The following is a 230,686-nucleotide window of genomic DNA, read 5'->3' as shown; positions in this document are numbered from 1 at the left end:
ATTCGCTTCCGATTCTCCCGGGGCACCTGGGCGTCGGGGCCACGCTCAAATACCTCAACCGCGCCCAGGCCAGCGACACCCGCGTGTCCTTCATTCAATTGGACAGCTACGACGCCCCCCCGCTGCAACGAGGCAAAGGGCACGGCATCGACTTCGGCGCCTTGTATCAACCGACCGCGCGGCTCAACATCGCCGCGACGTGGATGGATTTCGGCGGCACGCAACTGAAATTCGACGCGTTGGCCGCGGAGGACGGGTTCGACGCCCGCCCCGCCCGAACGGCGGGTATTCCCCAGCGTCTGAACGTGGGCGTCGCCTGGACCCCCGCGCGCCTGGGCCTCGGGCCCCTCGGCCTGCCCACGGGCGACCGGTTGACCCTCGCGGCGGACGTGCGGGACGTCCTCAACGAAGACAGCAAGGTCCTGCTCGACGGGGGGTTGATCGCCGACAGCGCGGGCAAGCACATCCACCTGGGCGCGGAATACCGCTGGTGGTTCCTGCGCTTCCGCGCCGGGGCCAACCAAGGGTACGCCACGGCGGGGCTGGGGATCGACATCCCGGTCTTGAAATTGGATTACGCGTTTTTCTCGGATGAGGAAGGCGATTTCGCGGGAAGCTTGAAGCATTCGGCCCACATCGTGTCCCTGGCCCTGCGGTTCGGGTCGGGCCGGACGGAGGCCCAGGAGCGCGTCGGCGCGAAGCCCGCGCCCGCGCCGACCCCGGCTCCCCCCGCGACGGCGACGGAAAAGGCCCCCGAAGCGGCGCCCGCGCCCGCGAACTAGTCGAGCCGTCGGGCGGGCACCCCGCCCCAACGCTCGCCGGGACCGATCGTCGTTCCGGCCTCGACCAACGACAAGGGCTCCACGCGCGCGCCCTCACCGAGGGTGACGCCGGGCAAGAGCATCGCCCGGGCACCGATCGAGGCGCCGCGCCCCACGCGGATCCGCCGCAACTGCAAGCGCCCGCCCGTGAGATGCCCGGGCAACAAAAGCACGTCGTGCCCGAGCGACGCGTCCCGCTCCAAGGTGACCATGTAGGGATCCGCCACCAACGAGCACGGCAGGGACCGCACCCGCCCCCGCTCGGTCGTCAAGCCCAGCAGTCGCAGGAACAGCCGTCGAAACTCCGGCGGCACCAGCCCGTTTTGGTAGTGCAAAAATAAATTGGTGATGCACAGGAAGGCGTGGAGTTTCCAAACCAATAACACCCGGCCGTCCTTTTCCTGATAGTATTCCCCTTCGGGCAGGGGCCAGAGGCGGCGGAGTCCCGCCAAAACGGCCAAGGTGGATCCCACCATAAAGCCGTAAAACGAGACCATTCCCAAAAACAAGTCCAAAGAAACCAAACGGCTGAGGACCCAAACGCCCAGGGAGGCGAGCGAAAAAATCAAGGCTTCGGCCAGGACCGTCAAAAAAATGTCCGCCGAACGCAGCAACGGGCGGCCCGCCACAAACCCGCCCGGGTCCGTCGCCGGGCCGAGGTTCCGCGCCGGCACGCCGCCCCACCGGGTCCCGGGCGGCACGCGGGTGCCCGCCGTGACCAGCGTCATGGGCAAGATCTCCGCCCCGGCGCCGACCTCCACCCCCGGCATGAGGACCGCGCGTTCGCCCACGATGGCGTTTTCCCCCACGCGAATCGCCCGCAGATGGAGCTCCGTCACCGCCAGAGCGTGGGGCAGCAGCAGGGCGTCGTAGCCCGTGGAGGCGACATTGTCCATGGTCACAAAAAACGGATCGAGCACGATCCCGATGGCCGAAAGATGCCCGCGCCCCCGACGAATCCGCGCCCCCATAAGGCGATGCAGGACGAACCGAAGAACCGGGGGGATTAAATCCCGCTGGTAAAGCGAAAACAAATTTGTGATCCCGATGAAGGCGAACAGGTTCCAGCGCAGGCAGGCCCAGGGATGCTCGGCGCGGTTGTACACCCCTTCGCGAAAGGGCCACACCCGCCGAATGATCCACTCGGCCCCCAACGCGACGGCGGTTTGAGCGACGTAAAACACCAGGGCGACCTCGAAGAACCCGAGCGACCATCGACGAAGCGCCGCCCAGGCCCCGATCCCCGCGGCGGTTAAAATGGCGGTTTCAACCGTTCCCGAGACCAAGAGATCGCGCCAGGTGGAAAAACGGTTTTCGCCGCCCACGGGGATTTGGCCCATTTTCCGGGCGGGCACGCCGCCCCACACTTCCCCATCGCCGATGACCGTGTTTTCGGCCACGACCGACATGGCCTTGACCATGGCTCCCCGGCCGATGGAAACCCCCGGCAACACCACGCTTCGCGCGCCGATCACCGCGCCCCGACGAACAACGACGGTTCCCAGGGTGAGCCGGCCGTTTTCGTACAGGGACGGCAAGAGGGAGGCGTCTTGCCCCACCATGGTGTCCGCCTCCAGCGTGATGAGGTAGGGGTCGACGACCACGCCGGCGATGGAGATGATGCCTCCGCCGGCGTTCATGCCCAGCCAGCGGCTGAAAAATTTCCGCAGGTGGGCGGGCAGTAGGCCGTTTTGGTAATGGAAGAATAAGTTGTTCATGGCGAGGTAGTTGAACACGCGCCAGGCGAAAAGCACGCGGGGGTTCTCCTCCGGGCTGTACACGCCCGGAACCAAAGGGACAATCCCCCGCACAATCCGCAACACCACCATCGTGCCCCCGGCAAAAACGCCGTAGGCCACCAGGACAAAGGCGAAGGGCTCTAAGGGGAAAACGCGGTCGAGAAGAACGGTCGCGCCGACGGCCAAGGCCGTCAGAACGACTTCAACAACCGCCAGGACGGTGACTTCGGCGCGGGGCCCGAAACGGCCGGAGCTCGTGTTCATGACGTCGGCGGTGGGGCCGGCCCGCGGGCGACCACCTGGACCACCGCGGCCCGCCCGGTGTGGAGGGTTCCCTCCACGACGTCACGCTCCGTTTCGACGGCGTGGATTAATTCAAGAGCGGCCAGGTCAATTTTCAATTCGTCCAGGGTGGGCAATAGATCGGCGGTGGGCGGGCCGCCGGTTTTGTATTGGAGTTGGGCCGGGCGATAGGCCTCCAACAACAGCACACCGCCCGGCCGAAGCCCGGCAACGACACCGGCGTGCAAACGCCGTCGCACCGCCGCGGGAAGGTGGCAAAAAATGGAGACGACCCCGTCCCAGCTTTCCGGCGCGACGACGTAATCCGTTAAATCCGCCACGACGGTTTCCAGGGTCACGCCCCGCGCGGCGGCGAGTCGACGGGCTTTTTCCAGACCCACGGCCGATTGGTCGACGGCGGTGACCGCGTGGCCGAGGCCAGCCAAATAAACGGCGTTGCGCCCCTCGCCTTCGGCGAGGGACAGAACCCGCCCCCGGGGCGGCAAGCGGTGCGCCCAGGCTTTCAGGAAATCGTTGGCTTCGGTGCCGTAGACATGGGGGGCGCCCCCGTAACGGGCGTCCCAGTCGGCCGCGCGGGAAAGACCGCTAGACGTGGGCCGGCACCTTCGCGGCGGCGGGCAGGGCGGCGGCGTACAGCGATTGCAGGGGCCGCGCCTGCCAGCGGGTGGAGCGGGACATTTTAAGGCCGTCGGCCACCGCGCGCGCGGCGGCGTAGGTGGTGAAGATCGGAACTCCGGAAACCAGGGCCGTCCGCCGGATGTGGAAGCCGTCGGACCGGGCGCGACGGCCGTGCGGCGTGTTGATCACCATGACCACCTCGCGGTTCTTGATGACGTCGAGAACGTTGGGGCGCCCTTCGGCGATTTTCTTGACCGGCTCGATGGCGAGGCCTTTTTCCTTCAAATAAAGGTAGGTGCCTTCGGTCGCCATGAGGCCGTACCCCATCTCCAGGAACGCCTGGGCGATGGGAACCGCCTGCTTGCGGTCCCGTTCCCGGAGACTGAAGAGGATTTTCCCCGCCTTGGGCAGGGCGCTGCCCGCCGCGGCCTGGGCTTTGGCGAAAGCCAGGCCGTAGTTTTCATCGATCCCCATGACTTCGCCGGTGGATCGCATCTCGGGGCCCAACACCACGTCCACCTGGGGGAAACGCATCCAAGGGAACACCACTTCTTTCACGGAATACCAGGGTTTTTTAAGGGCCATGACGGCGGCGTAGGGGGCGAGGGCTTCTTTTAACGATTTCCCCACCATGACTTTCGCGGCGACCTTGGCCAGGGGCACGCCCGTGGCCTTCGAGACGAAGGGCACCGTGCGGCTGGCGCGGGGGTTCGCTTCGAGAACGTACACCGTGCCGTTTTGCACGGCGTACTGGATGTTGATGAGCCCTTTGACCTTGAGGGCCAGGGCCATGGCGCGGGTGTGGCGCTCCAGGTCGGCCAGGACCTTGGGCTCGAGGCTGTAGGGGGGCAGCACGCAGGCCGAATCGCCCGAATGGATGCCGGCCTCTTCAATGTGCTCCATGATGCCGGCGATGTAAACGTCTTTTCCATCGCAGACGGCGTCGACGTCGACTTCCTTGGCGTCCTCCAAAAAGCGGTCGAGCAGGATGGGCAGGCCGGCGCCGGATTCCAACGCGCGCTTCATGTAATCGGCCAATTGCTCTTTGTCGTAGACCACTTCCATGGCCCGGCCGCCCAGGACGTAGGAGGGACGCACCATGACGGGATACCCGACCCGCGCCGCGGCGGCCTCGGCCTCCTTCAAATTGCGGGCCGTGCCGTGGGCCGGGTGCGGGATCTTCAATTTTTTCAAAAGCTCGCCGAACCGCTCCCGGTCCTCGGCGATGTCGATGGAATCCGCCGAGGTGCCCAAGATCTTGACCCCGGCCTTCAACAGCGGCTTCGCCAGGTTGAGCGGCGTCTGCCCGCCGAATTGGGGGATGACCCCTTTGGCCTTGGTGCGTTCGACGACGTTCACCACGTCTTCCAGGGTCAGCGGCTCAAAGAAAAGCTGATCGGACGTGTCGTAGTCGGTCGACACGGTCTCCGGGTTGCAGTTGACCATGATGGCTTCGGCCCCGCACTCCTTGATGGCCCAGGCCGCGTGCACGCAACAGTAGTCGAACTCGATGCCTTGACCGATGCGGTTGGGACCGCCCCCCAGCACGATGATGCGGTCGCTTTTGGACAGGGGCAGGGACTCGTCTTCGGTTTCGTAGGTCGAATAGAAATAGGGCGTGTCCGCGGGGAACTCGGCGGCGCAGGTGTCGACTTTTTTGAAGGTGACGGGGATGTCCTTTTTCCGTTTTTTGGCGACGGTTTCGGCCGAGAGCCCCGTGAGGTAGGCGATCTGCACGTCGGAAAACCCGTCGCGCTTGGCCCGCCGCAGGAGGTCGACGGAGATCTTTTTGCCCGCCGCGCGAACCTCCTTTTCCAGTTCCCAAATCATGGCCATTTGGTGGAGGAACCACGGGTCGATGGCCGACAGGCGGTGGATGTCCTCGACCGACAAGCCCAACTGCAGGGCGTACTTCACGTAAAAAATGCGGTCGCAGTTGGGCACGCGCAGTTTTTGTTCCACGTCCTCCAACAGCTTGGCCCGTTCGGCGGAGGCGGCGTCGCCGCGCTTCACGAGGTCGTCCACCTTGGGCACGATGGACTTGCCGTCGGCCCCGAGGCCGGCCCGGCCGATCTCCAGCCCCCGCAGGGCCTTCTGCAGGGACTCGCGGAACGTGCGCCCGATGGCCATGACCTCGCCCACGGACTTCATGCTGGTGGTGAGCGTCTGGTCGGCCTCGGTGAACTTTTCAAAGGCGAAGCGGGGCACCTTGGTCACGACATAGTCGATCACGGGCTCGAAACAGGCCGGGGTCTTTTTGGTGATGTCGTTGGCGATCTCGTCCAACCGGTAGCCCACGGCCAGGAGCGCCGCCATTTTGGCGATCGGGAAGCCCGTGGCTTTGGACGCCAGGGCCGACGAGCGGGACACGCGGGGGTTCATCTCGATGACGGTCGTGCGGCCGCTCCGGGGATCGACGGCGAATTGCACGTTCGACCCGCCGGTTTCGACCCCGATGGCGCGGATGCAAGCGAAGGCCTGGTCGCGCAAAATCTGGTATTCCGGGTCGGAAAGGGTTTGCGCGGGAGCCACGGTGATGGAGTCGCCCGTGTGCACGCCCATGGGGTCCAGGTTCTCGATGGAGCAGATCACGACGCACTGGTCCGCCCGGTCGCGCATGACCTCGAGTTCGAATTCCTTCCAGCCGATGACGGACTGCTCGAGCAAAATCTCGTGGATGGGGCTGGCGTCCAACCCGCGCACGACCGCGCCCATGAATTCTTCTTTGGTGTAAACGATGGCCGATCCGACGCCGCCGAGAGTGAAGGAGGCGCGGATGATGAGCGGGAATCCGATCTCTTCGGCGATGCGCTGGGCCTGTTCGAGGTTACGGGCGACGCCGCTCTTGGGCACGTCGAGGCCGATTCCGAGCATGGTTTTTTTAAACAACTCACGGTCTTCGGCCTTCTTGATGGCGTCGATCTTGGCGCCGATCAGTTCCACGCCGTATTTTTGAAGGCTGCCGCGCTCGTGCAACTCCACGGCGAGGTTGAGGGCCGTTTGGCCGCCCAAGGTGGGCAAAATGACCTGGGGTTTTTCCTTTTCCAAAATCCGTTCGATCATGGAGGGAATCAGCGGTTCCACGTAGGTCGCGTGGGCGAACTCCGGGTCGGTCATGATCGTCGCGGGGTTGGAATTGATCAAGACGACGCGGTAGCCCTCCTTCTTGAGCGCCTTCACGGCCTGGGCCCCGGAATAATCGAACTCGCAGGCTTGGCCGATGACGATGGGCCCGGACCCGATGATCAGGATGGTTTCAATGTCGGTGCGCTTCGGCATAAAAGTTTACTCTCCGTCGGTTCGCCAAAAATAGGACAGCGTGAAGCGGTGGCGGTCCGTCAACTCGTCCACCAATTGAATGGAATAGTCCACCCGCCAGCGTTGCAGCCAAACCCCCACCCCGCCGGTGACGCCCGGGTCTTCGCCCCCGACGCGACCGCCGACCCGCAGCGCGGCGCGCCGGGCGAGCTCCCACTCAAAACCGAACGCGCCGACCACGTTGCCCCAGCGGTCGACGACGGCGTCGGCGCCGCCCCAAAAACGGGAACGCCCCTGCCCCATCTGCATGTACCAAGGCCCGCCGAGGCCGAAAGTGGACGCCTCCTCCTCGGGCGACCGCGCTTCGAAAGACAGGCCCACGCGGTAGAAAGTGGGCAGAGGGTCTTCCACGGAACGGTAGGTCACGCCCGATCCGACGTTCTGCGCCGAGGCGCCCAGCCGCAGGCCGGGGGTAAACAAATTGATCAAGAGACCCGCGTCGCCGGCCACCGCGGTGGCCGAAGCTTCCTCCGCCAGGCGGGAGGTCAGGAATTTTCCCGTGACACCCACGCGGAACCCCTCGGCCAGGGCCGCGCCCGCCGACAGGGACCCCACGAAATCCTGCTGGGCGCGGCGGGTGACCGACGGCCCCAGAGTGGGCACGATGTCGATGGTGCCGGCGTCGAGGTAGGCGACCGACGCGGCCAGACCCACCCGCTGATTGGTCCACCCGCCGGCCAGGAGCCCCGTGCGCACCTCGCCGGGGGAGGTTTCAAATTGGGACAAGAACTGGGAAAATTCCATCGTCGTCAGGGCGGCCGGGTTGTAGGCCACCCCGCTCAAATCCCCCGTCAGGGCGGTCGCGGCTTCGCCCAGGGCGGTGGCGCGGGCGTCGGCGGTCTCCAACAGGGTCAAACCGCCGGTGCGCGAGTCCACGGCCCGGAGGGCCCAGGGGATCGCCCCGGCGATCAAGAGAATCCCGGCTCGACGCGCGCGTTTCATTTAACCACCGCCGCTTTCAAAATTTTGTTCAGCCGGTCCGCTTCGATCCGGATCAAATAGATTCCGCTCGCGACGATTTCCCCGGCGTCGTTGCGGCCGTCCCAGGTCGTGCTGAAGGCGCCGGCGGCGTGGGAACCGTCCACCAGGGTTTTGACCGGCACGCCCCGTAGGGTGTAAACCCGTACCAACACCGCCCCGGGCAGGACGGAATAATTCACCGTCATGATCTCGCCCTTGGACGGATCAAACAAATTGTCGGCCACGTCAATGTTCACGGGCCCGCCCACGAAATTCACGGTGGTGTTGGTGGCCTGAAACGAGGCAAAGGATTGACTCGCGGGGACATAGGCGTACCCGGCCGCGGAGGGCGTCACGGTGTAGCCCCCCTCCCACAGGTTCAATTGGGAGTAGGAACCCGTTCCCGCCGGGAGGTTGCCGGTGGCAATGCTCCCCGCCAATTGGACGACCGCGCCGGGGATGGCCGCCGCGGCGAAATCCTGGACCGTGCCGCCCAGGGTCAAGCCTCGGTTCGCGTCGGTTTGGAGATGAACCGCCGCCGCGGGGGCGGTGGTGTAATAGGTGGCCAGGAAATGATCGAACCGGTTGTAAACCACGCTGGGGCCGACCCCCGCCACGGCGGCGGAGCCGTCCAGAACCGAATATTCCCACCCCGTGCCGTTCCACGCCGCCCTTGAAAACCCCGGTGCGGTGGACAAATAAACCACCGTGGGACGTTCCAGACTGTTCACCGCGGCGTCCAGAAATTCGCTTCCGCCGCCGACCGGTTCGTAATTCAAAAACCCGCCGGTGCTCGAGGCGAGGTAATACTCGATCCACGGGGAACCGCCCGACGTGTAGCTGTCGAAAATGTGCGATTGGTTGTTGTCGTCCACCGCCAAAGCCAAGCCCGACGGCGGGGCGGTCGCCCAGTCCACGGGCCACCACCCCTTCACCGTCGGCGTGGAGCCACCGACAGCGAAATACCCCAATCGGTCATCGGGCAGGCCCAGGGAGTCCCCCCCCGTCAGGAAGGCCAGCCGGGGGGTGTCGTCGGAGGCCAAATCCAACGCCACCGCCGTGGGGTAAGAACTGATGTGCACCGTGTGGGTGCTCCAGACCGTGCCGCTGTAGGCGGCGTAGACCGTGGCCGAGCTGACGGTGTTGTTGAAGGCCACGCGGGGTTGACCGTTGGAGGCGACGGCCAGGGACACATAGGTGATCGTGGAGACAAAGCTTTGGATGGTGGTGGGCGACTGAAACGTCGACCCGTTCAGTTGGGTGTGTTTGACCCCGGCCCGGGACCCCGTGGCGTCGATTTCATAGAAAACCACGTGGGGGGTGTTGCCGCTCAACTTCATGTCGCTCCGGGGCGACACGGTTTGGTCGATGACGTTGATCGGCGCCGACCAGGTGGTTTGCCCGTTCACCAGTTTGGTGTAACGCAGCCGCTGGCTCGCCGGATCGTAATAAGTCACGTGAACGGTGTTGAGGCTATCGAGGGCGACGTTCGTGCCCATGAACGTGGTGGACGATACCGCCGAGACCGTGGTCACCTGTTCGGTGGTGACCGCCGCGCGTAGGCCGCCCGCCGCCATCATCAACAACACCGCCAGCGCTTTTTTCACGACGCGGATGCCCCCTTCATGAGATCCACGAACCGCGCAAAAAGATAACGGGCGTCGTGGGGGCCCGGGCAGGCCTCGGGGTGGTACTGCACCGAGAACATCGGCAGGTGTTTGTGCCGCAGTCCTTCCAGGGTGTTGTCGTTCAAATTGACGTGGGTGGGCTCGACCGCCTTGCCGGCCAAGGATTCGATGTCCACGGCGAAGCCGTGGTTTTGCGTCGTCACTTCGACTTTGCCGGTGGTGAGGTCCTTGACCGGGTGGTTGGCCCCCCGGTGGCCGAACTTGAGCTTGTAGGTTTTGCCGCCCAGGGCCAGGCCCAGGATTTGGTGGCCGAGACAGATGCCGAAAAGAGGGATGGGCTTCGACGCGCCGCCGTTGTGGGCGGCCACGCGGCGCACGGTCTCGATGGCGTAGGTGACGGCGGCCGGGTCGCCGGGGCCGTTGGACAACATGATCCCGTCGGGTTTGAAGGCCAGGAGCTCGGCGAAGGACGTCTTGGCCGGGAAGACCGTCACGTCGCAACCGTGGGCCGCGAGGGAATTCATGATGTTGTACTTGACGCCGAAATCCATGAGCGCCACGCGTCGGGCCGGGGCGGCCTTGTCGGTCGTTTTCCAGGCATAGGGGGTTTCGCAGGTCACTTCCTTCACCAGGTCCGCGCCCGCCATCGAAGGCGACTTTTTGGCTTTTTCCACCAAAACCTTGGGCTTCACGTTCTCGCTCGAAATCACGCCGCGGCAGACGCCGACGTCCCGCAGGTGGCGCACCAGCGCCCGGGTGTCGATGCCCTCGATGCCGACCACGCCGGTTTTCTTCATGTAGGCGTCGATGGTCGCGACGGGTTTCCAATGACTGGCCAGGGGGCTGAATTCCCGGGCGACGTAGCCGGCCACGTGGGGCTTTTTCGATTCGTCGAAATCGGCGACGGTGCCGTAGTTGCCGATGTGCGGGTAGGTCATGACGACGATTTGCCGTTGGTAGGACGGGTCGGTCATGATTTCCTGATACCCGGAAAGGGCCGTGCAAAAGACGACTTCCCCGGTCGTTTCCCCCGGGGCGCCGAAGGCCTGGCCTTCGAACACCCGGCCGGTTTCGAGGGCGAGGACGGCCTTCACGGGATCCACCGGAACTTTTTGTCGACGAGGATGGTCTCGTCGCGGCTGCGGCCCATGGAGATGAGCGCCATGGGCACGCCGACTTCCTTGGCGAGGAACGCCACGTAGTTTTGCGCCGCCTTGGGCAGTTTTTTGTAGTCGGTGATGCCCTTGACGGGTTCCGAAAACCCCGGGATGTTTTTGTAGACGGGCTCGGCGGTGGCCTGGGCCCGGCGGCCGGCGGGGAAATCCTTCACGGTTTTCCCGTCGACCTTGTAGGCCACGCAGACGCGGATGGGATCGACCCCCTCCAGCACGTCGAGCTTGGTGAGCGCCAGGCGCGTCAGGCCGTTGATGCGCACGGCGTGGCGCACGACCACCGCGTCGAACCAGCCGCAGCGGCGCGGACGGCCCGTGGTGGCGCCGAACTCCTGGCCGCGCTCGCGCAGTTGGTCGCCGAAGGCGTCTTTCAGTTCCGTGGGGAACGGCCCGTCGCCCACGCGCGTGGTGTAGGCCTTGACGACGCCCAACACCTCGTCGATGACCGCCGGCCCCACGCCCGACCCGACGCAGGCCGCGCCCGCGATGGGGTTGGAGGAGGTGACGAAGGGGTAAGTGCCGAAGTCCACGTCCAGCATGGTGCCCTGGGCGCCTTCGAAGAGGAGGTTCTTCTTTTTGGCCAGGGCGTCGGCCAGGAGCGTGGGGGTTTCGGCCACGTACTCGGCGAAGAAGGCCCGCAGGGCGTCGTAGTCCTTGAAGGTTTCCCGACGCAGTTCGTCCAAGGACACCAGGCTCGTCAAGAGCGGCGCCTTGGCCTGGAGGTTTTGCTCGACGAGTTCCTTGAAGGTGTCGGGCTCCATGTAGTCCGCCAGGCGGATGCCCACGCGGCCGACCTTGTCGGAATAGGCGGGGCCGATGCCGCGCTTGGTGGTGCCGATCTTGCCTTGGCCCGACTCGCGGAGCGCGTCCAAATACCGGTGATAGGGCAAAATGAGATGGGCCCAGGCGCTGATGAACAACCGGCCCCTCACCTTGATCTTTTGCCCCTCGAGGAAACGCACTTCCTCCCGCAGGGCCCAGGGGTCCATCACGACGCCGTTGGCGATGACGCAGCGCCGCCCCGGCTGGAGGATGCCCGAGGGGATTTGGTGCAAAACGAACTTTTTTCCGTCGAAGACGACGGTGTGGCCCGCGTTGTTGCCGCCTTGGTAACGCACGATGACGTCGGCTTTTTTGCCGAGCAGGTGCACGATTTTGCCTTTGCCTTCGTCGCCCCATTGGGCGCCCACCACGATTAATGTCGACATGAGGTTAAAGGGTCCTTTGGTATTCCTCGATGGATTTTTTCCAAACCAGTACGCCGCAAAAACGGTCGCCCTCGGGGCAGAAGGGCCGCGCGCCCGCGGCGGCCCGCAAGGTGCACGGCGCGCCCAAATAACGGGCCACCCGGGGGGCGACCCGGGCGATCTGCTCCACTTCCTCTTTGGAGGCGCGCCAAATCTCTTCTTGCGCCGTGTAGCAGAGGCGCTTCGTCCACTTGTGGTGAAGGTTGAGCAGGTCCCCCGATTCCTCGAAGCGGACGGCCACGGCGTTGGGCAAAAGGTAAAGGGCGAACTCCTCGGCGACGCCCATGTTCAAAAGGCGGGTGATGCGCCCCCACAGGCCCTCGACGGTCTCCTCGTAAAGTTCCAGGGCGGTCGGGGTCATTTCGATCAACCCGGGGGTGATCACGTCCGGCCTGTCCGGCACGAAATGTCCCGAGAGGATGGGCCGCGAGCCCGGGGTGGTGCGGTGGCGTTGGTCCTGGCTGTCGGCCGTGTGGGAGATTTTTTTGGCGAAGGTGAAATGCATGTGGCTCAACGTCCGCGTCAACTTGGCGTGGGCGGTGAGGTTGAGCGCTTCGCTCAAATAAGGGTTTCGGGCGGGGTTGAGCACCCGGTCGATGGCGTCGTCGTCCGAGAGGGCGCTCTTGGGAACGCCCAGGACCGTGCGCACCGACTGGGCCAGCACGGCCTCGCCGTGGGCCTTGTGGTCCACGAGCTTCGAGACGTGGCCGGCCAGGCGGTGGTCAAATTCTTGAATAAATTCGCGGGACGGCTTCGTGCTTTGGCCGTGGAATTCCCGGTGGGCCTGGAACTCGGGGGTTTTATCCAGAGGCAGGGGGTCCTCCATGCGCTCGACAAACAAGGGGTCAATGGCGCGCACGGCCTCGATCATTTTTTTGACGACGGCCCTTTGCTCCCAGGGGGTGTCGAAACTTTCGCAGAGCCGGTGGTAACGGTGGAGCGTGAGCCCGCTGATGGTGTGGTAAAGGTGGGCGTGGGTGGCCACGGGCAGGACGTAGCGGGCGATTTCCTGGGCCTTGCGTTGGACGCTACGGGCCCAAGGTTTTTCCGTCGGCTTTCGCAGGGGGAAGAGTCGGCCGTACTCCTTTTGCACCGTGGGGGTGAGCCATTCCGTCAACTTTTGATAGGCGCCCATGAGGGCGGCCGCGGTTTCGGAGTAGAGCGTCCGGGCGGCCTCGGGCAGGGGCGGCACCGCGACCCGCTCCGGCGACACCGTCACGTAACGCTGGCTGACCTGTTCGGAATTGTAATAGGGGTGGCTGTGCAAAAAGGACCAGATGAACTGCCGGGACACGTTTTCCAGGACGAATTGGAAATGGGCGTGCTGCAGGGTGGTGTGGTGGCCGGCCTTGTAGACGCTGGCGGCGATGGCGTCGCGCTGGGCGCGGGATTTCTCGTCCCGGGCCACGTCGGCGGCGGTGACCACCGTGGGCGAATAACAGGTGCGGGCCGTGGCGACGGCGTTGTCGTAGGGGTTTTGAAACGTGTTGACCAACCGAACCGAGGGTTCGGGCGAGAAAAGCGTCGGACAAGGTGCGTCTGCCACGGCGGTCTCTGCTTTCACGCGGGGTTTACCTAGCTTATTTAGCCGCCCGGAGGGGGCGGAGGGTGGGGTCCCAACGGTTTGCGGACCCGGGTCAGTTTACCAAAACCGGGGGAAACCCGTCAAACGACCTGTGTCGGTCAGAGGACTTGGTGGTGGAAAAACCCTTTCAATCAACCAGCGTGTCAAGAAGGCAATAAGAAGGCGGGGTCAATTTGTCCTTGAAAACAACCAAATTTTGGCAGCGGTCGCTGGCGGCGGAAGGGGCAATAACGGCCTCAAACCCCACCCGGCGGGCTTCCCGGGCGATGGATTGGGGCAAAGAGTAATCGTCGCCCGCCAGCAGGTCCTCCCGATTGATTTCGAGCGCCCGCAGGACGTCCTTGTGGGTCACGTCCAAACAGCGTCGAACGTCGACCTTGAACCGCCCCGTCACGAAGGGTCGAAACACTTCGGCCCCCCCGCCGAACTGCCGCCCCCGCTCCAGGGCGCAACACTCCGGGCTGACCGACAGATACAGGACACCGAACTCGTGCTTCGGATTGTACCGCCAACCAACGAGGAACGAAGGCCCGATGTCGTCAATGCCGGAGGCGAACCCCTTGCTCACCACGCGATAGTAGGCTTTGTGGGGGCACGCGACACCGGGAAGAAGGGTTTGGACGGCGGCCAGATTCACGCAGGAAAACCGTGCCCCAGGGCCATCAGGAGGGATTTCACTTTCTCCGCCTCCTTGTCGGTCCGAAGGCACATCAAAGGCGGCAAATCGTTCAGTTTCGGGGTCGGGGTCATGAACCATTTGCGGAGCCCCGGGCGGGTCAAAATCTTTTCGGCCAGGTCCAAGATTTCCTGAAGCCGGTTGATGGGGCGAAGGGTTTCCTGTCGGTAAAATCCCGTCTTTTTGTGGCGCATGCGGTTGAGTTGGGCGTCGTTGATATTGAGGCCCCGGGCCAGATCCGTCCCTTTGGCGTCGATTTCAAGAACGATCATGTTGATCCGCCGGCGGGCTTCCGCCGCCGGCACGCGATCCCCGGCCAAAAGTGTATTCATAGAGCCTCCTCGTCGTCCCCAAAACCATTATAAATTAAGTATTGACTATTGTCAATATAATTTGAGATGGGGATGTAGAAAAGGCTTATTAACCTGTGCTTTTCATCCCGGCCGCGATGCCGTTGAGGGTGACCAACAGCACGGCCAGGGCGGCCTCGCGGTCGCGGGCGGGGCGGGTTTCGTCCCGCCAGACCTTCAGGAACCGGTTTTGCAGGGCGCTCAAAGAGTCCACGTAGGGGTTGCGGAGCGCGATGGATTCCCGCAGCACGGGGGCCTTTTCCAGGGGCGCCGCGTGGCCCGTGATGGTCCGGAGAGCGGCGACCGTGCGCTGGTATTCCCCTTTGATGAGCCCCCACATCGTCCGACGCAAAACCGGGTCCTTGACCAGGGCGGCGCTGGTTTCGGCCACGCCCAGGTCGGCCTTGGCCAGGGACATTTCCAAATTGTCGACCAAGGCCGCAAAATAGGGCCAGCGGGCGTACATCTCGACCAAGAGCGCCTTCCCCGCCGCGCCCCGGCCCTTCAAATAACCGTCAAGCCCCGCGCCCGCCCCGTACCAGGCCGGGAGCAAATGGCGCGACTGCGTCCAGGCGAACACCCAGGGGATGGCCCGCATCTCGGAAAGAGGGGTGCCTTCGGCCTTGGGCTTGGTCCGCCGGAACACCGGACGGCTGGCGATCTCGATTTTCTCGATCAGGTCGATGGGCGTGGCCTGGTTGAAATAATCGACGAAACCCGGCGTGTCGCGCACCAGGGCCCGGTACTGGCGGGCCGAGGCCACGGCGATTTCGGCCAGGGCGGCCTCGTAGGCCGCGCGGCGGTCCTCCGGCAGGTCCGCGCCCGGGGGTGCCAACCGCGCGGTCAACACCGCGCTCGCCATTTGCTCAAAGTTCCGACGGGCAATCGCCGGTCGGCCGTATTTGTAGGCGATCACCTCGCCCTGTTCGGTGATGCGCAGGGCGCCGCCGGGCACCGATTCGGGCGCGGCCAGGATGGCCCGGTGGGCGGGCCCGCCGCCCCGGTCGATGGTGCCGCCCTTGCCGTGGAAAAACCGCAGGCGCACCCCCGCCGATTCGGCGGCCCGGACCAGGGCCCGCTGAGACCGGTACAGCTGGAAATTGGCGGCCACGTAACCGGCGTCCTTGTTCGAATCCGAGTAGCCGAGCATGATTTCCTGGACGCCCCTCCGGGAGGCCAGAATCTGCCGGTAAACAGGGTGCCGCCAGAGGGCGCCCATGAGCGCGGGCGCGTGGGCCAGGTCTTCGATGGTTTCAAAAAGCGGAACAAAGTCCACCGTCGACCGCCAACGGCCGCGGCGAACCTCCACCAGACCCGCCCGGCGGGCGAGGAAGAGCGCGGCCCACAGGTCTTCCGCCGCGTGGGTCATGGAAATGATGTAGTGGTCGGCCGCGGCGGCGCCGAACTCGCCCTGGAGAGCGGCGAGGGTTTCCATCTCGCGCAGGGCGAGGTAATCGGCGGCGGACCGGGGGATGGCCCGGGGCCCGCCGGCTTTCAACACCTCCGGCCATTCGGCGGCCGTCGGCGCCCGACCGAGGATGGCCTCGGCGGCGGCCCGCACGCGGCCGCTGTGCTGGCGGAAATCCATGCGCGCCAAATGGAACCCGAACACCCGGGCCTGGCGCTCCAACGTCACGAGCCCGCCCCGGGCCATGCGGGTCCCCCGTCGCCCGGCGAGGCTCGCCCGCAGGCGGGCCAACTCATCGGCGAAGGCGGCCCCGTCGGCATACCCCCCCGGGGTTCCCCCCAGAGAACGACGGAGACGGGCCTCAATCGCCCACAGCTTGGCGCGGTAATATTCGCCTTCCTCCCAGGAGCGCATCCGCTCGGCCAGTTCGGGCAGTTCGCGGCGGTCTTTGTCGAGGGACCGCTTGACCGCCGGATCCACGGGGGCGGCCGTGCTGGAACCGGTCAGGTGCCATTGCAAGCCGTCCACGGCCTTCAAATAAAATTCGATCACCGTCCGCCGTTGTTCGGCCAGCGCCCAGCGCGAGGACTCCGGCGTCACGGCGGGGTTGCCGTCCCGGTCGCCCCCGACCCAGGTGCCGAAGGTCAAAAGGCCGGCCGGCGGGACCGCCCCCGGGGCGTGGCGTTCCAAGGCGGCGGCCACATGGGAAGAAAACTCGGCGACGGCCTGGGGCACCGTGCCCGCCAAAAAGAAAAGCACGTTCCGCACCTCGTCCTCGACCGTCACGCGCCGTTCGCGCACCTGCCGGGTCTGCCAAAGGGCCTCCAGGGCCTCCAACACGTTGTCCTCGGCCCGGCGGGCCTCGGCGGGGGTTAAATCGGCCCGGCGGCACTGCTCCCACAACGACCCGAGGCGCAGCAGGTGGCGGAGGACGACGCGGCGTTTGGCTTCGGTGGGGTGCGCCGTGAAAACGGGCTCGAGGCGAAGCTCCCCGACGGCCCGGGCGAGGCGCGCGGGCGAGACGCCGGCCCGGCGGAGATCCCCCAGGGCCCTTTCCACGGAGAGGGGCGGCGCCTGGCCCTCCCGTTCCCGGGCGCGCAGGCGCTCAAGGCGGTGCTGTTCCTCCGCCAAATTGACGAGCTGGAAATACAAGGTGAACGCCCGGGCCAGGGTTTCGGCCTCCCGGGGGGTGAGGGTGTCGACCCACCGGCGCAGGTTCCGGCGGGCGACGGCCCCCGGCCGGACCCGGGCGGCCTTGGCCAGTTGGCGCAACCTCTCCAGTTTGCTAAAAAAGAGGTCGCCCTGCTGTTCGCGAATCACCCGGCCGAGCCCGGTGGTCAAAACCCGCACGCTGTCTTTGAGTTGGGCGTCCATGAAGGCGTTAACCCGGGCAATTCAGTTGCCCGCGGGATTCGATGAAAAATCCAACTCTTTTTTCTTCGCAAAAAAATTCCTGCGTAGTCCCAGCTACGCCCTCACTTTTTTGCTTTGTAAAAAGGCTTGTCTTTTTCATCTCGGTCCTCGCGCGCAACTGAATTGCCCGGGTAAATTTACGATTTTTTGAGGGATTTGGCTTGACAGGCCCTTCCGTCCTGAAGTAGAATACCCCGAATTTAACTGAGAGGAATATTCCCATGGTTCGCTTACGCATGCAGCGGGTGGGGCGCCCGAAGACGCCTCATTTCCGCATTGTCGCCATCGACAGCCGAAAGGCCCGCGACGCCGCCGGTCTCGAGATTTTGGGTCACTATCACCCGAAGGAAAAGACCAACAAAGTCACCGTCAACACCGAGCGCCTCAACTTCTGGTTGTCCAAGGGCGCCCAGACGTCCGACACCCTGCGCACCGTCCTGAAAACGGCGGGCGCGTTGAAGCCGGCCGCCAACTAACTTTTCGTCATGGCCTCGCCGGTCGAACTGGTGATGTCCATCGTCAAGCAATTGGTGGACAAACCGGAACGCGTCGAGGCCCGTTGGATCGACACCGAACGGACCGTCGAGCTGAACGTCGACCCGGCCGACCGCGGCAAAGTGATCGGCCGCCGGGGCAAAACCATCGATTCCCTGCGGATCTTGACCAGCGTCGTCTTCGCCAACGAAGGGGAACGCATCGACATCCGCCTGCGTGAAGAGTAAGCCGCTTTTTTTTGATCTTTTAACGCTGTTCCCCCGGATGTTCGAGGGGGTCCTCGCCGAAAGCCTTATCGGAAAAGCCCGGGCCAAAGGCCTCGTGGACTGGCGGGTCACCGACATCCGCGACCACGCCGACGACAAGCACCGCACCGCGGACGACCGCCCCTACGGCGGCGGACCCGGCATGGTGATGAAGGCGGAACCTATTTTTCGGGCCCTGAAAACGGTGGGGGCCGGATCGCCCCGGCGGGGCCTCGGCGCCAAGAAAAGCCCCCAGCGCCCCCTGGTGATCTACCTGTCGCCCCAGGGCGAACGATTGACGCAGGTCCTCGCCAACGAACTGGCGACGAAGAAACGCCTGGTGCTCCTCTGCGGGCATTACGAAGGCGTGGACGAACGGATTTTGGATTGGGTGGACCGGGAGATTTCGGTCGGCGACGTGGTTTTGACCGGCGGCGAGATTCCGGCCCTGGTGGTGGTGGACGCCGTGGCCCGGCAGGTGCCGGGGGTGGTGAAGGAAGCGGCGTCCCTCGAGCAGGACTCCTTCGCGGCCGGGTGGGCGGGGCGGCTGGATTGCCCGCACTTCACGCGGCCGGCGGTCTGGCGGGGACGCAAAACCCCCGACGTCCTTTTGGGCGGCGACCACAAGGCCATCGCGCGCTGGCGGCACGACGCGTCGCAACGCGCGACGAAGAACAAGCGTCCGGATTTGATGAAATAAAAAACAAGGTGCGTGTTATGAACTCCATTCTCGAAAAAGTTGAATCGTCTTTCCTGAAAAAAGTCACCGACTTCCGCGTGGGCGATGTGGTGCGCCTCGACGTGGAAATCATCGAGGGCGAATCGAAGCGCGTGCAGGCCTTCGAAGGCGTCGTGATCCGCAAACGCGGGCACGGCATCGGCGCCACCTTCACGGTGCGCAAAATCTCCTTCGGCATCGGCATCGAGAGGACGTTCCCCCTCCACACCCCGCGCCTATCGAGCATCAAGGTGTTGCGCTCCGGCAAGGTGCGGCGCGCGCGGTTGTATTACCTGCGCGACCTCTCCGGCAAGGCCGCCCGCATCGAAGACGAAAGCCTCAACACGCCGACCGCCAAGGCCGCCCCCGCGCCCGAAGCCGTCGCCGCGAAATAACCGTTTCCCGAACCGACGCCCGACGCCGAAAACCGGCGTCGGGCGTTTGCTTTCCCGGGGGATAATTCATAGGCTTTTGCCATGCGGGAAGCCCTCTACGCCTTCGATCACGCCTGGCGCGAAAAAGGCTTTTTTGTTTTGGCGGGCGTCGACGAGGCGGGCCGCGGCCCCTGGGCCGGACCCGTGGCGGCCGCGGCGGTCATTTTGCGGCCCGAAACCCGTTGGCCGGAATTGAACGACAGCAAGAAACTTTCCGAAAAAACCCGCGAGTCCCTCTTCGACCGCATCCGCGGCGACGCCTTGTTCCACGCGGTGCAGTTGGTCCCCCCGAGATCATCGATGAACGGAACATCCTCCAGGCCACGTTTCTGGCCATGGCGCAGGCGGTGCGCGCGCTCGGCGTGGAGCCCTCCCTGATTTTAATCGACGGCAACAAAAAAGTGCCTCAGCTGCCGGCGCGGCTCCAGGAGGCCGTGATCGGCGGCGACGGGAAAAGCGCCAGCGTGGCCGCCGCGAGCGTGCTCGCCAAGGTCACGCGCGACCGCTGGATGGCCCGCGCCCACCGGGAATACCCCCATTACGATTTCGCCGCCAACAAAGGCTACGGCACGGCGGAACACGCCGAAGCCCTTCGTCGGTTCGGACCCTCGCCCATCCATCGCAAAAGCTACGCGCCCGTGCGGGAGTGCCTGTCCCCCGGGCTGTTCGACCGGATTGCTGAACCCGTTTAAAGGTCTCCTCTCCCCCCGGCAGGCCCAGGGCCGACGGGCCGAAACGCTCGCCCGCTCCTTCCTCGAATCCCGCGGTTTCGTTTTTCGCGCGGCCAACGCCGCCACCCGCGCCGGCGAGGTGGATTTGGTGATGGAGGACCGCGGCACGTTGGTCTTCGTGGAAGTGCGCGAACGATCGTCGGACCGTTTCGGCGCGGCCGCCGCAACCGTCACCCCCGCCAAACAGCGCCGCGTCGCCCAGGCCGCCTTGGCGTACCTCAAGGACAACAACCGGATCGGACGGCCGCTCCGTTTCGACGTCGTCGCGGTGCGAAACGGCGCCTGCGAACACATCCCCAACGCCTTCGCCCCCGCGGATTTTTACCTCTAAGAAAACCATTGAGTTCGGCTCTTTTCCGGCCCATTCTTAAAGGGGCGCCGCGCGCGCCCCACCGATGAAGAAACGATCCTTGCTGTCGTGGGACGACCACGCCGTGGCCTACCACCGGTCCCTCCAGGGGGCGGTGCTGGAAGACGTGCGCAAGATGGCTTTTTGCCTGGCGGCGCTTTACGTCGGACTTTTCACCTTCGACGCGCTGACCTTTCCGCCCGCGCACCGGGGGGGGATGCTCGCCTTCGACGGAGCGCTGATCGTTTTTTACGGTTTTGTGGGGGCGGCCGCCGGGGCGGGACGCATCATCCGCTCGCGCGCCAACGCCTGGGGCGCCCTGCTCGGGACGCTGGCCGGGCTCAACATCCTCACGGCCGCGACGCTCTTAAAGTCCGATCTGCTGTTCACGGCCTACTTGGGCCTGACGTTGATCGGCATCGCCGCCGTTCTCCTCTCCGCCTTCTGGATGACGATCGCCACGCTGGTCCTCGGGGGCGCCTGGCTGGGGGTTGTCCTTTGGTTTCCTTCGGGGGACGGCTGGCTCGATGACGCCTTCGTGTTCGCCACCGTGATCGGCATCGCCTATGTTTTGCTGTTCAACCGCATCCTATCTTTCACCCGTTTGCAGCGCATCCGCTCCTTCGCGGCGTTGCTGTTGCGCCAACGATCGGCGAACGATGTCGCCCTCGCCCTCGGGCGCACGGCCGGCCCGCTCACCGGGGCGGCGGCGTGGTCCGTTCAATGGGTGGCGGAGGGGGCCCCGCTCGCCTGGGTCGACGGAAAAGGCGCGCTGTCCCGCAACGACGCCCTGCGGCGGGCCCACACGGAACGCGCGCCCGGCTTTGACGCCGCGCTCGCCGCGGGACGACCCTTTTTTTGGGGTTTCCCCCCCGCGGAAATTCCTGACGGAGGTTGGCGACGCTTTACGGCGGGGGCGCCGGGCGCGCTGGCCCTTCCCCTCCTGTCCAAGGGGTCGGTGTTGGGGGTCTTGTGGCTCGCCAAAAGGGGCCACCGCGGTTTCGGCGTGACGGAACGCGACATGGCGGAAACCTGCGTCGCCCAGGCGCGCGCGGCCTTTGAAGCGGTCGCCCTGCTGGGGGAAGTCCAACAAATGGCGACCACGGACGAATTGACGGGCCTTTTCAACCGGCGGCAGTTCTTCTTTCTGGCGGAACGGGAAAACGCCCGCCGCCGCGGGCCCGGCCCCGGGGGCGTGGCCGTGGTCATGGCCGACATCGACCATTTCAAGAAAGTGAACGACACCCACGGCCACGGGGTCGGGGACATCGTGTTGAAAGAGGTCGCCCGACGTCTCAAAAACGGCCTGCGTTTGACCGACGTGGTGGGTCGCTACGGCGGCGAGGAATTCGCCGTTCTTCTGCCCGACACCTCCCCCCGAAGCGGCCCGCGAGGTGGTCGAGCGCCTGCGCCACGCCGTGGCCGCGACCCCCATCGAGGCCGAGGGCCGCTCCTGACCGTCACCGCCAGCTTCGGCATCGCGAGCCGATCGGTGGCGGGAGAAAATCTGGAGCACCTGTTGACCTTCGCCGACCGCGCCCTCTACCGCGCCAAGGACCTCGGCCGCAACCGCGTCGAAGTGCACGCCCATGAATCCCCGGATTGACCCCCTGCCCGACGCCTTCGCCGTCTATGAGAAATCCCGCCACGCCGCGGTGATCGAAGACGGCCGGCGGATGGCTTGGTGTCTGACCTTCCTTTTTGGCGGTTTTTTCGTTTTCAACGCGTTTGATTTTCAACCGCCCGCGCGAACCCCGATGTTGATTTTTGACGCCGCCTTGATCGTTTTCTTCGCGGCCGTGGGGGCTTTCGCGCAACCGGGTCGTTTGGGTCGGATCCCCGGGGACGCGCTGGGCGCCGCCTTGGGTTTATTGACCGGCGCCAACATTCTCACGGCGGCTTTTTTCGTCGGAGCGGATGTCCTGTACACGGCGTACCTGGGCCTGACCATCATCGGCACCGCCACGGTGATGTTGTCCCTGCGGTGGTTCGCGGGGACGGTCCTCGCGTTGGGGGCCGTTTGGGGGGTGTTGGTCGGCCGCCGGGCCCCCCTCGAAAACATTCCGGACGAAGCTTTTATCCTCATCGCCGCCGGGGCCGTCGCCCTGGTCTTGCTCGCCAACCGGGCGCGGGGGTTTGCCCGCCTGCAACGCATGCGCGCCTACAGCGCCGCCTTGCTTGGGCAGCGGACCCCGCTGGGCGTGGCGATGGCTTTCGGCCGATTCACCGCCTTGTTGACCGACAGTCCCCGATGGGCGGTGGAGTGGTTTCCCCCCTTGGAGGGAAAATGTTGGACGGAAGGGCCCGGCGGTCTGGCGGCGCTCCCCGGCCTGGACGGCGCCGCGCGCGCCCTCCCCCCCGGCGCGACCGAAACGGCGAGGCCTTTTGTTTGGGACCCCGTTCACCGACGTTTGTTCGACACGGGCCCCCGTCAAGCCCGCGGGGTGCTGGGCGTCCCGTTGATGGGCGCCCAAGGCGCGCGGGCCGTCCTTTGGCTGGCGCGGCACGGATTTCGGCAACACACGGTGGCGCAATGGGATTTGGCGGAAATTTGCGCCACCCAGGCCCGGGCGGCGTTGAACGCCGTGGCCCTGCTGGACGAGGTCAAGTCCCTGGCCATCACGGACGAATTGACGGGCCTTTTCAACCGGCGGCAGTTCTTCTTTCTGGCGGAACGGGAAAACGCCCGCCGCCGCGGGCCCGGCCCCGGGGGCGTGGCCGTGGTCATGGCCGACATCGACCATTTCAAGAAAGTGAACGACACCCACGGCCACGGGGTCGGGGACATCGTGTTGAAAGAGGTCGCCCGACGTCTCAAAAACGGCCTGCGTTTGACCGACGTGGTGGGTCGCTACGGCGGCGAGGAATTCGCCGTTCTTCTGCCCGACACCTCCCCCGAAGCGGCCCGCGAGGTGGTCGAGCGCCTGCGCCACGCCGTGGCCGCGACCCCCATCGAGGCCGAGGGCCGCTCCCTGACCGTCACCGCCAGCTTCGGCATCGCGAGCCGATCGGTGGCGGGAGAAAATCTGGAGCACCTGTTGACCTTCGCCGACCGCGCCCTCTACCGCGCCAAAGACCTCGGCCGCAACCGCGTCGAAGTTCATGCCCCATGATCCCCCGCGGTGACGCCCCCATTGACCGATTGTCGATTTACCGGAAGTCCCGCCGGGCCACGGTGGTGGCGGACGCCCGTCGCGGAGCACTGTGTTTGTCGGCTTTGTTCACGGTCCAATTTATTTTAAACATCCCTTATTACTTAGGTCCCTTGCTTCGGGAAATGCTCTTTATTGACCCCGCGCTGATTGTTTTTTTCGCCTTATTTGGATTTTTCGCCCGCCCCGAACGACTCGGGCGACTCCCACCCGAATCGCTCAGTGCCACACTCGCCTTATTGACGGGAACGGACATCCTTGTCTCCGCCTTCCTCTTGGGCACTGAAACGGAATTGGCCAGCGCGCAGCTGTTCACGATTTGGCTCGGATTGACGATCATCGGCACCGCCACGGTGATGTTGTCCTTTCGTTGGTTCGCGGGGACCGGCGCGGCCTTGATTCTCGCGTGGTGGCTGGTGATCGGACAAAAGACGCCTTTCGAGTTGTTGGTGGACGACATCTTCATCCTCATCGCCACCGCCACGGTCGCGCTCCTCCTCCTAGCCAACCGGATCCGATCATTCACCCGCTTGCAGCACATGCGCGTGTACAGCGCCGCCATGTTTGGACAAAGGACCCCCCAGGGCGTTGGGATGACCTTCGGCCGTTTCACGGCGCTCATGACAGAAAGCGCCCAATGGTCCATCCAGTGGATGGGGCCGACCACCGGCGGGATGTGGGTGGACGGGCAAGGCGCCCTGTCCCGAAGAAACGGCATCCACGAGGCGGTGGGTCTGTCTTCGGTCGCGGCCGCCCTGGCCGTGGGGCGGCCCTTCGCCTGGGATCCCTCGCGAAGGAAACCCGCCGACCCCGAGAGCCTGCGGTCCCACGCCGTATTGGCTGTGCCGCTGATGTCAAAAAAAGGGGTGCAGGGCGTTTTGTGGTTGGCCAAGCGGGGGTTGCGCCGTTTCAGCGTCGCCCAACGGGACTTGGCGGCAACCTGTGCTTCACAAGCGCGAGCGGCCCTTGAATCGGTGGGACTCTTGGAAGAAGTCCAGGCTTTGGCCATCACGGACGAATTGACGGGCCTTTTCAACCGGCGGCAGTTCTTCTTTCTGGCGGAACGGGAAAACGCCCGCCGCCGCGGGCCCGGCCCCGGGGGCGTGGCCGTGGTCATGGCCGACATCGACCATTTCAAGAAAGTGAACGACACCCACGGCCACGGGGTCGGGGACATCGTGTTGAAAGAGGTCGCCCGACGTCTCAAAAACGGCCTGCGTTTGACCGACGTGGTGGGTCGCTACGGCGGCGAGGAATTCGCCGTTCTTCTGCCCGACACCTCCCCGAAGCGGCCCGCGAGGTGGTCGAGCGCCTGCGCCACGCCGTGGCCGCGACCCCCATCGAGGCCGAGGGCCGCTCCCTGACCGTCACCGCCAGCTTCGGCATCGCGAGCCGATCGGTGGCGGGAGAAAATCTGGAGCACCTGTTGACCTTCGCCGACCGCGCCCTCTACCGCGCCAAGGACCTCGGCCGCAACCGCGTCGAAGTGCACGCCTCCGTTTAGGGAACTTTTCCAACTCACCGACGTTCCATATAATAAGCCTCCGCGCGGTTTGGGGTCCTTTCGCTTTTGGGCGAAAGTACGCGCGGGGACGCGCCACCGGCCCTCCCCGCCGGATTCCCAATGTCTCGGAGGTTTCCCATGATCGTCGTCACAGCGGCCACAGGCCAAATCGGGCACGCGTTGGTGGAGGAACTTTTAAAGCAAGGTCAGAAAGTGCGGGCGCTCGCCCGCGATGCCAAAAAGCTTGCGCCCCTGGCGCAAAAAGGCGCGGAAACCCGCGTCGTGGACCTCACGGACGGGGCGGCGATCGCGGAGGCCTTTCGGGGCGCGTCCGCGGTCTTTTTGTTGATCCCCCCGCGCTACAACGCGCCGGACTTTCGCGCCTATTACAACCAAGTCAGCCGCGCCTATGTCGACGGCGTGCGCGCCGCCGGGGTCAAAAAAGTGGTCAACCTCTCGAGCCTGGGCGCCCACCTGCCCGACGGCACCGGACCCATCAAGGGCCTTTACGACCACGAAAAACGATTGGACGCCCTGGAAAGCGTCGATCGCCTGCACCTCCGCCCCGGCTACTTCATGGAAAACGCCTTCTTCGGCCTGGGGCTCATCAAGGCCCAGGGGATCAACGGCAGCCCCATCGCCCCGAACATCAAGATCCCCATGATCGCCACCCGGGACATCGCCCAAAGGGCCGCCCGGGCCTTGGCCGCGGGGGATTTCCGCGAGCGGGAGGTGCTGGAACTGCACGGTCCCCGGGACCTCTCCCTGGCCGAGGTCACCCGCGCGCTTGGCGCCGCCATCGGCAAGCCCGACCTGCCCTACGTGCAATTTCCCTACCCGGACGCCTTCAACGCCATGGTGAACATGGGCCTCTCCCCCGACGTGGCCGCGCTCTTCAACGAGATGTACAAAGCCTTCAACGAGGGAGCCCTCAAGCCCACACAGCCCCGCTCGGTGGAGACGACCACGCCGACCTCCATCGAGGAGTTCGCGAAATCCTTCGCGGCGGTTTACGGCGCCCAATAAAAAAAAGGGCCCGCCCTCCCCTTGGGGAGGGCGGGCCCGGGGCGGCGCGTCAAGCCCCCGCGCAGCGGGAGTCCCTTAAAAAGCGCGACTTCAGCAACCCTTCGGCCCACTCCCCGTCGGGGGTGGAGTCCCACACGATGCCGCCGCCGATGCCCATTTCGCCGCGCCCCCCGCGCAACAGGAGGGTGCGGATGGGAATGTTGAAAAAGAAATCCCGCTCCGGCGTGACGTAACCGATGGCGCCGGTGTAGACGCGGCGGTCCTCGGGCTCCAGGTTTCGCAGGATTTGCATGGCGCGGATCTTGGGCGCGCCCGTCACGGACCCCGAGGGGAAGATGGCCGCGAAGAACGACCGCAAATCCAACGCCGGGGGCACCCGGGCCGTCACCGTCGACGTCATTTGATAGAGCGTGCGGTAGCCCGTGACCTCGAACAGCCTGGGCGCCCGCACCCGGTCGCCCACGCGGCCCAGGTCGTTGCGCAGAAGATCGGCGATCATCACGTTCTCGGCGCGGTTTTTGGAATCGAATTTGAGCCGGAACCGCGCGAGCAGGTCGGCCCAGGGTGTTCGGCCCCGGACCCAGGTGCCTTTCATGGGTTTGGAAAGGAGCCGGTCTTTTGTTTTCTTTAAAAACAGCTCCGGCGACAGCGAAAGGATGTGGGCGTCGTCGCACTCGATCAAGGCCGGGTAAGGCACGGGCTGTTCGTCCAGGAGGGTGGCGAAGAGGACGCGGGAGTCGCCCGTCGCGGTGAATGTGTTTTTAATGCAATAGGTGATTTGGTAGACGTCCCCGCGCGCGATGAGGTCCCGGATGGCGGCGATGCGGCGGTCGTAATCGGGGCGTTCGATGTTCAATCGAAAATCCCCCAACCGGGGCGCGGGGCCGGCGCCGACGGGCCGCTCCGGCCGCGGCGGGCCGAACACGCCCACGCGCAGCAAGGGAAAATCCACCGGGCGGTTAAGCGACAGGGCGGGGTCGAGGGCGTACCCCGCCTCGAAAGAGAAGAACCCCGCCAGGTGGCGGCCCCGGGCCAGGGCCTCTTCCATCCGCTCAAAGGCGCGGGCCACGTGCGTGGGAGACGCCGCCTCGATCACCGCCTCGGCGCCCTCGTAGAACCGCCACCGTCCCTCAAAACCGGTCCAGACGCGCATCACATCCGCCGGATTTTTACGACCCGGGGTTCGGCGCTCGGGTCGGGCGCGACCGTGAAGTTGACGCCGCCCAAGGAGCGGTCGTCCTCCGTCACCACGCTCACCCGCCAGCGGCCCGGGGCGTAATTCGCCTTGGCGGCCCACCCCCGGTACCCCGCGGCCCGGCCGCCGCGGACTTCCAACGGGACGCGGTCGGTTTTGTTCCATCGTCCCGACGCGGGATCGCGATGTTCCCAAACCAACCCCAGGGCGTGGCGGAAGCGGCGGGGGCCGAACACCCGCACGAAAAAATGGACGCGGTCCCCTTCGCGGTAAAGGAACCGCCGGTCCTCCCGATGGAACCAATTGCCGGGGATGCGCCGCCAATAGGCGAGTTGGTAATTCTTTCCGACGCGTTCGACCCCGTGGAAGATGCCCGCGAATTGCAGCGACAGGGGCACGGGCGGGATCCACTTTAAAAAATAACTTCCGATCACCACGGCGAACACCAACGTCGGCGCCGCCGCCAGGGACACCCGGGTACGGGACGGGTGGAGGCGGTGCACGGCCCACACCAGTCCTCCCGTCAACACCCCCGCCAACAAAACCGATAACAGGAAGACGGCCCCGCCCATGACGCCCAGGGCGATGGGCACCAGGTAGTTCATGAACGACAATTGACAAAACGCGTAAAGGCCCAGCCGCAGGCGGTGCCCGACCCGGCGGACCTGGGGCATCTCGTTGGCGACCATGAGGAGCACCGTGGGGACGAAGAAGAACAAGGACCGTGAAACGGAGGTGCTTTTAAAATAGAGCACCACGAAGGCGCTGAGGAGGCCCCCGTAACAAAAGTGCAACAGTTCGGATTCGTAGCGCCAAAGCCGCGCGATCCAACCGGTCGACGTGACGGGCCGGGACCCCCGCCGCTCGTTTTCCAAAATGAGCCCGGTGATGAGGGCCAGATAAACGGCGTGGAGGGAAAGGTCCAACAGGGAATCGATGCGGACCAAGGTGACCGCGTCGAACAGGAAACCCACGATGAAAAAAACGAGGTTGGAATAGTGCTTAAGGACGCCGAAAAGGGTTTTCAGACGGTTCATGGGGGCCCGGCGATTTTACCTCATTTGCTTTTCGGGCCACCACCGCCCGCGCCCGGGAGACGACTCCCTTGCCGAAGCGGGCGCGGAGCCGATCCAGGGCGGCGTTCAGGCGATCGGGTTTTTCGGTGTCGGTGAAGAAATCCCGCTGGACCGGATCCCCGGTTAGACGCCCCACGGACACCCCCGCCAACCGCACGGGCCGCCGCAACGGCAGGAATTCCCCCAACAACCCCCGCGCGACGGCGTAGATGTCCATGTCGTTGTGGACAGCGCGGTCCAGGGTGCGGTGGACGGACCGGGTGACGAAATCCGAGGACCGAAGCGTCACCACGACCTCCCGCCCCCGTTGGCCCTGGCGGCGCAGGCGGACCCCGACCTTTTCCGACAGCCACAGGAGATAAGCCAACAGGCGCTCGGGATCCGCCGTGTCTTCGGGAAAGGTCACGGAGTGGCCGACGGATTTAACCGTCGTTTCGGCGTCCATCCGCGCCACGGGCGCGTCGTCTTCCCCCCGGCCCATGCGGCGGAGTTCGTGGCCCCACACGCCAAAGCGGGTCCGCAGAAGTTCTTCGTCGGCGTTCCCCAGGTCGGCGCAGGTGCGTAGGCCCAGGCCGGCCAGGGTCCGGGCGGTTTTTTTGCCGATCCCGCACAGGGCCTCCACGGGGGTCCGCGCCAGCAGGGGGCCCACCGACGCCGGAAGGACCACGGTGAGACCCCGGGGTTTTTTAATTTCGGAGGCCAATTTGGCCAACAGCTTGTTGGGGGCGACCCCCACGGAGCAGGGCAGGCGGAGGGTGTCCTCGATCCGTTTTTGCAAAAGCCGGGCTTGCTCCCGCGCCCAATCCCAGTCCGCGCCCCGGCGGGGATCCGTGATGTCCAAATAGGCTTCGTCCACGGAACACATTTCCACCCGGTCGGTCAAAACCGTCAAGAACGGCCACAGGGCCCGCGACGCCGCGCTGTAGGCCTCGTGCCGTCCCGGCACCGCGATCAAGGAGGGACAAAGCAACCGCGCCTCAAAAAGGCGCAGCCCGGTCTTGACACCGAAGGCGCGCGCCTCGTAGGACGCCGTCAACACCAGCCCCCGACGCCCGGCGCCCCCCACCACGGCCACGGGCCGACCGGACAGCGCGGGGCGGTCCCGCTGCTCCACGGAGGCGAAGAACGCGTTCATGTCGATGTGCAGGACGATCCGTCCCATGGCGATTGGCGTTTCCTCCTCGAAAAGATAGAATGACCGTCCTCGAATTTTTGGAAGGGTGCGAGAGCGGCTGAATCGGCGCGACTGGAAATCGCGTAGGGTCGCAAGATCCTCGAGGGTTCAAATCCCTCCCCTTCCGTTTTTCAATTCAAAGAGGGACTTGAACGCCTTTTTCCGCCGACCTCACGGGAGGAAAAGGACCCACCACGTGGGCCCGCCAGGAAAACGGCCCCCCCCGAAAAAGTCCCGGGAGCCGGAAAGGAACTTTTTCGGAGGGGCAAATCCCTCCCTCTCCGCCATTTTCCCCCTCGTTTCGACCCTTGCGCTTTCCCCAACCTCGGTGTACATATAAAAGACCGCTGGAGACCACCCCAAGACGGAACACTGGACACCGAGGCCCGACATGAAAAAACTCCTCTGCCTTTCCATTCTTGGAATGCTGTCAGGGGTTTCCCCCCAGGTTGTCGCCGCCGAAATAAAATGGAACGGCTATTTCAATTCGTCTTTCAGCGACGACTCCCGGCCCTCCAGCAACTCGTCGTTCGATGCCTACGCCCTCTCGATGATCACCCAAGCGGAAATCACCGACCGCGCCACGCTCTACAGCCAACTGGTTTACGAGCACGGCACGTTCCTTGAAGTCGCCGTCACCAATTCGGGAGGACGCTCCCTGGACAACCGATCCACGGGTGAGTTTACGGTGAATGACGCTTATCTCAAATACGACCTCACGGACGCCTTGGAAGTTCGATTCGGGAAGTTCGCCACCCCGTTCGGTCTTTGGAACACCGCCCAATACGCCGACTCGACCTTTTTGACAGCTCGCTTGCCGGGGCGGGACACATTTTATGCCCGCGGCGCGGAACCGCGGTTGGACTGCCACCTGTTTTCCCGGTACGCCGTGGGTGTTTGGGCCCGCGGACGGTGGAAAAATTTCGAGAGCGATTTTTACGTCTCCAACGGTCGAACCCAACTTTCCCAACACACGGACGACAACAACAACAAAGGTCTCGGCGCGCGACTGGGAATGTTGTTGAAAGCGCCCGGTTTTCAAAAACTGAATGTGACGTATTCCGGCTACCAGGACACGACCAGCACCGACACGGTATCCGCCGATGTTCAGGAGAACCGCACCCACGCCCTCTCGCTCGACACCCAATGGGGCCCCTGGATTCTGTTGAGCGAATACGGCAACGGGACCCGCGGCCCCCTGCGGCAAGAGGCGTTCTACGCCCTCGTCGGCTATTCCCTCAACGACCGGATCATTCCCTTTTTGCGCCATGAAATGCTCGAGCCCAACCGCGACGCCGGGCAGGACCGAACGCGCGTCACCGGCGCCGGCCTTCGATACAATCTGAATCCCGATGATTTTTACGGGGTCAATTTCAAACTGCAGGTGGACCGCATCGCCGCCGAAGACCCCGCCAAGGACAGCAGTTACAACCGGCTTTACCTGACCGTGGGGGCCGGGTTCTGATCCATGCTCCACGTGGGATCTCGACGATTTCAGGCCTTCGTTCTGACCGCCTGGGCGGCCGGCGGTTTGGCCGTCGCCGTCGCCCATGGGGTGGAAATCACAAAAACCGGGGGCATCGCGGTGGTCGTTAACGCCGACAATCCCTTCCCCCGGCCTCTGCCGATCTCTTCCCTGCGCGCCCTTTTTCTGGGCGACACACGCCGCCTCGGTGGCCAAAAAGCCCTCCCGGCCACCACCCAGGACAAAGAAGCCCTCGCCACATTTTACGCAACGATTTTGGACACCAACGAATCGGCGTTTAAATCCCACTGGCTGAAAAAGGTGTTTTCCGATGGCCTTCAGCCCCCGATCCAAATGCAATCCTCCGCCGATCTCCTGGACTGGGTGCGCCGGACCCCCAACGCCGTGGCCGTGGTGCCGGCGCGCGATGCGCTCAATAAAAAGGGCGAACCCTGGCCGGGCCTCGCCGTCGTTTTGGTGATCCGATGAAAACAACCCTCGACCGTTTCGCCGGGTCCCGGGCCCTGGCCGCCGTTTTTTTGGCCGCGGCCGTCGTTTTGTCCATTCTCAACGCGCGTGTTTTCGATCATTTGATCGGTCGGGAGTTTTACCCCCGCATCGCCTCCCTGGTTGATTCGTTCGAAAGCACGCTGAAAAACGCGTCGACTTTGGTGGACAACATCAACGACGCCCCGGCCGAGGTGTTGGACCTTTTTCGCGATTTCTCCATCGACACGCTCTCGCAACGCGATTTGGTTTACATCCAAATCCGAACACCGGAAAAGACGCTTGTTGAATCCCATGTTTTTGGCAAGATCCCTTTGGACATTCACCCCAACGCCCCCCTGCCCCCTTTCGATGCCCGCGAGCAATGGAACGTACGGGCGAACGGCCGGCCGGCGCGGGAAATTCGCTTTCCTCTCCTCAAGGATGACCAGCCCATCGGGGAAGTGCGATTGGGGTATTCTCTGGCGCGTGTCCAAGGCATCGTCCGGCGTTTGGCGATTATTTCGTTTTTCCTGACGTTGGCGCTGATGTTCGCCATGTGGGGGGGGCTTTTGTGGGTGTTGCGCCGCCAAATCGTGCGTCCGGTGGCCCAAACCGCCACGCAATTGTCGGGGGCGTCGGAACATCTGGGCCGATTGAGCCGCGACATGGCCTCCTTTGCCGCCGAGACATCGGACCTCGCCGCGGCCTCCTCCCGGGGGACGGACAACGCAACCCAAACCGGAAAGACCATCCTTGTTCAAACCACCCAGATCAACGACGGTCTCCGCTCCGTCCTGGACCAGGCGCGGATGGCGCTCACCGTGGCCCAGGACGCCGTCCGCTTTATGGACCAAACCAACGCCTCCATCGCGCGTTTGGACCGCGCCAGCTCGGAAATCGAAGCGCTGATCAAATCCATCACCAAGATCGCGGGGCAAACGAATTTGCTGTCCCTGAACGCCACCATCGAGGCCGCCCGCGCCGGGGAGGCCGGCCACGGCTTCTCCGTCGTGGCCAAAGAGGTCAAAGAGCTGGCGAGTGAAACAGCCCGCGCCGCCGAAGATGTCCGTCCCCGCGTGCACGCCATTCAAACCGACATCAAAACCGCCGTGGCCGCGGTGAACGAGGTGGCCGCCGTGATGCGCCAGATTTCGAGCGCCCAGGAAAACATCGCCGCGGCCGTCCAGCAACAGGCCACGGGCACCGACAACATCAAAGCGCTGGTGGAAACCGCCGCGGAAAAAAACGTGGAGATCCTGTCCAACGCGTCCACGGTGTCCGAAAAAGCCCGCGACACCTCCGCGGGGGCCCAGGAAACCCTCAAGGCCGCCGAAGATTTGGAACGGCTCGCGCGGGAGCTCCACGCGCGGGTCTCGATTTTCTAAAAAACCCTCAGGCCATCGAAAACAAATCCATCCGCGCGGACATCGGGATGTCCTCCACCGGCGACAAACCGAAACCGCGGCCGACGTAACGAACGGCGAACGCCAGCCGCCGATTCGGAGAGACCGCCCAAAAATGGTCCGGCCGGGTCCGCAAAATGTGCGCTGCCTTTTGGTGGGCGTCGGGAGGTTTTTGGCCCTCGGCCAAAACCAACGGGGGGAGGCCGTCGTGATAACCCGTCGACAGATCCACCGCCAATTTTTCCAACACCCGGTCGGAAGCTTTGGTTTCCGCGTAAAGGGACACCGCGCCGCGTTCGTCCCGCAGGGCCACGTCCAAAAATTCCGATTCGAAGCGAGTTCGGGCGCGCGGGTAGCCGTAGTGGGTGATCAACGCGGCGTACACGGCGGCTTGCGTCAGGGATTCCCGTCGCAGGCCGACCGTGAGCCCGGCCTCGTTCCGGACGAAAAAACCGAACGAGGACCGCCGGCCCGAACCCAACCGAAACCAATGGCTGTTCAAGGCGATGAGCCCCCGGCGGACGCCCCGGGTCCAGAAAGCCAGTTCCCAGGCGGTCAGGGGCTGGTCGGACAGACGCTCCGCCACCGTCCGTTGGAAAGCGCGGACCGTGCCGCCGGCGCGCTCCAGTTCCCCGGCGGCGCGGAGGATTTGATCGGTGATCCAGTCGTTTTTAAACATATACAAATGTATAGTATATGGAACAGGGGGACCGCGTCAAGTATCATGGGGGCATGAAAAGGTTCGCGGTTTGTCTGGCGGCGGGGCTGGTGGCCTGCGGAAAAGCCGCGCCCCCCGCGGTGGATCTGGAGGCGCTGGTCCTGCGCGTGGAAGCGCGCGCCGCGGAAATCAACGGGCTTAAAGAGAAGGCGAAAGCGGACAGCCGCCACAACCCCACCCGCGTCGCCATCGCCTTGGACGGGCTCCAGGAGCGCCTGCTCGTGCTCCGGCGGCAGCTCGACACACTCAAGGCCGCCGGGCCCACGCCCGACGATCAACTGTTGGTCGATTTCGAAAACGCTTACACGGACCTGGCCGCGGCCCTGCGGGAGTACAAAGCCCTTTACCTCAGTCCGCCACCCGCGTCTTGAACTCGTCGCTGTTGGCGGCCAATTCGGGGGCGTACATGCCCAGGGCCCGGGCGGGCAACGCGCTGAAGCGGCCCGGGGTCTCCGCCCGCAGTTCGTAGGAAACGCTCACCCGTCCGCGTCCCAGGGCCCGGAAGAAAAACCCGACCCGCTCATCGCGCAACTCCATGTACGGTCCGCCGCTTTCCCCGCTGCGCAGGGCCACGGGTTCGAACCCCGCCGGTTTCCGGTCCTCGACCAGAATGTATTCGTAGTCGTTTTTGGACTCCACGGACAATTCCACCAGGACCACGTCGCCGGTCTTGATTTCCTCGCCGTCCGTCAATGGAACGCGGGACTTCTTCTCCACCCGTTGGTCCACGGGCCCGCCGCGCGCGTCGACGGCGGCGACGCTCGCGCCGGCGTCGCGAAGTTTGTAATAGGCCCGGTCGACCTTGATCTCCAAACCCGCGCGGGTCAGGGGATCCTCCATCGTGAAGTTTTCCAGGGTGGCGTTCCAATAAAGGGCGCCCCGACCCGCTTTGACGAGACTCACCGTGTGCGTCCCGGTGGACAGGTCCTCCCCCGCCAGGACCACCCGGTTCTCAAAGGTGAAGAGATTGGCCGGGCTGATGACCACGGTTTTCACGGTCCGGCCGTCCACGGCCACGGTCAGGGTGTAATCCGGCCGGTCCTCGCCGGTGGCCGCCAACACCTCCGCGAAGGCCTCCACAATCAGCGCCGTGTCGCGGGTGGAGTTCCAGTAGGTCCCGTGCCGACGGTTGTTGAGCAGGTATTTCACCAAGCGGGGGATCACCGGGTCCCGGGGGTTCTCGGCCAGGAAAAACCGCAACACCGCGGCGTGGGCCTCGGTTTCACTGCCGTACCAACGCCACCAATAATGGGCGTTGTCCATGCGCAGATGGGCGGTCTCGTTCTCGTCGTCCCGGACCACGTACTGGGCCAGATGGCGACGCAGCTGGGCGCTCTCCTCCGCTCGCCCCGCCCGGTGAAGCGCCTGGCCCAGTAGCCCCTGGGCGTAGAGGCTGATTTTTAAACGGTCCCGCCACAGATACCCGCGCAAGACGGCGCTTTCGCGCCCGGCGTCCACGAGAATCCGGTATACCAAGGCGTCCAATTCGTCGGCCGCCTCCTTGCCGTCGCTTTTTTTCGCGTCCCCGCGACGCAGGCGCTCCCCCTCGCCCTCTTGGTAACGCGCCAACCAGGCCACGCCCCGGCCCAGGACATCGGCGGGCACCTTCAGTCCCGCCCCCCGGGCGGTCAACAAGCCGTCCACCACGACCGCCGTGGTGTGGGGCGAGGATTCCTCGCGCGAACCGCTGAACCACCCCCACCCGCCGTCGGAAAGTTGCATGGCGGTCAATCGCTTCAAACCCGTGGCCGCCATGTCGGCGACTTTTTTCTCGTCGAACACCGGGTTCCGGAACGGTTCTTCCTCGCCCCCCCAACGGCGGGCCCGGCGGGCCGGGTCCCCGGCCTCCTGGGCGTTCAGGTTCGTCCGTTTTTCCCGCACGTCGGCGAGGGAAATCCCGAGCCGCCGCAACGCCCCCTGGGTGATGACGGTGGGCAGGAACCGGTTCAGCGTCTGCTCCGTGCACCCGTAGGGGTAGTCGGCCAAATAGGGCAGGGCGTCCACCATGGCGAGGGCCAGGCTCGGGGAAACGCGGATCTCCAACCGAGAGGCTTCCGGTCGGCGCTCCGCCGGCACGCGAAAGGTCCAGGACGACGCCGTCGCCTCGGGCCGCTGGGACCCGCCGAAGGATTCGATTTTCGTCATGCCGTGGACCCGCGCCGGGAAACGGATTTCGACCGCGTCCGATTCCTCGTCCGTCACGGCTTTCGCGCGCGCCGTCGTCGGCCCGGGGCGAAGGGCCCGCACGCGCCAATCCACCCGGGCTTCGCCCTGGGGCGGGATCGACACCGTGCGGTCGCCGCCGTCCAACAATGCGAGGGTGTCCCCCTCCAAAACCAGCGACACCCGCACGTCTTTTCGAGACGATAAATAATTGTGCACGTTGGCGCTCAGAACCGCCTCGTCCTTTTGAACCAAGAAGCGGGGGGTCTGCAGGCGGACCAACAATTTTTTCGCGGTGACGATCTCCGCCGTCCCCTCGCCCACCCGCGCCCCGTCGCTCACCGCCCAGGCGCGGGTCTTCCACGTCGTCAGGTTGTCGGGGGCTTTGAAAGACACCGTGGATTCGCCCCGGGCGTCCGTGTCGACGCGGCCGACCCACAGGGCCGTGTCGGCGAACCGACTGCGCACCGTCGGTTCAACGCCCGGAGAGACGGCCCTCGATTCCTCCTCCGGCGCGGCGGCGTCCGCCACCGCGTTGGCCGAGGAAACACCGCTCCGCGTCGCCGCGGGGGCCGCGGCCTTGCGCAAAGCCGCCCCTCCCGCGACCCCCCCCTCCCGCAAACGATCCTTGTCCAATCCCTGGAATTCGTCCTGGGCCGCCGCGCCGAACACCCCCAGGGGCCCCATGCCGGGACGGTCCTTCAAAGGAAACGACCGGTCCCACCGGTCGAAGGCCGAGCGCCCGCCCGGCGTGTGGGACCGGCGCCACTTCCAGAAGAACTCCCGAATGTCGGCCACGTTGGAGCCGCCGGAAATGTATTCCACGCTCTTGTCGTAGACCGCCAGGGTGAGCGACCCGCGCACGGGCCGGCCCGCGGCGTCCGTCAGCCGCACCCGGGCTTTCGCCGTCTCGCCGGGTTTCACCGTCGAGGCGACCGGCTTCACCTCCACGTTCAAGGCGCGGCTTTCGGGCGGCAAAAGGATTTCCCGAATTTCTGAGAACACCCGCCCGTCCCGCACGGCCACCGCTTCCACGAAAATGTTCGGGCTGTCGGCCGCGGCCAGCGGCACCTCACGCAGCCCGCTTCGACCGTCCAACCGGACCAGCTCCGGTCGTTGGTAGACCCCGTTGACCGGACGGACGAAGAGCAGCACAGCGCCCCCGGGTTGGGCGGTGTTGATCAGGAGCCGGGCCGTCTCCCCCGGCGCGTGGGTGCGCCGGTCCAGCAGGATTTCCAAGTCGTTGAACCGAAAATCATTCCCCGGATCGCCGTCGCCGCGGGCCGTGAACAGCGCCGCGGTCTCCACGTCCCGGTCCCGGCCGTCCGTGATCGTCACGCTCAAACGGTATTGCCCGGCGCGCAGGGCCTTGAGGGAGACCGCCCCCCGCCCCTCGGCGTTGGTCCGAAGCGCCCAGGCCTCGAGCCGCTCTTCCGTCGGCGCGGCCGCTCCCCGGGGGACCAACCGGTGCAACACCGCCCGCACGGACGCCCCGACCAGGGGCGCCCCGCCCGGGGTCACCGCCGCGAAGGACACCCGCGCCGGTTCCCCCGTGCGGTAAAACCCGCGGTCCGTCCAGGCCGTGGCGCGAAACGGTTGCCGCGTGGCCACCATCGCCCCCCGCCCCGCGATCGTCCGCCGGGACTTGTCCGTCACTTCGGCGGTGATTTCGTAGCGGTGGTCCCGGTCGGGGTGCAGGGCCTTTGCCAGGGCCGTGTCGATGGGCACGGACAGCGTGCCGTCTTTTTCCAAAAACGCCTCGCCTTCGGCCACGATCTCGGGCGGGGTGCGGTCGACGGGAAACCACAGGGGGCGGGGGCGCCAACATCCCCAGCGCGCCCAGCCGGGCCACCAGGTCGCCTCCGTGCCCAACCAACCGTAACCGTTCCCGTACAGCCAATCCCAGGGCCCCGACGGGTACCAGCGTCCGTCCTCGCTCGTGCGCAGGACCTTGAACTTCACTTTCCCTTCGGTCACCGGCGCGCCGAAGTAATACCGGGCGGCGATTTTGACCACGGCGGCGTCGCCCAGGCGCAACGGCTCCGTCGGCGCCGAAACCGTCACTTCAAATTCCGGCTTCTTGTATTCCTCGACGCGGAAAGACAAAAACCCCTGGGCGGGCCCCAGGGCCCGCAACGAATAGGCTCCCAAGGCGGCGTCCGCCGGCAAGGGAAATTCCCCGTCAAAACCGCCCCGCGCGTCCGCGGCGACGGACCGTTCAAACACTTTTTTACCCTGGGGGTCGTAAATCGTGACGGAAAAAGCCGCCCCCGCGAAGGGCGAAGGGCCGGTCCGGTCGTGGGCGGCGCGGTCCGCCCAGGCGCGGAAACGGACGACTTGCTCGGGGCGGTAGACCGGCCGGTCGGAGATCAGGAACGCCGCCGCCCGGGCGGGTTCGCCTTCCCACCGGGACCGGAACCAATAATGTTGAAACCCCAAAAACGCGCGCCGCCCCCGGGCGTCCCGGGCCTCCACCAACCATTGATGGTCCCGTCCCAGATCCGCCGCGCCCACCGTCGCGCCGCCGTTTTGATCGACCGTCCGGGAAAAACCCCGCGCGTGGGTTTTCATGCGCGGGCGACCGACGCGGGAATCGATGTATTCGTTGCGGAAGCCGAAGAAATCCAAGACCGCCCCCGAAACGGGCCGGCCGGTCGCCGCGTCCGCGACAAAATAAAAATCGCCGTCCCCGACGGGCTTTTGAACCAGGGCGAGTTCGTCGCGCCAAACCACGAGGTGGCTCGTGTTGCCGCCCTCCACGCGCGCGGTGATAAGGAATGCCCCGTTGTCCTTAAACGGCAGGGGCACCGTGACGCGCCGGTCGAAATGCCCGGGGCGGGGCGTGAGCGGCACCGTCCAAGAGGCCACCCGCCGTCCCCGGTATTTCTCTTGCCCCTCCCAGACGATCCGCTGGCCGATGTCGTTCAGGCTCATCTTCGACCAGTCCCAGTCGCCGGGATCCGAACGCAAATAGGCCTTCACGTCGGTGATCAGGCGGTTCACGTTCAAGGCGTGCGCCTCAAAACGCACGGAGGTCGCGTTGCGGAACCGAAAGGCCACCGACGTCGGACGCCCGGCGGGCGCTTCCTCGTCCGCGAACGTTCCCCACCGGCCGAGGATCTGACGGAGGTGTTCACGGGCTTCGTCGTGGGTGGGCGGGGCGTCGGGGGCGGGGACCTCGGCGGCGGCCCCCATCGACAGCCGCCAATAATGGGCGGCGCGTTCGTATTGGCGGCGGTTCTCGAAGATTTGGGCCAGTTCCCGGAAACCCTCCAGGGACTTGTAGATCGCGATGAAGTTGTGTTCCGGCGGCAATTTAAATCGCTTGACCCCCGTGGCCAACCGGGCCAGGGTCTCGTCTTCCCCCAACCCGTCCAGCGACCACAGGGCCGCCGCCGTCGATTCGTCGTCGGTCACACGTCCCCAAAACCAGCCGAAAGATTGCAGGGTCTCGACCCCGAACTGTTGGGAGAGAAAATCGGCGTACCGCCGCCGGCTTTCGGGGGCGCGGGCGGCGTCGGCGCGGGCCCAGGCCGCCAACGCCCAGCGCCAGCGCTCCCCGTCCGAGCGCGCCGTCGCCCATCCGCTCGGCGCGCGATGAAACACCGGTTGACCCGCCCGGTCCACTGGGGCGCCCGCGGCGCTCGTCCCGCCGCCGTAATCATCATAGTCAGGCCATTCCGTGGTCGAGGTCAAGGCGCCCAACCGCCAGGCCCCCGCCCCCTCCCGCCGCGAATAAAGCGTGTCGGCCAGGGCCCGGTAAAAATCGCCCGCGACCGGGCGGGTTTCTTTTTCGGCGGCGTCCAGGGCCTTCTCCAACCAAGCCAGCGCCCGCGCCCGGTCCCGCTCGCCCGCGTCCACCAGGCGGACATTCCACACCCGGGGGTAACCCCGGTGGAATTGGCCATCGATCATGTGTCCAAAAGAAGGGGTCTCCCGCAGGCTGTCGGCGGCCGCCACCGCCAGCCGCCAGTTGCCGGGGTGCGCCCCGATCGCCTTGTCCCGGAAAGAATCGATGTCCCCGGACCGATTCAATCGTTCCAGGCATTGCAGGACATTTTTAAAATCCTGGCCCACGTTTTCATCCACGGCCGGCCGCAGGACAAGCGCGGAAAAGTCCGTGAGCGCTTGGGCGTAGTCCCCCCGGGCCAACGCCGCCTCCGCCCCGGCGCGGTCGACCGCAACGGCGTGGGCCGACCGCGTCACCGCCAACAGAACGAACAGCCAAAGGGTTTTTTTCATGGGGGTCCTCTCAAAATAAATTAGCCGCACCGGTGGGACACCGGGGCGGCGCAAAAGTTCTTGGTGGAATGAGTGGGAATGATTCGACGCGGCGCGGTTCGCGGCCGGTCCGGCTCACATCAACGGAGCGGGGGCGCGGGCCGCCCGGCGGAGGCCCCGCAGGGCGACGGCCGGGTTGGGGGCGCCGAAGATCGCGTTGCCGGCCACCAGCGCCTCGGCGCCGAACCGCGCCGCCGTGGCGGCGGTCTCGGCGTTGATGCCGCCGTCCACCTCGATCCAGGGGCGGCGGGCGGGGGCCCGGCGGGCGAATTTTTCTTTCAGCCACGCGACTTTGGGCATCATGTCGGGCATAAAGGACTGCCCGCCGAAGCCCGGTTCCACCGTCATGACCAACACCAAGGCCACATCGTTCAGATAGGGAGCCAATTTTTGGATGGGGGTCTTGGGCCGCAGGGAAAGCCCCGCCGTGCAACCGTGCCGCCGGATCAAGCGGAGCGTGTCTTTGGGTTTCCGACAGGCCTCGGCGTGGACGGTGATGTTCCAGGCCCCCGCCTTGGCGAAAGCGGGGATGAATTTCTCGGGGCTTTCAATCATCAGGTGGCAGTCGAGCTTGAGGCGGGTGCACTTTTTCAGCCAGTGCACGACCACGGGGCCGATGGTGAGGTTGGGGACGAAGTGGCCGTCCATGACGTCCACGTGAAGCCAATCGGCGCCCGCTTTTTCAACCCGGCGCACCTCCTCGGCCAGGCGGGCGAAATCCGCCGACAGGATGGAGGGCGCGATGGCGAGGCGCGGGCTCATCGGCCGAGGGGGCGCTCCTCGACGAGGACGCCGTTCACGAAAATCCGGGCGCGGGCCGGTCCGTCCACCGACACCGGCACCTCGACCCGGGCGCCGGCGCTCTGTTCGTCCGAAAAGATCTCCCGCTCCCCGGCGTCGTCGCGCAAAACGATGCGCACCCGGACGCGGTCCGTCCCTTCGGGCACGTTGTAGCGGATCAGGGTCACGTCTTTGGAGTTTTTTCTGTCGGACTTGGAGACCACGAACCGGACCTCCGCGCCGTCGCCCACCGGGGTGTCCGGGCCGGGGTTCTGCTTCAGCACGAGCCCCGGCAGGGCGTCTTCGGTGAGCGTTTCCTGCACCGCGGGCGTCAAGGATTGGTCCTCGGCCCACTGGCGGGCCAGGGAATAGGGTTTATTGACGAAATCCGGCATCAAAACGGTTCCCGCCGGGGGCCCGCCCTTGGAGACGGTGAGGTCCACCATCGCGCCGGGATGGGAAAGGGTCCCGGCATCGGGGTTCTGCGCCATCACCAAGCCGGTCTCAAATTTGTTGGAGTAAACCTGGCTGACGGCGCCCAGGGACAAGCCGGCCGTCCGCAGGCGGTTCTGGGCCTCGGTCAGCGTCGCGCCCGCGGTGTCGGGCACGTAGAGGATCTGCCCGCCGGAAGAAAGGGTGACGCGGACGATCTTCCATTCGCGCACGCGCAGGCCCGCCGGCGGCGCCTGCCGCACAATGGCGCCGGGTTGGAACTTCTCGTCGAACTGAATGCCTTCCTTGGACAGGGACAGGTTGAGGGGAGCCAAAAGGTCGAGAGCCTGCTCGAGGGTTTTCCCCGTCAGGTCGGGCACTTGAACGACTTTGCGGGAATGAAGAAGCGCGCTCATCACCCAATGGAGGGAGAAAAGTGTGGCCAAAAGCGCGATGACGAACAGCCCCCCCCACATCCCCCAGGAACGCCGCCGCAGGGCGGACAGGGGCCACACGCCGGGGGTGTCGTTGACGGGATCAATGTCGTTGGGGGTCATGGACGGATTTCTCCTCGAAAAGAGTGGGCTATTTTATCATTTGCGGCGCGCCCAACTGGCCGCACCCGGCGGTGATGTCGACGCCCTGGGGTTTGCGCAGGTGGACGAAGAGACCGCGGTCTTTCAGGATCTTGGCAATGCCCGCCACGGTTTCCTCCGAGGGCCGTTCGTAGGGCAGGCCGGGCACGGGGTTGTAGGCGATAAGGTTCACCCAGGCTTTTTTCCCCCGGAGCATGTTGGAAAGCCTTTGGGCTTCCCGCACGGAATCGTTGACGCCCTTGATGACGATGTATTCGAAGGTGACCCGCACCCCGCCCGTGATCCGCTGGTACTCCCAGGCCGCGTGCAACAGCTCCTTGATGGTCCAGCGGGCGGATTTCGGCATGACGCGGCGGCGCGTTTCATCATCGGCCGCGTGCAGGCTGATGGCGAGGTTGACCTTGGGGGCGAGTTCGGCCAACTTGACGATTTGGGGCGCGAGGCCGGTTGTCGATACGGTCACGTGGCGCGCCCCGAAATGGAACCCCAGCGGCGACCGCAGGGCCTGGAGGGCGGTCAATAGATTATCGAAGTTGGCCAGCGGCTCGCCCATACCCATGAAGACCAGGCTCGACAGCCGACCGCCCAGGACCTCTTCCGCCACGAACACCTGCTCGAGGATTTCGGCGGGCGTCAGGTCCCTTTCAAAGGGCACGCGTCCCGAGGCGCAAAACACGCACCCCCAGGCGCAGCCCACCTGGGTGGAGAGGCACAGCCCCGTCCGGGCCGACCGGCCCTTGGCCCCCGCCTCCGTGGGGTCGGCTTCGTCGTCCTCGCCGGGACGGCTCGGCAAAAGAACGGCCGAAAACGAACCCCCGTCGGGGGCTTCAAAAAAAAGTCGGGAGGTCCCGTCCGCGGCGGAAATCTCCCGCCGGACCAGCGTGAGCGAACGGAGACGAAAGGACCCCGCCAGGCGGTCGCGCAGGGCCTGGGGGAGGTCGGTCATCTCGGGGAAGGATTTGACGCGCCGTTGGAAAACGGCCGTGAGGATCTGACGGGCGCGGTAGGCGTCCTTGTCGCCGAGTTCCAGGGCGAGGCCCCATTCGGCGAACGGCACGTCCAACAGGTTTTTCACGGTGCGACGCGCCCGGGAAACGGCGGGGGGTTACAAACTCGCCTGGCGAAGACGCTCGATGCGCTCTTCGAGGGGCGGGTGCGTCGACAAAAGCGCCAGGAAACCGCGCCGACCCGAAATTTTTAAGGTCGCGATGGCCGCCTGGCGGTTGTCGACGGCGGCGACGTTGCGTTGAAGCGCCTGCAGGGCCGCGATCATCTTTTCCCGGCCGGCCAGGCGACCGCCCCCCGCGTCGGCGCGGAACTCGCGCCAGCGGGAGAACCCGGCGACCACCAGCATGCCCAGAAGGCTGAACACGATTTCCAGCAGAATCGTGACCATGAATTGAATCGAACGGCGGGATTCTTCCTTCACCTGCTGGCTCACGGCGAAGGCGATGACCCGGGCCAGGAACATGACAAAAGCGTTGATGACCCCTTGGACCAAGGTCATGGTGACCATGTCGCCGTTGGCGACGTGGGCGATTTCGTGGCCCAGCACCCCCTCCACTTGGCTCCGGTCCATGGAGCGCAGAAGACCCGAGGAAACGGCGACCAGGGCGCGGGACCGCGTGGGGCCCGTGGCGAAGGCGTTGACCTCGGGGCTTTCGTAAACGCCCACCTCGGGCATCGCGGGCAGCCCGGCGACCGTGGCCAGGTTGTGCACGGTCTGGACGAGCCAGGCCGCTTCCCCCGAGGCCGACGCGGGGTCGATGACCTGGACGCGCATGGTCCACTTCGCCATCACCCGGGACAAAAGCAGGGAAATGAAAGCCCCGCCCATGCCCCACACGAGGCAGAAGACCATCAAAGCGCCGTAATCGATGCCGTGCGCCGTCATGTACCCGCGCACGCCCAACAGGTTCAAAACGATGGAGAGGGTGACCACGACCAACAGGTTCACCGCCATAAAGAGGAACACGCGCTTCATCATTGCCATGGGTTATGCCTCCTGTTCAAATCGATGTCCGACCGCCAGCCGGGCGCCGTTCCAATAGCTCTCGGCGTCCATCTCGCGTTTTCCCTCGGGTTGGACCCGGGTCACGAGCAGGCTGTCGGAAACGCATTTTACCAAAAAACCCCGCCCTTTCTCGACGGCGACGATTTCCCCTGGGCGGCCATTGCCGTGGGCCCGGGCCTCGCCGGCGCGGATTTTGAGACGCGCGCCCTGGATCCGCGCCGTGGCGCCCGGCCATTCGTAGGTGCCCCGCACCAGATTGAGAATCTCCCGGGCGGAATGGCGGTCCCAAAAAACGCGGCCATCCTCTTTCTTAAGAAGCGGCGCCTCCGTCCATTCCCCGATCTGCGGGGACGGCTCCCAGGAACTCGAACCTATCTTACGGACGAAGTCCCCCAAAAGTTCGACGCCCTCGGCGGTCAACCGCTCCCTTAAAGTCGCCGCGTTGTCCTCCGGCCGGATCGGCACGGTTTTTTGCAGGAACACCGGCCCCGTGTCGAGGCCTTTTTCGATGCGAAACAGACTCACGCCGGTCTCGGTTTCCCCGCGAATGAGAGCCCATTGAATGGGTCCCGCGCCGCGGAATTTGGGAACCAGGGAAAAGTGCGCGTTGACCAGCCCGTGTGTCGGCGCGTTGAAAACCGCGGGCGGGAGGAGATACCCGTAGGCGACGACGACGCCCACGTCCAGGGGGCCGAAGGCCGCCGCCAAGTCCAGTTCTTTGGGGGACGTTGGTTGAAGGACGGACAGGCCGAGTTTTTGCGCGGCGGTTTTGACCGCCGGGGGCGTCAGGGCGTAACCGCGCCCGACGGGCCGGTCCGGGGCCGTGACCACCCCGCGCACGCGGGTGAGGGACGCCAGCCGCTCCAAGAACGGCACCGCGATGGGGGGCGTTCCAAAAAAGACGGTGTTCAGCACGGGGGAATTACCAAAGACCGGCTTTTTTTCGTTTGCGGATTTCCCAAAGGACCTTGAGGCGTTTGGCGAGGGAAAGATGGTCGATCATCACGACCCCGTCGAGATGGTCCATTTCGTGCTGGAGGCAACGGGAAAGAAGCCCCTCGCCTTCGACGACCACGGGCGCGCCCTTTTCGTCCACGGCGGACACCCGCACCCAGGCCGCCCGGGGCACGGTGACCTGAATGCCCGGAAAGGAAAGGCACCCCTCCTCGGAGCGGATCCGGCCTTTTTTCTTTTCGACCACGGGGTTGATCAGGACGAGGGGTTGGCTTTTCCCGTCGGGGGCCACGTCCACCACCATGAGGCGCAGGGAAACACCCACCTGCGGCGCCGCCAACCCGATGCCCGGCTCGGCGTACATGGTGCGGAACATGACCGGGATCAACCGGCGAATGTCGTCGTCCACGGCCGCCACGGGCTTGGCGGGGCGGACCAACACCGGGTCGCCGTACTTGCGGATCGGCAACAGGAGGGGCAAAGGCTTGGGCGCGGCGCTCATACCAATATTATAGCACCGTCGGAAACCTTCCACAAACCGGGTTCCCCGCGCGAGCGGGGGCGGCCCCGGGTTTCGGGAATCAGGCCGCGGTCAGGGCCGCGCGGGCCGAGCGCAACGCGTTTTGCGCCTCGTCCAAAACCGCCGTGAGGGTCAGTTCGCGCAAAAGGCCGATGATCATCCGCACGACCACGTTCGCGGGAAGGTCGGATCGGTCCCAGGCGTGGGCGCCGCCCACCCCCGACACCACGTCCACCGCGGACAGCCGGTCCGGGTTCACCCCGGCGGCCTTGAGCACCCCGCCCAGCCGCACCGTCGCGGGCAAGCCATCGGTCCCCCGCGTCACGGTCCGACCGTCCAGGACGTCCAAATACACCCACGCCCCGGCGGGGGGCGCCTCGCCGCGCCAGGCCGCCCAGGCGGCCTCCAGGCGTTCCCGTTGGCGTTCGGAGCGGGCCACCAACACGGGCGCGGGCTCGCCCCGGGCGGTTCGTTCCGCGGCCGCCGCCCAATGGTGCCACAGATGGGTTTCTTTTTCCGCTTCGGTCAAGTCCAGGACCGCGACGGCCCCGTCGGAAAAGGCGGTTGGGGACCCCCCGCGGGTCCAGGCCGCGGCGCGCCGGGCCAAGGTCGTCAAGGCGCGCCCTTCGCGCGGGGAGAGCGCCGCCCCTTTCAAGATGGAGCGGGTTTCCCGGAAGTCGTTTTGCCACCCCCGGTCGGCGCCCCAACGCGCCCCCCCCAGAGCGCCGTAGGCGAGCGCCGTCCGCAGGGCCTGCTCGGCCCAGTCGGTGTCGGTGGGTTTTTCCAAATACCCCGCCAGGGCTTCGGCCCAGGGACGGTCGGCGACGCTCCAGGCGCGCGCGCCGCCCAGGAGCCGTCGCCGCAGGAGGGCGCCGGGCGTTTTGTTCTGGGCCGCGCGGCGACGGCCCACCATCGACAAGACGGGCACCACGGGCGCCAGCCACGGGGCGCCGGCGGCGTCCAGGGGCACCGCCTGTTGCGACAGCGGAATGTTTGGGGGGTTAAAGGACGTCACGGGCGCCGCTTCGGTGCGAACCCGGGTGCCCCGATCGAACTCCGCCGCGCGGACCCAAACCGCGCGGGCGCCGGGGGTTTGGGCCCGCACGCGCACCAGGGTTTTCTCCGGATTGCGTCGAATCACTGTCAAGGCCGTCCCGGCGGGGATCATCCCCTTTTTCAATTTCAGTTCGCCCGTCCCCTTCGCGTGATACCACACCCGCGTCGTGAGGGGAACGGCGGCTTCCAAAACCACGACCGGCGGGGCGACGTTTTGGACACCGGCCGGGACGCTTTTTTGCACCGTTTCGGCTCCCACCAACGAACCGACGACCGCCGGCGCGGGGCGGTCCAGGGCGTTTCGCGCGGAAGAGAGGACCCGTTCCCCGCTGGACGACAGGATCACGACCACGAGCGCCAGGGCGGCCATCCGCGTCCAGCGCCACACCCAACCCGCAACGCGGGGCGCGGTGTCTGAAGGCGACGGGGGGACTTCCACGTCCGTCGGGCGCGGCGGGGACGACTTGCGCGCCGGGGCCGCCGCGGGCGTTCCCACGGACGGTCCGACCTCCGGCAGGGGGTCGGGAAGGATTTCGGCCGTCGCCGCCCGGGGCTCCAGGCGCGGGGTCAAGCCGAACACCGCCCGGACCTCTCCCTCCGAGAGCGGGGCGAAGGGCTGTTGCGTGGTGGACGTCTTGGCTTCGCTGGAGGTCATGCCCACCACGAAGTTCAAGGGGCGAATGCCCGCCATGCGCTCCGCCACTTCCAACGACAGGACCATTCCCGCGGTGTCGCGGGCCGGGCCGTCCTGCACCAGGTCCTGCAACACCGCCAGGTCCGGGTCCGACCCGGCGACGTCGTCGCTCTTCATGTGGAGGGAGATGTAGCCCTCCGAATAGGCGGCGCTGGCCTGGGCGCGCGGCTTGTGCCCGATCCCCATGCGCCACACCCGGCCGGGTCCGTTGGGGCTGCCGCCCAATTGCTTGTAATTCATCAGGGTCGGCCCCTCGGCGTGGCGGGCCTCCCCCTGCAGGTAAATGTTGCCCCGCACGTTGGAATTGAGCGCCTCCTCGTGGGTCAACCGTCCGAGGGACGACTCATTGATCGAATTGAGCCCCATCCAGCCGAACCGGTGGCTGAGCATGCGGCGCCAACGGGCGGCGCTCAAACGCGCGATGGAATGCTGGGCGTCCGCCAAGACCAAAACGCGGCCGCCCAACCGGTCCCACAACGGACGTCCCTGGTATTTTCTCAAGGCCAGGGTGAATCCGAAGAAAAAGAAAATGTAGGTGAACGCGTTCACCAAGTTGACCGGGGAGACGTCCAAACCCAGGGGCAAGGAGCCCCACCCCGTGCCCAGGGCGCCCCAACCCGCCGCGCGGCCCGCCGCGTCGAGAGCCAACACCAGGGATTCCCCGGCGAAAAGACCCGCCCCGAAGACCGCCACGCCCCCCAAGGCGGCGAACAAACCGTGCCATCGCCAGGCGCGGGTTTTCCACGCCGCGACGGCGACGGTCAACAGCCCCACGCCGGCCGCCAACAGCGGCACCCCGTCGGCGAACAGGTAGGCCCCGTTGGGGAACCCGCTCAGGAGAACGCTCGCCGGCGTCGCGTGGAACAACAGGGTCACCGCGATGAAGAGGGCCGTGGCGCCCGTCGCCCAGAGGGATTCTAAAAAGGCTTGGCTCAGCCGATCGGCCCCGGCGCCGATCTGGTCGGGAATGTCGTTGGTCTCCCCGGTGCGCCGCAGGTGGCGGTGGGGGTTGCCGTCGGCGTCCAACCCGGTGATCCGGCGGTCCAGTTCATCGCCGTTGTCCACCATGCGGCGGATGGACCCCGGGATGTGTCCCGGCAGGCCCCCGCCGGCCCAACGCCGGCTCTTGGCGGCCAACGCCGCCGCGAAGCGCGCCGACACTTCCTTCAGCAGCCGCTCCGTGGCCTTGTGGGTGACCGTCGCCGCCTCCGCCGGGTGGAAGGGATCGAGGGCGGGAAACGTCACGAAATTCCGGGCTTTGAAGGGATCCCCGGCGCCGAGCCCCTGCCCGAGCACTTCCTCCGTGTAGGGGTTGTCGATGTCCGCCGACACCAGGAAATGGGGGGGCGTCGCGTCGTCGGGAAGACCGGCTTTTTCCCGCAGGCCGCGCCAGGCGGCGTGGAGCCCTTCGAGCGCGTAAAAGGTGTTCGCCGTCTGGCCCGAACTGGTCAGGCCCAGGACGACCGTGTCGGCGCCAAAGCCTTCGTCCCGCATTTGAACCAAATCCTCCCGGGTGAATTCCGCGCCGTACACCACGCGGACGTTGAGCCGCCGACCGGCGAGGCTGGATATTTTTTCCAGGATTCGGGCGTGGGCCGAGGCCGCGTCAAAGCTCTTTTCCGTGCCCACGATCACCAGGTCGATCCCGCCGCCCGCGGATTTCCGTTTGGCCAACCGGTCGGCGAGCAAACCCACGAGGGCGTCCGCCGAGCGGCTGTTGTTGGATTTCGGATCGGCGAAATCCTCGGCCAGTTTCGCGTTGACCCAGGGAATGGTTTCCGTGTCGTCCCGCACGCGCTTTTCCGCGGGCACGGCTTCCGACGTGGAGGCGGTGACGTGGGGGCTGGTTTCCAAATCCAACCACCGCGCGTCGGCGAACGCCTCGGCCGGGCGGGACAGGTCGTAGGACGCCACCCGCCCCCGCTCCACGTGGTCGATGACGAGCCGGGTTCCCCGCAGGGTCGCGACCTCCCCGTTCTTCAACGTCAGGCGATGGCGGAACGGGCTTTCCCCCGCGCGCGCGCCCAAAAAGGCCTTGGCCTCGCTGCTGCCGGCCACGCTGAGCCCGTCCGTCGACATCCACAGGTAGAAGGGCTGACGCTGGCGCAACCAAACGGCGCTTTCCCCCTCCAACAGCGTGCCCGCCATCACGCCGAAAGTGGACGTCGGGTCCGCCCGCCGCAACAGATGGACGCCCGCCCGACGGAGATCGCCGGTGAAGAAAAATTTTAAATACAGGTCGGCGAAGCGCCGCGCGGCGCGCGCCTGGTCCGCCCCCTCCAGCGCGGCGAACCAGGGCAAGATTTTAAACACCGCCCGCGATTGGTCGGCCAGGGTGTTCCGAAGTTTTTCGATGTCGGATCCTCCGACGAACGGCACGGCGTCCTCCAGATCCCAGACCGCTTCGTCCGACACCCCCCGGGCGCCGGCGGCGGCGAACAACGCCTCCCCATGCGTCGCGGCCGGGTGCCGGCGGTGGAGCGCCTCCAACTCGGCGGCAAATCCCTGAAAGGTCTTGGCCTGCATCAGCCCGTCCAGCGTGGCCGGCGTGGGCGCGCGGGCCAGGACCTCTTCGGCGGACAGGTCCTCCCCGGGCAAGGATTCCAAGGACGTGTTCAGCAGGGCCAACCGCAGGGACGCGCGCACCGACCCTTGGGTGATCCAGCGGTCGAACCGGGTGGCGATTTGGGGCGAGTCGCCCTGAGCGGGGTTTTGGTGTCCCGTCATCCGCTCGCTCAGGCGGGCGTCGTCCTCGTTCGAGAGCTCGACCTTCCGATCGCCCCGGCGGAACAGGACCGTGGCGTTGTCGTCGCCGTTGTGGGCGATGGCCACGCCCCGCGGCAGGGCGACGGATTTCACCGTCGGGGCGTCGACGGGCCGTTCCCAGGGCCGCTCGTACTTGGCGTCGCGTTTTCCGTCCCCGATGTAAAGGACCGTGTCGGTTTCCCCCGCGCTGGTGTGGGGGTGGGCGTTGACGGCCACGGGCTGGGCCAGGTTGGTTCCGTAGCGCGTGTGACCGATCACCACCAGGCGCCGCAGGCCGCCGAACCCCGCCTTTTGGGCGCGGGCCGCGAGGCGGGCCATGCCCGCGCGCATCAGCGCCCCCAGGCGCGCGCGGCGGTCCCGCTCCTTGGCGGTTTTTTCAACAAAGAACGAAAACTCCGCGTGGCCGTTTTCCCGCACCGCCACCGCCGCCACACCCCCCGACTGGCCGCCGCGGTGGAGCGTGCGCAGGACGGCCCCATCCATCAAGCGTTGCACGCCCTCCGGCAGGGTTTCGGATTTTGGGTTGGGACCGCCGTACACCACGCCCACCACCCCGCAGGCCAGCACGCGGCCCACGCCGGAGAGCGCCGTGCGGAGATCCGACACCGACGCGAGGGCCGTCCACAGGTTGATCCCCGCGAAAGCCGCCAAAACCAGGTCGGTCAGTCCCAAAGTCCCTGTGAGCGACAGGAAGGGCGCCACCAGCCCAACGGCGGTCAGGTTGGCCAAGGGCCCGGCCAGGGCCACCCGGCGCGCCGCACCGTCGGCCATGGGACCGATGTCCATTTTGGGCGCCTCTTTTTCCGGGGAAAGGCCGGGCAGGAACACCGGGGCGAAGGGCACCAGACCGGTCCAGCCCAGGGACCGCGCGTAGGCGGCCAAGGAACCGCGGAAGGAAGCTCCTCCTTCGGTCCGCGCCGCGGCCGCGTGTCCGGCCCCGTGCAGGAACGCCGCGCCGAGGATCATGCCCCGCAACATGAGGCCGCCGGCGATGGCCCCCGCCCCCAAACCCCACAAGAGCGCCGGCGGCGCCAAGGACGCCGCCCCCCACCACATCAAGAACGCCGCCCCCGCGATCCATTCTGGAATCGCCCGGACCAATGTCTTGCCGCCCAGAGCGTAGGGAACGCCGCCGACGGTGTCCGTCTCCACGACCCGCGCGCCGGTCTCTTCCACCGAACGGGCGAGTCCCTCCCCGCTGGCGGCGGCCCCGTCCCGGGGCGAGGCGACCATCACCGACTGGGCGGAACCGGCGAAGCGAATTTCGACGGTGCGCCGGTCCCCGGTCGCGTCCCACGCCGCGGTGGCCTTCCATCCGCCCTTGGCGATGAAACCGTTGAGATCCGCGCCGCGAACCAACGGCACGCTGTAAACCAACGCGGCGCGATCCAGGGCCTTGGCGGCGGCGTGAAAGGGAGACGCCGGGTCCTGGACGGCGACGGACGTGGCCGAAGGGGGGTTCATGAAAAGCCGGTCGCCCAACAACAGCCGTTCAAGAGGCGTGCGGGTCGACGCGAAGGCCTGCAGGTACCCGGTGCCGTCTTCCGGCACTTCCGTGACGAAGGGGGCCACGACGGCGTGGGAAAGGCCCTTGACCTCCAACAACCGCCGCAAAGCCGGGGCGTGAAACCCCCCGGTCACCAGCACAACGTCGCGCGCCCCGCGCCGTTCGGCCGCGGCGAGCGCGTTGTCCAAAAGAGCCGCGTTCCGCGCGTCGGCCGCCTCGCAAAAGGATTCAAAAACGGGCAGTGTCGATCGCAAATCCGTCGCGGCGTCGACCGGCGCCCCCAACGCGGTCGCCCGTTCAACCCAATCCCCCCACCGCGCGCGGCGCGCGCGGACCCGCTCCCATTCGACGGGCGTCAGCGCGTGGGTCACCGCGCGTTCGGCCAGGCGCAGGTCTTGAATCCATTCGATCAACGGCCGCTCCGACGGACGGGAGCGTCGGGCGTAAGCGCGGTCTTCGGAAACGTCCCACTCCTCCAGGAGCGCCGTCGGATCCACCGCCTCGGCGGCGGCGACGTAGCGGATGTATTTTTGGAACGGCGGGTACGCCGAAACGGGCACGCCCTTGGAAGCGGCGGTTTCCTCCAGGCGGGCGTAGTAGTCGCGGCCCGAGAGGCCCCCCGCCCGGAACTCCGCCGTGAGGCGCACCAAGTGTTGGGTTTCAAAAGGCGACAGGCGCGGGGAGACCCGCTCGATGAAAGCGGCCCGCGCTTGCTCAACATCGGGGAAGGCGAATCCCTCCTCCAGGCGTTTGGCGGACAGGAAACGACGGGTCTGCGGGCCCGCCGCGTCCCCCAGGGCCTCGGCCAAAACGGCGGCGTAACGGGCGGCGTCGCTCCGGTCTTCGTGACGGGCGGCGATTTCCTTGTCCAGGGCGCGGAGTTCCGGCGAAAACAGCCGGTCCGCCGCTTCTTGGGAATCGGTTTTCAGCCGCGCCAGGGCGGCGCGGGTTTTGTCGCTCACCGGCAAAGACGCCCGGTAGGCGCGCACGTGGGCGTCGTAGAGCGCCGGGTCTTCCACCCCCCACAGGGCGGGAGCGGTTTCGGCCGTCAAGGCGAACAACTCGACGCCGTTCAAAAAGCCTTTTTTAAGCAAATGCTCCGCCAAGGCGCGTTGGTCCGCCGGGGCAAGGAGGTCGCGGTATCGGTCGAAGGCGAAGGCGCCGGAGGTCCCCTCGACCCCGATCACGGGGCGGGCCGTGGACGAGAATTGAGCGAGGAACCCGGCGATGTTGCGCTGGGCGGAAACGACGTCGTGGGCGTCCAGCAGGAGGAACACCCGCGGGCCCCGGGCCGGGCCTTCCCAAAGGTTTCGGACCTCGCCGTGGCGCGAGACCGCCGCGCGGGCCCAGCCGGGCACCGACGGTTCGGGACGCGGCACGGGTGCCGACAGCGCGGCGGACCCCACCGGGGTCCAGGAAACGCGAAGCGCGGCGGGCCGTTGGGCCAACAGAGGGCCGGGCCCCGACGGCGCGGCGTCCGAACGGCGGGCACGGGCGCGGTCCTCCCAGAAAGACGCCTCGACCGGAGCCGCCCCGATCACGGTAAAAAGGTAGGCGCCGGTGGTGACCGACGCGATCCAGCGTTGCGCAAGCGAAGTCTTCATGTCCGTCTCCTTTGTTGCCCCACAAAGCAAAAAAGGCGTCCCGCGCGGTTTCACGCGCAAGACGCCTTCGTCGTTGGGCCGCCGCGGCGGCCCGGCCCCGGCGGTGACATCCGCGGGAGCGGGGTGTGGGGGGAGGCCTCCCGTCCTCCCCCCGGCCTTTCGGCCTAAATAAAAAGTCCCACCGGGCCCGAGGCCGAGTGGGACGTCGTTGTCATTGCTTTCGCACGACTGTGTGCTTTCTTGATTGTATCAAATCGTTGGGAAAAGTCAAATCCTTATCCTTGAATTCACCCGCGGGGCGGTGCACAATTATAGGTGAGGCGAAAACTTTCCCATCGATACCCGCCCCCGGGGTTCACCTTGATTGAGCTGATGCTCGTCGTGGCCATCCTCGGCCTATTGGCGGCCATCGCCATTCCCAAATTCGGCGATATGCTGGTTCGGGCCCGGGAAGCAAAAAACCTCGCCCTCCTGGGAACCTATCGTTCTGCGCTCGGTTTGTACTACGCCGACACCGAAGGGTTTTACCCAAGCCACCCAACCCATCTCGTCGGCAAATACCTTTCACCCATCAGCGGGGGTTACAACATGACCCCCATTTCAGTTCGGACCCTCCCTCACGACTCGACCGACCCGTTGAGTTTCGTATCTTACATCGGGGCGCAACCCCTTAGCTATTTTCCCGCGGGCATGCTTGATACGGGCGGTTTTGGCTACCGCCTTTTCCCTACAAATCCCCCGTACACCGGCGGCCGATTTTTCATCAACTGCACCCACCGCGACAGCCGGGGAACAACCTGGTCCCGCTTCTAAGCTCCCGACCACCGTCCATTCAGCGAGGGGGTGTGCCGTAGCGGCCGGGAGCCAGGATGTTGTCGGGGTCGAGGCTCTTTTTTATCCGATGGACGACGTCCCGCAACACGGGCGTCCGATCGAAGGCGCCGGGCTGGCTGCCGGTGCCCACGCGGTAGGGCGGGTACCCCGCGTCCAAAAAGGCCTCCCGCATGTCCTTGTACCAGGCCGCGCCGCGCGCGCGTTCCTCCGCGCTTTTCTTGTCGTAAAAAACGCCAAACAGCGCGATCAACGCCCGGGGGCTTTCCACGATCAGTTCGATGAACACGTCGAACCCGTGCTTCGCAAAGACCGGGCGGGCGAGGTCCATGGCCCGGGCCGCGTCTTCCCCCGTGAAGGGCACCACGGGGCCGATCCAAATGAAACCGCACCCGTCCCGCGCCGGGTCGATGGTGTCCGTCGGCTTCCGGTCGTAATGCTTGAAATACACCTGCTTGGCGTATTGGTCCGTGGGAACGCCACGAAACAGGTTGATCGCCGGCCAGATCGCCTCAATCAATTCGGGGGATTTTCCCATCCAGCGCATGCCCGTGTGCACCGCCCATCGGTAAAGGCGCCCCCACCGGCCTTGATTCACGTAGGACCCGATGAAACGCGTCACCCCGTAGCGGGCGAAGGTTTTCTTAATGCGTTTTTTCTGGTGGGCGACCTCCCCGCGGCTCCCGTAAACCCCGCAGCCGAACGTCCAGGCGGACACCCCGAACTTTTTCCGCCAGGCCGCCATGGCCTCCGGGGACAGCGTGCGTTGCCCCGCGGCCAAGTCGTGCGGGTATTGGGACACGATGCACAGCATCGCGAAATCGTTGGCCAGGTGCGGCCGCGAGCGGATGGCGTTCTGGAAGATCAGCGACCGGAAATCCTCGATGAACGCCGGAAAACGGTCCGCCCCCGCGGTGTACTCGAAGGCCATGAAATCGTAGCGCTCGGGGGCCGGCATGAGCCACACCCCGGCCTTCACCACCACCCCCAGGTTGGATTGGGCGAAGAGGCCGTCCAGGTAGGGGCCCACGCCCCATTTGTACAGGTCCAACACCGGTTGTTGTCGGGCCCGCCGCCCGTGCGCACCACGCGCCCATCGGCCAACACCACCTCCAGGCCGCAGAGCGCGCCGAAGTGGTCGGCGTAGGGCGTCAACCCCCGGCCCTTGTCCAGCGCGTTGCCGATCACGCTCGCGTCCTTGGTGCTTCCCGACGAATCCGTCCACAGCGAGGGCGCGTGGACCCGCAGATGGTCGTGCAACTGCGCGTAGGTCACGCCGGGCTCGATCACGGCGTACCCCAACCTTTCGTTCACCTCCAGAATTCGGTTCATGCGCGACAATTCCATTGTCAGGCCGCCGGCGTAGGGGGCCGCCTTTTCCCCGTAGCCCCAGTTTTTTCCCGTGCTGATGGTCCAGACCGGCACGTTGTGTTTGCGCGCCGCGGCCAAAACCGCGCGCACCTCCTCCAGCGTGCGGGGGGTCACCACCCCGTCGGGAATGTGGCTCTGGGGCAGGCAGGAACGCGTGCGCTCTTCAACGGCGGCGGGCGCCCAGACCGCGTTGTCGGGGCCCAGCGCCGCGGTCATTTCGTTCATCAACTCGGAAGGAAGGCTCATGGTGTCGTCCTCGGGGTCAGGGATGTGCGCGGGCGGTGGAATCGATTCGGCGCCACTCTCAACCGCCCAATCGGTACCCGCCCTCGCCGATGCGGGGGCGTTTGGGCTTTTCGGGCGCGACCGGCTTTTCCTTGGCCGCCGGCTTTGCCTTTTTTTCAGGAGCGGCTTTTGGGGCGACCTTCGGTGGCGTCGGAACGGTTTTAGGGGCCTGTTTGACCGGCGCTTTTTTGAAAACGCTGGACGGACGGGCCGCCGGCGCCGTCGGTTTCTTGGGCTTCTTCTCCCCCCAGGTCCAGGTCAGCGCCAGGCGGTGGAACGCGCCGAAAGCGTCCCCCCCGGGGCGCAGGGCGTAATCCAACTGAAGCCGATTGGGCAAAGCCAGGCCGAACCCGAGGGAGGCCCGCTCAAAACCTTCCGTGTCGGACGAATCCCCTTCCAAGACCGCGTAGCCGCCGCGAAAAGAGAGCGCGCCGAGCTGGGCCTCCCCGCCGGCCAAAATCCGGGATTCTCGACGCGGCACGTCCCATTGTCCGCCCGCGGCCAACGTCACGGGACCGCGCCGCCACGCGAGTTGCGCGTCGACGGTTTGGGGCAGGGGGTCCCGCTGGCGGACGAAACGCACGCCGGGCCCGGCGTTTCGCCAGGCGAAGCCGGCCGTCACGGCGTCGCCCCGCCAGGCCGCCCCCAGATCCACCGCCCACCCGGGGTCGCTTCGGTAGGAACCCAATTTGGATTGAAACACCTTGGCCGCCGCCCCGAAGGCGAAGCGGCCGTTCGGCGAGCGCGCTGCGCCCACGCTCAAGGCCGTGTCCTGGACACCCACGGAAGCGCCGGACCCGCCGCCCAGGGCGTCCCGCGCCCCGCCGCCGTCGCTGCGCAGGTGCGTCACCGCCACGCCCCAGGGCCTTCGCGCGTGCGCGCGCCCGAGCGCCGCGTGGGCCGTTTGCACGTCCTCGCCCCATTGCCCGGCGCTGGAATAAAATTGCCAGGGACTTTTGTCCACGCCCAAAAGGGCGGGGTTGACGGACAGGGTTTCCATCCCCCCGGCGAACGCCCAAAGGCCTCCCGTGGCCTCCACCCGGGCGGAGGGGGGCACCGCCAAAAACGGCGCCCCCGGCTCGACGGCCGCGAGCCCCACCGAGAGGCTCGAGAGAAGCGCCGCGGGCCAGAGTCTCATCGAACGATCGTCACCTGGGTTTTGACCCGCACGGTCCCCCCGGCGCCGTGGCCCGTGACCACCACGCGGTAGAGACCACTGGGGATGTCCCCCGACCAGACGTAATCGTAAAAGGCCAGACCCCCGACCTGGCCGTTGGGAGGACCGGCGCGGCGGTCGGTGTGGACCAGGCGGCCCGCGGTGTCGTAGACGGCGATTTCAAATGAGTCCACCGTTCCCAGGACGGCCCGGATCGTGGGAGCGGCCCCGTCCACCGCCGGGTTCGGAAACCCGAAAACTTCCACCACGGGCGCCGCCGGCACATCAACGACGACGGCCGCGCTCCGGGCGGACTCGTTCCCCGCCCGGTCCAAGGCCGACACCTGGTAGCGGTAGCGGCCGCCCCGGACGACCGCCGTGTCCGAAAGGGTGCGTCCGGTGGGCTCCGCCAACAAAGCGTCGTTGCGGTAAACGCGATAACCGAAGAGGCCCGTCCCGCCGATGTCGGTGGAAGCGTTCCAGGACAGGGCGACGGTGGTTGTCCCGGTCAACACGCCGGACAAACCGGTGGGCACCGTGGGCGGCATCACGTCGTTGGAGGCGATCACGATCAGCGTCACGGCCACGGACTGGCCGCCGGTCATCCCGTCGGAAACAATCACCGACCCGTTGTGGGTGCCCACCCCCAACCCCCCGAGGTTGGCGGAAACGGAAAAGACCCCCGACCCCGTGCCGGAGGACGGGCTCACGGCCAGCCAGGTCACCGAGGGAGATGCCGTCCACCCGCCGCCGCCGATCGGTTGGCCGCCCGTCACCGACACCGACACGGGCGACGGCGGCGGATTGGTCGATCCTTGAACCCCTTCAAAAGACAGCGCCGTCGGCGTCACAAAGAAACCGCCGCCGCCTTCCCCCACCGTGACTTGGCGGGTGGCGAGGGCCGAGTTGCCCGCCAAATCAAAAGCCAAGGCTCCCAAAGCGGTCAGGCCGACGGGATCGCGTGTGGTGTCCCAATCGAACCGATAAGGGGCCGTGGTGTCCGTGGACGCCGACACCCCGTTCACAAAGAAGACCACCCGGCTCACGCCGTTGGCGTCCGCGGCCGTCGCCGTGACGGCGACGGTCCCGCTGACGGTGGCCCCGTCGGCCGGGGCGGTGAAGGACACCGAGGGGGGCGTGGCGTCCGGCGGAATGACCGTGAACGACACCGTCGAAACGGCGCTCGTCAAGGCGCCGTCCGAGACGGTGAAGTAAACCGCGTCCGCCCCGGTGTAAGCCGCGCCCGGCGTGTACGTCAAATTGGGCGCGGCGCCCGTCAGCGTCCCCTGGGCGGGCCCCCCCGTGACGGCGTAGGACAGGGGCGAGTTCTCCACGTCCGTGCCGCTCAAAACGAAGGCCTTGCCGACCCCTTGCGTGGCGACCAGAGACTGCGGGCTCGCCACCGGCCGGTCGTTGACGGCATTGACCGTGAGGACGAAGGTGTCCTGGGCGGTTCGGGCCGAGGGGTCCGTCACGGTGACGGTGATCGTCGCCGTCCCAAATTGGTTCGCGGCCGGCGTCACCGTCAATGTCCGCGCGGCGCCCGTGCCGCCCACCGCCAGAGACCCGGCCGGCAAAAGCGTCGCGTTGTTGGACGCCGCGGTCACGGACAAATCGGAAGCCGGGCTTTCGGCGTCTCCCACCGTGAAGGAGAGGGCCCCGGTGGTGCCGTCCTCGGCGATCGAGCGGTCGGTGATGTCGGACAGGGTCGGGGGCGTGCCCCCGCCGCCGGTGGAAACCGTCGCGATGACGTCGTAGGTCCCCGTTTGACCGTCCAGCGCCGCCGGCAGGCCGGCGCGGACCACCTCGGCGTTGTCCGGGGCGTTGATCCATTTGAAGGCGTTGACGTTCACGGGCCCGCCCGTCGTGCTGTCGCTGACGCGCAGGTAGTACCGTTTGGGCACGCCGTAGGCCGGCGCCAAGTCGGTGAAATCAAGGACAAATGTTCCGTCGACCGCCGTCGTCGTGCCGTCGAAGGCGTACGGCCCGCCCGCGAAATACAGGAGCGTGTTCGGCGTCCAAAGAGTCGTCGGGGCGGTCTGGCCGGTGTCCGAAATCCCCAGGCTCACGTACAGTTGGTTGCGCGTGGCGCTGTTGAGGGTGAATTGGGCCAGGGCTTTGGGCGTGTAACTGGCCTTGGGCAGGACCCAGGCCACCTGGGCGCTCCAAATGGATTGCCGGCGCCCCGCCGAGGGCGCCCCCGTCACCCCCGACACGGTTTTCAACGAATCGTAGGCCAGCCACGTGAAACCCGCTTCCCGGTATCCGGTGCCCCAGGAGTTGGCGATGCGCAGGGCGCCTTTTTCCCCGGCCTCGACGGTGCCGTTGCTGTTGATGTCGACCCAGATGTCGTCGTTGTAACCGACGATGGTCATGGCGTGGGCGCCCGCCGTGCCGTTCACCCAGTGGGCCACGGCCTTGCCGACAAAAGCGTTGTCGGCCGTCGTGGCGGGGTCGTCGCCCGCCGTCTTAAATTGCCAGGAGTTCACGTAGGTCGCCAACGCCAAGACGTAGCCGTTGACCAACATCGTTTTCAACTGGTCCAGCCCGGCGGTTGTGTCGATGGCGCTCACCCAGCCCGTCGTGTCGGTTTTGTGGGCGAGGGCGTTGCGCCAGATCGCCGCGGTCAGCGGCCAGGCGCGGAAGTTGGAATCGTAAGGCCACGCGGCCCAGGTGGCGGCCCCGTGCTTTTTGGCGACGTTCCATCCGTCGGTGTACCAGGACCCCAAATCGGAGCCGCCGTTCACCAAATTGTAGGTGTACTTGGGGGAAAAGCGGAGCGTGTCGCCGCCGGCCTTCGCGTCCTGGTCGCGCAACATGGCCGCCATGTGGGTGAAGCAATAATACATCCCCGCCCATTGGGCGCAGGACCCGATGCCGCCCTGGCTGCGGATCGGCGGGAAATATTTGAGGGTGCTGTTGTCGACGGAGCGCGGCAGGGCGGCGGCCGACGCGGCGGCCGAAACCACGGAATCCCCGGTCCAATCCTCCTCCACAACCCCCGTGACCTCTTCCCCCAGGGGGGCCATATTGGCCGCGGCGGCGCCCAGGGTCGAGAGCCCCATCGCCGCGCGGTGGGCGTTCACGCGGGCCAGGCCCCGAGCGTTCAATCGAACGGAACGGGCCACGATCATGTTCTTCTTTTCCCAATCCCGTTGCTCGGGAGTCGGGGGGCGCAATCCCAACCCGTGCCCCGCCGATTCCAGGGCTCCCGCGGCCCCGGCCACGAGAACCGACAACAAAATAAAAAACGATGTTTTGGCGCGGCGATTCATTTCGAACATGGTGCCCCCCTAACAACGGACGAACGGGTCATTGACCCCTTTTGTTAAGTCTGCCCCAAGTTGAAAAGCGGGTCAACGCCTTTTAGTAAAGAGGTTGCATCAAAATGACCAACGGGGTTAGACAGCGGTTTTGGGGGGGAGGAGGGGGTCCGCGGCCGGTTCGTGGACGTTTTCCAGTTTGTCTTGAAAACGTTCCAACCGCCGGCCGGCGTCGTCGTGCTTGGTTTTGGCGTTGGCCAAATGCTTGCCGAGGGTGTCGAAATCCTCGGCGAACCGGGCAAAATCCCCGCGCAGGCGGGCCAGGTCTTCCATGATGCGGCGGGCGTTTTCCTCGATCTGGAAGCCGCGCAGGCCGAGGACGATGGCCTGCAGGTAAGCGTAGAAGCTCCCGGGGGAAACCGGCACCACCCGGCGCTTCAGGGCGTATTCAAGCAAGGCGCCGTCGGCGTCGTCCTTGATGATGCTTTCGTAATAGACGTTTTCGGCCGGGATGTACATCAGGGCGAAGTCGTAGGTGCCTTCGTCGGGGAGAATGTATTTGGTGGCGATGGCGTCGATGTGCTTGCGCACGTCCTGGCCGAATTTGCGGCGCTGGGCCGCCCGCTCGTCGTCCGAGGAAGCCTCCAGCATTTTACGGAAATTCTCCAGGGGGAACTTCGCGTCCACCGGCACGAGGCGCCCGCCGACGCGGACCACGGCGTCGACGGTTTCCCGGGAGCGGAAGGCGTGTTGGAACGACACGTGCTCGGGGGGCAGGATCTGGCCCAACAAATCGGCCAGGAAAAATTCCCCCAACCCCCCGCGCAATTTGGGCGCGCGCAGGATGTTTTGGAGCCCGGCGATGTCTTTGCCCACTTCGAAAATCTTTTCGCTGGCCTCGCTCAAGGCCCCGAGATTTTTTTGCACGTCCCCCACCACCCGGGCCGCGTTGTCCAAACGGTCGCCGACCGTTTTTTGGCTTTCCAAGACCTGCCGCGAAACGGCCTCCAATTGGCGGTTCACCTCGGACCCGAGGCGCGACAGCGTTTCGCCCAGGGTGCGGGCGTGGTGCTGGTCGGCTTCGCTGGATTGTTGACGGAGCAGGTCGATTTGCTGTCGCAGCAGCGCCAGGGCCGGCGGGTCGCCGCGACGGGCCCACAGCGCCCAGACCGCGACCGCGACCAAGGCCGCGGCCAAGGCGCCGACCGCGGCGGCCAGGGCGGGGGTCACGCGCGCCGTCCGCCCGGCCCGGCGAAGCGCGCGCGCAGGAGGTCGATCCAATCGATCAGGGCGGTCCGCAACCGGGTCGTGTCCCGCCAAATTTTTTCGTATTCGGCCGTCGGCAGGCGTCGCCGGGACACGCGCGACAGGATTCCCACCAACCGGTCCGCCGTTTCGAGAGCCCGGCGGCAGCGCACGATGTTGCCCTTCACCCCGTGGGGGTCGTAACCCAGGCGGTGGCCCGCGGCGATCTGCCGGGGCACGTCGGGGACTTCCCGCAAAAAGTTTTCCATCGCTTTCTGGAAGGACCGGTGCGACGGGCTTCGGTAAACGCGGTGAAACAGGCCGGGGAACCGGCTTTCCACCAACCAGGCGGCGCGCCAGGCGTAGCATTTCGCCTGGCAATAGATGGGCAGGGTCTCTTGGTCGGCCCCGGGTTGCCAGAATTTGATGCCCGGCAGGTTCAAGGGTTCTTCGGAAGGTTCCAGCCGACTGTAGGCGAAGGGTTGGGGCGGCACGTCGGGGTTGTCCGGATCCATGCCGAAACGGCGCAGGACCCGGCCGAAGGCCAGGGACGGGTCGATCCCCGCGCGGGCGGGGCCCGCGTCGACGCGACGGCCCCGGGCGAGGCGGTCCTGGGCGTCGAAGTACCGCTCCCAGTCCTTTTCCTCCCAGGGCTTCTGGAAATTGATCCGTTTGAAAGCGTCTTCCGGCCGGTCGTTCATGGTCGCATTGTACCATTTCCGACGGAAAACCGCCGGGCCGGGGGGCGAACGGGGGTCATTCCCCCATCACTTTGACGACCACGCGCTTGCGCCGTTGGCCGTCGAACTCCATGTAAAACACCTGTTCCCAGGGGCCCAGGTCGAGCCGGCCCCCGGTGATGGGGAGCAGGGCTTGATGCCCGACCAGGGTCCTCTTCAAATGGGCGTCCGCGTTGTCTTCCCCCGTTTGGTGGTGAAGGTAGTCCCCCCGGGGCGCGAGCTTTTCCAACCAGACCATCACGTCTTTTTTCAATCCCGCTTCCTCGTCGTTGACCCAAATGGCCGCGGTGATGTGCATGGCCGACACGAGACAGAACCCCTCCCGCACGCCGCTTTTCTCCACCCGCGCGGCGAGATCCTCGGTGATGTTGACGACGTCGGTTCTTTTTTCGGTGTTGAACCACAGGTAATCGGTGAACGCTTTCACTTTCCCTCCCGGGGGAACAAGGACGACCGTCGGGCATAAACGGAAAGGGCCAAGGCGGCGCCCAGGGCGTCCAGCGCGACGTCGCGGACTTTGCCGTAGCGGCCGGGCACAAAGGTCTGGTGCCATTCGTCGGACGCGGCGAAAACGACGGCGAAGAGGAACGCCCCCAGGAGGGCTTTTTTTCGCCCCGCGCCGCCGGCGGCCAGGGCCCGCAAGACGAGGAAAGCCAGCACGCCGTATTCCACCAGATGCGCGGCCTTGCGGGACAGAGTTTCGGGCAGAGGCGCCGCCTCGGTGCGGCGGTCGGGAACGGAGGAAAGGGAGAAGATGAGGGCGCACCACAACGCCACGGCGCCCCACCAGCGGGCGCGGGGGGTCAGAGCAGGCCCTTCTCGCGGAAACTCACGTGGCGTCCGTTGCCGACGATGATGTGATCCAGGACGGGAATGCCGACCAATTGGGCGGCGTCCCTCAGGCGTTGCGTCAACCGGCGGTCGTCCGGCGAGGGCTCGGGATCGCCGGAGGGGTGGTTGTGCACGAACACCAACCCGGCCGCGTTGGCCGCGAGGGCGCGGGTGACGACTTTACGCGGGTACACGGCCGCCTGGTCGATAGTGCCTTCAGCCAGGCGTTCCCGGCTCAAGACCCGGTTTTTGGCGGTCAGGTAAATCACGTCGAAGACCTCGTGGGGAAGGCCTTCCAGGGCGGCCCGGCAGTAGGCGACCACCGCCTCGGGGGTGTTCAAAAGATCCGTGCGGCGCACGTCCGTTTCGAAATAACGCTCCATCGCACCCCGAAGCAGGGACACGAACTCGGCCGCGCGCGGCCCCGCGCCCGCCACCTCTTCAATTTGCTCGGGGGTGGCGTCCAAAACGCCCTTGAGGCCGTGAAAGCGCTCCAGCAGGCGTTTGGCCAGCGGTTTGGTATCGGTGCGTCGGAACACATAGGTGAGCAACAGTTCAAGCAACTCGTGATCGGCAAAGCCTTTGGACCCGGCGCGATGCCAGCGATCGCGAAGCCGGGCACGGTGGCCGTCGGTGGGTGAAGGGTCGGTCATGGTCAAAAACACGGTGTTGTGCGGGTCAACGCGGATCGCCGTTCAAGTCCCTCCCCCTCGCCATCGGGGAAAGAGTCTTCAAATCTGCCGGAGGGGGGACTTGCCTTCCGGGTCCGCGGCTTTCCCCCGCCCGCCGCGGTCCCTCCAGGCCTGTCGATCCGCTGCCGGGCCCGCCCGGCGGGCCCTTTTCCTCGCTCTTCGCTCGGCGCGGATTGCCGTTCAAGTCCCTCCCCCTCGCCATCGGGGAAAGAGTCTTCAAATCTGCCGGAGGGGGGACTTGAACCCCCACGTAGCCTAAGCCACTCGAGATTTTGAGTCTCGCGCGTCTGCCAATTTCGCCACCCCGGCTGAAACACAATTATCGCTTTTTTCGACGGCCCCGGTCAACTTCACCTCTCCCTTGCCCGGCCTTTCGGGGGTCGGCGAGCCCCGCCGGGTCCTATTTCAAAAGGGCCCGATGAATCCAACCGAAATCTTTGAACGTCGTCCACGCCGGGTCGGGTTGGCAGGGGTGGACCCCGGCGGCCTCGATGAAAACCCATTCCCCCTCCCTGTGGATGACGCCGACTTGGGAACCCGGGGGGATCGTCATTTTTGTTCGGGAGGCGTCGTCCCGCCGGGTTTTCAGCTCGGCGCCGTCCCCGGTGACAACCGCAGGGATAAACGCGCCGGTCCCGTTGTCCACGCAACGCCGTTTCCGCGGTGACGGCTTGTACTCTTCGCCCCAGAAACTGTAGATGTTTGAATGGATTTTGGAAACGGAGTCCCGGGCCGCCGCCCCCCCGGCGGTAAACTCCAGTTCCCGGGGTCGGTGGGCGCCCAGGCCCGCGAAATAAACGTGTCCGTCGATCCCCTCGGCCTCCAACACCTCCCGGTTCCAGGTGCACGCGTCTTCGGGGGGCGTTTGAAGGAATTCAAAAGCGTCGCTCGGCCGAATGGCCGCATGCCGGGCGGCCCGGAGGTATTGGGCAACGGTCGGGACCGGGCAGGGGGGGTCGTCGGGATTCTCCACCCACGCGTCGGTCGCGATGGAGAACGCGGGAACGAAAATTTCTTCTTTGTTGTATTCCACCATGCCTTCGGGGACACGCGCCCAAACGCGGGGCTTTGTCGCGGCGGCGACGGTGCGGGGGAGCGCGCATTCAAACAAGAGAAGGCCGGCGACCGCCAAGAACCGAATCCGCGCCGTGTTCCACGCGGCCACGGCAAAGACCCGTCTCTTCATGGTTCGGGGGCGAGGCGTTCCTTGCCGTTGCGCGTGAAGATGTGGATTTTGTCGAGGTCGAAAACGAGTTCCATGGGCTGGTTCATTTCGAGGGGGTTGTCCGCGTGGACCCGCGCCAAGAAGCGCGTTCCACCGGCCTCCAGGTGGACGTGGGTCTCCGCGCCCACCGGCTCGACCAACTGGACGATGGCGATGACCGTGTTTCCCTCGGTCACGGCCCCGGTTTGGAAAAGCCGGTCGTGGATGTCCTCCGGACGCACGCCCAGCAGGGCCTCCATGCCGTCCTTCAAACCGCCCGCCCGTCGAAACCGCGGCGGCAACTTCAATTGAAAATGGCCCTGGTCCAACCACAGGCTGTCCCCCCGGTCGAGGATCGTCACGTTGAAAAAATTCATGGAGGGGCTGCCGATGAACTCGGCGACGAACCGGTTCTTCGGCCGCCGATAAAGCTCCAGCGGCTTTCCCACCTGCTGGATCGCGCCGTCCTTGAGGACGGCGATGCGGTCGCCCAGGGTCATGGCCTCCACTTGGTCGTGGGTCACGTAGATCATGGTGGTCTGCAGCCGCTGGTGGAGCCGCAAAAGTTCCCCGCGCGTTTCCACGCGCATTTTGGCGTCCAGGTTGCTGAAAGGCTCGTCGAAGAGGAACACCCGCGGCTTGCGCACGATGGCGCGCCCCACGGCCACCCGCTGGCGCTGGCCGCCGGAAATTTCGTTGGGCTTGCGGTTGAGGAGGGGCAGGAGCTCCAGCATTTCCGCCGCCTGGCGGACGCGCGTCTGGATCTCCTCCTCGGAGTAACCCCGCATGCGCAGACCGAAGGCCATGTTGTCCAGGACGGTCATGTGCGGGTAAAGGGCGTAGTTTTGGAAAACCATGGCCACGTTCCGCGCCTTGGGCGGGTCGTGGTTGACGACGCGTTTATCGATCTGGATTTTTCCCTCGGTCACGTCGTCGAGGCCCGCGATGAGGCGCAACAAGGACGTCTTGCCGCACCCGGAGGGACCGACGAGCACGAACAACTCCCGGTCCTCCACCTCGAGGCTCACGTTTTCGAGCGCGGGAACGAGGCCGTACCACTTCGACACGTTTTGAAGGACGACGCGGGACATGGGATCAGACGCTCACGGTTTTCCGGCTGGACGAGGGACTGCCCGGCGCTTTCCACAGCACCACCCGGTCGCGGCCCATTTTCTTGGCTTGGTAGAGGGCGTGGTCCGCCTGGGCCATCAGCTCCGACAGCGGGGGCCGGTCGGGCATGTAGGCGCTGACCCCCGCGCTCAGGGTGTACCGAATCATCGCTTCCCGATCGCGCAGGGGGGATTCGGCCACCGCCTGCCGCAAACGTTCGAACCAGGTGAACACTTCCGTCACGGTCTCCATTTCCAAGATCAAAGCGAACTCGTCGCCGCCGAAGCGCCCCAGCGTGATGCCCGGGTGCGCGAGCCGTCGAATGACGTGGGCCAGGTGGATCAATACCTTGTCCCCCACCAGATGGCCCCAGCGATCGTTCAGGGTTTTAAAGTGGTCGATGTCCATGAGCGCGAAGAACATCGGCGTGTTGTACCGGTGGCTCTTGCGCAGGGCGTCTTCCAGCCGCTCCGTGAGGCTCCGCCGGAGGAAAGCCCCCGTCAGGGCGTCGAAGCGGCTGCGCTCCGTCATTAAATCGTAAAGATCGGCCCGGCGCAAGCCGATCGACACCAATTTCCGCTCGATGTTGAATCCTTCCGTCGAGTCCTGGAGGCGCTGCGGCTCCACCTCCACGATGCCCATGGCGAGGATGTCCTTGTCCCAGTTGAACGGCACGAGCAGGCACGTCGATCCGAACGGCTGCCCGGGGAGCACCAGCTGGCGGCTGGAGCCGGTGTAGCGCCGGATGTTGCGCGAACGGGCGATCGACGGGTAAGAGGCGAGCACCCGCACCCAGTCCTGCGCGTTGAAATGCCCGTCGGTGAACGCGGTGCTCCAATTGCCGTTGAGCTGCTTGCGCAGGATGAGGCAGCCCTTCACCCCGGTCCGTTTCTTCCACATGTGGCCCAGCGTTTGCAGGATTTCCCCCGCTTCGAGCTTGGTGGCCATCACTTGAACCAGGGCAAAGCGGTTCTGCAACCGCTCCAAGTCGTCCTGCAGGGCGTTCTTTTCTTTCAGCACGGCTTCGTGCCGTTGCGCGGCTTTGGCGCGCTGGTCCAGGAGGGCCGTGCGCCGACGGGAAAACTCGCGTTCGATTTGGGTCTGCGCCCGGCGGAAAAAGAGGGGGACCAGCACGCCCGCCCCGTAGGCCGCCAAATGGATCGCCAGGTCCACCGCGCCCCCGCCGCCCAGCGAGGCGTGCATCACGGCCAAAAAGCTGAACACCCCGGCGACGAAAAAACACCGCGCGTCCCGGTACAGCACGCACCCCCACAGCACGGGCACCGTGCCCCAGAACAACAACGCGTGCGTCAACCCGATGTCAATCCGCATAGGCGCACACCCGGTTGCGGCCCGCGTTCTTGGCGGCGTAGAGGGCCTCGTCGGCCCGTCGCAGCAATTCCTCTTCCGAGGGCACTTCGTCTTTCAAACTCGACACCCCGGCCGACACGGTGATCTTGATTTTCTTCTGCCCCCATCGGAAGGGCGTGCCGGCGATGGTCTTGATGAGGCGTTGGGTGAACCGCAGGGCGTCGGTGCCCCGGGCCGCGGGCATGATGATGACGAACTCCTCGCCCCCGTAGCGGGCGACGAAATCGGTTTCCCGGGCCTGCGCCGTCACCAGCCGCGCCAGCCAGCGCAGGACCTCGTCGCCCATGTGGTGGCCGTGCGCGTCGTTGACTTTTTTGAAGTGGTCGATGTCCAGGAGCACCAGGGCGAAGGGCCGGCTGTTGTGGCGCGCCTTGCCGAATTCCTCCTGCAGGCGCTCGTTGAAATACCCCCGGGTGTAGATGCCGGTGAGCTCGTCGGAAATGGCGAGGGCCTCGGTCTGGCTGTATTTTTCCGTGTTCCCGAGGGCGAGCGAGATCAGGTCGGCCGCGATGGACGCCAGCCGCAGGTCGTGAATGCGCAGGGGGGTTTCCGTCGATTTGGATTCAATCCCGATCCACCCCAGAAAACTCTCCCGCCCCTTGACCGGCAGGCAGATGAAAAGACCGGGTTCCCAACTCGGGGTGGTCGACGTCCGCGAGGCCAGCAGACGGGGTTGGCCCCACTGCAACACCTTCATCCCCCAATCGTCGGACGGGTCGGGCGCGTCGGGCTTGGGAAAAAGGTGCAGGGTGACGCGGCCTTTGGGGAACATGGTGCCCAGACCCGCCTGGGCGCGCTGCAACAACTCGTCGCGGTGGTAAGGACCGATGAGATCATCGGTGAACAGTTGAAGCCGGTCGAAGGCGTTGATCCGGGCGCGGTTGTCCTCGATGATTGAACGGGAGGATTCCAGGTCGGCGTTCAACCGGGACAATTCCAGTTCCAACCCGTCCCATTCTTCGTGGAACCGGTTCCACGACAGGTGCCGCTTGCGGTCGAACCGGGCGAGCACCCAGAAAATCCCCCACACGAGGCCCGCGCCCAGGGCGTACATCGGTCGGGCCCACGTTTCCGATGAAAAAAAGAAGCCCACGAACCCGACAGCCGTGGCCACGAGCGTCGCCCCGAAAGCCCAACCGAGACCGGCGAGCAGGTAAAGGCCGAGCGACAACACGACGAACAACGGGTAGAGGTGCACGGCGGGGAAAGGCGACCGGATCATCGCCCACAAAAGCAGGATGGAGAACAGCGGAAGGCCGGCCGGCCCGGCGAGAATGGCCAGAGCGTGGGCCCCGCGACCCCGGCCCGAAGACGACAAAAAGAGAGGTTGGGGTTCCACTAGGGACACCGCGTCCTCCCTTTCTTTCCCGCTCGATGATTCATTGAACCTTCTCCTCGGTCAAGGGGCCCGCGCGGCCGTCCTCCCAACGGTCGCGGTCCGTCCGCATCTTCTATTAGTATAAGCTGAAACCTTTAATAAGCAAGCCCTTCCACGTCAGAAAAACGCGGTGTTCGCTTGCATCAAATCGGCCGTTCCTGTCGAATTTCCGTCGAAGCCTCACGCGCGCACCGCGGCCCACTCCTGGGCCTTGGCCACCAACTGGGCGGTCCGGGCGGAATCCGGGGTCTCGGCGTAAACGCGCAACAGGGGCTCCGTGCCGCTGGGCCGCAACAAAACCCAGGACGCGTCGTCGAAGACGACTTTCAACCCGTCCAAAGTCCGTCGCTCTTTCACGACACGGCCCGCGAATTTCTCCGGCACGCGCTTGGACACCGCCTCCGTCCAAAGGTTCTTGTCGGCGACCGGCGCGCGCAGCGGCGTGTCCGCGCGCTGAAAGGACGATGCGCCGTGGGCGGCGGCCAGTTCGCGCACCAACACCGAAAGGGGGCGTCCGGCGGCGGTGACCAATTCCATCAGCAGGAGTCCCATCAAAACCCCATCCCGCTCGGGGGTCCAGAGGCCCACGCCGTAGCCCCCGGATTCTTCGCCGCCCAACAGGACCCGCTTTTTTCCCATGACGTCGGCCACGTGCTTGAACCCGACGGGCACCTCCCCCCAGGGCAAGCCTTTCGCCCGGGCGAGGCGTTCGGAAACGTACCCCAACGACACCGCCTGGACAACGGCGCCCTTGAGCCGGCGGTTTTCGGTCAAATGCTGAAGGAGCAAAGGGAACACCGTGTGCGGGGGCAAATACGTCCCCGTCTCGTCGACCACCCCCAACCGGTCGGCGTCCCCGTCAAGAGCGAGACCCAGGGCCGCCTTGCGCGCGCGCACGGCCTCGATGAGGGGGGCCAAGTTCTTTTCAATCGGTTCCGGCGGCGTTCCGCCGAAGAGCGGATCCCGGTTGTCCCGCAAGAGGGTCCCCGGCCACCGCATCGCCGCGAACAGACGCGCCCACACCCGCCCGCCCGAGCCGTGCATGGCGTCCACCACCACGGGAAATTTTTTCCCCCTCCACAACGTCGGGTCGCGGCGGGCCAGAAGTCCCGTGGCGTAGGCGTCCAGGATGGGAAACCGCTCAATGGGCCCCGGGGGGGCGATCGGGTCCTCGGGGGTCAAAGCGTTTTCCAGGCGCGCGGTCCATTCCGGCGGGGCGGATCGGCCCGGCGGAATTTTGATTTTAAACCCGTTGTCCACGGGCGGGTTGTGACTCGCGGTGATCATCACCCCCGCGGCGGCCCGCAATCCCTTCAAGGCAAAGGAGAGCGCGGGGCTCGTGGTGGGCCCGTCCGCCAGGATGGGACGGTGTCCCCGGGCCGCCAACACATTCGCCGCCGAAAGGGCGAACTCCTCCGACAAAAAGCGATGGTCCCCCCCCAGGGCCACGCGCGACCGCGGCGGCAACACCCGCGCCAAGGCGTCGGCCGCGCGGCGGACGTTGCGGAAGGAGAACTCCGACGCGATTCGGCCGCGCCAACCGTCGGTGCCGAACCGGATCTCGTCCATCAATCGCCCTTGAACCCGCGGCCGGGGCGGATGACCAGCACCTGCCCGGGGCGGACCCGGTTGGGGTTCGTGATCTTGTTGTCGCGTTGGATGGCGGAGGCGGTGGTGCGGTATTTGAGGGCGATGCGCCCGAGCACGTCCCCCCTCTGCACTTTGTACCGCACGACGCCCGGGGACGGGGTCCAGTCTTTGATTTGGGCGAGCGCCTCCAAGAAACGGCCCTTGGTCCCGGCGGGCACGCGGAAAACAAATTCGCTCTCGTTCTGGGGCGTGCACCAGAGGCGCACCGACGGGTTCAATTCCCGCAGAATGTCTTCGGTGGTCTTGGCCGCGCCCGCCGCCACTTTCAGGTCCAACGGCTTTTCCAAAATGACTTCGTCGGGCGCCGGCCGGCGGCGGGGGTCGGGGGGGCGAAAACCGTGGGAGGCGAAATCCCGCGCGATGATCGCCATCGCCATCATTTTGGGAACATAGTGTTCCGTTTCTTTGGGCAGGCCCTGACGCTTCGACAACGCGTTGAAATCGGTCGATCGGGTGAACTCCAAATCCCGCTGGATACCGTACATGCCCCGGTTGTAGGCGGCCAGGGCCAGGGACCAGGCGTCGAACCACTCGAACAAGCTTTTCAAAACCTTGACGGCCGCCCGCGTGGATTTGACGGGGTCGCGGCGCTCGTCGATCCAATAGTTCACTTTGAGACCCGCGTAACGGGCCGTCGTCGGCATGAACTGCCACATTCCCACCGCGCCCGCGCGGGACACCGCGAAGGGTTGGTATTCGCTCTCGACGATGGGCAAGTACAAAAGCTCCTCAGGAAGGCCCTCCGCCCGCAGGGTCTTGAGAATCATTTCCTGGTGGACCGCCATGCGATCGAGGGCGGCCTGGGTGCGCTCCTTGAGCGGACCGGTGTACAACGCCACGTACTTTTGGACCAAGGGGTCTTCGGGGGAGACCACGAACTGGTAATTGTGGGGGCCGCCCTCCGGCCCGGGCCCGCCGAGAAAGGTCGGGACGATGGTCGTCGTGGGTTCCGCGGCGGCGTCCGCCCCCGCGGCGGAATCCGGGTTGGGAATCGCCCAAAGGGACGCGATGCGGTGTCGCGCGTCCAGCACGGAGGCGTCGTCCGCCTTGTCGGCGAACAATTTAAGGGCGCGGGCGTAGGCCCGCCGCGCGGCGCGCGGGTCCCCTTCCGCCTGGGCCGCCGCGCCCTCGGCCATCAGGCCCTCCGCTTTGCTCATCCAGGCGGGCCGCGGCGGCGGCGCGGCCACGATAACCACGTCCTCGTTGGGCCCCTCGAGAGCGGCGCCCTCCACGTCCGAGTAAGGCGACGTCGACACCATCGGCCCCGCCAAGTCCTCTTGCGCCCGCAGAAACCCGGGCGTCCCGATCACCGCCAAAACCAAAAGGAACCTCATTGCGGCACCCGCCGCACGTTCGCCCCCAGGGCGCGCAACTTTTTTTCGAGCCGCTCGTAGCCCCGATCCAGATGATAAACGCGAAGGATTTTCGTCGTGCCCCGGGCCGCCAACCCCGCCAACACGAGGGCGGCACCGGCGCGCAGGTCGGAAACCATCAAAGGGCAGCCGGACAGGGCCGGCACGCCCTCCACCACGGCGCGGTGTCCGCGGATGTCGATGCGGGCGCTCATGCGCGTGAGCTCCTGGGCGTGCAAAAACCGGTTTTCAAAAATATCCTCTTCGATGACGCTGCGGCCGCGGGTGAGCGTCATGAGCGCCATCCACTGGGCCTGCATGTCCGTTGGGAAACCGGGGTAGACCCGGGTGCGAATCGACACCGGCTTGAGGGGTTTGACCCATTGGGCGGTGAGGCGATCCCCGGCGGTTTCGATGCGCAGCCCCGCCCGCTGAAGGGCTTTGATCACGGCGTCCAGATGGGACGGCGCGACGCGGGTGAGGGTCACCCGGCCCTTGGTGAGGGCGGCGGCCACCAGGAACGTGCCCGCCTCGATCCGGTCGGGGATCACCCGGTGGCGGCACCCCCCGAGGCGCTCCACACCGGCGACGGTCAAACGGTCCGTGTCCACGCCCTCAATCCGGGCGCCCATGGCGGTCAACATGGCCGCGAGGTCGCCGATTTCCGGCTCCCGGGCCGCGTTCTCGATGACGGTGCGGCCGCGCGCCAGGGCGGCGGCCATGAGGACATTTTCCGTCGCGCCCACACTGGGGAACGGCAGACGCACCCGCCGGCCGGTCAATCGGCCCCGGGCGGAAATGTATCCCTCTTTGACCGTGACCTCGGCGCCGAGGGCTTCGAAGGCTTTGAGGTGGAAATTCACGGGCCGGGCGCCGATGGCGCAACCGCCGGGCAACGACACGTCGGCGCGTCCCAGACGGGCCAGCAACGGGCCCATGACAACAACGCTGGCCCGCATCCGCCGGACCAGATCGTAGGGGGCCTGGGCGCGCAGCGCGCCGCGCTTGCGGATTTCGACGCGGTCGCCGGTCCAGACGACGGCTTTCCCGAGTTTCTCCAAAAGCTTGACGGCGGTGCGGATGTCCTGCAGGTCGGGCACGTTGTCCAGCACGACCTCCTCGTCCGTCAACAACGCGGCGAACAGGCACGGCAACGCCGCGTTCTTGGACCCCGACACCCGGACGGTGCCCTTCAGCCGCCGTCCGCCCTTGATGACAAACCCGTCCAAACGAATCATCGCGCGCCTCCCACGAACCGGTCCACCCCGGCAAAATCGTTTTCCATCCAAACATCCCGAAACCCCGCCGCCGCCAACAGCCCCGCCACGGCCGCGGTTTGACCGCGACCCGTCTCCAGGAACACGCGCCCGCCCGGAACCAGGGCGGCCGCGGCCTGCGGCGCGAAACGCCGAAACAACGCCAGCCCGTCCGCCCCCGCGAGGAGAGCCAACGGCGGCTCCCGACGGACTTCGCGACTCAAACCCGCCCATTCCCCCACCGCGACGTACGGCAAATTGGCCACGATCGCGTCGAAGGACGCCGGCGGCATACCCGCCGCCAGATCCCCCCGAAGAAAATCCACGCGGTCCTCCACGCCCCAGCGCCGGGCGTTCCAGCGGGCCACCGCGAGGGCCGCCACCGAGACATCCACCGCGGTCACTTGCGCCGCGGGCCACCGACGCGCCAAGGCGATGGCCAAGCCGCCCGCCCCCGTGCCGATGTCGGCCGCCCGCCGCGGCGGCCGCGCCCCGAGGGCGCGCTCCACGCGGTCGAAGAGTTCCTCGGTTTCCGGCCGGGGGATGAGCACGTCCGGCGTCACCGTGAGGGTCGTGTCGCGAAAATCCCATTCCCCCAGCAGGTACGCCAGGGGCCAACCCGCCGCCCGCTGCGCCGCCAACGCGGCGCGCGCGGCCTCGGCTTCCGCCGGCCAGAGGTCGGCGCCCCGGGCGTCGATCGCGGCGCGGGAAAACCGGCCGGCGCGGGCCACGATTTCACGGGCTTCCCCCCGGGCGTTCGACACCCCCGCGGCCGCCAGGGATCGGGCGGTTTCTTCGAACACGCCGGCCACGTCCCGGCGGTCGAGGACGGCGGGGGTCACGCCAGATCCAACTGGGCCAGCCGTTCCGCTTTCTCCGCTTTCGCGAGGGCGCCGTGAATGTCTTGCATGTGCCCCTCCAGGATACGGGGCAGATTGTGAAAGTTCTCGTTGATGCGGTGGTCGGTGATGCGGTCCTGGGGAAAATTGTAGGTGCGGATTTTTTCGTGGCGCTCGCCCGTCCCCACCTGCGCGCGGCGCAGGTGGCGGCGTTCCGCTTCCAGGCGTTCCTGCTCCGCCTGGTAGAGCTTCGCTCGGAGCATGGTTAAGGCCTTGGCGCGGTTTTTCATCTGGCTGCGCTCGTCCTGGCAGGCCACCACCACCCCCGTCGGCAAGTGGGTGATGCGAACGGCCGACTCGGTTTTGTTGACGTGCTGGCCGCCGGCGCCGGACGCCCGGTACACGTCGATGCGCAGGTCGACGGGGTTGATGGAGACGTCCACTTCGTCCGCTTCGGGCAACACGGCCACCGTGGCGGTGGAGGTGTGCACCCGCCCGGACGCTTCGGTCGCGGGCACCCGCTGGACCCGGTGAACGCCGCTTTCAAATTTGAACACGCCGTAGGCGCCGTCGCCTTTGATGCCGAAAGTGATGTCTTTGTAGCCCCCCAGGCCCGTCGGGCTGGAGGAATAGGGCTCCAGGGCGAAGCCGCGGTCCTGGGCGTAACGGGCGTACATGCGGTAGAGGTCGCCCACGAAGATCGCCGCCTCGTCCCCCCCCGTGCCGGCGCGGATCTCGACGATGCCGTCGCGGTCGTCGCGGGGGTCCCGGGGGATCAGGAATTCCTCCAACTGTTTTTCCAAGACGGATCGACGGTCTTCCAGGGCGCGGGTCTCCTCTTCCGCCAGGGCGCGGAGGTCGGCTTCGGAGGATTGGAGGAGGGTCGCCGCCTGGGCCAGATCCGCTTCCACGCGGCGCAGGGCGCCGATTTTTGCCACGGCGGATTCGAGGCGCTTGAATTCCCGCCCGAGGGTTAGGAAGTCGGCGGCGTTGCGGCCCGCGGATTCCGCCAAACGGTCCTGGAGGGTCCGGTGTCGCTCCTCCAATTGAAGGAATTTCGGGTTCATGCGGTCCGCACGAAAAAGAAACGCCCCCGTCGCCGGGGGCGTTCAGGAAACCGGATGGGCTAACCGGCCTTGGCCGGCGCTTTGGCCGCCTTTGGTTTTTCCACTTTGCCGGTTTTGACTTTGAGGCCCGGCTTGGGGGTGCTGCGCAACACTTTTTCCGCCTTTTTGGCCCCGGCTTTGGCGGGGGCCGTCGCCTTGCGGGCGACGGGCTTGCGGGCGACGGTTTTTCCACCGGTGGAGGCGTAGCGCTTTTCAAAGCGTTCCACGCGCCCCGCGGTGTCCAAGAGCTTCTGCCGGCCCGTGTAGAACGGGTGGCACTGGGAACAAATTTCCAGGCGAACCTGTTTCGCCGTCGAGCGGGTCACGAAGGTGCTGCCGCAGGCGCAGGACACGGTGACCTGTTGATAGTTGGGGTGGATGCCGTCTTTCATTTCAACCTCGCTGTGATTGATTCAAAAAGAAAAACCCCGGGCCCGGAAGGGTTCGGGGAAACCGAAGGCGGTATTATAGCTTAAAATCGCCGCTAAAACAGATACTTTTTGGGGTTCATCGTGTTGCCGTAGCGGTCGCGCACCTCGAAATGGAGGTGGGGGCCGGTGGCCTGGCCGGAACTGCCCACCCGGCCGATGAACTGCCCCTGTTTGATTTTGTCGCCCGCTTGCACATCGATGGTGGAAAGGTGGCCGTACCAGGTGCAAATTCCGTTGGCGTGCTTCAAAATGATCAACCGCCCGTAGGCCCCGCGCCAGCCGGCGAAAATGACGCGGCCTTCCCGGGCGCTGCGCACGGGCGACCCGGCCGGCCGGGGCATGTCGAGCCCCTGATGGAACCGCCGCGTCCGGGAAATGGGGTGGCGCCGCATGCCGTAGCCCGAGGAAATCATCCGTTGGCCGCGGGACCAGGCCACCGGCAAAATGTAATCGGAAAACCGGAGCCTCACCGTGGGGAGGAACAACACGCTGCCGGCCTCCAGCCACGCCCCGGACAAGAGCGACACGCCGGAGAGCCCGTTGGCCCGCGCGACGGACTCGGGCTTGAGGTTGTAGCGCTTGGCGATGTCCTGGAGGGACTCGGGCCGGCCGTTCTTCTCCCGCACCTGGTAAAGCATGCCGAGCCCGTTGTGCACCAGGAGGGTTTTGCCGGGGGGGAGGTTGACCGAGGCGAGACGGTTGGTGCTGCGCAGATAGTCCGGACCCGAGCCGAAGGTCTTGGCGACCGAGGACAGCGTGTCCGTGTCCCGCACCTCGTATTGCCCGACGACCACGCGGCCCAACTTGCCCAGGGCGGCGAAGGTGTCGGCGGTGGGGCCGGGCAGCGAGGGCGCGGACGTCAAAAGCAGGGCGTCCGAAAACGACGCCGTCGGGCCCGCGCTGACCGGGAACGACGCGCCGCCCCCGGTGGCCAGGAAGGCCACCAGCGCGGCCGCGAGCAACACGGCGCCGTACAACAGGTCCGTCGGTCTCTTCATCCCTTTAAGGATAAGCCGCCGACGCGCCGATTTCAAGCTTATTTGTCCATGCTCGAGACTTCCATGGAACGCAGGAAGTCTTTGTTGGATTTGGTGGCGGAGATCTTTTCGATCAACAGCTCCATGGCGTCGACGGGGGTCATGGTCGAGAGCACCTTGCGCAGGATCCAGACCTTGTTGAGCTCGTCGGGGCTGAGCAACAGCTCCTCTTTGCGGGTCCCGGAGCGGTGCATGTCGATGGCGGGGAACACGCGGCGGTCGGCGAGCTTGCGGTCGAGGTAGACCTCCATGTTGCCGGTGCCTTTGAATTCTTCGAAGATCACGTCGTCCATGCGGCTGCCGGTTTCGACCAGCGCCGTGGCCACGATGGTGAGGCTGCCGCCCTCCTCGATGTTGCGGGCGGCGCCGAAAAAGCGTTTGGGGCGCTGCAGGGCGTTCGAATCCAAACCGCCCGACAGCACGCGGCCCGACGACGGGGTCACCGTGTTGTAGCCGCGCGCCAGGCGCGTGATGGAGTCCAACAGGATCACCACGTCCTTGCCGCACTCCACTTGGCGCTTGGCCTTTTCAATGACCATCTCGGCGACCTGCACGTGCCGGTCGGCGGGCTCGTCGAATGTCGAGCTGATGACCTCGCCCTTGACCGAGCGCTGCATGTCCGTGACCTCTTCGGGGCGCTCGTCGATCAGGAGCACGATGAGGGACACCTCGGGGTGGTTCTCCGTGATGGCGTTGGCGATTTTTTGAAGGAAGATTGTTTTGCCCGTGCGCGGGGCCGCGACGATCAACCCACGCTGGCCCTTGCCGATGGGGGCCACGAGGTTCAGAACCCGGGTGTTCGTTTCTTCTTTTTTTGTTTCGAGGTTCAAGCGGGTCTGGGGGTAGAGCGGGGTCAGGTTGTCGAAGAGCGGACGGTGCATGGCCTTCTCGACCGGGTCGCCGTTGATGGAGTGCACCTGGAGCAGGGCGAAAAATCGTTCCTGGTCCTTGGGCGGTCGCACCTGGCCGGCGACGGTGTCGCCCTTGCGCAGGGCAAACTTTTTGATTTGGCTGGGGCTGATGTAGATGTCGTCGGGCCCCGGCAAATAGTTGTAATCCGGGCTTCGCAAAAAGCCGAACCCGTCTTGCAGGACCTCCAAGACCCCCTGGCGGACCAACTCGCCCGATTCGCGCGCCTGGGCTTCCAAAAGGCGGGCGATGACTTCTTGACGGCGCATGCCCGCCACGGAGACCTTCAAATCCTCGGCGAGTTTCATCAATTCGCCCATGGGCGCGCGGGACAGCACCGCGGCTTTGAGGTGGCGCGACGGGACGTTGCCGCCCGCGGGCGCGCCGCCGGGAATGCCCGCGGCGGTGCCGGGGGCGGGGTGGGGATTCGAGGGGTGATTTTCCATGGAGGTCTCCTTCGGAGGACGGGGGGGTCCGTTGTAATGCCGCCGCTCGTTTCGCGCAAAACGCGCCGAACGAAAATCCCTTCGCGGTCGGGGTGTGGGGTTTGATTGATCCAAGTTGAGTCTGTGTGTTTGCCCTCGGTGGGCGTTCTGCGTCGGTCCGGGTGTTTCAGCGGGGAGCGCGGCGAACGGCGATTTTGGACAACCGAGGAGGAAACGCCGTCATTATACACGCGCCACGCGCCCTGTCAAGCCCCGTTCTGTTTTTTCTATAATAGAAGGAAACAAAACCAGGGCGGACTATGATCAAAATCATCGAAGTGCAGGCCACACCCAATCCGGACGCGCTCAAGTTCATCGCCGACGCGCGGCTCGTTGATCGCGGCGCCAAATCCTACGAGGACGCGGCCGCCGCCCAGGGGCACCCCCTGGCCGAGGCGCTCTTCGCCGCGGGCCCGGTCGCCTCGGTGTTCCTCCTGGACCGCTTTGTCACGGTGACCAAATTCCCCAACGGGGACTGGGCCGCGCTCGAACCCAAGATCCGCGCCGTCCTGGAGGCGCAGGCCCAACCGGCGGCGCCCGCGGCGTCCGAAACCGCCGCCGGCGGCGAGGACATCCTGGCGCGCATCAACGCGGTGATCGATGAAAACGTCCGGCCCGCGCTCGCCGGGGACGGCGGAGGGCTTCAGGTCGTCGACTTCTCGGACAACATCCTCTCGGTCCACTACCAAGGCGCCTGCGGCGGCTGCCCCAGCGCCAGCGCCGGCACCCTCTTCGCCATCCAAAACCTGCTCCAGCGGATGGTCGACCCCAAAATCCAAGTCGTTTCGGTTTAATTCCCCCTACGCCGACGGGGCCATGTCGGGGGCGGCCCAGCGTTGCGGGTCGTAGGGCGCCAAATCCTCCGCCGAAAAGAAAAAGGCCGTTTCCCGCGCGCCGCTGGCCGGGGAATCGGACCCATGGATGAGGTTCCGCCGGTTGTCGGTGCCCCATTGGGCGCGCAGGGTGCCGGGGGCCGCCGCCTTGGGGTTGGTGGCGCCGATGAGCGCGCGCGCGCGCCGCACGACATCCTCCCCCCGCCAGGCCATGACCACGGCGGGTCCCGAGGTGATGAACTTGAGCAACCCCTCGTAAAAGGGCTTCCCTTGGTGCTCCGCGTAAAACTCCCCCATGCGTTCCGCCGTTGGGCGGACCAGGCGCATCGCGGTCAATCGAAAACCTTCGCTCTCCAACCGATCGATGATTTTCCCCACCACGGCCTTGCCCACGCCGTCGGGTTTCACAATTAAGCAGGTCAGTTCTTCCACGGTCGATGCTCCTTCCACTCGGGGGATGTTAACTTGAAATGGCTTGCGCTCAACCGAGAGTAACAGGTTAAGGCAGGTATTCCGACCGCCACCCCTCGGCGGCCGTGTAAGTCACGGTCGTGTCCCAGGGGATCCCGGCTTTGAATTTAAAACTCAACGGTTGGAGACGCTGGGCGAAGGATTCCACGTCCTCCTTCGGGGGGAGAGGAGGCGCCGGCGCGGGATCCGGCCCCGTCAACGACCGCCCGTGAACATCCACAATCGCCGCGCGCGGGCGGGGGGCTTCCTCCCAGGCCACCGAGACGGCGTTGACCCCGGGCGGGAAATCCGCGCGGCGCCCTTCCCGAAGGTAGGTCGCGTCGTGCAGACGCAGGACGACCCACCGCGTGTCGGGATCCAGGTCCTTGAAAAGCGCCCGCAGCCGGACGGGATCGTTTTCCGCCGTTTCGCAAAAGACAACGCCGTTGCGAATCCCGGTTCGCGCTTTCCCCGACCCTTTCCCCCCGGGTTCCAAAAGGCTTACCCTCGCAATTTTCGAATGATGGCGTCGCCCATTTCCTTGGTGCCGACGGCCGTCGGGTCCGTGGGCGCGGGCTTGAGGTCGTAGGTCACACTTTTCCCCTCGGCGATGACGGCGGCGATGGCGGCTTCGAGTTTTTGCGCGGCGGCTTTTTCCCCCAGGTGCTCGAGCATGAGCACCCCGGACAACAAGACCGCCGTGGGGTTCACCTTGTTCATGCCCTTGTACTTTGGCGCGGAGCCGTGCACGGCCTCGAAGAGGGCGATCTCCTTGCCGTGGTTGGCGCCGGGGGCGATGCCGAGCCCGCCGATGAGCCCCGCGCACAGGTCCGACAAAATGTCGCCGTACAAGTTGGGCAGGCAGATCACGTCGTAGAGTTCGGGCTTTTGGACCAACTGCATGCACATGTTGTCGATCAACCGCTCCTCGTATTCGATGCCCGGGTATTGCCTGGCGACTTCCTGGGCCACTTTAAAAAAGAGGCCGTCGGTGTATTTCATGATGTTGGCCTTGGTCACCGCCGTGACTTTCCGCCGCTTGTGGGCCACGGCGTAATCGAAGGCGAATTTGACGATCCGCTCGGTGCCCGTGCGGGAAATGGGCTTGATGGAAATCGCCGCGTCCGGAAAAATCTTGCCCTTGGCCCAGCCGATGATTTCCTTGGCCTCCATGGACCCCGCCTCGTATTCCACCCCGGCGTAGAGGTCTTCGGTGTTCTCGCGCACGACCACCAGGTCGATGTTTTCGTAACGGGAGCGCACGCCCTTGTAGGACTTGCAGGGCCGCAAACAGGCGTAGAGATCCAGCTCCTTGCGCAGGGCGACGTTGACGGAGCGGAACCCCGTCCCGATGGGGGTGGTCAAGGGCCCCTTCAAGGCGACTTTGTTTTTTCGGATGGAGGCCAGCACGTTCTCCGGCAAGGGCGTGCCGGTTTTTTCGGCGATGTCGGCGCCCGCCTCAACGACGTCCCAGGCAATTTTGACGCCCGTGGCTTCCAGCACGCGCTGGACGGTGGCGGAAATTTCGGGCCCGGTGCCGTCGCCGGGAATCAACGTGACGTTGTGGATGGTCATGGGTCTCTCCTTAAAGGAAAATTTGGTTTCGTTATTCTAGCGCATTTCCCGGGCGATCAAATCATTCACGGCGGCGCGCAAAGCCGCCCGGGTTCCGTCGTTGACCAGAACGAGATCCGCCCGGCGACGCTTTTCGGCCGGGGGCATCTGCGCGGACAAACGGCGCCGGACCTCCGCCGCCCCCCAGCCCCGGGACCGCGCCAAACGCTCCCGCACGACCCGCGCCGGGGCCCAGACGACGAGGGTCTTGTCCACCCCTCGGTCGAAGCCCGCCTCAAACAGCAGCGGCACTTCGAACACCAGCCAGCCCCGCCGGTGGGCGTGGCGGCGTTTCCGAAAAACCCGGCGGACGACGGGGTGCAAAATCCGCTCCAGGGCGGACCGGGCGCGCGCGTCCCGAAACACCACCGCCGCGACCTGCGCCCGGTCCGGACGGCCCGAGGGTCCAAGCACAGCGGGCCCGAACAAGCGCGCGACCCGCCGACGCACCCCGGGGTTCCTTTCCAACGCGGTCCGCACGACCGCGTCGGCGCTCAACACGGCCGCGCCCCGGGCCGCGAGGAGATCCAGCGCCGTGGATTTCCCGGCGCCGAGGCCCCCCGTCAAACCGACGACGACGGGCGGACCGCTTCGCAAAGGGGCTTTCACTTTTGGCATTGGGGGCAGTAAACGGTTCCTCGGCCGTTGACTTTCACGCCGCGCAGGGGCGTTTCGCAGCGCGGGCAGGGGCGGCCCGCTTTTCCGTAGACTTCCAGTTTCTCCCGGGCCCGGCCCCGTTCGCCCCGGGCGTCGCGGTAATCCCGGAAGGAAACCCCCCGGTGGGCGATCCCTTGATTCAACACTTTTTGGATGTTGGCGGCCAGGACCGGGATGTCCGCCGACCGCAACGTCCGGGCCCGCCGGGTCGGCCGGACCCCCGACAGGAACAACGCCTCGGTGACGTAGATGTTGCCGAGACCGGCCAGCCGCCGCTGGTCCAAGAGAGCGGACTGGACCCGGGCGCCGCACCGCCGCAAGGACCGGCCCCAGGCCGCCACGTCCCAGCCGTCCCCCAGGGGCTCGGGGCCCAGCGCCCGCACGGACGGGTCGGCCGACCAATCGGCCGCCCGCCAAAGCTCGCCGAACCGCCGCGTGTCGCAAAAGTTGAGGCAGCTTCCATCGGAAAAGAAAATCAGCGCCCGGGCGTTGGGGCGGGGCGGTCCGAAGATCAATTGACCCGTCATGCGCAGGTGGACCAAGAGGGCGGACCCATCGTCCCAGCGCACGCCCAAATATTTGCCCCGCCGCAGGACTTCCCGGGCGGTGCGGCCGAACAGGGCCGCCGCGAAGGCCGCGGGCGTTTCCCGCCGGCGCGCCCGACCGTCGGGCCCGAACCCTTGGACAGCGCGGGGGTCCGGCACCTCCACCCGCGTGACGGTCCGGCCGGGCAACAGGGCGGCCAAGTCCCGGCGGACCGTCTCCACCTCGGGCAATTCAGGCACGGCGCTTCGTCATGTCGGCCCAATTGGGGCCGGTTTTCAAATCCACCACCACGGGGACGTCCAGGGCCAGCGCCGACTCCATGGCTTTGCGCAGGGGCTCCGCGACCGTCGCCAGCTCATCGCGGGGCACCTCGAACAACAGGTCGTCGTGCACCTGCAGCAGCATGCGCGCGGCCCAGCCTTTTTTTTCGATGAGGCGGGCGACATCGCGCATGGCGACCTTGATGATGTCGGCCGAGGTTCCTTGGATGGGCGTGTTCATGGCCGTGCGTTCCGCGAAGGCGCGCACCGCGGCGTTGGCCGCCTTGATCTCCGGCAGATAGCGCCGCCGGTTGAGCAGGGTCGTCACATACCCCTTCGCCCGGGCTTCCTCGACGATGGCGGCGATCCATTTTTTCACGCCGTGGTACTTGTCCAGATAGGCGTTGATGTAGGCCTGGGCCTGGCCGATGGGCAGGCCCAGCTGCTGCGCCAGCCCGAACCCCGTTTGCCCGTAAACGATGCCGAAATTGACGGATTTGGCCACCCGCCGCTGGTCCTCCGTCACGGGAGCGCCCGCGGCGAGGCCGAAAATGTCGCGCGCCGTGGCGGCGTGGATGTCCTCCCCCCGGCGGAAAGCCGCCGTGAGGGCCGGGTCGCCGGACACGTGGGCCAACACCCGCAGATCGATCTGGGAGTAGTCCGCCGAAAGGAAAACGCACCCGCTCGCGGGGACGAAGGCGCGCCGAATCTTTCGCCCGTGCTCGGTGCGGATGGGAATGTTTTGCAGATTGGGGTCGGAGGAGGACAGCCGCCCGGTGGCCGTCCCCGCCTGGTTGAAGCGGGTGTGCACCCTCCCCGAGGGCTTGACGGTTTCCAACAGGCCGTCGATGTAGGTGCTCTTGAGCTTCGCCAGTTCCCGGTGGACGAGGATCCGCTCGGGCAGCGGGTGTTGGGGCGCGAGTTTTTGCAGGGTCTCTTCGTCGGTCGAAAATCCGGTTTTGGTTTTCCGCACCACCGGCAGTTTCAATTTTTCAAACAACACCTGGGCCAGTTGCTTGGGCGAGTTGACGTTCAAGGGACCGCCCGCCAAGGCGTGGATCTCTTTTTCGACGGCGAGGAGGGCGTGGCCGAACTCCTTGGCCAACCCCTCCAGGTAGGGCACGTCGAGGCCGATGCCCGCCGTCTCCATGCCGGCCAGGACGGGCACCAGGGGCATTTCCACCTCGTGGAAAAGATTTTCGAGGCCCTTTTCCTTTAAGTCGGTCTTCATGAGCGCCGCGAGCCGGAGCGTGACCTCGGCGTCGGCGGCGGCGTAGGGGGCGGCGTCCTCCACTTTCACCTGGTCCATGCCGATCTGATTCGCCCCGGTCCCGATCAGTTGCCCGATGGGCGTCATGGCCTCCCCGAGCAAATCGAGGGCCAGCGCCTTGAGACCGTGGTTCGGCCGGGACGGGTGGAGGCAATAGGAGCCCACCAGGGTGTCGAAGGCCAAAGGCGAGAGGGGCAGGCCCGCCGCCGCCAAGATCTGGCTGTCGAATTTAAGGTTCTGCCCCACCTTCGGCAGCGCCGGGTCGATGAAAAGGTCCTTGAGCGCGGCGCGGACCTCTTCAAAGGGAAGTTGGACGGGATCCCCCAGCGCCCGGTGGCCGATGGGAACATACCAGCCTTCGCCGGGGGCCATAGCCAGGGCGATGCCCACGAGGCGGCTGTCGACGGTGTCCGTGCCCGTGGTTTCCACGTCGACCGAAAGTTCCTCGGCCTTGCGCGCCCGGGCCACCAACGCCTTTAATTCATCCTTCGTCAACACCACCCGCACGCGGCGGGGCGCGGCCACGGGAGCGGGAGGAGCCTCGGGCGTCGAGGGAACGGGCGCGGTGTTCAATTCCGGCAAAAGGCTGTTGAACTCCCACCGTCGAAGGAAATCCGTCAGGGACGGCGGGGGGACGGCCGGGGGCCGCGCCGCGTCCAGATCCAATTCCACCGGGGCGTCGGTGTCCAAGGTCACCAGGTCGCGGCTCATCCGGGCGTCTCTTTCGTGGTCGCGCAATTTGTCCCGGAGCGCGCCTTTGACCTCGTCGAGGTGTTTGTAGATCCCATCGAGGGTCTTGTATTTTTGAAGGAGCGCCGTGGCGGTTTTCTCCCCCACCCCGGGCACCCCGGGCACGTTGTCCGACGCGTCGCCCGTGAGCGCGAAGAAATCGAGGAGCTGGCCGGGCGTCAGGCCGTACTTTTGCTCCACCGCCGCCGGGTCGTAGCGCACGCCCCGCGATTCGTTAAACACCGTCACGGGACCGCCCACCAGTTGCAGGGCGTCCTTGTCCGCCGTGACGATCACGACCGGCCATTTTTTTTGGGCGCCCCGGTGGGCGAGCGTCGCGATGAGGTCGTCGGCCTCGTGTCCGGGCACCGCCGCCTGGGCCAATCCCCAGGCCTCCACCAAATCCCGCGCCAGGGGCAGTTGGAACTTCAAAGCGTCCTCGATGGGTTTGCGGTGGGCTTTGTATTCGGGGTAAGCCTTGTGGCGGAAGGTCGGGCCGGGGGAGTCGAAACAGACCACCAGCCGCGCGGGCTTTTCTTGCTTGAGGATTTTCAAAAGCATGCGGGCGAAACCGTAGAGGGCGCCGACGGGTTCGCCCCGGGAGTTGTTGAGGGGCGGCAGGGCGTGGTACGCCCGGTGAAGATAACCGTGGGCGTCGACCAAAATAAGAGGACCGCGTTCGGCGGTCATGGCGGTTTAGCTTTTCAGCAGGCGGTCGATGGTTTTGCGCCAGTCGTCGCTGAAACCCGGGGCGAACCCGGACCATTGGTCGACCAAGCGGCCCTCCCGGTCGACCACCACGAAGTGGGGAATGCCCTCGGCCCCGTAGGCCGAGGCCGTGGCGGAGTCGGGATCCATCAAAACGGGGTGGGCGGTCTTTTTTTTCTTCAGGAAGGCGCGCAGGGCGTCGATGTCTTCGTCGACACTCACGCCGATCACCCGCACCGGTTTGCCTTTGTAGTCCGCGTGCAGGCGCTCCACCGAGGGCATGGAAATGCGGCAGGGCGGGCACCAGGTGGCCCAGAAGTCGATGAACACGACGTTTCCTTTGAGGGAGGCCAGGGAGACGGTTTCGCCCGTCAGGGACTTAAGAGCGAAGGCCGGGGCCGCGCCGGGGGCGGTTGGCGTCGCTTCCGTTGGGGCGGCCGCGGGAGCGCGGTCGGCCGCCGACGGACGGCAGGCGGCCAACAGCAGGGCCGCCGCCCACAAAGCGGGCCCCCGTCGGACCGATCGAAGCGGGAAGGGCACCGGCGCCTATTTCAACAGCGCGTCGAGTTTTTCTTTGATGTCTTTTTTGGAGTGGACGCCCACCATCTGCTCGACCACCTGGCCGCCCTTGAAGAGCAACATGGTCGGGATGGCGGAGATGTTGTAGCGCGAGGCGGTGTCGGGGTTTTCGTCGGTGTTCATCTTGCCCACGACGACCTTGCCGGCGTATTCTTTCGCAACCTCTTCGACGATGGGGCCCAGCATGCGGCAAGGGCCGCACCAGGGGGCCCAAAAATCCACCAAAACGGGTTTCGACGATTTCAGGACGTCTTTTTCAAAACCGCTGTCGGACAGTTGAACTTCCATGGGTCAAACTCCTTTCGATGAGGCGTCTTTGTATTGCAACACGGGGGACACGGGAAAGTTCCCGAACGCCGGAATCGCCGGATCGCATTTTACTACACGCCCGGCCGCCCGGCAACCGCCGCCCGGCGGGCGTGGACGAGAAGCGGCAGGGGCAGAAGAAAACCCAGGGCCGCGTGGGCGATTTCGAGCACGCGGCGCAGACCTTCGTGACCGGCGTAATACAAGCCCCAGCCCGAAAGCGCCAACCCGGCCACGGGGGCCAGGAGTAAAATGGCCGAGGGGCGCCGTTGGCCCGTGGCCCAGCCCGCGGGCACGTGGCGCGTCAACAGGGATCCGACGGCCAGCAAACAAAGACCGGCGGACAGTCCGTGGAGGGACCGCGCGGGGGATTCGATCCAATGGCGCTCCAACCCAAAGGCGCCTTCGCTCCGCCCCCAATAACGCGCCCCCAACACGACCGCCCCCGAAACCCAAGACAGCGCAAAGACGGCGTGCACCAGCGCCCGGTGGACGACCGGGAGTTTGGCGGCGTGGGAACCGCGGCCGTGTTTCACGGGATCACCCGGGCGTTAAAAATCGCCAACACCCGCCGCGCCCGGGAGGGCGCCAGGAGGGCCACTTTGGTCAGGGCGTCGGCCCACAGGGCCCGGGGCGCCGCCACCGTCACGCCCCGTCCCCCGGGCACGCAACGACCGCGGCGAACGTAGGGGGCGCGGCGGGCCCGGGCGTGGAGGAGCGGCGCCGAGGTCGCCACCGCGCCGGACGCCGTCGCGCCGAACGGGCGGACCGCCCCCCGGCGACGGTCGTCGCGCCGCCACAGGGGGGCGGTTTCGCCAAAAGAGGCCGTGTCGCCCCCGGCGTTCACCCGGGCGCGGCGGACCCCCGCGTCGCGCAAAACGGCCAGGGCCCGGTCCACCGCCTGGCCCTTGGCGATACCGCCCAGATCGATCCACAGCGGACGCCGAAAACGGACGCGGCCTCCGGACAACAACCGCACGTCCCGGCCGGAGGCCCGGGGATCGGGGCGGGGCGCGCCGGGCGCGGGGGGCCGAAACCCCGCGCGCCACAGAGCACCGCCGGTGGCGATATCGAACACGCCCCCCGACGCGCGCGTCAGCCGCGCCGCCGCGCGCAAAAGGCGGTGGGTTTGGGGGTGGACCCGCACGGGGATCCGGTGCGCCGCGCGGTTCAACCGCGCCACGTCGCTGGCCGGTTCGAAATAGCTCATCCGCCGCTCGAGGCGCTCGACGGCGTCGAAGGCCCGCCGCAGTCCCGCCTCCACCGCGCGGCGGGGCCCCGCGGCCGAAATCACGACGAAGGTGCCCAGCAGGGGACGCGCGCGCGTTTGTTCAATCACGGAAACTCTCCGTTAACGCCAAAACCCGCCGCACGCCCTCGGTGAGGTGGCGGCAGGAGAGGGTGGCCCCGGTGATGTTCTTGATGTCCACCGTGAAGCGCGGAAGGGGATCGCGGCGGCGTCCGGCGAACTGGCGCCGCCAGCGGGGGTTGCGCACTTCGCCCCCGTAGGATTCTTTGTAGCTCAAAATTTCCACCCCTTGAACCACCCCGTCGGTTGAAACGCCGACGGCGTAGGTGAGGAACTCGTGTTTGCCGATCACGCGGTCCACCACCACATGGCCCAGCGCGCCCCGGCCGCCCTGGACCGTCCACACCGCGGGCGGGGCCGGCCAGGCGGGCGCGCCCGCGCGGCGCGGCGCCGCCGCGAGCGCGGCCTCGTCCATCGCCCGGGGCTCGAACCCCCGGGCGTCGGGGAAGAGGACGCGGCCGGCTTCCTCGGCCGTCAAATAATCGGCGGCCACGACCACACCCGCCGGCGCGGCCAGGAAGGGAAGCGCGGCCCAGGTCTTGGATTTCAGAACAAGTATCCCATCGCGGCGTTCCACTGGTCCACCCCGGTGCCGGCGCGGTTTTTGTTGTCTATAAACTCGCCCTTCAGGACCACCGTCGAGATCGGCTTGTACGTCAGGCCGTAGACGATCTCCGTGCGGTCGTTGGCCGGGTTGGCCGAAAATCCCGACGGGACCCGCGCCTGGGTGTTGTAACGCTCGTAGCGCACGAAGGGCGACAGGCTCGCCCTCGCCTCCGTGCGGGACAACACGTTGAAGGCCACCTGGCCGTAGGCGCCCCACAGCGCTTCGCCGATCGAATTGTTGCCCGCGAGGCCCTGGGCCGCGTTCACCCGGTCGGCGTCGTCGAGGGTCGCGCGGCTGTAGAGGGCCCGCAGTTCCCAGCCGGAGCGATTCCATTCCCCGTGGGTTTCCCACAGCGTGGTTCGGGCGTCAAGCTTTTCACCGCCCACCACGGCGTTCTGACCGGACGGACCCGTGTAACAGGAACCGCCCACCAACAGGCCGGGCACGCCCGTGTAATCCAGGCGACCCACCAGGGCCATATCCTCGGCCAAGGCGCTCGAGCCTTTCTGTCGTCCGTCGCGGAAACCGCTGGACGCCGAGAATCCCTTGACCTTGTCGGTCGTTCCGCCGAGGGCGGTGTCTTTCAGCGCCTGCAGGCCGTTCACCAAGTAGGCCCGGTAAGACAGGGGGCCCGCCTGGCCGAACACCCCAAACCCGTTTTCCCGCCAGGTGGTGGGGATGATGTTTCGTTCCACGTTCGGCCGCAGAGTGCCGTGGTAGATCGGCGGCTCGTGCAGTTCGTTCAAAAAGCCCACGGGGAGGAGCAACAGACCGGCGCGAAAATTCAAGGCGGGGCTGTGGAGGTAGTCCACGTTGACCATCTCGACGGAGACCTCGCCGCGCTTGTCCTCGGCGGCGTGCTCGATCTCGACTTCGGAATTGATCAGGAACTTGTCGGAGAATCGGTAGCCCACATAGAGGACGTAGCGCAGGAAGTCCAACTGGTCGGTTTTACCGGAAGCCGTCCCGTTGTCTTTACGGGCTTCGAAATTCTGATACACCATCTCGCCGTAACCGCCCAGGGTCACGCCCTCTTTGAGGTGGTAGACCTTGGAGGCCGCGGGGGCCAGGCCGAAAACGGGCTTGTGCACCGCGCCCTCTTTTCCGTTTTTTAAAGTTTCAAATTCGCGCACCAGCGCGTCGTACTTTGATTCCAAAACGGACAGCCGATCGGCCTCCTCCGCGCGCACCGTCGACAACGCCGCGCCGAGGCACAGGGCGGCCAATCCCATTTTGAACAGTTTCATACGGTCATTCCCCCATAATTGAAATAAAATTTCAATGCATCGACAAAAAAAATTTACGCTTTCCCCGCGCAGGGAGCGCATCGGCCGAACACCTCGTGGCGGTGGCGCAGGGGCACAAAACCCAAACGGCGGCATTCCCGTTCCTGCACCTTTTCGATTTCGGGCCACTGGACCTCTTGGATGACGCCGCAATCCACGCACACCAAGTGGTCGTGGTGGGGCCGCTCCATCTTGATTTCGTACCGCGGCCGGCCGTCTGTGTCGTAAACGCGGTCGACCAACTCGGCCTCTTCCAACAGTTTCAAGGTGCGGAACACCGTGACCTTGCCGATCCCCTTCGCTTTGAGGGCGGCGTAGATTTCTTCCTGGGTCAGGTGGCGGTCGGCGGCGAGGAGATGGTCGAGGATGTCGTCCCGCTGGTGCGTCTGGACGAGCCCCTTTTTACGGACGTGCGCGTGAAAGACCTCGCGGATTTTTTCCGCGAAGCCGCCGCGCCCCGCCGCCCAGCGGGGAAAGAAGACGAGCTCGGTTTTCATAATTGAAATATTATTTCAACTTGGATTGTTTGTCAAGGGCCCGGGCGAAAAACTCCGCCACGTGCAGGGCGCGGACGGCCCCCCCGGCGCGGCGCAGGCCCGCCCGCAATTGAAGCAGGCAGGACACGCTGGAGGTCAGGACCACGGCCGCTCCCGTCGCGAGGATGTGCGCCGTTTTGCGCTCCCCCACGGCCCGCGACACGGTCGGCTGCATGAATTGGTAGGTCCCCCCGCCGCCGCAACACTGGTCCGCCTCGGGCAGTTCCCGGTAGTCCACCCCCGGCGCCCCCCGCAGCAGGCGGCGGGGCTCCTCGATCAGCCCCTGGGCGTAGCGGGCCTTGCAAGCGTCATGGTAAGTGACGGCCCCCTCCGTGCTTGGGGCGGGAATCGGGTGCGCGTTCAACCACTCCAGAAGATCGCGGGTCCGTCGGGCCACGGCCTCCGCGCGCGATTTCCAGGCGGTGTCATCTTCGAACAACGTCGGCCAATCCTTGACCGTCGCGGCACAGGACGAATCGTCCACCAGAACGGTGGCGGACGGGTGTTTTTCCAACAGCGCGATGTTGATACGCGCCAACCGGCGGGCGGCCGCGCGGTCCCCGAAGCTGATTCCGGGCAAACCGCAACACACGTTGTCCGCCCCCCCGGCTTTCACACCCTGAACTTTTAAAATGCGCGCGGTCGCGCGGCCGATTTCGGGCGAGACGCAATTGGGCCCGCAGGCCAAAAATTGCAACACGGCGGCGTCGGACGGCGCGGACGGCAATTCCCCCCGCAGAAACCGCCGCGGGGGCGTTTCGACCAGGGATTCGGCGGCGGCGAGGCGGGGGTGAATCCAGCCGAGGAACCCCGCCCGGTTCAACAAACCCGAAATCCCCAACCGCTTTCCCCAAAAAAGAATCTTAAGAAAAGTTTCAAAGAACCGGGGGCGCGGCAGGAGCACGCGCAGCACAAGAGTCGCCAAAGGCGAGCGGCCAAGGGCGTCGTGGGTTTTCTGCCGCGCCGACCCCATGAGTTTCGCCGTGGGCACCTCGGCGAAGCAGACCGAGGTGCAAACGCCGCACAGGAGGCAGGTGTCGAAGGCCCGCTGTCCATCGGCCGGATCAAGCCGCCCTTCCAGGAACGCCCGCCAAGCTTGGTTGCGGCCCCGGGGGGAAAGGCTCTCGTCGCCCGTGGCCAGATAGGTGGGGCAGAAAGACGTGCAGAACCCGCACCGGTTGCAGTGCATGGCCGCGTCGTAGGCCCGTTGCTCCTCCGGCGAGAGCCCCGTCGCGGGGCGGGATTCCAGGTCGGGATTTTTCATGGCCGCTCAAAAAGAACCGGGTTGATCCGGTTCTCGGGGTCGAAGGCTTTTTTGATGGGCGCGAGGTCGTCCCGGTTCCAAAATTCGGGGCGGGGGGCGGGCACGGCTTCGCCGACCGCCGGCGCGGCGTGGAGACGGAAAGTGACGTCCAAAATCACGCCCAGGGCGCCCCAGGCCCCGATGAAAAGTTTTGCGGCGTCGTAGCCGGCCACGTTTTTCATGACGGGCGCGCCGAAGCGGACCACGGTCCCGTCCGCCAGCAAAACCGTCATGGCCAGGATCTGATCCCGCAAGCGGGGCGACCGGCAAGCGTTCCGCGACAGGATCCCTCCCAGGGTGCCTTCGCCCGCCGCGTGCAGGTGTTGGCCGGTGTGGGTCAGGGCTCGGTCGACATCCGCGAGGGTGGCGCCGGCCTCAACGGTGAGGACCAGGTTTCCCGGGTCGTGGCGGAGGACGCGGTTCAAGGCCGTGGTGTCGAGGCACGGCAAGGACGCCTCCCCCGCCAGGCGATGGCCGGTCCCACCGATGACGAAGGCTTGTTTTTCCCGGGCCGCCCAACGGACGGTGAGTTCAGCCTCGGCCGCGGAGGTTGGCCGCCAGACGGGCCCCGCCGGAACGGCGGCCGCGGGGATCACGGTCGTTGTCGTCGGCAATATCTTGTGGGGGTTGGACAGGTGGGCGGGGTCCACGGCCGCTTTGATGCGCCCGAAAAGCCCCAGGGTCTCGGGCGAAAAGAGCCAGGTCATGGCGGCCCGCTTGTCGGAGCCGATGCCGTGTTCGCCGGAAATGGACCCGCCCAAGTCAACGCAGGCGCGCAACATCTCTTGCCCGGCGGCCTTGACGCGGGCGGTCTCCCCGGCGTCGCGCTCGTCGAAAACCATGTTGGGATGCAAGTTGCCGTCCCCCGCGTGGGCAATAAGGCCCATGCGCACCCCCGCGCGGTCGGCGATGGCGCGCATGGCGCGGACCGCCTCGGGCAGTTTGGTGCGGGGCACGACGCCGTCCTCCACGAGCACGTTGGGCGCCAGCCGCGCCATGGCCGGGTAGGCCCCGCGGCGCCCTTCCCATAGTTTTTCCCGCTCCCGGTCGTTGGTGGCCACCCGCAGGTCCCGGGCGCCGTTTTTTCGGCAGAAGGCCCGGGCCCGTTCTCCTTCCTCGGCGACCCGCGCGGGGTCCCCGTCCACCTCCACCAGGAGCACCGCTTCGGCGTCCCGGGGGTACCCCGCTTTGACGAAGGCTTCCACGGCCTCCACCGTCAGGCGGTCCATGACCTCGAGGGTGGCCGGCACGACCCCCGCCGCGATGGTGTCCGTCACCGTCTGGGCGGCGGCCTCCATGGACGGGAACGCCGCCAAAAAGGTCTCCACCACCGGGGGCTGGGGCAGAAGGTTGATTTCGATTTTGGTCACCACCCCGAGCGTGCCCTCGGAGCCGACCCAGAGGGCCGTCAGGTCGGGACCCGGGTCGTCCACGGAGAACCGGCGGAGAGTGCCGTCGGGCAGGGCGACCTCCAGTCCCAGGACATGCGTCGAGGTGACGCCGTATTTAAGGCAGTGCGGGCCCCCGGCGTTCGTGCCCACGTTGCCGCCCAGGGTGCAGGCCTTTTGGCTGGCCGGGTCGGGCGCGTAAAAGAGCCCCCGGGGGGCGAGGATCTTTTGCAGATGAAGGTTGACCACGCCGGGCTCGACCCAGGCGCGGCGGCGTTTTTCGTCGATCGACAACACGCGGTTGAGACGCGACAGGTGGATCACCATCCCGCCGGTGGGCGCCACGGTGCCCCCGCAGAGGTTCGTGCCGGCGCCCCGCGCCACGAAGGGGATTCCCCGGGAGACGGCGGCACGAATGGCCAAGGCGACCTCCTCGGCCGTGCGGGGCAGGACCACCAGTCCGGGCAAGCGCTTTTCCAGGGCGGCGTCGTAGGCGTAGGAAAAAAGATCCCCCGGGGCCGAGAGAACGCGGTCGGCCCCCAAGCTTTGACGCATCAGCTCGTCGAAAGGGTCGGGCATGAGCCCATTTTACCGTATCCGCGAGGGGGGAAATAGTAAAATTGGCTTCCTCGCCCTGGGGCGGGGTTGGTTTTGGGGACACACGGTCCCGACTATTGAGGAGGGCTTTATGAACACGTCCCGTTCGTCCGCATCGACCCCGCTCGCCTTGCCGCCGTTGCCCTACCCCGACGACGGCCTGGCCCCGTATATTTCGAAAAACACGCTGTCTTTCCACCACGGGAAACACCATCGCGCCTACGTCGACAATTTAAACAAACTGCTCGCCGGCACCGAACGGGGCGACGGGCCGCTGGAAAAGGTCGTGCGCGACGCGGCCGGATCAGCGGCGGACACCGCGGTGTTCAACAACGCCGCCCAAGCGTGGAACCACGCGTTTTATTGGAAGAGCCTTCGCCCCCGCGGCGGGGGCGTGCCGCCGGCGGCCCTGCGGGACAAGATGCAATCGTCGTTCGGCGACGTGGAAACCTGCCGCCGGGAATTCGCCGCGGCCGCTTTGGCGCAATTCGGTTCCGGTTGGGCCTGGCTGGTCGAAAACAGCGGCCGCTTAAATATCCTAAAAACATCCAACGCCGACACGCCGTTGACCCTGGGGGTTCGACCCCTGCTCACCATCGACGTTTGGGAACACGCCTACTACCTGGACCATCAGAACCGCCGGGCCGACTACGTGACCGCGGTGCTCGACCACCTGATCAATTGGGAATTCGCTTTAGAAAACCTGTGATTCCCGCGCGCGGCTGCCTAAACACATCCAAAAACAAAGTCGGCGGGGAGGAGATCCTATGAAACGATATCTTCTGACGGCGGCGGGGCGGGACCGGGCGGGGCTGGTGGCGGCGGTGTCGAAGACCCTTTTTGACAACGGCTGCAACCTGGAGGACAGCGCCATGACGCGGCTGCAGGGCGAGTTTGCGGTGCTCGTGATTTTTTCGGGCCCGGCCAAGGTCGCCGGGGTGGAGCGCGCGCTGCGGGCGTTGGGCAAAAAGACGGGCTTGGCGATCCACCTTAAACCCCTCACCGCGCGGGAGGCGCGCTCGCCCCGAAACGCCGACAACGGGGTGCTCGTGACCGTTTACGGTGTCGACCGGCCGGGCATCGTCCACCGCGTGACGGCCCTTTTGGCCAAGGCCAAGGTCAACATCACGGATCTCACGACCCACCGCACCGCCGCGCCGGGAACCCCCTCGGGCTATATTCTTTATGTGGAGGGCGAAGCGCCGACGGGTCTCGCGCCCGCGGCGCTCGAAACGAGCCTGCGCGCCGGGGTGGCGGAGTTGGGCGTGACCCTGAACGTCAAACCCCTGGCCACCCAAGCGTTGTAATGGCCGTCCAACCGATCCTGCTGTTCCCCGACGAGGGGCTAAAACAAGTCTGCCCCCCCGTGGCCCAGGCCGACGCGGACGCGGCCCGCCTGCTGACCGATCTGGCCGACACCCTCTATTCGACCCCGGGGGTCGGGTTGGCCGCGCCCCAAATCGGCGCCGTGAAACGCGCCGTCGTGGTGGACGTGACCTGGCTGCCCCCGCGCAAAGGCAAAGAACCGCCCAAAGGCCACGGGCTCATCGCGCTGTTAAACCCGGTGGTCGTCAAAGCCGAAGGGGAAATGACTTTTCGCGAGGGGTGTTTGTCGATTCCGGAATTTTTGGCGGACGTGAAACGCGCCCGTTGGGTGCGGGTCGAGGGGCTCGGCCGCGACGGTCAAGCCACCGCCATTGAAACCGAGGGCTTCGAAGCCGTGGCCCTCCAGCACGAGATCGATCACCTGGACGGGGTATTATTCCTCGACCGGGTGGCCAACATCAAAACCGACCTCTTCCGCCGAAAAACCGCCCCGGCGAAAACCTAGACCCTGTTATCGGAAATTAAACTGCAGGCCCAGGGTGCCGGCGAAATTGTCCGGGGCCCACATGCCGCCGAGGTTGAGCTTCAACGTCGGGAAGAACGTGAATTGCAGGCCGCCCGTCACTTGGACGAGGTTCCCGTCCGCGTCGGCCGAGGCCACGCCTTCGGTGGCGTTGGCGGCGTTGCCCGTTTCCTGAATGGCCAGCCGGGTCTTCGCGTCCCCCATGAGCCGGGTGTAGCCCAACCCCGCGTAGGGGGTGACGATGGCCATTTGCTTGCTGGCCACGACACGGAGCGTCAGCGCGCTCGTACGCCAATCGGTGTCCCAGGCCAGGTCGGCCGTTGGGGCCAAGCCGCCGGGAAGGTTCAAGTTGGCGTCGTAGCGGTCATCCAGGGACACGTGACCGTTGGCCGTGTCGTAGGCGAGACCCACGCTGACGTCCGGCAATAGAACGCCGGTCACGCCCTCCCCCATCAGTCGTCGGCGGACTTCCACACCGAACACCTGATTGGCCACTTCGGTTTTCTTGGCGCCGTCGGTGTTGTCGAATTTGAACTTCCCGAATTTCACCCCGGCGTCGAGGCCCCAAGGCAGGCCGATTTTGGCGTGGATCACCGGCAAGGGGATGGGCAATTGGGACATCATATCCACGGTGTCCACGTTCAAATCGGTCAAGGGCAGGCTGTCCAAGGCGTCGATATCCAGCTTGGAGGAGCTCACCGCCAGGGACACCCCGATTTCCACGCCCAACAAACTGTGCACGTCCCCGGGCAGTTGGGGCGAAGCGGCCGCGTTGAACGCGGTGGCGTTGGCCAGTTCCTCGCTAAACCATCGAGACAGGGCCGCGGCGTCGCTGGTCACGTCGGCGCGGACGGCCACGGTCGACGTCAACAGGAACGCCAAAATGGAAAAACGAAGAAATTTCATGGGTTTTCCTCCCGAGGGTTGTCCACAAAGTTATCCACAGAACTCACTTTTTGCCCTGATTTAACCGCCAAATGAGCCACAGGCCTTCCAGAGTGAGGTCCGGGACTATCTCTTTTATACCCCCGATTTCCTTGCCCAGCAAGGGGGAAAGGCCCCCCGTGGCCAAAACGAGGGGCGCGCCGCCCATTTCAGCCTTGAGCCGCGCGAGGATGCCTTCGGACAGCCCCACGTAGCCGTGATAAAGACCCGAGGCCATGCTGTCGAGCGTGTTTTTCCCGATGGCGCGGGCTGGTTTTCGAAAGGCCCCCATGAGCGGGAGCTTGGCGGTGCGTTGGGAGAGGCTCTCGGCCGCCATTTGGGGACCCGGGGCGATGGCCCCGCCCAAATAGGCCCCCCGGTCGTCGACGCAATCGAAGGTCGTGGCCGTCCCGAAGTCGATCACGATGCAAGCGCGGCGAAAGCGGGCAAAGGCGGCCGCGGCGTTGACGATCCGATCCGCGCCGACTTCCGCCGGACGGTCGTAACGGATTTCCACCCCGGTTCGGGTCTCGGGCCCCACGAAGAGGGCGGGGCAACCCAGATAACGGGGGCACAAATCCCGGAAGACCTCGTCCAAGGGCGGCACGACACTGGCCACCACAACGCCCCCGAGGGCTTTTAAAGAAAGACCCGCGTGGTCGAGGACCTGCCGGAGGGAAAGGCCGTATTCATCGGCGGTGGTGTGGCGGTGGGTCGACAGGCGCCCGGTCGCGAACGCGCGCGGGACCCCGCCCCCGGCGGGGGGCCGGGCCGGGAAGGCGCCGAGGGTGATGTTGGTGTTGCCGATGTCGATCGCCAACACCCAGGGCGACCCGCCCCTTTCCTCCCTCAATTGACGTTCGTTTCGGTCAGGAGCGGCTCCGCCGCGGCGATCCGCTCCAGAGCGGCGCGGAACTCGGCCAAATGGTCGTGGAAGACCATGACCTTCGACATCCGGCCGAAGCTTTTCTCCGTCAACATCACGTAGCGGTGGCCGTTCTTGGTGACGCGGGATTCGAGAATGTACGTCCGTTTCCCGCATTGCAGTGTCTCGGTGCTCATGTCGTTTTTCCTCCCCAAACCGAAAAGCGACTTGACAAAACTAATTCGCGACAACGTTCATCCTTTTGAGGGCGTCGACCAGTTCACGGACGGCGGCGGCCGATTTTTCCAAAGCGGCCTTTTCCGCCGGGTCAAGGCGAACTTCCAACACCTGTTCAATGCCCCGGGCGCCCAATTTGACCGGAACGCCCAAGAAAATTCCCCGCATCCCGTATTCACCGTCCAGGTAGGCGGCGCAGGGCAACACGCGCTTCTTGTCCATCAAAATGGCCTTGACCATGGCGACCACGCTCGCGGAGGGGGCGTAATAGGCCGACCCGGTTTTCAAGAGCTTCACGATTTCGGCGCCGCCATCGCGGGTGCGCTGGAAGATGGCTTCCACGGTTTCCGGAGGCAGGATCTCCCCGACGGGGATGCCCGCGATGGTCGTGCAACGCGCGACGGGCACCATGGTGTCGCCGTGGCCGCCCAACACCATGGGCTGGACGTCCTCGACGGAGACCTGGGCCGCCTCGGCCAGGAAGGTCGCCAGGCGCGCCGAGTCCAACACGCCCGCCATGCCGATCACCCGTTCCTTCGGGAACCCGGTGACCCGCAGGGCCACGTGGGCCATGGCGTCCAAAGGGTTGGAGACAACGATCACGATCGCTTTCGGGGAGGTTTTGGCGATTTGCTCGGAAACGTTTTTTACGATCCCGGCGTTGATGTTCAAAAGGTCGTCGCGGCTCATGCCGGGCTTGCGGGGGACCCCGGCCGTGATGACCACGATGTCCGAATCCGCCGTGGGGCCGTACTCGGTGGTCCCCGTCACGCGACTGTCGTAGCCGTACACAGGCCCCGATTGGGCGATGTCGAGCGCCTTGCCCGCGGGCATTCCTTCGGTTTGGGGAATGTCGACCAGCACGACGTCGCCCAGTTCGGCCTCGGCGAGGCGTTGGGCCAGGGTCGCGCCGACGTTGCCGGCGCCAATCACGGTCAGTTTGTGCCGCATAAAGCCTCCGCATCCCGTCCACCGCCGGGCAGGGCCCGGGTGGTTAAAATCGTTCGAGGGGATGAAGGGGTATTTTAGCGGGTTCACCGCCCCTTGGCAATGGCGCGACGGGTCTGAGTCCTTACGGCGAACCCAAGGCGGGGTCCGCCTCAGTGAGGGGTTTCGGTGACTTCGGAGGAATACCCCCGCGACCGCCACATATGGGTCAACCAAGCCACCCGACCCTGGCGCCGCGTCGAAATATTGTTGTGGACCCGCGCGGTGGCCGCCAGATCCGGGCGATTGGGGAACAGCGCGGCGGCCCTGGCCAAAAAGGGTTCCGCGCTCGTCCGCCCGGCGTGGTATTTGGCCACGCTGAGGGCCGTCCGGTATTCAAACTCGGCGTCCAAGCCCGCGGCGCGCCGATACCCCTCCCAATCGCCGGGGGAAGGGCGAAACCCCAATACCCCGGACACCTCGGGAAGTTGGACGAGACGATTGGCCAAGGCCCATTCGCTTTGGGGACGAAGATGGATATCGTCTTCGGTTTGCCCAAAATCAACCCGCGCCCGCGGGTGATCCCGCGCCAAGAGATCCAAAGCCGATAGGAAGACAAGCCCGGGGGTCCGCCGCAGGGGATCCCCGGGCGGCAAAAGAAGGTGGCGCGGAAGCGGCCCGGCGGCGAGGGCTTCCCGGTAGAGGGCGTTGGCCTCTTGCCAGCGGTTCAATCGATCCAGGGCCCCCGCGCACCGAAACGCCGCGTCCGCGAAGCGGGGGGAGCGTTCATAGGCCCGGGCGTGATGCGCGGCGGCCAATTCCCATTTTCCTTCTTCCTCGGCCAGAATTCCCGAAACAAAGAACCGGGCGCCCGTCTCTTCGGGGTCAATCCAAAGTTTTTCCAAATCTTCGTGCCACAACGGCCCCCAGACCATGTTGAGGGAAGGCTCGACGATCACCAGAACCGTTCCGGGGGGCATGCGCCGGGCCAGGCCGGCGATGCGCCGCCGGAAAGATCGCCGAATGGATCCGCGGCGGGACTCCGCCGTCTCAATCACGTCGTTCCAACTGTAACGCGTAAAGTCCGGCACGGACAAGACAGGTTCCCGCCCGACCCGGGCCCACACACCCCGTCCCAACGCCGTGCTCAAGACGAGTCTTTCGACCCCAAAGCGGAGACCCCCGCGAAGGATGTTGGTCGGTACGAATTCGTTTTCTCCCGTGAAAAGGAAAACCACGTCCGGCGCGTGATCCAAGGAGTCCAACGCCGTCCGAACGGCGAATTCGACACCCTCCCCCGGCCGGCCAAAATTAACGATCTGTGTGGGACGGTCGGGGGCGCGGCGGCGCGCTTCATAGTCCCAAGCCCCGGGAACGCTGCTTTGGCCTTGGTGGTGATACCCGACCAGTTGCGATCCCCCGAAAAAAAAGACGCGACGCTCCCCGGGCTTTTTCTTTTTCGACACCCCGCGCGCGGCAAGCACTCCTGCCGCGTAGGTGGGCCCCCAGTGCGCGAGACGGGCTCCCCCTTCGAGTCCCGCCAGGAGGCCAACGGTTAACAGGCCGCTAAAAATGGCCCGGGTCAGACGGGGCATGCGTGATGGCTCCTTGAACGAATGAAAACCCACCCGGGAGATTACTTGGTTATTTCGGTCGACACAACTCGCGGTTTAATCGGTTCAGTGAATCCGAGGGTCCGGGCGGGTCGAACCGGGGAAAGAGACCTTCCCGGAGGGACGCCCCGGACAGCCCCCGCAAGAAGGGCGGTCGGACCCGGACGCTCAACGTCAGTGGGCGGGCTTGACCGGTTCGACCTCGTCGGAAGCGCCGCCCAAAACCTCGCGGACGGAGGTTCCCCCTTCCAGGACTTTCTGCAGGCCGTCCATGATGATGGTCCGCATTTTTTGGGGGGATTTGTTGACGGCCGCGTCCCGCACCATGTCGGCCGTGACATCCTTCAAGACCACGTTGCGCACGGTCTCGTCGATCACGAGCAACTCGTGGATGCCCATCCGGCCCTTGTAGCCGGACCCGTTGCAATTGGCGCACCCCGCGCCCTGAAAAAGCTGGGCGCCCGGCGGCAGGGACACGTTGTTGTTGCGGAACACCTCGACTTCTTCGGGATTCGGCGCCCGGGGGGCGCGGCACTGCGGGCAAATCCGTCGGCACAACCGCTGAGCAAGCACGCATTTCAGAGTGCTCGCCACCATGAACCCGGGAATGCCCATGTCCATCAACCGGGTGATGGTCGACGGGGCGTCGTTGGTGTGAATGGTGGAAAACACCAAGTGACCGGTCATGGCGGCCTCCATGGCGATGTGGGAGGTTTCCTGGTCGCGGATTTCGCCCACCATGATGACGTCGGGGTCGAGCCGCAAAAAAGACCGCAGGGCGAGGGAGAAATCAAAACACTTGTCCTCGCCCATCTTGAGGTCGGGGTTGACCTGCACTTGGACGATGCCGTCGAGGTTGTATTCGACGGGGTTCTCGGCCGTCAAGATCTTGATGTCCGGCCGGTTGATGTGGTTGAGCGCGGCGTAGAGGGTCGTCGATTTACCGGAACCGGTCGGCCCGCAAACCAACACGATGCCGAAATTCTTTTTTCCGCCGACGCCTTTGAGCAGGCCGAGGAAGCGATCGAGCGTGTCCGGCAAAAAGCCCAACTTTTGGATGTCCACCTGGACGGCCTTCCGGTCCAAAATACGCATGACGCAGGATTCCCCGTAGACGGTGGGAATGATCTCGACGCGGAATTCGATGGGACTGCCCTTGGCCATCACCTGGATACGGCCCGATTGGGGAATCCGCCGCTCGGTGATGTTCATGGAATTGGTCATGATTTTTATTTTCGCCATAACCGCGTTACGGAAAGACCAAGGGATTTGGAAGGGGGCCGCCCGAAGGAACCCATCGACGCGGTAACGGACCAAAACCCGCGAGGTCCGCCCGGTCGGGTCTTCGAAGGGTTCGATGTGGATGTCCGACGCCTTTTGGCCCAAAGCGGAAAGGATCACGCCGTTGGCGATTTTTTCCACCTCGGGGGCGGAGGCGTCGACTTCGGTGACGTCGGTCTTTGTCTCCAACTTTTCAAGTTTTTCATCCGAGCCGATGTTAAGGGCCGTTTCGGCGACGGACTTGAGGAGTTCCTCCCCTTTCCCGCCCCCGGCCAGACCGTACACCTTGTCGAGCTCTTTCATGATGTCTTCGGGCATGGCCATGTAACGTTGCACTTCCAGGCCCGTGCGGATGTGTATGTCTTCGGAAACAAGGAAATCGCGGGGATCCGCCATGGCGACAAGAAGGACCTGGTCCTCCTTGGCGAAGGGCAAAACGATGTGGCGGCGGGCGTCGCCTTCCGGCAAAATTTTCACCACGTCGGGATCGATTTCCATTTCGGCCAAATCGACCGCTTTGGTGCGGAACTCCCGGGACAGGATTTGCAGGACGTCCACCTTGTCGGAGAGTTTCAGATCGATGACGGTTTGTTGAAGGGGGCGACCCGTTTTGACCGATTCTTTTTCGGCCTGGAGAATGCCTTCGGGCGTGACCAACCGGGCTTCCAGGAGAATTTCTTTGGTGGTTTTGCGTCCGGGGTTGCTGCGTTGCATCAAGACGTCCTCCCCATCGTGGTGCGATCCCTAGATATTTAGCCCCGAAATCGGGAAATGTCCAGGGGGATCAGCGGGGGGAGGGGGAGGTTCGGAAAAGGGGAAAGAGGGACCAGAGGATGACCCCCGCGCCCCAGAGGAAGGCGGCGATGCCGGCCCGTCGCGCGGACCGGTCGGCCCGCTGAAGGACGGCGGTGTCCCGCGCCCAAAACAGAGTGGCGACCCGTTCGCCGGAAACAAAAACCGGGGACCAAAACCCCCAGGCACCGTCGGACAAAGGGCGGTCCCGCGGGGCGTCGCCGGACCCCGGGGGCGGATCGCCCGCCATGTCCCCGTGCAAAACGACCAAAACCCCTTCGGCGTCGCCCAAGCCGGCGGCGCGGCTGTCGGTTTCCGCCCGGAGGCGGCGAACCAGGGTGTCCCGGGCGGACGGATCGTCCCACCGGTCCGCCAACCGGGCGGCCCACAGGTCGGCCAAACGGCGCCCTTCGGCCGCGAAGAAACGGCGGCCCTCGTCGCGCCGATGGCGTTCCACCGCGGCGAAATAGAAACCGATGAAAATCAGGAGGGCCCCGGCGCCGATCGCGATGCGCGCCCGGGGCGGCACGGTCAGAGGGCGCGGGGGGACAGCCGCCGCAACGCGGCGGCCACGAACTCGCGGAACAGCGGGTGCGGCCGCAACGGGCGGGATTTCAACTCGGGATGGAACTGCACGGCCACGTACCAGGGGTGGTCTTTGAACTCGACGATCTCCGCCAACCGGTGTTTGGGGTTTTCCCCCACCACCCGGAGGCCCGCCTTTTCGAGGGCGGGACGATATTTGTTGTTCAGTTCGAACCGGTGCCGGTGACGTTCCGAAATCATCTCGTGGCCGTAGGCCCGACGGGCCAGGGCGCCGGAAGCGACGCGGCAGGGGTAGACCCCGAGCCGCATGGTGCCGCCCAGATTGACCACGTTCTTTTGCTCCTCCATTTTGCACACGACCGGGTGGGGCGTGCGCGGCGCGAACTCGGTGGAATGGGCCTTGGGCATCTTGGCCAGGTGGCGGGCCACCTCGATCACGGCGCACTGCATGCCCAGGCAAATGCCGAAAAACGGAATGCGTCGCTCGCGCGCGAAGCGGGCCACCGCGATTTTCCCCTCCACGCCCCGGTCCCCGAACCCGCCCGGGATGAGAATCCCGTCCATTTGCATCAATTGGGCCTCCAGGTTCTTGTCTTCGACGTCGATGTATTTGACGATCACCCGGGTGTTGTTGGCGAGGCCGCCGTGCAACAGCGCTTCGCTGATGGATTTGTAGGCGTCCTTGAGATCGACGTATTTGCCGGTCACGCCGATGGTCACCTGGTGTTGGGGGTTGTGGATCTTTTCGACCATGGCGTTCCACGCGGAGAGGTCCTTGGTGGGGGAACGCTGGCGCAACAGCATCAACACGAGCTCGTCCAACCCCTGTTTTTCAAACAGGACGGGCACGTCGTAGATCGAGTTCGCGTCGACCGCCTCGATCACGGCTTCCTTGGACACGCTGGAAAAAAGGGCGATTTTGGCGCGCAGTTCGTCGCCGAGGGGGCGGTCGGAACGGCAGACGATGATGTCGGGCTCGATGCCGATCTCCCGAAGCTTTCCGACGGAGTGCTGGGTGGGCTTCGTTTTCAGTTCCTCGGCGGCCTTGATGTAGGGCACCAAGGTCAAATGGATGTAGAGCACGTTGTCGCGCCCGGCGTCGATGCGCATTTGGCGGATGGCTTCGAGGAAGGGCAGGGACTCAATGTCGCCGACGGTGCCGCCGACTTCCGCGATGATGATGTCGCGGCCCTTGGCCACGCGCCAGAGGCGGTTTTTGATTTCGTTGGTGATGTGGGGAATGACTTGGACGGTTTTCCCGAGGAACTCGCCGCGCCGCTCCTGGGCCAGGACGGTCTCGTAAATTTGGCCCGAGGTGCAATTGTTGTCGCGGCTCATGTCCACGTCGATGAAGCGTTCGTAATGGCCCAGGTCGAGGTCGGTCTCGGCGCCGTCCTCGGTGACGTAGACTTCGCCGTGCTGGTAGGGGCTCATGGTGCCCGGGTCCACATTGAGGTAGGGGTCGAGCTTGATCATCGTGACGTTCAAGCCCCGCGCCTTCAAGAGGCGCCCCAACGACGCCGCGGCGATGCCCTTCCCCAGCGAACTCACGACCCCACCCGTCACGAAAATGAATTTAGCCCCGGCCATGGTTTCTCCTTTTGTCCCCCGCCAACGCGCGTTCCACCCGGGCCACGTCCGCCGGGCGGTCCACCCCGACGGAATCGTCGGGCGTGAAAGCGACCTTGAGGCGCACGCCGTTCTCCAGCGCGCGCAATTGTTCGAGCTTTTCCGCCGTTTCAAAGGTCCCGGCGGGCCAACGGATGAACCGCCGCAGCGCGTCGGCCCGGTAGGAATAAACCCCCAAATGTTTCAACAGAAGCGGCGTGGGCGGGGGCGTCCGGGGGCGTCCGTCCCGGTAGAAGGGCAGAGCCGCCCGGGAAAAGTAAAGGGAATACCCCTCTTTGTCGACCAACACCTTGACGGAATGGGGGTTGTCCCAGTCCGCGGCCGCGAGCGTGGTGGCGGCGGTGCCGATTTGAACGTTTCGATCGCGGTGCAGCGCGAGCACGTTCTTCAGGGTGCGGGCCGTCATGAGGGGCTCGTCCCCCTGCACGTTGAGGTAAAGGTCCGCGCGGATTTTGCGCGCCACCTCGGCCACCCGGTCGGTGCCACTTTGGCAGCGATCGGAGGTGAGGACCGCCTCGCCGCCGAACGCCGTCACGGCATCGACGATCGCCCGGTGGTCCGTGGCGACGACCACCCGGGGCAGCGCCCGGCGCGCGGCGTTCCACACCCACCAAATCATGGGTTTACCGGCGATGGGAGCGAGGGGCTTACCCGGGAACCGTTGGGCGGCGTACCGCGCCGGAATGACGCCCAAAACCTTCACAACGCTTTTTCCAGTTCGGCGGGGCTGACCGTGGCGGTCCCCAGCTTGGCGACCACGACGCCGGCGGCCGCGTTGGACACGCGGCAGGCTTCGTCCAGGGGCACGCCGGCCGCGAGGGCCAGGCTCAAGGTGGCGATGACGGTGTCCCCGGCGCCCGTGACATCAAAGACCTCGCGGGCCTGGGAAGGGATGTGCAGGGGTTTTTTCCCCTCGCGGTAGAGGCTCATGCCCCGCTCGCTGCGGGTGATCAAGACCGACCGGCAACGCAACCGGCGCAGGATGCGCGCGCCCAGGGCGTCGACCTCCGCGTCGGTGCGGGGCGGCTGGGCGCGGACGCCCTCGGTGGCTTCTTTCAAGTTCGGGGTGATGCAGTCCACGCCGCGGTATCGGAGGAAATGTTCGATCTTGGGGTCCACGGTCACGAATTGGCCCTGGCGGTGGGCCCCCGACAAAACGCTTTTGAGAAGGCGAACATTGACCACGCCTTTGCCGTAATCGGACACCACGACCCCCCGCGCCGTTTTCAAACGTTCCTTCGCGGCCTCGAGCAAACGGCCGATCACGGCGGACGAAAGGGGCGCGCGGCTTTCCCGGTCGAACCGCACGACCTGCTGGTGGCCGGCGAGAACCCGGGTTTTGAGGATGGTGGGGCGGGACCCATCAGCCACAACGCCGCTCACGTCAACCCCGCGGTCCTTGAGAGCGGCCAACAGGCGGTCGGCGTCGGGGTCTTCCCCCACCACCGAAACCAGCCGGGGACGGCCGCCCAGCGCGGCGATGTTGCAGGCCACGTTGCCGGCGCCGCCGGGCATGAAATCCTCGTGGTGGACGTCGACCACCGGAACGGGCGCTTCGGGCGAAAGCCGATGGACGCCGCCGCGGATATAGCGGTCCACCATGAGGTCGCCGACCACAAGCACCGGCAACCCGCGAAAACGGTCCACACGGGCGGAACGGACGGCGGGGCTCATCGGAGGCCTTTCGGGACAACGGGGAGAGCGGGGGAGCGGGGGATCATAAAAACGAGGGCATTATAACAAAATCAAAAATCGTCCCCGGCGAAGGGATCGACGACACGCCGCGGCTTTTTCGGGGGCGGGGCGGGAAGGACCGCGGCCGCGGGGGATCCCCCGGGAATGTATTCGCGCATTTCGGCGTCGAAGGCGCCCACCGCCACTTTGGACCGCAACAGCACGGGCACCCGCCGTTCGTCGTCGGTGACCCAAACGAGCAACTTCCCTTTGGCTTGAAATATGCCCTCGCCCGCGAGGATCGGGTCCAAACGCAGACACTGGAACACCCCGGCGGGCACGCGAACTTTTTCTTTGCGGAGCACGTGCACCCGCAAAGGCCAGTTCACCGCGCCCGAGTTGGCGTCGAGGGTGTAGGTTTGGCCGACGACAAGCGGACGCGTCCGGATGAAATACAGGCTGGAAAGGACGTCCTGGACGAAGGGCGGGATGGGACCTTCGACGACGGTTTCTTTGCCCTTCCGGCGTTTCCGGTACGTGAACGACCGGGCGGCGTGGTCGTAATCGGTCTCCACCTCGCGCATGTACCCGCCCTCGCGCATGCTTTGGCGGAACCGCAGGGACGCCAGGCTCTGCACGTCCATCCAGGACTCGTTTTTGTCGCGAACCTTAAAAAAAGCGTCGATGGTTTTGTTGGTGCGGGCCTCGGAATGGAGGTAATAGACCGGGCGCCCACGGACGGTGTCGGTGGAGCGGATTTCGAGCGTGGCCACGCCCGAGGGCAGGATGCCGTATTTAATGACGTAGCGGATGGTTTCCCCGGGGGCGAAGGCCGTTTGGGCTTCGGTGCGCCAGGCGAAGGCGATCGCGGCGGGCGCCGTGGACAAGACCGGGGACGCGGCCGGCATCGGCTCGGCGGCGCGGACCCCGGAGAGACACCCCCCCAGCGCGGCCACCAAAAGGGCGCGCCGGGAAAAGATCACAGGCCGGCGATCCCCTTGAAGATCACCAGCGCCGCGCCGGCGGCCCAACCGATGGCGGCGTTGTATTCCCGGTTTTTCAAATACCGCGCGCGTTCAAACCGGTCGGGGTTTTCCCGCCGTGCCGGCGATCCGCGGGGGATAAAACGGTGGTTCTTTGAGGTGAAAGCCCGCCAGGCGTCGCCGAACGTCTTCTCCAACGCGCGCTCTTCGTCCACGATGCGGCGGGGGTAGATCCACAGGAAAAGGAAGAGGAAAACAAACCAGAGGACGGCGGCGTGAACCGGGAACCGGGAGGCGGTGCCCGCGATGACAAACCCCAGCGCCATCAGGAAACTTCCCGTGTACAAAGGATGGCGGACCCAGGCGTAGGGCCCGTCCTGGGCCAGACGCTTTCCTTTCTCCAAATAACCCGCCGCCCAACCGCGAATCCAAAGGCCCGCGAGCGCCAAAAGGAGGCCCAGCAAAGCCCGGGGCCAACTTCCGACATGGGAAAAAAGGGCGAAAAGGCCTCCGGCCACAAAACCCAAAAAAACACGCCAGCGTGCGATCACGATAGAATCCTTTCCAAGGGGATGGGGTATTTTCTCATATTTTTGTTTCGGCCGCGCGCCAGGCCGTTCCGGCGGCAAAAAACAGGTTCATGACAACTTCCGAATCGTTGAACCAGGATTCGGTCAATCCGGCCAGCAACAAAGCCACGAAACCCCAAAACACACCGGCCAGGGTCGGGTCCCGCTCCTGGGCGCGCCAGAGGACCCGCCCGAGCGCCGCCAAAAACCACAAAAACAACCCCAGCCCGATGAGTCCCTTTTCCACCCCGACCTGCAAATAGATATTGTGCATTTCCGTCCACACTTCGCCGGGCACCGACCCCCCCCAACGGAGTTCCGCCGCGGGGATCCGGGCCTGCCCCGGGCCGACGCCGCAAAGGGGCCGCCCCCGCATCAATTCAAGGGACCGGACCCAAAGACCGAGGCGAATGCGGTTCGAGCTGTCCCGATGGCGGTCCCCGATGCTGGCCGCCCGGTGCCGCAACGCCGGGCTGGCGACGACGGCCAACCCCGCCAAGACCACGCCGATCCCCAGGACCCGGGCGATTTTTTTATCCCGCCGGAGCGCCGCCCAAAGAACAAGGGTGAGGAAGACCGCCAACCAAACGCCCCGGGTTTGACTGAAAAACAGCCCCGCCCCGGCCGCCAGGGCGGTGAGCCAACGGGCGGCTTTTTTTTCGCGCGGGAGGCCCCCCAGGGCGGCCAGACCCGCCAACGCCATGACCTCCGCAAAGGTGATCGCGTTGCTGTACAGGCCGACCGCCCGACCGCCTTTGTTCGAGAAGGCGCGCACGAGAAAAGAAGGAAGGCCCTCCACCGTCGATGGAACCCCGCGATCCCAAACGTTCAACCATTGGAAAGCGCCCAGAACCCCGGCCACCGCCGCCGCGATTCCCCAAAAGCGCCATCGGGCGGAAAGACCCGCCCGGCCGCCGAGGACCGCCGCCAAAACAAAAACCAATATCAACACTTCGGAGCGGAGGGCGTGACCCAAACCCGCCGTCGTCGAGGTCAGGCCCGCCGACGCCGCCGTCCAAACCAGGCCGGCCAACCAGGGAAGTTCCAGCCCCGTGGGACGCCAAACCCGGGGGAGACGAAAAAGCAAAGGCAGGGCGAAGGCGGCGGCCAAGCCCCAAAACACGTTGGCCGCGGCGAGAGACAGGGGCAGGGCGAGGCCCAGGGCGATCAAAAGGCCGTCGCGCGCCGTCTCGAGACGCGCGCCGCCGGGCGTTGTCATATCAGTTCCCGGTAAATTTTTGCGTGGGCGTCGGCGACGCCGTCCCAGGGGTGGGCTTCCGCTTTCCGCCGGCAAGCGGCCCGATCGAACCCCAAAGCCTTTTCGATGGCCGCCGCCAATTCGTCGGGCGAATTCAAATCGTGGACGATTTCCCCATCCACCCCGGGGGTCAAGATTTCCCCCGCGCCCACCCGGTCGCTGACAACGGCCGGGGTCCCACAGGCCAGGGACTCCAACACGACAATGCCAAACCCCTCAAAGCGTGACGGCAGGGTCATCGCGTCGGCGGCGGCGAGGTACCTCGAGAGATAAGGGGTTCTCTCCACCTGAAAGAGACGACCCCGGGAGATCAATCGATAGGCCGCGGCGTCCCCGCGGAAGTCCGCCTTGCCCACCACGCACAGAGCGACCGGCCAACGCGCCAACAGGCGGTCCACCGCCCGCACCACCAGCGTCAGGTGCCGCCGCTCGGCCTCGGCCCAGACCGGCGCAAAAACGATTTTGAGGTCATCGGTCCATCCCGCCGATTGCCGCAACGTGAATCGCCCCGGACCGCGCAGCGCGGGCGAAAATTCTTTCCCGTCGACCCCGGGGCGGACCAGGCGGACCCTCGTCCCGGCGACCCCCCGCTCGGCCACCCAGCCCCTCATCAGTTCGGAGGGCACCGTGATCACCCGCGACCCATCGGGCGCCAATTGGCGGCGCGTCAGGCCCGCCCGCCACCCGGGGGTTTTCCGAAGGTCGGGCTCCCCGTCGAGCAACGTCAACACGTCCTGGCTGGACAGGTCGCCGAACCCGTGGGTCAAGACCACCTGCAATTTCCCTTGCCGCCGGCGGGCCGCCCGATCGAACGACGCGGCGGCCCAGGCCGCGGGAAAGGGCCACGCCCCGACGGTGTCCATGTCCAGGGTGGGGCCCAACATGTCCTGGGGGGGCGCGACGGCCAACCGATGGGCGGTCAATCGGGGGATGAACCCGCGCGACAAGAGCCGCGGGGCCAGGGCCAGGGCGGCGCGGCCCGCGTCGTTGTCCGGGGACAGATCCTTGACCACCAAGCCGATCGGCGAACCCAGCATGGATTATTTTCCTTTCACGGTTTCCAGCGGTTGTGGATCCACAACCATTGGTCGGGGGCGGCGCGCACCCAGGCTTCCACCCGCTCCGTCATGCGCCGCGTCAATTCAAACATGTTTTCCGGCGTGGGTCCACCGGCGGGAACTTCCATGGCGGGCTCGATGTCCACGCGGATTTTTTCCCCTTCGCGCCAGGACCTCATGGGGTGCACCGCGCAACCAAGGCGCAGGGCCAACAAAGCGGGCAACCCGGTGGTCAAGGCCGGACGGCCGAAGAAAGGCACCGCGATCGCTCCGTCGGTGATGCGCTGATCGAAAAGGAGGCCCAAAACCTTCCCTTCGCGGAGCCAGCGCAGGGATTCGCGGGCGGCGTTCTTGTGCATGAAAACCCGCGCCCCAAAACGTTCCCGAACGCGGGTGATGAAATCGTTGACCGAGGGGTTTTTGGCCCGACGGGCGATCATCGCGAGCGGCATGCCGTCGAGGCTCATGAACGGGGTCGCGTATTCCCAGTTGCCCAAATGACCCGTAAAAAGGAGCACCCCCTTCCCTTTCTTGACGGAATCCCGCAGGCCCTCCAAACCCGTGAGGGCGATGGCGTCGGCGTAGTCCGCGGGGGAACTGCGCCCCAACCGGGCGTACTCCCAAAACCATTCCCCAAAATGGGCCCAGACGCCGCCCACGCGGCGGCGCGCCTCTTCCGGCGACGTGCCGGGAAAGGCGGCGGTCCAATTGGCCACGCCGACGCGGGACTGCCGGGGACGCAGGAGTCCGACGCCCCGGCCGAGCGCGCGTCCCAGCGGGCGCCCCAGCGCGGCGGGCATTCGACCCAACGCCCCGAACAACAACCGGGCCGCCAGATGTTCTATCGCAAAGCGGACGCGATCACCGAATCCCACGGGTCCTCCCCGTCCCACTTCAAATCCAACCGCGCGACCACCGCCGGGAAATCCGGCGGCAACCGTTGCCAATCCTTTTCCGTCACAATCAGGCGCCGGCGGTCCCGCCCGGCCTCGTCCGTCGCGCGCGCCCTCTCCTTGCGCGAGAACACGTGGTGGTCGGCGAACCGCAAACCGCGAACCCGCGCGCCCAAGCGTTCAAGGCCCGCCTCGAACCCGGCGGGGTCCGCCACCCCGGTCAGGGCCAGCACCGACGCGCCGTTCCATTCGGCCGCGGGAACCGGGCGGCCCGTCCGCCCTTCGTAAAACGAGAGGACGTAATCCGCGAAAAAAGTGGGGACGGCGCCGGGGAGGCCCGCCGACCGCAGGGCCGCGCGCTCCGCGCCGCTCAAGCGTTCCGCCCGGGTGAAAACCCACCCGTCGGCCCGGGCGCCCGCCGCGGGTTTTTCCCGCCAGGGCCCCGCGGGCAAGAGGGGGGTCGGCCGGCCCGCCACAAAAACCCCGTGGGCCGTTCGGGCGTCCATACACAACAGACTTCGGTCCCGGTGCAGGCGCTCGTGCTGGTGACCGTCGTCCATCACCGCGCAATCCACGGTCCCGGCGGCCCAGGCCCGGCCGGCCGCCGCCGAGCGATCGGCGTCGATGGAGACCGGAACGCCCGGCAGGCGCGCCGCCAACAGGCGGGGCTCGTCCCCCAAAAGCGCGGCCCCCGGAAGGGCCTCTCCTTGATTGGGAACGTAGACGGGCCCGCCCCGCCGGCCGTGGCCCCGGCTTAAAATCACCGGGCGGCGGCCCGCCGCCTTCAGCCGCTCGGTGAGCCAAAGCGTCACGGGGGTTTTCCCCGACCCGCCCACGGTCAAGTTCCCGACGCAAAAAATCGGAAAGGGCCAGCGGGTCTTTTCAAAATACCCGTCCGCGTAAAGCCGCCGTCGGGCGCGCGCGGCCGCGCCGAAAATCGCCGCCGGGAGGGCCAGGGACGCCCGCCAGAGGGGGTGGCTCGGCCAACTCACGCGGTGCGCTCCAGCAGGTCTTCGGTCTCCCGCGCCACCCGCGCGGCCCCCAGCCACGCCATGCACTCGTGGTTGAAGGGGCAACGGCTCCGTTCGCAATTGATGCACGACAACCCATCGACACGCAGGGCCCGGTGCCGGGGCGTGGCGGGGCTGCAGGCCACGGGCGAGGTCGGGCCGTAAATCGTCACCGTCGGAACGTCCATGGCCACGGCCAAATGCATGAGGCCCGAATCGTTCGACACCGCGACGCGGCAACGGGCCAACAGGGCCGCCGCTTGGGCCAGGGGTCCGACGGGGATGACGTGCGCGCGGCCGGGGTGCGGCGCCGCCAAGCGTTCCAGGTCCGGGCGTTCCTCCGGGCTTCCGAACAGAAGAACCGCCCGGTCGGAGCGGGCCAGCAAAAGGGGAAGCAATTCCGCCCACTTTTCAAGGGGCCATTGGCGCACGGGGTGGCGGTGCATGGGCAAGAGGGCCACCCGCTGGCCCCACCGACCCACGCCTTCCTTGTCCCACCAGGCGCGCGCGCCTTCGTCGCGGCCGGCCAGGTGCGTCAAGCGGGGCAGGGGGCGGGCGGGGGGAACACCGAGGGCTTCCAACAATTGGTGCTTGTAGGCGACCACATACCGGTCGGGGCCGCCGCGCGGGACGCGGCGGTTGTAGACCCGTCCCCAAAAGGGGACATCGAAACCCGCCCGCACGGGAGCCCCGCTCAAGGCGGTCAGTTGCGCGGTGCGCGGGTTGCACATGAAATCCACCACCCAATCGTAACGGCGGCGGCGGATTTCCGGAATCCAGCGAAGGAGGTTTTTATCAAAGAGAAGCGTTTCGTCCAGGCCGGGGTAGCCTTCGAGAACGGGGGCCGCCGCGCCCTCCGCCAGGAACTCGATGCGCGCTTCGGGAAACTTTTGGCGGAGCGCGTCGATCATCGGCGTCGTCAAAATGACGTCGCCGATGCGGCGGGGCTGGACGATCAGGATCCGCATTACAAACGCGCGCGGCCGCGCGTGATGTTCAAATGAAAATCCCAACGGGTGTCGTCCCCCCGGACGAAGATCCGTCGGAGGGCCAGGGGCGCGCCGACGGGGTCGGCCAGACCCTGGTGGACGGTGCAAGCGGTCCTGTAGCCCGCGTTTTGGATCAACAGCCGAAGGGGCAAATCGTCGGCGCCGTTCCCGTAGGGATGGGCGAAAGAAACGGGCGGGACGCCCATTTCCCGGGCCAGGGTCGCGTGGCTCTCCTCAAGCTCTTTCCGGGCGTCTTCCGGCGTCAAGCGGGCCAGCCGCGGGTGGTTGAGGGTGTGGGACCCGATGTCCCACCCCGCGTCGCGCAACGCGCGGACCTCGTCCCAGGTCAACATGGGGACGCGCGTTTCCGTGGCCGGGTCGTGCCAGAAGTTGTCGCGGCCGATGGCGTTGACCACCACGAAGATCGTCGCCGGGAACCCGAACTCCCGCAACACCGGCAACCCTTCCGTGAGGTTGTTTTGGTAGCCGTCGTCGAAAGTGATGACCGCCGCGTTGGCGGGGACCGCGTCGCCGGCGTCCAACAACTCCGCCACGCGCCGGAGCGTGAGCGGCGCGTAACCCCGGCGTTTCAAGTACTCCATTTGCCGGCGCAGTTGCTCCACCGACACCCACAATTTCTTAAGCTTGGACCCCGCCGGCGGAACGCCGACTTTGTGGTACATGAGCACCGGCAGTCCCTTCGCCCGGGGGCGCCACCAATTCCACCGCGCCGAAAACCCCCCCGCCGCCAACAGGCCGATCCCCGACAAGAGCTCAGGCAGCATCCGTGTCCTCCGTCATTCGAACAAACTTGAGCCAGGCGTAGAAAGCGCTCAACGCCGCGTACACAAAACCCGGGTGACCGTCCAGAAAACCCAATTTCAGGAAATAGCGGATAAAGAACTCCCATGGCAACCGCAGGTGGTGCCACCAACGGAACCGTTTCCCCCGGCGGCGCTTGTCCCGGGCGATCAGCCCGGTGTAACGGTTGCATTTATCAAGATATTCCGAAAAATTGCGGTAGCTTTCGTGGCGCACCGCGCCGCGCAGGCGTCCGTGCGGCGGGGCCACGTCGATGCCTTCGTGGATCTCCCGCCCGGCGTAACGGGCCTTGTCCCGCCGAAACAGCCGCAAATGGCTCTCGCTCCAGTGACTCCCGAAGCGCAATCGCCGGCCCAGAAAGATATTGTGGAACGGCAGGAGGAACCCGTTCACCGCCGGGCCGGCGTCGAGGGCGGCGCGGATCTCGCCTCCCAGCTCCGGCGTCAGGCGCTCGTCGGCGTCGATGTTCAACACCCAATCGCCCGTGGCCTGTTCCAAAGCGAATTGCTTTTGAGGCCCGAACCCGGCGAAGTCTTTTTCAATGACCCGCGCGCCGCGTGACGCGGCGATCTCCCGCGTCCGGTCGGTCGACCGGCTGTCCACCACGACGATTTCATCGGCGACCCCCCGCAGGCTGTCCAAACAGCCCGGGAGGTCGCGTTCCTCGTTGCGGACGATCAGAATCGCGGAGAGTCGCGGCATATCACCTCGTCGTAAAATCGTTCGTAAGCGTCCGCCATGGCGGTGACGGTGAAACCCCCCACCCGTTCGCGACCGCGGGCCACGCGGCGCGCCCCCTCGTCGGGGTCCAACCCGCGCTCCAGGTTGGCGGCGAAGGCCGTCGCGTCCCCGACCGGCGACAATTCCGGAGCGGTGGGACTGCCGTAGATGTCCGGAATCCCCCCGGTCGCCGTGGCGGCGGTGGGCACACCGATGGCCAGCGCGTCCAACAGCACCGTGCCCAGCCCTTCTTTTCGGGATGGAAACGCCACCAGATCGGCCAACGCCATATATTCTAAAACATCCGCTCGGTGTCCTAGAAAAGAGACGCGCTCGGCCACCCCCTCTTTTCGGGCGATCTCCGCCAACGCGCCCCGCAGGGGGCCGTCCCCCAGAATCAAAAGCCGCGCGTCGGCCAATCGGGGGGCGATCCGCGCGAAGGCACGGAGGAGGGTGGCTTGGTCCTTGCTCTCATCGAGGGCCCCGACGTGGAGAATTACGCGCGTGGCGGAATCAATGCCCCTGTCTCGGCGCAGGCGGTCGCGATCCCGACGGGACGGATAGGCCGCCGAATCCACCCCGCTGGGAATCACCCGGACCCGGGCCGGCGCGACGCCGGCCGCGATCAGGCGGGACGCCACGCTTTGGGACACCGCCGCCCAGGCCGCGGGTCGGCCGTATTTCCAGCGGCCCGGCCCGCCGCGAACGGGGAAATCCACCCGGCGGGTGGCGACCAGGCGGGCCCCGCCGCCCGGAAAGGCCAGAGCGCCGAGCCCGACCGCGTGGCCCGTGTGGGCGTGCAGAATTTCAACCCGGTTCGACCGGAGGAACCGACGGAGCCGTCCCGCTTCCCAAATCGCCAATTCGCTCCAGGGGGAGACCGGGAAGGTTTCAAGGCCGGCGTCGCGGCATTTTTGATCGAGCGCTTCCCCCGGACGGCAGGCGACGACGTTCCGATGCCCGCGCCGCGCCAACTCCCGCGCCAGGAGAAAGGTCTGCCGCTCCCCGCCGCGCCAACCGCGCTCGGTGTTGAGGTGCAGGATCGAGAGGGGTTTCACGCCGATTCCCGCCGGGCCCGGGCGGCCTGGTAAATTTTTTCGGTTTCGGCGCCCAGGCGGTCTAAGGAAAACCGCTCCTCCGCCACGCGGCGCGCCCGCGCCCCCATTTTTTCACAGCGCGCCGGGTCGTCCATCAATAGACCCAGGGTGCGCGCCAGCCCCCCCGCGCTTTTGGGAGGGACCAAAAACCCGTTGTCGCCGTTCAAAACGATTTCGGGCAAAGCCCCCACGTCCGTGGCGACCAGCGGGCGGCCCTGGGCCAACCACTCGAGACCGGCGCGGGACACGGCTTCGCTTTCGACGGAGGCGACCACGCCGACGCGGCATTGGGCCATGAACGCCCCGACGTCGGGCACGCGCCCGTGGAACCAAATCCAGCGGCCCACCCCCGCCGACTCCGCCAGGGCGGCGAGTTCCTTGCGGGACAGGTTTTTGTCCTCCCCCGCGATCCAAAATTCCTGGTCCGCCAGACGGCCCTTCAATTGGGCCACCGCCTCGATGAAGAAACGGTGCCCTTTGACCGGGTCCAACCGACCGACGATCCCGGCCCGGAAGGGCCCCGTCGGAAAAGGGGCCGGATGGACGGGCAAGTCCACCGCCGGTTCCACCACCCGGAGGCGGTCCCCCAAAAAAGGAAAACGCTGGGCGTAGGCCTCCGCCAAAGCGCGGGACGCCGCCACCACCGCCTCGGTCCGCCGAAAAAGAGCCGCCTGGCCGGGGCGGACCGATAGCCGCCGGGCCTCGCCGCGCGTGCGCACGAGCGCCGCGCGCGAAAAACGCGTGGCGGCGAAACCCAGGGTGTGGCCGGCGCCCGTGTGGGCGTTGACCACGTCAAACTCCCCGGCCCGGACGGCCCGGGCCGAAGCCAAGAACGACCCCAAAGGGAGGACCGGGAACCCAAGCGCCGCCGCCCGTTTTTCGGCGGCCTGGCCCGGTCGCGCGGCGATGGTCACCGAATGGCCCCGCGCCGCCAAGGCGCGCGCCAGAGTGAGCCCGTAGGCCGTGAGCCCGGAATCCCATCGTTCGTCGAGGATTTGGAGGATCTTCACGGGCGCGGCTCCCCCGCGGCGACGCGGGCCGCGGCCAGGACGTGTTCGACCGGGATGTCCGTCATGCAGCGGAAATGCCCCTCGGGACAGCGGGGTTTGCCGTGCAAGGCGCAGGGGCGGCAGGGCAACGGGCCGCCCTCGACGACCGCGACGCGGGGGCCGACCGGGAAAAAGCCGAATTCGCGCACGGTGGGACCGAAGACCGCCACGGTGGGCCGCCCCAACGCCGCCGCGACGTGCGTGGCGCCCGAATCGTTGGTGACGACCAGCGCCGCGCGGTTCAGGATCCGAAGCATTTCGGCCAACGACGTCCGGCCGACCCAATCCACGACCGGTCGGTCCATCGCGGCTCGAACGGCCGCCCCCGCCGGAATGTCGGTCGCGGCCCCCAGCAGGACCGCCCGCGCGTTCGGGCGCTCCGACAACCAACGATCGGCCACGGCGGCGAACCGCTCGGCCGGCCAGCGTTTGGTGGCGTGCTGGGCCCCCGGGGCCAAAACCAAGAAGGGAGAGTCCCCCAGGGCCTCGGCGAAATCCGCGGACGGCCGGTCTTCCCGCGAGGGATATAGGCGCGGCGTGCGTTCGACGGCGGGCACCCCCAGCGCGGCCAAGGTTTCCAAATAACGGTCCACGACGCCCCCCGCCAGCGTCGGGGCGGCTTTTTTCGTCCAGACCAGACGGCGGCGGGCGGCGGCCCGCTTGTCGTAACGAACGCGCCGGGTCGCCCCCGAAACCATGGACCACAGGCGGGACCGTCCGGTGCCGTGCAAGTCGATCACGGCGTCGAATCGCCGCGCGCGGATCGCCCGGGCCCAGCCCCAGACCCCGCGGTCCTCAAAAACAAAAACCTCGTCCACCGTGGGGTTCCCTTCGAACAACGGGGCGAAGGCGCGCCGCGTGAGGACCGCCACCCGCAGGCCCGCGCGCTTCAGGTTGGCGGCCACCGGCGTCGTGAGCACGACGTCCCCCAGCGACGACAACCGGATCAGGAGAACGCTCTTCACGACGGGCACCCCGCGCACGGAGCGCGCCGCGGGCGGATTTCGTCGGGAGAAAACGTCAGGGTTTCCTCAATCAGCCGCAGGTTGTCCTCCAAAGCCCCCCGTTCTCCGTCGGCGACCGACCGGGCCGCCGCGCCCGCTCCCCCCCGCTCCAGCGGTGTTGCGAGCCAGCGATCGACAACGGCGCGCAGGGCCTCGCCGTCGGCGGCGACGCGCGCGCCTCCGGCGGCCCGCAGGGCGTCGTCAATTTCGCGGAAATTCTCCATGGACGGACCGTACACCACGGGCACACCCCAGCGGGCCGGCTCAAGGGGGTTCTGGCCCCCGCGCCGCACCAGGCTGCCCCCCACGAAGGCGACCGTCGCGACCCCGTAAATTTCGGCCAACTCGCCCACCGTGTCCAACACCAAAACCTCGGGCGCGGGGACGACCGAAGACAATTGGGAGCGCAACGCGCAGGAATAACCGGCTTCCTCAAACCGGCGGCGGGTTTCCGCCGCCCGTTCGATTCGACGGGGCGCGACAACCGCCTTGAGCGCGGGGTGGTTCTTCCGCAACGCCGTCAGGACGTCGCGGAGGAGGGGTTCCTCGGCGGGCTGGGTGCTCCCCATCACCCACACGGGGTCCCCGTCGGCAAACCCGTAGGCTTTTTTCAGAGCCGGGATCCGTGCGGGGTCGGGCAAGGGCACGTCGTTTTTCAAATTGCCGGTGATGACGACGCGCCGGGCGTCGGCCCCCAGGGCGAGAAAACGCGCCGCGTTGCGGGGGCTTTGGACGCCCACCCGGGCCAGCGTGGACAGGAGGGGCGACCAGAGTTTTTTCAACGCGCGGTAGAGGGGGTAGGCGCCGTCGGACACGCGCCCGTTGACCACCGCGGCCGGGATTTTCTCCCGGGCCAGGACATCGAGCCAGTGGGGCCAAAGTTCGGTTTCCACCAGGACGACGCACCGGGGTTGAACGCGCCGCAGGGCCGCGCGGAAAACGCCGGGCCGATCGACCGGGGCCAACCGCACGGTTTCCGCCAGGGCGAGCCGGACGGCGAGGTCTTTCCCATTGACGGTCGTCGTGGTGAGGAACCGGGGCACGCCCTGGAAGCGCGCGGGCAGGGCCCGCAACAATTGTTCGGCGGCGCGCACTTCACCCACGGAGGCCGCGTGAACCCACAGGGCCCCCGTTTTTTCCGGCCACGGACCGCCCCACCCGAACCGTTCCGGCAGACCGCGAAGACTTTTTCGAAGGCCGTATTTCCAAACAAAGGCCAGGAACACCAGGGGCCAGGCGAGAAAGAAAAGAATGGAGTAAATCAGCAACACGTGGCATCCCCCAATCGTTTTTCCGCTTCGCGAACCGCGGCGTCGATGGCGTCGCGGACCCGGCCTTCCGCGGCGGGCCCCTCTTCCGCCAGAAACACGGGCTCTCCGTATACCACGGCGTAGCGGCCCAAGGGAAGCGGGACCAGAAAGCGGTCCCAACTGTTCAACTCCTTGACGCGGGTGCCCGCCCAGGCGACGGGAACGACAGGGGCCCCGGTCCGCGCGGCCAGGGCGACGACGCCCGGCTGAACGGACCGCAACGGGCCCCGCGGCCCGTCAGGCGTGAACGCGACGCTCCCGCCGGCTTGGACCGTGTCCAGCAAATCCCGAAAGGCCCCGCCCCCCCCGCGCGAGGAGGAGCCCCGCGCGGTGCGAAAACCGAGCCGGTGGAGCGCCCGGGCGACGAATTCCCCGTCGCGGCTCCGGCTGACCAAAACCCGCACCCCCCGCCCGCGGTGCACGTACAACAAGAGGAGCTGGTGGCGGTGCCAAAACGCGTAGACGATCGGAAGGTTCTTCCCCTCCCGTTCGAGAACCCCGGGGGACCGATGGACGGTCAGGCGGGAGGAGATTCCGACCCCGCGCAAATAAAGGGCCCCGACCCCGGAAATCAGGGCGGCCAAAAAACGGTCGCGAAGGGAAAGGTGGGGGGTCATGGCGGCGGGGACAGCCCTCCCCGAGGGGGTTACTTCCGTTTTTTGGAAGGCGGACCCCAGGGGATGACGCCCACCCGGGTGAACCGCGGGAAACGGTGCCCCGCGGAATCCTGGCCGATGCCGATCCGGCCGGCGTCCAAAAAAGTGAGGACGGCGCGTTGGGGGTTGTCCTCGGTGCACAGGCGCCGGCTCAACAGTTCGCAGGCGTCGGACTGGGCTTCTTCACCCACCAACCGCTCGATGAACACGGCGGCCTGGTCGGCCAACTCTTCCCCCAGAGCCGTCAAAACACGGCCGCGGAAGGTCTCCCCCCGGGAGAGGGCGCCGGACAGTTCGGTTTCCAGACCGCCGCCGATGGTGGCGGCGAACAGGGTCAAGGCCACGGGGGCGGGATCGCCGGCAACGGGCTCCCAAAAAGTTTCCAATTCCCCGGGGGCGGAGCCGCGAACGACCGTGGTGTAAAGGGCGGCCGTGTCCAGGAGGGCCTGGGCGGCTTTCGCCTCGGCTTCAATGTCGCTTGAGAGCTCGGGGGTTTCCTGGGGGTTGTCCAACAGGACTTTGAGGTTGCGGAGGACGGCGCTCGGGCGCGCGTGAAGGCGAAACTTTCGGATTTTCTTCGTCGCGACCGCCGCGGGGCTCATCACCGCAGGGAACGACCGCTCTTGGACTGCCAGAGGTAGACCAGGGGCGTGGCGATGAAGAGCGTCGAGTAGGACCCGACCACAACGCCGAAAGTCAGCGCCAGGGCGAAATCACGGATCACCTCGCCGCCGAACAACAGGAGGGAAATCAAAACAATGAAGACCGTCAGGGACGTGATGATCGTCCGGGAGAGGGTTTCGTTCAAGGAACGGTTGATAAGGGCGTCCAACCCCTCCTTGCCCGTTCGGCCCCGCAGGCGGATGTTTTCACGAATCCGGTCGAAGATGACGATGGTGTCGTTGATCGAATAGCCCGCGAGGGTGAGGAGCGCCGCGATCACGGTAATGGAAATTTCCCGGTTCATGACCGCCATGAACCCCAACGCCAAAAAGACGTCGTGGGCCAGGGCCAAAACGCCGGAGACGCCCCAAATCCAATTCCGGAACCGGAACGCCACGTAGACCACGATGCCCAAAAGGGAAAACAAGATCGCCAAACCGGCTTTCACTTTTAAATGGGCGCCCACCACCGGCCCCACGAATTCGGCGCGTTCTTCGATGAACGGGTTGTCCGGGTGGGCCGCCGCGAAGGCGTTCTTGACCCGGCTTTCGATGGTCCGGCGTTCTTCTTCCGATTGTTTCGTTTTGAAACGCAGAATGACGGCGTTGTGTTCGGGCACGCTTTGAAGCTCCGCCCCGCCCAGACCCGCCTTGGACAGCGCGGACCGCACGTCCGCCAAGGGCACGGGGGTTTTTTCAAAGTACCCTTGGATCAAGGTCCCGCCGGTGAAGTCAATGCTGAGCAAGGACTTACCGCGGACGACGATGGCGCCGACACTGACCACCGCCAACACCGCCGACAGGCCGAAGAAAAACTTGTAGTGCTTGATGTAATCGAACTTGGGGGTTTTGAAGAATTCCATTAGACGCTCAACTTTTGGACGTTGCGGTTTAACAGCAAAAGGTCGTAGGCGGTGCGCGTCACCACGATCGCGGTGAACATCGACACCGTCAACCCGAGCATCAAGCTGATGCCGAAGCCCTTCACCGGGCCCGTCCCGAATTGGAACAAAAAGACCGCCGCAATGATGGTGGTGAGGTTGCCGTCAAAGATGGCCGAAAAGGCCTTCTCGTAGCCTTGGTCGACGGCGAGCCGGGGGGTTTTGCCCAGGCGGATCTCTTCGCGGATGCGCTCCAGAATGAGCACGTTGGCGTCCACCGCCATGCCGATCGTCAAAATGATGCCCGCGATGCCCGGCATGGTGAGGGTGGCCTTGAACATGGCCATCAGGGCCAAAAGCAAAACAAGGTTCAGGACCAACGCCAAGTTGGCGAGCACGCCGGACCACTTGTAATACACCGCCATGAACAAGAAAATGATGGCCAGCCCGAGGGCGCCGGCCGCGAGGCCCGCCCGAATCGAGTCGTCGCCCAACGTCGCGCCGACGGTGCGTTCTTCCACGATCTCCAAGGGCGCGGGCAGGGCGCCGGCTTGGAGGACCGATTTCAAGAATTTGGCGTCCTCGGGGGTGAACTGCCCCTCGATGATCGCGCGGCCGTCGGGAATGGAACTGCGGATCACCGGCGCGGACATCACCGTCCCGTCCAGCACGATCGCCAGGTTGCGACCCACGTTGGCGCCGGTCACGGCGGCGAACAACTTGGTTCCTTCGTCGTTGAACTCCAGGGCGACGTGGGGGGCCGCGCCGGAGTAATCGCTGCCCATTTCGACGCGCGCGTTTTTCAAACCGGCGCCGGTCATCTCGGCGGTGGTCTTCACGACGTAAAAAGCGGATTCCTTGCCGGGGAGCAACTCCATGCCCGCCAGGAGGAGGGACTTGATCTCCTTGGGCATTTGGCCGGGCCTCAAATTGAGGGGGCCCAGGTTCAACTCGCGCGCCTTGTTGATCAACCCGTCCGGCAGGGGGGCGCTGTCGACCAAACGAAACTCCAACAGGGCCGTGCGGCCGATCAGATCCTTCGCCTGGTTGCGGTCCTTCACGCCGGGCAGTTGAACGACGATCCATTTTTGCCCTTGGCGAACGATCAGCGGTTCCGACAACCCGTATTGATCGATGCGGTTGCGAATGACCTCAATGGCCCGGTCCATGGCTTCGTTGACGGTTTCCATCCGATCGTCGGGCAGTTTGGCGGTTTGCAATTCCAGCAACAAATGGCTGCCGCCCTGCAGGTCCAGGCCGAGATTGAGGATTTTGTTGACCAGGGGGTTGCGCCGTTGGCGCATTTCTTCCTGCTGGGTCCGGGGTTGGCGGTAAAAAGAGAAGGAGGGGAACAGGGTCCAGGCGGCCAAAAGGGCCACCGCCAGGATGACCAGGGACTTCCAGTAGGCGCGGTGCATTTTATCGGGCCGTGCCGTTCCCGACGACCTCGGGCTCCACGGCCGACGGGTCGCCCTGGACCACCTGCGCGATGTACCCGCGGTTGACCTGGACCTTGACGTCGTCGGAAATTTTCACTTCCACCACTTTGCCCTTGATGGCTTGGACGGTCCCGTAGAGACCGCCCTGGGTGAGGACCTGGTCGCCCCGTTTGAGCGCGTCCAGCATCGTCTGGTGTTTCTGCCGCTCTTTTTGTTGAGGGCGGATCAAAAGGAAGTAGAAGATGCCCAAAATCGCGATCCAGGGGATCAACATCGTCATGCCGCCGGAGGCGGCCTTGGCCGGTTCCGCCCACGCCGGCGCGCCCGCGAACATTGCCATCACAAGGAAAAACGTCTTCACGCAACCCCCTCGCGCGCGGACCGCGATCGGCCTTGGCGCGCTTCAAAATCCTTCTTAAATGTGGAGAATTCCCGACGGACGATCGCCCGTCGGATCGAACGCGTGAAGTCTAACATAAAGGCCAAATTGTGTAAAGTCAGGAGCCGCAGGGCCGCGTATTCCCCCGCCCGGAAAAGGTGGGCCAGGTAACGGCGGGTGTAACGGCGGCAGACCGGACAGCGGCAGTTTTCATCCAGGGGGCGAGGGTCGGTGCGGCAGGCGTTGGTCTTAAGATTGAAGGGGCCATCCCAGGTCATGGCCTGGCCGTTGCGGCCGTTCCGCGTGGGCCAGACGCAATCGAACATGTCGACCCCTCGTTCCACGGCCGTCAGCATGTCCTCGGGCCGTCCCACCCCCATTAAATAGCGGGGCCTATCGGCCGGCAGCTCGGCCACGCTCGCCTCGATCAATTCCCCCAACATCTCCCGGGGTTCACCCACGGACAGCCCCCCGAGGGCGTGGCCGGGGAGGTCCAACTCCGCCGTTTGTCGGGCGCTTTCCCGCCGCAGCGCCGGGAAGGTCGACCCCTGGGCGATGGGGAACAAATTCGTTTTTTCCATCGCGCCGGAGGCGAGCCACCGCTCTTTGGCGCGCGCCTCCCAGCGCAGGGTGCGCTCCATCATGTCCCGGGCCTCGGATTCCCCGCAGGGGTAGGGCGGGCATTCGTCCAGGCACATGGCGATGTCCACGCCCATGCGGAGTTGGGCGTCCACAACGGTCTCCGGGGTCAAGCGGTGGCGCGCGCCGTCCACGTGGGAGGTGAACACGACTCCCTCCTCGGAAATCTCCCGTCGGTTCGCCAGGGAAAACACCTGGAACCCGCCCGAATCGGTGAGAAGGCCCCCCTTCCAGGACATAAAGGCGTGAAGCCCGCCGGCGGATTCCAACAAATCGATGCCCGGCCGCAACCCGAGGTGGTAGGTGTTGCCCAATATAAGGTTGTACCCCAGGTCTTCCAAATCCTCTGAAATCAGGGTTTTGACGGAGGCCTGGGTGCCCACGGGCATGAAGACGGGGGTTTCGACTTCCGCGTGGGCAAGCCGAAGACGGCCGGCGCGAGCGGCGCCATCCGAGGATTCCAATGTGTAGAGGGGTTTCACGAACGGCAGAATAGCAAATGCCGTTTAGGCGTTGGTCTGGAGGTAGAAGAGATTCTTGATTTCGTTGGCCAGGAGGTTGGTGGCGTCGACCACCAACCCGCCCGCCAGGGCGATCAGCAAGCGAACGACGTCTTGGGGCAGGTCGGCCTCGACCACCCACTCGCTCCGGTCCATGAGGAAGAGATCGGTGGGGGCCAAATCGGTCACGCGGGAACGGCCCTGCAGGTCCAACAAGAGGGCTTTGACGGAGCGTTTCCCATCCGTCAACGGTATTTGGGATTTGACACGAACGGCGGCCCGAATGTCCCGCAGTCCCGCGAGGCGACGGGGCAGTCGGTCCAAATCCCCGATCCCGCTCGGCAGAACCCAGGTGAGCTGCCCCGCGTTTAAATCGTTTTTCCGGCTCAACAGCACCTGCAATTCCGCCAGCCGGGTTTCGTCCTGGGCGCTGGGCGATTCGCCCAACATCGATTCGGGGATCTCCACCACCAAGGGCCGACGCGCGTCCAAGGCGGCGTTGATTTGTTCCCCGGCGGGGGAGAGGCCCGCGTTGAACCCGACGGCGAACTCGCCCGCCCAAAAATTCCACTGGTCCTCGGTTAAATGGTGTTCGCCGAGGGTCGAAAGGGCGAGGAAAACGCGTTCGGCGGAACCCGAGGGATCGTCGCGCCGCGTCGCGGCGGCCGTGATGGCACCGGCGCGCCGCACTTGATCCGTCGACAAAAGACCGCTGGGGTCGGTCAAAGTCCAGCCCCCCAACGCTTCGGTCAAGGCCGCGCGGGCGGCTTTGGACCGCCAACGCTCGGTTTCGACGAAAGCCCGCACGCGGGAAATTTCAGCTGTCAAACCTCCCACCGCCACCGGGCCCGCGGGCCCGCCCAAAAGGGCCCGGTCCAGTTCGGCGCGACGGTCCACCGTGACGGCGTTCGCGGCCGCCAGGGGCGTTCGGCGGCCGAACAGGTCGCGATAGATCAATCTCCAGAAATAGTCGCTCAGGGGATCGGTCTTCACCCCCAAAATGTTGTGGGGGGCGAATTCATCGAAATGGGCGTTAAGCCATTCCACCACCCGACCCGCGGCGGTGGAGGCCGTGGGGACCGAACGCTCGATTCGAAACGCGAAGGGCGTCCCGCGCAAGACCACCGGCGCGGCGCCGTCAACGACCGACGCGCGGGCCGCCCAGCCCCAGGCGCCGGCAATTTCGTTCACCGCGGCCATCACGGTGTCCCGGGAATAGGCGGGACCTTCCCAATATTGGGGGGCGAACAGGGTCCGCGCCTCGACAAAACCCTGTCCGTTGCCGAACAGAACCCGCAGCGCGCGGTTCAGCCGGGCCAAATCCTCGGGCGAAGGCGTGACCGTCCACCGGGTCGTGAGGCGCAAAATTTCCTTGCCTTCTTCGCTGCCACGGGCGCGCAACACGGCGGTGCCCAACCAATCCAGCGCGCGTTGCTCCGTGACGGGCCGGCCTTTTATTTCCGTTGGGAACGCCGCGTGCACCCGGTGTGTCCCAGGATTCCAATACACTTTGGCCAGACCCCGCAATTGATACGCCATGAACGCGGCCAATACGCCTTCCCGGGCCACGGCCGCGGCCGAACCCACCGGCGCTTCCCCGCTCCCCAGGGCCGGAAGGTCGGCCGAGGCCAGAATGCCCTCGGGGTGCGCCGTCGCCCACGTCCCGTCGGGGGGCGCGAGGGCGAAGGCGTGGGGGCCCGGCCGGGGCATATAAACCCCGATCGTCTCATTCAACCGTTGGACCCAATCCCCCGCAAAAGCGGTGCGCTCGTCAGGGGTGAGGGACGCGAAAGGATTTACCGCATCGGTCGCCGTCCGTTGCGCTTCCGGTGCGAAAGCCAACACCGCGGCCGGGGAGGGGCTGTCCTCGGTCCGCCGGGCGAGGGCCGCGCGGTGGGCCTTTTCCAAATCGGCCAGGCCGGGGTCCCACCGACGGTGGAGCTCGTCGATCGCTGTTTTCACGCCCTCGTAGATGTCCTGGGCGTCGAAAGGATGGATCGGATTTTCACCGGCGCTCAAGACGGCGTCAAGCCAGTCGGCCAGCTCCCGCGCGGCGATCGCCGGGTTCAGGAGGGGCCCGGGACCCGCCGAGGGCAAGCCCCCGGCCGCGGCGGACAGACCTTCCACCGCCCGGCGCATCCGCCGTGAAGCCCTTCCGGCGGTCCTGAGGGCCGCGGCCGCCAGGGTGATTTCCACGCCGATCAGGATCCACATCCGGTCCATGGGCAGGGCCAGGGCCGTCAACGCCAAGAGGCCGGCGACCCCCCACAGGAGTTCATGGGAGACCGCGCCGCGTTCTTTGCGGGGGCGGTAAATCCGCGCCTGCTCCAAAAGCTTGCGGGATTCTTCCCGGACAATTTCACCGTCCTCCCTGCCCCGCACAAGGAACGCCCGGGCGAGGCGGATCCACTCCAACGACTCCCGGGTCAACCGCTTGATCACGGATTCATTAAGGACCGCCGTGCGCCAATCGTTCAAAATCGCGTTGCCTTCCCATTCCAGCTGATCGGTCACGGCGTCCCGCCAGGGCCCGCCCACTTGCAGAGCGTAAAAGGTTTTAACACCCCGCACGCCGGCGCGGATGTCCTCGACCACCCTGCGGATCTCCAAATCGCTATCGCCCTCCACCCGCACCGACAGGGCCTCGAATTGAGCAAAGAGCTCCTGGCTTTTCTCCCAATGTTCCAGAGCGAGCGCCGGGTTTTGGCTCGCGATGATCCGGTTCCGCCGCTCGCTCAACCGCTGCCGGAGGTCGCGCAAAGCCCTCAAGTTTTCGGGCCGCGCTTCGGCCAGGGATTGCTGTCTCTGTCGGGCAACGACAGCGGCCCGATCGGCTTCTTGAGCGGCGCGCTCCGCCTCCCGCACGTCCCACAGGGCGCGCAACTTTTGAACGCCGGGCTTGTCCTCCACCCCGAGCAGGCGGGCGTCGGCCAGCAAGGCCTCGGCAAAATCCCAATCGGTGATGGGGGCGTCGGCGAGTTGGCCAATTCGCTTGGGGAATTGTTCCTGGGAGCGTTTCCAATTCAAGTTCGCGAAGTTGGCAAACGCGCGAACGGCCATCACGGCGGCGTGGTCTCGGAGGCTTTTCAAACCGACGACGGACACATCTTCGGCGTTGTTCTTGAGGAATTCGACCAGGGCGTTTTGCGCCGTTTTGTTCTCCGAGGCGGCCGCACGGGGAACCAGAGTGCGGACCACCCAATCGACGTCGCTCACCCGCTGCAGAGTTTCCAGGGCTTTTTCAAAGGCTTTGGTTTCCTCGGCCCCGGTCTTTTTTGCCAAGGCCACCTCGGCCGTGGCCGACACGTGGGCCCGCAGGGCCGCCACGCCCCGGGCAAAAGCGCCCTTGTCCCCCCGCAAATTGAGCAGAAACGCGGCGTCCGCCGCCGGGGCTGTGGCCCCCTCCTTGACGTTCAAGGCGACTTCGGCGAGGGGCGCGGACACGTCTTCGCCCCGGTCCTCCAATTGCCGCAGGGCGTCGTTCATGGCCCCGAGGAATTGGTAGTCGACGCGCTCGGGTTTTTGCGTTTTCTTATCGTTCAGCACCGCGTCGCGGGCCGCGATCAAACGGGCGAAACCTTCCCCGAAGGCCCCCGCGCCGAGCCATCGGTTGAGCCACACACGCGCGACGTCGGACTCGCCGGGGTGGGCGGCGATCGCCTTGGGCAACACCGCTTCCGCCGCGGCCAAGTGGCCTTCGCTCGGGGCCAATTCGTGGAGGAAAAGGAAGGCCGACACTCGGGTGCGAAGGAAGCGCACCGTGTCGTCGCCCTGGACGGCGGCCGTCTCAAGCAGATCCAGGGCTTCCCGGGCCAGGGCGAGGCGATCGGCGGGTGTCTCGGCCCGGACCGCCATTTCCAATCGAACGGTCGCCTCGCCGGTGACCGCGCGGGGATCTTCTGGGACGCGCGCCCGGGCGCGCCGGTAAGCCGCGATGGATTCCTCGGCGTTCCCTTCGGCGGCGTGGGACTCGGCGATGTAAAACTCGAGATCAAAACCCAGATCCCGCGCGGATTGAATGGGGTGATGGAAAGCCCCGTTGGGATCCGCCAAGGCCGCCGCGGCCAGGTTCCGCGCCGCCGCGAAATCCCCGCGTCGGAACGCCAAACGGGTCCGCGTGTGGGCCAAGGCCGTGCGGGCTTCGGCCGCCTTGACCACCGGGTTGTGGCGTTTGCCGGCGGCCGACGCGACGGCGGCCCCGGCGGCTGTTTCCAGATGGCCGCCGGCTTTTCCGATGAGCGCGGCCGCCATATCGAAATTTTCCATATCAACGGCCCGGGCGGCCAAATTGTCGAGCATGACCGTTGCGACGTAGTTTCGCGTGAAAGCGTCGGCCGACGGTCCGGCCACGGCGTCGCCCGCCAAGGTCCCCGTCAGAGCCCAGAATTTTTCCTCCAAATCCTTCCGCTGGTCTTCGCGTTGCTCTTCCGGAAGTCCCGGCGTTAATGCGATCAGGCGCAAAAGAAGAATGCACGCGCCGTCGACGTAGGCCACCGGGTCCCGGCCCGCGGCGGATTTCATTTCCTTCAAAAACGCTTGAATGTCCCCCCAACCACCGGACCGGAACAGGGCTTCGACTTTTTCGGAATTGATGCCGCCGCGCGGGCGGCCGGCCATCATCGCCGCCCCGACGAACCCCGCCGCCCACGTTTCCAAAGAGGCGGCGCCTTCGGCCACGGCCTGGGCTGCCCAGGCCGCGTCGGGCACCGCCAAAAGCAGCAGGGCCCCGAGCCCAACAAGCGCCGCCCGGCCCACGGGATTCCAGGCGATCCGCAACGCGGGGAAATCATTCCAGGGGGCCAAAACGTTTGACAGGGGCGAAGCCCCCGGAATCAGGATTCCCGACCCGAAATCCTTTTCCTCGATCACGGGCCGATCCAGGAATTCCTCGAGGGCGGTTTCCACCCCGCGTTCCTCGGTCGACCCCATCGTTCGCCCGTCCACCCGCTGAAGACGGAAGGAATTGAGCACAACGCCTTCCTGGGTGCGGATGCTCGGGTTGCCTTGGATCGAATAGCCGTTTTCCGCCAACCAGCGGGAAATGACGTGGAGGGTCCCCGTTCCATTTTTTAGATTCTTGCCGCGCCCCACGGCCCGGTCCCGCGTCATGATCGTCAAGGCCCGGTTTCCGTCCACGTTGTGGAAAAACGCGAGGGACTGGCCGGCCTCCGCGCCTTCGGGAAGAACGAAGCGGTACTCGAGTCCCTTCTTCTTAAAGTCCTCCGCCACCGCCGCGATGTTCACGCCCTCCGAAAAGAGTTCTTCCGCCCGCTGCCCGACGCGACGCCCGAGATCCTCAATCCGTTGGGTCGCGTACTCGGCGGTTTCCGCCATATTCAAGGCCGGCAGGATCACGAAAAAGCGATCGGACACCTTGCCCCACTCGTAGGTGGCTTCCGCCGCTTGAATGCTCAAACCCTGGGCGGCCAGCAGGCCGGACAAAACGGCCAGAACCCCCGGTTGATCCGATTCGGCCTCGATGGTTATTTCGGCCATGTTCTCGACTTTCGGCCGACGAACCTGGACAACGATTTTTTGTCCGCGCCAGGCCGTGATGGACTCGTTGGGGTGTCCGGGCGCGGGCCGCCAGCCGGCGCTCGCAAGAAAGAGCGGCACGTACTCGGGGTCCTCGCCCCGGCGGGCTTCCACGGATCGGCGGGGTTGGATCCAATAAGACTGCAACAGCGACACCAGGGTGTCGAAGAGGGCGCCCGCGTCTTGAACGTACTGAATCTTTTCCTCGCGGGACAGCGAAGCGTATGGAATGTCCCGGTCGCGGAGACGGGCTTGGCGGAGGTAGGCCCGCCGCGCCAGCAACAATTGCTTGAGGGTCACGCGCCCCTCGAGGGCCATGGCGGCCCACCCGCCCAAAAGGCCCACGAGCCCCTGGGAACCCCACGGGTAGATGAATCGGCTCAGCCAGGTGATGTTGTCGTATTCCCTGACGCCGCCCAACCCCGCCTTGTAATCGGGCTCCAGCACGGGGGTGGCCGGTTGTTTTAGTTTAAAGTCCCGCTCCAGGGTCAAGCGCCGCAACAATTCCATGCGCCGCTTTTTAACCGTGACGGCGTAGAAGGGCCTGATTTCCCTGGAATAGAGGACGGTGTTCCCGGCCACCGGCCGAGCGGTCAACCCGTGCACACGCAGGGCGTGAATGCCCGTGTTCGGGTCGCCGGCGTGGACGGGATCTTTTTCCCAAAATTCCATGTGGCGTTTGATTTCCTGAACGGTCTCGACCGACTTGAGCGGTTTCTCGTCCTGGGGCGACCGCAGGGCCTCCGACAAAGCTTCGCCCAACGCCGCCACGGCGGCGCGGATCTCGTCCTTCGAAACCGGCAACCCGTCGGGGATGACCAGGTTCAAATCGATGTCCGAGGCCAGACCCGGGCGGCGCGAACCGTAGCTGCCGTAGGCCATGAGCGCGGCGGACCGCAACACCGGCCACCGGGCCGCGGTGCGTTCAAACACTTCGGCCGCGACGGCGTCGATGCCTTCCGAATAGGTCCACATCAACGACCGGTAATGGGCCGTGTCTTTCATGGCGTCGGCCGCGGTTTTTAGATCCGCCTTAAAAGCCAGGAAGGCTTCGTTCAATTTTCGATAAACGACGGCGTCGTCGGCCGCGGGGATGCCACACGGACCGCGGTCTTCAACCGGGCGAGCGCCGCGCGCGCGGGGGCGTAGCGAATCCCGGGAAGGGTCAAGAGGTTTTCAATGACAAAAGCTGCGACGACGGTGACTAGGCCCCCGGTGAGCCCCGCGACCAACGGACCCAATGTGGCCACGGGCAGCGCCGCCAAGACTCCAACCAGAAGACCGGTCACCAGGGCCGGGGTTGTGACCCCCCCTTCCGCGCGCGGGCGGTCGAGCCTCGCGCTCGGACGCGCCGCGGGAAATTTTTCAAATCGACCGGCGAGATCCTTGGCCCAGCGAACCACCTCGGCCTGCCGTTCGTCCTCCATATAACCCGGACTTGTCGCCAGGGTGATGAGCTGGGCACCTTCCGCCCACACCGACACCGCGTTGAACTTTGCCTCCCTTTCCTCAGGAGTCAAGCGCAAAAAGGCGTCCAAATCGATGCTGAGCACGTTCGGGCGGACGGGCTCGGTCGCGTCCGCGTCAACAATGCGGGCGGGGAACAATTGGCCGTTCGCCGCGTCCTTGGGCGCGTAGGGCCCGGGGCGCCACCCCGACCCCGGTCCGACGAAATAACTGCGTCCGAAAGCGAGGAGACCCGTTCGGAACGCGGGGACGAGGAAACCGGATTCTCGGGTTTTGTCCGTCAACGCCGCGACGTCCGAAACGCTCGCGGTCTCAGGGATGGCCACGTCGGCGTCCCGCCAGGGGGTCGTGTCGTTGTGATCGTCCACGTGCACAAACACGGGGTTCGCCGGCCACCGGCCCGCGCGCCACATCTTCCACCAGAAAGTGAGCACGTGCTGTTCATCGTCCGTCACCAACAACCACCGATTTCCCGGGAGGGAAATTTCCACGCGATTTAGCAGGCCCAACACAATACCGGAGCGATGGGCCATGGGTTGGATGTCCTCCGAAGATCCGACCACCCATTGGCGCAGAGACGGGGCGGCGGCCTCCGCGAAAGCCCGCAATTCCGTTGTGGCCCCCGCGAGCCATTCGTTCAGATCCCGGGAACCGCGGGGATCTCGATCGAAAATGTCGCGCGCCAGGCGGTGCGCTCTTTCGGACACCGCGGGGGCGTTCCCTCCGACCCTCTCCATCAGGAGAGCGTGGATTTGATCAACAGGCACCGCCACCGATTCGCCATTCCCTATGATTCGGTTCCATAAATAGGCCCGTTGCGCGTCGTGCCGCTCAATCAGAGACCGAAAAGCCGGGGCCAGTGCGGGGTCGTTCATCCAGGACAACCGCTCACGACCCCAAGAGGAAATGCGCCGCAACGTCTCAAAATCCCCCGCCCGCCGCGCCCGGGCGTCCATGTCTCCAATTTCCCGAAGACGGATACTTTGTTCCCGCGTCAAATTCCATGCCCCACGGCCCGCCCCCCCCCCGCCGGCCCCGGGGCCCTTTCCGGAGGCCATCATGAAGACGAAATCCCGAACCGCCTCCCAACGGCCCAACCAAGCCGGGGTCCAACGGGACAACAGAACGGCCAACAGCAGGGCGCCCGTCACCGCGGCCAGGAACACGGGTTGCACAAAGACGCCCGCCACGGAAACCGCGTTGCCTTCGGCCGCCCACGCCGTGGACACCAGGCCCACCGCGGGGGCCAAAAAGGTGATCGCGCCCCCCACCAAAAGCACCGCCAGGGCGCGGGGCCAGAACCCGCGCAGGCCCGTCCGGGCCCGCGGCATCGCCGGGCGGGGCAAGTGGCGCGCCGCCTCGGAGAGAAACTTTTCCAGATCCGCCTGGGCGGCGGGCGTCATTTCATCCACCTCCAGCAAAAGGACGGCTTTTTTTCTGTCGCGGAGGAGCCGGTAAGCCGCCTCTTGCGCGCTTTGCACGCCTTCCCCGGACAGGGGGCCAAACGCGGACGTATGGGCGGGATGGCGCACCGCCATCACCAGGGTCGAAAGGCCCCGGGTGTCCACGGCGCGTTTAAGACCGCTCACCAGACCCAGGTGGGCGCCGTCCCCGTATTTCACCAACCGCCCGAAGGCACCCCACAAACGGGACTGCAATTCCACCAAAGCGGCTTTAAGACGCGGATTGGGATAACCGTAATAGCGGACTTCCTGGACATCCAAATCCAAAACGCGGTCGTTCATCAGAACATCCAACAGGGCCGCGTAAAGGGCCGGCGCGGAATCGTCCGCGGCGCGGCGACGGGCCTCGGCCACAAAGCTTTCCAACCCCGCATCGCGAAGGGCTTCGCCCCGCAGGGCCACGCGACCAAAACGCGCCAGGGGTTCGCTCCGCTCGGCCCCGCTTTTCTCGGCGGCGTACATCGCCCGGAGACGGTCGAATTCCGGAAGGGCGATGGGCGCCACGGGGTTATCGCCCCGCAAGAGGGAGATGGCGTTGATGGTTTTTTCCAAACCGTCCATCAAGGCCAAGAAAGCTTCCGTTCCCCGGCCGGACAACGGGTCCCCGCTCCGCCCCTCGGGAAGCACGATGGTTGCCACCGGCTGGCCCTGCGTTTCCAAAAACCGGGCGCGGGATGTCGACGGATCGTCTTGCCCCTGGATGGCCAGGCGGACATACACGATGTCTTCAGCGCCCGTGACGGGCACGGGCGGGGCGCGACCGTCATAATAACTCACCAAAATGCTTTGATCGCCGTGCAGCAAGCTCGGCTCCACCAAGCGGCTCACGAGCGGGCCCACCCCCTCCAAAGCGGCGGGCAACAACAGGGCGACGCGGTTCTTTCCCTCGGTCGACCAGCCGCGAAGCCACGCCCCCAGTTTAACGAACCCGTCCAATCCTTCCCCCCGCGCCCGCGTATAAGGGGCCACGCGCGCCAGGAGATCCTTCAACGCGTAGCGCTTAAACGCCAAGGGCAAGAGCGACACCCACGTCGTCGAATAAAAGTGGCGTTGCTGGACGGATTCGCCGGGTTGCAGCGAAATGGGTTTTGTTTCCCAATTGCGACCCACGGCTTCGGCCTTGAGTTCGGCGCCGTCGTTGTCCGTCAAAATCAGGAGATGCCCGGCCGGGGCCCCGGCGCCCCGCAGGGCGGCGTCGAAATATTGGGTGAGCGCGTGGAGGTCGCTCTCCCCGCCCTTGGTCACGATCACGACGGCCGCGTGCCGATAAGCGCGAGCCAGGACCCGCGCCGCCACGCCCCGCGCGCCGACACGAAGGAGGAACCGCTCCCGAAGGCTCGCTTCGGCCGCGATCAGTCGGGATTCCAAATCGGCGACGGCCTCGGGCGCGGCCTGATCGACCCCGAAGACGCCGGCGGCGCGGCGACCGCTGGGCCAACGCGCCAAGAGGCGCCCATAGGGCCCGGTGGCGCCCACGCCCGCCCAAACAACGTGGCGGACGCCTTCGGCGTCCATCAAGCGGTTGGCGTAGCCCGTGATCTCGTCCAAGGCGGCGGGGTGTTGCAGAGCGGTGCGGATGGCGTGGTGGCGACGAACCAAATCATCGGTCTGGTCGGTGGTCAAATCCATCGCCTCAATCAACGCCCGCCGACCGCCCGATACCATATCCAAAAAGCCCGTCCCACCGAACGTCGCCAAACGGCGCATGTCGTCCGACCAAGAGGAGGGGAAGCGGTCGGACTGGAAAACGATGGGCGGGTTCTCCGCCTCGAGCACCCGCGCGAACAAATCAATCATTTCGGCCATGCCTTCCCATCCGGCGCGTCGGGGCACGATGCCCAAACGGCCCGGGATCGGCGTCTCAGGCAATCGACCGGCAGCGGCCAGGTAGGCCGCGGCGCGCTCGGCGGCGGGTCGGTCCGGTTCGCCGATTTCCAACTTGTCCCCACCGTAAATCAAGTCGCTCAGGTCGTAACCGAAATACCGGGCGAAAATTTCCAGGGCCCGCGCCTTGGTCAAAAACGCGTCGCTGATGTCAATCGAGGTTTTGCCGCCGACCTCAAAACGGAACGCCAGTCCGGCCGCCGCGGCTTGCGCGTTCATCCACGCCGCCCACCGGCGGCGGTGGCGTCCGTTGGCGTCGTTGGGAATCTTGCGCAGGGCGTACATCACCTTGTCGTCCCGGTCGAGGGGGCGTCGCTCCAGCACGGCCCCCGCGGCGCGCGGGCTGGCGGCCACCCGGGCGATGACGGTTTCCAACCAAAGGCCCACGAGGGCTTTGATCGGTTGCTCCCCGAGATGCCGCTCGGCGTCGGCGCCCAGAGCCACGGCGCGAACCGCGGCTTGGTCGGTCTCGGACAGACCCTCCATCAGGGGCCCCACCCGGTCAATCAACAGCGTCTTCACGGCGCTCGGCGACCTTTCCTGAACAGCGGCCTGGGTGACCACTTCCATGAAATCGTAACCGCGCAAAGCGTCCACGCGTCCGTCGGCCTCCACCCGCCGAATGTCGGCCAGGCTTGCGCTTAAAAGCATTCGCAGGAGGTAACGTTCGTGTGGGTTCGCCATGACCCGCAGGACGTCGGCCACCCGCTCTTTGACTTCATCGAAATTCGATTTGGAATGCACGGCGAATAAACCGCCCGCCCGCAAAAGCCGCCACAGGGCCTGAGCCATGGCGGGTTCCAGCGGCCGGTTGGCGTCGGTCAGCGTGTCGTCGAGATCGTAGATTTGCGGGCGGAACCCCAATTTCTGAAGGGCCAAAATCCCCTCGATGAACGGCGCGACGTACCGGTATCCCTCGGACGACAGCTCCGCCAGCGGCATCACGTAGGGGCGAACGCCCCGGCTTTCAAAAAATTGTTGGGTTTCTTCCGCCGTGGCTTGGGTCCAGAAACCGCGGTCGGTCCGGCCCACGTTGTGAAGTTGGCGAGGGTCCCGGGCGAAGCGACGGGTGTCGTCTTCCTCGCGACGGAGGTGGTCCACTAAAGACGGGTCAAGGACCGCCCGGTTCACGAGAACGTGGGTGAAATAATCCCCCACAGAGACCGGCGCGTTCAGCAGGGACGCGAGCGACCGCTCGAGGGTTTCGGCGAATTGCTCCGGGGAGCGCCCGGCCGTGGTGGTGTTCTGCGTGGCGTTGAACACCCAGGTGACGCGGCGTCCACCGGCCTTGGCCGCCGCCAGGGCTTCGGGAACGCCCGCGGTGACCAAACACCCCCACAGGCTCTGGGGGCTCCCGGGACCGAGGAAGATCGGCGCGTCCCGTCGAAGGATATCGAGCGCCAGGGGGTCGGCCACGGGCCGCGCCGAAAGGCCCTTGGCGCGCCGCAGGCCGAAGCGGCGGACGCCCCCGCGCGTGGCGTAACCGATTTCCTTTTCTCCCATCAGCGCGCGGCCTTCCCCGTCCAGGGCGGTCAAGGTGAAATCGGCCGCGGTGTCGACGGTGACCGGCACCGGGATCACCCGACTCCCCAAACCCAGGGCCAAATCGGCCAAGCCGTTGTGGAAGGCGGCCAGGCGGAGCACGCCGGGACGCGGGTAAGCCCCCGCGCGGAACAACACCCCCGCGATCAAGAGGTTTCGCACCGTTTGGGTTTGCCGTAGGACGTTGCGTTCCGGCCGCCCCTCCCACACAGCCAGCGTCGCGCCAACCCAATTCGAAAAATCATCGATGGCCGCCTCACTCGCCCCGGCCGCGCGCATTTTCGCGCGAACTTTGGGCGTCAAGGCGGCGCTCCTCCATTCCGAGACAGGGAGCGTGGGATCGATTTCCACCTCCAACATCTTTGTTTTCCAGGGGTCCCGCAGGCCGGACTCCAGCGCGCGGCCCATGTAACCCATGAAAGTCACGGTGGACACGGACACCCACCCCAGGGCGACCTGCCAAGACCGCGGTAAAACCGCCAACACCCGCGCGAAGAACCCCCGCCGCGCCGCCCAGTCGTCCCGAACAGCGGTCTGCATTTCAAAGGACAAACCGCTGTCGTTGAGGGGGCTAACGAGGGCGAAAAGGGGTTTTTCATCGCCCATGTTTAAATAGGTCTCGCCGACGAAATCGGCCGCGGCGGCGCCGCCCACGCTCACGGCGGTGGGCTCCCCGCCCAAAACCCCGCCCCAACGGTTCAGACGGCGAACGCGGACCAACGCGCTCCACAGACCCGACCCAAGCAACGCCGTTCCCGCCGTGCCCAACGCGGCCAGCGCCGGGGAAGCCTGTCCCACGGTCACACCGGCCAAATAGACCATCGACAGGGTCGCGAGCCCCACCGCAAAACCCAGGGAACCCAAGAGGCCCCATTGGCGAAATTCAACGCGGGGAGCGCGGGCCACCGCGGGCGGGAAGTCGAGCACGTTTTCCCCCGCCGGCGCCGTCGCGTGCTTCATAAACTGCTTTAGGGCGTCCGCCACCAGCGCCACTTGGCTCGCGTCCATGTGAGGACTGTGCCACTCCGCCGGGTGGTCGCCCGTCATCAAATTGACCGCCCAACGGACCGGACGTTGGTCGGAGAATTCATCGGAAACGTGGAGGTCGCGAACGCGGGCCGCCAATCCGTAGGTCAAGGGATCGTTTGTGTTCCGAATGAGGAGGATGGGGAGGGTGTTTTCCCGTTCAAAAGTTGCCCAAGTTTGAGAAAATCGGTCCCGCAAATAGTGCTGCAGAGCTTCCGATTCCGCCGCGGCCTGGCTGAGGGGCGCGAAGTGTTTGTCGAACACCAGGGTACGGCCTGTCACGATTTGATAGGCGTGCGCCGTGAGGGGAACAATCAAACGGTCGAGATTTTTGATGGCGGTTTCACGGAACTTCGCCCATTGGGCGGGCACGAAAGGCCAGAAAGTGAACAGCGAGAAGACCCGCACCGACTGATTCATCCACCCGATCACCGCGTTCATTTGCCCGATGAAAGCCGGCTGCGGCACCGCCCAATTGATGGTGGCAATCCCGCGGATTTTCCGGGCGAAGGCCGTCGGCGACGCGGTGGCCAGTTCCGCCGCGATGTGCCCCCCCAAGGAGTGGCCCACCAGGAAAAATCCCTGCGGGAAATGGATGTTCTGGCTTTCGAGTCGGGGAAGGACCAGACGAATATCCGCGGCGGCTTTCAGAATCAGTTCTTGGGCTTTCACCTCGGTGCGCCGCTCGATGATCACGACGGTGGCTTCGCCAAAATCCAAGGCGGGGTTGAACGCCGCTTCCCCCCCTCCGTATATGTAAACCACGCCGGGGACCGCCGGGTTGCCCGGCCGCAGGGCCACGCGCAGGGTCTGCCCGTCCGGCAACTGAATGGACCGCACTTCCCAACCCAACCATTCGGCCGGCCGATCCTCGTCTATCGCCCCCGCTTTCTCCCAGAGGCTGCGCCGCCGCGGTCGCGGAGCCGCCGCAAGCACCCCGACCATGGCCAGCAAGGTTTCCCGCTCCGACCGAAGGGGCGACAAAGACCCCAATCGTGTGCCGGCGGTGGATGGAACGGCCGGTTGCCGTCGCAGGAACTCCCGGACCAACGGGGCGCTCAATTCGAGGAGACCGCGCACCGCCGCGAAGCGTTTCTTCCAGTAAACGATGTCCGGAGCTCCCACCTCTTTATTAACGAATTCGTCGTAAAGATCCGCGCGCAACGCTTTCAGCGCGTCCACGATTTCGGGCGCTTGGATGTTCTTCAAGAGGGCCGGGGAATCCAAGATGGCCTCGATGGCCTGCCGGGCGTTGGAATAGAAATAAAGGGATTCTTCGATCGAGGGCGTGGAGCTCTCGGGCGTTGATTTATCCAGAAGATTCGGGATCAGGTCCTGCAAAAGACCCAACAAAATCGCCCGGGCGTATTCCCGCGGGATCGCCGGCGTGGCGGGGCGCTGGAGCAGGAAGGCCTGGTACGCCTCGGCGTCAATGTAGTGGTCTGCGCTCGCCGCGGGCGCGGCGATGGGGGGTTGGGCCCGGGGTGATTCCACCGGCAGGCCCCAACCGGCCAGTGAAAGGAACAGAACCAAGACCACGGACCGGGCGGCGGTTTTGGCCTGTCGCCACGCGGGACCGGACATCTGCCATTCGGTCGCGAACTCGGTGGGGGACGGCCGTTGGGGTCGAGCGGCGGGGACGGGGGCCGTGAAGACAAAGGCAATTTTTCCGTCCGACGGGTCCCGCCGCCAAGACCAACGAATTTTTGAAGAAAGGTCCGATTCCGCGTCGCGGTAAAGAACCCCGGCGAGCGTGGGGATTTTTGACACGCCTTGTCCCCAGCGCGTGCCGACGCCCCGTTCGGCTTCAGGAACGGCGCCGTTCGGGCGCTCCACCGAAAATTCCCCGTTCAACGCCGTCGGAAGCGCTTCGGCCGATTCGTTAAATATTTCCAGTCGGATTAGGCCATCCTGGATTCGGAGCCCGAGGGAGGCCTCCGCCCCCGGTGTCCCGTGTTGTTCCGTGTTTTCGAGGACCAATTCGGCGATGGCGCGCAAGGCGGTCATGTTCACCTGGGCCAAAGCCGCCGGATCGGCTTTGACCAAGCGGGCGAAGGCCTTGTCCAAAATTCGCGTGCGTTGGGGGTTCGCGTTGTAGGCGCCGCCGTCTACCGGCGCGCCTGTCGTCGGGATGAATCGAATGGCTCGAAGAACAGGGACCAATTTTTTTACAGGGGCGAGGGGGTCGAAAACGGCGAGCGGCCAGCCGGCCGGGGGGCGGAAATCGTAACGCGCGTGGAGAGCGGGAACAACCAGGAAAGGAAGGATTTGAGCGGCCCAGATCACCACCCCGCTCGGCGGACCCGCCAACGGCGCCCCGGCCAGGAGAGTCAACACCCACGGCAAAGCGAAAAAGAGCCCGGCGTGGATCGCGCGCAACAGCCCGCCCACCGTCAAAAGACGGACAAGCTCGCGCGCGGACGTTTGCCGCGTCTTCAACCGTCCGGAATAATCGTAATAGAAAATACGGCCGACGTGCCCCAACGGGAAGAGGACCGCCGCGGCCGCGGAGGCGGACAAGAAACCCGCCGTCGCCCCCAGGCCGAACAGGCCCCCCATCGCCCCGGCGATCAAGGAAACGCCCCCCATCAGGAGCACTTCCTCCAGGAAACCCAGACCCGCGCCGATCCGCCGATCCGACCACCCCAGGAAGCGGAGCTGTTGAATCACGGGACGCCAGAAGGGCAGAAGCCCCGCGGGGTCCGAGGGCGCCCCGATCGTCAAACGATTGTTTTGTCCCCAGGAAATCCCCTCCTGCACCAGCCATTCCCGTTCGCGTCGGTCGCGGGTTTCCACGATAAATTCATATTGCCCGGGCGCCAATTCCACTTCCACGGCGTAGGTGACGTTTTGGGACCCGAGTTCGCCCGTCACCACCCAATTCGTGGGCTGGAGGGTTATTTCCTGGACCGCGCCCCAGTCCATGCCCCAGGCCCGCACCGGGGCCAGGCGAACGCGGGTCTCCACGTGGCGTGTGTCCACTCCCGGTCGGAGCCGCACGACGGCGTCGATCTTGACCGGGACGCCCGCGGGGGCCACAACGCCCGTCCGCCACCGCCCGTCGCTGCGAACATCCACCGGCAGTTGGTAGCTCAAGTTGAAATCGCGCAGGGAGGCCGCCGCCGTCAACCGGGCTTCCAGGGGCCGACTCAAACGCACCGAGGTGGCCTGATGGGCGGCAAAATCGTCGGGTCGATCAAAATACACTTCCGTCGCCTGGAGCAGGGATTGCAAGTAGGCTTCGGATTTTTGATTTTCGGGCAAAATGGTGTTGCCGTGCCCCGGCGCCGACCAGTCGATGGGAATCCCCTGCCCGCGGATCAGCCCCTCGCCGTTGTGGAACGGCGGGGCCATCACCAAAGCGCCCGACGCGGAGGCCGCCACTTCGGTGTAGCCGTTCGCTTCGGTGTCTTTGTCGGAATCCAAAACGAGGATATCGAGCGAGGTCAACGCCTTCTTTTTCAATTCCGAATCCCGGGAATCGATAAACAAAAGGCGACCGTGCCCCGGTTTCCATTCGCGGTCAAGGTTGGCGGCCAATTGCGTGAGCGCGAGAGCGATGGTCGAGCTGGGGCTCGAGGGGTCGCTTTTTTGCTGAATCGGCGCGAAAAGAACCACGTTGACCCCCGCGCGAACCAACGCGCGGATCACAAAACGCGCCCAGGCCCGGCCCATGTTGAACTTTTCAACCACCAAACGACCGACAAAACCGACGGTCGGCTGGGCCAAAATCGCGGGGTCCACCCGCGCGGGGGTGCCGGTGGTGCGGTCCCGCAGGACATCCTGGAACCGGTTGAAGACTTCCGATTCCAAATGTTTGGGTTGGCCTTGGTCGTTGACGGCCAAAAGCTCCGTGAAAAATTCCTGTTTGGCGAACCGTTTGGCGTCCTTCACCTGGGCGGCGGTGGGCCGGTTCTGGTCGACGCTCTCTCCCCCCACCTGTTTCAATAGACGGCGAAACAAGCCGGCCGACCATTCCAAATTGGCGCCGTTGGTGATACCGACCACCCGATGGGGATCGTCGTATTTCCGGGCCACGTCCCAGGCGTGCTTGCGGGCCACACCCTGCACGTGGCCGGGGGTCGCGGCGATACCCGCCGAGGTGACGTCGGGGTACCCGTTCTGTTCGGGACCCCTGCGCGCGAAATAACCCATCAATCGATTGTGGTCCCAAGCCGGAATGCCGCTCAAAAACGAGAGGAGTCCGAAATGATCCGTGGGGCGGCCCCAGGTGTAACCCTGCCGGTTGCCGTAGGTGTGGGTTTTAAAACTGGGCGCGATCCACCGGGCCAAGGGTTTAAAAAATGGGATTTTTTTCGCCAGGGCCTCGGCCCGCGGGTTGCCGCCCGCCACGGCTTCGGACACCAGCACGTTGACCATGGCCGTCTGGGCGTCGTTGCCGTGGATGACCGGGGGACGCCAGGCCGCCCCCAACACGCGGAGCCGGGCCTCTTCCAAATGCGCGATGATGGCCAAGGAGGCGACGCTGAAAAAAGCGGTGAAATCCTCCCAACTGGCGGGGTTGTCCCCCCCGCCGCGGTAATCGTAGAGTTGTTTCGTGAAAAACGCCTCTCCGTCCGGGTTGTCGCGGAAGAGGTACACCGGGTTGCCCTCGGGGCCTTTCATGGGCCGCACCCGGATTTTCACCGGACGGTCCTCGAACACCACTTCCAGATCAAAAACCGGTTCGTCGGAGGGCAGGAGCGGGGTCGAAGGGGCCACGCCGTCCGCGGGCACCAACCCCTCCGCCGTGCGCCGATGGGTGTAATCGGGCTCGATGTCGGCAATATCGACCGAAGAATCCCGGGTGATTTCGCGCTCCGCGTCGCTGTGAAACACCTGCACCGGACCCAGGCCCCCGGCCCACACTTTCCGACCTTCGGCCGATAGGTGGTAGACGCGTTGGTAAGCGATGCCGTGCAACTTCGCCCATTTGGCGGGGACGCGGCCGGTCATCAACAAAACGCTGTCCACCAGGGGGCGATCCGCGAGTTTCGCGTCTTTGACAACCGCGGCGCCCAGGGCGTCCAGCAATTGGGTTTCCTCAACATCGTCCAAAAGCGCGATGGCTTTCAAAACAGGATGGATCGCCTCCACGGGGCCCGTATCCATGAGGGGCTTGGCCCAATCCTCTTCGGTGCGCCGGGCTTCGGCGTAACGGGGGTCGTCCTGTCCAGGGGAACGGGGGGCCTCCCCCTCCACCCGGCGCATCAAATCAATCCGCTCCTGGACGCGCCGTTCCAGGGAGGTGGGCGACAGGGCGAGCGGTGCGAACAGGGCGTCGTCGGCTTCGGACAAAAACTCGATCAACCGCCCCTGGACCATTTTTTCGCGCAGGAGCGCGCGGAGGGCGTAAATGTCTTCGCCCCGGAAATCCCGCATGAGCCGGCGAATGCGGAGGGCGCGGCCCAGGGCGTTTTTGGGGTGGTTTTCGAGTTGGTCTAAAGAAAGGGCGAAGGCCTCCTCGACCGAAAGCCCCCAGAAAAGCACGGCTTGCAGACGCAGGGCGTCGCGGTGATGGGTGGTTTTGGCGTCGAGACCAAAAAGAACGTGGTACGCTTCGTGAAAAGCGGCTTCCAAAAGGTGGGGGTGCAAGACGGAGTTTCTTTCAAAGAACTCATCGCTCAGGCCCAACCGACCGCGGGCGCCGCCCGTCGGATCCTGAGAGAACCCATACCCCAAAACACGGGCCTGGGAATGGCGTTGAATTCCATCGGCGTCGAAGACGCCCACATCGGTGTTTTGAAGCAGCCCGGCGACCTCGTCCCGCAACAGGGCCGCCTTGTTCCAGACGGTGTCCGCCCGGTTCTGTTTTCCCGTGGCGGGCGGGGGGCCGGCCAGTTTGGTCGCCAACCAACCCTCCAAGGCCGAATAGACAGACCGGACCTCGGCCGCCCGTTGAAGGGGGATGGCGGCCAAGTCCACCCCGACGGGCAGGTGGCCGATGAGCGCGTCGGACTGCACCGGGCGCTGGTGGTTCTGCGCGACCAGGCCGATTTTCAACGCGTTCAAGTACCCATAAAACTCCCCGCCCTGCGGGTCGAAATTCAATCCCGGGGGGAACCCCCCGGTCAAACTTTTGGCCCAGGCGAACCGGCCCGCGGCCTCGCCCGGCGGCAAACGCCCTTGGTAACCGGCGCCCGCGTTGTGAATCACGGTGATCAAGGCGGCGTCCCCCAACCCGTCCGTCTCGCGGATTTCGCCCCGGTCCAGGGCCGTGTAGGCGTCAAGATATTCCGGCGCGACCTCCGACCAATCCCGGGGGCCGACCATGGCCCGCTTTTGAATATCCCCGTAAGCGGCGGGGTCGGTTTGGTAAACGGCCAGAGCGTGCTCCACCGCGGACCAAAGGGAATCCGCCGTTTTTAAATTAAATTTGAATCCCGTCCCGTGCCCCGGGTACTCCCGCTCATCGATGATCGTCGTGTCCAGACCGCCAACGCGTCGACCGATGGGCACCGCCCCGTAGCGCATGGCTTGTTGGTGGGCCACCCCGCAGGGCTCGAACTCCGAGGGCCAAAGGGAGAAATCCGCGGCCGCGAGCAAATAGGGGACGGCGTCTTTATCGAAGGTCTCGCGGAACACCATCTTCCCGGGGAACCGGTTCTGCAATTCCTTCAGCCGCGCGACGTATTTGTACTGCTTCTCCTCTTCGGGGTGGGCGACCCCTTGAATGGCGATCTGCCCACCGCTGTCGAGGATCCGCGCCGCGGCGCCGAGGATTTCCTCGATGCCTTTTTGACCGGTGATGCGAAACGCGCTCGCGAACAGGGGGGCGGTGGGATCCACCGTCAACCCGGACGCCTCCTGAAATTGTGTTTTGTTCTTGACCTTCCCGCCGGGGCTCTCCGCGCTGAAGGGGGCGTAGTCGTAATCGAGCAAGACCGGCTTGTTCTCCTCCGGGGCCGGCTGTTGCCGACGGGGCTTGGGCTGGGCGGGGTCCCAACCTTTGTGGCTGATCCCGTTGGTGATGCCCAAAAGGCCCTCTTCGTCTTCGCGGAAAACCCCGACCAGCTCCCCGCTGCCCAGTTCCGTCAAAAGCTCGTGCCCGTACCGGTCACTGACCGCCACCCGGAACGCCCGTCGCCCGGGAATCGCCCGGGTCGGGGCGTGTCCTCGAACGTACGCCAGGGCCTGTGCGGCTTGCCAATCGTGGGCCTGGACGACGCTGGGCTTCAGATTCAAGGCCTCCATCGCTCGGACGGAAACCGCCGAGAACAACGTGGCTTCCCAATAAAGGTCCCGTGTGGTGCGCTGCGCCCGGAACATCTCGACGGATCCGGCGAAATCGATTTCCTTCCCGCCGTAGTTGGTCCGGTACACAAAGGACCCCCGACCGTCCACCGTGGCCGTTCGAAGAAGGCGGGCGTCGTATTCTTTCCCGGCGTAGGCCCACCGGAAGGATTCCACCGCTTCCCCGTTCGCCACCCGCTCGCGCACGTCCGCGGGGACGTTCGACCAAAAGGCTTCCTGGCCCTCGTAGCCATTCGAGAACATTTCGGGGTGGGCGATGAAATTCACGGTCACGCCCTCGAATTCCGTTTCGTAAACGCCAAAAGTTTTTCCGTCCACAACCACCGTCGTTACCCGCAGGGCGGTGTGGGTGTGTTTGCCCCGGGTCAAGGGGAATTGGGACACCCCCTCCACCCCCCGGCTCAAGAAGAGGTCACGAACCTCCCGCGAAACACCCAATTGATGAAGAGGAACGAAAAGACGGGTTTTGACCCCTTGCCGCGATAATTCCGGCAACAGTTCCGTGACGACGTCCTGCACCCCCCCCGCCCCCCAAAAGGGGCCCTCGTAGGAAATGTGCACGACCTCCCCGTGGATGGCCGCGTCTTGTGGACGCGCCACCTGGACGCCGCCTTCGAGACCGGAATCGACGTTGGTGAGCAATTTTCGCGCCCAGGCCCCCAGCCAGCCGACGAAATCACCGGCGCCTTCCAACGGAGGGTGGGTCGCTTGCCACCACTTATCAAACCGGTCCGTCTCCCGGATCAGATCGGCGGCCACGCGGTCCGGGACTTGGACGAAGTTCTCATCAAAATAAGCCTGGGCGACGTAAAGGATTTTCCGGGGATCGTCGCTGTTCTTGGACGTCAAACCGCTGGCGTGGGCGCGGACGCGGCCGAAGGGACCGTTGAACACATATTGAAAATTGCCCTTGCCGCCGATCAGGTGGACTTCGAAGTCCCGGGGAACGCCCCGGTCGTAAAGCGGGTGATCGGAGGGAAGAACCACGTCCCCGATGCTCTTCAGGCTGTGAATGCTCTGGTTCAGTTTGCCGAGAGGGTCGATGTCCGCGCTCACGGCCCCCAAATCCGGGATGATCGGTTCGATCGGGGGAGCCCGGGGCTTTGGCGCCGCGGGAGGGGGCCCGACCGCGTAGTCCCGCGCTTGCTTGCCGGCGACCCGGGCCAAGGAATCCCGAATCGAGCGGACGTTGGACGCCAAATCCGCTTGCGCCTGCGTCAACGTCTTGCCTTTGAATTTCGTCACCAGACTTTTCCACCGGGCGGCGTCGGCCGGGGAGAGGCCGTCGGGGCGCAGGGTCTCGACCGGGGTCCCGGCGGAAAGCCCGGCCCCCGCCAAACGTTCCACCAGGGCGAGGTTCGCGGTGAAATTATCGATGTTCTCTTTTAAGGGTTCGAAACGCGAATCCGAGCCCCCGGCCACGCCCGCCGGCACCTCCACAAAGAGCGTCGGAACCCGCCAGGTCACCATGCCCGCCAAGCTCGCCGGTTGGAGGGCGGGGTGGGTTTTGTCTTTTTCCCACAACTGGGTCTGGCGGCGGTAATCGTTGATCAAATCAAACCGCATCGCCAGCAGTTCCTCCGGGTCGTTGCGCGCGTCGTAAAACCGCTTGAGCATCCCTTCGACATCCGATTCCGTGGCGTCCGGGGCGTTGAAGAACCGTCGTGAGAATTGCGCGATGTCGACCACGTAGTTGGCCGTATTGAACATCGGGAAATAGGCCGAAGCCTCATCGGGGGACAACCCCTTTAAGAAGGCCGCGTCGAACTGGAACTCTTCGGCCAAACCCCGCCGCTGGCCGAAATTGACCGGTCCCGGGACCCGCCCCGCTCTAAACTTGATGGCCGAACCGCCCTTGGCGCCTTTCGGCTTTTGGGCGACTTCGTTGATGAGCGGGGCGCCGGTCAGGCGCATCACCGCGAGCAACGCCGGGGAGGGGACCGCCGCCAAGTTGTCGATGTTGGCGATGAACTGAAAACGTTTGCCTTGCTTGAACACCTCGTAAGCCCGTCCGCTGACGATGAAGTCGATGAAGGATGTGTCGTGGGCGTCGGGCCACATCACCTCCAACAGATCGAGGTCCGGCACGCTGTGTTTGTAAAAGTCGCCGGACCGCGCGTCCAAGAGATGGGCTTCCCGCACCCGAAGCACTTTCACCGGCGCGGAGCCTTCGGCGGGGTGCGTGTACAGTCCGGGCGTGTACAACCATTCCGGCAGGTTTTCGAGAACAAATCCGGGCATGAAGCGTTCCATGAAATTGGGCTCGTAGCCGAGCCGGATGAGCTCTAAGCGGATTTGTTGGTCGGTCAAATGGCTGGTGTGGACATCCACCTCGAAACCCGCCCCGGTCTCGAGGTTGCGGGCCCGCGCCTGGGCCAAAACGATCTCCAGGATCCCCCGGGGCGAGCCTTCTTCGACCGGCACGGTGTAAACACCCTTGGCGATGTCGAGGATGATTTTTTGGCCCGTCTCATCGAAATCTTCCCGCGCGTAGCGCGTGCCTTTACCGGCCGCGCTCCGGGACGCCAGGCTCAATTTCTCGAGCGGCCGGCCCAGCAGATCCAGATCCTCCCGCGTTATTCGTAAATGGCCTTCCTCGTTGTACGACACCCGGGCCAACAACGCCGCCCGGTCGGCGGTTTTCATCGACGACCATCCGTCCGCCAAGAGCTTTTCAAATTGCTCCCGCGTCAACGGCAAAGCCATCGATTGACCGGGGCCGGGGAACCGCAGGGAATCGCCGACGCGGGCGTCGTCCCCCCGTGTCCAGGGGTCGAACTGGTCCAGGGATTGCGCGATCACGTTGATTTCACCGATCGGACGCGGATCGCGGATCAGGGCGTGCTGGCGGGTCAATTCTTGAACGAACTTCCAGAGAGGGAACGCGTCTCCCGTTTCGGGGTCCTGGTCGACGAGGTTCTTCTTTTTAAGCAGGGCGAGCGCTTTCTTGAACACGACGGACCAGGGGTCGGACCCGCCGAACACAGCCCCCAGGTGAAGCTGCGCCAAGACCCGGTCTTCCCGGGTGTATTGCCGCCGGACCAGGGTCGTGGCCATGGCCAGGTGTTGGTCCGGCGTCAGGTGGAGGTAGGCGTGCAAATAAGAAGTCCGTTCTCCGCGAAAACGGTCAAAAAAATTGTCCCACCGCGGCGCGGCCCCCGCCGCCCGCGCGGCCACCGCGCTGTGCAAAACCCGGAAGAGCGCCCGCGGCCGCGAGGACGCGGCCACCGCGTCGACCGCGGACTCCCCCCCCGGTTTCCCCGTTTTTTCAAAGTGGCGGATGTGTTCCATTTCGTGGCGAATCATTTCCCGGATCAATTCCCAGAAGCTCTCTCGGTCGGCACGCCCGGAAAGCGTGGGGAGCAGGTTCCTCAACCCGTCAAAGAGGGCCCGGGGCAAATAGGCCTGGTGGCGACGATGGCCGGGGTGCAAAGCCACATCCGCCGGGATGTCCCCCTCCACCACGATCAAATCGAAATCCGAGGGCCATTCCCCGGTGTCGAAAGCGTGGCGCAAAATCCCGCGCAACCCCAGGACGAAACCGTCGGTCGCCTCGGCGGGGGACAAGGTCGCGAGGGCTTTGTCGTTTTCTTGAACCCCGGGGCGATCCCCGTAAACGGCCGCCGCTTTTCCCGCTTTGATGAGGGCCTGGATGGCCCGGTTGACCCGCGCGTGTTCCGCGGACGACAGGTCGCCCCCCACCAGTCGGATGGCGGCCCCGGGCGCGGTCGGTTCGGCGGGTCCGATCGCGGCGCGCGCGTGCCCCAACTCCCGCCAGAGAAGCGCCCGCCATTCGTTCCGCAAAAGGCCGGGTTCCGTTAAGGCCGGGGCGGCCGCTTCCAAACCGGCCACCAGTTCATCGAGTTTGGCGCGGTGGCGCCACACCGGATAAGGATGGAGCGCAACGGCGGTGTAGCCTTGGGACCCCCGCTCGGTGGTTATGGCCGCGTCCGTGTCACGGCTCGCTTTGGCGACCGTGGCCACCAAACGGAATTCGGCGCGGTGATCGTTCAACCAACGGGCCACCGCCGCGGCGCCGGATTGGCCGTCGTTGGTGTTTGTTTGGGAATCCCCGAGGGGCAGGGCCGGAATATCCACCGCGGTTGTAAACAGGGCCTGGTCCCCCTGTTCCTCCCGGGCGAACCGGATGCGGATGTCCCGCGCGTGCCGCTCTTGCGCCTCGGGCGCGAAAAGTCCCTTGGCCATGATGATCATGCTCGCCGCCCCGATGCCGTGGCCGGACCGCGGTCCCCGGGGAAAACGGGGGGTCTCATCGGCCGGCGTGTGCGTTTTTAACAGAACGGCCGCCAATTCCGCCGGAAGGGGTTCCGAGGTCCTGTTGGACACCGTCAAAGAGAGGGCGCCGCGATTGAACACCAGACGGACCGCCGCCGGTCCATTGGGGTCCCCGTGCTGGGCGATATTGTCCAGGGGCTGTTCCAAGATTTTGGAAAACCGGTACAGGTTCAAAGTCGGCACCACGCGGGCGAGGCGCGCCAGGTCGGGGGCGTTTTCCATTTCACCGCGTTTGGCCGCCACGGCATGACCCGCGCCCGTCCATTCCAACAGAGTCACGGGCCCACGGGCCAAAGACAACGTTTCCGCTTCCAGGTTGAACCGATCGATGTCGGGGAAACGCGACCGCAGAGACGTTAGCGTGTTGAAGATTTCCTCGATTCGCATTTCCCGGTCCCGATCGCTCAGATTCTTCAAAAATTGGTTGTCCAGCGCGGTCCGCCAAGCGATCGCGGCGTTCTCGGCGCTTTTCCACGCTTCGTCCGCCATTAAAAGAGAGACCGCCGTCGGCGTGTCCGCCTCTATCACCGGAGCCACGTAAGTGAATGACACTTTGCGCAGCGGCGCCCCCTCCGCACGTTTAATCACGGGACCGGAATCGCTCCACAGGGCTTTCCGGGAGACCGGCCCCGGGCTTTGACGAACCTCGCCGATCACGTAAGACGTCCCTTCCCCGTCGTTGGTGCTGGGCCCCCGTAGATTTTCATCGGCCATTAACCCAAAAAGCAAGGAGGATGTTTTGGTGTAGACGCGGCCGGGCAAGGTGATCGTATCCGACGGAGTCTTTCGCGCGCCCGCGTCGGGATGGAGCGGCAATTCGGAGAAAGAACCGTTGGACGCCTCGATCACGAGATACCCGGCCTTGCGCGAGACCGTCAAGGCCACCGGTGTTCGGGGATCAAAAGCCCCGTGTTGAAGGATGTTTTGAATCGTCAAAGTTAAAACGAATCGGATCTGTTCGTATTCCGCGTCCGAAAGTTCCCCCCGCACCGACTCAACAAACCCGGTCTCGGAGGATTCCGCTTCGGCGCGGGTTTTCCAGAGGGCGGACCCGATGACGCGGTCGGGCGACAGGAGGGAAAGAGTCAGCAGGTCCAACCCCAGGGCGTCCAGAGAAGGATTCCCCTCAACGACTTTTTTGATCTCTTCCCGCAGGGCCCCGAGACGTTCCCCGCGGGGGGCTCCCGTGGCGCCCCGCAGCCAAAGGGACTCCACGAGCCGTGGCCACCAAACATCCGGGGGCGTGGCGAGACCGGGGAGATTGTATTTCTGAACGGCCGCGACCGTCAGCGCCAACCGACGAGCGTCGCTTGGATCGGTCCCCGCGGCCAACCCCTCTTCGACCGTGCGCACCGCGTGATCGATCAGGGTCCGCTCCGTGGCCACGCCGAACCAGCCGCGACCCAGCGTTTCTTGGAAGGCGGCCTGGGCGGTGGAAGCGGCGCCGCCGAACCCGCCGCGGTCCGCTCCCCGGACGTACTTTTGAAATTCCGTCGAAAGGGCCGTCGTGTCCGGGAAGCCGGCCGTCTCAATTCGGGTTCTCAAATAATCGCGGTTCATGTCCCGGTAACCGTCCCCGACGTCGGCCATGGCGAGGATCAACGCCATTCGGACGTGGCGTTCGGTCATGCCCTCGATGGCGTTCGGCGGGTGTTGGCCCAGCGGTCCGATGGCGCTGTGGGCGCGAAGGACCAATTCAGCGTCCGGCCCCAGATTCAATTGGTGCCGGGCCAACATTTCAAACACCGCTTCCTCGTGGGCGGCGAGCGCCCTGTGCGCCGCCGACCCGCGCTCGTGGTACCGCTTTTCCAATATACTTTCCGCGCAATCTTCGTGAAACTTGCCCATGTCGTGGGCGGCGGCCGCCACGGCAAGAATTTGTCGGTCCACGAGGGGGAGGTTTTGCTCTTCCCCCAAACGCAAAACCAGGTCCCGCGTGCGCCGGATGTGGCCCAAAATAGGACTCAATTTCTCGACGGGGATGCCGTTCTTCCTCGAAACCTCTTCGATCGCGACGCGGTGGGCCCTTTCGATGCGGCGCTCCTCCGACGTCAAACGGCGAAGGTTGATCTGACGCCGCAGCGCGGCAAACAAACGGCGGGGCAGAGCGGACGCCGCGTCCACCCAGGCGACCGCGCCCAAATCGCCGCGGGGAATGTCTTGCGCATCGTAAACCCGGACGTTCGCCTCCATTCCATCCAGCGCGAACCGACCGCTGTAGACCGGGGTCGCGGCGGGAAAACTTTCTTCGCCCCCCAAAGGCGCCGCCAGCACAACAAAGGGTTTTTGCACCCCCGACCGCGTCTCAAGATAGATGGAAACGGCGTCGAGCGTTTCGCGGAATTTTACGGGCCGGGCGGTCACGGCCTTGATGGACTTGAACCCCGAGGCCCAGGTCTCAAACCGGGCTTGGTCTTCGCCTTGGAAACCGGTTTTGACTTCGCCAAGGAATGAATCAAGCGTGTCCCACAGGGCTTCCGCCGCCTGCCGCCGGGCGTCCCCCTGGGGGACGTCGGCCAGCGTCCCCTCCACTTGGGTGAGCGGCGCGTAGGCCAAATTGATGACGTCCCCGGCGAGCAGCGTCTCGATGGGGAGCGGCGCGCGGGCGAAGACGTCCAGCGGGCGGGACGCCTCGGGAACACGGGACAAGCGCGGCGCGACCACGGCGAACGACACGCCTTTTTCACGCAAAATCTCGGACAAGCCCGCCGTGTGAAACCCTCCCGTGACCAACACCCCGGTCGAGGCTTTTTCAACCTTCATTTTATTCAAGAGGTTCTCGGCCAGGGCGCGGTTGCGCTCCAACGCGGCGGCGCAAAAACCTTCGAAGGGGGCCAGCAAGTCCTCGGGCAATTCGGCCTCGGCGCCTTTCCCCGTCAACCCGGCCAGGATGGTTGGAATTTGACGCAGGGCGTCGCGGTCCCCGCGATAGGCGTCCCACTCCGCGGGCGTCAGGGTGTGGCGGGCGAGTTTCTCAAGCAAAACCAAACCGCGGCGGGCCGCCACAAGACGCCGGGCCTCGTCCGTGGTGGCAAGACCCTTCAGGGCGGTCCGTTCCAGGGCGTCCAACTCCTCCAAAAGCCGTTCGCGGTGAATCGTTTCGGCCGATAGGCTGTAGGCGATGTAGGCGTTAAGGGCCGGGTAAGCGGCGAGGCGCAGGCCGTGATCCCGGCAGAAATTCTGGAGAAACGCGAAGTATCGGCCGTGGGTCATCGCGCCGGCCCGGAAACGCAGGCTTTGGTTGATGAGGCGGTCGAGGGCGGCCGGGGAAAGAACCCGCACCAACGCCTCTATAAGGACCTGCCGCTCCGCTTCCACCCGTTTAAAATCGAGGCGTTTTTCCTCCATCAAAACCTTCACCAACCGCTCGACGTTCGGAAATCGGGCCTTGTCGGCCGCGACCGCCCAGAGGGATTGGGTGTATTCCCCCAGGGATTCCTTTTTCGCAAGGTGGGCCAGGCGACGGTCGTCCAAGGCGCGCAGGGCCGGGGGGTAAACCCGGCCGCGCAAGGCCGCGGCCGAGGCGTCCAGCGCCTCAAGGCGTTTGAGGAAAACGGCGCGCGTCCGCTCCGACGCGACGAAAGCATCCACGTGTTTTTTGTAGAGGGCGGCGTCCTCCACCCCCCAAAGGGTCGGGGACCGGGGGGCCGCGACGGCGGCGGCTTCGGGTCCCGTGAGGTAACCCAGGCGGACAAATTCACCGGCCAGGGCGCGGGCCACGTCGGGGGACGCGGCGCGATAGGGGGTTAAATTGAATGCGCCGACGGCGCCTTCGAGGCCCACCACGTCGGCGCGCCGCGCGGCGGACAACGCTTCCACCAATCCCCCGAGGTGGCGCTGCGCCTCTTCGATTTCGTGCACGTCCTGCAGGTGAATGACCACCGGCGTGTTCGCCCCGGGGGCCACATGCAACCGCCGGATTTCGCCGTGGGCAGTCACCGCCGCCGGCAACCAGCCGAAGGCCCGGGTCGCCGCCGGAGACAGGGGGGCGTTTTCTTCCGTCCCGGGCGGGTTGTCGGTCGGGAACAGGGTTGAGGGTCGGGTGGGGAAAATGGCGTCGGTCGCCGGGGAGGCCAATCCCCCGGGCAGACGGGCGTATTGGGCCCCGGCGGCGCGCTGCCGAACGGCGGCCGCGCGGCGCTCCTTCCACACGCTCGCTTCCGCGGCGTGGGCGCCAACGACGTTGCTAAAAACGTAGGCGACCGCCAGGCCGCCCGCCGTTATACGCCGATGAAGGTTAATGGACTTGGTTTTTGTCTCGTTTGTCCGCATAAAAAGGTGTCAATAATTTTTCACAAAGGCGACAGATCCCGCTCCCGCCGACGCCGCGCCCCAACGGAAGGGGCAGGTCGGCGTCCACCGGATGGATTCGCCGTCGAGGACCGTTGATCCAAAGATAAGCGATTTGGGGTTCTTTGCAAGAGGTATTTTCGATCGTGGTGTTTCCCATAAAGGCCTCCTTGGACGCCTTCCCGACACCCCTATTAAACCCAACCGCCCTTAAGATGACCTTTTGGAAATGTAAATAAGTTGTAAACAATATTCCCGCCGGTGTGGGCGAGCGTGCCGTTAAAAAGAACGCGTTTGTTTAAAGGACGGCCATGGCGTCGCCGTAAGAAAGGAAACGGTAGCGACGGTCCATGGCTTCTTGGTAGGCGGAACGGAGGAGGGGAACGCCCGTGAAAGCCGCGGTCAACAGCAACGGGGTGTGCCCCGGCATGTGGAAGTTGGTCACCAATCGATCGACGGATCGAAACCTGTGGCCGGGGGTGATAAAAAGGCGCGCTTCGGCCGTTTCGGGAACAACCGCCCCGCCCCGGAACGCCGATTCCAACGTGCGGACCACGGTGGTGCCCACCGCCCAAACGCGGCGCCCGGCGGACCGGGCGGCGTTGATCCGCCGGGCGGCGTCCTCGGTCACTCGGTAAAGTTCGGGCAGCATTGGGTGGGCCCGGTAATCGGAAGCGGTCACCGGGCGGAAGGTGCCCCAGCCGACCCACAGGGTCACACGGACCACATCGACCCCGGCGTCCTCAATTTTTTTCAACAAAGCCGGGGTGAAATGGAGCCCCGCGGTCGGCGCGGCCACGGCCCCCGGGGGGAGCGGCGCCGCCGGTCCGGCGGCGGGATACTCCGCGGCCGTCGCCCGGGCGTAAACGTTTTGATAGTACTCCCGATCGCCGGGGGCGTCGCCCGTCGGCCGCTTGATGTAGGGCGGCAGGGGGACTTCCCCGCACCGCTCCAGGTCCGGGGGACGATCGAACACCAGCTCGTATTCCCCCTCGGGGCGCGCGGCGGCGACACGAACGGTCGTTCCGTCGGACAGGGTGGCCGCTTGACCGACTTTCGGCCGCGGCGTGACCAGGGACGTCCACCGCGCGTCCCCCCCGGGAAACCGCGCGAGCAGCAAAAACTGGATTTTCCCGCCCGTGCCCTTGCGTCCCCGCAACCGAACGGGCGCCACGCGCACGTCGTTCAAAACCAAAGCGTCGCCGGGGGCCAACCAGTCGGGCAGGTCACGGAACACGCGGTGGTCCAGCCGCCCGGTGGATCGATCGACCACCAACAGGCGCGCCGCGTCCCGCTCCGCCAACGGGGTCTGGGCGATCAAGTCCTCGGGCAAAGCGGGAAAACCCAAGTCCGCGGCGGGGGGGGTCAATCCTTCCAATCGCGCACCTCGACCGCGCGGTAATAAATGCGCAAAATCTGCCCGTAGGCCATGCTTTGGTCGGCCAATTCCTTCATGCCCCACTGGCACAGCCCCACACCGTGCCCCCAGCCGCGCCCGTGAAACTGCCACGCCCCGTCGAGCTTGGAGATTCCGGCGATGAGCGTGCTGCGGATTCGGCGCGGGTCGACGATGTTGCGGAATTCGTTGGCGGGAATGTCCCGGGACCTTTTTTGCCCGTACACGCGAAAGCGGTGCACGCGCCCCGTCCCGGTCCGGCTGAGGACGCCGATGGCGCGCACCTCGCCCAAATCGTAACCGGCGGCGTTCAGGCGAGCGGTCACCAGTTCCGTCGGAACGCGCGCCTTCCAAAAATAGTGGGGCGAACCCCGGCACCAGCCGCAACGGGCCGCTTTGAGATGGGGTTGCCCCGCGTGCCGCCAGACGTTCTGGGCGGATTCGGTCGAGCCTCCGCAACAGGAATGATAGACCGTGCTGACCAACCGTTTTTTGCGGTCCATGACCACCTCGCCGCGCGTGCGGCGAAGGACCGCGTCGGTGGCGGGCCGTTCCGCCGCCGCGCCGCCGTAGGCCTGGCAATGGGGGGTGGCGCACAAATCGTAGCCGCGGCTCCCGTGTCGGCCGCGGTTCAAAACGGCATAGGTCCGACTGATGACGGCCTGGGCTTTCAGCGCTTCGGTGGGCCAGGCCTCGTTGGTTTCCATGTGGAGAACCCCCCGCAAATAGGTCTCCACCCCCACGACATTGACGATTCGCACCGCGCGCCCCACCCGTTCCAATTCCACTTTTCCCCGGTAGGGGCGCCGGTTGATCAAGACGGGGTCGTCCTCCTTTGGGGCGCTCAGGACGACGGGAGAGGACCAGAGGACTTTCCCCAGGGAGAAACCCCGGTCGGTCAAACGCAGGCGTTGCTCGTCTTTCCATCGGTGGACGCGGTCCAGGCCCTTGGCCCGAACGCGATAGGCCCCGGGACCCAGGACGATTTCGGGAGCGGCGTCGGCCAGGCCGACCCGCAGGACCGTGGACCGGTCGCGCCGGGGATCGGGCGCCCGCAGATCCGCCGACGGCGCGGCGAGGGGACTTGTTCCGGCCACGGCGAGGGAGACGACCAGCGCCGCGGCGATGCGCGTCGATGGGTTCACGCCGTGGGGGTTTCGGGCTCGGCGGAGGGAAAAAGAGCGCCCTGGACGGAGGGCGGAGGCTTGAGGCCCAGGTGGGCGCAGGCCGCGGGGGTGGCCACTCGACCGCGGGGGGTGCGCAGCAGGAACCCCGCCTTGATTAAAAACGGCTCGTACACGTCCTCCAGGGTGTCCCGCTGCTCGCTGACGGCGACGGAGAGGGTGTCCGCCCCCACGGGCCCGCCCGCGAATTTCGTGATCAGGGTCGAAAGGATTTTCCGATCGATGGCGTCAAGCCCCACGCGGTCCACCTCCAGGGCGTCGAGCGCCTGGCGGGCCACGGCCGGCACGATCCGACCGCCGGTTTCAACGGTCGCGAAATCCCGGACCCGGCGAAGCAGGCGGTTGGCGACGCGGGGCGTGCCCCGGGCGCGGTGGGCGATTTCCCGGGCGGCCTCGCCGTCGATGGGCGCGTTCAGAAGCGCGCTCGACCGCTCGACGATGACGCCGAGGTCCGCCTCGTCATAAAAATCCAGGTGCGCCACGATGCCGAACCGGTCCCGCAGGGGGCCGGTCAAAAGCCCGGCCCGGGTGGTGGCCCCCACGAGGGTGAACCGCGGCAGGGGCAGTTTGATCGTCTTGGCCGAGGGCCCCTGCCCGATGATGATGTCGAGGGCAAAATCCTCCATGGCGGGGTAGAGGGCCTCCTCGACCGCGTGGTTCAGGCGGTGGATCTCGTCGATGAAAAAAACGTCCCCCTCTTTGAGGCCCGTCAAAATCGCGGCCAGATCGCCGACGCGCTCGAGCACTGGCCCGGAGGTTTGCCGAAGCCCGACGCCCATTTCCTGGGCGATGATGTGGGCCAGGGTGGTCTTCCCCAGGCCCGGCGGCGCGGAAAAAAGGCAATGGTCCAGGGGTTCGTTCCGCTGACGGGCCGCCTGGATGAACACGGAGAGATTTTTCTTGAGTTTGTCCTGGCCCACGAAATCCGCGAGGCGTTTCGGGCGGAGGGCCGTGTCCACCGGTTCCTCGCCGCCGAGGAGCTCGGGCCCGACGGGCCGGATCGCCTCCGTCACGACCGACCCACCAGCCGACCGAGGGCGTCGCGAATCAAGTCCTGCGGGGATCCCTCGGTGCCCCGGGCGGCGCGGGCCGCCTCGGCGGCGGCGCGGGCGCTGGGTTCGCGGTAGCCGAGCGCGACCAGGCCGGCGACGGCTTCCTCAAAAGCGCTGTCGAGGAGCGGGGCGCCCGGCGCGGCGGGGAGGGCGGCGTCCAGCTTGCCCTGCAGGGCGACCACCAATTTTTCGGCCGTTTTGGCCGTGAAGCCGAACAGGCCCACGAGCGCGGCGGGGGTCTTGGTGGACACCGCGCGGTGAAAATCGGGCAGGGATTTGACGGCTTTGTCGAGCAGTTCCAGGGCTTTTTTGGCGCCGGTGTTGGGGATGTGGTCCCGAAAAACGTCGAAGAGGCGGCGCTCGTCCTCGGACAGGAAACCGTAGAGGGTGGTGCCCCCGCCGTACATGGCGGTGGACTCCACGACAAAAAGCCGGACCTCCTGCCCGTCGGGGGGCAGCCGCGCGACGGCCGAGGCGCCGAGCGCGACCTCGTACCCCACGCCGGCGACGTCCAGCACGACCCCCCCGTCGCGGCGTTCCACCACGGCGCCCCGCAGTCGGGCGATCATCGAACGAGCACCGCCGCCGTGTTCAAGTGGCAGAGAGCGATGGCCAAGGCGTCGGCCGCGTCGTCGGGTTTGGGCGGGGCGGGCAGGCGCAGCAGCCTTTGCACCATGTTTTGCATTTGGGATTTGTCGGCCGCGCCGTAGCCGGTCAAGGCGACCTTCACCTGGCGGGGGTTGTATTCGTGGATGGGCAGACCCAGTTCGGCCAGGGTGTACAAGAGGACGCCGCGCCCGTGGCCCACGGAGCTGGCGGTGCGGCTGTCCTTGGCGATGAACAAATCTTCGATGGCGGCCACGGCGGGGGCTTCCCGAGCGACCACGTCGCGCAGGGCCCGGGCGATTTCCTGAAGGCGCTGGGGCCAGGGGGTCCGGGGGCCGGTGACGATGGCGCCGTACCCGTGAGCGCGGTAGCCGTCCCCGGCCCGCTCGACCACGGCCCAGCCGGTGGTGGCCATGCCGGGGTCGATGCCGAGAACTTTCATGCCGTCGGCCGGCGGCTCAGTCCCGGTCCTCGACATCGGCGTTGGCGTAAACGTCCTTGACGTCGTCGTGGTTTTCCAAATCCTCCAGCAGTTGCGCCATCTTGCCGCCGTCGGCGCCCGCCAACGCCACCCGCGTGGAGGGCACCAACGTGACCGCGGCGACCGCGGTCGGGATCCCGGCGGCGGCCACGGCGGACCGGACTTTTTCAAAATCGGCGGGCGCCGACAGCACTTCGTAGACTTCGGGGTCGTCGGACTTCATGTCCTCGGCGCCGGCGTCCAGGGCCACGGTCATCAATTTGTCCTCGTCCTTCCAAGCGCTTTTTTCCACCACGATCTGGCCCTTGGCCTGAAACATCCAGCCCACGCAACCCGATTCCCCGAGATTGCCCCCGTGGGTGGAAAACATTTTGCGGAACTCCGAGGTGGTCCGGTTTTTGTTGTCGGTCGTGCCCGTCACCAGGACGGCGGCCCCGCCGGGGCCGTAGCCTTCGTAGGAGACCTCTTCGAACACCACGCCGGGGATTTCCCCGGTGCCGCGTTGAATGGCCTTTTTGACGTTGTCCGACGGCATATTCGCCGCCTTGGCGTCCTCGATCGCCTTGCGCAGGCGGGGGTTGTTTTCCGGTAAACCGCCCCCCGTTTTGGCGGCGATGGTCAATTCGCGGACGATGCGCGTGAACACCTTCCCTCGTTTAGCGTCCGCGGCGCCTTTTTTGTGCTTGATCCCTGCCCAACGGCTGTGGCCCGACATGCGCGGCTCCTTTAAAAGCGAATGGGGCATTTTAACAGATGCGTCGGCCCCGGAAAACCCCTCGCCGAGGCGACCAAATCCATTATACTGAAAGGCCATGAAACCCCGTTGGGCCCTCCCCCGCCCCGCTCTGGCCTCTCTTTTGGGCCTGGCGCTGGCTTTCCCCCCCGCCGCGACCGCCGCGCCCCCGTCCTTCCGGGGCCACCGCATCGCCCGGGTCTATATTTTGCGGCGGGCCATTTTCGACACGAGCGTCCCCTCGGAAAACAAGCGTTTGTACCGGTTCGTCAACCATCTGCATTTTTCCACCCGGGACAACACCATTCGCAATCAATTGCTTTTCAAACCGGGCGACCCTTACGACCCGGATCTCGCGGAGGAGACCGAACGCGCGTTGCGGCGGATCCTCCGCTTGCGCGACGTGCACGTCCGCCCGATGCCGGTCGGCAACCGGCGGGTGGATGTGGTGGTGGAAACCCAGGACACCTGGACCACGGAACCCTACGCCTCGGTCTCGAGCACGGGCGGGGAAACCAAGTACCGGTTCGGGGTGCGCGAACGCAACCTCTTCGGGCTCGGCAAGCAGATCAACGTGTCGTACAAAAAAGACCTCGACAACATCAGCCGCGGGCTTTCCTACGACGACCCCGGCTTGTTCGGCACGCGCCTGCGCCTGGCCGGGGTCTACGAGGACACCGACGAGGGCTCCGCGCGGGCGCTCAAACTGGAGCGGCCCTTCTTTTCCAGCTTGACCCCTTTCGCTTTCAAGGGTTCCGGCGACTACAATAAAAAAGACACCCTCCTCTACGCCGACGGGGACGAAGTCGCCCGGTTCACCAACGAGGACCGGTCCTTGGGCGGCGGCGTGGGCGTGTCCCTCTGGTCCACCCCCCGTCGGATCCGCCGCCTGGGCGTGGCCTACCGGTACGAACACGAACGGCTGGAAACCCCGGTCCCCGTCCCCGGCCTGGAGACCGACCGGGTCTACCATTATTTCGGCCCGACCCTGGAATGGAGCCGCAACCGGTTCATCACGACCGACCACATCCGATTGTTCAGCCGCGAGGAGGACTACAACATGGGCCCCACGCTGGACCTGCGCGCGGGCTTCTCAAGCCAACGATGGGTCACGGGATCCCGCAACGCGACCTCCGTTGAAGGCGTCTGGAGCCGGGGGATCGCCCGGTCCCGCCACGCGTTCGCGTTGCTGACCGTCGCCGGGCGCGGCCGCTACGAAAACGGGTGGGAAAACGCCCAACAGCGGTGGGACCTCGAATATTACAATCACGCGAAAAAATGGACGACCTGGGCGGCCCACGCGGCCTGGGAGAACGTGCTGAACCCCTCGGTGGACACCCAACTTCTTCTGGGCGGGGACCGGGGCCTGCGCGGTTACCCCGTGAGCGCGTTCGAGGGCAACCGCCTGTTTGTCGCCAACCTGGAAAACCGGATTTTCATTGTCGACGACATTTTGAACTTCTTCGGTCTGGGCGCGGCGGCCTTCGCCGACGTGGGATACGCCTGGGCCCGGGGCGAGCCCGTCAAAGCCGCCGATCTGCGGGGCGATTACGGCGTGGGGCTCCGCCTTCACCTGTCCCGGGCGAGCCTGGGCAACGTCCTGCGGTTCGATTTGGCCTGGCCAACGCGGGCGCACGACGACGGAAACCGTTCCCCGGTTTTCACGTTCGCCACCGGGCACGTGTTTTGACGGCGGCTATGCTAGGATAGGAGACCCATGACGCTTTCCACCGGTTACACTTTGATGGAAAAAGGGGCGGATTTGACCCTGATTTGGATGAGCCCCACCCTGCCGTTGTTTTTCACGGTGCTGGCCATGGTCGGGTTGGTGTTGATGCCTTTGGCGTTTTTCTTCCGCGCGCGGGTGGCGCCTTGGACGGTCCGTCATTTGCATTGGGGATTGAGCGCGCGCGCCCTGGGGTTTTTGGCCCCGACGCTGTCCATCCTTTGCGGGGTGGGATTGTTATTCGCTCGACCCGCCCGGCCGGTGATCGAGTGGCGTTTTACCAAGGACGGCCTTGCGATTCAAAGCTTGAACGGGCCGGCCAAAATGGCCTGGTCGGAGGTGGCCTCGGTCCGTTTCGACGACCGGGCCCCCGACCAAAGCAACGCCGCCCTGGTGCTTCAATCCACCGACAAAAGGGAGATTTGGCTGATCCTCGAATGGCTTGTGCCCACCCACCGGCAAAAGGTGTTGGACCGGGTGAACGCGGGGGTCCCCCGGAAGGCCAAAGTCCAACAACCGAAAACGGCGAATTAATTCCGCAACGCTCGGCGGCGTTCCCGCCCCCACAAAAAAGCGTACACGACCACCCACAGGCCCGCCCACAAACGAACCCCCCACGCCAGGGCGGGACCGCAGCGGCGGGCGTCGGCGCAGGGCCGCACGTAACGGGCCAGGAAACCCTCGGTGTACACCCCGGCGGGATCGTAATTTGAACGGAGGAAATTTTCAAGGACGGTCAGAGGGCAATAAAACGCCCAAAAAAAAGCCGTCGCGAGCAAGAGAGTCACCACCCAGGTCCGACCCACCGGTCGCCGCAAAGCCCAAAAGGGTCCCAGGACCACCGCCAGCACCCACAAACCGTGAATGAGGGCGACCCCATCGGCCGCCAATCGCCAAAGCATTGATTTCCTCCTTTCCAGGGAATCATACACGAAATTTTTCCGATTTCCCCGCCGGCTCACTGTTACAAGCAATTTACATCCACTTAATGCGACATTCGCCTAGGGTCATTAAGCTATTAGGAATGAACTTTACTTTGATTCCCCGCCCCGCCCCTGTTTTGCGTTTCGCCCTGGCCGCCGTTGTTTTCGCGGTTCAAGGGGTGGGCCTCTACGCCCAAGAAAGCTCTCTTTGGGATTCCCGGCGGGAGATTTCCCGCCGGTTGCGATCACAAGAATCGACACACGCCCCGAGTGTGAATCCTTCCCCCCTTCTGGCGGCCCTCCCGGGCGCGGCTCCCCTCGCTTTCGACCGACCAGCCGCCCCACCGGCTTCGCCGTCCGATTGGCTCTCGGCCCTGGTGGCCGAACACGGCTGGGTGCGCGAAGCACACATTTCCCCGCGTTCCGGAGCGCCGCTCATCGTCCACATTCAAGACGCCCACGGCGTTGAGGACGCCCAACGGCACATCGCCGCCTTGGTGGGCCGCCTGGCCGACGCCGATCCCGCGGGCCCCGTGGCGCTCGAAGGGGCTTCGGGCCCCATCGATGTCGAAGCCCTGCGGCGTTTTCCCGACAGCGCGACAACCGGAACCATCGCCGATTTTCTCCTTCAGCGGGGCCTCATCGCCGGCCCGGAACACGCGGCGCTCACCGCGCCCCGAAGCCCTCTCGTCATCGGCGCCGAGGACGACGACCTTTACCACCAAAACGTGGCCGCGCTCCGCGCCGCGCGGGCCAACGCGGCCCCGCTTCGGGACCGTCTCCGGCGATTCCAAGACCGCCTCGACCGCGCGGAGCTCGCCCACGCTTCGCCGGCCCTGCGGGCGTTTCACCGGCGGACGCGCGACCACGACGAAGGTCGATTGTCGCTCACGGCGTATTTGGAGTATTTGAACGGAGCGGTTCCGGCGCGCGCGTTACCGAAGGCGCCCAACATCGAGGCGCTGAATAAAATCGCCCGACTCGAAAGAACGCTGGATTTCAAGGCGGTGGAAGTCGAGCGGCGCCGACTGGTCAACGCCCTGGTGGACCGTCTGCCAAGGCCCGCCTTGGCGGACCTCGTTTCCAGCGGCCTCGACGTGCGGGCGGGCCGGATGAGCGTGGGTCGATACCACGCGCGCCTCCGGTCCGTGGCGCGCGCCCACGGCGTCGACCTCCGCGCCTTCGCCCCCCTTTCCGCTTACATCGATTACGTGTCCTCGGCCGACGCCATCGATCGCGCGGCCCTTTTGGAGGAAATCGCCGTCCGTCGAAATCGCGTCCAAAACGCCTTGGCCCGGACCCCCCGGGAACGGGCGCTGGTCGGAATCGCGCGGGACCTGGCGCTTTTGGAAAAAGCCTTCGCCCACACGCTGGCCCCGACGGACTGGCGCGATTACACGGCGCGGCGCGACGGGCTCCTCGCCCTGAACGCCCGGTACCAGGGCCTTGACCCGGCCGCGGACGCGACGGACTTCACGGCCGCGGAATTAAAACCCTTTGAGGATTTCTGCGAATTGGCCTTGAGCCGGAACGCGGCCCTGTCCCAAAACCTCCTCGACGCCATCGCCGCCCGCGGCGCCGACCGGGGCGTGCTGGTGGCGGGGGGCTTCCACACCGACGGTTTGATGGCCCTCTGGCGGCGCCAACAGGTGTCCTACGTGGTGGTCGCTCCCGCGATGCGCGAGATCCCCGCCGACAACCCCTATCTGGACCTCCTCGCCCAGGACCCCCTGCCCATCGAAAAGCTGGTCTCGGGCGAGCGGGTTTACCTCTCGCGCCCCATCGCGCTGGCGGGGCCGGGCGTGGTTCAGCGTTTTTACTTGGCCCTCCAGCACCTGATGCAAACCGGACGGACCACCGTCGCCGAACCCGGCGTGACGGTGTCCCGCGACCCCCTGCGGGGCGGCGTGTCGTTCCGCATCGGCACCAACGACCTCCACGCCCGGTTCAACGACGCCGCCGAAACCTGGGCGGCCCGCTGGCGAAACAACTTCGACCCGGGACCAAACACGGTCGGCGGAATGATGTTCTGGCTCCCGCGATTGTGGAACGCGTCCACCCCCAAGGCGTTGCATGTCACCGCGGCCCGCTACCGAGGCCTTTCGGTGCCGACGGAAGCCGGTCTCGCCGGGCTCATCGCCGCCGGGATCGGCGCGGCCGTCGGCCTGCCGGGGGATTTCGATTTGTTCGTCCGTCTGTCCCTCGCCGCTTACGCCGTGCTCCACCTCGGGGATTTCCTCACCCGCGATCGCCGCCGTGCCAAGGGCAACGCCGCCTTGGCGGCGGGGCTCGTCGCGGTGGCGGGTCTCCTGTTGGGCCTGCCCGCCGATGGAACGGCCGTCGTGGGTTTGACCCCCGCCCAAGTGGCCTATCTCGTTTTTCTCGGCCTGCACGCGACCGTGAACCTTCTCGTCATTCGATTCCCCCGCGCGGGACGACCCACGCCTCCCACCCCCCGACCCGCGCGCCCCGTTGGCACCGTCCCCCGGGCGGCGATCCTGATATTGACCCACAACGACACCGGCGACACGGTGCGCGCCATCGAACGAATGGCCGCCTGGCCCGCTGGGAAAACCCCTTGGGAGTTGATCGTGGTCGACAACGCCTCGACCGACGCGCCGGCCGAAACCCTGGCCCGGGCCGTGGCGCAAGTCCCCCGGAGCACATTGATCGTCAACGACCGGAACACCGGGGCCGCGGAGGGTCGCAACGTCGGACTGAGGCGCCTCCTCGAACGGGCGCCCGCCGACAGACCGGATTATGTTTTCCTGGTCGACAGCGATGTGCGCCTCACGGCGTCCAGCTTGGAGGATATGGTCGTGGCGGCGGAGTCCGATTCCCCGGACCGGGTGGCCTGGGCGCCGCCCCTCCACTTTGAAAACCGTCCCGATCGGGTGTGGCGAAACTGGTACCACAACGTGTGGCGCTGGCCCGGGCAATGGGCCTCGGACCGGGGCAACGGCGTCCCCACCGGGGAGAAGGCCGCTGTGGATGGGGTGGCCACAGCGGCGGTCCTGGTCCGTTTGGAGGCTTTTTCCAAACACGGGCTTTTTAAATCAGGCTACTTTTTCGGCAACGAAGACCGCGATTGGTTTTCCCGTGTGCGACAAGGCGGCGACCAAATCGCCATGGCGCCCGTGCGGGAAAAAATTTTACACAACGTCCATCAGAGTTTGGACGGGGACCTTTATGGCAATTTTTCTCCCGCGCGCACTTACTACATTGTCCGATCTATGGTTTTGATCTTCACTTACAATTCCCCCCTCGCTTCCAAACCCCTGTTGCGACTGGTCGAAACAACGTTAACCATTCTCCGAGTCCTCCGGGTGGCGGTCCGGACCCGGAATCCCCGCGTGCTAACGGCGGCCTGGGCGGGCTTTGTGGATGGCCTGCGCGGCCGGGACGGCGAAGGGCGGGGGGCGGATTTTCGAAACCAACCGATGGAGCCGGGCCGCCGGACGGCTCCCGCATTGCCCGCGACGCGTCGTTATCTGGGAGAAGTCCTCGTTCTCGCAACGGCCTTGACCGGGCTCTTCGCGCTGACGCTCGATTGGTCGGCCTCCTCGACCCCGATCGCCGCGCTGTATTTGGCCATCACCTTCGTTTTGAACGGGGGCGTGGCCGATTTGATTCTCCTCACGCTTCGTTCCGCTTTCCCCGTGAAGGGCGCCGCGGTGTTGCGGCGTTCGAATTTCAGCGACGGTGTCCCCGACGGTGCCCGGACGGCGTTGACGTACATGCTCCGGTCGACCCACCGGGAAAGCTCGGCGGAAGCCGTGGACAATATGACGCGGTCGTACCTCGACAATCTGGATCCCCGGGGGAACGTGATCGCCGTGCTCGTCAGCGCCTCCGCGCCCCGGGGCATCGTGACCCACGAATTGGATTCGATCGAAAACGCGCGTGAACAGATACGGCGGATTTTATCCGAAGAAGCCGGGGCACGACGCGCGGGTCGGGCCGTCCCCGGACCGCGGGACGATTTTTGGTTGTTCCATGAGACCCGCTGGGAGGCCGCGGGTCTGACGGGAGGCGCGCGGGACGCCGCCGTTCTCGATCTGATCGAGCGGACCGCCCAAGGTCTCAAATACCTCCACCGCGCCTCGACCGTATTAAAGAAACCCGGTCAGTACCTTGATTTCATGGCGTTGGCGACGCGGGGCCAAGAACGCCCGATCAACTATTTGGACCGGGGCGATCGCAGCGCGGAGAAACCGACGTTCGGCGCGCGCGGCAACATTGAACCGCCCCCCGGCCCCAACGACCCCGAAATCGACGCGTTGGACCAACGAATGGCCGCGGACATTGCCGGCCTGCGGGAAGGGCGCTCCTCGTTCGGGGAAAACCCCCGTCCCGTTGTCTTCAGCATTTTAATGGACGCCGACAACCGAGCGCCACCGGGAACAATTCGCCGTTTGGTTGAAATCGGCGCCGCCAACCCGGACCGTGGGTTCATTCAACCCGGCCTTCTTCCGGCCCGCCTCGAAACGTGGACCCAATTCCGCAGCACCCTGACCCACCGGTGGATGTCCCGCATCCCGGAAACCCAGTTTCAACTTCTCGGGCGGGGAGGGGCCTACGGCAAAGGACTCGCCCGCAACGAAACCTTTTTGGACCAATTTGTCGGGACCCCCGCCTCCCCCCGGGAGGTTTTGCCCCCCGCCCTGCTCAGCCACGACACGATTGAAGCTCTGTTTCTCAACCCGGCGTACACCGGAGATGTTGCGTTCTACGAGGACACCCCGGCCAACCCGATCAGTCGACAAGAACAGGCCCTTCGATGGACCGTCGGCGACCTGTTGAACGCCGCCTACTTATCGCCGGGGATTTTCGGGCGCCTGTTCGACCTCTTCGCTCGCGGAACCGCCCGCACCGCGGGGCAAAAGGCGCCCTGGAGTTGGTCGTGGTCCAAGGAGGTCGTTCCTTTCTCTTTTGAGGCGCTTTATATCGCCCATTACTCCACGCGCATTTTCGTGCAAGCGCCCCTTTTCATTGTCTGGACATCCATGACAATGCTGTCGGCTTTTCCCGGCTCCCCGATCGTGCACTCCAACCCCGTTTTAATGTGGGCTTCGTTCTTGATCGTCGGGGTGGGGTTGGTTCTCTTGCCCAAACTGTACCAGCCCGCCCGCTCCGCGATCGACGCGCTTCGAGCGTTGTGGGCGGGCGACCGGTCAACCGCCGCTCGGGCGGGGACCAACGCGGCCCGGGACCTCTTGATCGGCGGGATGGAAATAGTGACATCCCCCTTCATGTATTTCCCGGAAATCGTTTTCGGGCCCTTGCGCGCTTTCCGAGCAACGGCTCGAATCCTTGGAAACCGATTGACCTGGAAAGTTCAATCCGAGGCCGAAAGGGCCTCCCGGGGGCTCACGCTCGCGGACGCTTTTCGATCCACCGGCATCGTCGCATTGGCCGCAACCGCTTGGATCGTCGCCTTCTGGGCGTACAACATCTCCTTTACCCCTTTGGTGATTTTTCTCTTGGTGACCTGGTTGGCGGCCCCCGTCACGACCTGGTTTGGGGCGCGTCCGCTGCCCGCGGCGTTGCGGGGGTCCGCCTTTTTCCGTTGGTTGATGGAGGGCGTGGAAGAAACGCGATGGAACCCATTCGCGGGATCGCCCTCCCCCGATGGGGCCCGGCCCCCCGTGGGGCCATCCTTCGAGCCCACCGTGCTTGCGCCTTCCCCGAACGCGCTTTTTCAGGACCGGCGGGCCCCGGCGAACCCCGGCCTCGAGACCCCGCGTCCCCCCACCGTCCCCGCCCAGGACCATTTGACCGCGGCCCTCCTCGATTTGGCCCGGGAACCCCTGAGCCCGGAGGCCCTCAAACCCGGGGTGGTCCGGTTGCGGAACGCTTTCAAAACCACAGCCGACCCCACGCTTTATGAGACCCGGGTCGTTGAAGCCTGGGGCCATGCGACCCAAACCGTCCGTCTTTTGCGAAACAGCGAGCGCCGCGTCTCGCGATTGCCCATATCGGATTTGCCGGTTCCCGTGGTCGCCGGCCCGACTTTCGTACTCGACATCGATCCGACGAACGGAGCGCTTTTCCTCCTCGCGCCCAACGGGGCGCGCCGCGACGCGCCGACGGGAGGGGACGGTCAACGCCCCCTTGTGATGGGTCGGGGGGTGATGGAACGTCGCCTGGGCCTCGCCCCCGCGATGTTGGGGGGGGTGTCCCGGCTCCACTTTGAGGTGGTTCGCGACGGCAACGACATCATCATCCATGATTTTTCCACCAACGGCACTCTGACCCCCGCCCGGCGGGACTTTGCCGAGACCCGGGAGGCCACCGTTTTCGATCCTTTGCCGACGCGGCGAGGGAGCCTTTGGGGCGTCGCTTTAGGCGCCCTCCTCCTGACCGCCCTGTTTTTGGCGCCCGTTGACGTCGCCGGCGCCGCCACTCTGATCCCGTTGGAAGGAGGCGGTCTGAAAGCTCTCGTCGAACAGGGCGATTCCCTGTGGCGCATCCTCCAATTCGCGGAGGGGGGCAACAACGCGGAACTCGTCGCCCGCGTGATGGACGTGGCCCGCTTAAACGGTTTGGTCGATCCCAATTTGATCTTCCCCGGCCAGGAAATCTTCCTGCGCGCGGCGATCGAGGGGGCGCCGGCGGCCGTTGAAACCGCCGCGGCGGGCGCGGCGGTTCCCTTGGTCCCGTCGGTCGGCTCCCTCGCGGTCGCCCCCGTTTCTGAAACAGGCGGCCTGGCAGCGGCGACTTTCCGCCTGACCAACCCGATTTTGATGGCGGTGACAGGATTGGGGTTGGCCGGCGCGATCGTGGCGCGGTGGGCGCGGCAAAAACCCCGCCCCCCATCGGACACAACCTTCTTGGATTCCCAGATCCATTGGGAAAGCGTGGCGGACTTTGGCGACTCGCCGGCGACCCCGCCGGCGGGCCCACCCGCTCCACACCAAATTGGGTCCCCCCTTCCGTGGGCGTTAACGGCCGTCGTCGCGGCCCGTTGGGCGAGGCGCGCTCTGCCCCATGCGTTCAACGCTTTATGGCGCGCCCCCATTCGAGGGGCCCTGGGATTGGGGACGTTCTTGGGCAATGGAATTCACTGGCTCTTCGACACCCCCCACCGATTGAAAACCCGGTATGAAAAACACCGGGCCGGTTACGAGGACCCGTCCACCTTCTTCGCCCACACCCGCACCGGCTTTGGCGATCCGGCCGGGCCGTCCCCGGCCGTGGAACCCACGCGAATGAGCCGGTTTGCCGCGACATTGTATGGCTGGATAAACCGCCGCCCCCCGGCCGTCCCCGCCGGGGGCCGCGAGGCCTTGGCCATCGCCCCCGACCTCACCCTGGGGGCCCTCGAAGCCATGCCCGACGCGACCCCCGCCCCGCTGGGGTCGTTGTCCTCCATGGACCGGGCCTTGAACGGGCAAAGCGGCCGTCTGGCCGAGAAATGGCAAGAGGAGGGATTGTTCGACGTGCCGCCGTCCCTCATGACCTACGGCGACGGCGAAAATGTGTTGATTGAAATCCCTTTCCCCCGCGCGGCCGTTCGGGCGATTCGACTCCGGTTGGCCGCGCGCCGTTGGCTGGGCGTGCCCCTGGGAAAAGATTTGGGCTACGCTCTGACTTTTCTGAACAACGAGGGTTGGCTGCGCCTTCCGGGGGAAGCGCGGGGCGCGAACACCCCCGATCGGTTCCCCGTTCGCCTCGCGGCTCTGTTGAGGGACAAAATCACCGGGGGTGTCATGCACGATCCCTCCGCCGAAAAATTGCTGGTCAACATCCCCGCGTGGGCGGCGTGGCCCTTCTTCTTCAAGATGTGGTGGCGTGGGACCCGCGAGGGCTACCCCCGCGGCGTCGGTTTATCGCCCCGGGAGGAACAGGCTTTTTTTGGAGGGGAAACCCTGCGGTTTCCCTCCGGGGAGCCCCTGGTGACCCAGGTGGAAGTCGCCTGGGGAATTGGCGAATCCCTCCGTTCGGAGAACATCCATCTGGGAAGTCTGGATGCCGTGGCGGACTATGTGTTGTTGCATTTCGCACCCGCGGAACTGGCGGGCCTGGCCGACCGCCCCGACCGCTCCCCGGAGGAGTCGCGCGCCGAATTGATCGCGAAGCTTCGAGAGGAGATTCGTGAAAAAGTCACCGCCGCCCACGCCTCCGCGGCGGCGCGGGCCCTCTCCCTGGGCGCGCCCGCCGCTGTCGGCCTTGAAATGAGTTTGGCCCTGTCCTGGAAGATGGCGGGAACGGACGCGGGCCCTGAAACCCGCGCCCGGCTGGTTCCCCAAATCGTTTCGGTCCGGATGGCGCTCAGCGAGACGATCGCCCGGGCGCCGCGTCGGGTCCCCACCGCGGAGGCAACGATCCCCCCCGCCATTCCACCGGCGGGGGCGGTGTTGGCCGGGATGCGTCGTTGGTCCCGGGCCGCACGAAACGTTATCGAGAACATGCCCCGGCTGGGCGGCCCGTTGGCGCGCGCCGTCGCTCCATTGATGCTGGCCGCGGCGTTGTTCGTTCTTCCCCTTTTGGTCGTTGCCCAAGGGACGCCCCCCCCGGCCTGGTCCCTCAACGAAGCCCTGGTGACGCAAAAAATTGCTCCGGCTTTAAAAAAGGAGTTGGCCAGGTCGCTTCCGGCCGGGACCGACCTCGCGGCCCTCCTGAGGAACGCGAACGACGCCACCAGCGCCTCCGTCCTGGCCTCCACCATCGAACATTTGGGGAGATTCGAAAAGGGACGTTTTCGCCACGTCCTGGAAAAGACGCGCCCCCACATCGTCGTGGCGCCGAAAGGGCCGGAGGCCGCGGCCGCGGCCGAATTAAGAAACGGACGTTCTGTTATTTACATCGGGGGGGCGGACGCTCAACCGGCGTATGTGTTTGTGGCCCTGGTTCACGAACTGTCCCATTTGGAACGGAGCGAGCGGCTCCGCTCCAAGAAAATCACACCCACCCAGGACGAGGGCATGGCGCTTGAAGACACCGCCCGCGCCATGGAGTTTTACGCGGGTTTGTCCGTGGTTCGGATCGCCTACGACCAAAATCAAATCAACGCACAACGCTGGATGGCCCACCGTTTTCTCGATGGAAGTATTACCGCGGCTCCCCACGTCCTCTCCCCCAAGGAGGTGGACCTGCTCACGGCCCCCCTGCGGGCGGCCGTTCGCCTGGCCGAACAGCGGCGTTACCCGGGCGTTGTCTATCTGAGTTCGAAAAATCTGGGCGGGGGGCGGTACGAAGTCCGTTTCCGGGTGCCCTACAGCGGGGCGGAAATCGTGGTGGACGTCAAACCGCAACGGGTGTCCGAGGCCCCGGGGACGCCCGCCACGGCTTTGGCCATGCTGGGAGGCGTCGTTTTCCTGCGGCGCGGGACCGGCCGACTGACGGACGACAGCGCCGCGCGCGCGGCGCTGTTGCGATCCTTGCTTTTGGGCGAGGCCGGGCCCGTCCGTTTCGACGTGCCCCCCGCCGTCTTTAAGAACGGGGACAATTATTGGGGGGCCACCGGTCTGGAGGACCTGCGCCGGCGCGTCGTCGGGGCTTCCGATGATCAACTGGAAGAAGGATTTGTCCCCACCGTCCGCCTTTTGGCGGCGGACGCGCCCACCGCCCGGGCGATTCTCGACGGCCGGGTGACCGCGGCGGCCCTGGAAGGGTCGGCCCTGCGGGAAACCGGCGCCGCCGCCGCGCGGGAAGCGGAGAGGCGCAATGAAACCACTCTGCACGTGAACCTCTTGGGGTTTGACTCCTGGGAAGCGGAAGAACGGGATCGAACCCGGCGTTATCTCTCCGGCCTCGTCGGCGCCCTCCAACCGGGGACGACGCTGGTGGTGCCGGCGGACCGACCGGGCCCCCTGGGGGACCTTTGGACCGAAGCGGCGCGGCGTGGCGCGCGCGTCCGTTTCGTCACCCCCGGCGAAGCCCCGGGCCTGGCGGACGGCGCGGGTCGGTTGGTGCTCACGGCGTTGGTGGATTGGATTGACCGCTGGAACGCCGCGGGCGCCGAGAACCCCATCGGTCGGGGTTCGCGCGTCATCGCGCGCAACGACGAGGCGGTCGTCCCGCTCGAGGGTTTTGTTATCATCGGTGTGGCCCGGCTGTCCGCGGCCATCGCCCGGGAAATCGAGAACCTCCGGACCCTCCTCACCCAAGCCTAAACGGGGGCACTCTGAACATTTTTATTTTGGATCGCGCCATTGCCCGCTGCGCGCGCGCCCACTGCGACCAGCACGTGATCAAGATGATCTTGGAGAGCGTGCAGATTCTCTGCACCGTCCTCAATGGGAAGGGATTCAAAACCCCCTACCGTTCCACCCACGTCAACCACCCCTGCGTGCTCTGGGCGGGTGAATCCCACGACAACTTTTGTTGGTTGCGGTCCTTGGCCCTGGCGCTGAACGAGGAATACCGGCACCGATATCCTAAAAGCACCGATCACAAATCCATCGCGGTGTTAAAGGCCATCGCCGGGGCGCGTTTCCCGCGGCGCGGATTGACGCCCTTCGCCCAGGCCATGCCCGAAAAATACCGGGTCCCGGGGGACGCGGTGGCCGCCTATCGCGCTTTTTACCGGGGAGAAAAATTGGGGTTCGCCACCTGGACCCGTCGGCCCCCGCCGCGCTGGTTGCGACCCGCCCGGGAAACCCAAATTCCCCGGAGCGTTCTAACCCGGACTTTGCAATAGGCGTGTGGACCGAGACGAACGAGGCTGTGGCATTTTCGACGAAAAAAGCGAGGTCGACGGCCGTTCCCCTACGGCACTTCCGCTAGCGCGGTCACAGGGACATCGGACGAGCTTTTTGAGGAAGAAAATGTCCGACGTCGTTCGTCGAATCCCGCGTTCTATTGAAAAATCCGGGCTCTAACCCAAGCCAAAGGGGGAGCGCCGTGAACCGATTCTGGGCGATTAAACACAGGGAAAGCGTCGACCGGTGGAGATCCCCGACGGGCGATTCGGCCGATCTAATTCCTGTAACGCCGCCAGCTCATGAGGGCCGGGTATTCGGGGACGCCGGGAGCGGGATAAAGGGTTAAACTGGGATCGTGGAAAACCCTCCAATTAAAGGCCTCGCATGAGCCTGAGTTGTTCCAAGAACCGTAAATATTGATTTGGTCGCCCCCCACAGCCCCCACCCCCCGCCTTCTTATAAGGCTGGCGTCGCCCCCCCCCCCGCATTCCGGGCTGTTGTAAATCGGGTTTTCCACATAGAAAGCCCCCGCCATGGTTGTCGGACCATTCACCACGATGTCCAAGATGAACCGTCGACCCGCAAGGAGAAAAATAGAACTCTGCGGGTTGGCGTAAAGTTGGGCCCCGGGATACCCAAACGCCCCGACAACCTCGATGGCCCCGCGCACACCGTCGTTGGGGGCCCCCCCGCTGCATCCCGAAACGATGGTCACTCTCCCCCGAACGGTGCCCGACACGAAGGTTTTCACGTTCCACGTGAAAAACACGCCGCCGGACGCGGGAACGGGGGTCCAAGGCCCTGGGAGCCCATCGGCCCCATCAATATTAAAATCCCCGTTTTGATCCATGGTGGACCGGAATTCCCCCACGCCCGCGTTGTCCTGAAACTCCCACCAGGTCGTGACCAAGGAGCTCGTCGTGCATATGTTGGCGTAGTAGACGGGATCGATGGAGAAATATTTTGTCGGAGAGACATCGGGGATCGGAACTCCGGCCGTGTAGACCACGGGGGTGTACGCGGGGTTGAGGGTCCCGCCGTGATACACCTGGGAATTGAATCGAGTGTCCATCCGCGCGTTCAAGTTTTGCCCCACCAGCACGGGCTGATTGAAAATAATGTTCGCCCCGGCGACATTAAAATTCATGCCCACCCGGACCGGACCGTCGTAAACATCCCCGGGAACGTTGTCCGTAAAATTAAAGGGAAACTCAAAGGCAAATTGTCCCACCAGGGGGATGAAACGGATCAGCGCCTCGATGTTTTTTTCCGGGGTGGATTGGCCCGTTGTCCTCGCCTTCCCTTGGGCGCGGATCAGAATTGTCCGCGCCGCCGGGTTCGGGATCACGGTGGCCGTCGAGCCCCCGGCCGAGAAAATCGAGGCCGTCCGGGCCAAACTCGAGGCGCTGAAGTGGTCTTCATAGTACCCGGACCCTTTGGAGAATTGGCTCATGTAGTCCACCATGACCTCGCTGGCCAAACGGCGACCCACGCCGGAGGCCTGCTCCCGCCAGACCGTCCGGTTTAAACGAACGGTGCGCTGAATCAAAGTGAAGGCCATGGGGATGAGGAACAGCATAAACAGGGCGACCATTCCCAGGGCGAAACCCTTTACCTGGAATTTCCTCATCACACCCTCCGGTTGACCATCAACAACGGCGGACGAATCCGAAGCTCCGTCGAAAAATCGGGGAGCGTGTCGTTGTTTTTATCTATAACCAAGTGGACGCTGATTGAATTGATGTAAAGCCGCTCCGCGGTGGTGTCGATCACTCCGTTGCTGTTGCCGGTCGCGGGGTTTTGATCGATTTCCTGCCAGGTCACGATGTTGTCTCGATTGCTGTCCGCGCTGGGCCCGGGAATTTGGTTGACGGATCCAAAATATTTGAAAATGGAACCGGAAATTGAATCCAACAGAATTTCAACGTTGTTGCCCCATCCCGATTCCTGGTAATTGAAATCCCGAACCAAATTTTGGTTCGCGTCGATGTAATAACGGCATTGGACATCGATGTTCCCATCGTTGTCGTCGTCTTGGTCCCAGAGGTCGTTCCCGTTCATGTCGGTGGCGGGGATGGGAACGCCCCCCACCCCGATCATATCGGCGTCGTCGTCCACGTCGAATTCGTTGGTCAATCCGTCGGCGTCGAAGTCCCCGGTTGGGTTATACCCGGGCAATCGGTTCGAATCCAATTGAAATTCAAGGAACCGGGGGGTGCTGGAAGACACCACCGTCATTTCCTCCAGGTCAAATTCAATTTTGGTTAAGGCCACCTGGGTTTTTTCCATGGCGTCGGCGCTCAAGGTCCACCGCACCGTGGTCCGCGTGCCCCCGGTGAGGATCCGACCGGCGAAAACGGCCAATACGGCGACGAGGGCGGATACGATTGTCAATTCCACCAAAGTGACGCCTCGGTTGGTCGGTTTCAATCGTCGCTCCTTTTATGGCACCACAAAACCCGGGGAGACGCTGAAACTGATCCCGTTAAAATTTTCCGCGGAGATCGTCGCCGTGTAATTCCCGGCGCTCCAGGGCTCCGTTGACCGAAAGACCAGGACCCCCCCGTTGGGCACCGTCATCGGGTTGAAATAATCGGCCATGCGCGGGGTGGACACCCTGTTGACCCGTGCTTTCACATTCAGCGCCGAATCGCGCACCGTCAAATCCACCGTCCGCCAGTCCACGCCGGATTGATTGTCGTAGATGTGGCAGGAGATCTCCGTTGGATATCCGGGCGCGATGTTGATGGTGTCAATGTCCGGCGGTGTTACATCGGCCGGGTTGCTGTTGACAAAAAACCTCCAGGACTTGTCGGCCTTGTACCCGGCCCGGTCCCCGCCTTCCGCCTTGACATAAACCCAGGCCCCGTTCGGAAGCGGCTCAATCAATCCCGACACGGAGCTGGCCACAACCACCCAGCTGTCGCTGTAAACGGCCCAGTTGTCCATGTACAGCCCCGTCGTCGTGCTGATGGAGACGGCCGCGGGACCGGTCCCGACCCATACCGTTTCGCGCGCGATTCCCGCGACCGCGGGGGTGAACGCGGTGTCATCAAAAAAACGAACGCCGACAAAGGGCGTTCGTGTTACGACCGCGGTGTTGTCGGTGGGGATTTCGGCCCCCGGATCAAAAACCGGAGCCCGGCGGTCATAAGTGACGTTCACCTTCCAAAAGGGCGAAAGAGCCCCGCTGACGGGGTTTTGGGCGATTCCGCCCAGAGTGTTGGTGCCTTCGACAATGTTCAAAGAGATGTTGTTGGCGGGGATGGAAAAGGCCCCCAAAACGTCCGCGGACCCGTTGTCCAAGACAGAAAGGATAAACCCCGGAGTCCAATAGGGCGCGCTGCTGAGGAAAACGTTCGCCAAAGGTCCGGTTTTCCCCGTGACAACCAGAGGTTGGCCCGCATCGGCCCGCACGGAAATATTGCTCGCCGCGTAACTGTTGTTGATCGGCAGATCCAGGGCGTTGATTTGGAGAAGATTCATCCTTTCAAAGAGGAAAATGCCGGGGAGCGGGTTCGTGACGTCCAAGAGCAGCGGGGACTCCATGTCGTCCGTGGTTTCCCCGGTGATGTCCTTTTCGGAGATCAACCAGACTTCCGTCGACACCAGCCCCCCCTTCCTGTTCCACAAACGAAAGGTCACCCGTTTCAAGCGCGTGTCCGGCATCTCGACGATCCGCGACGGCACTATATTGAGGAAAACGCTGCCCCCGGGAATCTCGTCCTTCGAGTGCAAGGCGTAAATCTGAGGGCCCACACCCATAAAAGCCGGGGGAACGACGAACGTGTCGGGCGGCAGAGCGCCTATGGGCGGATTAACATAAAACACCAACCAACTGTCGTAATAATCACCGTCGCCGTTCCAATCATTGTATCGGATGCCGGCGTCCAAGTCGTCGTAGCCGTCCCCGGTCGTGTAATTGGTCAGGGCGGCGGGGGGAATGGGGACAATGGTGAGCAGAGAGTCCGCGAAGGGGACCAAATTCGTGACGACGCCGGGCGTCACACTCGCTGTTTTGTCTCTGCGCATGTGCTCAACGGTCAGATCAAAATGGCCGAAGCCGTTTTCTTCCACCGATGCCTGAACGGCCAACAGGGAAGCGGAGCTCTTAAAATCGGCGAAAGACGTCGCGTTAATGCCGTTGTACGCCCGGGAATGGAGACCGCCATCGGCGATGGAGAGAAACCCGTATTGAGGGAGCGAAGAATCGCACGAAAAGAGGTCAAAAAAATTCATGGCTTTTACTTGGGTGTAGGTGTGTTTGGCCACGCGGCTGCGCCGAATGAGTTCTCGACTTTTCACCATGCTGGTCGAGGCGACACGCAACGATCCCACGAAGACAATAATCATAATGCCGATCACGGCCATGGAAATAACCACTTCGAAGAGGGTAACTCCGTGATTCTTTTGTCCCAAAACGCCGCGATTCTGGCTCATAATCCCCTCAGAAACCAACAGTTTTTTCCGACCGTTGCCGCCATGGAAACCCCTATTAAAGCCTACCCCCGGGAGGGGGTATTTTCAATGGTTCTTCTGTTCGGAAACCGGATCAGACAGGGGCCCCAAGAAACAAAGGACTATTCATCGACGGTCGCGATGTAACGGTCGACATTGAATTTCGAGCGGCATCCCCCTTCGCTCATGTAACGAATTTGGCCGTATACCGGGCGGTCGAACCAGGGCCGGTCGTGGACGCCGCCGATGGACCAGGCCACGCCCGCGTACCCGTTGGGGTCCCGCCCGTCAAGTTCGTAGCGGTCGTTGAGCTCAATGGCGGTCGCCAGGGCCTCTTCAGGACTCTCCGACCATTCCAAGATTTTCTTCGCCCAGTACATCCGCATATAGCCGTGGGTTTTCCCCTTGACGACCATTTCCCGTTGGGCGGCGTTCCAAAGGGCGTCGTGGGTCGCCGCGTTTTCAAATTGCGCGCGGGTGTAGAGCCAAGCCCGCTTGTCGCGCCGGTGGGCGTTGAGGGTTTTTTTCGCCCAATCGGGGAACCCCTCGAAGGCGTCGTAGCGCTCGTTGTACCAACAAAAATTGTCCGCCAACTCCCGGCGAACGATCAACTCCTCCAGAAAGGCGCCCCCCGACGGGGTGTCGAGCGCCCGGCGGCGAACCTCCCAAGCCAATTTTTGCGCCGAAACCTGACCGAAGTGCAAATAGGGCGACAGATCCGATGGGCCCGCGCGCGTCGGGTCGTTGCGTTGTTCCGCGTAGGCGGACAGACCATCGGTCAGGAACCGCCCCATCTTTTTTGCGCCCGCCGCCTCCCCCGGCGTCCAGCGCGCCACCGGGCCCACCCGCTCGTCCACCCGCGGGGCGACCTTCACGCGCGCCCAATTCACCCGGGGAACCGGCGTCGTCCAGGGAACGGTCGCCGCCGCCAACGGCGGAAAATCCGTCAGGAATTCCTCCAACAACTTATGGATTTTGGGCCGCAGGGTGTGGGCCCCGTATTCCCGTTTGGGGGACGCCACCCAAGCGGGCACGACGTTGTGGGCGTCCACCTCGATGAAGGCCACAGGAAGGGTTTCCGCCAAACGCGATTTCCATCGTCGTTTGATTCGAAGGGGATCGAAATCCGTCACCACGGCGCCGATTTTGTTTTTGACGACAAAGGCGGCCAACGTCGCCGGCGGGTCCCCGATCAAAAGGAAAAACGGGATTTTAAGGGCGGCGAGACGCGCCTCCAACGCCTCCAGGCCGCCCAGCATAAAATCGTAGGCCCGGCGGGTGGCGCCGGGGAAGTTTTCGGTCAAGCAAAAGACGACCCCCAGGGGCACGCCCCGCTCCCCCGCCAGCGCCCGCGCGTGCAACAGGGCCCAATTGGCGGCCACGCGTTGGTCACGACTCATCCAATAGACCACCGGCCCGGGACCGGGAGGCGCGGCGTTGAGGGCGCGGACCCGTCGCGAGGCGGGAAAGGGTTTCAACACGGGCGCGCATCGACCCCGAAGGCATCGGCCACCGCGCGGCGGCGGAATTCGAAAATGCGCTTCAATTCGCGGCGCACCAAGGGCAGGCCCACACGTCCCAAGGGATCCAAAGGCAGCCGGTACGTCACGCGGTCCCTTATCCGGGTTTCGCGGGGCCCTTTTTCATCGAACACATGATGGTGGACCCATTGGGCGTAGGGCCCCTTCAATTGGGTGTCGACGAATTCAAAAGGCGGGTTCCAGAGGGAGATTCCGGTCCGCCAGCGAAGCGGAAAACCAAAAAGCCGTATCCGGTAATCGATGAGGGCCCCCGTTTGAATCGTGATGGGCGTGGGGGTGAGGATTTTGAAACGGAGTTCCCGGGGAGTCAGGCGCTCAAGATTTTCGGCGTTGGCGAAAAAGGGAAAGACCTCCGACCGGGGCCGGGGCAAAAGGAACGCCGATTCAAAAACGTGCGGGGGCCAAGCCATAAAAATGGAAAAGTCGGCCCGGAGGACGCGGTCCGCGGTCCGAAGCCGACTTGTTTTAAAATGTGCCGAGGGTCAGAATCGAACTGACGACACCAGGTTTTTCAGACCTGTGCTCTACCGACTGAGCTACCTCGGCCGCGATCGCATTATAGCAAAGCCGGGCCGGTTCCGCCGACACCCAAGGCCCCCGCCCCGGGCCGGGACTCCCTCTAACGAAGCTCGAAACCGCGGAAAATTTGTTCGGCGGGAACGAGGGATTCAAAGGCCCGGTCCGGTTTGGCGGCGAACAAAACCGCCCACCCGGCCCCGTCCCGGACCAAAAAGAGGCCCCGGAACACGTAAAGGCCGCCCAGGGCGCTCGGTCCGGCGAATTGGCCCAGGTAACCGTACCCGGCGGGGTAAAGGACGGGACGCCCCTGGAGGAACCGCCACTTCCGGTCTTCGGAGAATTTTTTTGCGAATTCTTCGGGGGTCAAGGTCTCGGTCAGGACCTCCCGTCGGAGCTCGCCAAAGGCCTCGCCGCCGTCCCGACGGAACGCCACCAGGGTGGTCGCGCCCACCGGTTCCCAGGAAAACCCCTCCGGGATCGTCAGCACCACGCCCTGTTGCGCCAGCTCGAACCGTCGCCCCTTGATTTCCCCCCGTTCTTCGGGCTTCAAGCGGGGCAAGCGGCTCTTGAGCTCCCGGTAAACGCGCTCGCCGCGCTCGGTTTCCCGCCTGAAAAAATACGGCCTGTTGAGATAGGCTTTGGCTTCCCGAATGCGTTGTTCGGTGGGCGGGTGGGAGCGCAGGTAGGGTTCCCACTCATCGGGCCCTTCTTTTTTCTCCAGGGTCGCCAAACGCTCAAAGAAACTCAGGGCCGCCTCCGGGTCGTAGCGCGCCGAAAGCATGTAACGCAGCCCCACCCGGTCGGCCTCCAACTCGTGCTCCCGACTGTACCCCAACAAGTAAAGGCCGGTGAACAGTTGCCCGGTCTGCATCACCAGGAGCATGGCTTCGGGGCCGAGGCTCACCCCCGAGGCGATGGCCCCGAGGGTCGTCAGGGTGCCCATCCCCATTTGGCGTTGGATCATCCCGATGGAATGCCAACCCGCCACGTGCACGATCTCGTGGGCCAGCACCGACGCCAACTCCGCCTCGTTTTCAACCTCCTCCAACAAACCCCGCGTCACGAAAATGTAGCCGCCGGGGGCGGCGAAGGCGTTGACCAAATCGGCGTCGAGCACCGTGAACTCGTAGGGAAGGCGCGGTCGATCGCTGACGGCCACGAGACGGCGGCCCAGGTTGGCGACGTATTGGCGCACCACCGGGTCTTTGATTTCGCCGTATTCCTTGAGAAGGTTTTTTTTGGTCTCCGCGCCGATTTGCCGCTCGGTGGCTTCGGAAATGAGTTTGGTTTGCGCCCGGTTGGTGACGGGGTTGCGGGCGCAGGCGGAAAGGGCGAGCGTCCCCACGACGAGGAGGCGCAGGGCGAAACGGGGGCGGTTCAATTTTTATTGAACCGCGCGGGATCGATCCAACGGTCGAGGCTGAAGCGCGCCTCGCGGTCCCAGGCCGCCAAAACGCACAGGGCCCCCAGAACGATGTCCATGACCAGGGTTTGCGCCGGCCGCAGGGCCGGGCCGAGGCGACCGAAACAGCCGCAGTCGTTCATGGGCAATTGGCGGAGCAAGGACTGCGCCAGGAAAACGATGAAGGCCCCGTACAGGACCGCCGCGGCCGTCGCCGCGCGACGCACGCCGAACCCCGTCAACAGGCAAAGACCGACCCACATTTCCACCCAGGGCACCCCCCGGGCCAAGGGCACAAGCAAGGCCGGCGGCAGGATCCAATAATCGGACAGCAGGGCGGCGAATTCCTCGGGGGGCCGGATGGCCTTCAGAAATCCGGAAAACACCAGAACGGCTCCCGGCAAAATCCGAAGGACGGCCGCCGCCAAACCCACCCCGGTGCGGACGCGCGGGGTCATTGGTCCAGCGCCCACTGCACGAACCGGGGGCCCAGGGAAGCGATTTGGGAGGACCCCACCAGCATCCGGTCTTTCACAAACACCGTCGGCGTGGCGGGGATGGCGATCCGGTCGGCGGTTTCCCGGTCCTGACGGACGCGGTCGGCGGTCAACGTCCCGTCCATGTCCGCCGTGAAGCGCGCCGCGTCGAGGCCGAGGTCCCGGGCGTAGGCCAACAGAAAAGGGCGCGGGTCGTGCCCCGCCACCGGCGGGTGGGGCGCCCACTCTTTTTGGCGTTCAAACAACCGCTCCGCGTATTCCCAAAACTTGCCCTGGAGCCCGGCCGCCTCGGCGGCCCGGGCCGCGGGAACCGCGTGCGCGTGCTGGCGGAGCGGCGCGTGGTGAAACACCAGGGCGATCCGGTCGGGGGCGGCGTTCTGGAGATTTTTAATATCGGTCTGGGCTTGGGCGCACTTGGGGCACTCGAAATCCGAGAACTCCTCCAAGACGACCGTCGCGTTGGGGGGGCCCAACCAACGGTAGGGGGGCGCGCCCGAGGCGACGGACGGGGTCTGCCGCCCGATCGCCACGGCGACGGCCAGGGTGGTCAAGAGCCCCGCCGCGGTCGCGGCGCGGCGAACGCGCGGGGTCACGCCTTGGCCTTGTAAATGTAATCCCCCGCACGGCATTTGCCGATCGCCTTGATGCCCACGGAATCCCCGGCGGCCGCCGCCGCCACGGGCGCGTGGTCGATCTGGAGGGATTCCACGGTTTCGGCCATGTCGGTGGTGTGGCCGCGCACGTGAATCTTGTCCCCCACGGCGAGCGCGGCCTTGAGCGTGGCCGCGATCACCCCGACATGGGAAAAATAGTCTTCGACCACGCCGATCCATGTTTCGCCGGCCAAGGGTTGGCGCCAGGGCAGAACGGCGGCCTCCGCCACGGCGGTCTTGCGCGCCGGCTTCGCGGCGCGGGCCGCGGTCTTTTTCGCCGGGGTTTTCTTCGTCTTCTTCGCCGCGGGCTTTTTCGCGCGGGCGACGGCCTTTTTCACCGCTTTTTTCTTCGGGGCCGAACGTCGAACCGTTTTTTTCTTTTGGGGCGCCATGGGTCCTCCTTCAATCGATCGTATCCATGATTTTAAACAAAGCGGAGGGCGTTTCGCAAACAACAAAAGATATAATGGCGCCGCGTCGCCCCAGGGAGGCACGATGAATCCGGTGTTCCTCAAGACCACGGGCCTTTTGATCGGCTCCAACCTGTTCATGACCTTCGCGTGGTACGCCCATTTGAAGGACATGGCCCACCGCCCTTGGTTTTTCGTCGCCCTGGTCAGTTGGGGCGTCGCGTTTTTTGAATACTGCCTGCAAGTGCCCGCCAATCGAATCGGCCACGGGGCGATGCCCCTTCCCCAACTCAAAATCCTCCAGGAAGTCGTGAGTTTGACGGTCTTTGTCCCCTTCACGGTCTATTACATGGGCCAGCCCCTCAAATGGAATTACGTGTGGGCCGGCCTTTGCGTTCTGGGCGCCGTCTACTTTATTTTTCGCGGCTGAGAGGAAATCCATGCCATTGATCGCCTGGTCGGACAAATTCGCCACGGGTTACAAGACCATCGACGCTCAACACCAGGAATTATTCCGCCGCCTTAACGCCCTTCACGACGCGCTGGTGGATCCCGCGGAGAAGGAGGTTGTCCCGAAAACCCTGGCGTTTTTGGCCTCCTACACCCGCATCCACTTCCACGAAGAGGAAAAACAGATGCGCGCGGCCGGCTATCCCGGACTCGAGGCCCACCGCGCGCTCCACAACGATTTCGCCGAGCGCGTCCAGCGTTTCATCGAGCTGCACGCCGAAGGGCTGATCATCCTGACGACGGAGCTGACGCTTTTCGTCTCGGATTGGATCACCCACCACATCATCGAGCAGGACACCCAGTTCACCGATTGGCTTAAGGATCAGGACCGGCTCCCCGAACCGGCGCCCTGACCCCCTCTCAGCGCCCCCGCGGTTTCAAATTCTTCATCGTGTAATCCGCCCCCATGCCCATTTGGGTCGCGGCCCCGTCGAGGACCTCTTGAAGTTCGGCGGACGTCACACCGGGGCCGGGCTTGACCCGAAACCGCAACGCCCGGGGGATCGGGTCGACGGCCACGGCCGTCAGGCGCTTGTCTTTTTCCAGACGGCTTTGGACCCATTCGGCGCACCCGCCGCAGACGAAGGCGGGGAGCGTCGCCCCGTATTCCCCCGGCGCGAGCGGCGCCGCTTTTTTCACGGGCGCCGCGACGGCGGTCATCCCCCCCAACAACAACGTTCCCCACAGAACGCGCTTTTTCATGCGTTGTCTCCTTTGCGTCGTTTCCACAGCAGGTAAAGCGGCGGGTACACCAACAATTCCAGGACGAAACTCGTCGCGAGGCCACCGACGAGCGGCGCGGCGACGCGCTTCATCATATCGGCCCCGGTGCCGGAACTGAACATGATGGGCAACAGACCGACCATGGACGTCAGGACCGTCATGAGTTTGGGGCGGATGCGCTTGACGGCGCCGTGCACGAGGGCCTCCTCCAGAGCGCCGGGGCGTCCCAGGCCCCCGCGCTTTTTGGCGTCTTCGTACGAAAGGTCCAAGTAAAGGAGCATGAAAACCCCGGTTTCGGCGTCCAGGCCCAACAGCGCGATGAGCCCCACTCCCACGGCGATGGACAGGTTGTAATCCAACGCCCAAAGCAACCACACCGCGCCGACCATGGAAAACGGCACGGCCAACAGAACGATCCAGGTCTTGGCGGCGGAACCCGTGTTCATGTAGAGCAGGACGAAAATCAGGAAGAGCGTCACGGGGACCACGATTTTGAGCCGTTGTCGCACCCGCAACATATTTTCGTATTGCCCGCTCCAAACCAAGGCGATCCCCGGGGGCAAGGACAGCCCCTCGTCCACCCGTTTCTTCGCGGCCTCGACGTACCCGCCCACGTCGCGGCCCTCGATATCGACGTAAACGTAGCCCGCCAATTGCCCGTCCTCGTCGCGGATCATGGCGGGTCCCGCCACCAGGCGGAACTCCGCCAATTGGCCCAGGGGCACCTGGGCCCCGGACATCGCGGTCACGAGCACCCTCTTCAATTTGGGCAAATCATCGCGGAATTCCCGGGCGTAGCGCACGCTCACCCCGTAACGTTCGCGGCCCTCGATGGTCGTCGTGACGGTCTCCCCACCGACCGCCGACATCAACACCCTTTGCGCCTCCTCCACGGTGAGCCCGAAACGGGCCAGCCGGTCCCGCCGCAGGTCCACATCGAGGAAGTAACCGCCCGCGGCCCGCTCGGCGTAGACGCTGCGCGTGCCCGGGACGGCGGGCAGCAACCGCTCGAGTTCGGCCCCCACTTTTTCGATTTTTCCCAGGTCGTCGCCGAACACCTTGATCCCCACGGGCGTGCGAACGCCGGTGGTGAGCATGTCGATGCGGGCCTTGATCGGCATCGTCCAGGCGTTGACCACCCCGGGCAACTTGAGGGCCTTGTCCAGCGCGGCGACCAACCGATCCAATTCCCCGCCGAATTCCTTTCGCCATTTTCCCTTGGGCTGGAGGACCACCGTCGTCTCCATCATGGAAAAGGGCGCGGGGTCCGTGGCGGTCTCGGCGCGCCCCGCCTTGCCGAGCACCCGGTCGACTTCGGGAAAGCTTTTGAGGATTTTGTCCTGGGTCTGCAGCAGCCGCTGGGCCTCGGTGACGGAAATCCCCGGCATCGTGGTCGGCATGTAAAGCAGGACGCCCTCATTCAAGGGCGGCATGAACTCGGACCCGAGCTTGAAAAAAACCGGCGCCGTCGCCGCCATCAACAGGAGCGCGGCCCCGAGCGTGCGCATGGGATGCCGCAGGGTCCATCGGCAGACGGGGTCGTAAAGGGCGAAGAGGCGCCGGCTGACGGGGTGTTTCTCCTCCGGGTAATAGGTCCCGACCGTCACGGCGTTCGCGATCCGGGCGGCCCAGGCCGGTTTGAACCGCCAGGGGTTCATGCGCGTGAAGAGCATGCGCATGGCCGGGTCGAGAGTGATCGCCAGGACCGCCGCCAGGAACATCGTCAGGTTCTTCGTGGTGGCCAGGGGTTTAAAGAGCCGCCCCTCCTGGTCCACCAAGGTGAAGATGGGGAGGAAGGCCACCGCGATCACGAGCAGGGAAAAGAACACCGACGGACCCACTTCCTGGAGCGCGGCCAAACGCACGGCGTGAAAGTCCCCCTTCCGTCCTCCGGCCTCCCATTCCTCGAGACGCTTGTAGGCGTTTTCCACCTCGACGATGGCCCCGTCCACGAGGACCCCGATGGAGATGGCGATGCCGGCCAGGGACATGATGTTGGTCGTGAGCCCCAAGCCGTACATGGGGATGAAAGCCAGCAACACGCTCACCGGGATGGTGAGGATGGGCACGAGCGCCGACGGAATGTGCCAGAGGAACAGGAGGATCACCACGCTCACGACGATCATGGCCAGGACCAATTCGTGCGTGAGGGTGTCGATGGCCCGGTGAATGAGATCCGACCGGTCGTAGACGGGAACGATCTCCATCCCTTCGGGGAGGGACGCCTTCACATCCCGGATCTTGGCCTTCACCCGGTCAATCACGTTGAGGGCGTTTTCCCCCGAGCGCATGACCACGATCCCGCCCACGGTTTCCCCCAGACCGTCCAGGTCGGCCACCCCCCGGCGGATGTCGGGCCCCACGACCACGCGGGCGACATTTTTCACCAACACCGGCGTGCCGTCCGCGCCCCGCCCCACCGCGATGTTTTCAATGTCGGCGACCCCCCGGGCGTAACCCCGCCCGCGGACCATGTATTCCGCGCCGGCGAATTCCACCAGCCGGGCCCCGACATCGTTGTTGCCCTGGCGCACGGCCTCGACGACCTTCAGGAGCGGCACCCCGTGGGCCGCCAGGGCGTGGGGGTTCACGTTCACCTGGTATTGTTTTTGAAAGCCCCCCAGGGACGCCACCTCGGCCACGCCCGGCACCGATTGCAACCAATAGCGGAGGGTCCAGTCCTGGAAACCCCGCAGCTGGGCCAGGTCGTGCCGACCGGTTTTATCGACGAGGGCGTATTGGTACACCCACCCCACGCCGGTGGCGTCGGGGCCCAGCTCCGTCTTGACCCCGTCGGGCAGGCGCGACTGGATCTTCGACAAATATTCCAACACGCGGCTCCGCGCCCAATAGAGATCGGTCCCGTCTTGGAAGATCACGTAGACGTAGGAAAACCCGAAATCCGAGAACCCGCGCACCGCCTTCACCCGGGGGGCGCCCAAAAGGGAGGACACGATGGGGTAGGTGACCTGGTCCTCAATGATGTCCGGGCTTCGGTCCCATTGGGAATAGACGATGACCTGTGTGTCCGACAAATCGGGCAACGCGTCCAGGGGCACGTTCTTGACGCACCAGGTGGCCGCCAGGGCCCCGATCAAGGTCAGGAGAAGGACCAGAAACTTGTTGTGGGCCGAAAAAGCGATGATTTTATTAATCATGGGCGTGTCCGCCGGTCGCCGGGCCCACCACCGCCTTGAGCCGCGATTCCGAGTCGATCAGGAATTGGGCCGACGCCACCACCTCGTCCCCGTCCGCCACCCCCGCCAACACCTCGAAGGCGTCCTCCCCCTCGCGGCCGAGCGTGACTTCGCGGGGCCTGTAATGCCCCGGGGCGGTCTTGACGTAGACAAGGCGGCGCAGACCCGTGTCGATCACGGCCTCCTTGGGCAGGACGCGGCGCTTTCCCAGGGAGACATGGAGGACCGCCTCGAGGAACATTTCCGGCCGCAGGCGCTCCGCCCCCGCGGCGACGCGCACGCGCGCCCGCAAGGTCCGCGTCGCCGGGTCCACCACCCGGTCGAGGGACTCCACCCGGCCCCTCAAGGTTTCGCCTGGCAGCGCGGGGGAGGTCAAGTCCACGGATTGGCCGGGCTTGACGACCCCCGCCTCGTCCTCGTAAACCTGGACGTACACGAGCCCCGGCCCCGTGCCGGCCAGAAGACCCGCGCCCCCCGCCCGGGCCATGCGGTCCATTTGTCCCTCGGTCAGGCCGAATTGGGCCAGCCGCAGGCGCGATGAGCGCAACAATTCCTCGGCGCGCGCGCCGTCCCGTTCCCGGGTGGCGAGCACCTCGCGGTGTTCCGCCAAAGCGGCGAAGAGATCCGGGTCGTGGGAGACCCGGGCGCTGGCCCGCACCCACAATTCGAGGTCCCGGGTTTCCACCGGGGCCGTCCGTACGCCGATCCACTGTTCCTTGTCGGCGGGAACGAAGACCTCGGCGCGGTCCGCCATCGCCGGCGCGCCGTCGGCCGCGGGGGCCGCCGGTTCGATGGGCACCAGGCTCATGTGGCAGATGGGGCATTCCCCGGGCCGGTCCGACGTGTACGTCGGATGCATGGGGCAGTGGACCATCGCTTTTTTAACGTCGCTGGGGGCGGACGCCGGCGCGCAGGCCGTGAAAAGAACGGCGCCCGTCAGCAATCCCATCGCCAATATCAAGGTTTTCATCGTCGATCTCCTGTCGGTAAAGGGTCCAAGGGGGCGCCCGCGGCGACTTCCAACATGCCCCAATGGCGCGCGTATTCGTGGAGCGCGTCTTGGTGTTCCACCTCCGCCTGCGACGCGCTCCGCAACGCCTCCAGCATGCGGAGAAAGTCGGCGCGGCCGGCTTCGTATTGACGGCGGGTCAAGGCGAGGGCGCTGCGGGACGCGGGCAGAATGTCCCGCTCGTAGGACCGGACCGCGTCCAGGCGCGTCCGGACTTCGGTGTGCTCCGTCCGGACATCCCGGGCAACCTCGTTTTGCATGGCCGCCCGCTCAGCCTCGGCCGCCGCGGTCCGGGCGCCCGCCGCGCGGTTTGCCCCCCGCGGCGCGCCCCACAGCGGCAGCATCAAGGAGACGCCGGCTTCCCGCCCCCGCGCGTCGTCCATGCGCTGTTCGTCCCACATGAGACCGATGTCCGGCGCCCAATCGAGGCGGGCCCGCGTTTTTTCGAGGTCGCCGCCGTGCGCCCGGGCGCGGGCCGCGGCCAGGGAGGGGTTCTCGCGCCCGGCCCGTTCCAACAGAACGTCCACGGCGGGCGGTTCGGCCAGGGGGCTCGGCTCGATGGACCAGGGCGCGGTGCACGGCCGCCCCGCAAGCGCGTTCAATCGGAACAACGCCGTGTCCCGTTCCAGCCGTTCCATGCGGATCATGTTGTCCATGCGGCCGCGTTCGGCCTCCAGCGCATAGAGGTCCAGGACCGGCCCGCCGCCGGTTTCCATGCCGCCCCGAACGCCCGCGACCCGCCCCCGCAAGGACGCCATAAGCCCGCTCACAAGATCTCGCTGTTCCGTCCAACGGGCGATGACCGCGTCCCCCCGGGCGACCCGTGCGGCCAGGGCCCGGGCTTCGGCCCGCAGCGCGAGGGCCTGTTGACGAACCCCAGCGTCGGCGGCCCGCGCCCCCTGCCGCGCCACCGCCGCTTCCAGGGACTTTTTTCCGGGGAAAGGCACCGTTTGCGACGTGCGCCAATGGGTCATGCGGTCGCCGGCGGGGGTTTTCTCCCAGGCGCGCCCGACCTCCGGATCGGGCCACGTCCCCCGGGCCCGCGCCTCCGCCGCCAGGGCCCGCGCTTCGGCCCGCAGGGCGGCCAGACCCGGGTTCGCCGCCTCGACCTCGATCAGAACGGTCTCCAACGGGACAGCCCCTAGGGACCGAACCCCGCACGGCAGGAAAAGAAAAAGGAAAATCCAATGTTTCATCGCACGCTCCTATGGAAAAGGTGATCCCAGCGGGGCGGGCGAAAATTATTTAGGGATGTGGAAGAAAAGCCCGGGCCCCGGCGTTAGGCCGAGGCGGGCGGGGCGCGAAGGGAAAAGGCGAGACGAAACCCGGCGGAGACGCCGGGCGGGGGGTGAAAAAAAACGGCGTCAACGACCCGATCAAAGATCGGTCCGGGCTCCACCGTTTCCAGAGTCCGGCCCACCCACAGAGCGGTGGGCGCCGGGAGCGCGGGAGGAAGAACGGCGGAACGTTCCGCCTCGGGGACCAGACAACAAACCATTTGGTCACAGGGCGTGGCGGAGGGGTTTTGTCGCGCGGCCCGATGACAGGGCGGGAGGTCGGTTTCGGCCGCGCGGGCCACGGGCCGACCGTGGGCGCTGGGGCAGACCTTCCCCGGGAGGGCGAAGGCCCCCACGAGGAACACAGCGGTTAAGACGCTCCCGGCGAATCGTTTCATCCTCTTAATTATGCATCCCTTTCGTTAAAACCGCAATTCTTCCGTCGATGGAGGCGGGGCTGGCGAAGGAGGGGCCGCCGGAACCGCGGGGCGGCCGCCGGTCGGCACCGTGAAGCGCCGGGAAATTCCCACCACCCAGCGGGTGGCGTGAAAGGAAAAATCAATTCGGCGGTGTATGGACGGAAAAATGTAGCTGAGGACTTCGTCGTCCTCGCCCGAGAGCGTGCCGGGGCGGACTTCGGCGAAGAGGAAGAGGTTCGGTGTCAGCGCCCCCGCGGCCCCCAAGGCGAAGTAGGCGCCCGTGGGCGGTTTTTCCCCGTAATCGTCGCCGGCCATGCCGCTCCATCCCAAGGCGCTGGAATCGAGCTGAAGGCGGGTGAAAGTGATGCTTAGACCCCCCAAAGCGTAGGGTTGCAGGCGCCCGTGCGGGTATTTGGCGTTGGCAAACAGGCGGGCGCGCCCGGCCACAAAAAACGACAGGGGCAGGACAAGGGCCTCGACGCCTTCCCCCTCGAGCTTGCCGTGGGACAGCTCCATCCCGAGGCCGAAGTTCGGAGCGGTCTCGACCCAGCCCCCGGCACGGAAGCCGACGAGAGTTCCTTTTTTTAACGTGGTTTGTAACGAACCCGACGCGGTGGGGACGCCGTTGGTCTCTTCGACCCAATCGACGGAGGCGCGGCCGGTGTTGAGACCCCCGCCCAGAACATCGACAAACATTTCGGCGCGGGAGACCCCGGGGCTTGCCAACACCAACAGCGGGGCGAGGACCCAGGACCGCATGCCTCTATCATACCTCTTTGGCCCCGGGCGGGATGACGGGATTATTTTTCCACGGTCACTTGAAACGTCGGTTTGCCCGCCGCGCCGGCGGCGACCCAGGCGCCGATCAATGCGCCGGCGGCCGTGAAGGCCAAATCGCCCCAGGCCTGGACCACCGCCTCCCGCAGTTGGCCCCAAAAGAGGGCGGCGTTCCATTGGCCGTTTTCAAAGGAAGACCCCATCGCGACAAACGCGTACAGGGCGACCATCGCCCCGACCACGGACACTAAGGTGAAGGCCCCCGCCAGGAATTGAACCCCCCGGCCGCCCTTGCCCGCCGCCTTCGTGGTGCCCCAGCCGATGGCGCCGCCGATGGCGATGGCCAAAAGCCAAAACATGCGTTGGGTCCAAAAGAGAACGGCGTCCCACAACACCGCGCCGACAAGGGCCAGAACGCCCCCGACCAGGATCGCCCGCCCCCACCGCGTGGGCAGGGCGTCGTAGGCCTCTTGCAGGGCCCGGGCCTCGGTGTCGGCCTTCTGCAGGCACCCGGCGCAAATCCGGTCCACCACGCCGTTCACCAGCGCGACCTCGGGGGTCCCCTGGCCGCAGGCGCGGCAGGCGACCGCCGCCGCGCCCACGGCGGCTTTCACCTCGTCCAGGAGGGCCCGCACCCGCTGAACGAGCGATTCGGCCGAAGGCGTTCCAAAAGAGAAAGCCAACCCCAACGTGTAGACCAACAGACCGTTCTCCACTTTGACGTCGGACCCCTTGACCTTCGCCTCCGTGAGGGCGGAGGAGGTTTTCAGCCGTTCGACGACCAGAGCGTCTTTGGTCGGGGCGTCCCAGCGGACGATCAACTGGAACGCCTGGGAATCGCCTTTTTTTACAACGGACAATTGAACCGGGAACGAATCTTTGACGCCAAAAGGGACTCGGGCGTTCAAGCGGGGCGGCAGCCCCAGCAGTTGCCCCGCCTCCGCCACGCGATCTTCGAGCTTGCCCACGGAAACCTCCTGTGTGAAAAGGGTCTTCAAGCCTACACGGCGAAGCGTCGGTTTTCAACGCCTCGGACCTATCGGGAGAGACCCCGCCGTTCGACGCGATACTCCAACCAGGACTTCAGAACCAGGGACAACAACGCCCCGGCCACCAGCAACGACGCCACAGCGAAGGCCGCGGCGAACTGGTAGTCGTCGTAGAGCGATTCAATGTGCAGGGAAAGGGTGTTGGTCTTGCCCCGAATGTGACCGCTGACGACGGAGACGGCGCCGAACTCGCCCACCGCCCGGGCCGCCGACAACACCACGCCGTAGAGCAGGCCCCATTTGATTTTAGGCAAGGTGACGCGCCAAAACATTTGAACCCCGCTGGCCCCCAGGACATGCGCGGCCTCCTCCTCCTCGATGCCTTGGGTTTGCATGAGCGGGATGAGCTCGCGCGCGACGAAGGGCGCGGTGACGAACGCGGTCACCAGGATCACCCCCGGCACGGCGAAGACGATCTTGACGCCGTGGGACGCCAGCCAGGGGCCGAACCACCCATGGGTGCCGAACAACAACACGAACAAAAGGCCGGCGATGACCGGCGACACCGAAAAAGGCAGATCAATGAGCGTGACCAGGAGGTTTTTCCCGGGGAAGCGGAACCGCGTCACGGCCCAGGCCGCGGCCAGGCCGAACAGCGTGTTGAGTGGCACCGCCACGGCCGCGGCGGCCAGGGTCAAGCCGAGGGCCGCGCGCGTGTCCGGGTGAACCAGGGCCCCGACAAAAACCGCGGCCCCGCCGCCGAAAGCGTTGGCGAAAACGACCAACAGCGGCAGCGCCAGAAAAAGCCCCAAAAAGGCAAACACCACAACCAACACCAGACGACGGACCCAATGGCTGTCGTTCACGCGGACGCCCCCTGCCGCCGCCGGGCCCAGGCCTGGAGCGCGTTGATCGAAAAGAGCAGGACGAAGGACACCAGGAGAAGCACCGTTGCGAGCGCGGCCGCGCCGCCGGTGTCGTATTGCTCCAACCGGGTCATGATGAGGAGCGGGACGATCTCGGTTTTGAGCGGCATGTTCCCGGCGATGAAGATCACGCTGCCGTACTCGCCGATGCCCCGGGCCAAGGTCAACGCGAAACCGGTCAGGAGCGCGGGGACCAAGGGCGGGAACACCACCCGACGAAAGATCTGCCAGCGCCCGGCGCCGAGGGTGGAGGCGGCTTCCTCCATGTCGCGGTCCATGTCCTCCAGGACCGGCTGGAGCGTGCGCACGACAAAGGGCAGCCCGATGAACACGAGCGCGATGACGATGCCCGCGCGGGAGAAAGCGACGGGCAACCCCAAGGCCGCCAAAGGGCGGCCCAACCACCCCGTCGGGGCGCAAAGCTCGGTGAGGGTGATGCCGGCCACGGCGGTGGGCAGGGCGAAGGGCAGATCGATCAAACCATCGATGATTTTTTTCCCGGGGAAGCGGTAGCGCACCAACGCCCAGGCCGTCAGGCCGCCGAAAAACACGTTCAGGGCGGCCGCCAGCGCGGACGTCCCCACCGTGAGTCGAAAAGCGGCCAGGGCCCGGGGCGACCCCGCCGCCCGGGCGAAGGACTCCCACGGCAACGCGCCGGAGGTGGCGAAAAGAGCGGCCAAAGGCAACAACACCATCACGCCCAGATAAAAAACCGTGATTCCGAGAGAAAGGCCGAAACCGGGCAGGGGGGTTCGTTGCTTCAGCACAGGTCAACGCCGTCCGGGATCGAAAATTTCATCAAAGGTGCCGCCTTCGGAAAAATGGGTTCGCTGGGCCACCCGCCAACCGCCCCAGGCGTCGATGGACACCAGGCGGGTCCCGTCGACGGTTTTTTCTTCCCCCACGCGAAAATAATGCCGGCGCGCCAAGTCCGCCGCGGCGGGAGAGTGAAGGCCCTTCAAATAAGCTTCGGCCAGGTCCCGCGTGCCGCGGCGCGCCACAACGTCGTCCACCCAAGCGGCGCAGGGTTCCGCGCGGACGGAGATCGACGGCCGAACCAGTGCCCACCCCTCTTCGGGGAAGTCCCGTTGCAAGAGGAGGGCTTCGCTTTCCCAGGCGATGAGAGCGTCTCCCAGGCGACGGCGGCCGAAAGTCATGGCGGCGCCCCGAGCGCCGGAATCCAACACCGGCACGTTGCGGTAGAGGCGCGCGACGAACTCCCGCGCGCCGGCCTCGGTGTGAGCGCGGTCGAGGCCGAAGGCCCAGGCGGCCAGAAAATTCCAGCGGGCGCCGCCGGAGGTTTTGGGGTTGGGCGTGATCACCGACACCCCGGGACGGGCAAGATCCTCCCAGTCGCGAATGTTTTTCGGATTGCCCCGCCGCGTCAAGAACACGATGGTGGAATAATACGACACGCCCCCCGACGGGAGGCGCTCGCGCCAATTGGGCGCGATGTGGCCGGAGCGCTCCACGATGGCGTCGATGTCACCCGCCAGGGCGAGAGTGACGACGTCGGCCCCCAGGCCGTCGATGACGGCGCGGGCCTGTTTGCCCGATCCCCCGTGGGATTGGCGCACGACGACGGTTTCCCCGGTTTTTTCCCGCCAGTGGGTTTCAAACCAGCGGTTGTAGTCTTGGTAGAAAGCCCGGGTCGCGTCGTAGGAGGCGTTGAGGATCTCCCGGGACGGCGTCGCCGCCCCGGCGGGGAAGACGCCCGCCGTTAACGCCAACGCGACCCAGGTCCAGCGGAGCATTTAGAAAGAAACTTGCGCCCGCGTGAAGAACGCCCGTTCCACTCGACGGTCGGTGCCGGCGGTGGCGCCGCCGTCAAAAGACGTGCGGGTGAGGTTCAGTTGGACTTTGGCGTTGGCGCTCCAGTACCACGTGAGTCCTCCCGTCCAAGCGCGGGCCGCGGCGGCGGATTGATCGGGGTCGGCCGCGCCGGAATCAAACGTCGCTTTGTCCGCGCGAAAAGCGCTGGCGCGCGCGGCGGCTTCCCAGGCGCCCCACCCGCCGCGGCGGGGATCGAAAGGTCGGGCGGGTTTCACGCCCCGATCGGTCCGCGGTTCCCCGGTCAACACCCAGGCCGTCGTGACCTGCCAGGCCCGGTGCGTTAAATCGACGGCGACGGCCGTCACCGTGGAGCGGACGACCTGGCGGGCGGTCACGTGCTCCGCCCACAGGCCCATCGGCCCCATCCACCACGCCAGTTGGGGCGACAAACGGCGACGGTCGCCGGCGGCCACGTGGTCCGCCTTGTAGGAAAAGAAAACGTTTTGCCCCTCGGTCCGAAACGAGGGGAGGCGCGGCGCCGCGGTCGTGCCGTCTTCACGGCCGTGCGTGGCGGCCACGCCGACCGACAACGTCTTGAAAGAGCCCCCGGCGAAGGGCGTCCCCCACAGCCGGACGGAAACGTCCTTTCGCTCAGCGCCTTCCGCGTCGGCCGAGGCGCCGTCGACGGCGCCGTTCCCGTAGGACACCGCCGCCAAACCGCGGCCCGCCGGGAAATCCCGATAGAGTCCAAGGCCATTTTCGTACACCGGCGCCAACCCCGACGCGAGGCTTCGTTCCACGAACACCAGCCGCGCGCTGGACTGGATGGTCTCCAGGGCGAAGGGCGCTTTGAATCGGCCGAACCGCGCGCGCCAGCCGGGGGCGGGCTTGATATCCAGGTAGGCGTCGTCCAGGCTCGGCGACGCGGAGACCAAATTGGCCTGGACGCGCAGGTCCACGGCGCCCGGCAGGGCGACGTCCAAGGCCGGCCGAACCCGGCGAAGCAAAAACGTGTCCGTGAAAGACCGGGCGTCGTCGCTGAAATAAAAACGCCCATCGGCCTGCAGGTCACCGGACAGCTTGGTGGTGGTCTGGCCATCCGCGGATTTCACCGCCACGCCCTCGGGGCCCACCGCAAGGACCGGAGACGCCGCCAGGCGGTCTTCCAGGGCTTTCAGCCGTTGTTCCAGCGTGGGCTCCTCGGCGCGGAGAACCGCCGCCGACAGAGCCAGGAATCCCAGCCAAAAATGTCTTCGCATGAATCGCCTCCGATCGGGTGTCACAGCGAAAAATCGTTCCCGCGGGCGATGTGATAGACCGCGGTTTCCGCCCGCAGGTTGGCGGCCCAGCCCACGGGGCCGCGCGCCGTGAGCCCCCGCGCCGCGAGGACGCGGATCCCTTTTTCGGCGCAGAACTCCTCGAAGTCCCGCAGGCTCAAGAAGTGCATGTTGGGCGTGTTGTACCACCGATGGGGCAGGGCGGGGGAGACCGGGGTGCGGCCGCGAAAGAACACGTCGACGCGGGCTTTCCAGTGGCACATGTTGGGGAAGCCGACGATCACGTTTTTGCCCACCCGCAGGGCCTCTTTCAAGACGAAGGCGACGTTGCGGGTTTCCTGCATGGTCTGGTTCAAGATCACGAAATCAAAATCCCCGTCGGGGAACTCCCCCAGGCCGCTTTCGATGTCGCCGTGGTGGACCGACAGGCCTTTTTCCACACACTGGTAGATCGACTCTTCGCGCAGCTCGATGCCCTGGGCCTGGACGCCGCGCTCGCGCACCAGCACGGCCAGGAGGTCGCCGGTGCCGCAGCCCAGGTCCAACACCCGGGCGCCCTCTGTGACCAGCCCGGCGATGGCGACGTGGTCGGGGCGGACGTTCACGCGCCCTCCCGGGTTTTGGCCAGAAAGGATTTGATGAGGCGCGTTTGCTCGTCGTATTCCACCAGGAAGGCGTCGTGGCCGTAGGTGGAATGGACTTCCACGTAGGTGACGTCCCCCCGGTGCGCCCGCACAGCGGCGACGATGTCCCGGGATTGGTAGGACGGGTAGAGCCAGTCCGATTTGAAGGAGATCACCAAATAGCGCGGCACCGGCGCGCCGGGCTTGAACAGCTTTTCGCCCGAGAGATCGAAATAGTCCATGGCGCGGGTGACGTACAAATAGCTGTTGGCGTCGAAACGGCGAACGAAGTTGGCCCCACGGTAGCGGAGGTAGCCTTCGACCTCGAACTCGGCGTCGAAAGAAAATTTAAACCCCTCGTTTTTGAGGCGGCGTGAAAATTTCTCTTCCATGGATTGGTCGGACATGTAGGTGATGTGGCCGATCATGCGGGCGACGGCGAGGCCGCGTTCGGGCTGGCCGTGGTCGTAGTAATTGCCCCCCAGCCAATCCGGGTCGGCCATGACGGCTTGGCGCCCCACTTCATCGAAAGCGATTTGTTGGGGCGAGTGTTTGAGCGTGGTCGCGATGGGGATGACGCTCCGCACCCGGTCGGGGTAGGACGCCGCCCACTGCAAGGCCTGCATACCGCCCATGGACCCGCCCGACACCGCGAGCCAGGCGGGGACGCCGAGGTGGTCCATGAGCCGTCGCTGGGCCTCCACCATGTCGGCGATGGTGATGACGGGGAAGGTTATTCCGTAAGGTTTTCCTCCTAAAGCGGCGGACGCCGCCCCGGGACCGGTCGAGCCGCGACAGCCGCCGATGACGTTGGAGCAGACCACGAAATACTTGTCGGTGTCGAAGGCCTTGCCGGGCCCGACCAGGGGGTCCCACCAGCCGGGGCGGGGTTCGCCCGCGTGCAGGCCCGCCGCGTGGGCGTCCCCCGTGAGCGCGTGGAGCAGGAGCACCGCGTTCGATTTGTCCGGCGATAGCGCGCCGTAGGTTTCGTAGGCCAGGGTCACCGGGCCCAGGGTTTGGCCCGAGGCCAGGACCAGGGGGTCCCTTTCCCCGAACGTGAACGTTCGGGTTTCCACCACGCCCAACGCCGATACCGGCGCGGGGTCTGACATGGGATTAAGCTCCCTTCAAAGCCTGGTCGATGTCCGCCAGGATGTCGTCGATGTGCTCGATGCCGATGGAAAGGCGCACGAAGTCCGGCGTCACGCCGGTGGCTTTTTGCTCTTCGGCGGACAGCTGGGAATGGGTCGTGGTGGCGGGGTGGATGGCGAGGGATTTGGCGTCGCCGACGTTGGCCACATGGGACAAGAGCTTGAGCCCGTTAATGAACTTCACCCCCGCCTCTTGGCCCCCTTTGATACCGAAACCCAGGATGGCGCCGGCGCCCTTGGGCAAATACTTTTTGACCCGCGCCTGTTCGGGGCTGTCGGCCAAACCGGGGTAGTTGACCCAGCTGACTTTGGGGTGCTTTTTCAGGAACGTGGCCACGGCCAAGGCGTTTTCCGAATGGCGCGGCATGCGCAGGTGCAAGGTCTCAAACCCCTGCAGAAACTGGAAGGCGTTGAAGGGCGACATCGCCGGACCCACGTCGCGCAAGAGTATCACCCGCGCTTTGATGATGTAGGCGATGTTGCCGATGGGTTTCAACGCCTCCACGAAGTTGACGCCGTGGTAGGACGGGTCCGGGTCGGCGATGAGGGGGAACTTGCCGTTGGTCCAGTTGAATTTGCCGGAGTCCACAATCAGCCCGCCGATGGAGGTGCCGTGTCCGCCGATGAATTTGGTGGCCGAATAGACGGCGATGTCGACCCCGTGATCGAAGGGACGCAGGAGGTAGGGCGAGACGGTATTATCGAGGAGGAACGGAACCCCCGCGTCGTGGGCCACCTTCGCGATGCCTTCCAAATCGGCCACATCCAGCTTCGGGTTGCCAATGGATTCGGCGTAGAACGCCTTGGTTTTGGGGGTGACGGCTTTGCGGAAAGCGTCGAGGTCGTTGGACTTTACGAACTTCACATTGACCCCGAACTTGGGCAGGGTGTAGTGGAACAGGTTGTAGGTGCCCCCGTATAGGTTGTCGGCGGAGACGATCTCGTCGCCCGCCTGGGCGATGTTCAAGATCGCCAGGGTGATGGCCGACTGGCCGCTGGCCACCGCCAGCGCCCCGACACCGCCGTCCAGGGCGGCGATCCGTTTTTCCAGAACGTCGGTGGTGGGGTTCATGAGTCGGGTGTAGATGTTGCCGAACTCCCGCAGGCCGAACAGGGCGGCCGCGTGGTCGGTGCTTTTAAACTGGTAGCTGGTGGTTTGGTAGATCGGCACCGCCCGGGACCCGGTGGTCGGGTCCGACTCTTGGCCGCCGTGCAGGGCAATGGTTTCGGGTTTCAACTTCGCGTCGAACTGTGTCATGGAAGACTCCGTTTTGGAGCGGCTTTGATCCCGTCCTACAAACCGGTACGTTGCCTGGCGGCAACGAAAAAGCCCGCGCCGAAGATTGCGGCGCGGGCCATCGAATAAGCCGGTGGGATCGCGACCGCTTTAGCGCCCTGTTCGCCCGTTCGGGCCGGCCGGGGCAAGTTGGAAATTAAAGCCTCGCCGGAAATCAGATCCATTATGCCGGTTTCGCCATCGCTTTGTCAAATGGACCACAAAAAAAACGGGGGTCGGGAAATAAATTCCCGACCCCCGTTGTAAAGATCCTGTTATCGAACGACGGCGAATTTGCGCGTGGTTTTTTGAATTTCCCCGCCTTTTTGGGATTCCACCCGGAGAACGTAGACCCCCGTGGTCAAGCCCGACGTGGGGATCGCGGCCTCGTAGACCCCGCCCGCGTTGGAGCCCCCCTCCCAAGTCATTTCCCACACCCGTTCTCCACGCAAGCTATCGACTTCGGCCCGCACCCGGTCGGCCGAACCCGTCACGACCCGGACCGTCCCAGCGGACCCACGGACCGGGGAGGGAAACACCAGGGCCTCCTTCAAACCGAATAACGTCTCGGGTTCGGGCGCCGCAACGGCCGCCGCGGCCATGCCGGGGCGCGATACGTTCACCGTGACGGTGTGGGTTCCGGTGCGCCCCGAGGGGTCGTGGGCCACGGCCTGCAGGCTGTGATTGCCCGTGGCCAACAGCGACGTGTCCCAAACAAAGGCGTAGGGCGCTTCGGTGTCGGTGAACTTCCAAGAACCGTCCACGTTGAACCGAACCTGCGTGACCCCGTTGGCGTCCGACGCGATGGCGCTCACCGGGACCACCCCGCTCACCGTGCTTCCGGCGAAGGGGGTGGAGATCGCCACCACCGGATTGACCGTGTCGGGGGTGGCCAAGGTGGCGCCGACGCCGGTGATGTTATTGACGGAAACATTCCCGTTGGCGTCGTAGGCCCGAACACGGGCATGATAGGTCGTCCCGGCGGCGAGGCCCGTGATGGCGCGGCTCAAAACGTTGCCCACGTTGAGATTCTGATAACCCGACACATAGGTGGCGAAGGTCGGCGTCAGAGAAAGATCCAGCCGGTGGCCCGCGACCCCCACGTTGTCGGTGGCCGCACTCCAAGTGACGGTGAACCCGCTCACCGTTGGATATTTAATAAACACCGACGCGGGGTCGCCCGGGGGCGTGCGGTCGTAGGACGCCACAAACACGATGGTGTGGGAGGAGGCGTTGTTGGCGTAATCGGTCGCGGTCGCGGTCAACGTGTGCGACCCGTTCACCAGAGTGGAAACCGGGATGGCGTATTGATAGGGCGCCGCCGTGTCCGTGAGCTTCACCGCCCCGTCCATCGCAAACACCACGGACTTGACTTGATTGTCGTCGCTGGCCGTCGCCGAGGCGGTCAGGTTGCTGGTCAACACCTGTCCGCCGGTGGGGGTGGAGAGGAGCACCGCGGGCGGCGTGACGTCCACCGTTGCCAAGGTCGCGCGCGAAGCGGTCGCGGATTTGGCGCCCACAAGGGCGTTGGCGTCCACGGCGTTCACCCGGGCGTGGTACGTTGTGCCCGTGGCCAACCCGGTGAGGACGCGAGAGGTCACGTTCCCCACGTTCAAGCCGTTGTAACCCGGCCAGGCGGGGGCGAACGTGGGGTTCGTGGAAACATCCACCACGTAGGAGGCCACCCGCACGTTGTCGGAGGCCGCGCCCCAGGACAATGTCAGCGTCGTGGTGCTCGCGGCCGACAACGCGGGCGAACCCGGAACCGTCGGCGGAACGGTGTCGGCCAACACCGTGACCGTTTGATTCAACCCGGGCTGGCCGAACGACGGACCGTTGTGCGTCATTTGGTACTGCAGCGCATAAACCCCCGGCGTGGACGGCGCCACCAAACTCAATGAAAACGCTTTATTGACCGCGGGGACGATGGTTTCGGAAACCCCCAACAACACACCGGTGGGGCCCCACAGCGCGGGGGTTCCGTTCACGGCGGACAATTGGTATCCCCCGGACCGGGTCCAGGCGGTGGTGCCCGTGTTTTTCACCGTCACGACGGTGGAAAATGTCTTTCTGGCCAACACCGTGGCCCCGACAGCGGGGGACACGGAAATCAATTGGCTTTGGTCCGGGTTGGACACCGTGATCGGCAACGTCACGTCCGTTGTCAAACCCAACCGATCGATGCCGCGCGCCCCGAGAGCGTGGGCGCCGTTTTGCACGGTTCGGGAATCCCACGTAAAGGTCGTGTCCACGACGTAATACGGGAATTCCGCGCCCGGGATCGGGTACACCGCCGCCGGGACGGTGTTGACCACGACGCCGTCCACAAGAAATTGAACCCGGTCCAACCCGCTTTCCCCATCGGCGGATTGAACGGGAAACGCAACGATCCCGGAGACCGGGGAAACCAGGGCGTCGGTGGACACGAGGACCGTGGGGCCCGACCCGTCGACCGCCAAATAAGCCCTTCGGGTGTTGTTCGTTTCATCGCCTTCGGCGATAAGATTGCCTTGATCGGCGAAAACCGAAACGGTGTTCAAGCCCGACACCGACGGCGTTAGGGAATACAACATCCCGGTGTACGACGCCCCGGCGGCCAACGGCGCGGGGACGGACACGCTGCTGATTCGCACCTGGCCGGCGACGGTGTTCGCCGAACGGACGTGGAAAGGGGCCGAAATCGGCAGATTGCCTTGGTTGGTCACGGTGAACTGAATCGCCAAGGGGACCGATTGACCCGCCAACACCGCCGCGGGGCTGAGGGAGACGGTGGAAATCACCAAATCGGGGGCGGATCCCGCCGGCGGGACATACACATTCACAACCGATGTGGTGATGTTCCAGGCCTTATCGAAAGCCATGGCGACGGCCGAATGGTTCCCCGCGGTGACGCCCGCGGTGTTCCAAACGTATTGAAACGGCGGCGTTGTGAAAGTCATCGAAGGACCGCCGTTGATTTGCAAATCCACGCGGACGATCCCCGTGTTGTCGTTGGCGGCGATGTCAAAGGCGACCGCACCGGTGGACACATGATTATTAAGGGGCGACGTGAAGGCCAACGCGGGAGGGGTCCCGTCCACGGTGAAGGGGGCGGAGAGGGTGTTGTTGGATTCGTTCCCCTCGGCGATGGCGTTGATCCCGTCCACGGTCGCCGCGATCGTGTGGTCTCCTTCGGCCGCGACGCCGGGCAAGGGCAAGAGGGAGATGACACGCGTTTGGCCGGGAGCGACGGGCCCCACCGCCGTGGAGGTCGAGGTGCCGTTGGAATAATTGAAAAGGATCACGGTGCTCGGGACCGAAACGTCGCCGTTGTTCCGAATTTGGGCATTAACGGGAATCGATTCCCCCGGCTTGGCCGCGCCGTAGCCCGGCACGGCGGCGAAGGAAACCATTTCCAAATCCGCGGCCGCCCAGGACAACGCTCCCACGAACATCGCACCCAACAGACTCGGAATTTTTTTCACTTAAACCTCCGGGGAAAGGAACGAACGATAAATGTCACGCCAAGGGAGGTATTCTAAGGGCTTCGGGTTAAATTTGCATTAATTAATTGTAAACGAGTTGTAATGGATTGCCTCCCGTCAAAACTCACACTTTCCCCCGCTAAAAATTCAATCGTTCGTAAATGGGTCGTATGGCGGCTCGAATGGACGGCAACTGGCGGAAAAACCACAGGGCCCCCACCAGGCAGCAGACCCCACCAATCTGCAAGGCAAAAGGCGCGCCCCAACGCTCGGCCACGGCTCCGGCGAACAAGCTGCCAAAGGGCGCGGTGCCCAAAAACGAAAGGACGAACAGGCTCAACACGCGTCCCCGTTTGTCGTCGTCCACGATGGTTTGAAGGACCGTGTTGCTGCCCGCCACTTGGATCATGAACCCGGCGGCTGCCAAAAATATCAAGAGGACCGAGAGGGGAACCGAGCGGGAGAAGGAAAACAGAATCAAACCCACCCCGAAGACCGCCCCGGCCCGGGGCACCCAACCCGTGAGGCCCCGCACGGAGGTTCGCGCCGCGAGCGTCAAGGCCGCCACCAGGGCCCCCGCCCCCCCAGCCCCCATAAGGAGTCCGAGTGTTTGCGGTCCGCCGCCCAGGATCGATTTAGCGAACACGGGCATCAGCACCGTGTAAGGCGCGCCCACCAGACTGCTGACCGCCAACAACAACAGGAGCGACCGCAAGGGGGGCGAATGGAACGTGTAACGCCACCCTTCCCGGAACCGCGCCCAGGGACCCTCCGTCGGCACCGCCGCGACGAGGGGGGCCACGCGCATCAACAAGAGGGAGACCAAGACCGCAAAAAAACTGACCCCGTCGATCAAATAGCACCACCCTTCCCCCACCGCGGCAATGACCGCGCCGCCCAGGGCCGGCCCCGCCAACCGGGCGGCGTTGAACATCGACGAATTGAGGGCGATGGCGTTGCCCAGGTCGTTCTTGTCTTCGATCAAGGAAATGACGATGGATTGGCGGCAGGGCATCTCAAAGGCGTTGATGACGCCTTGCAAAACGCTCAGCGCGACCAAAACCGGGATCGAGGCCAGGCCCGAAAACACCATCGCGGCCAAGGCGAAGGATTGCAGCATGGAAGCCACCTGGGTCGCGATCAGCACGCGGTGCTTGTTCCAGGAGTCGATGTAGACCCCGGCCACGGGGGTCAACACCGCCGCCGGAATTTGGCCGGCGAAGCCGACGACCCCCAACAGAAGCGGCGACCCCGTCAGGCGGTAGACGAGCCACACCGTGGCCGTGCTCGTCATCCACGTGCCGACCAGGGAGACGATTTGCCCGGCGAAAAACAAACGGTAATTGCGATGGCGCAGGGCGCGGAACGCCCGGCCCCACACGGCGGTCAACATGGAAGTCCTTTCGTGTCGCGCCCGCCTTGACAGGCGGGGAAGCCGGGGGTACCTTTAGACGGGTCCCCACGGGACCCGCCGACAACGACATGATACAACTCGGGGAATACACCTTTCAAATCGCCGACACCGACGCGTTGCGTGAGGCCCTCCACCGCCTGCGCTACCAGGTCTACGTTGAGGAATACGGCTTTGAAAAAGCGGCCGACCACCCCGACGGACTCGAAAAAGACGCCCTCGATTCCCACGCGATCCCGTTGGTCGCCTTGGACCGCAAAGGTCGAGTGGTCGGCACGGCCCGTTTGATTCGTCGTTCGCCCCTGGGCTTTCCGGCCCTGGGGTTTGCGGACGCCGACAAGCGCGCCGCCTACGAGGCCCCGGCGCGGGTCGCCGAGGTCAGCCGTCTCGCCATGGACAAGGAATTCCGGGGCGCGGCGCTCGAATTCCGACGGGAAATGGATTATTTCTTTCGCCATTTGATCCGTTCCCGAAAAACAACCCCGCCGCCCTTCTTCACGGCCAACAACGACGCGGTGCCACGGCGCTTGGTCGTCGTCCTGGGGCTCATCAGCGTGATATACGAAACAGCGGCCGCCAACGGCATCGATCACCTGATCATGGCGAGCGAAAGGTCCCTGTGGCTTCTCCTCAAGCGGTTCGGCTTGCCTTGGCTTCCCATCGGGCCCGAAACCGATTACCACGGACGGCGCGCCCCCTACGCCTTGATCATGGCCAAGGCCAAGGAACCTGTCGGTCAATTCCGTCAGAAAATCATGGCGGCCTTGATGAAACAGCCGACCGCCCCCCCCCCGGCGGTGCAGGAGAGGGACCTTGTCAAAGGTCTTGATTTTCGGTTGGGCGGATTCCAATTCACAGCCGCCACATCAGGCGAACTGTTGGACAAGGTGTATCGTCTCCGATACAAATCCTACGTTCAGGACATCAAGGTCGCCGACCCGACCCTCTTCCCGGGGGAGCGGCACGTCGACCCCCAAGACGCTTGGGCGATCCACGGCTTGGCCCTGGACAAGGAGAACAACGCCGTGGGCACCCTCCGTCTGGTGCTCAATTCCCAGATCGGGTTCCAAACCCTGGAGGCCGCGAGCCCAGAGCAACAAAAAAAGCTGGCCGCCTCCCGAAAAATTGCCGAGTTGTCCCGTTTGGCGTTGGCCGACCCCTACGCCCGGGCCTCGGCCGACATCTGGTCGGCGCTTATGTCAATCCAGATTCCCCCCTTTTCCGCGACGACCAAGGAACGGCCTCTGGCGCCGGGCGACCGTCGAAAAGGGGCGATCCTCCTCCTGGGACTGTTCCGGCTTTTGTACCGCATCAGCAAACGCCTCCGCTTGAGCGCCTGGTGTTTTATGGGCGACCCCGACGCGGTGGCCGTTTACGCCAAACACGGCGTGGTTATGCATGAAATCGGTCCCGTCATCAACGAGCCCGTCGGGGCACGCGCGGCGCACCTGGTGAACTTCCACGAGATTGAGAAACACCTCCTCAACTTCGGAAAAATCAAGATGGTCGGCCAGGAACTGATTCCCCAAGCAACCACACCGACCCTCCGCGGGGAACGTGAGTGATTGGCCGCGGGGCGGGCGCTCCCCCGGTGGAACAGGGGGCGGGATGAGGGGAGAAATTTCCGCTTGAATCGAATGCATGAGGACACACGCCGGCGATGAGCCCGGGACAGGACTTCACAATCCCGGGGGTGGACATTCTCGGGGAGATCGGCCGCGGCTCCGGCAGCGTGGTTTATCACGGCCGGCACGGGGACGAGAACCTTGCGATCAAAATCCAGCGGCACCGCGACCCGGAGGAATCCGTTCGCCTCCGTCGCGAGGCGTTGGCGCTCGCCCGGGTCCGCCACGCCGGTCTCGCCCAAGTGCGGGACGTGGGCGAAACGGAGGGGCGGGTGTACATCGCGATGGAGCTTGTCCAAGGGCATTCCCTGGCCGACCTCCTTTCCGGCGGTCCCCTTCCCGTGCCCACCGTCGCGCGCATCGGGATCGACGTGGCGGGGGCGCTCAACGCCCTGCACAACCGGGGCTTGGTCCACCGCGACATAAAACCTTCGAACATTATTTTGGACCACAACGGCCGAACCCGGCTTATCGATTTGGGCTTCGTCGCCTCCATCGAATCGGATAAAGAAAGGGCGGGGTTCACCGGCACCTGGCGCTACGCCTCGCCGGAACAGGCCGGTCTCCTGTCCCGTCCGGTCGATGGCCGGTCGGACTTGTACAGCCTGGGTTCGGTTCTCTTTGAATTGCTGGCCGGGCGCGCCCCTTTTCCGGCGGAGACCGTCTCGGAAATCATCGCGTTATTGGGGGCGGGAACGATCCCCGACATCCGCTCGCTCCGGGCCGATGTCGGGCCGGTGTTTCCACACATCCTTAAGGGGTTGCTGGCCAAAGACCCCGACGATCGCTACCAAACCTCCGACGCCGTGGCGGCGGATCTCGAAGTCGTCTTGCACCCGGACGCCCCCGGCCTGTTCCTCCCTTCCACCCACAGGGACAAAAATCCCACCGTGATCAGTTTCCCCCTGATCGGGCGGGAACAGGAACACGAACTTTTGCAACGGCTGTGGGGAGAGGTCGCGGAGGGGCAGGGCCGCGTTCTGCTCGTGCGTGGGCCCGCGGGGTCGGGAAAAAGCCGCCTCGTGCGCGAGTGGTTCCTGCGGCCCCCGGACGTGAACGAACTCCTGCTTTACGGAAAGTGCGCGCCGTCCGACACCACGCCCCTGGGCCCGCTCCGCCAGGCGGTGGAAGATTGGTTGGTTCGAAACGAACGCCTTGGCGGGGAATGGCGGCAGCGTGCGGACGAACGGGTCCGCGAGGCGGCCGGCGACACCGGCGCGGTCCTGCGAACCTTTTCGCCCCGCCTGGCGCGGATTCTTCAGGACCGCGGTCAGGCACGGCCCCCCGTTTCGGATCAGTTTTTCGATATTGTGAGCGAATTTTTCCTTCGCCTCGCCCGGGGCGTCGGCCGGGCCGCTTTGGTCATAGAAGACGTGCATTGTTTGGACGACGCCTCCGCCAAGGTGCTCGAACGGTTGTTGCCCCATTTACGCCGGGCCCCCCTCCTTGTGGTGGCCACACGGCGGGAGGGCGAGCCGGGCGCCGCGGGCCAGGTGTTCGTCAACAGCGCACCGGATGAAATCAGGCTCGCGCCGTTCAATCAAGAGGCGATTGAGCAATTGACCCGTTCTTTCCTGGGGGGGGAAGGGACCGATCCCGGCGTGGTCGCCTTTGTGACGGAACGGTGCGAGGGGAATCCTTTTGTGTTGAACGAAATTCTCCAGTCCATGATGGACACCGGGGCCCTCCGCCTCGACTGGGGCCGCTGGGTGATGGACACAGTCCGGAGAGGGCTCCCGCGGTTGCCGTCCAACATATTGGACCTGGTGTTGTCGCGCATCACGGATCTGGGACCCGGGACCAGCGCGATCCTTTCCGCCGCCGCGGTCGTGGGGAATCGTTTCCCTGTCCGTTGGTTGCCGGCGTTGTGCGGGGTGGACCCCTCCCAAGTCAACGCCGCCCTGGAAGAAGCCCGCCGGGTCCATTTGGTGGAACCCGAGACCTACGGCGATTGGACGTTCGCCCACGATCGCGTGCGCGAGGCGTTGCTCAGCGGCCTCGCGTCCCACGCGAAGAAACGTCTTCACCGAAAAATCGCCGACATACTGGAACGGTCCCCGCGGGAGGGAACGGATCTCTACGCCCTGGCGGAACACCTTTATTGGGGCGATGGGGAATACCCCCGAACCGAGGCGTCGAACCGGGCGGCCGCCGAGGCCGCCATCCGGGAATATGCCTTCGAACGCGCTCTCGTTTTTTTTGAACGGGCCAAGGAGGCGATGCGGGCCGCCGGCAAAAAACCCGAACCCGCCTTTGACCGGGCCCACGCCGAAGCGCTCGCCGCCACCGGTCGGACGGAAGAGGCCGACATTTGTTTTAAGGCCGCCCTGGTCGGAGGCGCCGAAGGCACCGAAGCGGCCCGCGTCCGTTACGGCCTGGCCAAAATCGCCTTGGGCCGCTTGGATACCCGAGCCTCCCGGTTGGAAATTGAGCGCGGGTTCAAGGCCCTCGGGACGACTCCCCCCCGCCCCGGCCCTCTGGGAGTGCTGATATCCCTGCTTCGGGGAGCGTGGGGCCTTCTCCGTGAGCTCGCCGCGACCTCCATCGCGCCGCCCCAGCAATACACCCGTTGGCGATTGATGGTTAAACTTCACGAACACTTGGTTTTCACTTCCTATTTCAACATTGACCCTTTGACCATGCTGCAGTCGATTTGGGAAAACTGGCCGATGATTCGCCGCCTGGGATTGTGCTCGGAAAGAGTCGCTCATTATTCCATGGTGACCGGGACAACCGGTTCCCTGGGGTTGTCCCGTCTCTGTCGCTTCGCCGGCCGGCGAGCCATCGAGACCGCCGAAATCCTTCATGACCCCATCAGCGGGGCGCGGGGCCGCTTGTTCGCCGCGATCGGTCTCCATTTCCTCGGCGAAACCCTGATCGCCGAAAAAAAGATGCGACAGCTCCTCGCCGATAAGGGGGCTTTGTTGGAAAACATGGATTTCCTGACCGGGACGGCGGACCTCTCTTGGAATCTTTTGATGCGCGGGTACGCGGCCGAGGCCTGGGAAATTATCCAAAAAGGCATCGAGCGCTCCGACCGTGCCGGCGAGGCGCACCCCCTGACCTTCGGCCACACTTACCGTTGTTACGCCGGCCCAGCCCTCGCCATGATCGGACGTCCCGCCGAGGGCGTGGCGCACTTAAACACTTTCGAAAAAAGGATTAATCCTTCCGCCCAGGACCGCTGGCGCCGTGGACAACTTTTATCGCACCGCCTCCTCTTCTTTCTGGAACAAAACGAACTGGGGGCGGAGTTCGAACGGACGTGGTCGTCTTTCCGCGCGTTGAACCTGAACCCCCGGCGCACCCCGCTTCAACTGAAACAATGCTATGTCGCGCTGGCCTACGCCCGCGCGCGGCAACGGGAGCGGGCGCCGGAGTCGGACCGTCAGGCCGCCCGGGACGCTCTTCGAATGACTTTGGCGGAACTGAAGCGGGCGGGGGCCCATCCGACCCTTCGGGCCCACCGGTGGGTGATCGAGGCCAAGGCGCGACGGATGGACGGCCGACCCGGGGCGGCGCATCGCGCCCTCGACCGCGCCCGCGCCCTGGCTTTGGCCACCGACAACCCCTGGGTGCACTTTGAAATCCTGGGCGAGACCGCCCGGGCGCTCGCCCGGCGGGGCCAACAGGAGGCCGCTCAGCGCGAGGCGTTGGCGGGCCACAAATACGCCCAGGACCACGGGTGGATCCGGCGCGCCCGGGCCCTTGCCGGGGAGTTTCAGTTGATGGACGCGCTCCCCGGCGCGGCGCACAAGATGCTGGCCTCGTCCGACACCCCCCAGACCGTCCTTCTTCGGCGGCATTTCGACGCCCTCCTCGATGTCACAACCGCGTCCATGAGCCGGATCGATCCGGACGATCAAGCGCGGGGGGTCTTGGACGAAATTGTGCGCATCCTCGGCGCCGAGCGGGCTTTCCTTTTCTTGAGCGCGGACGATGGAAAAAACCTGACCTTCACCGCGGGCCGGGACCAAAATCGCCGGGACCTTCCGGACGCGGGGTTGATCAGCCGCACCGCGCTCGACCACGCGTTGACGCACCGCGCCCCCCTGGTCATCAACACCGGCGACGGGACCGCGGTCTCCGCCGCGGAGAGCGTGGTGGCGCACGGCCTGCGCAGCTTGATCGTGGCGCCCATCCTTTACCACGCGCGTTTGATCGGCGTGATCTACGCGGACAGCCGGGTGGCCTCGGGGCTCTTCGCCCAGGAGGACTTGGGAATTCTGAACGCCTTGGCGAATCACATCGCCGTCGCCATGGAGACGAGCCGGGCGCTTCGACTTGAAATTCAATTGCGGAGCGAACACGCGCAGGCCCAACTCGGCGAAACCGTCCGCCGGGTGAGCGCGGACCTGAATTCCACGCTTGAATTGCCCGATGTCTTGTCCCGGCTGTTGGGCCACGTGGCCCGCTTTGTGGCGTACGACCGCGGGGTCGTCTTTTTGGTGGAAGGGCAGCGGGCGCGTCCGGTGGCCTCCCGGGGGTTCGGCGCCGACGAACTCCCCGTGGAGCCCGTCGCTTTGGCGTCCTACCGGTTTCTCGAGAAAATCGTGCGGGGGGGCGAACCCTTGCTGTCCTCGAAAGACGCGGGGCTCCGCGACGCGCACTATCTGGGTTTGGCGGCCGTGGGGTCTTGGTTGGCCATCCCGCTCCGCGCCCGGGAGGAAGTCACGGGGTTCCTGGCCATCGACCGCTTTTCCGGCGACCCGTTCAACGAACGGGACGCGGACATGGTCGCCACTTTCACGGGCGCGGCCGCGGTGGCCGCGCAAAACGCGCGCCTGTTCGGAGAGACGCAACGGATGGCGACCATCGACGGGTTGACGGGCCTCTTCAACCGGAATCACTTTTTCCAGCTCGCCGAACAGGAAATCCGCCGCGGCCGCCGCCACAAACGCGGGATCACGGTCCTGATGGCCGACATCGACCATTTCAAGAAGATCAACGATCGCCACGGGCATCAGGCCGGCGACCGCGTGTTGGCGGAGGTCGCGCAATGCCTGCGCAAGTCCGTGAGGGATGTCGATATCGGCGGGCGATACGGCGGCGAAGAGTTCGTGGTCTTGTTGCCGGAGACGCTTCCCCCCCAAGCGCTCCTCGTCGCCGAACGGGTCCGCCACGCCGTGAGCGATTTGAAGATCACGTCGGAAAGCGAGCGAATCCTGGTGACGATTTCCCTGGGCCTTGCGGGGGATCAAAGTCCCGAATCGCTGAGCGCGCTGATCAAAACAGCGGACGCCGCACTTTATCGAGCCAAAGAATCCGGCCGCAACCGTGTTGTCGTTTAAATACCGCTAAGGAGAGAATCATGAAAACTGTCGTGCGATCGTTGTCACTCGGGGCGGCCGCTTTGTTGCTGACCGCCGGGCGTGCGTCCGCCGAAGGCATCCGGGTCTACGGTGTCTCCCCGGAAGCCCAGGTGCGGGCCGAAGCCGTGGTGGCGTCCGGGTCCGACGCGGGGACCAATTGGTACAACCCGGCGCGTTTGGTGGAACTGGAAAAACCGGGCATGGCTCTCAACATGGACAACTTGTTCGTCAACGCGACCTACGTCAACCCCCTGGGGCAGGCGGAATCCGACCGCCGCCGGCACTTCCTGGTGCCCGCGTTCTACGCCGCAACCCCCTTCGCCAAGGGCCGTTGGGCGCTGGGCCTCGGTGTGAACTCCCCCTTCGGGGTGGCGACCGCCTACGACAACGACTCTCCTTTCCGCTACATCACGACGGGCGGGGAAGTCCTTTTGACGGCTGTCAACCCGAACGTGGCCTGGAAAGCGACCGACAAACTCTCCTTGGCCCTGGGGGCGAATTATTACCAATCCCAAGCGGAGCTCAACCAGCAATACCGTTGGGCCGCCGTCGTTCCCGGTTCACCGGACGGGTCCATGAAAATCAAGGGCGAGGGCAGCGGGTGGGGCGTGAACACGGCCCTTTCCTGGAAACCCCGGGAAGGCCACGCTTTCGGTCTCAGCTACCGATCCCAGGTGGTTGTCACCCTGGAAGGGAAAAACACCGAAATCGCCAATGTGCCGGCCCCGCTCCAACCGCTTTTCGGGACAACGTTTCGCACGGGAGGCAAGACCACGCTCCGGTTCCCCGACATCGTCAACGTGGGCTACGCCATCCGCCCTTCCAACCAATGGCTTGTGGAGTTCGGCGGGCATTGGGTCAATTGGACGGATTTTGACCGGGCCAACTTCGATTTCGAGTCCAACCCCGCCTTTTTACCGGACAACACGCTTCCGATCTATTGGAAAAACGCCTTCGCGTTGCGGGTGGGGTTTGATTTCAAGAAATCGGAAACCCTGTCGGTCGGCGGCGGTTATTTCTTCGACAAAACACCCACGCGGGAGAGCACCTACAGCCCGCTGATCCCGGACTCCGACCACCACATGTTCACCACGGGCTTGCGCTGGAGGAAAGGCGCGTTTGAAGTTTCCCCGGCGGTGGCCTACCTCTACACCCCCCGCCAGCGCGTCACCAGCGAACGGACGGACGCCTTCGGCCAGGGCCAGACCACCAGCGGCACCTACGAGTTGCACGGCTACAAGGCGGATTTGGGCGTCACGTACAGCTTCTAGAGAACCCCCCACGCGCCGGGATCGCGCCTTCGCCTTTGCCAACACCCCCCAAAAACAAACCGCCGCCCCGATCGTGGTGACCGGGGCGGCGGTGCTTTTTTGAATCGTCCGACGGGGTGCCTTACTTTGTCACCACCGCCGCGGCCATGGGCGGCAGCGATTCCGCGCTGTTCACCGTGGAAACGCTGGGGGCCGCCTGATTGGCCAATCGTTCGTAGAACGCCCAGCGGGCGTCAATGGCTTTTTGCGCCAAATCCATCGATTGGAGGGTTTGGTCGTCCTTCCCTTTGGTCAGCGGGACGAAGCGGTTTTCCCCCAGCAAATGGTCCCGCAAGGGGAGGGTTTTTTTGCTGTCCAACTGGAAGGGGTTTTTGCCCTGCTTGGCCAAACGGGGATCGTAGCGGAAGAGCGGCCAGTAACCGGAATCCACCGCGCTTTTCGTCTGCTTGATGCTGCCGCTAAGATCGTAGCCGTGCTCAATGCAGGGGCTGTAGGCGATGATGAGCGACGGGCCGTCGTACTGCTCGGCCTCAATAAAGGCTTTGAGGGCCTGGTTGTCGTTGGCGGCCATGGCGACCTGGGCGACGTAGATGTTTTGGTACGTCATGGCGATGAGGCCCAGGTCTTTCTTGGGTTTGCCCTTGCCCCCGGAAGCGAATTTGGCGATCGCCCCGAAGGGGGTTGATTTGGACGACTGGCCGCCCGTGTTGGAGTAGACCTCGGTGTCCAAGATCAAGACGTTGACATTTTCGCCGCTGGCCAGGACGTGGTCCAGCCCGCCGTAACCGATGTCGTAGGCCCAGCCGTCGCCGCCGACGATCCAGAGGGATTTACGCACCAGGTTCTCGGCCAGGTTCTGCAGGTCTTTGACCTTGGGGCCGCTCAGGGTTTTCAGCTTTTCCTGAATTTTGGCCACGCGGTCACGCTGCTCTTCGATCTGCGTGTCGGTGATCTGTTGCGCGTTGAGCACGCTGTCGGCCAACTCGGCGCCGATTTGGTCGCGTAGACCGCTCACCAGGTTGCGGGCGTAACCCACTTTTTTCACGTAGGAGAGGGTCATGCCGAACCCGAACTCGGCCGCGTCTTCGAACAAGCTGTTGGACCAGGCCGGACCGAACCCGCGTTGGGATTTGGACCAGGGCGTGGTGGGCAGATTGCCGCCGTAGATCGAGGAGCAGCCCGTGGCGTTGGCCACGATGGCGCGCTCTCCGTAGAGCTGGGTGACCAGCTTGAGGTACGGGGTCTCGCCGCAGCCCGCGCAGGCGCCCGAGAACTCAAAGAGCGGGTCGCGCAGTTGGACGTTTTTGACGGCTTTCATGTCCATGGAATAGGAATTGATGTCCGGCAGGGCGTCGAAATAGGCCCATTTGACTTTTTCTCGCTCCCGGATGGGCGGCTGCTCCACCATATTGATGGCGCGGTAGCTGGGGTCGGTTTTGGATTTGGCGGGGCAGACCTGCACGCAGAGGGTGCAGCCCGTGCAATCTTCGGGGGCGACCTGGATGGTGTAGAACTTGTCTTTGAAGGACGGGCCGAACATGGCCTTGGCCTTGAGGAACTCGGCCGGGGCGGCGTCGGCGGCGGCCTGGTCGTACAGCTTGCCGCGGATGCAGGCGTGGGGGCAGATGATCACGCACTTGCCGCACTGGATGCAGAGCTTTTCGTCCCAAACCGGCATTTCGAGGGCGAGGTTGCGCTTCTCGTACTGCGTGGTGCCCGAGGGGTAAGTGCCGTCGGCGGGCAACGCCGAGACCGGCAGCAGGTCGCCCTCGCCTTTGATCATCATGGCGGTGACGTTTTGGACGAAGTCGGGCGCGTCGGCGGTGACGGGCGGCTGCATGGCCTTGGCGGAGGAGACCGTCTGCGGGTATTTCACCTCGGCCAGCGTCTCGAGGGCTTGGTCGACCGCGGCTTTGTTCATGCGGACGATCTCTTCGCCTTTCTTGGACCAGGTCTTTTCGATGTATTCCTTGATGTGTTTGACGGCTTCGTCCTTGGGCAGGATGTTGGCCAGGGCGAAGAAAGCCGTCTGGAGCGGGATGTTGAAGCGGCGGCCGAGGCCGACTTTCTTGGCCACGCCGTAACCGTCCAGGACGTAGAATTTCACTTTTTTCTCGATGATCCGATGTTGGGCGGTGGCGGGAAGGTCTTCCCACACTTTGTCCGCCGAGAACGGGCTGTTGAGCAGGAACGTCGCTCCCTCTTCGGCGTATTTCAAGACGTCGTACTTGCCCATGAAGTTGTAGTCGTGGCAGGCCACGAAGTTGGCCTTTTGAATGAGGTAGGACGAACGGATGGGCTTTTTGCCGAAGCGCAGGTGGCTGATCGTGATGGCGCCGGCTTTCTTGGAATCGTAGAAGAAGAACCCTTGGGCAAAATTGGGCGTGTCTTCGCCGATAATTTTGATGGAGTTTTTGTTGGCGGACACGGTGCCGTCGCCGCCCAAGCCCCAGAACACGGCGCGGACGGTGTCTTTGTCCTCGACGATGAAGTTCGGGTCGTAGGTGAGGCTGGTGTGGCTGACGTCGTCGTTGATGCCCAGGGTGAAGTGGTTCTTCATGGTTCCGGCCTTCATGTGGTCGTAGAGGCCTTTGATCATCCCGGCGTTGAATTCTTTGGAGGAGAGCCCGTAGCGGCCGCCGTAGATGCGGGGCAGGGCGAAGGGCAGCTGGTTGTTGATGAGCGATTCCATGACGGCGGTGGAGACGTCGAGGTAAAGCGGCTCGCCCTGGGCGCCCGGCTCTTTGGTTTTGTCCAGAACGGCGATCTGTTTCACCGTCTTGGGGAAGGCATTGAGGAAAAGGTCCGCGGCGAAGGGGCGGAACAGGCGGACTTTGAGCACGCCCACTTTTTCGCCACGCGCGTTCAAATAATCCACCACTTCGGAGACGGACTCGCAGCCGGAGCCCATCATCACGACCACGCGGTCGGCTTCGGGGTGGCCGTAGTAATCGTAAACCTTGTAGGGACGGCCCGTGAGCCGGGCGTAGCGGTCCATCTCCCCCTGCACGATGCCGGGGACCGCGGCGTAATAAGGATTCACGGTTTCGCGGGCCTGGAAGTAGACGTCGGGGTTTTGGGCCGTGCCGCGGATGAAGGGGTGCTCGGGCGAGAGGCCGCGCTGGCGGTGCGCGTTGACGAGGTCCATATCGATCATGCCGTTCAACACCTCGTCGGAGACCAGCTCCACTTTTTGGATTTCGTGGGAGGTGCGGAACCCGTCGAAGAAGTGGACGAAGGGCACCCGCGAGCGGAGCGTGCTGGCCTGGGCGATGGCGGACAGGTCCATGGCCTCTTGCACGCCGTTGGACGAAAGGATGGCCCAGCCCGTCTGGCGGACCGCCATGACGTCTTGGTGGTCGTTAAAAATGGACAAGCCCTGGGCGGCGATGGAACGGGCCGCGATGTGGAACACCGTGGAAGTCAGCTCACCGGCGATCTTGTACATGTTGGGGATCATCAACAGAAGCCCCTGCGACGAGGTGAAGGTGGTGGAGAGGGAACCCGTTTGGAGGGCGCCGTGCACGGCGCCGGCGGCGCCGCCTTCGGACTGCATTTCGACCACGCTGGGGACTTCGCCCCACAAATTGGGTTGCTTCATGGACGCCAGCAAATCGGCCCGTTCGGAGAGGCTGGACGACGGGGTGATGGGATAAATCGCGATGACTTCGTTCAGTTTGTAGGCAACGTGGCAAACCGCTTCGTTGCCGTCGATCGTGACCATTTTTTTAGACATCATGTTCTCCTTGGCGGCGGCCTGTGGTTCCCGTGGGTTGTTGTACCGACGTCGCTGTCGTCAACGAAGAGGGAATGGAGTTGAGTATTTATGAGGAAAGGCCGAATTGCCCTTCAAAGCGACTTCATTATACCAATCGGCGGGCGGAACCACAATACGGCGGGTCAGCGGCGACCGAAAATAGACCCCAAAAGGCCCCGCATGATCTGCCGACCGGCCTGGCTGGCGGCGGCCCGCGCCGCGCTTTTGGCCATGGACTCAAACAGGCCGTCCGCCGGACGGCCGGGACCCCGGGCGGGCTCGGCGGCCGGGGCGGGGCCGAGGGTTTGAACGGCGCGGGTTTTGAGCTTTTCGAAGGCGGATTCGCGGTCCAAAAGCTGTTCGTAGCGGCCGAGCAGGCGAGATTGGCGAAGGACCGCCTGGCGCTGGTCCGGCGTGAGGGGGCCGATTTGGCTGCGGGGCGGCAAAACGAAGGCCCGCTCCACCGGGGTGGGGCGGCCCGCCGCGTCCAAAAAGGAGACCAGGGCTTCGCCCACGGCCAATTGGGTGATGGCGGTTTCGACGTCCACGGTGGGATTGGCGGCGAAGGTTTCGGCGGCGGCTTTGACGGCGCGCTGATCCTGCGGGGTGAAGGCGCGCAGGGCGTGCTGGACCCGGTTCGACAATTGGGCGAGCACCCGGGCGGGCACGTCGAGAGGGTTTTGGGTGACAAAATAGACCCCGATGCCTTTGGAGCGGATCAAACGGACGACCTGCTCGATTTTTTCCAGCAGGGCGGGCGGGGCGTCGTTGAAGAGCAAATGGGCCTCGTCGAAAAAGAAGACGAGGCGGGGCTTTTCCGGGTCGCCGACCTCGGGCAATTGCTCGAACAACTCGGCGAGGATCCACAACAAAAGGGTGGCGTAGGTTTTGGGGGCGGTCATGAGCCGGTCCGCCGCCAAAATATTGATCTGCCCGCGGCCGGAAAGATCGGTCTGAATCAAATCCGCCAAGGCCAGGGCGGGCTCGCCGAACAGCTTGTCCCCCCCCTGGCTTTCCAGCTCGAGCAACCCGCGCTGGATGGCGCCGATGGAGGCGGCCGACACCTGGCCGTATTGGGTTTGAAATTGGGCGGCGTTGTCGCCCACGTGCTGGAGAAGGGCGCGAAGATCCTTGAGATCCAACAACAGGAGGCCCTGGTCGTCGGCCACGCGAAAAGCAATGGTCAAAACACCGGCCTGGACCTCGTTTAGATTCAATAAACGGGACAATAGCAGAGGGCCCATCTCGGAGACCGTGGCGCGCAGGGGGTGACCCTGCTGGCCGAAAACGTCCCAAAAGGTCACGGGGAACCCTTCGAAGGCGAAGGGGGCAAGCCCGAGCTGTTGGATGCGTTCGGCGATTTTGGGTTTTTCGCTCCCCGGCTGGGCCAGGCCCGCGAGATCGCCCTTGACGTCGGCCAAGAAGACCGGCACGCCGAGGCGGCTGAAGCCCTCGGCCATCCCTTGGAGGGTGACGGTTTTCCCGGTGCCGGTGGCTCCGGCCACGAGGCCGTGGCGGTTGGCCATGCCGGGCAAAAGGGTCAGATCGCGGGTGGATTTGGCGACGAGCAGGGGTGCGAGGGCCATAAAAGCCTCCTTAATTTCCGTCAATGCGGATGAATAATATAGCAATTGCCGCCCGTCAATTTGAACGATCGAAGCGGGGGTTTTAGGGTTCGACCGCGGGGGCGGGGCGGTCGGGGTTGCGGACGACGGCGATGAGGTAGCCGAGGTTGCGTTTGGGGTTGTCGGGCGCTTTGGCGCCGACGCGCGCGACGGCGTGGGCGATGCGCTCGGGGCCGTGGGCGTTTTCGAGCGCGATCAGCGCTTCGACGGCGCCGATGTCGGCGTCTTCGTAGAACGCGGCGGCGATGCGGGCGGCGCGGGACACTTTGTCGGGGCCGTGAAGCGCGACAAGGGCTTGGCGGGCGGCGGCGCGGAGGGCGGGGTCGTGGAACGGGTTGGGGGTGTATTCGTTGGGCGGGCGGGGGCCGCCCGCGGGGGAGAGCGGCGAGGGGTGAACTTCCAAGAGATCGGCGCGTTTGAGCTCAACCGTGCCCCGATCCAGGGTCGATTCGGAGACGCCGTGGTCCCGTTCGAGGGTGAACTTGGACCGGCGCCAGCGGGGGCGCTCGGGGGAGCGTTCCGAATAATAACGCCCGAGAACAAGCATGAGCTTGCCGGGGAAGGCGAGGCGGCGGTCCCACCCGAAGGACCAGTAGTCCCGGGAGAGCGAAAAAGTGTCGGGGCCGAGGGGAAGGAGCGTGACCAGGGCGTCGGAATCTTTTTGAAACGCGACGGTGAGGAGACCGTAGCGGTGTTGCAGTTCCCGCAGCGTCCTTGAAACGAAAAACCGCTTTTGTTGGGGACGAAGGCGGGGTTTCCCCATCCGGTCGGCCACGGCCTCCAAGGGGACGCGAACGGGGCCGGTGGCGCCGGGGGCTTGGGATTCCTTAAGCAACCAAAGGTAAAGGTCGAAGGCGTTTTCGGCGCGGCGGCGGCTCATCAACCCCAGGCCGGCGGGGGACGCCAACAGCGACGCGGGAAGGCGCACGGCGGCGTCCGGCACGTAGGGCGTGCGGGGGATTTGGCCCAGGTACGCCGCCAGGGGACGCAGGACGGCGGGTTCGCGGAGGAGGAGGTTGGTTTCGATGTTTTCGGTCCAGGATTTGGCGGACCAGTTGGAGGAGCCGAGAAGGGCCGCCGTGCCGTCGACCAAAACGGCTTTGGCGTGGAGAAGGGCGGGGGCGTCTTCGAAGAACACGCGCACGCCTTTTTGCGCCAAACGCTCGGCGGCGGCGCGATTGCGGTCGTTCAAGGAGTCGACTTCTTCGCCGCCCAAGACGGAGAGGCTGTTGAAAACCACCTCGACCCGCACCCCCCGCGCGGCGGCGGCCCCGAGGGCGTCGGCCAGGCGGACGGGGAGCGACTCGGCGTGAAGGGGCGTCAAGGAATAGAGGTAGACGTAGGCGACAACCGAGGCGGTGGAACGGGCGACCAGCCCCGTGAGAGTGTCGAAATAGCGGTCGCCGGGAACGAACTCGACCGGGGTCGGCCGCGCGGCGGCCGAGGCGGAAAGAAACAGGGCGGCGGCGAGGGACAGGAAGAAGGAGTGGGGTGAAGGTTTCATGGGCATTGATGGTAGGGGGATTGGTAACTCTGGCGATACACCCTCCCTTGAATTCCAGAGATTGAACATACAATCGGCATACGCTTAAATAACAAAAATATTGATAATTAGCCGTTTTCGTTAAACTTAAGGGTCAAAAGCAGGCACCTTTTAAATAAACATCAAGCCCAATAGGGTAAATACCGCGCATATTTTCGGGAGGCCCCGACCTTCTCATCAAGCTTGATAACCTTTGCCTCGGTGGACTGGGCAATGATTTGGGACACGATCGCACTCTTGCTTTCGGGCAAATGGAACCGCTCCCGCAGGGACTGGTTCGTCATTCGCTCGGACATGACCCACTTCAAGACGCAGTGCTGGTAACAAGCGCGAACCCGGTCGTCCCGGTTCATCTCGTCAAATCCCTTGGGACCGAACAGCGTGACGACGGTGCGGTGGTGCAAGGCGCGGAAGTCAGGCGCGGGGAGTTGGAAGACCTCGGCGGCGTGGACCACCTTGTCAATACCGCTGCTCTTCTCCTCGCAAATTCCCACGCGCCGCATGAAATCAGCCAATCGCTCGTTACGGGACTGGTAACCGTCAATGAAGCGCTCCACGGGAACCACGGGTTCCCCCGGGTTGGAGACTTCGATCCGATTGGAATACACCTCCACCATCACGGACGCGCCGGTAACCGCGAAATCCTGGTGGATCAGGGCGTTAGCGATCAATTCGCGGATGGTGATTTCAGGGACCAGCTTGACCTCTTTGCGCAACGCGTCTTCGATGACTTCATTCTGCGGCAACTGATCCATGACGAACTTCACCAGCCCCTGGAATCCGACGGCGTACCCTTTCTTGCCTACCTGATCAAGCTTCGTGTCCAACTTGGATATACCGTGATAGACCACGACGCGGGGCGCTTTGCGCGCGATGTCGGAGAAATCTTCGAGATGCTTCGCCAGAAGGATCGCCCCCAATCTTCGTATTGCGTAACTTCCGCCTTGAGCGTCCACCAAGCGATCCTGGACCAGCCGGTCCAAAACCCCCGTACGGTCGGTCGGATAAGGCCGCTTGAGCAACTCAAAATAAGTCTGGGTATCCAACAGGTCAACGACCTTCTGGGCGTCGAGACCCCGCATGGACGGTTCCTCCAGCCAACCGGGCTCGCCCTCCGCGAAGATGCGGCGGAGCTGATCCTCGCTCATAGGGACGAGTCCTTCACCGGACCGCATCAAATAGGCGCCATCCAGATGATAGGCTGTCCCTCGGGGCCGCGACGGGATATGGAACACCAACACCCGGCCGGACGGATGAGCGACTTCCTCGATATCCACGCGAAAACCAAGGATTTGAAAAAGCTTCTCCGCCATCTCCACCGGATTGACGAACGCCGCCGTCCCCACCACGGGACGGGGTGGCTTGTCCGCCACCCCGAGCAGGAGTCGGCCGCCCCCTTCGTTCGCCAGGGCGACGCAATATTTGGAGAGTCGATTGTTATCGAACTGGGTCTTTGCTTCCTTGAATTCCAGGTTTTGGTGCTCGGAGGGGGAGGCCCGCCAAAGGTCAATTTGTTCTGGTGTTGTGGTCATTGTGATCCTGTCGGCACGGTTTTTACACTCTCCCAGTCAGTCCCTGAAAAACCATGAATAGGGACTTCCCATCGTTTATTATGGGTTGTAAAAGACGAAACCGGTTCCCTCTCCCCCGCAGGGAAATGGAACCGGCTTTTAAACTGGGGTGAGTAACGGGATTTGAACCCGCGACCTTCCGGGCCACAGCCGGACGCTCTAACCGCTGAGCTATACCCACCAAATGGGAAAGGAGGAAAAAAGTCGGGAATTCCCAACGAAAATTGAATCCCTCATCCGGGCTTTCAGCCCACCTTCTCCCAAAAGGGAGAGGAAAAATTCTTCGTTTCCCAACAGGCGAGCGCTATTATAACTTAAAACACCCAGGGTTTGGCCGCCGCCTGGGCGATGTCGCGGGAGGTGGAGATCATGCCGCGTTCGGAGCGGTACCACTCGTGGATGACGACGCCGGCCTCTTTGACGAGGCTGGCCACCGGGACGGCGAACACCAGGCCCCAGAGACCCCCCAACGCCAAACCGGCCATCAAAGCGAAGATGACCGTGACCGGGTTCAAATTGACGCTGCGTTTCATGATCAACGGTTGCAGGATCCAACTGTCGATGTAATGCACCGCGAGGAACACCACCAGCACCCGCGCCGGGCCTTCCAGATTCGAAAATTGGAAGATCGCCACCATCATCCCCACCGCTCCGCCGACGACCGGGCCGAGGTAAGGAATCATGTTCCCCAACCCCGCCGCGATTCCGATCAAGGCGGCGTAATCCAATCCAATAAACCACAGACCGGCCACGGAAAACACACCCACCAAAAAGGCCTCGAAAATCATGCCCCGGGCGTATTTGCCGAACACACCGTTGATTTTGCTGAGGAGGCTGAGGAACCGCTCGACCCACACCCCGGGGCAGGCGTCGAGGGTGATCTGCGCGGCCCGGGGCCCGCCCCGCAAAAAGAAAAAAGCCACAAACGGGATCAGCAGGAGGTTGACGACGAACTCAAACACCGAGGTCACGAAACCCTGGGACTTCCACCAGTTGAAATGGATCCACGCCATGGCGTCGGTGATGGTTTTTTCGAGGATTTTGGTGCGCTTCAGTTCCGGCCATTCGAATTCCAGAACCTCCTGGGCCCGGCGCATGGCGGTTTCGGCGCGGTGCATGTAATCGGGCCAATTGGCCCGCAGGTCGGGAATGTCCTGACCGACGGCGACGAGCGCCCAATAAGAGAGCCCCGTCATCAAAACCGTGAACCCCACAAAAAGAATGACGACCGCCTTCTCGCGCCGGACGCCGCGAATTTCTAAAAAGGAAACAAGGGGGTTGAGAAGGTAGGCCAGAACGGCCGCGAAGAGGAACGGCATGACCACGACGCGCACTTCATAGAGAAACCACAAGATCAACCCGACCGCCAGCAGCATCACCCCGCCGTGGACGCGGCGCTCTTCGGGACGGAAATCGACGAACGGCGCGCTCACGAGACCGGCGGTTTGGGGACCGCGACCCGGGGCAGGACCCGGTGTTCCCGTCGAAGGCGCGCGCTCAGAAGCCGGCCCAGGGTGTAGAGGATGGGCGCGGCGGCGCGCGGGAAATGAATCCGCAGGTGGTCGAAGATGTCTTTGTACATCACGTACAGGTGGGCGGTCTCCACGGCGCGGCAGGTCGAGGCGCGCGGCAATTCGTCGAGCAAAACCATCTCGGCCAGGAAATCGCCGGGCCCGAACTGCGCCACCGGCTCCATCTCGCCGGACGCCGTGTTGCGGCGGAGCACCTCCACCCGCCCTTCGGCCACGATGAAAAAAGCGCGGCCCACGTCGCCCTCCTGGAACACCACATCGCCGGGGCCGTAGGTCTTTTCCATGATTTGCTTGACGATGCGGGCCAAATCGCGGCTGGGCAGATCCTTGAAGAGGACCACCGAGCGGAGGAATCGGAGTTTCTTGCGGAAAACGGGATCCCCGAAAAAACTTTCGAGGAATTGGCGCGCCCGGCCGGCCAAACGGCCGGGCAGGGAGGTGGGGAGCGGGGCGACCGGGGCGTCGCTCATGCCTGTCAGGGCGCGCGGCCCCCGAACTCTTTGGCCACGTCCTGGGCGGCGTCCTTGACGCGGCGGCGGACTTTGTCGGCCTGTTCGCGGAGGAGCTCACCGCCTTCGGCCAACAGGTCCTTCGTTTCGTCTTCCCATTCTTCCAACCATCGGGCCAGACGGCGGCGGGTGTCGCGGCCCGACCGCGGGGCCAGGAGCAGCGCGGCGGCCGCGCCAAGCGCCGCGCCGACCAGAAACGCCGCTAGAGACGGCGAGGAAGTATTGTCGCTCATGGGTCAATCGTCCTTTCCGGAGTCTTCCGAAGGCGCGGCGGCGCGCTTGCGCCGGAACCCGCGCATCACCGAATACAAAAGCCCCGCCCCGAAAGCGGCGGTTTTGCCCAACCCCCCGGAGGCCGCCAGAGCGGCGCCGCCGAGGGCGCTCACCACGTCCCCGGCGCGGGACACCTTGTCCCCCAGCCGGAGCGTGAAGAATTCCAACAGCCGGGCCAGGCGCCTCACCTGCCAAAGCGCCAAGGCCAGGAAAACCGTGCCGGCCACGAGGGCCACAACAACCACGGTCAACAAAATTGCGATGTAGATCTCAACGGTCATGGGAAGTTCCCTCCACGGTTCAAGTATGACGGACGATTCCGGTCGCGTCAATAGGCCGCGGGAGCGGGGAGCGACCTTCCGGCGGGCTAGCGAATGCGGTGGACCCGGCGTTGGGACGGCCCGTAGAAATACCGTCGCTCCACCGGCTTCTCGTACTCGATGACCTGGCGGTAGGCGTTGGTCCACACGCCCATGGCGTAGACCATGGACAGGCACAGGATTTCGGATTCCAGGAAGAAGGAAAGGCCCCCTTGCGCGGGCAGGTTGGCGATGAGGAAAAACGCCAGGCCCACCAGGACGAACATGGCCCCGTGAAGAAACACCATTTCAAAAAGAACCTGGTAGGCCAATTGCCGGCTGCGGCCGAGGGCGCCGAAAGGGCCGTGGCCCTCCAGCGCGACGGCGAGCGGCGCGAAGGAAAAAATGAGCGCCATGACGACCGCCCCCATGCTGGTCAACGGGTAGACCGCGATGGCCGCCTGGGGGGAAACCACGGCTTTCCAATGGCTGAAAAAAGGCTTGATCCAGCCGCCCAGCATAGCGTTGAACATGCGATTGAACCCATACCCCCCCAGCAGAGACAGACCGAAGAGGGCCACGAAAACCAGCGCCAGTGAAAACACGCCCGACAAGCGGACGCGCGGGGAACCCAGTCGGGGCGGGGAGGCCTGAAAGGGCATGTTGTCGCAAGCGATGCGCATGGGCCAAACCCCCGCCAACAGGGCCACGACCACCCTTTCCAGCAAGGTGACCGGCGTGCCGTCCTGGGTGATGAAATGCAAGAGGCCCGCGTGGATCGCCGCCATTCCCCCACCCAACAACAACCACAGGGGCAGGCGGGCGTGGAGGGCGGTGAAACCGAAGAGGACCGCCTTGTCGATGTCGATGACCCGGAAATCCCGGGATTGGAGATGGAACCCCATTACTCTTTCGTGGCCCGGGCGACGGCGCGGGCGGCGTTCTTGTAAAAGGATCCGCGATCAAAACAGGCGGCGATCTCGCCGGGGGAAAGGCGTTCGCGGACCCGCGCGTCGTTGGACACGGCCGGCCGGAAGGGCGTTCCCGCGGTCCAGGCCGCCAGGGCGTGCCCCTGCACGATTTCGTAGGCCTGTTGCTTGGGCAGGCCTTTTTTCGCCAGAGCCACCACAATCCGCTGGGAGCAAACGATGTCGGCCGTTTTCTCCATGTTGGCGGCCATGCGTTCCGGGTGGACCTGCAGCCCGTCGATCACCCCGGCCAAACGGTGGAGCATGTAGTCCAACAAAATCGTGGCGTCGGGCAGGATCACCCGCTCGACGGAAGAATGGGAAATGTCCCGCTCGTGCCAGAGGGCGACGTTTTCCAGGGCGGCCAGACTGTGGGCGCGCAAGAGCCGCGCCAGGCCGCAAATGTTTTCGGAAGCGATGGGGTTGCGCTTGTGGGGCATGGCGCTGGAGCCTTTTTGGCCTTTGGAAAAGGGCTCTTCGACTTCCAGCACCTCGGTGCGCTGGAGGTGCCGGATTTCGGTGGCGATGCGCTCCAAGCCCGCGGCCACCAGGGCCAGGGTTTGAACAAAATGCGCGTGGCGGTCCCGGGGCACCACCTGAGTCGAGACGGGCTCCGGCCGAAGGCCCAGGCGACGGCAAACAGCGGCTTCAACCGAGGGATCCAGGTGGGCGAAATTCCCCATGGCCCCGGACAATTTGCCGAAAGCCACTTCCGCGCGGGTTTGAGCGAGGCGGCGGGCGCCCCGTGTCAATTCGGTGTACCACCCGGCGACTTTAAAACCGAAGGTGATGGGTTCCCCGTGAACGCCGTGGCTGCGCCCCATCATGGGGGTGGCGGCGTGGGCGCGGGCGAGCTTCTTCACAGCGGCCCGCAGTCGCTCGATCCCGACGATCAGGAGATCCGCCGCGCGCGCCATTTGCACGGCCAGGGCCGTGTCCAACACATCGGAAGAGGTCAGTCCCCGGTGCAACACTTTCGCGGCGGGACCGGCTTTCTCCTCGATTTGGGTCAAGAAAGCGATGAGGTCGTGTTTCGTGGTTTTCTCGATTTCCAAAATGCGGGCCACGTCCACCTTGGCCCGACGGCGAAGGGTTTTGACCGCGCGGCGGTCTTCGGGTGTGCGGGCGTAGGCCTCCGCCGCCAAGAGCTCCACGTCCAGAATGGTTTGCCAGCGGAATTCGTCGGTCCACAGGGCGGCCATTTCGGGCCGGGTGTAGCGCGGGATCATTTGTTTACCTTATCAAGTTTTTCGAGGAATTGCCGCAGGGCGGCCGGGTAGAGGCGGTGTTCTTGTTCCAGAACACGGGCGGCCAGCCCCTCGGCCGTGTCGCCGGGGACCACCGGAACTTTCGCGCGCGCGATCGCGGGGCCGTGGTCGAATTCGTCGTCGACCAGATGCACCGTGCATCCGGACTCTTTTTCACCGGCGGCCAACACCGCCTCGTGCACATGGCGGCCGTACATGCCCTTGCCGCCGAACTTGGGCAGTAGCGCCGGGTGAATGTTGAGGATCCGCCCGGGGAAGCGGCGGATGAAGTTCGGTTCGACTTTGAGGAGGAAACCCGCGAGGCAGACGACGCGCACGCCTTTTTCCAGCAAGGCGTCGGCCACCGCGTCGAAACAGGCCCCGCGGTCCGGGAAGGTTTTGGGGTCGAACACCCGGGCGGGAACGCCGAGGCGCGCCGCCCGGTCCAGGGCGCCCGCGCCCGGCTTGTTGGAAATCAGGAGACGGAAATCGGCGCGGGGGATTTCGCCCCGCCGCGCCGCCGCGACCAGCGCCTCGAAATTCGACCCGCCGCCGGACACCAACACCCCGATGCCGACGGGGTCCACAGGTCAGTCCAGCCGGACGGCCCGGGCGCCTTTTTCCACCCGGCCCACTTCGAAGCAGGGCTCCAAAAGCTTCTTCACGGCCGCGGCCTTCTCCCGCGACACGGCCAGCACGAGACCCAGCCCCATGTTGAACGTCCGGAACATTTCGATGTCGGACACGTTGCCCCGTTTTCGGATTTCGGCGAACACCTCGGGCAGGGGCCAGCTCGCCGTGTGAAAAACGGCGTCGCAGTTCTTGGGAAGGAAGCGGGGCACGTTTTCCAACAGCCCGCCGCCCGTGATGTGCGCGATGCCCTTGATGGCCCCCCGGTGTTTTTGAAGGGCGTTCAGGACCGGCTTCACGTAGATTTTGGTGGGCGCCAAGAGGGCTTTTCCCCATTTTTTCAGGTCCGGCCCGCGGAAAAGGACGCGCACGAGGGAGTAACCGTTCGAGTGGACTCCCGACGAAGGCAGGCCGAGCAGGACGTCCCCCGGCTTGATTTTGTCGTTGCGCACCCGCTGGCTCTCGTCCACCACGCCGACGGCGAAACCGGCCAAATCGTATTCCTCGGGCTTGTAGAACCCGGGCATCTCCGCGGTCTCCCCGCCGATCAGGGCGCAACCCGCCTGGCGGCAGCCTTCGATCATGCCGCCGATGACCTTCTCGGCGGTGTCGACGTCCAAGTGGCCGGTGGCGAAATAGTCCAGGAAGAAAAGCGGCCGCGCGCCGCCGCAAACGAGGTCGTTGACGTTCATGGCCACCAGGTCGATGCCGATGGTGTCGTGGACGCCGAGTTCTTGGGCGATTTTGAGCTTCGTGCCCACGCCGTCGGTGCAGCCGACCAGATAGGGTTTCTTGTAGCCCTTGGGGAACGGGAAGAGCCCCGCGAAATCGCCGATGGCGGGCAATTTTTTCTTGATGCGGTCCACCAACGCGTCGCCGGCGTCGATGTCAACCCCCGCTTTTTTATAGGTCCAGCCTTTATTGTTTTTCTTTTCCATAAAGAATCTCCGCGGGAGACTGAAGTGATTTTCGAAGTTCCGACGCCGTAAACAAGGGGATCAAACGAAGGCCTTTCTCTTTCAATTTTTCGGGCCCGCCGGACTCCCGGTCGATGACGCACAGCACGTCCTCGATTTGGGCCCCCTGCGCCCGCAGGGCCGCCACGCCGTCCAGAATGGCGCCGCCCGTGGTCACCACGTCCTCAACGACGGTGACGCGCTTCCCTTTGAAATCGGTTCCCTCGGCCAATTTGCGCGTGCCGTACTCCTTGGCCTTTTTGCGCACGAAGAGGAGCGGCAACCCCGTTTCCAGGGCGATCGCGGTCGCCACCGGCACCCCGCCCAGTTCCAGACCGGCCAAAAGTTCCGTACCGGCGGGCAAGCGGACTTTAAGGGCCGCCCCGATCCGTTTCAAAAGGCGCGGGTCGGATTCAAAAAGGTATTTGTCGAAATATTCGTTGGACACCTGCCCGCTGCGCAGGCGGAAAGTGCCCTTGATGTTGCAGACGCGATAGACGTCCCGCGCCAAATCGCTGAATTCGCTCACGAACGCCCTTTCTTGTTCTTGATGGCCAACACGTCCCGCGCGGCGGCGACCGGGTCCCGGGCCTCGACGACACTGCGGCCGATCACGAGGGCGTTGGCCCCGGCGGTCCAGGCCGCTTCGGGCGAGGCCACCCGTTTTTGGTCCGCCCCCCCCGCGTCGCCGAATTGAATGCCCGGGGTCACGAGCGGCAGGCGGATGCCCGCGCGCCGCAGGAGCGTGACTTCCTGGGCCGAACACACCAACCCGTCCAAACCCATTTTCTGCGCGAGGCGCGCCAAGCGCAGAACCTGCCGGGCCGGCGGGGCGGACACGCCCACCTCTTTCAAATCGGACGCCCCCAAACTCGTCAGGACCGACACACCCCAAACCAACGGCCGGGGCCGGGCGGCGAGGGCGGCCCGCATCACGGCCGACCCGGCGCCCGCGTGGATGGTGCAGGCCGTCAAGCCCAACCGCCCCGCGGATTCCACCGAGCGTTTCACTTGGGAAGGGATATCGTACCATTTGCAGTCCAGGAACACCCGCTTTTTCCGTCGGAGGAGCCACGGCACGAGGCCGGGGTCTTCCAACGTCAGGGCCGGGGGCACTTTATAAAAATCCACCGCGGCGCCCAAGCGCGCGACCAACCGCCGGGCCGCTCGGCCGGAAAGATCCAGGGCGATGATCACTTCTTTTTTAAAACCGGTTTTCATTGGGCCGAATACCCCCGCGCTTCCGCGACGTTCCCGAACCCGCCCCGGGCCAGCAATTTCCCCAGCCGGCGGTTTAGGCGGCGGACCATCCCGGGGCCTTCGTAAACGAACCCGGTGTACACCTCCACGAGAGAGGCGCCCGCCAAAATTTTTTCGTAGGCGTCCTCGGGTGTAAAAACGCCCCCCGCGGCGATGAGCGCCAAGCGCCCGCCCCCGAGCCGCGACAGCGTCCGCACCACCTCCGTCGAACGCGCCTTGAGCGGCGCGCCGCTCAGTCCCCCCTCCGCGGGGGCCCCGGGCGGCAGGCCCGATCGGTCCCGGGTGGTGTTGGTCGCGACGATCCCGTCGAAACGCGCCCCGACGGCCGCGTCCACAATGCCTTGATAATCCGTTTCGTCCGGCGACACTTTGACGAACAAGAGCGGGCGCTTGCGGCCGGGCCGCGCGGACCCCAGAGCGTCGGCCCTTTCCCGCAATACGCGCAGGAGGGCCGCGAGGGTGTCCCCCGCCTGCAGGTCCCGCAGACCCGGCGTGTTCGGCGAACTGACGTTCACCACGAAAAAATCCGCCCGGTCGTACAACCGCTCCAAACAAACGATGTAATCATCGGCCGCGCGCTCGTTGGGCGTGTCTTTGTTCTTGCCGATGTTGACGCCGATCGGCACGGCGAATTTTCCGTTGATCCGGGCGGACAGGGCCTCCGCGCCGGCGTTGTTGAACCCCATGCGGTTGATCAACGCCCGGACCCCCGGGAACCGGAACAACCGAGGCCCGGCGTTGCCCGGCTGAGGACGCGGGGTCACGGTGCCGACCTCCAAAAAACCGAAGCCCAGGGTGGCCAAGCCAGCGACCGCTTCCCCGTCTTTATCAAAACCGGCCGCCAAACCGACGGGCGTGTCAAAAACCAGCGCGTCGGCCCCCGCGCCCAGCGTGACGCGCAGGCGCGGGTCGTCCACGGGACGGCGCCGGGCCCAACGGCCCCAAATTCTTAAAGCGGCCATCCCCACAGCGTGTGCGGCTTCGGGCGGAAGGGAAAACAGGACCGGGCGCAGGACGCGCCGGTAAAAACCGTCGATCACGAAACCGCGGTCGCCCGGGGCGCCGCGCGGCGGCACTCCCCGGTCCTGTGAATAAGAGGCATTCTGGCCGGGTGATTTTGTGTGGCGACAAGGAACGAGGAAGGCGCATATCGGGAATATGCAACTGACGAGTGACGCCGCTCGCCGCGCAAAATCACCCGGCCCCTTCGGGGGAGCCCCCCTTTGCCCGGCTTCTTCGTTGCTCCTCGGTTACGATGGCCCGCATCGCGCCCTCGTCGCGCCTCGAATCCGGACAAAGGCGGGCTCCCAGAATGTGTCTTATTCACGGGACCGGGGAGTATACCACGCGGCCCTCCACCATCGTCAAACGCGCGGCGCCCCGCAGGGTCTGGCCGATGAACGGCGAGTTCCGGCTTTTGGAGACGAAATCCCCCACGGTGTGCGCCTCGGCCGGGTCGATCAACACGACGTCCGCCGGGGAGCCCTCGGCCAAATCGCCCACCGGCAACCCCAGCGTTCGGGCCGGATTGGCCGTGAGCCGGCGCAAGGCCTCCGGCCACGTCAAATGGCCCGGCTCGATCAATTGGGTGACGACCAAGGGCAACAAAGTTTCCAGACCGATCACCCCGAAGGGCGCCGCCGAGAATTCCTGCTCTTTGGACGCGCGGGAGTGCGGGGCGTGGTCCGTGGCGATGCAATCGATCGTGCCGTCCGCGAGGCCGTCGATCAGGGCGCGGCGGTCGGCCTCGGCGCGGAGCGGGGGGTTCATCTTGGCGTTGGTGCCGTGGGCCAGGACGGCGTCTTCCGTCAACGTAAAATGGTGGGGGGTGCAATCGGCGGTCACACGCAGGCCTTTCTTTTTCGCCTGCCGCACAAGCTCCACCGTTTCCCGGGACGAAATGTGGGTCAAGTGGAGGTGGGCGCCCGTGAGCTCGGCCAGGGCGATGTTCCGCCCGGCGGCGATGCTCTCGGCCTGGCGGGGAATGCCCTTGTGCCCCAGCCGGGTGGCCAACGACCCCTCGTTCATCACCCCGTCGGCCATGAGGGATTTGTCTTCGGCGTGCTCGATGACCGTGATGTCGAACATCTTGGCGTAGTCGAGGGCGCGGCGCAGCAATTGGGTGTCGGGAACCGAGTTGCCGTCGTCGGTGACGGCGACGGCGCCGGCGCCGGCCATGGCGCCGATTTCGGCCAGCTTTTCGCCGGAACGCCCCAGCGTGATCGCCCCGGAGGGCCACACCCGCACGCAGGCCGTTTCGGCGGCGCGGCGCAAAAGGAACCGGATCCCCGACACGTCGTCGATGGGCGGGTTCGTGTTGGGCATGGCCACGACGCTGGTCACGCCCCCCGCGGCGGCCGCCCGCGTGCCGGAAGCGATGGTTTCGGCCCCTTCGTGGCCGGGCTCCCGCAGGTGGACGTGGATGTCGATCAGTCCGGGGGCCACGATCAAACCTTTGGCGTCGATCACCTCCGCCCCGACGGGCACGGGAATGTTTTTACCGACGCGCGCGACCTTGCCGTTTTCCACCAACAAATCGAAGGCGCCGTCCCGCTGGTGGGCGGGGTCGATCAATCGGCCGTTTTGAAACAGGAACGTGGTGGTTTCTTTTTTGTTCATGTGATCGCCTTGAGGGACGTCTGCACGGCCTTGGCGGCCTTTTGCGCCTCCGGCCGATTGACGGGCAGGCCCTCGGGGCCCGCGAAGAGGTAGAGGACCGCCATGCGGACCGCGATGCCGTTGGTGACCTGCTCCAAAATTTGGGATTGCGGCCCGTCGGCGACCTCGGAGGAGATCTCAACGCCGCGGTTCATGGGGCCGGGATGGAGGACGAGGCAATCGGGCTTGGCCTTTTGCAGGCGCTCGGTGTTGAGTCCGAACAGTTCGGTGTATTCGCGTACCGTCGGGAAATAGGCCCCCTGCTGGCGCTCCCGCTGGAGGCGCAACACGTTGACCACGTCCGCGTCCCCCAGGGCCTCGTCCAAATCGGTGGAGACGGAAACCTGGGACCCGAAAATATCGGTCAGGCCGGCGGGGATCAGCGTCGCCGGACCGCACACGGTGACTTTGGCCCCCAGCTTGGTGAGCGCCCACAAGTTCGAGCGGGCCACGCGGGAATGGAGGATGTCCCCCAGGATGACCACCTTGAGCCCTTCGATCTTTTTCTTTTTTTCGCGGATGGTGAAGATGTCGAGCAGCCCCTGGGTGGGGTGCTCGTGCGACCCGTCGCCCGCGTTGATGACCCGCGCTTTGACCGCGCTCGCGATGATCCCGGACGCGCCCGAGGCCGCGTGACGGACCACCATGAAGTCCACTTTCATGGCCTCGTAGGTTTTGGCCGTGTCGATCAGGGACTCGCCCTTGGTGACGGAACTCGTGGACGCGGTGAAGTTCAACGTGTCGGCGGAGAGGCGCTTGGCCGCCAATTCAAAGGAGCCCCGCGTGCGGGTGGAGGGCTCGAAGAAGACCAGGGCGACCGTTTTGCCCCGCAGGGCGGGGACTTTTTTGATGGAGCGGGTGAAGAGGTTCTTCATGGGCCGCGCGACGTCCAGCACGGTTTCGATCTGCGCCACCGAAAGGTATTCGAGCCCGAGAAGGTCTTTCACGCCGTTTTCGCGGAGAGCCACACCGCGTCCTCGCCGTCCAGTTCCGACAGGTGCACGTCCACCCGCTCGTCGCGCCGGGTGGCCACCAACCGACCGGCGAAATCCGCCTGGATCGGCAATTCGCGGTGGCCCCGATCGATCAGCACCGCCAGGGCGATTCGGTCGGGGCGGCCGAAATCCATCAGCTCATCCAGGGCCGACCGGATGGTCCGCCCGGTGAAAAGGACGTCGTCGACCAACAAAAGGGTCTTGCCCGCGATGTCGAAGGGAAGTTCCGTTTCGTGCACGACCGGGTGGAGGGCGGTTTCGGCCATGTCGTCGCGGTAGAAGGTGATGTCGAGGGATCCCACGGGCAACGGCGGCGCGCCGAGTTCTTCGAGGGCGCGGGCCAGACGTTGGGCCAGGGGCACCCCGCGGCGATGGATGCCCACCACGGCCCAATCCCCCCGGGGCGCGGGCAGGCCGGCCAAAATCGCCTTCGCCATCGCGGTCACCGCCGCGCGGATGTCCTCTTCGCTCAGGATGCGCTTGTTCGCCATCGGGCGCATTATCTCATTTTTTTTTGAATTCTCCGAGGAGATAAACAAAAAAAACCGCCGGCCCTTTCCAATCGATAAATCGTTGCGACACAACGTATTTGGCTTTTCCGGAAGCCATTTATTTATAGGGGAGATTTTTGTGTGTTTCTTCTTTTTTCCTTCAACGGGGACCCCCCATTGCCGCCGAGGGGTTTTCCTGCCCCGATCCACAGATCGTCGGGGTATTTGGCCGGCAGGATCGCGCTTCGAATGTCTTGGTTTACAATCCCCTTTTCTTTAAAAACCACAGGCGGGAGAAGGAAAAGCGTAAACAAATCGGGGAGCTTCCGCGCACGCTGTTGCGACGAACAACCGCTCTCGCTATACTTTGGAGCGTGCACCCCCTCCAATGGTCGGACCAATTCAAAACGGGAATCGCAAGCATTGACCGGGACCATCACGAACTCTTCGGCCAAATCCAAAATCTCAGCGAGGCCACCGTGAACGCCTCTTCGCGGGACGTTGTGGCGAACCTTTTGGAATTCCTCACCGATTACACCCGGCATCATTTCTCCAAAGAGGAAAACCTGATGAGGCGGGCCAACTACCCCCGTGTCGAGGAACACCGATGGGCCCATGAACAAATGATGTTGCACGTCACTGAAATGGTAAGGGATTTCCACTCCCCATCACAAACGGACCCGCGGCGGATCGGGGAATTCCTTTCCCATTGGTGGTCCGACCACGTCTTGAACGAAGATTTCTCTTTCATTCCGTGGGTTGAAGCGCTGCCGAAAAACGGATAGCCGCGGCAAATTCGAGGGGACGCCGCTCAAGGCGATCGCGGTTTTCCAACCTTATCCCCCCACGCAAGGGACATCGCCGCGCCCGGACAAATTAATTCCATGACGCCATGACTCGAGAAAAATCAAGCGTGCCCTCCCGCCGGTGGTTCGCCCTGGCGGTGGCCGGGCTGATCGCCGCGAGCGCGGGGTTGATCACCCTGGGCGCGCGCTCGATCGTGTTCGAAGCCCGGCTTTTAAAAAAACAGGCCGAGGAACGCCTGGGGGCGACCGCCGACGCGACCACCGCGCGTTTGCGGACCGACCTGGAAGCCCTGCTGGACCCCGTCCGTCGCGCCGCCGAGTCCTGGCGGGGCGACCTCGTTTCGGTGCGGCGTTTGGCGGAGTCCGGTTTTTTCTATTTGTCGGCGGAGGGGCGCCCGGCGTGGCCGCGGCCCCCGCTCGCCGCCGAGCCCCCTCCGGACGAATGGGCGCCGGGGCCTTTCGAAGACGATCTGCGCGCCGCCGAAAAATGGGAGTTCACGCCGGGACGGCTGGGCGATGCGGTGACGCTCTACCAAACCCTCCTTTCCAAAAAACCGCCTCCCGCTGTGGAGATTCACGTTCTAAAAGCCGTCGCGGCCGCCCATCGGAAACTCCAGCGGCCCACCGAGGCCCTGGCGGTTTACGCCGACCTCGCCGACCGGTTCGGCGATCGGCCCGACCCCGCGGGATGGCCCCTGGGGGTGTTGGCCCGGGCCCGAATCGCCGACGTGTGGGAGGAAAGCGGCGACCGCGCCCGCGCGAGAACCCTGCGGGCCGCGTTGTGGGAGGACGTCCTCTACCAGCGTTGGCCGATGACCGCGGCGGCCCGGGAGAAGACCCTCGACGAACTTCAGGCCCGCCTGGACGGGGCCGACCGGCGCCGCGCGGAGCGGCGACGGGTGGAAGCCTGGCGCGCGGCCGCGGCGCGCTTTTGGAAAACCCACGGCGCCGAGGCGCCGGGGTGGCGTTCGCGGTGGGGTTCGGGCCGATTGTTCGCGTCCGCCGGGGGATGGGT

170 protein-coding genes, 4 tRNA genes and 1 pseudogene (2 of these 175 cut by a window edge) are annotated in these 230,686 nt (G+C 65.3%); 33 read left to right on the top strand and 142 right to left on the bottom strand.

Annotated elements, in window-relative coordinates:
* Positions 1–782: the 3' portion of a hypothetical protein gene (locus IPI56_02845; protein MBK7544680.1), read on the top strand. The gene continues 541 nt to the left of window position 1, outside the view; only the last 782 of its 1,323 coding nucleotides appear in the window; its start codon lies off the left edge, out of view; its stop codon occupies positions 780–782.
* On the opposite strand, the gene IPI56_02840 is transcribed toward IPI56_02845, so the two are convergent.
* The 11 genes from IPI56_02840 to IPI56_02790 all read right to left on the bottom strand — a co-directional run bounded on the left by IPI56_02840 (position 779) and on the right by IPI56_02790 (position 17,199).
* On the bottom strand, positions 779–2,824 hold the full coding sequence (locus tag IPI56_02840; protein MBK7544679.1) for a hypothetical protein: 2,046 nt from the start codon (positions 2,822–2,824) through the stop codon (positions 779–781). The genes IPI56_02845 and IPI56_02840 overlap by 4 nt on opposite strands.
* Positions 2,821–3,369, bottom strand: coding sequence for a class I SAM-dependent methyltransferase (locus IPI56_02835; GenBank protein ID MBK7544678.1), 549 nt, complete (start codon positions 3,367–3,369; stop codon positions 2,821–2,823). The genes IPI56_02840 and IPI56_02835 overlap by 4 nt, the downstream gene beginning before the upstream one ends.
* Before the next feature lie 79 nt (positions 3,370–3,448).
* Positions 3,449–6,760, bottom strand: a complete 3,312-nt coding sequence (gene carB, locus IPI56_02830; protein ID MBK7544677.1) for a carbamoyl-phosphate synthase large subunit — start codon at positions 6,758–6,760, stop codon at positions 3,449–3,451.
* A 6-nt stretch (positions 6,761–6,766) separates the two neighbouring features.
* Positions 6,767–7,741: a PorV/PorQ family protein gene (locus tag IPI56_02825; protein ID MBK7544676.1), complete on the bottom strand. Its 975-nt coding sequence runs from the start codon at positions 7,739–7,741 to the stop codon at positions 6,767–6,769.
* The gene (locus tag IPI56_02820) at positions 7,738–9,366 is read right to left on the bottom strand and encodes a hypothetical protein (protein ID MBK7544675.1); all 1,629 of its coding nucleotides are present in this window, start codon (positions 9,364–9,366) and stop codon (positions 7,738–7,740) included. Before IPI56_02820 ends, IPI56_02825 begins: the two co-directional genes overlap by 4 nt.
* Entirely contained in the window at positions 9,363–10,481 is a 1,119-nt protein-coding gene (gene carA / locus IPI56_02815; GenBank protein ID MBK7544674.1) for a glutamine-hydrolyzing carbamoyl-phosphate synthase small subunit, read from the bottom strand. Before carA ends, IPI56_02820 begins: the two co-directional genes overlap by 4 nt.
* On the bottom strand, positions 10,478–11,767 hold the full coding sequence (locus IPI56_02810; GenBank protein MBK7544673.1) for an adenylosuccinate synthase: 1,290 nt from the start codon (positions 11,765–11,767) through the stop codon (positions 10,478–10,480). Before IPI56_02810 ends, carA begins: the two co-directional genes overlap by 4 nt.
* A 4-nt stretch (positions 11,768–11,771) precedes the next feature.
* A complete protein-coding gene (locus tag IPI56_02805; GenBank protein MBK7544672.1) occupies positions 11,772–13,352 on the bottom strand; it encodes an FAD-dependent thymidylate synthase in 1,581 nt (526 codons plus the stop codon).
* Positions 13,353–13,518: 166 nt separating this feature from the next.
* Entirely contained in the window at positions 13,519–14,028 is a 510-nt protein-coding gene (locus IPI56_02800; GenBank protein MBK7544671.1) for an RES family NAD+ phosphorylase, read from the bottom strand.
* Complete coding sequence (locus IPI56_02795) at positions 14,025–14,399, bottom strand: DUF2384 domain-containing protein (GenBank protein ID MBK7544670.1); 375 nt, start codon at positions 14,397–14,399, stop codon at positions 14,025–14,027. The genes IPI56_02800 and IPI56_02795 overlap by 4 nt, the downstream gene beginning before the upstream one ends.
* An 88-nt stretch (positions 14,400–14,487) precedes the next feature.
* Positions 14,488–17,199, bottom strand: a complete 2,712-nt coding sequence (locus tag IPI56_02790) for a phosphoenolpyruvate carboxylase (protein MBK7544669.1) — start codon at positions 17,197–17,199, stop codon at positions 14,488–14,490.
* A 260-nt stretch (positions 17,200–17,459) separates the two neighbouring features.
* Here IPI56_02790 and rpsP point away from each other — a divergent pair, with 260 nt between their 5' ends.
* The 11 genes and pseudogenes from rpsP to IPI56_02735 all read left to right on the top strand — a co-directional run bounded on the left by rpsP (position 17,460) and on the right by IPI56_02735 (position 25,892).
* Positions 17,460–17,714 carry a 30S ribosomal protein S16 gene (rpsP, locus tag IPI56_02785; GenBank protein MBK7544668.1) on the top strand — a complete coding sequence of 85 codons (255 nt, stop codon included), beginning with the start codon at positions 17,460–17,462 and terminating at the stop codon, positions 17,712–17,714.
* Between the two features lie 9 nt (positions 17,715–17,723).
* Positions 17,724–17,960, top strand: coding sequence for a KH domain-containing protein (locus tag IPI56_02780; GenBank protein ID MBK7544667.1), 237 nt, complete (start codon positions 17,724–17,726; stop codon positions 17,958–17,960).
* Positions 17,961–17,997: 37 nt separating this feature from the next.
* Entirely contained in the window at positions 17,998–18,678 is a 681-nt protein-coding gene (trmD, locus tag IPI56_02775; protein ID MBK7544666.1) for a tRNA (guanosine(37)-N1)-methyltransferase TrmD, read from the top strand.
* A gap of 17 nt (positions 18,679–18,695) precedes the next feature.
* On the top strand, positions 18,696–19,091 hold the full coding sequence (gene rplS / locus IPI56_02770) for a 50S ribosomal protein L19 (GenBank protein MBK7544665.1): 396 nt from the start codon (positions 18,696–18,698) through the stop codon (positions 19,089–19,091).
* 81 nt (positions 19,092–19,172) lie between these two features.
* Positions 19,173–19,822 (top strand): annotated as a pseudogene (locus tag IPI56_02765) (ribonuclease HII).
* A complete protein-coding gene (locus tag IPI56_02760; protein MBK7544664.1) occupies positions 19,809–20,192 on the top strand; it encodes a YraN family protein in 384 nt (127 codons plus the stop codon). Before IPI56_02765 ends, IPI56_02760 begins: the two are co-directional and overlap by 14 nt.
* Before the next feature lie 64 nt (positions 20,193–20,256).
* Complete coding sequence (locus IPI56_02755) at positions 20,257–21,816, top strand: diguanylate cyclase (GenBank protein MBK7544663.1); 1,560 nt, start codon at positions 20,257–20,259, stop codon at positions 21,814–21,816.
* The gene (locus IPI56_02750; GenBank protein ID MBK7544662.1) at positions 21,800–23,323 is read left to right on the top strand and encodes a GGDEF domain-containing protein; all 1,524 of its coding nucleotides are present in this window, start codon (positions 21,800–21,802) and stop codon (positions 23,321–23,323) included. The genes IPI56_02755 and IPI56_02750 overlap by 17 nt, the downstream gene beginning before the upstream one ends.
* Entirely contained in the window at positions 23,320–24,726 is a 1,407-nt protein-coding gene (locus IPI56_02745; GenBank protein MBK7544661.1) for a diguanylate cyclase, read from the top strand. Before IPI56_02750 ends, IPI56_02745 begins: the two co-directional genes overlap by 4 nt.
* Positions 24,687–24,866, top strand: a complete 180-nt coding sequence (locus IPI56_02740; GenBank protein MBK7544660.1) for a diguanylate cyclase — start codon at positions 24,687–24,689, stop codon at positions 24,864–24,866. The genes IPI56_02745 and IPI56_02740 overlap by 40 nt, the downstream gene beginning before the upstream one ends.
* Before the next feature lie 138 nt (positions 24,867–25,004).
* The gene (locus IPI56_02735) at positions 25,005–25,892 is read left to right on the top strand and encodes an NAD(P)H-binding protein (GenBank protein MBK7544659.1); all 888 of its coding nucleotides are present in this window, start codon (positions 25,005–25,007) and stop codon (positions 25,890–25,892) included.
* A gap of 49 nt (positions 25,893–25,941) precedes the next feature.
* Here IPI56_02735 and IPI56_02730 read toward each other — a convergent pair whose 3' ends face one another.
* Genes IPI56_02730 through dinB form a run of 3 tightly spaced genes read right to left on the bottom strand, consistent with a single transcriptional unit; the run spans position 25,942 to position 29,325 of the window.
* A complete protein-coding gene (locus IPI56_02730; protein MBK7544658.1) occupies positions 25,942–27,045 on the bottom strand; it encodes a chorismate-binding protein in 1,104 nt (367 codons plus the stop codon).
* A complete protein-coding gene (locus IPI56_02725) occupies positions 27,045–28,124 on the bottom strand; it encodes a DUF2914 domain-containing protein (protein MBK7544657.1) in 1,080 nt (359 codons plus the stop codon). Before IPI56_02725 ends, IPI56_02730 begins: the two co-directional genes overlap by 1 nt.
* Positions 28,090–29,325 (bottom strand): DNA polymerase IV, encoded by a 1,236-nt coding sequence (dinB, locus tag IPI56_02720; protein MBK7544656.1) that lies wholly within the window; start codon positions 29,323–29,325, stop codon positions 28,090–28,092. Before dinB ends, IPI56_02725 begins: the two co-directional genes overlap by 35 nt.
* Positions 29,326–29,377: 52 nt before the next feature.
* Here dinB and IPI56_02715 point away from each other — a divergent pair.
* The 4 genes from IPI56_02715 (at position 29,378) to IPI56_02700 (ending at position 32,676) form a co-directional block, all read left to right on the top strand.
* Positions 29,378–29,464: transfer RNA gene (locus tag IPI56_02715), tRNA-Ser, on the top strand.
* A 264-nt stretch (positions 29,465–29,728) separates the two neighbouring features.
* A complete protein-coding gene (locus tag IPI56_02710) occupies positions 29,729–30,802 on the top strand; it encodes a hypothetical protein (protein ID MBK7544655.1) in 1,074 nt (357 codons plus the stop codon).
* 12 nt (positions 30,803–30,814) lie between these two features.
* Positions 30,815–31,291, top strand: a complete 477-nt coding sequence (locus tag IPI56_02705; protein ID MBK7544654.1) for a hypothetical protein — start codon at positions 30,815–30,817, stop codon at positions 31,289–31,291.
* On the top strand, positions 31,288–32,676 hold the full coding sequence (locus IPI56_02700) for a hypothetical protein (GenBank protein ID MBK7544653.1): 1,389 nt from the start codon (positions 31,288–31,290) through the stop codon (positions 32,674–32,676). Before IPI56_02705 ends, IPI56_02700 begins: the two co-directional genes overlap by 4 nt.
* A gap of 7 nt (positions 32,677–32,683) precedes the next feature.
* Here IPI56_02700 and IPI56_02695 read toward each other — a convergent pair whose 3' ends face one another.
* On the bottom strand, positions 32,684–33,373 hold the full coding sequence (locus tag IPI56_02695) for a hypothetical protein (protein MBK7544652.1): 690 nt from the start codon (positions 33,371–33,373) through the stop codon (positions 32,684–32,686).
* 53 nt (positions 33,374–33,426) lie between these two features.
* Here IPI56_02695 and IPI56_02690 point away from each other — a divergent pair, with 53 nt between their 5' ends.
* Positions 33,427–33,783: a hypothetical protein gene (locus IPI56_02690; GenBank protein ID MBK7544651.1), complete on the top strand. Its 357-nt coding sequence runs from the start codon at positions 33,427–33,429 to the stop codon at positions 33,781–33,783.
* Here IPI56_02690 and IPI56_02685 read toward each other — a convergent pair.
* From IPI56_02685 to IPI56_02650, 8 genes are all read right to left on the bottom strand, one after another.
* Positions 33,761–39,817, bottom strand: a complete 6,057-nt coding sequence (locus IPI56_02685; protein ID MBK7544650.1) for an alpha-2-macroglobulin — start codon at positions 39,815–39,817, stop codon at positions 33,761–33,763. The genes IPI56_02690 and IPI56_02685 overlap by 23 nt on opposite strands.
* A 114-nt stretch (positions 39,818–39,931) precedes the next feature.
* Entirely contained in the window at positions 39,932–40,618 is a 687-nt protein-coding gene (gene rpe / locus IPI56_02680) for a ribulose-phosphate 3-epimerase (protein ID MBK7544649.1), read from the bottom strand.
* The gene (locus IPI56_02675; GenBank protein MBK7544648.1) at positions 40,615–41,625 is read right to left on the bottom strand and encodes a PASTA domain-containing protein; all 1,011 of its coding nucleotides are present in this window, start codon (positions 41,623–41,625) and stop codon (positions 40,615–40,617) included. Before IPI56_02675 ends, rpe begins: the two co-directional genes overlap by 4 nt.
* A 28-nt stretch (positions 41,626–41,653) precedes the next feature.
* Positions 41,654–42,739: a 23S rRNA (adenine(2503)-C(2))-methyltransferase RlmN gene (gene rlmN, locus IPI56_02670; GenBank protein ID MBK7544647.1), complete on the bottom strand. Its 1,086-nt coding sequence runs from the start codon at positions 42,737–42,739 to the stop codon at positions 41,654–41,656.
* 30 nt (positions 42,740–42,769) lie between these two features.
* Positions 42,770–43,657: a protease HtpX gene (gene htpX, locus IPI56_02665; GenBank protein MBK7544646.1), complete on the bottom strand. Its 888-nt coding sequence runs from the start codon at positions 43,655–43,657 to the stop codon at positions 42,770–42,772.
* 3 nt (positions 43,658–43,660) lie between these two features.
* Positions 43,661–44,593 (bottom strand): methionyl-tRNA formyltransferase, encoded by a 933-nt coding sequence (locus tag IPI56_02660; GenBank protein ID MBK7544645.1) that lies wholly within the window; start codon positions 44,591–44,593, stop codon positions 43,661–43,663.
* A 7-nt stretch (positions 44,594–44,600) separates the two neighbouring features.
* Positions 44,601–45,134, bottom strand: coding sequence for a peptide deformylase (gene def, locus IPI56_02655; protein ID MBK7544644.1), 534 nt, complete (start codon positions 45,132–45,134; stop codon positions 44,601–44,603).
* Between the two features lie 79 nt (positions 45,135–45,213).
* Positions 45,214–52,779: a hypothetical protein gene (locus IPI56_02650; GenBank protein MBK7544643.1), complete on the bottom strand. Its 7,566-nt coding sequence runs from the start codon at positions 52,777–52,779 to the stop codon at positions 45,214–45,216.
* 372 nt (positions 52,780–53,151) lie between these two features.
* Between IPI56_02650 and IPI56_02645 the strand changes: the two genes are divergently transcribed.
* A complete protein-coding gene (locus IPI56_02645; GenBank protein ID MBK7544642.1) occupies positions 53,152–53,592 on the top strand; it encodes a hypothetical protein in 441 nt (146 codons plus the stop codon).
* 19 nt (positions 53,593–53,611) lie between these two features.
* Here IPI56_02645 and IPI56_02640 read toward each other — a convergent pair whose 3' ends face one another.
* The 22 genes from IPI56_02640 to rho form a co-directional block, all read right to left on the bottom strand.
* Entirely contained in the window at positions 53,612–54,640 is a 1,029-nt protein-coding gene (locus IPI56_02640) for an FAD-binding oxidoreductase (protein MBK7544641.1), read from the bottom strand.
* The gene (locus IPI56_02635) at positions 54,586–55,227 is read right to left on the bottom strand and encodes an FAD-binding protein (GenBank protein ID MBK7544640.1); all 642 of its coding nucleotides are present in this window, start codon (positions 55,225–55,227) and stop codon (positions 54,586–54,588) included. Before IPI56_02635 ends, IPI56_02640 begins: the two co-directional genes overlap by 55 nt.
* A gap of 58 nt (positions 55,228–55,285) precedes the next feature.
* Positions 55,286–56,404, bottom strand: coding sequence for a hypothetical protein (locus IPI56_02630; protein MBK7544639.1), 1,119 nt, complete (start codon positions 56,402–56,404; stop codon positions 55,286–55,288).
* Positions 56,401–59,706 carry a hypothetical protein gene (locus IPI56_02625; protein MBK7544638.1) on the bottom strand — a complete coding sequence of 1,102 codons (3,306 nt, stop codon included), beginning with the start codon at positions 59,704–59,706 and terminating at the stop codon, positions 56,401–56,403. Before IPI56_02625 ends, IPI56_02630 begins: the two co-directional genes overlap by 4 nt.
* Positions 59,707–59,823: 117 nt before the next feature.
* Positions 59,824–60,915, bottom strand: coding sequence for a DNA recombination protein RmuC (locus IPI56_02620; protein MBK7544637.1), 1,092 nt, complete (start codon positions 60,913–60,915; stop codon positions 59,824–59,826).
* On the bottom strand, positions 60,912–61,631 hold the full coding sequence (locus IPI56_02615) for a hypothetical protein (GenBank protein MBK7544636.1): 720 nt from the start codon (positions 61,629–61,631) through the stop codon (positions 60,912–60,914). The genes IPI56_02620 and IPI56_02615 overlap by 4 nt, the downstream gene beginning before the upstream one ends.
* 55 nt (positions 61,632–61,686) lie before the next feature.
* Positions 61,687–62,097 carry a YjbQ family protein gene (locus IPI56_02610; GenBank protein ID MBK7544635.1) on the bottom strand — a complete coding sequence of 137 codons (411 nt, stop codon included), beginning with the start codon at positions 62,095–62,097 and terminating at the stop codon, positions 61,687–61,689.
* Positions 62,094–62,555, bottom strand: coding sequence for a VanZ family protein (locus tag IPI56_02605; GenBank protein MBK7544634.1), 462 nt, complete (start codon positions 62,553–62,555; stop codon positions 62,094–62,096). The genes IPI56_02610 and IPI56_02605 overlap by 4 nt, the downstream gene beginning before the upstream one ends.
* A complete protein-coding gene (gene radC, locus IPI56_02600) occupies positions 62,474–63,154 on the bottom strand; it encodes a DNA repair protein RadC (protein ID MBK7544633.1) in 681 nt (226 codons plus the stop codon). The genes IPI56_02605 and radC overlap by 82 nt, the downstream gene beginning before the upstream one ends.
* A gap of 262 nt (positions 63,155–63,416) precedes the next feature.
* Positions 63,417–63,502: transfer RNA gene (locus IPI56_02595), tRNA-Leu, on the bottom strand.
* 91 nt (positions 63,503–63,593) lie between these two features.
* Complete coding sequence (locus IPI56_02590; GenBank protein ID MBK7544632.1) at positions 63,594–64,379, bottom strand: hypothetical protein; 786 nt, start codon at positions 64,377–64,379, stop codon at positions 63,594–63,596.
* Positions 64,376–65,488: a sn-glycerol-3-phosphate ABC transporter ATP-binding protein UgpC gene (gene ugpC, locus IPI56_02585; protein MBK7544631.1), complete on the bottom strand. Its 1,113-nt coding sequence runs from the start codon at positions 65,486–65,488 to the stop codon at positions 64,376–64,378. The genes IPI56_02590 and ugpC overlap by 4 nt, the downstream gene beginning before the upstream one ends.
* 4 nt (positions 65,489–65,492) lie before the next feature.
* Complete coding sequence (locus tag IPI56_02580) at positions 65,493–66,839, bottom strand: GGDEF domain-containing protein (GenBank protein ID MBK7544630.1); 1,347 nt, start codon at positions 66,837–66,839, stop codon at positions 65,493–65,495.
* On the bottom strand, positions 66,829–68,226 hold the full coding sequence (locus tag IPI56_02575; protein MBK7544629.1) for a GGDEF domain-containing protein: 1,398 nt from the start codon (positions 68,224–68,226) through the stop codon (positions 66,829–66,831). The genes IPI56_02580 and IPI56_02575 overlap by 11 nt, the downstream gene beginning before the upstream one ends.
* Positions 68,227–68,436: 210 nt before the next feature.
* Positions 68,437–69,825: a phosphoglucomutase/phosphomannomutase family protein gene (locus IPI56_02570; protein MBK7544628.1), complete on the bottom strand. Its 1,389-nt coding sequence runs from the start codon at positions 69,823–69,825 to the stop codon at positions 68,437–68,439.
* A complete protein-coding gene (locus tag IPI56_02565; GenBank protein ID MBK7544627.1) occupies positions 69,825–71,240 on the bottom strand; it encodes a transglycosylase SLT domain-containing protein in 1,416 nt (471 codons plus the stop codon). The genes IPI56_02570 and IPI56_02565 overlap by 1 nt, the downstream gene beginning before the upstream one ends.
* Positions 71,237–72,487, bottom strand: a complete 1,251-nt coding sequence (gene murA / locus IPI56_02560) for a UDP-N-acetylglucosamine 1-carboxyvinyltransferase (GenBank protein MBK7544626.1) — start codon at positions 72,485–72,487, stop codon at positions 71,237–71,239. The genes IPI56_02565 and murA overlap by 4 nt, the downstream gene beginning before the upstream one ends.
* Positions 72,488–72,492: 5 nt before the next feature.
* On the bottom strand, positions 72,493–73,356 hold the full coding sequence (gene prmC / locus IPI56_02555) for a peptide chain release factor N(5)-glutamine methyltransferase (GenBank protein MBK7544625.1): 864 nt from the start codon (positions 73,354–73,356) through the stop codon (positions 72,493–72,495).
* The gene (gene prfA / locus IPI56_02550; protein ID MBK7544624.1) at positions 73,353–74,420 is read right to left on the bottom strand and encodes a peptide chain release factor 1; all 1,068 of its coding nucleotides are present in this window, start codon (positions 74,418–74,420) and stop codon (positions 73,353–73,355) included. Before prfA ends, prmC begins: the two co-directional genes overlap by 4 nt.
* A gap of 59 nt (positions 74,421–74,479) precedes the next feature.
* A complete protein-coding gene (gene rpmE / locus IPI56_02545; GenBank protein MBK7544623.1) occupies positions 74,480–74,851 on the bottom strand; it encodes a 50S ribosomal protein L31 in 372 nt (123 codons plus the stop codon).
* Between the two features lie 92 nt (positions 74,852–74,943).
* Positions 74,944–75,888 (bottom strand): M23 family metallopeptidase, encoded by a 945-nt coding sequence (locus IPI56_02540; protein ID MBK7544622.1) that lies wholly within the window; start codon positions 75,886–75,888, stop codon positions 74,944–74,946.
* Between the two features lie 38 nt (positions 75,889–75,926).
* Positions 75,927–77,282 carry a transcription termination factor Rho gene (gene rho, locus IPI56_02535; protein ID MBK7544621.1) on the bottom strand — a complete coding sequence of 452 codons (1,356 nt, stop codon included), beginning with the start codon at positions 77,280–77,282 and terminating at the stop codon, positions 75,927–75,929.
* Positions 77,283–77,581: 299 nt separating this feature from the next.
* Here rho and IPI56_02530 point away from each other — a divergent pair, with 299 nt between their 5' ends.
* A complete protein-coding gene (locus IPI56_02530) occupies positions 77,582–78,115 on the top strand; it encodes a NifU family protein (GenBank protein MBK7544620.1) in 534 nt (177 codons plus the stop codon).
* A gap of 6 nt (positions 78,116–78,121) precedes the next feature.
* Here the strand turns inward: IPI56_02530 and ndk are convergent, their stop codons facing one another.
* The 14 genes from ndk to IPI56_02460 all read right to left on the bottom strand — a co-directional run bounded on the left by ndk (position 78,122) and on the right by IPI56_02460 (position 92,281).
* Positions 78,122–78,586, bottom strand: a complete 465-nt coding sequence (gene ndk, locus IPI56_02525) for a nucleoside-diphosphate kinase (protein MBK7544619.1) — start codon at positions 78,584–78,586, stop codon at positions 78,122–78,124.
* Positions 78,587–78,653: 67 nt separating this feature from the next.
* The gene (locus IPI56_02520) at positions 78,654–79,100 is read right to left on the bottom strand and encodes a hypothetical protein (protein ID MBK7544618.1); all 447 of its coding nucleotides are present in this window, start codon (positions 79,098–79,100) and stop codon (positions 78,654–78,656) included.
* A gap of 5 nt (positions 79,101–79,105) precedes the next feature.
* Positions 79,106–80,179, bottom strand: coding sequence for an isocitrate/isopropylmalate dehydrogenase family protein (locus tag IPI56_02515; GenBank protein ID MBK7544617.1), 1,074 nt, complete (start codon positions 80,177–80,179; stop codon positions 79,106–79,108).
* Positions 80,180–80,215: 36 nt separating this feature from the next.
* On the bottom strand, positions 80,216–80,836 hold the full coding sequence (locus tag IPI56_02510) for a dephospho-CoA kinase (GenBank protein ID MBK7544616.1): 621 nt from the start codon (positions 80,834–80,836) through the stop codon (positions 80,216–80,218).
* A complete protein-coding gene (gene mutM / locus IPI56_02505) occupies positions 80,824–81,660 on the bottom strand; it encodes a bifunctional DNA-formamidopyrimidine glycosylase/DNA-(apurinic or apyrimidinic site) lyase (GenBank protein MBK7544615.1) in 837 nt (278 codons plus the stop codon). The genes IPI56_02510 and mutM overlap by 13 nt, the downstream gene beginning before the upstream one ends.
* The gene (gene polA / locus IPI56_02500; protein ID MBK7544614.1) at positions 81,653–84,370 is read right to left on the bottom strand and encodes a DNA polymerase I; all 2,718 of its coding nucleotides are present in this window, start codon (positions 84,368–84,370) and stop codon (positions 81,653–81,655) included. Before polA ends, mutM begins: the two co-directional genes overlap by 8 nt.
* A gap of 6 nt (positions 84,371–84,376) precedes the next feature.
* On the bottom strand, positions 84,377–84,928 hold the full coding sequence (locus tag IPI56_02495) for a TlpA family protein disulfide reductase (GenBank protein MBK7544613.1): 552 nt from the start codon (positions 84,926–84,928) through the stop codon (positions 84,377–84,379).
* Positions 84,929–84,934: 6 nt separating this feature from the next.
* Complete coding sequence (gene trxA, locus IPI56_02490) at positions 84,935–85,255, bottom strand: thioredoxin (protein MBK7544612.1); 321 nt, start codon at positions 85,253–85,255, stop codon at positions 84,935–84,937.
* A 92-nt stretch (positions 85,256–85,347) separates the two neighbouring features.
* Positions 85,348–85,809 carry a hypothetical protein gene (locus tag IPI56_02485; protein MBK7544611.1) on the bottom strand — a complete coding sequence of 154 codons (462 nt, stop codon included), beginning with the start codon at positions 85,807–85,809 and terminating at the stop codon, positions 85,348–85,350.
* Entirely contained in the window at positions 85,806–86,612 is an 807-nt protein-coding gene (locus IPI56_02480) for an FAD:protein FMN transferase (protein ID MBK7544610.1), read from the bottom strand. The genes IPI56_02485 and IPI56_02480 overlap by 4 nt, the downstream gene beginning before the upstream one ends.
* Positions 86,605–87,522: an FMN-binding protein gene (locus tag IPI56_02475; GenBank protein MBK7544609.1), complete on the bottom strand. Its 918-nt coding sequence runs from the start codon at positions 87,520–87,522 to the stop codon at positions 86,605–86,607. Before IPI56_02475 ends, IPI56_02480 begins: the two co-directional genes overlap by 8 nt.
* Positions 87,523–88,489: 967 nt before the next feature.
* Positions 88,490–88,972: a transcriptional repressor gene (locus IPI56_02470; protein MBK7544608.1), complete on the bottom strand. Its 483-nt coding sequence runs from the start codon at positions 88,970–88,972 to the stop codon at positions 88,490–88,492.
* A gap of 10 nt (positions 88,973–88,982) precedes the next feature.
* Positions 88,983–90,275, bottom strand: a complete 1,293-nt coding sequence (locus tag IPI56_02465) for a (Fe-S)-binding protein (GenBank protein ID MBK7544607.1) — start codon at positions 90,273–90,275, stop codon at positions 88,983–88,985.
* The gene (locus IPI56_02460; protein MBK7544606.1) at positions 90,272–92,281 is read right to left on the bottom strand and encodes an FAD-binding protein; all 2,010 of its coding nucleotides are present in this window, start codon (positions 92,279–92,281) and stop codon (positions 90,272–90,274) included. The genes IPI56_02465 and IPI56_02460 overlap by 4 nt, the downstream gene beginning before the upstream one ends.
* Before the next feature lie 109 nt (positions 92,282–92,390).
* Here IPI56_02460 and IPI56_02455 point away from each other — a divergent pair, with 109 nt between their 5' ends.
* The 3 genes from IPI56_02455 to def (IPI56_02445) are packed head-to-tail and all read left to right on the top strand — an operon-like array spanning position 92,391 to position 94,130.
* The gene (locus IPI56_02455; GenBank protein MBK7544605.1) at positions 92,391–93,008 is read left to right on the top strand and encodes a superoxide dismutase; all 618 of its coding nucleotides are present in this window, start codon (positions 92,391–92,393) and stop codon (positions 93,006–93,008) included.
* A 58-nt stretch (positions 93,009–93,066) separates the two neighbouring features.
* A complete protein-coding gene (locus tag IPI56_02450; protein MBK7544604.1) occupies positions 93,067–93,606 on the top strand; it encodes an ACT domain-containing protein in 540 nt (179 codons plus the stop codon).
* The gene (gene def / locus IPI56_02445; protein ID MBK7544603.1) at positions 93,606–94,130 is read left to right on the top strand and encodes a peptide deformylase; all 525 of its coding nucleotides are present in this window, start codon (positions 93,606–93,608) and stop codon (positions 94,128–94,130) included. Before IPI56_02450 ends, def (IPI56_02445) begins: the two co-directional genes overlap by 1 nt.
* A 6-nt stretch (positions 94,131–94,136) precedes the next feature.
* On the opposite strand, the gene IPI56_02440 is transcribed toward def (IPI56_02445), so the two are convergent.
* The 36 genes from IPI56_02440 to IPI56_02265 form a co-directional block, all read right to left on the bottom strand.
* Complete coding sequence (locus IPI56_02440; protein ID MBK7544602.1) at positions 94,137–95,054, bottom strand: hypothetical protein; 918 nt, start codon at positions 95,052–95,054, stop codon at positions 94,137–94,139.
* A 43-nt stretch (positions 95,055–95,097) separates the two neighbouring features.
* The gene (locus IPI56_02435; protein ID MBK7544601.1) at positions 95,098–96,114 is read right to left on the bottom strand and encodes a type III pantothenate kinase; all 1,017 of its coding nucleotides are present in this window, start codon (positions 96,112–96,114) and stop codon (positions 95,098–95,100) included.
* 60 nt (positions 96,115–96,174) lie between these two features.
* On the bottom strand, positions 96,175–97,125 hold the full coding sequence (mdh, locus tag IPI56_02430) for a malate dehydrogenase (protein ID MBK7544600.1): 951 nt from the start codon (positions 97,123–97,125) through the stop codon (positions 96,175–96,177).
* Between the two features lie 149 nt (positions 97,126–97,274).
* Positions 97,275–98,696, bottom strand: a complete 1,422-nt coding sequence (locus tag IPI56_02425; GenBank protein ID MBK7544599.1) for a hypothetical protein — start codon at positions 98,694–98,696, stop codon at positions 97,275–97,277.
* 192 nt (positions 98,697–98,888) lie between these two features.
* On the bottom strand, positions 98,889–100,709 hold the full coding sequence (tadA, locus tag IPI56_02420; GenBank protein MBK7544598.1) for a Flp pilus assembly complex ATPase component TadA: 1,821 nt from the start codon (positions 100,707–100,709) through the stop codon (positions 98,889–98,891).
* 70 nt (positions 100,710–100,779) lie between these two features.
* Positions 100,780–101,316: a hypothetical protein gene (locus IPI56_02415; GenBank protein ID MBK7544597.1), complete on the bottom strand. Its 537-nt coding sequence runs from the start codon at positions 101,314–101,316 to the stop codon at positions 100,780–100,782.
* 2 nt (positions 101,317–101,318) lie between these two features.
* Positions 101,319–102,923 (bottom strand): CTP synthase, encoded by a 1,605-nt coding sequence (locus tag IPI56_02410; protein MBK7544596.1) that lies wholly within the window; start codon positions 102,921–102,923, stop codon positions 101,319–101,321.
* Positions 102,910–103,665, bottom strand: coding sequence for a 3-deoxy-manno-octulosonate cytidylyltransferase (gene kdsB, locus IPI56_02405; protein ID MBK7544595.1), 756 nt, complete (start codon positions 103,663–103,665; stop codon positions 102,910–102,912). The genes IPI56_02410 and kdsB overlap by 14 nt, the downstream gene beginning before the upstream one ends.
* Complete coding sequence (gene rfaE1 / locus IPI56_02400; protein ID MBK7544594.1) at positions 103,662–104,636, bottom strand: D-glycero-beta-D-manno-heptose-7-phosphate kinase; 975 nt, start codon at positions 104,634–104,636, stop codon at positions 103,662–103,664. Before rfaE1 ends, kdsB begins: the two co-directional genes overlap by 4 nt.
* Positions 104,637–104,707: 71 nt before the next feature.
* Positions 104,708–105,619, bottom strand: a complete 912-nt coding sequence (locus IPI56_02395) for a DUF3108 domain-containing protein (GenBank protein MBK7544593.1) — start codon at positions 105,617–105,619, stop codon at positions 104,708–104,710.
* Positions 105,616–106,170 carry an isoprenylcysteine carboxylmethyltransferase family protein gene (locus tag IPI56_02390; protein ID MBK7544592.1) on the bottom strand — a complete coding sequence of 185 codons (555 nt, stop codon included), beginning with the start codon at positions 106,168–106,170 and terminating at the stop codon, positions 105,616–105,618. Before IPI56_02390 ends, IPI56_02395 begins: the two co-directional genes overlap by 4 nt.
* Before the next feature lie 34 nt (positions 106,171–106,204).
* A complete protein-coding gene (locus IPI56_02385; protein MBK7544591.1) occupies positions 106,205–107,407 on the bottom strand; it encodes an O-antigen ligase family protein in 1,203 nt (400 codons plus the stop codon).
* On the bottom strand, positions 107,404–108,483 hold the full coding sequence (locus tag IPI56_02380; GenBank protein MBK7544590.1) for a glycosyltransferase family 4 protein: 1,080 nt from the start codon (positions 108,481–108,483) through the stop codon (positions 107,404–107,406). The genes IPI56_02385 and IPI56_02380 overlap by 4 nt, the downstream gene beginning before the upstream one ends.
* Before the next feature lie 14 nt (positions 108,484–108,497).
* On the bottom strand, positions 108,498–109,379 hold the full coding sequence (locus tag IPI56_02375) for a lysophospholipid acyltransferase family protein (GenBank protein ID MBK7544589.1): 882 nt from the start codon (positions 109,377–109,379) through the stop codon (positions 108,498–108,500).
* Positions 109,346–110,389 (bottom strand): tetraacyldisaccharide 4'-kinase, encoded by a 1,044-nt coding sequence (gene lpxK, locus IPI56_02370; protein MBK7544588.1) that lies wholly within the window; start codon positions 110,387–110,389, stop codon positions 109,346–109,348. The genes IPI56_02375 and lpxK overlap by 34 nt, the downstream gene beginning before the upstream one ends.
* Positions 110,386–111,375, bottom strand: coding sequence for a glycosyltransferase family 9 protein (locus IPI56_02365; protein MBK7544587.1), 990 nt, complete (start codon positions 111,373–111,375; stop codon positions 110,386–110,388). The genes lpxK and IPI56_02365 overlap by 4 nt, the downstream gene beginning before the upstream one ends.
* Positions 111,375–112,181 (bottom strand): polysaccharide deacetylase family protein, encoded by an 807-nt coding sequence (locus IPI56_02360; GenBank protein ID MBK7544586.1) that lies wholly within the window; start codon positions 112,179–112,181, stop codon positions 111,375–111,377. Before IPI56_02360 ends, IPI56_02365 begins: the two co-directional genes overlap by 1 nt.
* Positions 112,171–112,920 carry a glycosyltransferase family 2 protein gene (locus tag IPI56_02355; protein ID MBK7544585.1) on the bottom strand — a complete coding sequence of 250 codons (750 nt, stop codon included), beginning with the start codon at positions 112,918–112,920 and terminating at the stop codon, positions 112,171–112,173. The genes IPI56_02360 and IPI56_02355 overlap by 11 nt, the downstream gene beginning before the upstream one ends.
* The gene (locus tag IPI56_02350) at positions 112,896–113,996 is read right to left on the bottom strand and encodes a glycosyltransferase (protein ID MBK7544584.1); all 1,101 of its coding nucleotides are present in this window, start codon (positions 113,994–113,996) and stop codon (positions 112,896–112,898) included. The genes IPI56_02355 and IPI56_02350 overlap by 25 nt, the downstream gene beginning before the upstream one ends.
* On the bottom strand, positions 113,993–115,045 hold the full coding sequence (locus IPI56_02345) for a glycosyltransferase family 4 protein (GenBank protein MBK7544583.1): 1,053 nt from the start codon (positions 115,043–115,045) through the stop codon (positions 113,993–113,995). The genes IPI56_02350 and IPI56_02345 overlap by 4 nt, the downstream gene beginning before the upstream one ends.
* Entirely contained in the window at positions 115,042–116,049 is a 1,008-nt protein-coding gene (locus IPI56_02340; protein MBK7544582.1) for a glycosyltransferase family 9 protein, read from the bottom strand. Before IPI56_02340 ends, IPI56_02345 begins: the two co-directional genes overlap by 4 nt.
* Entirely contained in the window at positions 116,046–117,359 is a 1,314-nt protein-coding gene (locus IPI56_02335; GenBank protein MBK7544581.1) for a hypothetical protein, read from the bottom strand. The genes IPI56_02340 and IPI56_02335 overlap by 4 nt, the downstream gene beginning before the upstream one ends.
* A complete protein-coding gene (locus IPI56_02330; protein MBK7544580.1) occupies positions 117,350–118,015 on the bottom strand; it encodes a lysophospholipid acyltransferase family protein in 666 nt (221 codons plus the stop codon). Before IPI56_02330 ends, IPI56_02335 begins: the two co-directional genes overlap by 10 nt.
* Positions 118,016–118,044: 29 nt before the next feature.
* On the bottom strand, positions 118,045–118,656 hold the full coding sequence (locus tag IPI56_02325; protein MBK7544579.1) for a hypothetical protein: 612 nt from the start codon (positions 118,654–118,656) through the stop codon (positions 118,045–118,047).
* Positions 118,656–119,579, bottom strand: coding sequence for a protein translocase subunit SecF (gene secF / locus IPI56_02320; protein ID MBK7544578.1), 924 nt, complete (start codon positions 119,577–119,579; stop codon positions 118,656–118,658). The genes IPI56_02325 and secF overlap by 1 nt, the downstream gene beginning before the upstream one ends.
* The gene (gene secD, locus IPI56_02315) at positions 119,579–121,015 is read right to left on the bottom strand and encodes a protein translocase subunit SecD (protein ID MBK7544577.1); all 1,437 of its coding nucleotides are present in this window, start codon (positions 121,013–121,015) and stop codon (positions 119,579–119,581) included. The genes secF and secD overlap by 1 nt, the downstream gene beginning before the upstream one ends.
* A gap of 1 nt (position 121,016) precedes the next feature.
* Entirely contained in the window at positions 121,017–121,370 is a 354-nt protein-coding gene (yajC, locus tag IPI56_02310; GenBank protein MBK7544576.1) for a preprotein translocase subunit YajC, read from the bottom strand.
* A gap of 23 nt (positions 121,371–121,393) precedes the next feature.
* Complete coding sequence (tgt, locus tag IPI56_02305; protein MBK7544575.1) at positions 121,394–122,536, bottom strand: tRNA guanosine(34) transglycosylase Tgt; 1,143 nt, start codon at positions 122,534–122,536, stop codon at positions 121,394–121,396.
* Between the two features lie 24 nt (positions 122,537–122,560).
* Positions 122,561–129,148 carry a hypothetical protein gene (locus IPI56_02300; GenBank protein MBK7544574.1) on the bottom strand — a complete coding sequence of 2,196 codons (6,588 nt, stop codon included), beginning with the start codon at positions 129,146–129,148 and terminating at the stop codon, positions 122,561–122,563.
* Positions 129,145–151,293: a UTP--glucose-1-phosphate uridylyltransferase gene (locus IPI56_02295; protein MBK7544573.1), complete on the bottom strand. Its 22,149-nt coding sequence runs from the start codon at positions 151,291–151,293 to the stop codon at positions 129,145–129,147. The genes IPI56_02300 and IPI56_02295 overlap by 4 nt, the downstream gene beginning before the upstream one ends.
* Positions 151,294–151,609: 316 nt before the next feature.
* Positions 151,610–152,680: a tRNA preQ1(34) S-adenosylmethionine ribosyltransferase-isomerase QueA gene (gene queA / locus IPI56_02290; protein ID MBK7544572.1), complete on the bottom strand. Its 1,071-nt coding sequence runs from the start codon at positions 152,678–152,680 to the stop codon at positions 151,610–151,612.
* Positions 152,677–153,852 carry a SpoIID/LytB domain-containing protein gene (locus IPI56_02285; GenBank protein MBK7544571.1) on the bottom strand — a complete coding sequence of 392 codons (1,176 nt, stop codon included), beginning with the start codon at positions 153,850–153,852 and terminating at the stop codon, positions 152,677–152,679. Before IPI56_02285 ends, queA begins: the two co-directional genes overlap by 4 nt.
* Entirely contained in the window at positions 153,849–154,892 is a 1,044-nt protein-coding gene (gene ruvB / locus IPI56_02280) for a Holliday junction branch migration DNA helicase RuvB (GenBank protein MBK7544570.1), read from the bottom strand. The genes IPI56_02285 and ruvB overlap by 4 nt, the downstream gene beginning before the upstream one ends.
* Before the next feature lie 8 nt (positions 154,893–154,900).
* Positions 154,901–155,512, bottom strand: coding sequence for a Holliday junction branch migration protein RuvA (locus tag IPI56_02275; protein ID MBK7544569.1), 612 nt, complete (start codon positions 155,510–155,512; stop codon positions 154,901–154,903).
* Positions 155,509–155,991 carry a crossover junction endodeoxyribonuclease RuvC gene (gene ruvC, locus IPI56_02270; protein ID MBK7544568.1) on the bottom strand — a complete coding sequence of 161 codons (483 nt, stop codon included), beginning with the start codon at positions 155,989–155,991 and terminating at the stop codon, positions 155,509–155,511. The genes IPI56_02275 and ruvC overlap by 4 nt, the downstream gene beginning before the upstream one ends.
* Before the next feature lie 16 nt (positions 155,992–156,007).
* Positions 156,008–156,745, bottom strand: coding sequence for a YebC/PmpR family DNA-binding transcriptional regulator (locus IPI56_02265; protein MBK7544567.1), 738 nt, complete (start codon positions 156,743–156,745; stop codon positions 156,008–156,010).
* A 97-nt stretch (positions 156,746–156,842) separates the two neighbouring features.
* Between IPI56_02265 and IPI56_02260 the strand changes: the two genes are divergently transcribed.
* Together IPI56_02260 and IPI56_02255 are read left to right on the top strand one after the other, a co-directional pair.
* Positions 156,843–158,453, top strand: coding sequence for a BamA/TamA family outer membrane protein (locus IPI56_02260; GenBank protein ID MBK7544566.1), 1,611 nt, complete (start codon positions 156,843–156,845; stop codon positions 158,451–158,453).
* A 27-nt stretch (positions 158,454–158,480) separates the two neighbouring features.
* Positions 158,481–159,023 carry a hypothetical protein gene (locus tag IPI56_02255; GenBank protein MBK7544565.1) on the top strand — a complete coding sequence of 181 codons (543 nt, stop codon included), beginning with the start codon at positions 158,481–158,483 and terminating at the stop codon, positions 159,021–159,023.
* Here the strand turns inward: IPI56_02255 and IPI56_02250 are convergent.
* Positions 159,020–159,391 carry a DUF2784 family protein gene (locus IPI56_02250; protein MBK7544564.1) on the bottom strand — a complete coding sequence of 124 codons (372 nt, stop codon included), beginning with the start codon at positions 159,389–159,391 and terminating at the stop codon, positions 159,020–159,022. The two genes, IPI56_02255 and IPI56_02250, sit on opposite strands and share 4 nt — an antisense overlap.
* A gap of 122 nt (positions 159,392–159,513) precedes the next feature.
* Here IPI56_02250 and IPI56_02245 point away from each other — a divergent pair, with 122 nt between their 5' ends.
* Positions 159,514–169,530, top strand: coding sequence for a glycosyltransferase (locus tag IPI56_02245; protein MBK7544563.1), 10,017 nt, complete (start codon positions 159,514–159,516; stop codon positions 169,528–169,530).
* An 11-nt stretch (positions 169,531–169,541) separates the two neighbouring features.
* The gene (locus tag IPI56_02240; protein MBK7544562.1) at positions 169,542–170,057 is read left to right on the top strand and encodes a hypothetical protein; all 516 of its coding nucleotides are present in this window, start codon (positions 169,542–169,544) and stop codon (positions 170,055–170,057) included.
* 278 nt (positions 170,058–170,335) lie between these two features.
* Here the strand turns inward: IPI56_02240 and IPI56_02235 are convergent, their stop codons facing one another.
* From IPI56_02235 to IPI56_02190, 10 genes are all read right to left on the bottom strand, one after another.
* Complete coding sequence (locus IPI56_02235) at positions 170,336–171,691, bottom strand: hypothetical protein (GenBank protein ID MBK7544561.1); 1,356 nt, start codon at positions 171,689–171,691, stop codon at positions 170,336–170,338.
* Positions 171,691–172,491, bottom strand: a complete 801-nt coding sequence (locus IPI56_02230) for a prepilin-type N-terminal cleavage/methylation domain-containing protein (GenBank protein ID MBK7544560.1) — start codon at positions 172,489–172,491, stop codon at positions 171,691–171,693. Before IPI56_02230 ends, IPI56_02235 begins: the two co-directional genes overlap by 1 nt.
* Positions 172,492–172,503: 12 nt before the next feature.
* On the bottom strand, positions 172,504–174,501 hold the full coding sequence (locus tag IPI56_02225) for a hypothetical protein (GenBank protein ID MBK7544559.1): 1,998 nt from the start codon (positions 174,499–174,501) through the stop codon (positions 172,504–172,506).
* Positions 174,502–174,641: 140 nt separating this feature from the next.
* A complete protein-coding gene (locus IPI56_02220; GenBank protein ID MBK7544558.1) occupies positions 174,642–175,997 on the bottom strand; it encodes a deoxyribodipyrimidine photo-lyase in 1,356 nt (451 codons plus the stop codon).
* Positions 175,994–176,470, bottom strand: a complete 477-nt coding sequence (locus IPI56_02215) for an SRPBCC family protein (GenBank protein MBK7544557.1) — start codon at positions 176,468–176,470, stop codon at positions 175,994–175,996. Before IPI56_02215 ends, IPI56_02220 begins: the two co-directional genes overlap by 4 nt.
* Positions 176,471–176,533: 63 nt before the next feature.
* A tRNA-Phe gene (locus IPI56_02210) sits at positions 176,534–176,606 on the bottom strand.
* 73 nt (positions 176,607–176,679) lie between these two features.
* Complete coding sequence (locus IPI56_02205; GenBank protein ID MBK7544556.1) at positions 176,680–177,960, bottom strand: M48 family metalloprotease; 1,281 nt, start codon at positions 177,958–177,960, stop codon at positions 176,680–176,682.
* Entirely contained in the window at positions 177,957–178,439 is a 483-nt protein-coding gene (locus IPI56_02200; GenBank protein MBK7544555.1) for a DoxX family membrane protein, read from the bottom strand. The genes IPI56_02205 and IPI56_02200 overlap by 4 nt, the downstream gene beginning before the upstream one ends.
* Positions 178,436–179,071: a thioredoxin domain-containing protein gene (locus IPI56_02195; protein MBK7544554.1), complete on the bottom strand. Its 636-nt coding sequence runs from the start codon at positions 179,069–179,071 to the stop codon at positions 178,436–178,438. The genes IPI56_02200 and IPI56_02195 overlap by 4 nt, the downstream gene beginning before the upstream one ends.
* Positions 179,068–179,361 (bottom strand): translation elongation factor-like protein, encoded by a 294-nt coding sequence (locus IPI56_02190; GenBank protein MBK7544553.1) that lies wholly within the window; start codon positions 179,359–179,361, stop codon positions 179,068–179,070. Before IPI56_02190 ends, IPI56_02195 begins: the two co-directional genes overlap by 4 nt.
* A gap of 265 nt (positions 179,362–179,626) precedes the next feature.
* Here IPI56_02190 and IPI56_02185 point away from each other — a divergent pair, with 265 nt between their 5' ends.
* Positions 179,627–179,971: a DMT family protein gene (locus IPI56_02185; protein MBK7544552.1), complete on the top strand. Its 345-nt coding sequence runs from the start codon at positions 179,627–179,629 to the stop codon at positions 179,969–179,971.
* 10 nt (positions 179,972–179,981) lie between these two features.
* Positions 179,982–180,404 (top strand): hemerythrin family protein, encoded by a 423-nt coding sequence (locus IPI56_02180; protein MBK7544551.1) that lies wholly within the window; start codon positions 179,982–179,984, stop codon positions 180,402–180,404.
* 7 nt (positions 180,405–180,411) lie between these two features.
* Here IPI56_02180 and IPI56_02175 read toward each other — a convergent pair whose 3' ends face one another.
* From IPI56_02175 to IPI56_02095, 17 genes are all read right to left on the bottom strand, one after another.
* Positions 180,412–180,753: a hypothetical protein gene (locus tag IPI56_02175; protein ID MBK7544550.1), complete on the bottom strand. Its 342-nt coding sequence runs from the start codon at positions 180,751–180,753 to the stop codon at positions 180,412–180,414.
* Positions 180,750–183,932: an efflux RND transporter permease subunit gene (locus IPI56_02170; protein ID MBK7544549.1), complete on the bottom strand. Its 3,183-nt coding sequence runs from the start codon at positions 183,930–183,932 to the stop codon at positions 180,750–180,752. The genes IPI56_02175 and IPI56_02170 overlap by 4 nt, the downstream gene beginning before the upstream one ends.
* Positions 183,925–184,941: an efflux RND transporter periplasmic adaptor subunit gene (locus IPI56_02165; protein ID MBK7544548.1), complete on the bottom strand. Its 1,017-nt coding sequence runs from the start codon at positions 184,939–184,941 to the stop codon at positions 183,925–183,927. Before IPI56_02165 ends, IPI56_02170 begins: the two co-directional genes overlap by 8 nt.
* Positions 184,938–186,176, bottom strand: a complete 1,239-nt coding sequence (locus IPI56_02160) for a TolC family protein (protein MBK7544547.1) — start codon at positions 186,174–186,176, stop codon at positions 184,938–184,940. The genes IPI56_02165 and IPI56_02160 overlap by 4 nt, the downstream gene beginning before the upstream one ends.
* A gap of 83 nt (positions 186,177–186,259) precedes the next feature.
* Positions 186,260–186,655: a hypothetical protein gene (locus tag IPI56_02155; GenBank protein MBK7544546.1), complete on the bottom strand. Its 396-nt coding sequence runs from the start codon at positions 186,653–186,655 to the stop codon at positions 186,260–186,262.
* Positions 186,656–186,679: 24 nt separating this feature from the next.
* Complete coding sequence (locus IPI56_02150; GenBank protein MBK7544545.1) at positions 186,680–187,435, bottom strand: hypothetical protein; 756 nt, start codon at positions 187,433–187,435, stop codon at positions 186,680–186,682.
* A gap of 41 nt (positions 187,436–187,476) precedes the next feature.
* Complete coding sequence (locus tag IPI56_02145; GenBank protein ID MBK7544544.1) at positions 187,477–188,421, bottom strand: hypothetical protein; 945 nt, start codon at positions 188,419–188,421, stop codon at positions 187,477–187,479.
* Positions 188,422–188,489: 68 nt separating this feature from the next.
* Complete coding sequence (gene cysW, locus IPI56_02140; protein MBK7544543.1) at positions 188,490–189,338, bottom strand: sulfate ABC transporter permease subunit CysW; 849 nt, start codon at positions 189,336–189,338, stop codon at positions 188,490–188,492.
* Entirely contained in the window at positions 189,305–190,135 is an 831-nt protein-coding gene (cysT, locus tag IPI56_02135; protein MBK7544542.1) for a sulfate ABC transporter permease subunit CysT, read from the bottom strand. The genes cysW and cysT overlap by 34 nt, the downstream gene beginning before the upstream one ends.
* Before the next feature lie 3 nt (positions 190,136–190,138).
* Positions 190,139–191,122, bottom strand: a complete 984-nt coding sequence (locus tag IPI56_02130) for a sulfate ABC transporter substrate-binding protein (GenBank protein ID MBK7544541.1) — start codon at positions 191,120–191,122, stop codon at positions 190,139–190,141.
* Positions 191,123–192,400: a porin gene (locus IPI56_02125; protein ID MBK7544540.1), complete on the bottom strand. Its 1,278-nt coding sequence runs from the start codon at positions 192,398–192,400 to the stop codon at positions 191,123–191,125. It abuts the gene before it with no gap.
* Between the two features lie 20 nt (positions 192,401–192,420).
* Positions 192,421–193,023 carry a methionine biosynthesis protein MetW gene (gene metW / locus IPI56_02120; protein MBK7544539.1) on the bottom strand — a complete coding sequence of 201 codons (603 nt, stop codon included), beginning with the start codon at positions 193,021–193,023 and terminating at the stop codon, positions 192,421–192,423.
* On the bottom strand, positions 193,020–194,153 hold the full coding sequence (locus IPI56_02115) for a homoserine O-acetyltransferase (protein MBK7544538.1): 1,134 nt from the start codon (positions 194,151–194,153) through the stop codon (positions 193,020–193,022). Before IPI56_02115 ends, metW begins: the two co-directional genes overlap by 4 nt.
* A gap of 4 nt (positions 194,154–194,157) precedes the next feature.
* Entirely contained in the window at positions 194,158–195,450 is a 1,293-nt protein-coding gene (locus IPI56_02110; protein ID MBK7544537.1) for an O-acetylhomoserine aminocarboxypropyltransferase/cysteine synthase, read from the bottom strand.
* A 35-nt stretch (positions 195,451–195,485) separates the two neighbouring features.
* Positions 195,486–195,653 carry a hypothetical protein gene (locus IPI56_02105; GenBank protein ID MBK7544536.1) on the bottom strand — a complete coding sequence of 56 codons (168 nt, stop codon included), beginning with the start codon at positions 195,651–195,653 and terminating at the stop codon, positions 195,486–195,488.
* A 90-nt stretch (positions 195,654–195,743) separates the two neighbouring features.
* Entirely contained in the window at positions 195,744–198,932 is a 3,189-nt protein-coding gene (locus IPI56_02100) for a fibronectin type III domain-containing protein (protein MBK7544535.1), read from the bottom strand.
* Positions 198,933–199,071: 139 nt separating this feature from the next.
* Complete coding sequence (locus IPI56_02095) at positions 199,072–200,325, bottom strand: MFS transporter (GenBank protein MBK7544534.1); 1,254 nt, start codon at positions 200,323–200,325, stop codon at positions 199,072–199,074.
* Between the two features lie 89 nt (positions 200,326–200,414).
* On the opposite strand from IPI56_02095, the gene IPI56_02090 reads away from it, so the two are divergent.
* The 3 genes from IPI56_02090 (at position 200,415) to IPI56_02080 (ending at position 208,551) form a co-directional block, all read left to right on the top strand.
* Complete coding sequence (locus IPI56_02090; GenBank protein MBK7544533.1) at positions 200,415–201,908, top strand: PEP-CTERM/exosortase system-associated acyltransferase; 1,494 nt, start codon at positions 200,415–200,417, stop codon at positions 201,906–201,908.
* Positions 201,909–202,003: 95 nt separating this feature from the next.
* Positions 202,004–207,259: a diguanylate cyclase gene (locus tag IPI56_02085; GenBank protein MBK7544532.1), complete on the top strand. Its 5,256-nt coding sequence runs from the start codon at positions 202,004–202,006 to the stop codon at positions 207,257–207,259.
* 20 nt (positions 207,260–207,279) lie between these two features.
* Positions 207,280–208,551: an outer membrane protein transport protein gene (locus tag IPI56_02080; GenBank protein ID MBK7544531.1), complete on the top strand. Its 1,272-nt coding sequence runs from the start codon at positions 207,280–207,282 to the stop codon at positions 208,549–208,551.
* Between the two features lie 121 nt (positions 208,552–208,672).
* Here IPI56_02080 and nifJ read toward each other — a convergent pair whose 3' ends face one another.
* From nifJ to pyrR, 19 genes are all read right to left on the bottom strand, one after another.
* Positions 208,673–212,287, bottom strand: a complete 3,615-nt coding sequence (nifJ, locus tag IPI56_02075) for a pyruvate:ferredoxin (flavodoxin) oxidoreductase (protein ID MBK7544530.1) — start codon at positions 212,285–212,287, stop codon at positions 208,673–208,675.
* A 164-nt stretch (positions 212,288–212,451) separates the two neighbouring features.
* Entirely contained in the window at positions 212,452–213,894 is a 1,443-nt protein-coding gene (locus IPI56_02070) for a DUF853 family protein (GenBank protein ID MBK7544529.1), read from the bottom strand.
* Positions 213,895–213,976: 82 nt separating this feature from the next.
* Positions 213,977–215,437 (bottom strand): phospholipase D family protein, encoded by a 1,461-nt coding sequence (locus tag IPI56_02065; protein MBK7544528.1) that lies wholly within the window; start codon positions 215,435–215,437, stop codon positions 213,977–213,979.
* A 161-nt stretch (positions 215,438–215,598) separates the two neighbouring features.
* On the bottom strand, positions 215,599–217,008 hold the full coding sequence (locus IPI56_02060) for a putative DNA binding domain-containing protein (GenBank protein MBK7544527.1): 1,410 nt from the start codon (positions 217,006–217,008) through the stop codon (positions 215,599–215,601).
* 144 nt (positions 217,009–217,152) lie between these two features.
* Positions 217,153–217,228: transfer RNA gene (locus tag IPI56_02055), tRNA-His, on the bottom strand.
* Positions 217,229–217,361: 133 nt separating this feature from the next.
* The gene (locus IPI56_02050; protein MBK7544526.1) at positions 217,362–218,480 is read right to left on the bottom strand and encodes an AI-2E family transporter; all 1,119 of its coding nucleotides are present in this window, start codon (positions 218,478–218,480) and stop codon (positions 217,362–217,364) included.
* The gene (locus IPI56_02045) at positions 218,477–219,049 is read right to left on the bottom strand and encodes a cyclic nucleotide-binding domain-containing protein (protein MBK7544525.1); all 573 of its coding nucleotides are present in this window, start codon (positions 219,047–219,049) and stop codon (positions 218,477–218,479) included. The genes IPI56_02050 and IPI56_02045 overlap by 4 nt, the downstream gene beginning before the upstream one ends.
* Before the next feature lie 5 nt (positions 219,050–219,054).
* Positions 219,055–219,321, bottom strand: a complete 267-nt coding sequence (locus IPI56_02040; GenBank protein MBK7544524.1) for a YtxH domain-containing protein — start codon at positions 219,319–219,321, stop codon at positions 219,055–219,057.
* A gap of 3 nt (positions 219,322–219,324) precedes the next feature.
* The gene (locus tag IPI56_02035) at positions 219,325–219,642 is read right to left on the bottom strand and encodes a hypothetical protein (protein ID MBK7544523.1); all 318 of its coding nucleotides are present in this window, start codon (positions 219,640–219,642) and stop codon (positions 219,325–219,327) included.
* 86 nt (positions 219,643–219,728) lie between these two features.
* Entirely contained in the window at positions 219,729–220,565 is an 837-nt protein-coding gene (locus tag IPI56_02030) for a hypothetical protein (GenBank protein ID MBK7544522.1), read from the bottom strand.
* Positions 220,565–221,857 carry an adenylosuccinate lyase gene (locus IPI56_02025; protein MBK7544521.1) on the bottom strand — a complete coding sequence of 431 codons (1,293 nt, stop codon included), beginning with the start codon at positions 221,855–221,857 and terminating at the stop codon, positions 220,565–220,567. Before IPI56_02025 ends, IPI56_02030 begins: the two co-directional genes overlap by 1 nt.
* Positions 221,854–222,462, bottom strand: a complete 609-nt coding sequence (gene purN, locus IPI56_02020) for a phosphoribosylglycinamide formyltransferase (GenBank protein MBK7544520.1) — start codon at positions 222,460–222,462, stop codon at positions 221,854–221,856. Before purN ends, IPI56_02025 begins: the two co-directional genes overlap by 4 nt.
* A gap of 3 nt (positions 222,463–222,465) precedes the next feature.
* Positions 222,466–223,443: a phosphoribosylformylglycinamidine cyclo-ligase gene (locus IPI56_02015; GenBank protein ID MBK7544519.1), complete on the bottom strand. Its 978-nt coding sequence runs from the start codon at positions 223,441–223,443 to the stop codon at positions 222,466–222,468.
* Positions 223,424–223,990, bottom strand: coding sequence for an orotate phosphoribosyltransferase (gene pyrE, locus IPI56_02010; protein ID MBK7544518.1), 567 nt, complete (start codon positions 223,988–223,990; stop codon positions 223,424–223,426). Before pyrE ends, IPI56_02015 begins: the two co-directional genes overlap by 20 nt.
* Positions 223,987–224,682: an orotidine-5'-phosphate decarboxylase gene (gene pyrF, locus IPI56_02005; protein ID MBK7544517.1), complete on the bottom strand. Its 696-nt coding sequence runs from the start codon at positions 224,680–224,682 to the stop codon at positions 223,987–223,989. Before pyrF ends, pyrE begins: the two co-directional genes overlap by 4 nt.
* Positions 224,679–225,758 (bottom strand): quinone-dependent dihydroorotate dehydrogenase, encoded by a 1,080-nt coding sequence (locus tag IPI56_02000; GenBank protein MBK7544516.1) that lies wholly within the window; start codon positions 225,756–225,758, stop codon positions 224,679–224,681. The genes pyrF and IPI56_02000 overlap by 4 nt, the downstream gene beginning before the upstream one ends.
* A gap of 286 nt (positions 225,759–226,044) precedes the next feature.
* Positions 226,045–227,340, bottom strand: a complete 1,296-nt coding sequence (locus IPI56_01995; protein ID MBK7544515.1) for a dihydroorotase — start codon at positions 227,338–227,340, stop codon at positions 226,045–226,047.
* Positions 227,337–228,347: an aspartate carbamoyltransferase catalytic subunit gene (locus tag IPI56_01990; protein MBK7544514.1), complete on the bottom strand. Its 1,011-nt coding sequence runs from the start codon at positions 228,345–228,347 to the stop codon at positions 227,337–227,339. Before IPI56_01990 ends, IPI56_01995 begins: the two co-directional genes overlap by 4 nt.
* Positions 228,323–228,874, bottom strand: a complete 552-nt coding sequence (gene pyrR / locus IPI56_01985; protein ID MBK7544513.1) for a bifunctional pyr operon transcriptional regulator/uracil phosphoribosyltransferase PyrR — start codon at positions 228,872–228,874, stop codon at positions 228,323–228,325. The genes IPI56_01990 and pyrR overlap by 25 nt, the downstream gene beginning before the upstream one ends.
* 365 nt (positions 228,875–229,239) lie before the next feature.
* Between pyrR and IPI56_01980 the strand changes: the two genes are divergently transcribed.
* Complete coding sequence (locus IPI56_01980; GenBank protein MBK7544512.1) at positions 229,240–229,650, top strand: hemerythrin family protein; 411 nt, start codon at positions 229,240–229,242, stop codon at positions 229,648–229,650.
* A gap of 107 nt (positions 229,651–229,757) precedes the next feature.
* On the top strand, positions 229,758–230,686 hold the 5' portion of the coding sequence (locus IPI56_01975; protein MBK7544511.1) for a HAMP domain-containing histidine kinase. The gene runs 1,024 nt beyond the window's last position; only the first 929 of its 1,953 coding nucleotides appear in the window; the start codon lies at positions 229,758–229,760; its stop codon lies beyond the right edge, outside the window.

The sequence above is a fragment of the Elusimicrobiota bacterium genome (genome assembly GCA_016706425.1).
In the GTDB taxonomy this organism is placed as follows: domain Bacteria; phylum Elusimicrobiota; class Elusimicrobia; order FEN-1173; family FEN-1173; genus JADJJR01.
Note: the sequence above shows the minus strand (reverse complement) of the source record. Positions and strands in the feature narration are given on the sequence as shown.

What these genes read in the sequence shown, in the direction of transcription:
- IPI56_02685 (MBK7544650.1), bottom strand. Translation starts at nt 39,817, where the DNA reads ATGAAAAAAACCCTTTGGCTGTTCGTTCTGTTGGCGGTGACGCGGTCG.
- IPI56_02435 (MBK7544601.1), bottom strand. Translation starts at nt 96,114, where the DNA reads ATGCGGGAAACGGACGTACATTCTCGAATCCCGCGTCACCAAGAACGG.
- IPI56_02460 (MBK7544606.1), bottom strand. Translation starts at nt 92,281, where the DNA reads ATGCCCGACCCTTTCGACGAGCTGATGCGTCAAAGCTTGGGGGCCGAC.
- IPI56_02265 (MBK7544567.1), bottom strand. Translation starts at nt 156,745, where the DNA reads ATGTCGGGCCACAGCCGTTGGGCAGGGATCAAGCACAAAAAAGGCGCC.
- IPI56_02255 (MBK7544565.1), top strand. Translation starts at nt 158,481, where the DNA reads ATGACGCTTTCCACCGGTTACACTTTGATGGAAAAAGGGGCGGATTTG.
- IPI56_02530 (MBK7544620.1), top strand. Translation starts at nt 77,582, where the DNA reads ATGATCAAAATCATCGAAGTGCAGGCCACACCCAATCCGGACGCGCTC.
- IPI56_02735 (MBK7544659.1), top strand. Translation starts at nt 25,005, where the DNA reads ATGATCGTCGTCACAGCGGCCACAGGCCAAATCGGGCACGCGTTGGTG.
- IPI56_02060 (MBK7544527.1), bottom strand. Translation starts at nt 217,008, where the DNA reads ATGACCACAACACCAGAACAAATTGACCTTTGGCGGGCCTCCCCCTCC.
- IPI56_02175 (MBK7544550.1), bottom strand. Translation starts at nt 180,753, where the DNA reads ATGAAAAAGCGCGTTCTGTGGGGAACGTTGTTGTTGGGGGGGATGACC.
- def (MBK7544603.1), top strand. Translation starts at nt 93,606, where the DNA reads ATGGCCGTCCAACCGATCCTGCTGTTCCCCGACGAGGGGCTAAAACAA.
- IPI56_02465 (MBK7544607.1), bottom strand. Translation starts at nt 90,275, where the DNA reads ATGAAAAATCCCGACCTGGAATCCCGCCCCGCGACGGGGCTCTCGCCG.
- IPI56_02045 (MBK7544525.1), bottom strand. Translation starts at nt 219,049, where the DNA reads ATGAGCGACGCCCCGGTCGCCCCGCTCCCCACCTCCCTGCCCGGCCGT.
- IPI56_02625 (MBK7544638.1), bottom strand. Translation starts at nt 59,706, where the DNA reads ATGTTCGAAATGAATCGCCGCGCCAAAACATCGTTTTTTATTTTGTTG.
- IPI56_02355 (MBK7544585.1), bottom strand. Translation starts at nt 112,920, where the DNA reads ATGCCGCGACTCTCCGCGATTCTGATCGTCCGCAACGAGGAACGCGAC.
- IPI56_02180 (MBK7544551.1), top strand. Translation starts at nt 179,982, where the DNA reads ATGCCATTGATCGCCTGGTCGGACAAATTCGCCACGGGTTACAAGACC.
- IPI56_02825 (MBK7544676.1), bottom strand. Translation starts at nt 7,741, where the DNA reads ATGAAACGCGCGCGTCGAGCCGGGATTCTCTTGATCGCCGGGGCGATC.
- IPI56_02580 (MBK7544630.1), bottom strand. Translation starts at nt 66,839, where the DNA reads ATGCGGATTGACATCGGGTTGACGCACGCGTTGTTGTTCTGGGGCACG.
- IPI56_02090 (MBK7544533.1), top strand. Translation starts at nt 200,415, where the DNA reads ATGATACAACTCGGGGAATACACCTTTCAAATCGCCGACACCGACGCG.
- IPI56_02110 (MBK7544537.1), bottom strand. Translation starts at nt 195,450, where the DNA reads ATGACACAGTTCGACGCGAAGTTGAAACCCGAAACCATTGCCCTGCAC.
- IPI56_02675 (MBK7544648.1), bottom strand. Translation starts at nt 41,625, where the DNA reads ATGACCCCCAACGACATTGATCCCGTCAACGACACCCCCGGCGTGTGG.
- IPI56_02840 (MBK7544679.1), bottom strand. Translation starts at nt 2,824, where the DNA reads ATGAACACGAGCTCCGGCCGTTTCGGGCCCCGCGCCGAAGTCACCGTC.
- IPI56_02250 (MBK7544564.1), bottom strand. Translation starts at nt 159,391, where the DNA reads ATGCTTTGGCGATTGGCGGCCGATGGGGTCGCCCTCATTCACGGTTTG.
- ugpC (MBK7544631.1), bottom strand. Translation starts at nt 65,488, where the DNA reads ATGTCCCGCGTCGTCCTTCAAAACGTGTCGAAGTGGTACGGCCTCGTT.
- IPI56_02745 (MBK7544661.1), top strand. Translation starts at nt 23,320, where the DNA reads ATGATCCCCCGCGGTGACGCCCCCATTGACCGATTGTCGATTTACCGG.
- IPI56_02385 (MBK7544591.1), bottom strand. Translation starts at nt 107,407, where the DNA reads ATGACAACGCCCGGCGGCGCGCGTCTCGAGACGGCGCGCGACGGCCTT.
- radC (MBK7544633.1), bottom strand. Translation starts at nt 63,154, where the DNA reads ATGACCGACCCTTCACCCACCGACGGCCACCGTGCCCGGCTTCGCGAT.
- IPI56_02755 (MBK7544663.1), top strand. Translation starts at nt 20,257, where the DNA reads ATGAAGAAACGATCCTTGCTGTCGTGGGACGACCACGCCGTGGCCTAC.
- IPI56_02750 (MBK7544662.1), top strand. Translation starts at nt 21,800, where the DNA reads ATGAATCCCCGGATTGACCCCCTGCCCGACGCCTTCGCCGTCTATGAG.
- IPI56_02095 (MBK7544534.1), bottom strand. Translation starts at nt 200,325, where the DNA reads ATGTTGACCGCCGTGTGGGGCCGGGCGTTCCGCGCCCTGCGCCATCGC.
- IPI56_02650 (MBK7544643.1), bottom strand. Translation starts at nt 52,779, where the DNA reads ATGAAGACTTCGCTTGCGCAACGCTGGATCGCGTCGGTCACCACCGGC.
- rpmE (MBK7544623.1), bottom strand. Translation starts at nt 74,851, where the DNA reads ATGAAAGACGGCATCCACCCCAACTATCAACAGGTCACCGTGTCCTGC.
- IPI56_02710 (MBK7544655.1), top strand. Translation starts at nt 29,729, where the DNA reads ATGAAAAAACTCCTCTGCCTTTCCATTCTTGGAATGCTGTCAGGGGTT.
- IPI56_02725 (MBK7544657.1), bottom strand. Translation starts at nt 28,124, where the DNA reads ATGAACCGTCTGAAAACCCTTTTCGGCGTCCTTAAGCACTATTCCAAC.
- IPI56_02030 (MBK7544522.1), bottom strand. Translation starts at nt 220,565, where the DNA reads ATGGGGTTCCATCTCCAATCCCGGGATTTCCGGGTCATCGACATCGAC.
- IPI56_02795 (MBK7544670.1), bottom strand. Translation starts at nt 14,399, where the DNA reads ATGAATACACTTTTGGCCGGGGATCGCGTGCCGGCGGCGGAAGCCCGC.
- IPI56_02630 (MBK7544639.1), bottom strand. Translation starts at nt 56,404, where the DNA reads ATGAGACTCTGGCCCGCGGCGCTTCTCTCGAGCCTCTCGGTGGGGCTC.
- IPI56_02225 (MBK7544559.1), bottom strand. Translation starts at nt 174,501, where the DNA reads ATGAGCCAGAATCGCGGCGTTTTGGGACAAAAGAATCACGGAGTTACC.
- IPI56_02565 (MBK7544627.1), bottom strand. Translation starts at nt 71,240, where the DNA reads ATGAGGTTCCTTTTGGTTTTGGCGGTGATCGGGACGCCCGGGTTTCTG.
- rfaE1 (MBK7544594.1), bottom strand. Translation starts at nt 104,636, where the DNA reads ATGAGCCCCGCCGTCCGTTCCGCCCGTGTGGACCGTTTTCGCGGGTTG.
- IPI56_02590 (MBK7544632.1), bottom strand. Translation starts at nt 64,379, where the DNA reads ATGAAGAGACGGGTCTTTGCCGTGGCCGCGTGGAACACGGCGCGGATT.
- IPI56_02105 (MBK7544536.1), bottom strand. Translation starts at nt 195,653, where the DNA reads ATGGATCTGATTTCCGGCGAGGCTTTAATTTCCAACTTGCCCCGGCCG.
- IPI56_02695 (MBK7544652.1), bottom strand. Translation starts at nt 33,373, where the DNA reads ATGTTTAAAAACGACTGGATCACCGATCAAATCCTCCGCGCCGCCGGG.
- IPI56_02700 (MBK7544653.1), top strand. Translation starts at nt 31,288, where the DNA reads ATGAAAACAACCCTCGACCGTTTCGCCGGGTCCCGGGCCCTGGCCGCC.
- IPI56_02615 (MBK7544636.1), bottom strand. Translation starts at nt 61,631, where the DNA reads ATGAACGACCGGCCGGAAGACGCTTTCAAACGGATCAATTTCCAGAAG.
- IPI56_02425 (MBK7544599.1), bottom strand. Translation starts at nt 98,696, where the DNA reads ATGCCCCGTCTGACCCGGGCCATTTTTAGCGGCCTGTTAACCGTTGGC.
- nifJ (MBK7544530.1), bottom strand. Translation starts at nt 212,287, where the DNA reads ATGTCTAAAAAAATGGTCACGATCGACGGCAACGAAGCGGTTTGCCAC.
- IPI56_02185 (MBK7544552.1), top strand. Translation starts at nt 179,627, where the DNA reads ATGAATCCGGTGTTCCTCAAGACCACGGGCCTTTTGATCGGCTCCAAC.
- IPI56_01995 (MBK7544515.1), bottom strand. Translation starts at nt 227,340, where the DNA reads ATGAACAAAAAAGAAACCACCACGTTCCTGTTTCAAAACGGCCGATTG.
- IPI56_02810 (MBK7544673.1), bottom strand. Translation starts at nt 11,767, where the DNA reads ATGTCGACATTAATCGTGGTGGGCGCCCAATGGGGCGACGAAGGCAAA.
- IPI56_02065 (MBK7544528.1), bottom strand. Translation starts at nt 215,437, where the DNA reads ATGAAACCTTCACCCCACTCCTTCTTCCTGTCCCTCGCCGCCGCCCTG.
- prfA (MBK7544624.1), bottom strand. Translation starts at nt 74,420, where the DNA reads ATGAACCCGAAATTCCTTCAATTGGAGGAGCGACACCGGACCCTCCAG.
- IPI56_02510 (MBK7544616.1), bottom strand. Translation starts at nt 80,836, where the DNA reads ATGCCAAAAGTGAAAGCCCCTTTGCGAAGCGGTCCGCCCGTCGTCGTC.
- htpX (MBK7544646.1), bottom strand. Translation starts at nt 43,657, where the DNA reads ATGGCAATGATGAAGCGCGTGTTCCTCTTTATGGCGGTGAACCTGTTG.
- IPI56_02380 (MBK7544590.1), bottom strand. Translation starts at nt 108,483, where the DNA reads ATGCTGGGTTCGCCGATCGGCTTGGTGGTCAAGGATCTGTCCCCGGAC.
- IPI56_02730 (MBK7544658.1), bottom strand. Translation starts at nt 27,045, where the DNA reads ATGCGCGTCTGGACCGGTTTTGAGGGACGGTGGCGGTTCTACGAGGGC.
- tadA (MBK7544598.1), bottom strand. Translation starts at nt 100,709, where the DNA reads ATGCAACGCAGCAACCCCGGACGCAAAACCACCAAAGAAATTCTCCTG.
- IPI56_02295 (MBK7544573.1), bottom strand. Translation starts at nt 151,293, where the DNA reads ATGCGGACAAACGAGACAAAAACCAAGTCCATTAACCTTCATCGGCGT.
- rpe (MBK7544649.1), bottom strand. Translation starts at nt 40,618, where the DNA reads ATGAGCCCGCGCCTCGCCATCGCGCCCTCCATCCTGTCGGCGGATTTC.
- IPI56_02540 (MBK7544622.1), bottom strand. Translation starts at nt 75,888, where the DNA reads ATGAAGAGACCGACGGACCTGTTGTACGGCGCCGTGTTGCTCGCGGCC.
- IPI56_02200 (MBK7544555.1), bottom strand. Translation starts at nt 178,439, where the DNA reads ATGACCCCGCGCGTCCGCACCGGGGTGGGTTTGGCGGCGGCCGTCCTT.
- IPI56_02165 (MBK7544548.1), bottom strand. Translation starts at nt 184,941, where the DNA reads ATGAAAACCTTGATATTGGCGATGGGATTGCTGACGGGCGCCGTTCTT.
- trxA (MBK7544612.1), bottom strand. Translation starts at nt 85,255, where the DNA reads ATGGAAGTTCAACTGTCCGACAGCGGTTTTGAAAAAGACGTCCTGAAA.
- trmD (MBK7544666.1), top strand. Translation starts at nt 17,998, where the DNA reads ATGTTCGAGGGGGTCCTCGCCGAAAGCCTTATCGGAAAAGCCCGGGCC.
- IPI56_02365 (MBK7544587.1), bottom strand. Translation starts at nt 111,375, where the DNA reads ATGCGGATCCTGATCGTCCAGCCCCGCCGCATCGGCGACGTCATTTTG.
- IPI56_02455 (MBK7544605.1), top strand. Translation starts at nt 92,391, where the DNA reads ATGAACACGTCCCGTTCGTCCGCATCGACCCCGCTCGCCTTGCCGCCG.
- IPI56_02790 (MBK7544669.1), bottom strand. Translation starts at nt 17,199, where the DNA reads ATGGACGCCCAACTCAAAGACAGCGTGCGGGTTTTGACCACCGGGCTC.
- IPI56_02690 (MBK7544651.1), top strand. Translation starts at nt 33,427, where the DNA reads ATGAAAAGGTTCGCGGTTTGTCTGGCGGCGGGGCTGGTGGCCTGCGGA.
- mdh (MBK7544600.1), bottom strand. Translation starts at nt 97,125, where the DNA reads ATGCGGCACAAACTGACCGTGATTGGCGCCGGCAACGTCGGCGCGACC.
- IPI56_02085 (MBK7544532.1), top strand. Translation starts at nt 202,004, where the DNA reads ATGAGCCCGGGACAGGACTTCACAATCCCGGGGGTGGACATTCTCGGG.
- rpsP (MBK7544668.1), top strand. Translation starts at nt 17,460, where the DNA reads ATGGTTCGCTTACGCATGCAGCGGGTGGGGCGCCCGAAGACGCCTCAT.
- IPI56_02160 (MBK7544547.1), bottom strand. Translation starts at nt 186,176, where the DNA reads ATGAAACATTGGATTTTCCTTTTTCTTTTCCTGCCGTGCGGGGTTCGG.
- IPI56_02155 (MBK7544546.1), bottom strand. Translation starts at nt 186,655, where the DNA reads ATGAAACGATTCGCCGGGAGCGTCTTAACCGCTGTGTTCCTCGTGGGG.
- IPI56_02170 (MBK7544549.1), bottom strand. Translation starts at nt 183,932, where the DNA reads ATGATTAATAAAATCATCGCTTTTTCGGCCCACAACAAGTTTCTGGTC.
- IPI56_02330 (MBK7544580.1), bottom strand. Translation starts at nt 118,015, where the DNA reads ATGACCCCCCACCTTTCCCTTCGCGACCGTTTTTTGGCCGCCCTGATT.
- yajC (MBK7544576.1), bottom strand. Translation starts at nt 121,370, where the DNA reads ATGTTCGCGGGCGCGCCGGCGTGGGCGGAACCGGCCAAGGCCGCCTCC.
- IPI56_02035 (MBK7544523.1), bottom strand. Translation starts at nt 219,642, where the DNA reads ATGACCGTTGAGATCTACATCGCAATTTTGTTGACCGTGGTTGTTGTG.
- IPI56_02215 (MBK7544557.1), bottom strand. Translation starts at nt 176,470, where the DNA reads ATGGCTTGGCCCCCGCACGTTTTTGAATCGGCGTTCCTTTTGCCCCGG.
- IPI56_02635 (MBK7544640.1), bottom strand. Translation starts at nt 55,227, where the DNA reads ATGAGCCTTCCTTCCGAGTTGATGAACGAAATGACCGCGGCGCTGGGC.
- IPI56_02275 (MBK7544569.1), bottom strand. Translation starts at nt 155,512, where the DNA reads ATGATCGCCCGACTGCGGGGCGCCGTGGTGGAACGCCGCGACGGGGGG.
- IPI56_02150 (MBK7544545.1), bottom strand. Translation starts at nt 187,435, where the DNA reads ATGCGGTCCTGGGTCCTCGCCCCGCTGTTGGTGTTGGCAAGCCCCGGG.
- IPI56_02440 (MBK7544602.1), bottom strand. Translation starts at nt 95,054, where the DNA reads ATGAAATTTCTTCGTTTTTCCATTTTGGCGTTCCTGTTGACGTCGACC.
- IPI56_02080 (MBK7544531.1), top strand. Translation starts at nt 207,280, where the DNA reads ATGAAAACTGTCGTGCGATCGTTGTCACTCGGGGCGGCCGCTTTGTTG.
- pyrR (MBK7544513.1), bottom strand. Translation starts at nt 228,874, where the DNA reads ATGCGCCCGATGGCGAACAAGCGCATCCTGAGCGAAGAGGACATCCGC.
- dinB (MBK7544656.1), bottom strand. Translation starts at nt 29,325, where the DNA reads ATGGGACGGATCGTCCTGCACATCGACATGAACGCGTTCTTCGCCTCC.
- IPI56_02325 (MBK7544579.1), bottom strand. Translation starts at nt 118,656, where the DNA reads ATGAGCCCCGCGGCGGTCGCGACGAAGAAAATCCGAAAGTTTCGCCTT.
- IPI56_02470 (MBK7544608.1), bottom strand. Translation starts at nt 88,972, where the DNA reads ATGAAAACCGAGCTCGTCTTCTTTCCCCGCTGGGCGGCGGGGCGCGGC.
- IPI56_02475 (MBK7544609.1), bottom strand. Translation starts at nt 87,522, where the DNA reads ATGGAATCGCTCCGGCTGGGAACTGCGGGCCCTCTACAGCCGCGCGAC.
- IPI56_02260 (MBK7544566.1), top strand. Translation starts at nt 156,843, where the DNA reads ATGAAACCCCGTTGGGCCCTCCCCCGCCCCGCTCTGGCCTCTCTTTTG.
- IPI56_02245 (MBK7544563.1), top strand. Translation starts at nt 159,514, where the DNA reads ATGAACTTTACTTTGATTCCCCGCCCCGCCCCTGTTTTGCGTTTCGCC.
- rplS (MBK7544665.1), top strand. Translation starts at nt 18,696, where the DNA reads ATGAACTCCATTCTCGAAAAAGTTGAATCGTCTTTCCTGAAAAAAGTC.
- IPI56_02040 (MBK7544524.1), bottom strand. Translation starts at nt 219,321, where the DNA reads ATGAGCGACAATACTTCCTCGCCGTCTCTAGCGGCGTTTCTGGTCGGC.
- pyrF (MBK7544517.1), bottom strand. Translation starts at nt 224,682, where the DNA reads ATGAAAACCGGTTTTAAAAAAGAAGTGATCATCGCCCTGGATCTTTCC.
- IPI56_02570 (MBK7544628.1), bottom strand. Translation starts at nt 69,825, where the DNA reads ATGGACGAGATCCGGTTCGGCACCGACGGTTGGCGCGGCCGAATCGCG.
- IPI56_02125 (MBK7544540.1), bottom strand. Translation starts at nt 192,400, where the DNA reads ATGCGAAGACATTTTTGGCTGGGATTCCTGGCTCTGTCGGCGGCGGTT.
- rho (MBK7544621.1), bottom strand. Translation starts at nt 77,282, where the DNA reads ATGGAAAATCACCCCTCGAATCCCCACCCCGCCCCCGGCACCGCCGCG.
- IPI56_02025 (MBK7544521.1), bottom strand. Translation starts at nt 221,857, where the DNA reads ATGATCCCGCGCTACACCCGGCCCGAAATGGCCGCCCTGTGGACCGAC.
- IPI56_02015 (MBK7544519.1), bottom strand. Translation starts at nt 223,443, where the DNA reads ATGGAAAAGAAAAACAATAAAGGCTGGACCTATAAAAAAGCGGGGGTT.
- IPI56_02115 (MBK7544538.1), bottom strand. Translation starts at nt 194,153, where the DNA reads ATGTCAGACCCCGCGCCGGTATCGGCGTTGGGCGTGGTGGAAACCCGA.
- IPI56_02070 (MBK7544529.1), bottom strand. Translation starts at nt 213,894, where the DNA reads ATGGCCCTCGCACCCCTGCTCGTCGCCAAATCCACCCGCGATCTGACC.
- IPI56_02450 (MBK7544604.1), top strand. Translation starts at nt 93,067, where the DNA reads ATGAAACGATATCTTCTGACGGCGGCGGGGCGGGACCGGGCGGGGCTG.
- ruvC (MBK7544568.1), bottom strand. Translation starts at nt 155,991, where the DNA reads ATGAAAGTTCTCGGCATCGACCCCGGCATGGCCACCACCGGCTGGGCC.
- IPI56_02645 (MBK7544642.1), top strand. Translation starts at nt 53,152, where the DNA reads ATGCTCGTCGTGGCCATCCTCGGCCTATTGGCGGCCATCGCCATTCCC.
- IPI56_02360 (MBK7544586.1), bottom strand. Translation starts at nt 112,181, where the DNA reads ATGCTGCCTGAGCTCTTGTCGGGGATCGGCCTGTTGGCGGCGGGGGGG.
- IPI56_02235 (MBK7544561.1), bottom strand. Translation starts at nt 171,691, where the DNA reads ATGAGGAAATTCCAGGTAAAGGGTTTCGCCCTGGGAATGGTCGCCCTG.
- IPI56_02515 (MBK7544617.1), bottom strand. Translation starts at nt 80,179, where the DNA reads ATGACCATCCACAACGTCACGTTGATTCCCGGCGACGGCACCGGGCCC.
- IPI56_02130 (MBK7544541.1), bottom strand. Translation starts at nt 191,122, where the DNA reads ATGCTCCGCTGGACCTGGGTCGCGTTGGCGTTAACGGCGGGCGTCTTC.
- IPI56_02410 (MBK7544596.1), bottom strand. Translation starts at nt 102,923, where the DNA reads ATGGCCGGGGCTAAATTCATTTTCGTGACGGGTGGGGTCGTGAGTTCG.
- carB (MBK7544677.1), bottom strand. Translation starts at nt 6,760, where the DNA reads ATGCCGAAGCGCACCGACATTGAAACCATCCTGATCATCGGGTCCGGG.
- def (MBK7544644.1), bottom strand. Translation starts at nt 45,134, where the DNA reads ATGAGCGCCGCGCCCAAGCCTTTGCCCCTCCTGTTGCCGATCCGCAAG.
- secD (MBK7544577.1), bottom strand. Translation starts at nt 121,015, where the DNA reads ATGCACCGCGCCTACTGGAAGTCCCTGGTCATCCTGGCGGTGGCCCTT.
- secF (MBK7544578.1), bottom strand. Translation starts at nt 119,579, where the DNA reads ATGGAATTCTTCAAAACCCCCAAGTTCGATTACATCAAGCACTACAAG.
- polA (MBK7544614.1), bottom strand. Translation starts at nt 84,370, where the DNA reads ATGACCGCCGAACGCGGTCCTCTTATTTTGGTCGACGCCCACGGTTAT.
- IPI56_02780 (MBK7544667.1), top strand. Translation starts at nt 17,724, where the DNA reads ATGGCCTCGCCGGTCGAACTGGTGATGTCCATCGTCAAGCAATTGGTG.